The organism is Chryseobacterium binzhouense (assembly GCF_007474545.1).
Classification (GTDB): Bacteria; Bacteroidota; Bacteroidia; order Flavobacteriales; family Weeksellaceae; genus Chryseobacterium; species Chryseobacterium binzhouense.
On record NZ_VKOG01000004.1, the window covers coordinates 1 to 230,686 of the forward strand.

Annotated in this window: 202 protein-coding genes, 5 tRNA genes and 1 pseudogene (1 of these 208 cut by a window edge); 85 read left to right on the forward strand and 123 right to left on the reverse strand. The window is 35.0% G+C overall.

Annotated elements, in window-relative coordinates:
• Positions 1-182: 182 nt before the first annotated feature.
• Complete coding sequence (locus FNE73_RS10845) at positions 183-593, reverse strand: VanZ family protein (protein WP_143884637.1); 411 nt, start codon at positions 591-593, stop codon at positions 183-185.
• Positions 535-912 (reverse strand): glycine cleavage system protein GcvH, encoded by a 378-nt coding sequence (gcvH, locus tag FNE73_RS10850; RefSeq protein WP_130915167.1) that lies wholly within the window; start codon positions 910-912, stop codon positions 535-537. Before gcvH ends, FNE73_RS10845 begins: the two co-directional genes overlap by 59 nt.
• 231 nt (positions 913-1,143) lie before the next feature.
• Between gcvH and FNE73_RS10855 the strand changes: the two genes are divergently transcribed.
• The 5 genes from FNE73_RS10855 (at position 1,144) to recG (ending at position 9,097) form a co-directional block, all read left to right on the forward strand.
• Entirely contained in the window at positions 1,144-2,796 is a 1,653-nt protein-coding gene (locus tag FNE73_RS10855) for a peptide MFS transporter (protein ID WP_143884638.1), read from the forward strand.
• Positions 2,797-2,915: 119 nt separating this feature from the next.
• Complete coding sequence (locus tag FNE73_RS10860) at positions 2,916-4,637, forward strand: peptide MFS transporter (RefSeq protein WP_143884639.1); 1,722 nt, start codon at positions 2,916-2,918, stop codon at positions 4,635-4,637.
• Positions 4,638-4,740: 103 nt separating this feature from the next.
• Positions 4,741-6,252: a peptide MFS transporter gene (locus FNE73_RS10865; RefSeq protein WP_143884640.1), complete on the forward strand. Its 1,512-nt coding sequence runs from the start codon at positions 4,741-4,743 to the stop codon at positions 6,250-6,252.
• Between the two features lie 87 nt (positions 6,253-6,339).
• Positions 6,340-6,873, forward strand: coding sequence for a thioredoxin family protein (locus tag FNE73_RS10870; RefSeq protein ID WP_143884641.1), 534 nt, complete (start codon positions 6,340-6,342; stop codon positions 6,871-6,873).
• 139 nt (positions 6,874-7,012) lie between these two features.
• Complete coding sequence (recG, locus tag FNE73_RS10875) at positions 7,013-9,097, forward strand: ATP-dependent DNA helicase RecG (protein ID WP_143884642.1); 2,085 nt, start codon at positions 7,013-7,015, stop codon at positions 9,095-9,097.
• A 9-nt stretch (positions 9,098-9,106) separates the two neighbouring features.
• Here the strand turns inward: recG and FNE73_RS10880 are convergent, their stop codons facing one another.
• The 4 genes from FNE73_RS10880 to dapA all read right to left on the reverse strand — a co-directional run bounded on the left by FNE73_RS10880 (position 9,107) and on the right by dapA (position 11,181).
• The gene (locus FNE73_RS10880; RefSeq protein WP_143884643.1) at positions 9,107-9,406 is read right to left on the reverse strand and encodes a type II toxin-antitoxin system RelE/ParE family toxin; all 300 of its coding nucleotides are present in this window, start codon (positions 9,404-9,406) and stop codon (positions 9,107-9,109) included.
• Positions 9,388-9,612 (reverse strand): hypothetical protein, encoded by a 225-nt coding sequence (locus FNE73_RS10885; protein WP_143884644.1) that lies wholly within the window; start codon positions 9,610-9,612, stop codon positions 9,388-9,390. Before FNE73_RS10885 ends, FNE73_RS10880 begins: the two co-directional genes overlap by 19 nt.
• A gap of 52 nt (positions 9,613-9,664) precedes the next feature.
• Positions 9,665-10,162, reverse strand: a complete 498-nt coding sequence (locus tag FNE73_RS10890; protein ID WP_143884645.1) for a GNAT family N-acetyltransferase — start codon at positions 10,160-10,162, stop codon at positions 9,665-9,667.
• A gap of 146 nt (positions 10,163-10,308) precedes the next feature.
• A complete protein-coding gene (dapA, locus tag FNE73_RS10895; RefSeq protein ID WP_143884646.1) occupies positions 10,309-11,181 on the reverse strand; it encodes a 4-hydroxy-tetrahydrodipicolinate synthase in 873 nt (290 codons plus the stop codon).
• A 109-nt stretch (positions 11,182-11,290) separates the two neighbouring features.
• Here dapA and FNE73_RS10900 point away from each other — a divergent pair, with 109 nt between their 5' ends.
• From FNE73_RS10900 to recO, 4 genes are read left to right on the forward strand one after another with little or no spacing between them, the layout of a single operon-like run.
• Positions 11,291-12,046: a 5'-nucleotidase C-terminal domain-containing protein gene (locus FNE73_RS10900; protein WP_143884647.1), complete on the forward strand. Its 756-nt coding sequence runs from the start codon at positions 11,291-11,293 to the stop codon at positions 12,044-12,046.
• Complete coding sequence (locus FNE73_RS10905; RefSeq protein ID WP_143884648.1) at positions 12,046-12,993, forward strand: bifunctional metallophosphatase/5'-nucleotidase; 948 nt, start codon at positions 12,046-12,048, stop codon at positions 12,991-12,993. The genes FNE73_RS10900 and FNE73_RS10905 overlap by 1 nt, the downstream gene beginning before the upstream one ends.
• A 1-nt stretch (position 12,994) precedes the next feature.
• On the forward strand, positions 12,995-15,250 hold the full coding sequence (gene porZ / locus FNE73_RS10910; RefSeq protein WP_185147333.1) for a type IX secretion system anionic LPS delivery protein PorZ: 2,256 nt from the start codon (positions 12,995-12,997) through the stop codon (positions 15,248-15,250).
• Positions 15,250-15,936 (forward strand): DNA repair protein RecO, encoded by a 687-nt coding sequence (recO, locus tag FNE73_RS10915; protein ID WP_143884649.1) that lies wholly within the window; start codon positions 15,250-15,252, stop codon positions 15,934-15,936. Before porZ ends, recO begins: the two co-directional genes overlap by 1 nt.
• On the opposite strand, the gene FNE73_RS10920 is transcribed toward recO, so the two are convergent.
• The 8 genes from FNE73_RS10920 to FNE73_RS10955 all read right to left on the reverse strand — a co-directional run bounded on the left by FNE73_RS10920 (position 15,937) and on the right by FNE73_RS10955 (position 25,000).
• Positions 15,937-16,746, reverse strand: coding sequence for a glucose 1-dehydrogenase (locus tag FNE73_RS10920; RefSeq protein WP_143884650.1), 810 nt, complete (start codon positions 16,744-16,746; stop codon positions 15,937-15,939).
• A 296-nt stretch (positions 16,747-17,042) separates the two neighbouring features.
• Entirely contained in the window at positions 17,043-18,347 is a 1,305-nt protein-coding gene (locus tag FNE73_RS10925) for an ATP-binding protein (protein WP_143884651.1), read from the reverse strand.
• Positions 18,348-18,458: 111 nt separating this feature from the next.
• Positions 18,459-19,022: an N-acetylmuramoyl-L-alanine amidase gene (locus FNE73_RS10930; protein WP_143884652.1), complete on the reverse strand. Its 564-nt coding sequence runs from the start codon at positions 19,020-19,022 to the stop codon at positions 18,459-18,461.
• Positions 19,019-19,627, reverse strand: coding sequence for a hypothetical protein (locus FNE73_RS10935; RefSeq protein WP_143884653.1), 609 nt, complete (start codon positions 19,625-19,627; stop codon positions 19,019-19,021). The genes FNE73_RS10930 and FNE73_RS10935 overlap by 4 nt, the downstream gene beginning before the upstream one ends.
• A gap of 92 nt (positions 19,628-19,719) precedes the next feature.
• Positions 19,720-21,600, reverse strand: a complete 1,881-nt coding sequence (locus FNE73_RS10940; RefSeq protein WP_143884654.1) for a hypothetical protein — start codon at positions 21,598-21,600, stop codon at positions 19,720-19,722.
• A gap of 739 nt (positions 21,601-22,339) precedes the next feature.
• Complete coding sequence (locus FNE73_RS10945) at positions 22,340-23,077, reverse strand: hypothetical protein (RefSeq protein ID WP_143884655.1); 738 nt, start codon at positions 23,075-23,077, stop codon at positions 22,340-22,342.
• 120 nt (positions 23,078-23,197) lie between these two features.
• Entirely contained in the window at positions 23,198-24,064 is an 867-nt protein-coding gene (locus FNE73_RS10950; protein WP_143884656.1) for a hypothetical protein, read from the reverse strand.
• A gap of 525 nt (positions 24,065-24,589) precedes the next feature.
• Positions 24,590-25,000, reverse strand: coding sequence for a 5-fold beta-flower protein (locus tag FNE73_RS10955; RefSeq protein WP_143884657.1), 411 nt, complete (start codon positions 24,998-25,000; stop codon positions 24,590-24,592).
• Between the two features lie 148 nt (positions 25,001-25,148).
• Here FNE73_RS10955 and FNE73_RS10960 point away from each other — a divergent pair, with 148 nt between their 5' ends.
• Positions 25,149-25,703, forward strand: coding sequence for a hypothetical protein (locus tag FNE73_RS10960; protein ID WP_143884658.1), 555 nt, complete (start codon positions 25,149-25,151; stop codon positions 25,701-25,703).
• A 112-nt stretch (positions 25,704-25,815) separates the two neighbouring features.
• On the opposite strand, the gene FNE73_RS10965 is transcribed toward FNE73_RS10960, so the two are convergent.
• From FNE73_RS10965 to FNE73_RS10985, 5 genes are all read right to left on the reverse strand, one after another.
• Positions 25,816-26,037 carry a hypothetical protein gene (locus FNE73_RS10965; RefSeq protein WP_143884659.1) on the reverse strand — a complete coding sequence of 74 codons (222 nt, stop codon included), beginning with the start codon at positions 26,035-26,037 and terminating at the stop codon, positions 25,816-25,818.
• 83 nt (positions 26,038-26,120) lie between these two features.
• A complete protein-coding gene (locus FNE73_RS10970) occupies positions 26,121-26,687 on the reverse strand; it encodes an imm11 family protein (protein WP_143884660.1) in 567 nt (188 codons plus the stop codon).
• Between the two features lie 220 nt (positions 26,688-26,907).
• Entirely contained in the window at positions 26,908-27,663 is a 756-nt protein-coding gene (locus tag FNE73_RS10975) for an AHH domain-containing protein (RefSeq protein WP_185147334.1), read from the reverse strand.
• Between the two features lie 195 nt (positions 27,664-27,858).
• A complete protein-coding gene (locus tag FNE73_RS10980) occupies positions 27,859-28,449 on the reverse strand; it encodes a hypothetical protein (protein ID WP_143884662.1) in 591 nt (196 codons plus the stop codon).
• Between the two features lie 10 nt (positions 28,450-28,459).
• Positions 28,460-32,614, reverse strand: coding sequence for a phage tail protein (locus FNE73_RS10985; protein WP_143884663.1), 4,155 nt, complete (start codon positions 32,612-32,614; stop codon positions 28,460-28,462).
• A 53-nt stretch (positions 32,615-32,667) separates the two neighbouring features.
• Between FNE73_RS10985 and FNE73_RS16740 the strand changes: the two genes are divergently transcribed.
• Positions 32,668-32,808 carry a hypothetical protein gene (locus FNE73_RS16740; RefSeq protein ID WP_160813730.1) on the forward strand — a complete coding sequence of 47 codons (141 nt, stop codon included), beginning with the start codon at positions 32,668-32,670 and terminating at the stop codon, positions 32,806-32,808.
• 271 nt (positions 32,809-33,079) lie between these two features.
• On the opposite strand, the gene FNE73_RS10990 is transcribed toward FNE73_RS16740, so the two are convergent.
• From FNE73_RS10990 to FNE73_RS16750, 3 genes are all read right to left on the reverse strand, one after another.
• Positions 33,080-33,445 carry a hypothetical protein gene (locus tag FNE73_RS10990; protein ID WP_143884664.1) on the reverse strand — a complete coding sequence of 122 codons (366 nt, stop codon included), beginning with the start codon at positions 33,443-33,445 and terminating at the stop codon, positions 33,080-33,082.
• Positions 33,446-33,507: 62 nt separating this feature from the next.
• A complete protein-coding gene (locus tag FNE73_RS16745) occupies positions 33,508-33,666 on the reverse strand; it encodes a hypothetical protein (protein WP_185147335.1) in 159 nt (52 codons plus the stop codon).
• A gap of 160 nt (positions 33,667-33,826) precedes the next feature.
• The gene (locus FNE73_RS16750) at positions 33,827-33,985 is read right to left on the reverse strand and encodes a hypothetical protein (RefSeq protein ID WP_160813727.1); all 159 of its coding nucleotides are present in this window, start codon (positions 33,983-33,985) and stop codon (positions 33,827-33,829) included.
• Between the two features lie 848 nt (positions 33,986-34,833).
• On the opposite strand from FNE73_RS16750, the gene FNE73_RS10995 reads away from it, so the two are divergent.
• Complete coding sequence (locus tag FNE73_RS10995) at positions 34,834-35,496, forward strand: S24 family peptidase (protein WP_143884665.1); 663 nt, start codon at positions 34,834-34,836, stop codon at positions 35,494-35,496.
• An 82-nt stretch (positions 35,497-35,578) separates the two neighbouring features.
• Here FNE73_RS10995 and FNE73_RS11000 read toward each other — a convergent pair whose 3' ends face one another.
• From FNE73_RS11000 to FNE73_RS11075, 17 genes are all read right to left on the reverse strand, one after another.
• Positions 35,579-37,081 carry a hypothetical protein gene (locus FNE73_RS11000; RefSeq protein ID WP_143884666.1) on the reverse strand — a complete coding sequence of 501 codons (1,503 nt, stop codon included), beginning with the start codon at positions 37,079-37,081 and terminating at the stop codon, positions 35,579-35,581.
• 134 nt (positions 37,082-37,215) lie between these two features.
• Positions 37,216-39,516, reverse strand: coding sequence for a hypothetical protein (locus FNE73_RS11005; protein WP_143884667.1), 2,301 nt, complete (start codon positions 39,514-39,516; stop codon positions 37,216-37,218).
• 101 nt (positions 39,517-39,617) lie between these two features.
• A complete protein-coding gene (locus FNE73_RS11010; RefSeq protein WP_143884668.1) occupies positions 39,618-42,629 on the reverse strand; it encodes a PKD domain-containing protein in 3,012 nt (1,003 codons plus the stop codon).
• Positions 42,630-42,641: 12 nt separating this feature from the next.
• On the reverse strand, positions 42,642-45,488 hold the full coding sequence (locus FNE73_RS11015) for a hypothetical protein (protein ID WP_143884669.1): 2,847 nt from the start codon (positions 45,486-45,488) through the stop codon (positions 42,642-42,644).
• 24 nt (positions 45,489-45,512) lie between these two features.
• A complete protein-coding gene (locus tag FNE73_RS11020; protein ID WP_143884670.1) occupies positions 45,513-48,596 on the reverse strand; it encodes a baseplate J/gp47 family protein in 3,084 nt (1,027 codons plus the stop codon).
• Between the two features lie 89 nt (positions 48,597-48,685).
• Positions 48,686-49,096, reverse strand: a complete 411-nt coding sequence (locus FNE73_RS11025) for a GPW/gp25 family protein (RefSeq protein ID WP_143884671.1) — start codon at positions 49,094-49,096, stop codon at positions 48,686-48,688.
• A gap of 175 nt (positions 49,097-49,271) precedes the next feature.
• A complete protein-coding gene (locus FNE73_RS11030) occupies positions 49,272-49,562 on the reverse strand; it encodes a PAAR domain-containing protein (RefSeq protein ID WP_228430046.1) in 291 nt (96 codons plus the stop codon).
• Between the two features lie 2 nt (positions 49,563-49,564).
• On the reverse strand, positions 49,565-51,310 hold the full coding sequence (gene vgrG / locus FNE73_RS11035) for a type VI secretion system tip protein VgrG (protein ID WP_143884673.1): 1,746 nt from the start codon (positions 51,308-51,310) through the stop codon (positions 49,565-49,567).
• Position 51,311: 1 nt separating this feature from the next.
• Complete coding sequence (locus tag FNE73_RS11040; protein WP_143884674.1) at positions 51,312-52,058, reverse strand: CIS tube protein; 747 nt, start codon at positions 52,056-52,058, stop codon at positions 51,312-51,314.
• Entirely contained in the window at positions 52,058-52,219 is a 162-nt protein-coding gene (locus FNE73_RS16755) for a DUF5908 family protein (RefSeq protein ID WP_185147336.1), read from the reverse strand. Before FNE73_RS16755 ends, FNE73_RS11040 begins: the two co-directional genes overlap by 1 nt.
• A gap of 202 nt (positions 52,220-52,421) precedes the next feature.
• Positions 52,422-52,889: a phage tail protein gene (locus FNE73_RS11045; protein WP_089745072.1), complete on the reverse strand. Its 468-nt coding sequence runs from the start codon at positions 52,887-52,889 to the stop codon at positions 52,422-52,424.
• Positions 52,890-52,891: 2 nt separating this feature from the next.
• Positions 52,892-53,323, reverse strand: coding sequence for a phage tail protein (locus FNE73_RS11050; RefSeq protein ID WP_056015436.1), 432 nt, complete (start codon positions 53,321-53,323; stop codon positions 52,892-52,894).
• A gap of 32 nt (positions 53,324-53,355) precedes the next feature.
• The gene (locus FNE73_RS11055) at positions 53,356-54,696 is read right to left on the reverse strand and encodes a phage tail sheath family protein (RefSeq protein WP_143884675.1); all 1,341 of its coding nucleotides are present in this window, start codon (positions 54,694-54,696) and stop codon (positions 53,356-53,358) included.
• A 25-nt stretch (positions 54,697-54,721) separates the two neighbouring features.
• Entirely contained in the window at positions 54,722-55,153 is a 432-nt protein-coding gene (locus tag FNE73_RS11060; protein ID WP_143884676.1) for a phage tail protein, read from the reverse strand.
• 32 nt (positions 55,154-55,185) lie between these two features.
• Positions 55,186-56,523: a phage tail sheath family protein gene (locus FNE73_RS11065; RefSeq protein ID WP_143884677.1), complete on the reverse strand. Its 1,338-nt coding sequence runs from the start codon at positions 56,521-56,523 to the stop codon at positions 55,186-55,188.
• 100 nt (positions 56,524-56,623) lie between these two features.
• Positions 56,624-57,136 carry a hypothetical protein gene (locus FNE73_RS11070; protein ID WP_143884678.1) on the reverse strand — a complete coding sequence of 171 codons (513 nt, stop codon included), beginning with the start codon at positions 57,134-57,136 and terminating at the stop codon, positions 56,624-56,626.
• A gap of 55 nt (positions 57,137-57,191) precedes the next feature.
• Positions 57,192-57,773: a DUF4255 domain-containing protein gene (locus FNE73_RS11075; protein ID WP_143884679.1), complete on the reverse strand. Its 582-nt coding sequence runs from the start codon at positions 57,771-57,773 to the stop codon at positions 57,192-57,194.
• Positions 57,774-58,274: 501 nt separating this feature from the next.
• On the opposite strand from FNE73_RS11075, the gene FNE73_RS11080 reads away from it, so the two are divergent.
• Both FNE73_RS11080 and FNE73_RS11085 read left to right on the forward strand, forming a co-directional pair.
• Entirely contained in the window at positions 58,275-58,595 is a 321-nt protein-coding gene (locus tag FNE73_RS11080) for a hypothetical protein (RefSeq protein WP_143884680.1), read from the forward strand.
• 27 nt (positions 58,596-58,622) lie between these two features.
• Positions 58,623-60,092 carry a contractile injection system tape measure protein gene (locus FNE73_RS11085; RefSeq protein ID WP_143884681.1) on the forward strand — a complete coding sequence of 490 codons (1,470 nt, stop codon included), beginning with the start codon at positions 58,623-58,625 and terminating at the stop codon, positions 60,090-60,092.
• A gap of 71 nt (positions 60,093-60,163) precedes the next feature.
• Here FNE73_RS11085 and FNE73_RS17030 read toward each other — a convergent pair whose 3' ends face one another.
• Together FNE73_RS17030 and FNE73_RS11090 are read right to left on the reverse strand one after the other, a co-directional pair.
• On the reverse strand, positions 60,164-60,343 hold the full coding sequence (locus tag FNE73_RS17030; protein ID WP_394366298.1) for a hypothetical protein: 180 nt from the start codon (positions 60,341-60,343) through the stop codon (positions 60,164-60,166).
• A gap of 49 nt (positions 60,344-60,392) precedes the next feature.
• A complete protein-coding gene (locus FNE73_RS11090; RefSeq protein ID WP_228430049.1) occupies positions 60,393-60,929 on the reverse strand; it encodes an IS5 family transposase in 537 nt (178 codons plus the stop codon).
• A gap of 245 nt (positions 60,930-61,174) precedes the next feature.
• On the opposite strand from FNE73_RS11090, the pseudogene FNE73_RS17070 reads away from it, so the two are divergent.
• Positions 61,175-61,460 (forward strand): annotated as a pseudogene (locus tag FNE73_RS17070) (transposase); the annotation flags it as partial.
• Between the two features lie 298 nt (positions 61,461-61,758).
• Here the strand turns inward: FNE73_RS17070 and FNE73_RS11095 are convergent.
• The 4 genes from FNE73_RS11095 to rpsO form a co-directional block, all read right to left on the reverse strand.
• Complete coding sequence (locus FNE73_RS11095) at positions 61,759-62,193, reverse strand: cold-shock protein (RefSeq protein ID WP_143884682.1); 435 nt, start codon at positions 62,191-62,193, stop codon at positions 61,759-61,761.
• 624 nt (positions 62,194-62,817) lie between these two features.
• Complete coding sequence (locus FNE73_RS11100; protein ID WP_143884683.1) at positions 62,818-65,043, reverse strand: polyribonucleotide nucleotidyltransferase; 2,226 nt, start codon at positions 65,041-65,043, stop codon at positions 62,818-62,820.
• A 121-nt stretch (positions 65,044-65,164) separates the two neighbouring features.
• Positions 65,165-66,361: an acyloxyacyl hydrolase gene (locus tag FNE73_RS11105; RefSeq protein ID WP_143884684.1), complete on the reverse strand. Its 1,197-nt coding sequence runs from the start codon at positions 66,359-66,361 to the stop codon at positions 65,165-65,167.
• Positions 66,362-66,491: 130 nt separating this feature from the next.
• The gene (gene rpsO, locus FNE73_RS11110) at positions 66,492-66,761 is read right to left on the reverse strand and encodes a 30S ribosomal protein S15 (RefSeq protein ID WP_089745669.1); all 270 of its coding nucleotides are present in this window, start codon (positions 66,759-66,761) and stop codon (positions 66,492-66,494) included.
• A 159-nt stretch (positions 66,762-66,920) separates the two neighbouring features.
• Between rpsO and FNE73_RS11115 the strand changes: the two genes are divergently transcribed.
• The 4 genes from FNE73_RS11115 to tyrS all read left to right on the forward strand — a co-directional run bounded on the left by FNE73_RS11115 (position 66,921) and on the right by tyrS (position 71,016).
• Complete coding sequence (locus FNE73_RS11115) at positions 66,921-67,478, forward strand: pyruvate decarboxylase (protein WP_143884685.1); 558 nt, start codon at positions 66,921-66,923, stop codon at positions 67,476-67,478.
• A gap of 76 nt (positions 67,479-67,554) precedes the next feature.
• The gene (gene mgtE, locus FNE73_RS11120) at positions 67,555-68,877 is read left to right on the forward strand and encodes a magnesium transporter (RefSeq protein WP_143884686.1); all 1,323 of its coding nucleotides are present in this window, start codon (positions 67,555-67,557) and stop codon (positions 68,875-68,877) included.
• 23 nt (positions 68,878-68,900) lie between these two features.
• A complete protein-coding gene (locus tag FNE73_RS11125) occupies positions 68,901-69,638 on the forward strand; it encodes an ABC transporter substrate-binding protein (protein WP_143884687.1) in 738 nt (245 codons plus the stop codon).
• An 82-nt stretch (positions 69,639-69,720) separates the two neighbouring features.
• Positions 69,721-71,016 carry a tyrosine--tRNA ligase gene (tyrS, locus tag FNE73_RS11130; RefSeq protein ID WP_143884688.1) on the forward strand — a complete coding sequence of 432 codons (1,296 nt, stop codon included), beginning with the start codon at positions 69,721-69,723 and terminating at the stop codon, positions 71,014-71,016.
• Positions 71,017-71,087: 71 nt separating this feature from the next.
• On the opposite strand, the gene FNE73_RS11135 is transcribed toward tyrS, so the two are convergent.
• Positions 71,088-71,534 carry a hypothetical protein gene (locus FNE73_RS11135; protein ID WP_143884689.1) on the reverse strand — a complete coding sequence of 149 codons (447 nt, stop codon included), beginning with the start codon at positions 71,532-71,534 and terminating at the stop codon, positions 71,088-71,090.
• A 193-nt stretch (positions 71,535-71,727) separates the two neighbouring features.
• Between FNE73_RS11135 and FNE73_RS11140 the strand changes: the two genes are divergently transcribed.
• The 3 genes from FNE73_RS11140 to FNE73_RS11150 all read left to right on the forward strand — a co-directional run bounded on the left by FNE73_RS11140 (position 71,728) and on the right by FNE73_RS11150 (position 74,280).
• Positions 71,728-72,366, forward strand: coding sequence for an alpha/beta hydrolase (locus FNE73_RS11140; protein ID WP_143884690.1), 639 nt, complete (start codon positions 71,728-71,730; stop codon positions 72,364-72,366).
• A gap of 65 nt (positions 72,367-72,431) precedes the next feature.
• Positions 72,432-73,754, forward strand: a complete 1,323-nt coding sequence (locus FNE73_RS11145; protein WP_143884691.1) for a PDZ domain-containing protein — start codon at positions 72,432-72,434, stop codon at positions 73,752-73,754.
• Between the two features lies 1 nt (position 73,755).
• Complete coding sequence (locus FNE73_RS11150; RefSeq protein WP_143884692.1) at positions 73,756-74,280, forward strand: MARVEL domain-containing protein; 525 nt, start codon at positions 73,756-73,758, stop codon at positions 74,278-74,280.
• On the opposite strand, the gene FNE73_RS11155 is transcribed toward FNE73_RS11150, so the two are convergent.
• The 5 genes from FNE73_RS11155 to FNE73_RS11175 all read right to left on the reverse strand — a co-directional run bounded on the left by FNE73_RS11155 (position 74,277) and on the right by FNE73_RS11175 (position 77,275).
• Positions 74,277-75,302 (reverse strand): L,D-transpeptidase, encoded by a 1,026-nt coding sequence (locus tag FNE73_RS11155; protein WP_143884693.1) that lies wholly within the window; start codon positions 75,300-75,302, stop codon positions 74,277-74,279. The genes FNE73_RS11150 and FNE73_RS11155 overlap by 4 nt on opposite strands.
• 157 nt (positions 75,303-75,459) lie before the next feature.
• Positions 75,460-75,533 (reverse strand) — tRNA-Arg (locus FNE73_RS11160).
• A gap of 32 nt (positions 75,534-75,565) precedes the next feature.
• A tRNA-Pro gene (locus FNE73_RS11165) sits at positions 75,566-75,640 on the reverse strand.
• Between the two features lie 237 nt (positions 75,641-75,877).
• Positions 75,878-76,207 (reverse strand): 2Fe-2S iron-sulfur cluster-binding family protein, encoded by a 330-nt coding sequence (locus tag FNE73_RS11170; RefSeq protein ID WP_143884694.1) that lies wholly within the window; start codon positions 76,205-76,207, stop codon positions 75,878-75,880.
• 12 nt (positions 76,208-76,219) lie between these two features.
• Positions 76,220-77,275 (reverse strand): NAD(P)/FAD-dependent oxidoreductase, encoded by a 1,056-nt coding sequence (locus FNE73_RS11175; protein WP_143884695.1) that lies wholly within the window; start codon positions 77,273-77,275, stop codon positions 76,220-76,222.
• A gap of 149 nt (positions 77,276-77,424) precedes the next feature.
• Between FNE73_RS11175 and FNE73_RS11180 the strand changes: the two genes are divergently transcribed.
• Positions 77,425-78,195: a DUF3108 domain-containing protein gene (locus FNE73_RS11180; RefSeq protein ID WP_143884696.1), complete on the forward strand. Its 771-nt coding sequence runs from the start codon at positions 77,425-77,427 to the stop codon at positions 78,193-78,195.
• Between the two features lie 619 nt (positions 78,196-78,814).
• Here the strand turns inward: FNE73_RS11180 and FNE73_RS11185 are convergent.
• Positions 78,815-79,456, reverse strand: a complete 642-nt coding sequence (locus tag FNE73_RS11185) for a response regulator (RefSeq protein WP_185147337.1) — start codon at positions 79,454-79,456, stop codon at positions 78,815-78,817.
• 10 nt (positions 79,457-79,466) lie between these two features.
• Positions 79,467-81,209: a sensor histidine kinase gene (locus FNE73_RS11190; RefSeq protein ID WP_143884698.1), complete on the reverse strand. Its 1,743-nt coding sequence runs from the start codon at positions 81,207-81,209 to the stop codon at positions 79,467-79,469.
• A gap of 356 nt (positions 81,210-81,565) precedes the next feature.
• Here FNE73_RS11190 and pyrF point away from each other — a divergent pair, with 356 nt between their 5' ends.
• Both pyrF and FNE73_RS11200 read left to right on the forward strand, forming a co-directional pair.
• Entirely contained in the window at positions 81,566-82,924 is a 1,359-nt protein-coding gene (pyrF, locus tag FNE73_RS11195) for an orotidine-5'-phosphate decarboxylase (protein ID WP_143884699.1), read from the forward strand.
• Positions 82,925-83,084: 160 nt separating this feature from the next.
• A complete protein-coding gene (locus FNE73_RS11200; RefSeq protein ID WP_228430052.1) occupies positions 83,085-85,904 on the forward strand; it encodes a gluzincin family metallopeptidase in 2,820 nt (939 codons plus the stop codon).
• A gap of 44 nt (positions 85,905-85,948) precedes the next feature.
• Here FNE73_RS11200 and FNE73_RS11205 read toward each other — a convergent pair whose 3' ends face one another.
• The 4 genes from FNE73_RS11205 to FNE73_RS16915 form a co-directional block, all read right to left on the reverse strand.
• Complete coding sequence (locus tag FNE73_RS11205; protein WP_143884700.1) at positions 85,949-87,667, reverse strand: T9SS type A sorting domain-containing protein; 1,719 nt, start codon at positions 87,665-87,667, stop codon at positions 85,949-85,951.
• A gap of 24 nt (positions 87,668-87,691) precedes the next feature.
• Positions 87,692-88,408, reverse strand: coding sequence for a hypothetical protein (locus FNE73_RS11210; protein WP_143884701.1), 717 nt, complete (start codon positions 88,406-88,408; stop codon positions 87,692-87,694).
• A gap of 119 nt (positions 88,409-88,527) precedes the next feature.
• Positions 88,528-89,388 carry a lamin tail domain-containing protein gene (locus FNE73_RS11215; RefSeq protein WP_143884702.1) on the reverse strand — a complete coding sequence of 287 codons (861 nt, stop codon included), beginning with the start codon at positions 89,386-89,388 and terminating at the stop codon, positions 88,528-88,530.
• 158 nt (positions 89,389-89,546) lie between these two features.
• Positions 89,547-90,548 (reverse strand): T9SS type A sorting domain-containing protein, encoded by a 1,002-nt coding sequence (locus tag FNE73_RS16915; RefSeq protein ID WP_228430055.1) that lies wholly within the window; start codon positions 90,546-90,548, stop codon positions 89,547-89,549.
• Positions 90,549-90,732: 184 nt separating this feature from the next.
• On the opposite strand from FNE73_RS16915, the gene FNE73_RS11225 reads away from it, so the two are divergent.
• From FNE73_RS11225 to FNE73_RS11240, 4 genes are all read left to right on the forward strand, one after another.
• Positions 90,733-93,930: a hypothetical protein gene (locus FNE73_RS11225; RefSeq protein WP_143884703.1), complete on the forward strand. Its 3,198-nt coding sequence runs from the start codon at positions 90,733-90,735 to the stop codon at positions 93,928-93,930.
• A 107-nt stretch (positions 93,931-94,037) separates the two neighbouring features.
• A complete protein-coding gene (locus FNE73_RS11230) occupies positions 94,038-95,702 on the forward strand; it encodes a GLPGLI family protein (protein WP_143884704.1) in 1,665 nt (554 codons plus the stop codon).
• A 355-nt stretch (positions 95,703-96,057) separates the two neighbouring features.
• Positions 96,058-97,725, forward strand: coding sequence for an asparagine synthase B (gene asnB / locus FNE73_RS11235; protein ID WP_143884705.1), 1,668 nt, complete (start codon positions 96,058-96,060; stop codon positions 97,723-97,725).
• Positions 97,726-97,867: 142 nt separating this feature from the next.
• Positions 97,868-98,686: a hypothetical protein gene (locus FNE73_RS11240; RefSeq protein ID WP_143884706.1), complete on the forward strand. Its 819-nt coding sequence runs from the start codon at positions 97,868-97,870 to the stop codon at positions 98,684-98,686.
• Between the two features lie 70 nt (positions 98,687-98,756).
• Here the strand turns inward: FNE73_RS11240 and FNE73_RS11245 are convergent, their stop codons facing one another.
• Entirely contained in the window at positions 98,757-99,767 is a 1,011-nt protein-coding gene (locus FNE73_RS11245) for a lysylphosphatidylglycerol synthase transmembrane domain-containing protein (protein ID WP_143884707.1), read from the reverse strand.
• A gap of 3 nt (positions 99,768-99,770) precedes the next feature.
• Positions 99,771-100,121, reverse strand: a complete 351-nt coding sequence (panD, locus tag FNE73_RS11250; protein ID WP_143884708.1) for an aspartate 1-decarboxylase — start codon at positions 100,119-100,121, stop codon at positions 99,771-99,773.
• 396 nt (positions 100,122-100,517) lie between these two features.
• On the opposite strand from panD, the gene FNE73_RS11255 reads away from it, so the two are divergent.
• The gene (locus FNE73_RS11255) at positions 100,518-100,829 is read left to right on the forward strand and encodes an HU family DNA-binding protein (RefSeq protein WP_089745773.1); all 312 of its coding nucleotides are present in this window, start codon (positions 100,518-100,520) and stop codon (positions 100,827-100,829) included.
• A 53-nt stretch (positions 100,830-100,882) separates the two neighbouring features.
• Here FNE73_RS11255 and pdxH read toward each other — a convergent pair whose 3' ends face one another.
• On the reverse strand, positions 100,883-101,524 hold the full coding sequence (gene pdxH, locus FNE73_RS11260; protein ID WP_143884709.1) for a pyridoxamine 5'-phosphate oxidase: 642 nt from the start codon (positions 101,522-101,524) through the stop codon (positions 100,883-100,885).
• A gap of 24 nt (positions 101,525-101,548) precedes the next feature.
• On the opposite strand from pdxH, the gene FNE73_RS11265 reads away from it, so the two are divergent.
• Positions 101,549-102,097, forward strand: coding sequence for a YqgE/AlgH family protein (locus tag FNE73_RS11265; RefSeq protein WP_143884710.1), 549 nt, complete (start codon positions 101,549-101,551; stop codon positions 102,095-102,097).
• A 390-nt stretch (positions 102,098-102,487) separates the two neighbouring features.
• Here the strand turns inward: FNE73_RS11265 and FNE73_RS11270 are convergent, their stop codons facing one another.
• The 9 genes from FNE73_RS11270 to FNE73_RS11310 form a co-directional block, all read right to left on the reverse strand.
• Positions 102,488-103,309 carry an aminotransferase class IV gene (locus FNE73_RS11270; protein WP_394366301.1) on the reverse strand — a complete coding sequence of 274 codons (822 nt, stop codon included), beginning with the start codon at positions 103,307-103,309 and terminating at the stop codon, positions 102,488-102,490.
• A gap of 69 nt (positions 103,310-103,378) precedes the next feature.
• On the reverse strand, positions 103,379-103,765 hold the full coding sequence (locus FNE73_RS11275; protein ID WP_089745767.1) for an START-like domain-containing protein: 387 nt from the start codon (positions 103,763-103,765) through the stop codon (positions 103,379-103,381).
• A 165-nt stretch (positions 103,766-103,930) separates the two neighbouring features.
• Positions 103,931-105,106 (reverse strand): aspartate aminotransferase family protein, encoded by a 1,176-nt coding sequence (locus tag FNE73_RS11280; RefSeq protein WP_143884969.1) that lies wholly within the window; start codon positions 105,104-105,106, stop codon positions 103,931-103,933.
• A gap of 95 nt (positions 105,107-105,201) precedes the next feature.
• Positions 105,202-106,941: an OstA-like protein gene (locus FNE73_RS11285; RefSeq protein ID WP_143884711.1), complete on the reverse strand. Its 1,740-nt coding sequence runs from the start codon at positions 106,939-106,941 to the stop codon at positions 105,202-105,204.
• Positions 106,942-106,944: 3 nt separating this feature from the next.
• Positions 106,945-107,418 carry a Fur family transcriptional regulator gene (locus FNE73_RS11290; RefSeq protein WP_143884712.1) on the reverse strand — a complete coding sequence of 158 codons (474 nt, stop codon included), beginning with the start codon at positions 107,416-107,418 and terminating at the stop codon, positions 106,945-106,947.
• Positions 107,419-107,487: 69 nt separating this feature from the next.
• The gene (locus tag FNE73_RS11295) at positions 107,488-109,479 is read right to left on the reverse strand and encodes a KUP/HAK/KT family potassium transporter (protein ID WP_143884713.1); all 1,992 of its coding nucleotides are present in this window, start codon (positions 109,477-109,479) and stop codon (positions 107,488-107,490) included.
• A 122-nt stretch (positions 109,480-109,601) separates the two neighbouring features.
• Positions 109,602-110,582 (reverse strand): pyruvate dehydrogenase complex E1 component subunit beta, encoded by a 981-nt coding sequence (locus tag FNE73_RS11300; protein ID WP_089745759.1) that lies wholly within the window; start codon positions 110,580-110,582, stop codon positions 109,602-109,604.
• A gap of 110 nt (positions 110,583-110,692) precedes the next feature.
• On the reverse strand, positions 110,693-111,112 hold the full coding sequence (locus FNE73_RS11305; protein ID WP_143884714.1) for a DUF2147 domain-containing protein: 420 nt from the start codon (positions 111,110-111,112) through the stop codon (positions 110,693-110,695).
• 162 nt (positions 111,113-111,274) lie between these two features.
• Positions 111,275-113,203 carry an LTA synthase family protein gene (locus FNE73_RS11310; RefSeq protein WP_143884715.1) on the reverse strand — a complete coding sequence of 643 codons (1,929 nt, stop codon included), beginning with the start codon at positions 113,201-113,203 and terminating at the stop codon, positions 111,275-111,277.
• Positions 113,204-113,360: 157 nt separating this feature from the next.
• On the opposite strand from FNE73_RS11310, the gene FNE73_RS11315 reads away from it, so the two are divergent.
• From FNE73_RS11315 to FNE73_RS11335, 5 genes are all read left to right on the forward strand, one after another.
• Positions 113,361-114,101: a CDP-alcohol phosphatidyltransferase family protein gene (locus FNE73_RS11315; protein ID WP_143884716.1), complete on the forward strand. Its 741-nt coding sequence runs from the start codon at positions 113,361-113,363 to the stop codon at positions 114,099-114,101.
• Positions 114,102-114,179: 78 nt separating this feature from the next.
• Positions 114,180-114,944, forward strand: coding sequence for a 3'-5' exonuclease (locus FNE73_RS11320; RefSeq protein WP_143884717.1), 765 nt, complete (start codon positions 114,180-114,182; stop codon positions 114,942-114,944).
• A 48-nt stretch (positions 114,945-114,992) separates the two neighbouring features.
• Positions 114,993-115,394: a putative signal transducing protein gene (locus FNE73_RS11325; protein ID WP_143884718.1), complete on the forward strand. Its 402-nt coding sequence runs from the start codon at positions 114,993-114,995 to the stop codon at positions 115,392-115,394.
• Between the two features lie 299 nt (positions 115,395-115,693).
• On the forward strand, positions 115,694-116,299 hold the full coding sequence (locus tag FNE73_RS11330) for a fumarylacetoacetate hydrolase family protein (RefSeq protein WP_143884719.1): 606 nt from the start codon (positions 115,694-115,696) through the stop codon (positions 116,297-116,299).
• 68 nt (positions 116,300-116,367) lie between these two features.
• Entirely contained in the window at positions 116,368-116,805 is a 438-nt protein-coding gene (locus FNE73_RS11335; protein ID WP_143884720.1) for a universal stress protein, read from the forward strand.
• 81 nt (positions 116,806-116,886) lie between these two features.
• Here the strand turns inward: FNE73_RS11335 and FNE73_RS11340 are convergent, their stop codons facing one another.
• Positions 116,887-117,120: a DUF6341 family protein gene (locus FNE73_RS11340; RefSeq protein WP_143884721.1), complete on the reverse strand. Its 234-nt coding sequence runs from the start codon at positions 117,118-117,120 to the stop codon at positions 116,887-116,889.
• Between the two features lie 41 nt (positions 117,121-117,161).
• Here FNE73_RS11340 and FNE73_RS11345 point away from each other — a divergent pair, with 41 nt between their 5' ends.
• Both FNE73_RS11345 and FNE73_RS11350 read left to right on the forward strand, forming a co-directional pair.
• A complete protein-coding gene (locus FNE73_RS11345; protein WP_143884722.1) occupies positions 117,162-118,070 on the forward strand; it encodes a DUF6427 family protein in 909 nt (302 codons plus the stop codon).
• A gap of 10 nt (positions 118,071-118,080) precedes the next feature.
• Positions 118,081-118,665, forward strand: coding sequence for a DUF3109 family protein (locus FNE73_RS11350; protein ID WP_143884723.1), 585 nt, complete (start codon positions 118,081-118,083; stop codon positions 118,663-118,665).
• Positions 118,666-118,757: 92 nt separating this feature from the next.
• Here FNE73_RS11350 and FNE73_RS11355 read toward each other — a convergent pair whose 3' ends face one another.
• From FNE73_RS11355 to FNE73_RS11385, 7 genes are all read right to left on the reverse strand, one after another.
• Complete coding sequence (locus FNE73_RS11355; protein WP_228430060.1) at positions 118,758-119,408, reverse strand: YiiX/YebB-like N1pC/P60 family cysteine hydrolase; 651 nt, start codon at positions 119,406-119,408, stop codon at positions 118,758-118,760.
• On the reverse strand, positions 119,386-119,841 hold the full coding sequence (locus FNE73_RS11360) for a DUF1801 domain-containing protein (RefSeq protein WP_143884725.1): 456 nt from the start codon (positions 119,839-119,841) through the stop codon (positions 119,386-119,388). The genes FNE73_RS11355 and FNE73_RS11360 overlap by 23 nt, the downstream gene beginning before the upstream one ends.
• 104 nt (positions 119,842-119,945) lie before the next feature.
• The gene (gene sov, locus FNE73_RS11365) at positions 119,946-126,989 is read right to left on the reverse strand and encodes a T9SS outer membrane translocon Sov/SprA (RefSeq protein WP_143884726.1); all 7,044 of its coding nucleotides are present in this window, start codon (positions 126,987-126,989) and stop codon (positions 119,946-119,948) included.
• Between the two features lie 7 nt (positions 126,990-126,996).
• Entirely contained in the window at positions 126,997-127,581 is a 585-nt protein-coding gene (ruvA, locus tag FNE73_RS11370; protein ID WP_143884727.1) for a Holliday junction branch migration protein RuvA, read from the reverse strand.
• A 237-nt stretch (positions 127,582-127,818) separates the two neighbouring features.
• Positions 127,819-130,107, reverse strand: coding sequence for an NADP-dependent malic enzyme (locus tag FNE73_RS11375; RefSeq protein WP_143884728.1), 2,289 nt, complete (start codon positions 130,105-130,107; stop codon positions 127,819-127,821).
• A 16-nt stretch (positions 130,108-130,123) separates the two neighbouring features.
• Complete coding sequence (locus tag FNE73_RS11380) at positions 130,124-130,978, reverse strand: BadF/BadG/BcrA/BcrD ATPase family protein (RefSeq protein WP_143884729.1); 855 nt, start codon at positions 130,976-130,978, stop codon at positions 130,124-130,126.
• A gap of 88 nt (positions 130,979-131,066) precedes the next feature.
• Positions 131,067-131,330 carry a hypothetical protein gene (locus tag FNE73_RS11385; RefSeq protein ID WP_143884730.1) on the reverse strand — a complete coding sequence of 88 codons (264 nt, stop codon included), beginning with the start codon at positions 131,328-131,330 and terminating at the stop codon, positions 131,067-131,069.
• 229 nt (positions 131,331-131,559) lie between these two features.
• On the opposite strand from FNE73_RS11385, the gene FNE73_RS11390 reads away from it, so the two are divergent.
• From FNE73_RS11390 to FNE73_RS11405, 4 genes are read left to right on the forward strand one after another with little or no spacing between them, the layout of a single operon-like run.
• Positions 131,560-132,018 (forward strand): GtrA family protein, encoded by a 459-nt coding sequence (locus FNE73_RS11390; protein WP_143884731.1) that lies wholly within the window; start codon positions 131,560-131,562, stop codon positions 132,016-132,018.
• 3 nt (positions 132,019-132,021) lie between these two features.
• Positions 132,022-132,747 carry a lysophospholipid acyltransferase family protein gene (locus FNE73_RS11395; protein WP_143884732.1) on the forward strand — a complete coding sequence of 242 codons (726 nt, stop codon included), beginning with the start codon at positions 132,022-132,024 and terminating at the stop codon, positions 132,745-132,747.
• A 43-nt stretch (positions 132,748-132,790) separates the two neighbouring features.
• Complete coding sequence (locus tag FNE73_RS11400) at positions 132,791-134,560, forward strand: MFS transporter (protein WP_143884733.1); 1,770 nt, start codon at positions 132,791-132,793, stop codon at positions 134,558-134,560.
• Positions 134,561-134,603: 43 nt separating this feature from the next.
• A complete protein-coding gene (locus FNE73_RS11405; protein WP_228430083.1) occupies positions 134,604-135,611 on the forward strand; it encodes a DUF3810 domain-containing protein in 1,008 nt (335 codons plus the stop codon).
• Between the two features lie 457 nt (positions 135,612-136,068).
• Here FNE73_RS11405 and FNE73_RS11410 read toward each other — a convergent pair whose 3' ends face one another.
• Positions 136,069-136,743, reverse strand: coding sequence for a hypothetical protein (locus FNE73_RS11410; RefSeq protein WP_143884735.1), 675 nt, complete (start codon positions 136,741-136,743; stop codon positions 136,069-136,071).
• 390 nt (positions 136,744-137,133) lie between these two features.
• Here FNE73_RS11410 and FNE73_RS11415 point away from each other — a divergent pair, with 390 nt between their 5' ends.
• Positions 137,134-137,517 (forward strand): hypothetical protein, encoded by a 384-nt coding sequence (locus FNE73_RS11415; RefSeq protein ID WP_143884736.1) that lies wholly within the window; start codon positions 137,134-137,136, stop codon positions 137,515-137,517.
• Between the two features lie 31 nt (positions 137,518-137,548).
• On the opposite strand, the gene FNE73_RS11420 is transcribed toward FNE73_RS11415, so the two are convergent.
• From FNE73_RS11420 to FNE73_RS11455, 8 genes are all read right to left on the reverse strand, one after another.
• Entirely contained in the window at positions 137,549-138,580 is a 1,032-nt protein-coding gene (locus FNE73_RS11420) for an NAD(P)/FAD-dependent oxidoreductase (protein WP_143884970.1), read from the reverse strand.
• 55 nt (positions 138,581-138,635) lie between these two features.
• Positions 138,636-139,574, reverse strand: a complete 939-nt coding sequence (porN, locus tag FNE73_RS11425) for a type IX secretion system ring subunit PorN/GldN (protein ID WP_143884737.1) — start codon at positions 139,572-139,574, stop codon at positions 138,636-138,638.
• A 22-nt stretch (positions 139,575-139,596) separates the two neighbouring features.
• A complete protein-coding gene (gene porM / locus FNE73_RS11430) occupies positions 139,597-141,189 on the reverse strand; it encodes a type IX secretion system motor protein PorM/GldM (protein ID WP_143884738.1) in 1,593 nt (530 codons plus the stop codon).
• 38 nt (positions 141,190-141,227) lie between these two features.
• Positions 141,228-141,920, reverse strand: coding sequence for a type IX secretion system motor protein PorL/GldL (porL, locus tag FNE73_RS11435; protein WP_143884739.1), 693 nt, complete (start codon positions 141,918-141,920; stop codon positions 141,228-141,230).
• 57 nt (positions 141,921-141,977) lie between these two features.
• Positions 141,978-143,396, reverse strand: a complete 1,419-nt coding sequence (gene porK, locus FNE73_RS11440; protein WP_143884740.1) for a T9SS ring complex lipoprotein PorK/GldK — start codon at positions 143,394-143,396, stop codon at positions 141,978-141,980.
• Between the two features lie 108 nt (positions 143,397-143,504).
• Entirely contained in the window at positions 143,505-145,358 is a 1,854-nt protein-coding gene (glmS, locus tag FNE73_RS11445; RefSeq protein ID WP_143884741.1) for a glutamine--fructose-6-phosphate transaminase (isomerizing), read from the reverse strand.
• A gap of 23 nt (positions 145,359-145,381) precedes the next feature.
• On the reverse strand, positions 145,382-146,968 hold the full coding sequence (locus tag FNE73_RS11450; protein ID WP_228430063.1) for a DUF4270 family protein: 1,587 nt from the start codon (positions 146,966-146,968) through the stop codon (positions 145,382-145,384).
• 11 nt (positions 146,969-146,979) lie between these two features.
• Positions 146,980-147,750, reverse strand: a complete 771-nt coding sequence (locus FNE73_RS11455) for a glycogen/starch synthase (RefSeq protein ID WP_143884742.1) — start codon at positions 147,748-147,750, stop codon at positions 146,980-146,982.
• Between the two features lie 164 nt (positions 147,751-147,914).
• Here FNE73_RS11455 and panC point away from each other — a divergent pair, with 164 nt between their 5' ends.
• Positions 147,915-148,763 (forward strand): pantoate--beta-alanine ligase, encoded by an 849-nt coding sequence (gene panC / locus FNE73_RS11460; protein WP_143884743.1) that lies wholly within the window; start codon positions 147,915-147,917, stop codon positions 148,761-148,763.
• A gap of 85 nt (positions 148,764-148,848) precedes the next feature.
• Here panC and FNE73_RS11465 read toward each other — a convergent pair.
• From FNE73_RS11465 to FNE73_RS11475, 3 genes are all read right to left on the reverse strand, one after another.
• Positions 148,849-148,921, reverse strand: a tRNA-Lys gene (locus FNE73_RS11465).
• Between the two features lie 77 nt (positions 148,922-148,998).
• A tRNA-Leu gene (locus FNE73_RS11470) sits at positions 148,999-149,081 on the reverse strand.
• 35 nt (positions 149,082-149,116) lie between these two features.
• Positions 149,117-149,189: transfer RNA gene (locus FNE73_RS11475), tRNA-Lys, on the reverse strand.
• Positions 149,190-149,304: 115 nt separating this feature from the next.
• Here FNE73_RS11475 and FNE73_RS11480 point away from each other — a divergent pair.
• A complete protein-coding gene (locus FNE73_RS11480; RefSeq protein ID WP_143884744.1) occupies positions 149,305-149,820 on the forward strand; it encodes a shikimate kinase in 516 nt (171 codons plus the stop codon).
• 4 nt (positions 149,821-149,824) lie between these two features.
• Here the strand turns inward: FNE73_RS11480 and FNE73_RS11485 are convergent, their stop codons facing one another.
• Positions 149,825-150,262, reverse strand: a complete 438-nt coding sequence (locus FNE73_RS11485; RefSeq protein ID WP_143884745.1) for an RNA-binding S4 domain-containing protein — start codon at positions 150,260-150,262, stop codon at positions 149,825-149,827.
• 55 nt (positions 150,263-150,317) lie between these two features.
• Here FNE73_RS11485 and FNE73_RS11490 point away from each other — a divergent pair, with 55 nt between their 5' ends.
• Positions 150,318-151,064, forward strand: a complete 747-nt coding sequence (locus tag FNE73_RS11490; protein ID WP_143884746.1) for a hypothetical protein — start codon at positions 150,318-150,320, stop codon at positions 151,062-151,064.
• Between the two features lie 70 nt (positions 151,065-151,134).
• Here FNE73_RS11490 and FNE73_RS11495 read toward each other — a convergent pair whose 3' ends face one another.
• Positions 151,135-152,637: an FMN-binding glutamate synthase family protein gene (locus FNE73_RS11495; protein WP_143884747.1), complete on the reverse strand. Its 1,503-nt coding sequence runs from the start codon at positions 152,635-152,637 to the stop codon at positions 151,135-151,137.
• Positions 152,638-152,812: 175 nt separating this feature from the next.
• Here FNE73_RS11495 and FNE73_RS11500 point away from each other — a divergent pair, with 175 nt between their 5' ends.
• The gene (locus tag FNE73_RS11500) at positions 152,813-153,370 is read left to right on the forward strand and encodes a hypothetical protein (RefSeq protein ID WP_143884748.1); all 558 of its coding nucleotides are present in this window, start codon (positions 152,813-152,815) and stop codon (positions 153,368-153,370) included.
• 64 nt (positions 153,371-153,434) lie between these two features.
• On the forward strand, positions 153,435-154,904 hold the full coding sequence (locus FNE73_RS11505; protein WP_143884749.1) for a serine hydrolase: 1,470 nt from the start codon (positions 153,435-153,437) through the stop codon (positions 154,902-154,904).
• A 94-nt stretch (positions 154,905-154,998) separates the two neighbouring features.
• On the opposite strand, the gene mtaB is transcribed toward FNE73_RS11505, so the two are convergent.
• A complete protein-coding gene (gene mtaB / locus FNE73_RS11510; RefSeq protein ID WP_143884750.1) occupies positions 154,999-156,345 on the reverse strand; it encodes a tRNA (N(6)-L-threonylcarbamoyladenosine(37)-C(2))-methylthiotransferase MtaB in 1,347 nt (448 codons plus the stop codon).
• 164 nt (positions 156,346-156,509) lie between these two features.
• Entirely contained in the window at positions 156,510-158,639 is a 2,130-nt protein-coding gene (locus tag FNE73_RS11515; RefSeq protein ID WP_143884751.1) for a S9 family peptidase, read from the reverse strand.
• 113 nt (positions 158,640-158,752) lie between these two features.
• On the opposite strand from FNE73_RS11515, the gene FNE73_RS11520 reads away from it, so the two are divergent.
• Positions 158,753-159,226, forward strand: coding sequence for a hypothetical protein (locus FNE73_RS11520; RefSeq protein WP_143884752.1), 474 nt, complete (start codon positions 158,753-158,755; stop codon positions 159,224-159,226).
• A 184-nt stretch (positions 159,227-159,410) separates the two neighbouring features.
• On the opposite strand, the gene glgP is transcribed toward FNE73_RS11520, so the two are convergent.
• Complete coding sequence (gene glgP, locus FNE73_RS11525) at positions 159,411-161,075, reverse strand: alpha-glucan family phosphorylase (protein WP_143884753.1); 1,665 nt, start codon at positions 161,073-161,075, stop codon at positions 159,411-159,413.
• A 197-nt stretch (positions 161,076-161,272) separates the two neighbouring features.
• Between glgP and FNE73_RS11530 the strand changes: the two genes are divergently transcribed.
• Both FNE73_RS11530 and FNE73_RS11535 read left to right on the forward strand, forming a co-directional pair.
• Positions 161,273-162,070, forward strand: a complete 798-nt coding sequence (locus tag FNE73_RS11530) for a hypothetical protein (protein WP_143884754.1) — start codon at positions 161,273-161,275, stop codon at positions 162,068-162,070.
• Between the two features lie 135 nt (positions 162,071-162,205).
• On the forward strand, positions 162,206-164,302 hold the full coding sequence (locus tag FNE73_RS11535; protein ID WP_143884755.1) for a T9SS type B sorting domain-containing protein: 2,097 nt from the start codon (positions 162,206-162,208) through the stop codon (positions 164,300-164,302).
• 68 nt (positions 164,303-164,370) lie between these two features.
• Here FNE73_RS11535 and FNE73_RS11540 read toward each other — a convergent pair whose 3' ends face one another.
• The 6 genes from FNE73_RS11540 to FNE73_RS11565 all read right to left on the reverse strand — a co-directional run bounded on the left by FNE73_RS11540 (position 164,371) and on the right by FNE73_RS11565 (position 172,026).
• Entirely contained in the window at positions 164,371-165,384 is a 1,014-nt protein-coding gene (locus FNE73_RS11540) for a hypothetical protein (RefSeq protein WP_143884756.1), read from the reverse strand.
• Positions 165,377-167,032 carry an APC family permease gene (locus FNE73_RS11545; protein ID WP_143884757.1) on the reverse strand — a complete coding sequence of 552 codons (1,656 nt, stop codon included), beginning with the start codon at positions 167,030-167,032 and terminating at the stop codon, positions 165,377-165,379. Before FNE73_RS11545 ends, FNE73_RS11540 begins: the two co-directional genes overlap by 8 nt.
• Positions 167,022-169,412 (reverse strand): hypothetical protein, encoded by a 2,391-nt coding sequence (locus FNE73_RS11550; protein WP_143884758.1) that lies wholly within the window; start codon positions 169,410-169,412, stop codon positions 167,022-167,024. The genes FNE73_RS11545 and FNE73_RS11550 overlap by 11 nt, the downstream gene beginning before the upstream one ends.
• Positions 169,403-170,146: a hypothetical protein gene (locus tag FNE73_RS11555; RefSeq protein WP_143884759.1), complete on the reverse strand. Its 744-nt coding sequence runs from the start codon at positions 170,144-170,146 to the stop codon at positions 169,403-169,405. Before FNE73_RS11555 ends, FNE73_RS11550 begins: the two co-directional genes overlap by 10 nt.
• On the reverse strand, positions 170,119-171,252 hold the full coding sequence (locus FNE73_RS11560; protein ID WP_143884760.1) for an AAA family ATPase: 1,134 nt from the start codon (positions 171,250-171,252) through the stop codon (positions 170,119-170,121). Before FNE73_RS11560 ends, FNE73_RS11555 begins: the two co-directional genes overlap by 28 nt.
• Positions 171,253-171,387: 135 nt before the next feature.
• Complete coding sequence (locus FNE73_RS11565) at positions 171,388-172,026, reverse strand: hypothetical protein (protein ID WP_143884761.1); 639 nt, start codon at positions 172,024-172,026, stop codon at positions 171,388-171,390.
• Positions 172,027-172,335: 309 nt separating this feature from the next.
• Here FNE73_RS11565 and deoD point away from each other — a divergent pair, with 309 nt between their 5' ends.
• Positions 172,336-173,046 (forward strand): purine-nucleoside phosphorylase, encoded by a 711-nt coding sequence (deoD, locus tag FNE73_RS11570; protein WP_143884762.1) that lies wholly within the window; start codon positions 172,336-172,338, stop codon positions 173,044-173,046.
• Between the two features lie 55 nt (positions 173,047-173,101).
• On the opposite strand, the gene FNE73_RS11575 is transcribed toward deoD, so the two are convergent.
• The 3 genes from FNE73_RS11575 to FNE73_RS11585 all read right to left on the reverse strand — a co-directional run bounded on the left by FNE73_RS11575 (position 173,102) and on the right by FNE73_RS11585 (position 176,800).
• The gene (locus tag FNE73_RS11575) at positions 173,102-173,875 is read right to left on the reverse strand and encodes a Rossmann-fold NAD(P)-binding domain-containing protein (RefSeq protein WP_143884763.1); all 774 of its coding nucleotides are present in this window, start codon (positions 173,873-173,875) and stop codon (positions 173,102-173,104) included.
• Positions 173,876-173,889: 14 nt separating this feature from the next.
• Positions 173,890-175,392 carry a carbon-nitrogen hydrolase family protein gene (locus FNE73_RS11580; protein ID WP_143884764.1) on the reverse strand — a complete coding sequence of 501 codons (1,503 nt, stop codon included), beginning with the start codon at positions 175,390-175,392 and terminating at the stop codon, positions 173,890-173,892.
• Positions 175,393-175,564: 172 nt separating this feature from the next.
• Positions 175,565-176,800 carry a PQQ-dependent sugar dehydrogenase gene (locus FNE73_RS11585; RefSeq protein ID WP_143884765.1) on the reverse strand — a complete coding sequence of 412 codons (1,236 nt, stop codon included), beginning with the start codon at positions 176,798-176,800 and terminating at the stop codon, positions 175,565-175,567.
• 203 nt (positions 176,801-177,003) lie between these two features.
• On the opposite strand from FNE73_RS11585, the gene FNE73_RS11590 reads away from it, so the two are divergent.
• From FNE73_RS11590 to FNE73_RS11605, 4 genes are all read left to right on the forward strand, one after another.
• Positions 177,004-177,741, forward strand: a complete 738-nt coding sequence (locus FNE73_RS11590) for a shikimate dehydrogenase family protein (RefSeq protein WP_143884766.1) — start codon at positions 177,004-177,006, stop codon at positions 177,739-177,741.
• A 75-nt stretch (positions 177,742-177,816) separates the two neighbouring features.
• Positions 177,817-179,610, forward strand: coding sequence for a DUF349 domain-containing protein (locus FNE73_RS11595; RefSeq protein ID WP_143884767.1), 1,794 nt, complete (start codon positions 177,817-177,819; stop codon positions 179,608-179,610).
• A gap of 62 nt (positions 179,611-179,672) precedes the next feature.
• Entirely contained in the window at positions 179,673-180,698 is a 1,026-nt protein-coding gene (gene ribD, locus FNE73_RS11600) for a bifunctional diaminohydroxyphosphoribosylaminopyrimidine deaminase/5-amino-6-(5-phosphoribosylamino)uracil reductase RibD (protein WP_143884768.1), read from the forward strand.
• Between the two features lie 5 nt (positions 180,699-180,703).
• Positions 180,704-181,309 carry an IMPACT family protein gene (locus tag FNE73_RS11605; RefSeq protein WP_143884769.1) on the forward strand — a complete coding sequence of 202 codons (606 nt, stop codon included), beginning with the start codon at positions 180,704-180,706 and terminating at the stop codon, positions 181,307-181,309.
• On the opposite strand, the gene FNE73_RS11610 is transcribed toward FNE73_RS11605, so the two are convergent.
• On the reverse strand, positions 181,306-181,995 hold the full coding sequence (locus FNE73_RS11610; RefSeq protein WP_089744960.1) for a zinc metallopeptidase: 690 nt from the start codon (positions 181,993-181,995) through the stop codon (positions 181,306-181,308). The two genes, FNE73_RS11605 and FNE73_RS11610, sit on opposite strands and share 4 nt — an antisense overlap.
• Positions 181,996-182,100: 105 nt before the next feature.
• On the opposite strand from FNE73_RS11610, the gene FNE73_RS11615 reads away from it, so the two are divergent.
• The 18 genes from FNE73_RS11615 to FNE73_RS11695 all read left to right on the forward strand — a co-directional run bounded on the left by FNE73_RS11615 (position 182,101) and on the right by FNE73_RS11695 (position 200,260).
• Positions 182,101-183,225, forward strand: coding sequence for a GNAT family N-acetyltransferase (locus FNE73_RS11615; RefSeq protein ID WP_143884770.1), 1,125 nt, complete (start codon positions 182,101-182,103; stop codon positions 183,223-183,225).
• A 1-nt stretch (position 183,226) separates the two neighbouring features.
• Positions 183,227-183,403, forward strand: coding sequence for a hypothetical protein (locus tag FNE73_RS16760; protein WP_185147338.1), 177 nt, complete (start codon positions 183,227-183,229; stop codon positions 183,401-183,403).
• 120 nt (positions 183,404-183,523) lie between these two features.
• Positions 183,524-183,895 (forward strand): NADH-quinone oxidoreductase subunit A, encoded by a 372-nt coding sequence (locus tag FNE73_RS11620; protein WP_034673742.1) that lies wholly within the window; start codon positions 183,524-183,526, stop codon positions 183,893-183,895.
• 104 nt (positions 183,896-183,999) lie between these two features.
• Positions 184,000-184,560: an NADH-quinone oxidoreductase subunit B gene (locus FNE73_RS11625; protein ID WP_089744958.1), complete on the forward strand. Its 561-nt coding sequence runs from the start codon at positions 184,000-184,002 to the stop codon at positions 184,558-184,560.
• Between the two features lie 3 nt (positions 184,561-184,563).
• Positions 184,564-185,058, forward strand: coding sequence for an NADH-quinone oxidoreductase subunit C (locus FNE73_RS11630; protein ID WP_130914061.1), 495 nt, complete (start codon positions 184,564-184,566; stop codon positions 185,056-185,058).
• Between the two features lie 60 nt (positions 185,059-185,118).
• A complete protein-coding gene (locus tag FNE73_RS11635) occupies positions 185,119-186,342 on the forward strand; it encodes an NADH-quinone oxidoreductase subunit D (protein ID WP_143884771.1) in 1,224 nt (407 codons plus the stop codon).
• A gap of 105 nt (positions 186,343-186,447) precedes the next feature.
• Positions 186,448-186,957 carry an NADH-quinone oxidoreductase subunit NuoE family protein gene (locus tag FNE73_RS11640; RefSeq protein WP_143884772.1) on the forward strand — a complete coding sequence of 170 codons (510 nt, stop codon included), beginning with the start codon at positions 186,448-186,450 and terminating at the stop codon, positions 186,955-186,957.
• Positions 186,958-187,044: 87 nt separating this feature from the next.
• Positions 187,045-188,397: an NADH-quinone oxidoreductase subunit NuoF gene (nuoF, locus tag FNE73_RS11645; RefSeq protein WP_143884773.1), complete on the forward strand. Its 1,353-nt coding sequence runs from the start codon at positions 187,045-187,047 to the stop codon at positions 188,395-188,397.
• Positions 188,398-188,419: 22 nt separating this feature from the next.
• Positions 188,420-189,235, forward strand: coding sequence for a hypothetical protein (locus tag FNE73_RS11650; RefSeq protein WP_143884774.1), 816 nt, complete (start codon positions 188,420-188,422; stop codon positions 189,233-189,235).
• Between the two features lie 45 nt (positions 189,236-189,280).
• The gene (locus FNE73_RS11655) at positions 189,281-190,279 is read left to right on the forward strand and encodes a 2Fe-2S iron-sulfur cluster-binding protein (RefSeq protein WP_143884775.1); all 999 of its coding nucleotides are present in this window, start codon (positions 189,281-189,283) and stop codon (positions 190,277-190,279) included.
• 90 nt (positions 190,280-190,369) lie between these two features.
• The gene (gene nuoH, locus FNE73_RS11660) at positions 190,370-191,434 is read left to right on the forward strand and encodes an NADH-quinone oxidoreductase subunit NuoH (protein WP_143884776.1); all 1,065 of its coding nucleotides are present in this window, start codon (positions 190,370-190,372) and stop codon (positions 191,432-191,434) included.
• Between the two features lie 137 nt (positions 191,435-191,571).
• Positions 191,572-192,129: a NuoI/complex I 23 kDa subunit family protein gene (locus FNE73_RS11665; RefSeq protein ID WP_089744950.1), complete on the forward strand. Its 558-nt coding sequence runs from the start codon at positions 191,572-191,574 to the stop codon at positions 192,127-192,129.
• Entirely contained in the window at positions 192,129-192,626 is a 498-nt protein-coding gene (locus tag FNE73_RS11670) for an NADH-quinone oxidoreductase subunit J family protein (RefSeq protein WP_089744949.1), read from the forward strand. The genes FNE73_RS11665 and FNE73_RS11670 overlap by 1 nt, the downstream gene beginning before the upstream one ends.
• A 4-nt stretch (positions 192,627-192,630) precedes the next feature.
• A complete protein-coding gene (gene nuoK, locus FNE73_RS11675; protein ID WP_143884777.1) occupies positions 192,631-192,960 on the forward strand; it encodes an NADH-quinone oxidoreductase subunit NuoK in 330 nt (109 codons plus the stop codon).
• Positions 192,961-192,966: 6 nt separating this feature from the next.
• Positions 192,967-194,880, forward strand: coding sequence for an NADH-quinone oxidoreductase subunit L (nuoL, locus tag FNE73_RS11680; protein ID WP_143884778.1), 1,914 nt, complete (start codon positions 192,967-192,969; stop codon positions 194,878-194,880).
• Complete coding sequence (locus tag FNE73_RS11685; RefSeq protein WP_143884779.1) at positions 194,880-196,373, forward strand: complex I subunit 4 family protein; 1,494 nt, start codon at positions 194,880-194,882, stop codon at positions 196,371-196,373. Before nuoL ends, FNE73_RS11685 begins: the two co-directional genes overlap by 1 nt.
• A gap of 122 nt (positions 196,374-196,495) precedes the next feature.
• Positions 196,496-197,881 carry an NADH-quinone oxidoreductase subunit N gene (locus FNE73_RS11690; RefSeq protein WP_143884780.1) on the forward strand — a complete coding sequence of 462 codons (1,386 nt, stop codon included), beginning with the start codon at positions 196,496-196,498 and terminating at the stop codon, positions 197,879-197,881.
• A 78-nt stretch (positions 197,882-197,959) separates the two neighbouring features.
• Positions 197,960-200,260: a GAF domain-containing protein gene (locus FNE73_RS11695; RefSeq protein WP_143884781.1), complete on the forward strand. Its 2,301-nt coding sequence runs from the start codon at positions 197,960-197,962 to the stop codon at positions 200,258-200,260.
• On the opposite strand, the gene FNE73_RS16765 is transcribed toward FNE73_RS11695, so the two are convergent.
• The 4 genes from FNE73_RS16765 to FNE73_RS11710 form a co-directional block, all read right to left on the reverse strand.
• Complete coding sequence (locus FNE73_RS16765) at positions 200,252-200,419, reverse strand: hypothetical protein (protein WP_185147339.1); 168 nt, start codon at positions 200,417-200,419, stop codon at positions 200,252-200,254. The two genes, FNE73_RS11695 and FNE73_RS16765, sit on opposite strands and share 9 nt — an antisense overlap.
• A gap of 106 nt (positions 200,420-200,525) precedes the next feature.
• On the reverse strand, positions 200,526-201,101 hold the full coding sequence (locus FNE73_RS11700; RefSeq protein ID WP_143884782.1) for a DUF6705 family protein: 576 nt from the start codon (positions 201,099-201,101) through the stop codon (positions 200,526-200,528).
• Between the two features lies 1 nt (position 201,102).
• Positions 201,103-201,678 carry a DUF6705 family protein gene (locus tag FNE73_RS11705; RefSeq protein WP_143884783.1) on the reverse strand — a complete coding sequence of 192 codons (576 nt, stop codon included), beginning with the start codon at positions 201,676-201,678 and terminating at the stop codon, positions 201,103-201,105.
• Between the two features lie 18 nt (positions 201,679-201,696).
• Entirely contained in the window at positions 201,697-203,283 is a 1,587-nt protein-coding gene (locus FNE73_RS11710; RefSeq protein ID WP_143884784.1) for a hypothetical protein, read from the reverse strand.
• 63 nt (positions 203,284-203,346) lie between these two features.
• Here FNE73_RS11710 and FNE73_RS11715 point away from each other — a divergent pair, with 63 nt between their 5' ends.
• The gene (locus FNE73_RS11715; protein WP_143884785.1) at positions 203,347-203,634 is read left to right on the forward strand and encodes a helix-turn-helix domain-containing protein; all 288 of its coding nucleotides are present in this window, start codon (positions 203,347-203,349) and stop codon (positions 203,632-203,634) included.
• Here FNE73_RS11715 and FNE73_RS11720 read toward each other — a convergent pair.
• The gene (locus tag FNE73_RS11720) at positions 203,629-204,795 is read right to left on the reverse strand and encodes a Pycsar system effector family protein (RefSeq protein ID WP_143884786.1); all 1,167 of its coding nucleotides are present in this window, start codon (positions 204,793-204,795) and stop codon (positions 203,629-203,631) included. The genes FNE73_RS11715 and FNE73_RS11720 overlap by 6 nt on opposite strands.
• 26 nt (positions 204,796-204,821) lie before the next feature.
• Here FNE73_RS11720 and FNE73_RS11725 point away from each other — a divergent pair, with 26 nt between their 5' ends.
• Entirely contained in the window at positions 204,822-208,535 is a 3,714-nt protein-coding gene (locus FNE73_RS11725; RefSeq protein ID WP_143884787.1) for a metallophosphoesterase, read from the forward strand.
• 149 nt (positions 208,536-208,684) lie between these two features.
• Here the strand turns inward: FNE73_RS11725 and FNE73_RS11730 are convergent, their stop codons facing one another.
• From FNE73_RS11730 to mazG, 3 genes are read right to left on the reverse strand one after another with little or no spacing between them, the layout of a single operon-like run.
• The gene (locus tag FNE73_RS11730) at positions 208,685-209,554 is read right to left on the reverse strand and encodes an NHL repeat-containing protein (protein WP_143884788.1); all 870 of its coding nucleotides are present in this window, start codon (positions 209,552-209,554) and stop codon (positions 208,685-208,687) included.
• 2 nt (positions 209,555-209,556) lie between these two features.
• Positions 209,557-210,636, reverse strand: coding sequence for an FUSC family protein (locus tag FNE73_RS11735; protein WP_143884789.1), 1,080 nt, complete (start codon positions 210,634-210,636; stop codon positions 209,557-209,559).
• Positions 210,637-211,404, reverse strand: coding sequence for a nucleoside triphosphate pyrophosphohydrolase (gene mazG / locus FNE73_RS11740; protein ID WP_143884790.1), 768 nt, complete (start codon positions 211,402-211,404; stop codon positions 210,637-210,639).
• A gap of 425 nt (positions 211,405-211,829) precedes the next feature.
• Here mazG and FNE73_RS11745 point away from each other — a divergent pair, with 425 nt between their 5' ends.
• Positions 211,830-213,317 carry a DNA/RNA helicase domain-containing protein gene (locus tag FNE73_RS11745; RefSeq protein WP_143884791.1) on the forward strand — a complete coding sequence of 496 codons (1,488 nt, stop codon included), beginning with the start codon at positions 211,830-211,832 and terminating at the stop codon, positions 213,315-213,317.
• Positions 213,318-213,479: 162 nt separating this feature from the next.
• On the opposite strand, the gene FNE73_RS11750 is transcribed toward FNE73_RS11745, so the two are convergent.
• The 3 genes from FNE73_RS11750 to ruvX all read right to left on the reverse strand — a co-directional run bounded on the left by FNE73_RS11750 (position 213,480) and on the right by ruvX (position 215,095).
• Positions 213,480-214,040 carry a DUF5606 family protein gene (locus FNE73_RS11750; RefSeq protein WP_143884792.1) on the reverse strand — a complete coding sequence of 187 codons (561 nt, stop codon included), beginning with the start codon at positions 214,038-214,040 and terminating at the stop codon, positions 213,480-213,482.
• 69 nt (positions 214,041-214,109) lie between these two features.
• Positions 214,110-214,682, reverse strand: a complete 573-nt coding sequence (gene def / locus FNE73_RS11755) for a peptide deformylase (protein WP_143884793.1) — start codon at positions 214,680-214,682, stop codon at positions 214,110-214,112.
• The gene (ruvX, locus tag FNE73_RS11760; protein WP_143884794.1) at positions 214,679-215,095 is read right to left on the reverse strand and encodes a Holliday junction resolvase RuvX; all 417 of its coding nucleotides are present in this window, start codon (positions 215,093-215,095) and stop codon (positions 214,679-214,681) included. Before ruvX ends, def begins: the two co-directional genes overlap by 4 nt.
• A 201-nt stretch (positions 215,096-215,296) precedes the next feature.
• Between ruvX and FNE73_RS11765 the strand changes: the two genes are divergently transcribed.
• On the forward strand, positions 215,297-215,779 hold the full coding sequence (locus FNE73_RS11765) for a SixA phosphatase family protein (RefSeq protein ID WP_143884795.1): 483 nt from the start codon (positions 215,297-215,299) through the stop codon (positions 215,777-215,779).
• 113 nt (positions 215,780-215,892) lie between these two features.
• Here FNE73_RS11765 and FNE73_RS11770 read toward each other — a convergent pair whose 3' ends face one another.
• On the reverse strand, positions 215,893-217,434 hold the full coding sequence (locus FNE73_RS11770; RefSeq protein WP_143884796.1) for a serine hydrolase: 1,542 nt from the start codon (positions 217,432-217,434) through the stop codon (positions 215,893-215,895).
• A gap of 199 nt (positions 217,435-217,633) precedes the next feature.
• Between FNE73_RS11770 and FNE73_RS11775 the strand changes: the two genes are divergently transcribed.
• The 4 genes from FNE73_RS11775 to FNE73_RS11790 all read left to right on the forward strand — a co-directional run bounded on the left by FNE73_RS11775 (position 217,634) and on the right by FNE73_RS11790 (position 220,151).
• Positions 217,634-218,134: a metallophosphoesterase family protein gene (locus FNE73_RS11775; protein WP_143884797.1), complete on the forward strand. Its 501-nt coding sequence runs from the start codon at positions 217,634-217,636 to the stop codon at positions 218,132-218,134.
• A gap of 138 nt (positions 218,135-218,272) precedes the next feature.
• The gene (locus FNE73_RS11780; RefSeq protein ID WP_143884798.1) at positions 218,273-218,767 is read left to right on the forward strand and encodes a Smr/MutS family protein; all 495 of its coding nucleotides are present in this window, start codon (positions 218,273-218,275) and stop codon (positions 218,765-218,767) included.
• An 18-nt stretch (positions 218,768-218,785) separates the two neighbouring features.
• Positions 218,786-219,502, forward strand: a complete 717-nt coding sequence (locus FNE73_RS11785; protein WP_143884799.1) for a DUF3822 family protein — start codon at positions 218,786-218,788, stop codon at positions 219,500-219,502.
• 67 nt (positions 219,503-219,569) lie between these two features.
• On the forward strand, positions 219,570-220,151 hold the full coding sequence (locus FNE73_RS11790) for an RsmD family RNA methyltransferase (protein WP_143884800.1): 582 nt from the start codon (positions 219,570-219,572) through the stop codon (positions 220,149-220,151).
• Positions 220,152-220,184: 33 nt separating this feature from the next.
• Here the strand turns inward: FNE73_RS11790 and murI are convergent, their stop codons facing one another.
• The 7 genes from murI to sucC all read right to left on the reverse strand — a co-directional run bounded on the left by murI (position 220,185) and on the right by sucC (position 228,231).
• A complete protein-coding gene (murI, locus tag FNE73_RS11795; protein ID WP_143884801.1) occupies positions 220,185-221,015 on the reverse strand; it encodes a glutamate racemase in 831 nt (276 codons plus the stop codon).
• Between the two features lie 109 nt (positions 221,016-221,124).
• Positions 221,125-222,249, reverse strand: a complete 1,125-nt coding sequence (gene hemW / locus FNE73_RS11800) for a radical SAM family heme chaperone HemW (RefSeq protein WP_143884802.1) — start codon at positions 222,247-222,249, stop codon at positions 221,125-221,127.
• 54 nt (positions 222,250-222,303) lie between these two features.
• Positions 222,304-223,254, reverse strand: a complete 951-nt coding sequence (locus FNE73_RS11805) for a PorP/SprF family type IX secretion system membrane protein (protein WP_143884803.1) — start codon at positions 223,252-223,254, stop codon at positions 222,304-222,306.
• A gap of 51 nt (positions 223,255-223,305) precedes the next feature.
• Positions 223,306-224,370, reverse strand: coding sequence for an RluA family pseudouridine synthase (locus tag FNE73_RS11810; RefSeq protein ID WP_143884804.1), 1,065 nt, complete (start codon positions 224,368-224,370; stop codon positions 223,306-223,308).
• A gap of 66 nt (positions 224,371-224,436) precedes the next feature.
• Positions 224,437-225,468, reverse strand: coding sequence for a PASTA domain-containing protein (locus tag FNE73_RS11815; protein ID WP_143884805.1), 1,032 nt, complete (start codon positions 225,466-225,468; stop codon positions 224,437-224,439).
• A 179-nt stretch (positions 225,469-225,647) separates the two neighbouring features.
• Positions 225,648-226,853 carry an RsmB/NOP family class I SAM-dependent RNA methyltransferase gene (locus FNE73_RS11820; RefSeq protein WP_143884806.1) on the reverse strand — a complete coding sequence of 402 codons (1,206 nt, stop codon included), beginning with the start codon at positions 226,851-226,853 and terminating at the stop codon, positions 225,648-225,650.
• 187 nt (positions 226,854-227,040) lie between these two features.
• The gene (sucC, locus tag FNE73_RS11825) at positions 227,041-228,231 is read right to left on the reverse strand and encodes an ADP-forming succinate--CoA ligase subunit beta (RefSeq protein ID WP_089745341.1); all 1,191 of its coding nucleotides are present in this window, start codon (positions 228,229-228,231) and stop codon (positions 227,041-227,043) included.
• 313 nt (positions 228,232-228,544) lie between these two features.
• Between sucC and FNE73_RS11830 the strand changes: the two genes are divergently transcribed.
• The 3 genes from FNE73_RS11830 to FNE73_RS11840 form a co-directional block, all read left to right on the forward strand.
• On the forward strand, positions 228,545-229,534 hold the full coding sequence (locus FNE73_RS11830; RefSeq protein WP_143884807.1) for a D-alanine--D-alanine ligase: 990 nt from the start codon (positions 228,545-228,547) through the stop codon (positions 229,532-229,534).
• Between the two features lie 80 nt (positions 229,535-229,614).
• Entirely contained in the window at positions 229,615-230,082 is a 468-nt protein-coding gene (coaD, locus tag FNE73_RS11835) for a pantetheine-phosphate adenylyltransferase (RefSeq protein WP_143884808.1), read from the forward strand.
• Positions 230,083-230,139: 57 nt separating this feature from the next.
• Positions 230,140-230,686, forward strand: the 5' portion of a protein-coding gene (locus tag FNE73_RS11840; protein WP_143884809.1) for a trimeric intracellular cation channel family protein. It continues 86 nt past the right edge of the window; only the first 547 of its 633 coding nucleotides appear in the window; it begins with the start codon at positions 230,140-230,142; its stop codon lies off the right edge, out of view.

The following is a 230,686-nucleotide window of genomic DNA, read 5'->3' on the forward strand; positions in this document are numbered from 1 at the left end:
AAAATTCATATTTAATCCATATTCACCCCTAACTAACTGGTTATTCGAAAGAAAAATTTTACAAAAGGGGAATGGTGAATGGTGAATGGTGAATGGTGAATGGTGAAAAAGCTGCAGACTTATCTTTAAACAAAAAATGTCCCTGACAATTCAGAGACATTATATACAGTATATATGAATTCTTATAAAAATAGTTTTACCAGTTCCTTATATGTAAAATACCCTATTAAACAACCAATGGTGTCCGCTACAATGTCTAAGGCTTCCATAGATCTTCCAAGTTCCATTTTTTCCTGAAGAATCTCCGTAAGAAATGCATAAATGAGAATGATCTGAAAGTAATAGGAAAATCTAATTTTTGGAAATGCTGCTATAAAACAAAAACCTAGTATTGCAAATATTCCAAGATGTAAAACTTTATCAATCCCGGAAAACATAAACCAATATTCGTGGTTTTCTACTCCCGGACGTAAAAGCATATATGTAAGAAATGCCCAGTAAATGGGCAGTATCTTTATAAATATTTTAGAAATTTTATCCAATGATTTCCTGATATTCTTCTGCAGAAAGAAGTTCTGACTGATCCGCACCATCGGCTATTTCCAACTTGATAATCCACCCCTGTCCATAAGGATCTGAGTTTAAAAGTTCCGGCTGATCTTCTAATGCAGAATTAAATTCTATTACTTTTCCTGAAATCGGCAAGAATAAATCTGATACCGTTTTTACTGCCTCAACACTTCCAAAAACATCTCCTCCATTGATCTCATCGTCTACTGTATCTACATCTACGTAAACAATATCTCCCAATTCTCCCTGTGCAAAGTCTGTAATCCCAATAGTGGCAGTATTTCCTTCTATCTTGATCCACTCATGATCTTTCGTGTACTTTAATTCTGATGGTGTATTCATTTTCTATTTTTTAATGTTGACAAATTTATTCAAAATAGAGATATGCTCAAAGAAAATTTTGAACAACTTATGATTATCGTACAGTAAAAAACAATCAATATTTAGTATTTCAAATTTACTTCATCCAATTTTCGCTCCTGCTGAAACTAGAATGATATTACTTTCAAAGCCGACATAATTTTATCAATTGAATTTAAAAACCTATTTTTGGAAAAAATGAATTAAAACATTATGAAAACTAAACACCCAAAAGGTCTTCCCTATCTGTTTTTTACAGAAATGTGGGAACGTTTCGGTTATTATCTGATTCTCGGAATTTTTGTTTTGTATATGATTGACAGCGAAAAAGGCGGCTTAGCCTTTGACGATAAAAGTGCTGATGACATTTTCGGAACTTTTATAGCGCTGACTTATCTCACTCCGTTTCTTGGTGGATTTCTCGCAGACCGGGTTTTGGGCTATGTGAAAGCAATTTATATTGGTGGGGTTTTGATGGGTCTGGGTTACTTGGGAATCGGACTGTTTAAAGAACTGCCACTCTTCTATACTTCGCTGGGATTAATTATCATTGGAAATGGTTTTTTCAAACCCAGCATTTCCACACTTCTGGGTAATTTATATAACGAGGAACCTTATAAAGCCAATAAAGATGCCGGTTACAACATTTTCTATATGGGAATTAACATCGGGGCATTTGTCTGCAACATTATTGCTGCCTTTATGCGAAATAAATACGGATGGGGACCTGCATTTATGACTGCCGGAGTAGGAATGTTTGTAGGTTTACTGGTTTTCACAATCGGCAGACAGCATATCCTTCAGGCTAATATTCTAAAACCTGCGCAGGAAGGTGACACTAAAATCTCTGATATTTTGGTTAAGGTATTTTTACCTGCAGTAATTTTCGGATTGATTGGATGGTTTATACCTGATAACATTTTTGGAAGTGACAGTACAGATGCGTTTATTTTTGCCTGTATTCCCGTCATTTACTTTTACGTAATGCTGTATGTAAAAGCTAATGCAGAAGACAAAAAACCGATCGGGGCTTTACTGGCTATTTTTGTAGTAAGCTTAATGTTTTGGGCAGTTTTTAAACAAAATGGAACAGCTCTGACAAGATGGGCAAACTTCTATACAGACAGAACAGTTCCTGCTTCTGTAGAAAAACCTTTAGAGTCAATTTATCTCGTGGATAAAAAAGATTACCAAGATAAAGAGGTTTCTGTGTATGACGATCAATATCAGGCTAAAAAAGATAACTCAGGAAATGTCATTAAGGAAACAGGTAAAGATATATATTTCAGAAACATTTCTACGGAAGAAAAAGCTAAGCTCGAAGCCAATCCTTCGCAACAAGTAAGCTTGTACAATACAGAGCTGTTTCAATCCATTAATCCTGGATGGGTAATTATCCTCACACCAGTTGTTGTTGCATTTTTTATGATGCTTCGCAGAAAAGGGAAAGAGCCAAGTACGCCGTCAAAAATTGTTTTAGGATTATTCATTTCAGCATTATCATGTCTGGTAATGGTGGGAGCCGTTTATGCCGGACAAAATGGTTTGGTAAAAGTTTCCGCTTTATGGCTTGTAGCGGCATACGGAGTGATCACAGTTGGAGAACTTTGTCTTTCGCCAATGGGTCTATCTTTGGTTTCAAAGCTTTCACCTCCAAGAATTACAGCATTGATGATGGGCGGATTTTTTCTTTCAACATCAATCGGAAATAAGCTTTCCGGAGTTTTAGCAAGCTTCTGGTATGATTATGAAAACAAAGCCAACTTTTTTATTGTTAACTTCGGTTTACTTCTTTTGGCAACATTGCTTGGGCTTTCGATATTGAAAAGACTTAATAAAATCATGAAAGAAAAGGGAGTTAATTAAAACTTCAGCTTCATAATCATAAAACCGCAGTCAATTCTGCGGTTTTTTTATTTTAAAACTTGCCGAAAACCCAAAAAAAACTATATTTGTCAATCTTAACAAAAATTTAACAAGTATATATGGATACAGCAGTTCAGTCGAAGACTAAGCATCCTAAAGGATTATGGGTACTTTTCGGAACAGAGATGTGGGAGCGTTTCAATTTTTACGGAATGAGGGCTTTACTCACTTTGTTTATGGTAAATTCTTTACTTATCAGAGAAGCAGATGCAGCAATCATCTATGGAGGATTTTTAGCATTATGTTATCTTACCCCGCTTTTGGGTGGATTTATTGCAGATAAATATATCGGAAACAGAAATGCGATTCTCATTGGCGGATCATTGATGGCGATAGGACAGTTCTTATTGTTTATCAGTGCATCCACATTCTCCGGAAGTATTGACAGTGCTAAGATGTTTATGTGGCTGGCTTTATTCATCATCATTTTCGGTAACGGCTTTTTTAAGCCGAATATATCTTCAATGGTGGGAAGTCTTTATCCTAAACAGGAGAAGTCTAAACTAGATTCTGCTTTTACTATTTTCTACATGGGAATTAATATCGGAGCTTTTTTAGGACAGTTTATTTGTCCTTATTTAGGCGATGTAAAAGATTCTACAACAGGAGTAAGAGATATTTTTGCTTTTAAATGGGGATTCCTTGCTGCTTCAATTGCTATGGTAATTGGAACCATAACGTTTTTCATACTTAAAAACAAATATGTAGTAACTCCTGAAGGAAGACCAATCGGAGGATTACCAAAAAACAATACAAGTGAAGATTTTGAAGAGGGAGAAACCCAAACCGCTAAGTTTTCTGGCAGTGCATTAGGAATTACAGGTATTCTTTTTATAGCATTATTCTTTGTCTTCAGATATTTACTGGTAGGTGAATTTGGATTTAACTCTGTAGAAATGGGACAACTAATTAAAGGAATTATTTATCCATTTATTTATGCAGCAGGTATTTCTTTGGCATTTTTAATTATGTCTTCAGCAGAAAATAAGATTGAAAGACAGAGAATATGGGTAATTTACATTGTTTCATTTTTTATCATTTTCTTTTGGGCAGCTTTCGAGCAGGCTGGTTCGTCATTAACATTCATTGCAGACAATCAAACAGATAGAGATATTTTCGGATGGAACATGCCTCCTTCAATGGTTCAGATATTTAACGGAATCTTTGTGGTTTTGTTAGCAGTTCCATTCAGTTTATCATGGGATAAATTACGTGCAAAAGGCAAAGAGCCGGTTTCACCTATGAAACAAGCAATGGGACTTGCTTTAATTGCTCTAAGTTATTTTATCATCGCCCATAATGTAAAAGATCTTGGGAATTCAGGATTGTTGGCTATCAAATGGCTGATGCTGTTATATTTTATCCAAACATGCGGTGAGCTTTGCCTTTCTCCTATTGGATTATCCCTTGTTGGAAAATTGGCACCAAAAAGATTCGCTTCATTGCTTTACGGAGTATTCTTTATTTCCAATGCTGCCGGTTATGCATTAGCCGGGTCATTAGGTGCATTAATTCCTGCAACAGGAGATAAATTTAAAAAAGCAGAGGAATTAGGCGTTAATTTGCAGGAGGTTTTGGATAAAAAAGTGACCTTGAACGCAGATCAGGTTGCTGCATTTGAAAAAGCTCAGCTACCATTACAAAATCCAACTTTTGTAGGTTTTGAAATCCACAATCTCTTCGAATTCTTTATGGTATTTGTTGTTCTTTGTGGAATTGCTGCCGTAATTTTAGCATTAATTTCACCAATTTTGAAAAAAATGATGCACGGTGTGAATTAGACCTTGCGAACAAATAATTACTAAACCTCTGATTTTTCAGAGGTTTTTTTATACATTAGTAGATTGTAAATTAAATCAAACTATTAAATAATATATAATTATTATGAACCTCACCCTCAACGAAATACAAAATTTTAAAGGAAAATATCCAAAACAGATCTGGAGTCTCTTTTTCTCTGAAATGTGGGAACGATTCTGCTTCTACGGAATGCGCGGAATGTTGGTGTTTTTTATGATTTCTCAATTGAAATTTGATGATGAGAAAGCTAATTTACAATATGGGGCAACCCAGGCTTTCGTTTATGCTTTTACATTTATAGGAGGGCTATTCGCCGACAAGATTCTGGGGTTCAGAAAATCTCTTTTCTGGGGCGGACTTCTGATGATTATTGGAAGCTTAATTCTGGCAGCAGATCCTCATGAATATTTTTTCTTAGGAATTTCTTTTACGGTAGTGGGTACAGGTTTTTTCAAGCCCAATATCTCTTCAATGGTAGGTCAATTATATAAGCCCAATGACTCAAGAGCCGATGCCGGGTTCTCTTTATTTTATGCGGGAATTAATCTCGGTGCCTTATTGGGCGGATATTTATGTATTGCCATTGGTAAAGGCGAACTTTTCGGAGATATGATTTCTCAAAATATGAGATGGAATGTAGCTTTTGGTTTGGCAGCCATTGTAATGATTATCAGTCTGATTAATTTTATTTTTACTCAAAGAAGTCTTGGAAGTATAGGATTGCAGCCAATGGAAGTCTTAGCAGAAGGAAAATCAGGAAAAATGCCGAAATGGAAAGAATATGGAACATATATTTTATCCTTGATTTTTATTCCATTAATTATGAAAATGGTTTCTGTTCCTCAATATACGGATTATTTTATGTGGATCGTTGGACCTTTAACATTGATCTACCTATTCTATGAAATGTCTAAAGTAACCGAATCCGAACGGAAAAAACTTTGGGCTGCGCTTATCTTCATTTTATTTTCTGTTGTTTTTTGGGGAATTTACGAACAAAGCGGAGGTTCGTTGAGTATTTTTGCGGCTAAAAACCTCAACAAAGATCTGCTGAATCTGGATCCCAATGGAGTCAATAATTCTGCCGGAGCATTTTTCATTATATTTTTAGCTCCTTTAATCGGGTTATTTTGGATCTGGCTCAGTAAAAAGAAAATAGAACCGAATACAATTATTAAGTTTGGATTAGGATTTATATTTTTAGGATTAGGTTATTACATATTATTCGCTACAAGATTATTTGCTGATTTACAGGGAATAACTTCGTTAAACTTCTTCACCTTGGCTTTACTGATCATCACTTTAGGAGAATTATGCCTCTCCCCTATCGGATTATCAATCATGACCAAGCTTTCAACAAAAAATCTTCAGGGAATGATGATGGGATTATGGTTCCTCGCTTCAGCCTACGGTCAGTATGTTGCCGGAATAATCGGAGCAGGATTAGCAAAAGCAGATAAAAACTCTACCAACTATGATGCATTAATAACTTATACCGAAGGTTACAAACAATTGGGATTATATGCCGTTATTGCAGGAGTGGTACTTATTTTGATATCTCCGTTCGTGAAAAAACTGATGCAGGAAGTACGTTAATACTTTATTTAAAATTAATTAATAAATTATTATGATTCATAAAAATCAAAGTAATTCATTAATCTAAAAAAAAACAAAAATCTGATTATGAAAAAATTTATTGCATTTATATTCATTATACAATCTATTTTTGCCTTATCACAGGTAAAGTGGATGACTATTGAAGAAGCTCTCGAAGCACAAAAAACTCAGCCTAAAAAAATTCTTATTGATTTTTATGCAGACTGGTGCGGTCCGTGCAAGATTATGGAGAAAAAAACTTACGGACACCCTGTCATTTATGAATATCTGAATGAAAATTATTATCCTGTAAAGTTTAATGCAGAAGATAAAAAAACAATTGAAATATTCGGAAGAAAGTTTTCCAATGAAAACACTTCACAGAAAAGAGGCCGCAATTCCCTGCACGAGTTTACCCAGTATATGAACGTAAATGCTGTTCCAAGTACTGTTTTTTTAGAAGTAAACGGAAGTCCGATCACCATTTTGCAAGGTGAACTGTCTGCCAAAGAGCTGGAACCTTATCTTTCATTTATTTCGACCGATATGTATAAAAAAATTAAAACAAGGGAAGATTGGGAAGATTATCAGAAAAAATTTAAGTCTAAAATAAAAGAGTAAATTGATATTGGTAATTGGCGGTTAGCTTTAGGCTTTTTAAACCTTTATAAATACACGAATACAATACGATCTAAGCTTTCAAAACCGAAAGCTTTTTTTATTTCTAAATTTTCCCGAAATTCGTGCTTCAAAATAGATTCTGACTTTAGAAACTTCCATAGAATTTGTGAAAGGAATCGGTCCTGAACGAGCCAAACTCATCAAAAACGTGTTGGGAATTTCTATCGTGGAAGATTTCCTTCATTTTTATCCGATCCGGTATATTGATAAAAGTAAAGTTTTTACCGTATCAATGCTGCAGGAAAGCAATATTGAAGTTCAGCTGAAAGGTAAAATTACTTCTGTGCAGGAAATTCAGACCGGAAAAACCAAGAGGCTTTCTGCAAAGTTTAACGATCATACCGGAACGATAGATCTGGTCTGGTTTCAGTATTCCAAGTGGCTGAAAGAGCAGATTCCCATTAATAGAGAAGTCTATATTTTCGGAAAAATAAATGTTTTCAACAATCAGTTTTCAATGCCGCATCCTGAAATTGAAGCTGAAGAAAAGAAAGAAACTGAAAACAGGTTAAGACCTATTTACCCAAGCTCGGAAAAGCTAAGCAAAAGAGGACTGAACCAAAAGTTTTTCCAGAATGTTCTGAAAAATATATGCAGAGAAATTCCGGTATTGATTCAGGAAAACCTCCCGGAATACATGATTCGTCATTATCAATTTTTATCAAGACAGCATACTTTTCTCAATATTCATTTTCCAAAAGATCAGCAGCATTTTGAAAAGTCAGATAAGCGTCTGAAATTTGAGGAATCATTCTTCTTTCAGCTCGGTTATGGTCTTAAAAAACTTCATCATAAAACACAATCTATCGGAAATCCTTTTCCTATTGTAGGTGATTATTTTACAGAATTTTATGAAAATCATCTTCCTTTCGATCTTACGAATGCCCAGAAAAGAGTATTAAAAGAAATCAGAATTGATATGAAAAAGGCAATTCAGATGAATCGACTTTTACAAGGCGATGTTGGTTCGGGAAAAACGATGGTTGCTTTACTGACGATGCTTATTGCAATGGATAACGGCTTTCAGAGCTGTCTGATGGCACCTACAGAAATTCTGGCTCAGCAGCATTATAACGGAATTAAAGATTTGCTTAAGGATACTTCAATTAAAGTAAGTCTTCTCACGGGTTCAGTAAAAGCTTCTGCAAGAAAAATCATTCATGAAGAGCTTGAAAATGGAGAACTTTCAATTTTAATCGGAACTCATGCGGTTTTGGAAGATAAAGTGAAGTTTAAAAACCTCGGATTGGCAGTTATAGATGAACAACACAGATTTGGTGTCGCTCAAAGGGCAAAACTTTGGGCTAAAAATAAAATTCCGCCACATATTTTGGTGATGACTGCCACTCCGATTCCCAGAACTCTGGCAATGAGTTTTTATTCTGATCTGGATGTTTCTGTGATTGATGAATTACCTGTTGGAAGAAAAGCGATCATTACCGCTCACCGGAGAGAAAAAGACCGCGCATATGTTTATCAATTCTGTCACGAAGAAATAAGAAAAGGCAGACAAATATATTTCGTTTATCCGCTGATTGAAGAATCTGAGACTCTGGATTATAAAAATTTGATGGAAGGGCTGCAGCATGTGATGGACAATTTCTCAAACTATAACATAACGATGCTTCACGGGAAAATGAAACCTGATGAAAAGGACGCTGCAATGAATCATTTTGCCTCGGGAAAATCGCAGATTATGGTGGCAACAACTGTAATTGAAGTCGGTGTAAATGTTCCGAATGCTTCGGTGATGGTGATAGAAAGTGCTGAAAGATTTGGTCTTTCACAGCTTCATCAACTTCGTGGCCGTGTCGGAAGAGGTGCTGAACAGAGTTATTGTATTCTGATGACTTCTGATAAACTATCAAAAGAAAGCCGAACAAGAATCAAAACCATGACAGAAACCAATGACGGTTTTAAAATTTCGGAAGTTGATATGCAGTTGCGTGGTCCAGGAGATATTTTGGGAACCCAGCAAAGCGGTGTGGTAGATTTCAAAAGGCTGGATCTGGTAAATGACGCGCCAATCATTAAGACGACAAAAAATATAGTAGAAAAAATTCTGGAAGCCGACCCACATTTATCACGAACTGACCACCAGATTATTAAAAATTATTATCTTCAGAATTATAAAGGAAAAAATAAGTGGAGTAAGATTTCTTAATCCAATGAATCATAAAAATTTATTTTTCTTTCGGTTTCTTCGTCCGTCCCAAACAGATAAAACTTTTATGTGAATATCATCAAATTGATAGAAAAGCAAGTAATTTGAAATGATTTTAACTCTAACATTCCTTAAACTTGTCTCTCGACCAATCATCGGATTTTCAGCGAGCTGCTTGATAGACTTGATCAAAAGCTTATTCAGTTTAATGCTGTATGTTTTAGATTTATTATTATCAATCCAAAACTCAAGAATATCTTTTCTTTCAATATTGGCTTCTTTGGTCCAGACTACTTTTCTTGAAGCCATTTTTCAATTTCATTATTAGCTTCATCTTCACTCAAGACTTCATCATTTTGAGCATTTAAAAGCCTTACGTTTTGCACATCATCTAATTGGTAAACATCAGTATCCTGCTCGAAATCCAGAAGATTTTTAATCTCGTCTATAATTTTCGTGTCTTTCAAGTTAGCAATCCTATTGATTAACTCTAATTTTATTTCAGCAGCATTCATTTCTTGTGAAATTTAATTCAAATTTACAAAATTTAATATACACAATTATATCTTACAACAATATCTCCATTAAAAAATCATCCATCACAAAGCCATTTCCAATATCAAAAACGCCTTCGTCATACACTTTATATCCTTGAGATTCGTAGAATTTTCGTGCTGAGTTATGTTTATTTACATTTAGAATAACTCTGTTATCGCCACTTTCTTTTACTTTTTCATTTAAAAATTCAAGCGCTTTTTTGCCTAAACCTTTTCCTTTACTTTCGGGAATGAGATAAATCCGGTGAAGTTTGGTCGTATTTTCTTCGTAATGATTTTCAAAACCTATAAATCCATCATAATCATTTGTCTTTTCATCAAAAATAAGATAGTAATGATAATTAGAATTTCTAAGATGTGCTGAAATTTCAATTTCAGAATACATATTTTCAAGCATATACTTCATCTGCTCTTGCGAAAGAATTTCTGCATAGGCATTTTCCCAGGATCTTTTTGCTAAATCTTGAATTAATGGTATATTTTTTTCGGTTGCTTTGATTAGTTTCATTACTGATAAGATTGATTCACGATTAATCAGAATATTTATGACTTATGCGTTAGTTATAGATTAAAAAAGTGAAAAGTTTTACACTTCTCACTTTAATTTTATTTATCAATTAAAAATTCACAATTGATGTATTGACAATTCACCTTTTAGATGTTTGCCATTTCTGCTTTTATTTTAGCATGCAATCCTTCTGACGCTTTAACTAAAGGAAGTCTCAAATAATTTTTAACAATTCCTTTTTCTGCTAAAACAGCTTTAATCCCGCATGGATTTCCCTCTGCAAAGATCAGTCTTGTAATTTCAACCAATTTATTATGAATTTCGTATGCTTCATCTACTTTTTTGTCGAAAGCCAACTGAACCATTGTGGAAAATTCTTCAGGATATGCCTGTCCGATTACAGAAATTACTCCTGCTCCACCTGCCAAAGTAACCGGAAGGGTAAACTCATCATCTCCCGAAACCAGATTAAAACCTTCAGGTTTTTTTCTTAAAATATCAAAGTACTGCAGAATATTCGGTGCTGCTTCTTTGATCAGGAATAAATTCGGAAACTCTTTTGCTAAACGCAAAGTAGTTTCTGCCTCAATATTCTGTCCCGTTCTTGACGGAACATTATAAATGATAATATTTTTGCCTGTAGAAGCCAGAGCTTTATAATGCTGATAAAGACCTTCCTGATTAGGTTTATTATAATAAGGAGAAACCGATAAAACTGCTGTAAAATCTGAAAGATCTGTTTCTTCAATTTGTTTTTTAACTTCAAGCGTATTATTCCCGCCAATTCCCAAAACCAACGGTACACGTTTATTATTGACCTTAATAATGTGATCTATTACCTGTTTCTTTTCTTCAGACGAAAGCGTTGCAGCTTCTGCTGTAGTTCCCAAAACAACTAAATAATTGGTTCCGTTTTCGATATTGTAGTCCACAAGTTTTGTTAAACTGTCAAAATCAACGGATAAATCTTCATTAAAGGGCGTTACCAACGCAACACCTACTCCTTTTAAAATGCTCATCTGTTAAAAATTATTATTGCCAAATTTAATCAATTAAGTCAAGAATTTGCAATAATTAATCATGTTTTATTATACATATAATTATATTTGCATATAGTTAAAAATGATTATGCGAAATAAATTCTTATTCATAGGAATTGCTCTGGTATCTCTCACTGCCTGCAAAACTGCTTCTTGGCAGGTTGCAGATGTGAAAACCCGAAAAAACATTTCTATCAATAACGAAATAAACTCAGACGAAAAGTTTGCACGTTTTATTGAGCCTTATACAGATAAGCTCAACAAGGAAATGAACCAGAAAATCTCCCATACCAATGTAGATCTTACCAAAGAAGGTGACAACAGCAATCTTGGAAATCTTCTGGCAGATTATACATTTGACGGAGCTAACGCATGGGCAAACAAAAGTATCGGGAAAAATGTTGATGCAGCATTGATCAACATCGGAGGCATCCGTACAACCATAGGAAAAGGTGACATCTTGCTTAAGAATGTTTTTGAAGTAATGCCTTTTGAAAATGAGGTCATCATCATGAAGATGAAAGGTTCAGATCTGCAGGGACTTTTTGATTATTATGCCAAAAATCAAAAAAACAATCCTGTATCTCATCTTTATATAGAAACCAACAATGGTGTATTCTCAAAAGGGCTTATCAACGGAAAAGATGTAGATCAATCAAAGATTTATTATATAGCCACTTCCGATTATCTGGCTTTGGGAGGAGATAATATGAAGTTTTTCAGTGCAGGGGAAATGATTCCTACGGGGATTAAGCTCAGAGATCTTTTCATAGAATATTTTAAGAAAAATCAGGAAATCAACCCTCAGGAAGATATCCGTTTAAACTTTATCGGTAAAAAATAATGAACAGAAAAAGCTTTTTAAAAACGGTTACCGGCGGAACTATAGCAATGACTCTGGCTCCGAATCTGATGATGGCAGAAAACCTGATACAGCCTTTACAATCTCCCAGAAAGCTGACCATTCTGCATACCAACGATCAGCACAGCAGAATAGAGCCATTCGATTCCAGCTATACAAGAAATCCTAACCAGGGTGGTTTTGCAAGAAGAGCAAGCTTAATTCAGAAAATAAGAAGTGAAGAAAGCAATACTTTACTGCTTGATTCCGGAGATATCTTCCAGGGAACGCCTTATTTCAATTTTTTTGGAGGTGAGCTGGAATTTAAGCTCATGTCAATGATGAAATATGATGCATCTACGATGGGAAATCATGATTTTGATAACGGTCTGGATGGGTTTCTGAAGGTTTTACCTAATGCTAAGTTTCCTTTTATATGTTCTAATTATGATTTTAAAAACACTATTTTAGACGGAAAAACCTCTGCGTATAAAATTTTCAATAAAGACGGGATTAAAGTCGGAATTTTCGGGGTTGGAATCCAGCTGGAAGGATTGGTTGGAAAAAAACAGTATGGCGAAACAGTCTGGAATGATCCTATTGATGTTGCACAGCATTATTCGGGTTTTTTGAAAAATGAAAAAAAGTGCGATCTTGTAATTTGCTTATCCCATATCGGATATGATTATAAAGATGATGCTGAAAAAATCAGCGATAAAATTTTGGCCTCAAAAACAGAAAATATTGATCTTATTTTAGGAGGTCACACCCATACTTTCTTGCCGGAACCTCAGAATTTCATCAACAGAGCAGGCAAAAATGTTCTGGTAAACCAGGTTGGATGGGCAGGACTTCTTCTGGGCAGAATAGATTTCTTTTTTGATTCAAATAAAAACATACAACAGATTTCCTGGAATAATCAGGCAATTGACAGCAGCATAAACGTATAATATGAAAAAAATATCATTACTTTCTCTTGGCATTTGGGCATCTTTACAGTTTGTAAATGCGCAGAATATTACTTCAAAAAAATGGGCAGACCATTTTTCTTACAACAATGTCCTTGCAATGAAAGAAGACAATGGAAAGATTGTTGCAGCCACAGAAAACGGAATTTTTTATTATACCCTATCAACAGGAGAAATTACAAAACTCTCTAAAGCAAACGGTCTTCATGAAGTAAAAATTTCTGCTTTTGATTATAATCCACAGACTAAAATTGCTCTTGTGGGTTATCAAAATGGCTCTCTGGATGTTATTACTCCACAGGGAATCACTTTTGTAGTCGATATTCCTATTGCTACAGGATATAACGGAAGCAAAAGAATCAACCATATTTCTATTACAGGAGATAAAGCAGTAGTTTCTGTTGGCTACGGTGTCTCTATTTTTGATCTGAAAAAGAAAGAATTCGGAGATTCTGCATTTTTTGTAAATGCGGGGACTTTTCTTGCGAGTAATGAAGCCACAATAAAAGACAATAAAGTTTTTTCTGTTACCAATGATGGTTTGAAAAGTCATGAAATGAATACCACATTTCCTGTCTATTCCACATGGGCAACAGAAATGGCGGGATCTTTTAAACATATCGATTCTGAATCTACAATAGTATTTTCATCCGCCAATACGGCTTATCTGTACGAGAATGGTGTTTCAACGCCTATTTCTCAAAGCTTTGGAAATGTTTCTGATGTTGTTGTTAACACGAATAATATTGTAATCACCGATGCTGCGAGAATTTATACTTATAATACATCCGGAACCAGTACAGGAACAGCAACTTTAGGCGAAAACTGTAACACCGCTACCACCGTAGGTTCTAAAATATATGGCGGTACCGTATTTTCAGGTATCAAAACCGATGACAATATTTCCTATAAACCTGATGGTCCTTACTTCAATTATGCGTATAAACTAAGACTGTTTAATGATAATCAGATTTTGGTGTCTACAGGAGTAAGATCTAACAGCTATAACGAGCCTCAAATTAATCCAAAAAATCCCGGATTTTATTATTTTACCGGCACAGAATGGGTTTACCCTTCTTATTTCATAGGAAATTCAACCGTTTTTAATGTTATTGATGCTTTTCCTGATCCGGTGAATACGGCAGACGTTTATTTTACCAATTATAATTTCGCTCCAGGATACGGAGTTTATAAAATGAAGTATAATTCGGGTTCAAAAGATTTTGAGTTTACCAAAAGATATGATCTGGGAGCTGCTAATCCTTTCGTAAGAAGACCCATCGGGTTTACTTCTGATGATCAGAATAATATGTTTCTTACTGTAGGATTTGCGACGAATGGAAGTACTTCAGCATTGGGAGTTTATGAGAGAACTACGGATCAGTTCGTCATCAATGACCTGAATACCAGTTCAGCCATGCAGATCCCTGTTTTCAGCAACAATTTGATTTGGATCCCGCTGCCGAGATCAGAAAATTTCCTTGTTTATGACACCAAAAAGACAGCAACAATTTCTGATGATTCACAATATATTTTAAGTAGTTCAAATGGTATTCCTGCAAGAACTGTTTCTTTTGCGATGGATAAATCCGGAGATGCATGGATTGGAACACAGACAGGACTCAGAATTCTAAATAATGCTGCTACAGAAGTAAAAAATAATCCGCAGCTGGAACCTATCATTATCGAACAGGGAGGAATTGCAGAAGAACTTTTCCGAGATGCTGCCATTCTTCACATTGAAGTAGACGGAGGAAATCAAAAATGGGTTTCGGTAGAAGACGGTGGTGTTTATTATCTGTCTGCCTCCGGAGAACGTGTTATCAGACATTTTACAAAAAACAATTCTCCCCTTCCCACCAATACGGTTACAGACATTAAAATTGACAAGAAAACCGGCAAAATATATTTTGTAACTTTTGACGGAATTGTGACTTATCAGGGTGATGTAGCAGACGTAACCTCAAATTTCGGCAATGTTCTGGTCTATCCTAATCCTGTTGTTTATTCGCAGTTCAAAGGAAATGTAACCATAAAAGGTTTAGCAGAAAAAACCAATATCCGCATTACCGACACCGCAGGAAACTTGGTACATTCTGCTGTTGCGAGAACAGGATATTACGAGTGGAATCTCAACAATCAAAAAGGGAAAAGAGTAGCTTCAGGAATTTATTTTGTACTGATGACTAACGAAGACGGATCTGACAAAGCTACCGCAAAAATTGCAGTAGTAAACTAATGTTTTCTCAAAAAGGATTTTTACTTTCTTTCATCAAATATGGTGAGAATGATGCTATTTTGCACTGTTTTACCGAAGATGAAGGCTTTCAGAGTTATTTCTTAAAAGGAATTTACAGTAAAAAAAATAAGAAAAAAGCTTTTCTGCTACCACTGAACCAATTGAATATTACGGTAAATAATAATAAAAATACCGGCATTAAAACCATTTCTAAATTTGAAATGGCACAATTAAATGATATTTATACGGATATAAAAGCCAATTCCGTCATATTTTTTGTTGCCGATTTTCTGAATCAAGTATTGAAAAATGAAAGTAAAAATGAAATTATTTTCAACTCCATAGAGGAATTGGCGGATCAGCTTGAAAGAAAAAACTACCGTTCTCACCTCATTTTTTTGGTGAAAATTTTAAGAATTCAGGGAGTTTCTCCGCTTTTGAGCGAAGGAAATTATCTTGATCCCGAAACAGGAGTGTTCTCTCCTTCCGAAACACATCATTTGTTTGATGCTGAAGTTTCTTCACTATGGAAAGCGATCCTTGCAGCATCAGATCCTTATGAAATTGTAATTTCCAAAACTCTAAGAAGAAACTTTTTAGATAGCGTACTTGTGTATTATCATTATCATTTTTCAGATTTTCGTACTCCGGATTCTCTGGAAGTGCTTCAGCAGATTTTCGAATGATTATCCGTTGTCTTCAAAACTTTCGAGACTTGTCATTCCGCCATCAATAAAAATACTTGTTCCTGAAATATAGTCGGCAAGATCACTTGCCAGAAATGCTGCTAAATTCCCAACTTCTTCAGGCTGACCAATTCTGTTATAAGGAATAAGCTTCATTAAATTTTTCAATGCTTCAGGAGTTTCCCAAGCCTCTTTGTTGATGGGAGTCTGAATGGCTCCGGGACAAATAGAATTTACCCTGATCTTGTCTGCACCATGCTCCTGAGCCAATGTCTGCATCAGCATCTTGATAGCACCTTTACTCGCTGCGTAATTGGCTCTGCCTGCCCAAGGAATAATTTCGTGTACCGAACTGATATGAATAATTTTCCCACATGCAACAGAACGTGTTTTGTCTATTCCCCGTCGGAGAAATTCTTTGACAGCCTCACGTGAACATAAAAACTGTCCCCGAAGATTCACCGACATTACCTCATCCCACTCTTCTACTGTCATTTCTATAAACTTAGCATCTTTCTGAATGCCCGCATTATTGACCAGAATATCTACCGTTCCGTATTTGGAAATAGTTTCCTGAAACATCGCAATCACTTCATTTTCTTTAGATACATCACATTGCCAAACCATTCCTTTCCCACCTTCTGTTTCAATTTCGTCTAAAACTTTTTGAGCTTCTTCTGCGGAATTTTCGGATGAATGATTGATGATTACCGTTGCTCCTGCTGAAGCTAATGATTTTGCAATTCCGGTTCCTATGCCGCTGGATGCTCCTGTAACGATGGCAACCTGATTGTTAAGTGAAATTTCCATACAAAGATTTTATGATTTTAAAATCAATTGAAACTTTCACGCCAAAGTATTATTGTTGTCAAAAAGAACTTTGTTTTTATCACCCTTTTTAGCAGTTCTTAAATTCCATCCTGATATTTAATGCTTTAATTGAATGTGAGAAAATAGCTCTGTACTATATTTTAAACTGAAAATCAGAAATTTATAATAAACACTTCAACAAGCTCAGTGTGACAATCAGGTTGAACCTGTCGAAGCCTTAGATTAATAAATGGATAATTAATTTCTTTAATTTAAATAAATAGGCACAATCTGGTTTAGGTAAAAATTTTATCTTCTTTGATGTACTCTTTTTTGATGCTTTCCAATAACATCTCTAAACTTACTTTGTAATCCTGTTTTTGTAATGAAATGGCTTTTAAACTTACATCCTGTATCACGTTCATAATATTAGATCCGGTTAATTCGTATCGGTTTGCAATTTGTTCCAAACTGATGCCTTCCAGATGCAACTGTTCAGGCAGATTTTGCTGCCAAATGCGAAGGCGCTCTTCATATTTTGGATTACTAAATTTAATGCAGCTATGAAATCTTCTCGTAAATGCTTTATCCATATTGTTTTTAAAGTTGGATGCCAGAATAATGAGTCCTGAAAATGTCTCGATACGCTGTAACAAATAAGAAACTTCCTGATTGGCATATTTATCGTGCGCATCCCGCACATTGGTTCGTTTCCCAAAAACAGCATCTGCTTCATCAAAAAATAAGATCCAATTTTTATTTTCTGCCTTATCAAACAATTTGGCCAGTTGCTTTTCTGTTTCCCCAATGTACTTTGAAACCAGCATAGAAACATCTACCCTAAAAACCGGGCGTTGAATATATTTCCCTAAAAGACTCGCTGCAAGAGTTTTTCCTGTTCCCGGTTCTCCGTAAAACAACACACGGAATCCGGGCTTAAGTTTTTTCTGCATTCCCCAGTCTTCCATAAGAATCGGGCTGCTGTTGTACCAAGCTTCAATACTCTGAATTTCGTTTAAAGTAGGTTCAGGAAGTATCAGATCTGTCCAGGATCTTTGCGTTTGTAATAATTCCGCAGGAAAATCATTGCTCATTTTCGGCAATAGTTCTGCTCCTAAAATAATTTTATTAAAAGCTTCCTGATGAATATTGATCTGGCTGCTTTCTTGATTTGAACCTGAAAAAACAATAAGTTCATCTTTCATCAAAACCGATTCAGGATTAAAATAATTCAGTGCTTTTAAACGTTCTGAAATATTTTCTCCGCCTAATATATGTTGTACAGCCTGAATTGTAGGATGAAAAAGCCTTCCATTATTATTCAATGAACAAAAATCAAAAAATGATGCATGCGGAAACTCCAGATAGATACGCTTAAGAAGCAATGGTTCCAGCCTTGGTAATAATGCCATTAAAAGAATGATAACTTCCTGATGACAAAGCCTTTTCTCCGAAATATAGTTTCCTAAGTGAAAGCCTTTATAATCACCGTTATCGAATCTGGGTGCATCAGAAGCAAAGCTTTCGGAAGAGTGATTTATGCGCCATGTGATAACCTGTTCTAAATGTGTAAAGAGTTTATGTAATTGTTCTGATTCCATAATATGTTCTGGTTATTTTTTGAAATTGTATTGAAATTTAAAATTGGCTTTTTTTGATTGATTTAAGTATTTTTCGGGATTGTTTATTCTGTAGTTGCAGTATTTTAGTTATTACATGAGATCATCATATTTCTTCAGAATCTTTGCAAGACCTTTTCCGATAATATCTTTTTTCACCATAATATTTTCCACAGCTCCTGCTCCGGTAATAAAATCTACCTCAACCAAAACAGCGATTCCGGAGCCTAAATTTAATATTCCGATGGTAGAATGCTGAGAATTGTTTTCTGGCTTTACCCCACGGTTTTTAATTCCTAACTCTTTGCTCAGGAACAGATTTACTTCATCTGCCATCTTGTAGGAAGCAGAATTTTTGTCGGCAAAATCTTTCCTGTTAACATAGGATTCCACACCTCTTGTTGTATTGTTTCCTGCAGCGTTTAAATGAATATCAAAAACAACAGATCCTGCTCCGGGTTTAATTCTGTTTTGATATTGCCTGTTGTTTTCCCAGTCTTTATCAACAACGATGTCTTTATCACCACTGTTTCTGACGATGGAATCACGAATCAGCTTTGTAACGTCTGCTTCTTTGTATCCGTTGGCAACCGCTCCGGGATCTTTGTCATGATGACCTGCCGACAAAAAGGTTCTTAATGGTGAAAATTGTATCATGGTATGTATCGTTTAATTAGTTTTTTACTTGTTTCCCAAATTAATACTGCCAAAACGGCAACTAAGGCAAACTGCCAAATGGTATTTTTTTTAGTTTCTGTATCCGTCTTTATTGATTTTGACTTTAAATCCTGTCTGAAAATTTCGTACTCGTTCTGTAAGGCTTCATATTTAGTCTGAATACTAAGACTGGTTTCAAAAAGCTGATTATTTTCCAGCTTTAATGATTCAATCTCATTTTTCAAATCTGTTTCATTGATGAAATTGAGTTCTGTATTGTCATTCACCGGAATCGTTGTCCGATTACCAAAAGCATCTGTAAATTCAATATTCCTAATTGTTCCGGGATCAGCGCATTTTCCGTTGTTTTTTAACTGAAAATTCTGTGACGCAAACAGATTATCTCTGACAATATTATAGCTTGCTTTCGTGGAAACAGAATCTTTTTTACTTTCCTTTACATTTTCTGAATCGTTCACAGAAACTTTTTTTTCTTTTGTTAAATTAGTTTCAGAAACTGTTTGCTGTTTTTCTTTTGACTTTTGCCTGCTTGATGTGCATGCTGAAATCAGAAAAATGATTAAAATGGTTATTAGTTTTTTCATGGTTTTAAAATTTCAGATAATAATTATACATTTCTAAAATTGAAATGATTTTCAGGATTGATGATTATTTCTGTTTTCATTTTTTTTAGATTTTAAAATTGATAACCTTCTATTAAAGCTATATTGACTAAAGGATAAGAATTAGAATCGTAGGCTGTCCCATTGTTAAAGTATGCGTAAAAATGCATTGCTAATTGAGGTATAGTTTGCGTACTCACGACCGTACCATTACTCGTACTAACGATAATAATAGCGGTAGTACCGTTTCTCATAATGACAAATTCGGCAATTCCGGTTGAGGCAGTTATTCCTGTGGATGGCACAGTCACAGCATTATTAGATAATCCGGCATAAAAAAACTTTGTGTTTGCGTTATTAATGTCACCATTTCCACGAACAAATACAGCATTTCCATTAGCTAATGCCAATGTATTAGATAGACCAACTCCTATTGTAGCACCTGCTATTGTAAATCTTCCTGTATATAGACTAAATGTACCTTTTATATAGAAATTAGTATAATCACCTATAAATTGAGATGATTTAGCAGCCGAAACTATCTCTGAGGTATTAGAAACAGAAGCGTTGGCTGGTATTCCTCGCATACTTACAGAATTACCAGATGCAATAATGACATCAGCAACTCCGGGCGTTTTTTGCAAAGTTTCCCAAGTTAAACCACCTAATGCTATTGGAAATAAATCACTTACAACAGTAATGTTTGTCACTGATCCTGTCATATAACTAGCCAATCCATTCCATAGCCTGAGACGGTAAACACCCATTGGAATGTCTTTAAAGTTATAGTAAAACATTAAGTCAGTACCTTGCGTATATAACTGAACTTGTGAATTGGGAATTGTCGCTATAATTCTCAAACCGTCCTCAGACATTAATTCGATTTTAAAATTAGCAGGGTTCAAATTCAAATTAGCACCTTTAAGAGAAAACCAGTAATTTTTATCCTGATTATCAGCAACAGGAGGAGTTATCACAGCCACGCTCATCGTATTGGTTGTCCACCCTCCATTCATAGCGGTTTTCCAAGCTGTTTTTTGAGTATCAGTTAAACTATTCGCTAAAGAAAGAAAATCAGCATTATCTGCAAACATCAAAGGTCTTTTCACTCCGGCATCATCAGTTCCAAAAAACTTTTTACTGTTGTACGTTAGCTGTTGCGGTAAGGTTTCAGTGTTATTTTCCAAAACCAGTCCAGACATTCTTGCTCTAGAAGTAAGATGTAATTGTTCGGCAGGCGTTGTAGTTCCTATACCGTATTTTAAGCCACTGCTTTCACGAAAAATATTTGAATTTTTGAATTCAGAGCCATTCCAGAAAAGTAAATGATCAGAGCCCGGATTAATGGACTGATAAGAGGCTGTTCCATTCATCTTAACGAAGTAATTTCCGTTTACCGCAGGCTTATCAAGTTTTGTATTGAGAGCACTCTGCAAACCTTCCACCATGCTCATCGTAATATTGGTCAGTCCGGTTGGAAGATAATTCTTCGTGTCATTTTTCTCTTCACCTTTAAATATGAAAAGTGAAAAATTCCCTTTATCATCAGGAACAGCAATAAAATCATTTTGCTGAAATTCGTATTTGCCGGAATTTGCTGCAAACTCAGCGATATTTCTTTCGTTAGACTCTATAAGATCTGTCAAACCTAACGCTTCGATTTTATCTGCCCTGATTTTACCATCTTTCACGTAATCTGAAAGCATCATTGCCATTGCCATGATCTGCTCTTTATTGAAAACATCCGAAGGCTGACCTTCATCTACCAATGCCATATTGTAGGGAAGATCATCAACACTAAGTTTGCTGTTTATTGAAGATTCCAATCCATCAACCTCTGTGATCGGGATTTTTGTGTCTTTGTGTCTGAAAGAAGAAAAGGTTTGTTCAAATTCTTCCTGTGTGGGATAATCACCGGTCTGAAACCAGCTTAATATTGTTTCTAAATTTACCATAGTATTAAAAATTTGTGTTTAAAAAGATTGAGTTGAAGTTGAGAGATTTATAAAGAGTAAACTTTTACATTCAGTAATGATTTCGCCAACTTTACAGAATGTAGTTGACTGATTTATCCTGCTGAAATTCTTAGAAAGAACTGTGAATTTATTTTTAAGTAAAATCTTACCAAAGGGTGCTCACAAAAGGAGAATCTCTTGATAAATTGTGAGGTGTATTCACAAGAGTTTCTCTCAAAAGAAAATTCTACACTTATCTTTGAATGATTCAAAAAAAAGTAAGGTTTTTCCGGCTAATAGCTGCCCGCTTGAATTAAGATTAGAATTAAAAAATAAAATCTGTATTTCATATCTATAAAAGTTTGATGGTTAGTTTTTGTTGTTGAAATAAGCCAATAATCTACTGATTAAAATATTTTTAATTTTAATAATAGAAAGTAGAATTAAAAAGAAGAGGTTGTTTATTGACGAGCAGCCTACTCAGCAAAATTTTTCAAAATAAGATGATTAAACCTGATCATTCAGAATAAAAGTTTATTGAATCAAAATTATTTCAATATAAAATCTTTGCTGAAAGGTTTCTCCTGTAAGAAAGGAACCAGAATCACTACCGAAGCAGCTATTAATTATATTTCTGAAACAGAATCCTATATCAAGTTAATTGTCTACTGCAAAAACAAAAGATAATTAAAAGACAAGGTTTCTTCTATAATAACATCCTGATAATTGAGTTATGATATTAGTTAATGGCAAAATTGATCGCATCATATTCACCGGAAGATCCTAAGATGATTTTCATTCCTACCGGACGAGATCGGTACGCAGTTCCGTTGATATTGATCTCTAAAATCGCCTGTATCACTGTAAACGGTTTTCTGTATTTTGAATATTTGAAAGAACCTGGTCTGTTAATACTTCCTGAAGGCAAAAACTCTTTGAAATTGGCAGCCGGTCTGAAGTAATGTATAGGTTCTATATCTATGACAGTTTCATTTGCTTCTATAGCATATTCTGATTTTCTGTTCCAAAGTGCAGCATCAGACATTTTTTCCTGGTAAAATCCTGCGGGTTTCATAAAGCCATTGGGCATTCTTTTTCTCTGCTTGTAGCGTTCTATAATTAATTTAGGCTGATGTTTTTCGATATCTATTTCACCGATCAGTTTTATATCTAAGCTTTTATAGTATACCGTTCTGCTTAAAATATGTGAATATCCATCTATTTTTGCCGGCGTATTTCCTTCTAAGCTTTCAATAATTTTATGACCTGCGCCAGAATCCATGATGTTATCTGCCTTATAAAAATCATAGTATTTAGCCGATGTTTTTCCGGTTGGTCTTATTGATAATCCAAAATTAAATTCATTCAAATGCGCATAACTATTGATCAGTTCAGCAAATTGACTTTCTGTGGGATAATCGCCTGTTTCAAAAAAGGATTTTAATTCTTCTCTGGTGGTTAATTTATTTTTTTCCATGATACATATTAGTTTTGGATTTAAGTTATAAGATTCTGTTGAGATAAAAGTAATTTGATTACAATAAAAACCTCTTTAAAGATTGCTATTGTTTTTAATTACAGACTCTATTGTAGACTATCAAGCTGCACCTTCCGAACCGTTAGGTTTATATGTTGTATAATCACATTCAATTCTTATATTTCTAACTCTATTTGCATAACCAGGCCAAGCATTTTCACTGTTATATTCTACACTCAGATAACTTGTAGATAAAAGCTCATTATTATCTGCATTATAAATTTTACACTCTATAAACTTATTGTCTTCCTGAAAATCTGCGTTATAGTAAAAATTCAAATGATCCCATTCATCATAATGATTGGTAACAGTATCATCAGATTTATAAGTATCTCCCCAATTTCCTGATTGTACCCTATACTGAATTGGTATTTCAGTTTTATTAACGAATTTAATATTTGTGTTTACGATGTTAATCTGCTTTCCGTAATCTTGTTTTTCTATGCGTAAATAAAATTTTTTGCTCTTTAATATTCCAAATTCAAATCCATCAGGGATTGTCGGCAAATTATTCCCGAATAACCTCTCTATTGTATAATTTGGATGTACTTTATATCTTAAGAGATAGTACTGAGTTCCTTCTAACCCTTCAACTGGAAATTCTTTCGCTTTAATATTGTAGGGTGCATTTCCGAAGAAGTATTTTTTTTCTTCCTCGTAGTCATATCTACTATTTACCTGAATAATCTGATCTTCCTGATCAGATGAATTTATAACAATAGGAAATTTCACATCTCCGGTGTTGGTGCTATATTCAATATATCCATTCAAACTATTGGCAAGGATAGCTGCTTCCTTATTGGTAAGCACATCTTCTTTATGTCTTAAAGAATCTATTAATTTCCCAAATTGCCCCTGAGTAGGATAATCTCCTGCTTCAAAATAACTTTTTAATTCCTCTCTTGAGGTTATTTGATTTTCTTCCATGATTTAAATGTTTTCTATTTCTTTTTTAACAGTTTCTTTTTTGTAATTGTGATTACTGATATTAATTTTAAACTTCTATTTTCTTAAAAATTTTTAGGATTCTATATTGTATCTGAAGCAGATATAATTTTCGGAAACAGTTTTTTCTGATCGTTTTTTAGAGTACAAAACTCATCTTTTTTTTAATTATCTGAAAGTTTTCAGGACTGTCTATTCTGTAGTTGCAGTAGTTGTACTTTTTCAGAGAAGAAGGTTGCTGCTTCGTTTTCAGAGCACAAAATTCAATCTTTTTTTGTTTCCCCGAAAGTTTTTAATGCTGTCTGTTCTGTAGCTGCAGTAACTGCTTTTTTAATTGTCTGAAATTAAATTTTTTAAGAATTATTAGGATCCAGCTATTCTATATTTAATAATCAGCCAGACAGATTTTGGAAGTGATTTTCCGAACCATAAGTCATCCTTTACAAAAATTCCGCAAAGCCATAAACTTTGCGGATTTTATCTTTATCATAGAAAATTTACAAGAACTTAATCCTGTTTAAAAAAGAAATATACTACAGCTGCCCATTCTTTTCTAATTCCTCTTACATAACCAATAGTACTGTGGCTGCTGTTTTCTACCGTCCCATCGTCTTTAATATAACCAATCGTACTGTGACTTCTATTTTCTACCGTTCCATCCTTTTTTACATATCCTACAGTTGAATGACTTCTGTTTTCGATAGTTCCGTCACTTTTGATATAGCCAATCGTACTGTGACTTCTGTTTTCAATGGTTCCATCGCTTTTAATATAGCCCACTGTAGAATGGCTGCTGTTTTCAATGGTTCCATCACTCTTAATATAACCTTTCGTATTGTGACTTCCGGATTCTATGGTTTGTGCATTGGCAACAGAAAGACTGAAGAAAATTGAGCAGATAAATAGTGTTTTTTTCATGATTTTAATTTAAATAAATATATGAAATATTACGCATATCGGATAAATTTGAATTATAAAATTTGAATTTTATATCATACACTCATGAATAAATTTTATTTAGAAGTAGAAAATTCAAATAATTTACATAACATTGCAAAAAAAATCCATGAAAATTTTCAAATCTATTTCAATTGTTATTGTATTTGCATTCTTCGGAATTACCGCAAATGCACAAAAAAAGAACCCTGCAACATCTTCCAAATCCGGACCTATAGAAATGCCTGCAAATACCGAAACCCAAGTTATCCCTAATGATGAAAAATTCAATAAGATGATTTCAAAAATTAATGAAATCATTGTTTTTAAGTATGATAAAAGTTACAAAAATGCAGATGTATATATCATAAAAGACGGCAAAGAAACATTGATGTACAAAGCAAAATCAAATGATACAGGGGTTGACACAAAATTAAAAGCAAGAATCTACAATAAGAAAATTTATAGTCCGGACGGTAAGCAGCTTTTATTTACTTATGAAACCGAAACTGCAGCCACCAGCTTAATAAAGTTCATCTTCAATTTCCCGGAAAAAAAATCTCTTATTCTTGATTTTTCAAAAATGTATGAAAGTGATGCATATACGATGAGCAAATCAGAAGCTTTTGAAAAGTATCCTATCTTTTATTATTATTCATTTTATACTAATGCAAAGAATGAGTAAGGTTTAGCAGGTAGTCATTTGAATATTTAATTTTTGATTTAGCAACGGCACCAACTTTTCCGCTGGCAATGGCTGCAACACTGTCAGTAAAGGCTTTTATCAACTCCATGATTTATGCAGCACGCTGAATGAAGAATTTTACAACATCAATAATTGCCATTGCCGCTTTTATAAATGCCCCTACTGGAGTCAGCAAGCCCATGGTCCATTTGATACCCGCATGAATGACCTGTGTTTGGATAGTATTCATCACAGTGGCTTTCAAATCAGCAAACTGGTCTTTCAGATGTTCCCAAAGTCCGGCAGCACTTTCTTTACGGACGATCTGTACCATTTCAAAACTTAGATCTTGAACATAAAAAAAAGCGAAACTTTATTTAGAAGTCTCGCTTTTTTTATACCTTTTATAATTTGCTTTTAAAAGCTATAACCGTCAGCATTATAAAATGCCAATCCAGTGCATCCTCTATCTACTATCTGTTGTGCTAAATCCTCTCTAAAGACTAATAAATGTTCACATCCTTTAAGTCTAAAAAGTAATTCATCATTAATGATAGAATATTTAAGCTTCAAATTTAAAATATCTCTTATATATCTATCCTCTTCCATTTCTCCTTCATAAAGTTCACTCCATTTTAATTCAGAATTTTGAATATCTATAGCGTCAATTACATTTAATATATTTAAACATTTATAATTGTTGGAAATAATTTTGTCGTTAGCATCTTGAACATCTATATCAAAATATTGAACATAATCAATCGACATATTTTTAAGTATAGAAATAATATTCTGATTAAAAACTACATATCCGTTTCCATTGGGAATACAATCAGGTATTTTATTTGTTTTAAATTTAAGATGAATTTTAGGTAAATCTAACTTTACTCCTAAATTAATAGGTTTTCCTGCATATGGATTGAATGGATCTTCATTTTCTAAAAAGTCAAATTTCCAATCTTCTTTAAAAATATAATATTTCATTTTTTGTTTTTTAAGGTACTAATATATTAAAAAGTTTTTCTATCTGGATATGGATCAGTAGGTTTTAACCTATCGTTATACTGTAGTTTCATAGGATCTTTCATATCCATTAATCTCCCGCGCAGGTCATTTTCAACTATACCTATTCTATTTATAAGCTTTTCCTCAGTCCATGGCTTATTCTTAGATTTTGCAACTATGACTTCATTTTGTAAATTTCTCAAGAATTAAATACCGTATTAAAATATTTATCCATATGTTTACCAGTATGTGCAGGTCTACCAACTCTCTCGGCCAAATCAAGTGTTTTCGGTAGATAAACTCCATTTTGCGTACGATTAATGTCATATCCAGTTTCTGCAGCAGCCTCCATTATATCTAATTTATTTGCTGTTGAAGTTGCGATAATATGATGTGCTTGATAATCACTTCTAATTCCTATAGGAAAATCATCTGCCAAATTTTTAGCTAACTTTGTTCCAGTACCCTTTAAAGTTCCATTCCTATTTGTTATGCTATCACTAAATAATAAACCAAATTTTTTCTGCTTTGTTCCTTCTGCTAATTTCTTTTCTGGATCTTCAATTTCAATTTTTATTTTTTCACCATCTTTTTCAGGATTTACTTTACCATGTACATGAACTAAATCTTCTCCAGTTTCTTCATGCCTATCAACTACAAGTTTTAACTCTAGCAATTGATGTTTAGTACTTATAACTTTTAATTTATCGTCAACATCTCTTTTCTTAAGATGCTTATTTTGTTTTAAATAGGAAGTTCCTTCTTTAACACCTTCATCTAAATCCTTACGTTTTTCAGCCGTAGTACGTTCGTCTTTCACCTTTTTATCATTCTTCCCTTTTTTATCATTCTTCCCAATACCAATTTTACTCAACAATCCTTTAGCCTTCCCTTTCACAAAAGTCCAGAACTTCACAATCGCATTCTCAATACGCTGTCTGATTTTGCGAATCACTCCCAAAACCTTATCCGCCAGTCCGCCAATTCCTAATAAGGAAGCTAAGAATCCAATTAAAACAGGAACAGCTTTACCTAATGCATTTTCTATTGATTTGGCGACGGCACTTACATTTCCGCTGGTTTACTTTAAATAAACAAGCGAAATTTCCGGTTGGAAATTTCGCTTGTTAACTTATCAAATTAATAATGTTTATCCTTTGTTATAATCCGCTATCCAAGTAGGATGCTTTGGTTCAAAAACTCGTAATGTTTCTACTAATGTACCATCTTTTTTTATCGTGATGTCTTCTGTATATACATTAGATCTTTTGTTATAAATCCATTCGATTTCATCCAAGCCCTTATCATGATTTAGGGTTCTCTCTGAAATAACCTTTAGCTCACCGTTAACAATACCAACACTTGTGTTTGTATAATAAATTTCTAGTACCTTTTGAGTATTTGAACCTAAAAAACAAGAAAAAACTACATCAGAATCCGTATCATACATTCCTTTTCCAAATTTAGGATTTTTGTATTTTCTAATTAAGAACAATCTTCTTTTTTTTAAATCATTTTTGTTATTATCATAAATCTCCTGAGTCATCAAGGATTCATCTCTGTACACAGTAATAGCCTCATAATAACCAAACTCACTACTATAGCAATTTTCAAGTTTTGCTACCAAATTTTCCCATTCTTCATCTGTTATTGAACTATCAAATTGACCTAATCCAAATTGATATTCCAATTCCGTAAATTCTAAAATAAAATTTTTAACGTCTTCTAAAGTGTAATTCATGATTTTTAATTTATTTAGTTCCTAAAAAATAATCCGGTCCTGTAAAGAATTTTTTCTGATCAGGTATTTCTGAATTATTTCCTAATATAATTTTAGTTATTGTATATACAACATTTTTCACTCTACGTACTCCTTTTTTCTTTGCACCAGCTCCAATTGCTTCTAATAATTGTGCATCATTTAATTTTAATAAAGCATCTAAAGTATTGTATTCCTTATATTTTTCTGATGTTGCTTTTTTCTCATCAGGTATATCATCTATTTTCCTTTCTAATTGATTTTTTCGTCTTAAAAGCTCTCTTCTTACAAGTGATACGGAAGAGTTTTCGTCATTTTCAAAACGTGTAACATCAACAGTCATATTGAAAGATTTTAAACCACCACTATCTTTGTTTGCATTACCTATACGTACTACATATTCCCCAATAGCAATTTCCTGTTTCCTCATCGTTACCTGATTAAAGGTATCACTGGTGAGCATTAAATTGTGTCCTTCAACATATCCTGTTCCTCTTACTTCATTACTTACAATGTGCGCTCTGTTCAAGCCTTCAACCGTTTCACCTTGTGTTTTACCCCTTCCAAAGTTATGAAAAGATACATTGTCTGCAATAACTTTTTCGGTCTCGTTAGTTTTATTATCATAGGTAACGGTGAAGGTTTCAGAACCTCCTTCATAACCATATACTATAGTGGTTTTATCTCCATTTATTATAGTTTCTCTAATAATAGGTTTAAACTTATCATGCTCATCACCTCCTGCACTTATCTTTTTCCTTCTTGCTTCAGGTGTTAAAGGTAATAATTCTTTATACTTTTTATCAAAATCATTTTTCTCTTTTCGTTTTTTAACATAAGCATTCTCTGTATCTCCAACAATAATTCCATCAGCATTATTATTCTTGCTATTTGGTAATATAGCTTTGTAACCAATACGTTGTTTACCTTGTCTTTCCTCAGTTATCGTTAAATCATTTTTTTTATCGGCACTATTGCTATTTAACAAATGTCCATCGACTTTTTCTGTGTTTTCTAATTCAGTTCCCGTTTCATGTGTATTCTCCGGACTCGCCGTATATCTATAGATAATTTTATCATCTTTACTTTCAGCTCTTAAAGAACTGAAAACAGGATACTTTAACTTGGTTTTTTTAGCCGCTCTATTCGCTTGTTCAAGAGTTAATTTATTATTACGATTTTCATCTGCTTTTTTCTCTTCTTCTTTTAAATAGATAAATCCTGCATCAATTTTCTTCTGCTTTTCAGGTTCGTGGGTATTATCTTTTTTACTTTTACCGACAACTTTCCCAAGCAATCCTTTTGCCTTCCCTTTCACAAAAGTCCAAAACTTCACAATCGCATTTTCAATACGCTGTCTGATTTTTCGGATAACACCCAAAACCTTATCCGCCAATCCACCAATTCCTAGTAAAGACGCTAAGAATCCAATTAAAACAGGAACAGCTTTGCCCAATGCATTTTCTATGGATTTAGCTACGGCGCCAACTTTTCCGCTGGCAATAGCTGCAACACTGTCAGTAAAGGCTTTTATCAATTCCATGATTTGCGCCGCACGCTGAATGAAGAATTTCACCACATCGATAATTGCCATTGCCGCTTTTACAAATGCCCCAACCGGAGTCAGCAAGCCCATGATCCATTTGATACCAGCCTGAATCACCTGGGTTTGAATGATCTCCATAATGGTATCCATCACCGTAGCTTTCAAATCAGCAAACTGATCTTTCAGATGTTCCCAAAGTCCGGCAACGCCTTCCTTACGAACGATTTGTACCATTTCAAATCCTGTTTCCAGAACTTTCATTACCGGTTCTCCAACCACTCTTGAACCAATAGCTCTGATTCCGTTCCAGGTTAAACCAAGCACTTGTGTGGTAATAGAAAAAATTCCTTTAAGAGAAAATGCGTCTTCTGGCATAGTAAGATCAATGCCTTTTGCTGCTCCTGTCAACCAGCCAAAGAAACCTGTTTTAAGATGCGTCCAGATATTGGCTCCAAAGTTGGCAAATCCTTGCCCGACACCAGCAATAAGGTTTTTAAAGAATCCTATCGGGTCTGCTATTATTGCCATGACTACATCTACAATACCGGATAACAAATTGGTCAATGTATTTTTAATTTCGATAATAAACGCAAATACTCCGCTTAATGCATTAAGTGCTTTATTGATAAAACCGCTGTTCTGCGTTTTCAGTTCTTCAATTCGGGCATCTATACTTGCTACGTTTTCAGCATATTTTTTAGCCAGAACATCAATGAGCGCATCTTTTTTGCTGTTTACGCTTTCTTCAAGTGCATTAAACTTAGTCTGAATCTCGGCAATCGCATCCTTCCCTATTTTTCGCAAACTTGGTGATAAGCTGTTGACATACGTCTGTACATCTTTCTTGCCTTTGGCAATTCTGTTTTTGGCAGCATTAAGCTGATTGGTAACATAGGTTGCAATGTCGTCTATATAACGATCCATTGTTTTAATATACAACGATTTACCACTCACAAAATATTTATTCACCTCTTCCGGAAGTCCGGTTGCTTTGTCCCAAAGCCATAATCCCGCAGTCGCTAAAGCACCATACTTTGCATACGCATCGCCATAGCGTTTCTTTTTGTAAGCGCTCATTCCCTTTTTTACATGATCTTCAAATGCTTTTTTGGCAATTTTACTACCGTAATCAAACATCTCGGCAACTTTTTTATCAAGCTTGTTTAAAATTGTATCTACCTCAGTTTTGGAACTGTTGTAAATACTGTTGATATGATCTGCTATTTCTTTTCGTTTCTGGGTATCTTTGGTTGCGGTGTTCTTTTGCTCTCCATGTGCATGATTCAGTCCGCCTTTGCGGGCATTGTGCATTCCACCAATCTGATGAGCAGCCTGCGACTGCGCTTCGTTACGGGTTTTAGACAACTCACCTTCTTCATTCTTTCTGAATTTCTTTGTTTCAGCAACACTTTGATTTTTAGCTTTATTTTTTTCGTCCAAAGCTTCAGTAAATGTAGGTTCGTTGGAGTTTGCGAGCATTTTATCGGTTACTACATGAGCTTTCATCTCACTATCAATGATATTGGTTTGTTCCTTCACAGGCTGCTCAACGCTTGCCGAGTCTCTTTTGTAAGGCATTGCTTTTGACACATTCGGAACACCAGGAACCTGCCCCACAATTGGCGTAGGCATTTTAGCAACCGCTCGAACAGGCTGTGCAGCCGTGTTTGGTTTGGAAGCTGTAGCTGAAGCAATATCATTGGATGCTGCATTTTTCTCGTTCTTAACATCGCTAACAGCGTTTTGATTTACCTGCTGTATATTGTTGTTTTTCTCAAAATCATCAGCTTCTGCTTCATCTTTAGGAAGTCTTATTCCTTCAATTTTCTGCTTCAGCAAAGCTTTAAATTCTGCTTTACTGAACGTTCCCGGTTTTTGAGCATCCATATGATCGACTTTGCTTGCCTGAGCCATACTTTCCCGTTCATTAACGGGTGACGGTGCGGCAGCTTGTGCATCATTGCTTGCTTTTTGTGCAGGTTCGTGACGTTTTTGAGACTGCGCAGTATTTGTAATTTTTCCTGTTAATTCTGTAAATGCAGAATTATTTTTAGCATCAGGAAGAGATGTAACTTCTGCAGCTTGCTCTTGAGTTGTATCTACAATTTCTGATGCAGACTTTTCTTCTGCAGCATTCTCAGATTTTACTGATTTCCCTTCCTGAGCTTTTTTATTTCCCTGATGAACCGCTGCCTGTTCCTGTATCGTTTTTGGCAGATAAATGCCGGATTTTTGATCGTTGTAATCTCGTGCCTTACCAATACTTAAGGTCGTCACATATTCTTTCTCCATCTCTTTGGTTTCAGGATGATTAACATCCCCGGTTTGCGCTAAACTTTCCTGATGCTTTCCAAACGTAACTGCTGATCCCTGATCGTAAATCGTCTGCGAACCATGAACCGGTAAAATACTTCCGTTCCGGCTTATTTGACTGATTGCAGGATTCCCGTCATTGCGACTGGAAACTGCATGATTTTGTACTGATGCATCTGCTACTTCTCTTTCCGGTAATGAAATAACCGCAGATTCCCGAGGATTTTGTTTTTTACCCTGATTATGATGGGCTTTATTGTCTGTTTCTAAAGGTTTTGTTGCTTTCATGGACTAATGTTTTTTATATACATAGTTTTAAAAGATATGTACAAATGATATTGATGAATTCAGGATTTTGTCCCGAATCTGAAAAAATACACCGTGTAGATTTTTTAGAATTAAAAACCGGAAGCGGCATTAGCAATGTGATGAGAAACACGCGCGCTTATCCGCTTCCGGTATTGAGTCCTCACGTTTATTAGTTTTCCTGGTTCAAAATTCAATCTTTTTTGTGAGAATCCCCTTCATTTCAGGGGATAGATTCTGTAGCTGCAGTAAACTCTTTCCATACTGTTTTACTGTATGACATTAGGTGTTCTGATAAAAAAGTTTTACTTTCATATCAATAATCAGTAAAGAATCTTCTCGTCATTTTACGATTGAAAATTCCACGTAATAGTTTCATGGTTTTTCGATTTTATAAAATCTCCATAATTTCATCTTACAATCTGCCACTATGGAGATTTTACCAAATCAGTCTTCTTTTTCTTCCTCTCCGGAATTTTTATCAGTTTTAAATCCGGCATGATTTCCGATATGAAGATTCACTACTCTGTCAATCCACTCAGGAAGATTATTGGTGATCATCTTGAGATATTTATCATAGCCGTATCCTAAGACAAATAATACTCCTGTTGAATACCATTTGTTATCCAATTCGGCTCTATTCATCAGATAACTCATCGTAAAGCCAACTATCATAACGATCAGCAACGTGACGAAATGTTCCCACAATTGCTTTTTTTCTTTGTTCTGTATTGAGATCAATACCCTTAATAATCCTCCTGAAAATGCAATTGCAGTTCCGATTAATAAGGCTTTTATACTATCCAGATTCATTTTTACAGGTTTTGCTGTTACTTAATTTAAAATTTTGATTTTCAAAACTTTTAGATGTTTATTTATTCCTGAATGAGTATATACATATCATCTAAAAACTTCTTGCTTTTCCGAATATTTTCTTTCTCATTTACATAAGCCAGTTCGTCGATAAGGTCGTCAATTTTCTTATGCGGTTTGTGTTGCTTTTCTTTGCTTTTCTTATTTTTTTTCTTTTTCATGATTAATAAAATTGTTAAATGGCAAATATTTTTTTTAAATCTTCTGAAAATTGATTTTAAATAATTTAAGATGAGACTGAAAGACTCTTAAAAGCAGTTTTGAAATTAGTCATGGGGCTCTTAATTCTTTTAATCTTTTCCTAATGTCTGTTACTGAAAATCAACCCTGTAGAATAATGTTATAGATGGTTCTTTCGGACAAAAACAACATTTCAGTTAATTCAGTTACAATTACTTTCATCTGTTTATTTTGGTTACGCTTTACATACTCAATAACAAAATCTTTCCTTTTCTCTATTAATTCTTTACTTCGTTTCATGTCTTATGTTTTTGTGAATTAGTTAGTTTTTTAGTTTTTTACTGTTTTAATTTAATTTTATAAGAACCCCTGCAAAGGCAGATTTTGCCCTCGAATGGATGACTAATTATGTTTTAATTTTTGTGTTAAGCCTGAAAGGTATTTCCACCCGGAATGACATACCCGCTTAGTTTGATTTTACTTTTTTGTTTTATTCTATTATAACGCTAAGTAACCGATGACCCATACAGTCCGTACATTAATTATAATTCCCACAATTTATGAGTAAATAAGATTACTATTCAAATGTTGCATATTGCCAAAGAAGTGTAGCAAAAATTTGTTCTTCAAAATGCATTATCGTTTCTGATGGCTGTAATTAATCGATATTTTACATATCAAACAGGACTGTATATTTACATTTCGGATTATTTTTTTAAGAAATAAAAGAGCGAGATTTCTGCTTTATATAAGAAATTGTTTTTTTAAAAACGCAATTTTATCATTTATGTAAAATAATATATGAACAAAATTCATTTAAATACGTTTAAAATAAACGAATATTTTACATTTTTAAACTTTAAAAACTCCTTTTATTTTGTTTACAGCTGAATAAAACAAAAAAAGTAAAATCTAAACGCAAATGAAAATTATAGATCAACACTAATATAACTTTCTGATTATAAGAATTTATTAAGCTTACATAAAATTCCAAGAATCAAAATAAAATTAAGCAATCAATATATTTTTGTATATTTGCATTGTTGTTTCTTAATAGCGAGACAAATATACGAACAATGTTCGTTTTTCAAAATAAAAAATGAATATTTTGCGTATTTTTTTTAACAACCAACTATAAACGTATCAAAATGAACTATTTAGAATTTAAAGAAATCAGAAAGAAACTCAAAATGAAGCAGTCTGATATAGCAAAATCTATAGGAGTTGGTACCAGAGCTGTACAATATTGGGAAAAAGGCGAACGCAAGATACCGGAAACAACTGCCTATTTCGTCAATAACTTACTTCAGGAACAACAGAAAAAACAAAATGAAGCTGCGTCTCCCGTCGTTTTTTCAGACTTAAAAATCATGTATGTCCCTCTTGCCAATCAATATGCACAAGCTGGCTACCTGAGCCGGTTTGCAGATGAAGAATACATAGAAAGCCTGCCTACAATTCCTTTTAGTGACGATGTAGAACACCGTGGTGAATATATGTGTTTCGAAGTTAGAGGCGACAGTATGGATAACGGATCATACGAAAGCTACCTGGAAGGCGATATTATTTTATGCAGAAACATAAGACAGGATTACTGGATGAGCAAGCTGCATTATGATAAATGGGATTTTGTGATCGTTCATAAAGAAAAAGGAATTTTGGTAAAACGCATCATCAACCATGATGTTGAAAAAGGCATTATTACAGTTCATTCCCTGAATGAATATTATGATGATTTTGAAATCCATCTGAAGGACGTTGCAAAACTTTTCAATATTATCAGTACGAGACGTAAAAACAACCGAAGATAATTTGCTTCATCTTTAATAAAAATCCTCAAAAATTTGAGGATTTTTATTTTTAAAATCTATCTTTCTTAATTTAGAAACAATTTTAAATGTAAATAGTTTTAGCGTTATTTAAAAGGATGCTCATGGATGCACTTTTAATTTCTGCCGATGCATTCTGAATAAAAGGGGTCTTTCCTGTATCGCAGGCTCCGAGAGACAAATCTCCATTCACCCGTACATATTGACTTGCTTCCAGGATTATTTCAACAGTAATTTTTCCTTTTACCGTCACAAAAACCGGGATTGTCGTCAGTTGTGGATCTCCATCAGCATTTTGTTTTACCGTGTTCAAAACTGAACCATCAGATTGATAAGTAATACGTCCGTCCCCCTGTACATCAACTCTCACACTCGCTCCTGAAGGATTTCCATTAAGATTAAAGGTCATTGGAACATCAGATTGATCGCCTTCTAAAGTAAAAGATAATTTGCTTTGTTCACACTTACCAATAGGTTCATCTCTCGCAATTTCCGTATATACAAATTCCGCTTCTGTACAGTCTGTACCACGATAAATTGAGAAATTATGCTCTGCTGAAATCCTGTTACATTCAATTTCTTTGTCTAAAAATAAAAGCTGCGAATCTATATGCAAATGTGCAGGCGTTTTTTCGGATGTAGCAAAAGATGAATATTCACTTATTCTAAGGGTAATTTTCCCAGCTTGTGTCGGCGTATAAACAAATGGTAAAGATTGATGCCCTGTTACTCCACTTGCTAAATTATTGGGGACTTTGAAACTTTGCAGCACCTTATTATCTGTTCCTAAAATCTCTACAGTATTATTAAAAATATCATTACATCTTCTGTAGTGTATTTCATGAGACAAATTCATCGGTATTCCGACAGCTGATTGAGCAACATCTACTGTTGCAGAAACCCAACCAGGAGAAGTAGATAACTCAGTTATATCTAATCTTGCATCATTTACATTCGATAAATGGTCGCAAACCGGAACTTCTGCTTTTTCTTTTTGATAAGAAAGTATATTTGAGGTAGCTGAATGATTTTTTGCATCAATGACCACTGCTCTGTAATAATTTCTGCCAACTGAACTGATAGAATCTGTAAAATTTCCTGTAGTAAGATTTGCATTAAACGTGTTCCATGTAGTACCATTTGTACTTTTCTGGATTTCAATATTTGCAATATCATTATCAGGATCAGTTGCATCGACATCAATAGTGTAAGTGCATGTCGACTGTGTACATGATATGTCCGGATTTACCACACCATCATTCCATTTTAAAAAAACTGTTGGCGGATTTCTTCCCGGACAATTTCCTATTTTAAATGAACTTTCCTTTATAGCAACAGTTCCGTCCTGTGTAGTTAATGTCACCTTTAAATTATAATCACCCTGAATTTGCATATCCGGAAGACTTACTGAAAGACTGCTCCCAATATACGGTAGTGAAGGTAACGGAATTGGAAAATCTGTATATGAACCTGCCGAATTTAATTTATAGGATGCAATTGCTTTTGTTACTGGCGAAGAAGATGTATAATTTACATCAAATGTTATATTGCACTTTTCTATTGCCATTTTTAAATTATTTATTGTTGTTATTAATTAATATATAAAGGGTGATTATGAATTCGCAAGATTGATAAAACACCCTTTATCACTCTAAATGAAATGAAATTTGTAATTATGGTTATTTCTCAGAACAGCAATAATTACCCGGCAACACCTTCACAGCAATTTCCTCCTTCAGGAAAGTTAATGCTATTGATCACAATAGGAATTTCTTCGTACCAATCACTGATCGCTATATTTTGACTACATCCGCTGCCGGTGACATTCACTTTTATCGTAGGGATTCTTTTCGGATAAAGATTATAGAAAGTATAGCTTACATTTCCATTGGCATCTGGATTCAGGGTAATGAAAGATCCGTTGCCCAGAAAATCCCAACTGTATTGATAATCTGCAACATTGTCTCCTGAAATATGGAATTTTACCGTTGTGTCGACAGAAGCATCTTCAGGATATGCAATAGAAGTTACATTAATCGTTACTTCCGGTTGTGGAATAACTTTGATACTGCAATCAACAGGACTTCCATTGACTGAAAAAGTAATTTCTTGACCATATAATTCCGGGCTTACCAATTTAGGATTGAAGAAATAGAGTCCATTGACCAGTTCTACTCCTCCATTGAATTTTGAATCCACATCTGCAGTTACCACTCCATTGAATGGAAGCACCGTAAAAGGAATACGCTCTGCTTCTGCACAAATAGTAGCGTCAGGTAAACTCAGATTAATTTTTACTTTCGGTGTACAGCAAATGTACGGAAGTGAAAAATCTGCTACAATTGTGGTCACCCTACCACTAGGTTCATAAACCATTACAAAGGTTCCGCCTTTTTCAACTCCACGCAAATGCTCCAGCCCAGAGTTTTTTTCTACATAATCATTAAAATAAGCTTTTGAAAGATCTTTATTTCTTACTAATTCTGTGAAAGAAAGAAGCATGATATCAAATCCTAACTGTTGCTCATCCCTAATCTTTTTTATTTGCCCAAAAGCCTCCTGATAATCCATTCCCTGATGACCTTCAATATTGTAAAAAGAATTTCTGTCAATATTAAAACTCACAGGATTCTGAATATGAGCATCAGGCGAAAGCAAATCTGTATCATATCCCAAATTTTCTTTGGACGAACGATTGCTTGTCTTATCAAAATTCCATGTTTTTAAAAATTCCTCTGAAACTTCATAATAAAAAGGAATCGCTTTATCGCTGAGAGAATTGAGTTTTTGTGAGGGCGTAATTTTTATTTCTGACTTATCCTCAAAATCACGAGAATATCTGAAACTTTTTGCCTGCTGCGCAAAACGACTGATTAATAATCTGAGTTTTTTTGATGCTTTATCATCATCTAAAACCGGAGAATTATAAAACTGATGCCGATATGGATCCAGATGGATATTCGAGGTTAATTTTCCCAGCATAACGTGCTTTGGAAAAGAAACCAGATCTGGAAAACACTTGGTAAATGCTTTAGGAAGCAACGCCGTAATTTCAGAATAAGTATTGGTCAAATCTTTTACAATATCGTAAACATATTGAAATCCTGCTGATTGAGTAAGAAATTCTTTTAGTTTCGCTTCAAAAGTTTTATGATCAACTTCCGGCATTCCAATAATTTTGGAGATTGCATTGATTTTTGCAAAAATACCCGCACCATACTTGTTTTTTTCTAAAACGGAGACATACATATTTTTTAAATCAAGCGAAGAAAAACCTGCATCAATTCCTCTTTCTAAAATGAGATGATCTACAATTACACGCTCCAGTTTTTCATCCTTCAAAATATCTTTTAAAAATAAAGGATGAGGCTGAATCTTATCTTTTTCCAGAATATACTTGATTCCATCTGCTGTGGTAACCAATACTTTGAGATTTCTGATCTGCTGAATTCCGTGATTATCACAATCTACTCCTCTACAAGGCTTTACCTCTTTTTCATAGTTTTCTAAATAAAGCAGCAAATATTTATCTTCTAAATTAGAAAGCTTCTCAATCGGTTGTAAATCTGAATTCTTCTCTAAATCTGTTGCTAATTCCCAAAGTTCAATCTGCTTTTCTTCATCATAAAACGCCGGATATTTTGCTTTAAAATTGTCATATACTTTGAAATGGGTATATTCTTTCTGGTCTATGTTAATGGTTTTTAAATCACTTACATATAATTCTTCACTTACTTTATTGGTTTTATTTAAAGTGAGTAAATCTCCGTCTGTAGTAAGTGCTGCTCCCTGAGAAAGCTGTATGCTTTTCAACAAACTGTCTTTGTAAACAGGCTTTGGCTTTAGTCCGCACACAATACCTACTCCCTGAAGCAGCACTCCGGACAAACGATCCTGATCTTCGAAAAAATCTAAAAACTCATTGAACTGCGTATGCTCTATATATTGTCCTTTACTGAATTTTCGGTATTGGGTTGATATGTTACTTAATTGATTATTCATTGTTATTCATTTTTTTAATAACTTATTAAAATGCTCTGATAAACTTCATAGACAAACTTAATTGTCTATGAAGTAGTTTCACTGATTCATCCTGTCTAGAATTATCTTGTCGCTCCTGTACAAGGATTTATTTGTAAAAAATTACCAACTGGATAACCAGAATAGATTGGAGCTGGATCGTTTGCCAGGAATAATTGAGTAAACGCAACTCCTGTATGACAAGAACCTAATGCACATTCAAGAGAAAAGCTTACATAACCATCAGAAGCCCCTGCAGCTAATTGTTCTGCTTCTTCTTGAGTAATAATAATTTCACTATATCTGCTATAACCACTGCTAACATTTGGAGGATAATTATGTCTATCTTGGTTTCCACCAGTATTACTTAAATGAATATTTCCTTTTACAACACCACTTTGATTGAATGGAGTCTGACCTTCAATTATTTGTCCGTTTCCTAATAAATTAAAACTAGCTCTGTTACAAGTATGACCCGGATCTATACCATGTCTGTATTGAATAACTACTCTCATACCGCTGAGACATGCAATAGTAGATTGTCCAGTTAACTTTAAGTGTGCTAATCGGTAAATATTACTACATCCGTTACTATTAGTTACTGTAAGTGTAGGATTATAAATATCTTCCTGACCAGCAATAAGATTGTACACATGAGTTTTTTTGTTAGTTGGCGCTTCATTGTTTACTATTGGAGAACCATCACCAAAATTCCATGTAAATGTAAGACCTGTAAAATCTCCCACAACGTTAAATTCAACAGTTGCATCCGGGTTGTTTGCGTTTTCATCTGTAGTAGGAGTATCATAGATTATAGAACCTGCAGATACAGATACAATTTCCGGTTTTTTATATACGATCATTTGTGATTCTACAGGATCATCATTAACAGTAAATGTAATGGTTTGTCCAAAATAAGCAGCATTTACCAGACTTGGATCAAAGAAACTCTGACCTGCTGATTGATTAATGGCAGTTATCGGAGTAGAACCATTTACAAATGCTTTTACTTCACCATCCAACGGAACAATAGTCATAGCAATCGGAGCATCATTCTGACAAAGCTGACTTTCCGGTAAAACCAAAAATACAGGATCTTTTTTCGAACAGCACAAATAAGGCAATGAGAAATCTGCAAGAACCTGATTGTTTGCTTCCGATTCTGCGATTAGCAAAAATAATCCGCCACGTTCTACGCCTGCCAAATGCTCAAGACCTGATTTACGCTCTAAGAAATCACATAAAAGTTCTGTTGAAATTTCCTCTTTCTTCGGATCTTCTTTCACAACAACAACTTCCTTATCTGATCCGGGAGCTGTGAATGCAGCTTTATTCAATAATTTCAGATCACTGTCTAATTTAGATAAATTAAACAAAGTGCTTTTATAATCTCCTCTTTCCTTGCTGATGTCATCGGAAATCGAAACCAATTGCTTTCTGAGATCTTCTATTGACAATTTTCTCGGTTCGGAAGGTAAATTATCATCTCTTTTTTCACCTTTATTCAAAAGCAATACAGCGACATCAAAAGGCAATCCGTATTTTACTTTAAGATCATTGATGTTTTGTACCGCAGTTTCATAAGGCAATCCTAAGTGTCCTTCAATCCTGTAGAAATCGTAATTATCAATATTATAATTCAGCGGATTCTGAACATAGTCGTCTCCTGCTAAATTGGCTGTATGATAACTCAGGTTATAAGTTTCTCGGTCGGTTTTTGTTTTTTCAAAATTCCATTGAGCCAATAAAGGCTGATCTACATTGTAATAATAAGGTACCGCTTTGTTACCCAATCTTACATACAAATTGGAAGGTGTGATTTTAACCGGTCCGTTGTGAGATTTAAACTTATTGACTTTCTCAATAAAACGCTTAATAAGCATAATGACTCTTTCATAATTTTCATCATCACCTGTAGTTACCGATGAATGATAAAAACTGTGACGGAAATCAGCTTTTTCTCCCAATTCCAATGTATCTCCTAAAGCTCCCAACATCAAATGTTTAGGGAACGAATTGATACTCGGACAACATTCTGCATCCAGATGCAATAGCAATCCTTTAATCTCATTATAGGTATCAATTAAATCTTTAAACAAATCATATCGGTACTGATAATCACTCAGACTGAAAGCAGAACTTAATAATAATGAGTTTATTTTTGTACTTACTGAAGAATCCTTGGAATAAAAAGTTTTAAAAATACTATCAAAACCAGCTGTTAAGGCAGGAACAGTATTGATCGAATCATAAAATCTTGTCTTCAATTGTGACGGTGTTGTGATAGAAGAATCCAAAATCACTCTTTTTGCTTCTATTTGTGGAAGACTGTCATAAAGTTTTTCATACTTATTGCGAAGTTGGTAAAGAGAATCTTTTGTATCTATTGTACTTAAAAGACCTTCAACATCTTTCGAATCTGCCAACAGCACTCTAAGATTAGACACCTGCTCCGCTCCTGCATTATCGCAATTTGCATCTTCACAAGCCGATTCTTTATTAGAATAAGATTCCAAGTAAAGAATGACGATTTTATTGCTTAATTTTTCAATACCTTTTACCTCTTTAAAATTATCCTTTGCCTTTTGAGATTCCAACAGGTCATAATCCTGCTTTGTAATAATCTCTAAAAGAGGAATTTGTGTTGTGTCATTATCAAAATGCGGGTATTGTACATCACTTTCATAAGTTCTGTAATATCTGTAAGCATTAGCATCAAAATCGATGAGCGTTTCAATTACTTTTTTATCTGGATTGGCTACAGTTTTTTCAATTTTTCTGCGTAACGTTATTAAATCTCCGTCTGTGGTTACACCTGCTCCCTGTGTGATTACAATGGTATCAAGATAATCTTCAAGTTCTGTTTTTTTTCCTTTGAATATTTCTCTGATAACATCATCATTCTTGCTCATGGCTTCATCGAAGAATACAGATTTAAAGCCGCATACAATTCCTACTCCGCTTAAGCGGGTTCTGGAGAGCCTGTCCTGATCTTCAAAATAGTCGATGAATTCGTTTAACTGCCCTTCCGTTAACACCTGGTTTTCGTTAAACTTTCTATATTGGGTTGTTATATTGTCTAATTTAGCATTCATTGTTTTTCAATTTTATATGTTTGATTGTCCTAAAATTATTTTTCCGTCCAAGCTGTCGTTATCTTCGATATCACAGTCTAAAAGCCTTCCCGGTCGGTAAATATTATTTAAATGGGAAAGTTCTTCAAGTAATTTAAAAGTGCTGTTGCCTAAGTTTTCCAGATTATTTTTAGCTTTATCTGAAAGATATTTTTTAAAGGCAGATTCAAATCCCGCCAAATCGTTCTGAGCAGTCTGTTTATCGCTCATTCTGTCTCCTACCCAGCAAATTTTTGCTAAAATATGAGCCGGAATTTCCTGTCTGATTACTGTTTCAGCATAACGTCTGAAATCAGGATCCTGAAAACGATACGCAAAGCCAGGAAGAACAACACTTACACGGTAAGAATAAGGATCAAAAACATCATCTTCGCAGTCTTCTTCGCACGAAGACATCAGCGCATCAGCATATTTAACAGGTGTAGCAGGAATCTCTTCATCATCTTCAGGAGAAAATACTTCAAACGTGTTTCCTACCGTCATATAACCGATACCTTCCATATTCTGAAAGATTTTAAATGTTTCATTTATAGACATACAACCAATACCTCCAATAAGTTTATAATCTTTAAATGTAGGTTTCAGCAGTAAATGTTCTACAAGGAAAATTCCTTCCTCTGTAAAATCATATTTAAAATAATTTACTGTTTTAATGATTCCATCTTTCAGCTCGTCAAGCGAAGAATAAGGAGTGGTTTTTTTATGGGTAGCAATTACTTTTTTAGTTTCGGAATCATCTAAAATCTCCACATAATAATTACCTCCCGACGAAAAGCGAATTTGAATATTCCCTATCAAATCATACGTTGGCTGAGCTTCTTCCAGCTTCTCTAATGCATTATCCAGATCTTCCTGATCAATTTGTATGGTCTGATAAATCGCTTCATGCAGATTTTTGGTGGCGGCATATTCTATTTTATATGTATTGACAGATGATAAAGTAATATTCCCTGCTGCGTCTTTTATTTTCCAACTGTAGATTGGTTTACCGTCAGTTCCCTGTGTTTCGATAATCACAATAGGAGTTTGAGATAAGTTTCGCTGCGTATAATTTTTAAGTCCAAGTAAACGCGCTATTCTTTTTTGTACTCCCGAAATATTTTTGGTATTCCAGAGATTTCCTACATCATCTAATGTATAATTGTAGCCAATTCCTCTGTCTTTACTTAATGATTTGTATTCGCTTAAAAAGTTTTCTTTATTGCTTAAAACGATTTCATCTGCAGATTTGCCGTACAAAGATTTCATCAGGAACGTATAATCACTGAAAGTTTCTGCAAAACGTGAAATTAGGTGATCTAAGACTTCATTTCGTCGTTCTACACTGTTATCGAGCTCCTCGTACAATGAATCTGTAAGCTTATCGTCATCTGCATCATAATCTTTAACCAATTCATCGAAACCTTTGATATTTTTAAGAGTCTGCGTGAAATACGTTCTTTTTAAATCTCCATGAATGCTTAATACTTCTTTTACTTTTTCCAGATGTTTAAAATAACCAGCAAGAATCTGATCAAAAAACAACAAATATCCTTTCATTTGTTTCGCCAGTGCTTCTCTTTCAGGGGTTGGATTTCCTATGATTCCGGACATTCCTACTCCGTAAGTATCCGGAAATTCATTTAAAATAGTAGCATAGTTTCCGATGTCGTAAGATGTTCCCTGTGGCAGAATCAATTCTTTATTCTGTCTCGCATCTTCTCTCAACACCTGCTCTTCTTTTCTAAGTGTTTCTAAATAATCCTGAACCTTTTTTTCATTGATATTTAACGGAAGCGCACCTTTACTGTAGCTGAAAGAACTTAATTCGCAAAGCTCCGGCTTTTTACCTTTTTCTATGCAGATCAGCCAGTCGTTGTTTTGTTTTACCACGCTGTCGCAGCCTGCAATAGAAATTTCATGAATTTCTTTCACACCATCAACTTTCATGATTTCGCTGATCAGGTCTGAAAGACGAACTTCTCTTCTCAACTGACTGTTTCTAAGTTCTTCATCATCAATAAAACCGTTATCCAGAAGCGGACCTTCAAAAATCTGATCTGTAGAAAGATCTTTATCCAGCATTTGTTTCAGCGAATAAAAATGAACTTCCGGAGCCAGATAATGATTAATTGTTCTGATTACTTTGGCGTGTACCAGTTCTTCATCTGCTTTATTTACCAATCCGATACGGGCACAAACGGCAACTTTCTGGGTTTCAATTTCTTTAATATCTACCAAGTCTTCACAAAGACTTCTGTTGGCATGATAACGTTCCAGGATTTTTACTCTGGTTGAAGATTTATCGCATTCGCTGTGTTCAGCATCAATATCTTCTGCATAATCTACATACAGATCGTACAATCCTTTTACAGTAAAATCTCTTGTTTTTTCTCCGATTGGTTTAAAATCAAGTGTTCCTGTTTTGCAGTCAACATACAGTTTTTCGGTCTTAGGAACCAGCCAGCAATTACGGATCGGTCTTTTCTGACCGGAATTGAAACTGATGTCTATGAACAGTTTTCTGTAATCCAGCTCGGTTAATGGTCTTGAAGGTAAAATCTCTGTTGCCTTCAGAAACTGTGTATGAATATCTTTTTTATCATCTTTCGATGCCAAAATATCTTCCATATTCAGATTCATTCTCATTCCGAGATCTGTAATGGCGTAGCTCAGAACTTCCAGAGTGGTGATACCGGGATCATGAGAATTATAATCGGTCCATAATTTTCCGCCTAACTTTTCTATGTATTCAACACCTGTTCTGCGTAGAAAATGAAAATCGGTCTGATCTTCCGTTTCTACCTTTTTGGGTATGCTAATGTGCTTATTTTCTGACATAATTATATTTTCTTCTTTTTATTATTAAATACATACATGATCTGCAATGGTAACACTATGCTGTTTGGCAGACACCAGAATAGATTTTGGGTCTACTTCAATGAGCGACTGTCTCTGTAAAACATCATTCACCAGGATCTTGATGCCATCAATATAATCTACGTAATACAGCTGCTCCAGATAGTTAATCAACTGATTTACATTTAATTTGATATTAAAATCAATATCTTTAGTATCTGTAAAAGCCCACGGTGAAATGTATTTTTTAATATCTTCGTCCAGCTGTCTGATATAAAATGTCTCATCATACTGCTCAAAGAATTTCACCTTTGTTTCTACTTTTGCTTCTTTGTAATTCGGGTTGATAACCTGAGCTTTTACGTGCATTGTATTCAGTTGGTTCACGTAGTTTTCAATTTTATTCAGGGTGGCTCTGCTTACTCTTGGCTGATAAATATCAAAAGCATTTTTATTTTTAAGATTCGGAACCACCATCAAGGTGACGTGTCCCGGAGCCATGTATGATTTTTCAGAAGTGTGGTTTAAACATTTTACCTTAAAGACTTCCGGAAATTCCTGCAAAACCAGATGTTCGTAATCCCACTGTGTGATGGCTCTGTTTTTATGTCTCAATCTTTCGCTTACTCTCCTGTAAAACTCAGCATCCGTTTCTTTGTATTTTCCATCGAATGAATTGTAAGGCTGACTGACAGATTTTACCTGCGGAACTCTCATAATCAGTTTAGAAATCGTATTGTCTTCCAGACCGTTATTCAAATGAGAAAGATCATTATCCTGATTCTGGAATGTTGCCAAAACAGCCTGAGTATAAATTCCCTGAATTTTGCAGACCGCATCATAACTTCTTCCTGATTTTGCTCTTATCCACACCAATTGATCCGTAAATCTTGTATGATTAATGTTTATATCTTTAGGAATTTTAAACTTGACAATACCGGATTCCAGAAATTTTCTTGTGTCGTTTTGCAGCATAGATTTAGACAGATCAATCCAGGTATTGCCGGAAAGAATACTCCATTCTATATATTCTTTTTCCGAAAATGTTTTTGCCAAAGGATTTTCACTTCCTTCCAACATCTGAACCAAAAGCGAAACCGTCATTTGTGGCATTGCATCCAGACCGATGTACAATTCGCCTCCGTCCTGATGTACAGGTACAATACTTTTTGTATCTACTTCTTTTTCGTATTGTCCGAAAACATCTTCATGGTATATTTGTACTCCGTCATTTTTTGAAGCTAAACCGTCTGTATCTTTTCTTAAATAAGAATAGGCAGTTTCCTGTGCGCTGTAATTCAACTCTATATCTTCAGCGAAAGGAATATAAGGTTCATTAGGAATTAGTTTATTTTTTTCTGAACCACTTGATAAAGCCAGTGTATACAATTTTGGATAAACATCCTGTAATGAAGACTGATTCAATGTCAAACGGATCGCTTCGCTCGTTCCCGACTCATTGCTGCTGATAGAAAACTGGGTTTTGTAACCATCTTTTCCTTTACTGAATAAATTAATATCCTGCGCTTTAGGATACCAGATTTCCTCTTCCAATAATGCAGTATTTGCTTTAAAATATGCATCTGAAGTTACAATGGATGGGGTTTCTAAAGCTCCAAAAGCACTTAAACTGATGTTTTGATTAGGCTGAATGATATATCCATTGTACAAATCTTTTATAGAATCCGGCGTGTTTTTCCAATTGATGGTAATGTCTGCTTTTTTCCATTTTTTAGAAAACATTTCAGGACATTTGATATAAAAATTAGATCCTTTAATTGGCTGTGCAGTAAACGGATAATAAGGTTTTTCTGCATTTAATTCGCCATTATCATTTTCAATCTGAACAGATTTTATTCCTTTTACATCAACCGATATTGCTATGTTTTTAATGTCATTTTCCGCAAGAGCCTGATAGACATCATAGTCATTTTTACCATCAATTATAAATCGTATAATCGGTAAATTAGTTTGAAAGTTTTCTAATAATACCTTTTTATTATAATTGACAACAGCAGGGAAATTTCTAGGCAATACAAATGACAATGACAACGAAACCGGTTGTTGTACTGGTGTTGATACTGCTCTGCCATTTTCATCAAGCCTTACGCATTTAAATTCTTCTACACCAGATAACCATTCTTTTTCACCGCTGCAAAGTACTTTAATTGTGTCCTTAATATCCTCATCTTTAAGGTCTTTCAGTTTTTGGGTAAACTTATTTTGGAAATTAATGGTAATGCTTATCTTTCTGTCACCTTCTTTCAAATCGAATAATGATGACGCTATTGAGAAACCTAATTTTGCTTTCGGAAGTTCTTTAAAAATAGATTTATTGGGAAGTGTTTCATCAGAATTATATCCGAAAGGCCACCAATAATTGCTTTCCTCCGGCAGTTTTTCGCCCAGCCCGTCAGCAGAATTGGCTACAGGAGCTATTTTCAGCTCTTTTTTCTCGGCATCGTTTAAAAAACTTTTAATCTCAACTACTTTTGCCTGATTGGCGATGAGTTCTTTTCCGGTTTTGTAAATACGCTTTTTTCCGTTGGCATCTTTATCACCGTCTAAAAGTGTTCCTTCCTGAATTCTTTCCTGAATTGCTTTTTTGGCTAATTCAAAAATCACATAGACTTTGTCTTCTTTGGCATCGTTTTTTTCGATCTGAAGGATTTCGTTGTAGTAAAAATCCAGATGTCTTTTCGTTAAATTATTGAAAGCATTTTTTGAGAAATCCAATAATTTCAGGAAACAGACAAATAAGGTAAGGTGGGGCGTAAGGTTGCTGTCTTGCTCAAACTGGGAAATAAGATCTGTAACCTGTTTCTTCATGCTTTTGTATTCTACGCTTTCTCTGCGCGGAATTGCATTAGCATCATCACCAAAGAAGAAATTTCCCCAATTTCCCTGTGGCGTTGCTGCATCATCTTTGTCAAAAAAATTTATATGTTTTGCAAAGTTGTTTGCGAATAACAGCCAATCAAACAAATCAAAATCGTGCAATTCGAGATTGCCGGGGTCTAATTCTGCTAAAAAGCGCTGCATTTGTGATTTTCCTTCACGATAATGTGAAAATGTATCTGTTTTTTTCATTTGTTTATATTTAATTTTCTATGGTCAGATGCAATACTTAATGTAATGTTTTGGTGTATTCAAAATGGTTACAGACATCCCGTAATTATTTATATTTCAGTAGCTTCACCTTTATAGAAAGGGAAAACAATATTGCTTCTTGTATTGGTATTCCTTACTTCGTAATCTATTTTTATCAACACTTCTCCCTCCAGTTCTTCCTGAGAATCTATATCAATGCTTAAAATATTTATTCTGGGTTCGTGGTATAAAATGGCACGCTCGATAATTCCTTTCATCTGGGTGATGAGCGTTAAATTCAATGGTTTAAAAAGCATTTCCTGCAGATCGCATCCGTAGTCGGGAAACATCACACGTTCTCCGGGACGTGTTGAAAGTAAAATGATCAAACTGTTGTTGATGTCTTCCACATCTGTGGTCATGATCAGCTTTCCTTCGGTCTCATTAAACTCAGGCGGAAAACTCCAGCCTGTTCCTAAAAAATCTGTATTTATTTTCATATAGGTATCAATTGTTTTTAGTGATATGCAATCGCTGATTTTCTGGAGAATTTTGTCTGAACATCAATCGTGGCGATTTCATACATTGTTGTATATATTTATTGGAAGCATCCTGCATCGGTAACGCACCCTTTGCGTAGCCGTTTTTTTGCTGATATTAATTTTCTTTAAAAAATTATCCGCCTATTAAAACAGTAGCTTCACCTGCGGTAATCACGCCTCCGTGAGCTGTAGAATCTCCCATTCTTGCGGCTGGTTTTCCGCCAATCATCACACTTGAAGATCCTGCTGCAATAGTATCCGGAGGACCAGTGCATATTGCTTTATCTCCTACTCTCGCTGCGGGTTTCCCTCCGATTAATACGGTGGGTTCTCCTGCCGGAATGATGGGTCCGCCAACGTGCGGCGTGGTTCCCGTTACCATCGGACAGGTATGCATATCTGTAATTCTTGCTGCCGGTTTCATGATTAATTGATTTTTACCTGAGAGCCTTTTACGACGGTTACTGCTCCTGATTTCAGTTCTGAACCCGAACTTCCTTCTGCTTTGAACTGTGCCGATGCTTTTACATTAATATTCTTTCCTTCCATCGTAATATCTCCTTTCGCTTTAATTTTAATGTCTTTTCCGCTTTCCATACTGATTCCGTCTTTATTAAGCGTAAGAATATTAGAATGTTCATCTTCTATTTTGATAACGTCTTCATCTTCATTTACAATCAGTTTTTTACCTTTTGGAGTTTCAAGGGTGTAAGAAATTTTATCATCATTAAAGATCATTTTCATTTCGCTTCGGGTAACAAATCCTTTTTCATGGTTGTCATCTGAAGCTACAATGGGAGCCGGTTTTGCACTGCTGTTCAGCATTCCCAGAACTACTGCGTCATTGGGATCATCATTAATAAATCCGATAATTACCTCATCTCCAATTTCAGGTCTGAAGAATGATCCTCTGTTTTCTCCTGCATCAAGTGTGGCTACTCTCGCCCAGATTCCTTCCTCTTCGTTATTGATAATCGGGATCTGCACCAAAATTCTGTCCTCTCCATCCGGATCAGATTCCAATTGAGAAACTTTTCCGATATGCAAACCGCTGATCGACGGAATAATTCCTGAACCCGGCATTTCGCTTACATCATACGTTTCTGAAAACCAGGTTGGAGAAAGCCCGAATTGTGCATCAACCAGCCAATTTCCATCTGCAATTTCATGACGAACTCCTGTTACGTATATTTTTCCGTTAAAACGGTTTCCTACTCCCTGAAGTGTTAATGTAACTCCAGGTTTTACCGCCGGAATTCCCTGGAATTTTACTCTTCCTCTCGTTTTTGCCAACTGTTGGAAAGTTGCTTTGGCATCACTCCAATCTTGAAGTTCGCTTTGGGTAAGATTTCCTCCGTGTTTCAATTGCAAATCTTCAATTCCAAATACTTTTGCTAAATCATCTGATGAAAGATTTCCGTTGAGTTTTACCGCCGGATCCTGAGCTTCCACTTCAGTAAGTTCCTGATCGGTATAGCTCCAGCTTTTGGCTGTAATTTTTTTAAACTGATCTCTTGCATCTATTTCTCCGTCAAACTCATGTATTGATGATCCGTAAACAACTGTTTCTACTTCTTTTTTGCTAAAATCCGGCTTCGCAATTTTAATTGCTCCATCTTCTGTAAAGCAAAGTTTCCCATTTGCCTGAGCTCTTGTAAGCATAAAATCCCAATCAGAAGATTGGTACTGAACCAATTCTTTGTGTGAATTTGAAGTTGCTTCAACATCGGCAGTCAAACCGCTGTTACCAATCAGTTCCTCAATAATATCGCTGTCTTTACTGTCGTAGAAATACTTACTTTTTCTGCCTAAAGTCATTTTCACCGCTTTATCTCTGCATTCTATGATGAGGTAAGAAGAGCCGTTTCTCACTTTTATATTGTGCTTTACAACCACTCCTTTAAAAATAGTCTCCTCTTTAGAATGATAACCGGCTGTGATTTCAATTTCTTTTCCGGGAACCAGCAGTTCTTCATTACTTAGTTTAAAATCCTGTTCCGGTACACTTCCATCCAAAATAACAATGCGGGCGTAAGGAATTCTGTTGACTTCTTTTTCCACTACAATGCTTTTCACACCGTACTTTCCGGGCAGTTCTGTTCCTTCTGACATTACTTTAAAAGTGATCAGGTCAGAATTTTTTGCCGTCTGTATGTATCCGCTATTGTTCATGTTATGCTATTTTTTCTATGGGTGGAAAGTAGAGTTCGGTTCCTGGTTTTAACTGTCTGAAATTGATTAAGCCATTCACTTTAGCGACTTCCAGATAATATTTAGAATCTCCGTAAATTCTTTCGGTCATTAAAGGAAGCGTGTCTCCGTCTTGTACAATTCTTTTGTGGGTAAGATCGGGGGAACTTCTTTTTAGTCTTGCTGCACTAAGTTCCTGACTAACAGCTCCTACAAAAGTTGCCTTACCGATTGCTCTTAAAGGAATTCCGTCTTTATTAAATAATTTATAGTCTACTGAAAACTCTGAAAGAATGCCTTCATATTCAAATTCTCCCCAATTAATAATGACATGATAAGGTTTATGAATCTTACCGTCATAATTTCCTGTAGCTATATAAAAATCAGCTAATTGGTCTAGGACAGCCTTTTTTGCAAAGGAGCTTTTATTTTTAATTTTATTTATTAAAGTATTACCAGAATTCTTTTGAGTTACTCCTGTTCCATCAAACAAAAACTCAAATTGTAAACTCGGAGGAAGTGATTTACTATGCTTCGGATCGCCTGTAGCTCCTCCTTCAGGAATCTCATTATTGTATTCTATCTTATGATTTATAGAAAAACTGGTAGGATTAATCAGAACATAGAAAGGATTCTCGGCTCCATTAGGAAATTTTTGTATTTTTTTTCCTGATTTATATTTAGAATCTTCGTAAGCCGTTATTTTTAATTTATCGATTTGCCCTCTCATTACCTTTCTTTTTTACGTTTATCAATATTTACTACCTGCTCTACGCTTTCAGTTATAGCCTGCATGATTTTTCCTTCATTTACCGATGTGGCAGTTGTCGTTGCTGTTGCTTTTTCGTCCACATTTATCTTAATGTGAAGTTCTTTTATTTCTATTGGCATTTCGTTTATTTTTAATTATTTTTTATACGTAAAAAACTTAAAACCAATTATTTAACGTATTTATTTATAAAAATCTAAGCACATAAAGAGTGCGTTCAGCCTTGTGATAGACCAATCTTTTATTCTTTTTATGAAAATTTATTTTTGCTGAATGTTATCAGAAAACTAATACACAAATATGTGCTTAGATATGATTTAGAAATTACAAGCCTAAGCTTGCTAACGATGAAGGTATTGTGAAATATCTGTATTTCAGCTCTATTGTTTCAATAGCAAGTTTGCTTTCTTCGGCGTTGAATTCTGATACTTCCCATCTTACAGGATATGCCCCGACTACATTCCAGACCATTAAAGGTGCAGTAGACTGAAGACCTCCTGAAAGAGAAACGATCAAATCTCTCGGTTCAAACTCGAAGTTTTCCATGGCGTTTCTACACCAGCTTATCAATCCTGAACTTACGATCAATCCTCGTTTAAGAACTAAATTGGGATATCTTGGTCTTAAAGGAAGCTGATGAGTAAATCTGTTTTCGCCTCCTTCGGCATATTCTTCAGTTCCGATTTCTGTAGATAAACCAGATATAGACTGAAATCTGGAGTCAATACCCTCTGTTGTCGAGATCCCGTTAACAATGAAAGAGAAACTGGTGGGAGGATATAAAACTGCCATGATTAGTTATTTTCAATAGTTAATCCTTCGTGTGCAATTTCTAAGGTTTCGATAGCCACCTCGTTTCCTTCAGCTTTTAAATCGGTTGAATTCAATTTAAGCGGGAAAGCATTTTTCACTTTCCATGTTACTGCAGGTTCTCCGTTTTCGTCTAAAAGAGAAATCGTAATCGATCTTCTTTCTACCGTATTCATCTGAATCGTCTGGAACCACTCGAAATATTCGTTATCACTTTTGAAAGTTCCTCTTTTTAAAGTAATATTGCTGAATGTTTTAAGTCCTGGCATTTTGATTTTGCTGAAATCAGGGCTTGCTCCGTGTCTGTATTCAATTAAAGCTGCTTCAGCATTTAGTCCGCTTACTTCCTGGAATCCTACTTTTGTCCCGCCCCAATCTACTTCAAAGGCAAACTTTACTAATGGATATGTACTCATAATTTTTATATTTTATTGTTATTAATTAATTTTTATGCTTCCTGTAATTTGTGTGAAAAACGAAGCACAATAAATTCTGCCGGACGTACTGCAGCCATACCTATTTCAATCACCATATTTCCTTCTAAAATATCCTGTGCAGACATTGTTTTATTCAAACCAACACTTACATAATAAGCTTCTTCCGGCTTGCTTCCTGCCAACGCGCCATCCTGCCATTGCTGATTCAGGAAATTTTCGATCATTGTCTGAACACGAATCCAAGTATTCGCAGTATTCGGTTCAAAAACGAAACGCTCTGTCGCTTTTTTCACAGATTCTTCTACCATGTTGAAGAAACGACGTACCGAGATGTATCTCCATTCATTGCTGTTACCATCAAGCGTTCTTGCGCCCCAAACCAAAGTTCCTTTTCCTGTGAAAGATCTGATTGCATTAATCGATTTTCCTGTGTCAGGATTTACGTTAAGACTCATTTGCTCTTCATGAGAAACTTTTACGGTTGGTGCAACTACATAATTAAGTCCAACATTAGCCGGTGCTTTCCATACTCCGGAAGTGCTGTCTACTTTTGCATAAACTCCCGCCATTGCAGATGATGGAGCCATTACTACTTTTTTAGATTCGATTGCATTTTTAATTCTATTGTATTTAGCAGAATCTGAGATCTTTAATGATTTTAAATCCAAAGTAGTATTGAGACCTGTTTTAACAACAACATCATAATTATAGCTTAGAACGGTTTCCAGTTTTGGATAATAAGCAGCTCCATATTTTAGTCTTTTACCGCTCGGTCCTACACCCGGACCTGCAGCTCCTTTAAATTCAGCAACTTCTCCAACAACATCCATAATGACAAATCTGTCTTTCATCATTTCTGCCTGATCCAAAGCTTTCTCGTACAATTTATATGCTTGGCTCGCTAATGCTTCAGCATCCGGGAAAACAATAAGCGTTGGCTCGTCTTCTTTTTCTAATAATTTCAGACCCGCTTCCAGTTCTGCTTGTTCCACTAAATTGTCCTCATCATCTTCGTCCTGAAATGTATTTACTGAGACAATATAGCAAGCTCCTCCACCATTCGCAAAGTACATTTGCATCGCATAATACATTTTGAATTGACTTGGAGTTACTACCGCAGTAGTAGTAAATACTCCATTGCTGTCTGCTGTGTCAGTAATTTCAAAAGTTTCTTCTTTTGCCATTCCGAAGATTGCTTCGTATTCCAACATTGAAGAAATTCTTGTCGGTTCATTTTTTGGTCCCTTTTCTGTATATCCGATAAAAGCAGGGATAGCCGTTTCTACTTGTGCTACTGATGGCGGGAATTTTGCAATTTCCTCTACGTAGACTCCTGGTGTTTTGTAATTCATTTTGTTAAAAATTTAAAGTTAATATTTAGTTATTTTCAATAGTTAGTCCTTCGTGTGCAATTTCTAAGGTTTCGATAGCCACCTCGTTTCCTTCAGCTTTCAAGTCTGTTGAATTCAATTTAAGCGGGAAAGCATTTTTCACTTTCCAAGTTACCGCAGGTTCTCCGTTTTCGTCTAAAAGAGAAATCGTGATCGATCTTCTTTCTACCGTATTCATCTGAATCGTTTGGAACCATTCAAGATATTCGTTATCATTTTTGAAAGTTCCTCTTTTTAAAGTAATATTGCTGAAAGTTTTCAGTCCCGGCATTTTGATTTTGCTGAAATCAGGGCTTGCTCCGTGTCTGTATTCAATTAAAGCTGCTTCAGCATTAAGTCCGCTTACTTCCTGAAATCCTACTTTTGTTCCGCCCCAATCTACTTCAAAGGCAAACTTTACTAATGGATATGTACTCATAATTTTTTATATTTTTTGTTATTAATTAATTTTTATGCTTCCTGTAATTTGTGTGAGAATTTCAACACAATAAATTCTGCCGGACGTACTGTAGCCATACCGATTTCAATATTCATTATCCCTTCTAAAACTTGTTGAGCAGACATTGTTTTATCTAGATCAACAATCACATAATAAGCATCTTCAGGTTTGCTTCCTGCCAATGCACCATCCTGCCATTGCTGATTCAGGAAATTTTCGATCATCGTCTGAACACGTACCCACGTATTCTTCGTATTCGGTTCAAACATGAAACGCTCTGTTGCTTTTTTCACAGATTCTTCCACCATGCTGAAGAAACGACGTACCGAGATGTATCTCCATTCGTTGCTGTTTCCGTCCAGAGTTCTTGCGCCCCAAACTAAGTTTCCTTTTCCTGTGAAATTTCTAATGGCATTGATGGATTTTCCTGTACCCGGATTTACGTTAAGAAGTTCCTGTTCTTTATCAGATATTTTCACGGTAGGTGCAACTACATAGTTGAGCCCAACATTAGCCGGTGATTTCCATACACCGGAAGTGCTGTCTACTCTTGCATAAATTCCTGCCATTGCAGACGACGGAGCCAATACCACTCTTTTAGATTCAATTGCTTTTTTAATTCTATTATACTGAGCTGAATCTGACGTTTTTAAATCATTTAAGTTTACAGGACTATCATTCAATTCAACTGTACTTTTAAAATTGTAATTTAAAACAGTTTCTAATTTTGGGTAATAAGCAGCTCCATACTTCAATTTTTCACCACTGTCTAAATTGGTTCTGAAGTTAGCTGCAGCAGATACTGAATCATCTCCAAAAACATCCATGATGACGAATCTGTCTTTCATTAGTTCTGCATGACTTAAAGCTAAACCATACAATTCATAAGCTTCATCTTCTAAAGCTTCAGCATCAGGGAAAACAATAAGCGTTGGTTCATCTTCATTTTTTAGCAGATCTAAACCATACGATAAGGTTCCCAAAGTCGTAGAGTTTCCTATAGCTACCGTATCATTATAACTTCCGACGGAAACGATATAACAAGGTCCGCCGCCATTTGCAAAAAACATTTGCATCGCATAATACATTTTGAACTGACTTGGAATCATTACTGCAGTGGTTGTAAATACTCCATTAGCGTCTGCTGTGTCAGTAATTTCAAAAGTTTCTTCTTTTGCTTTTCCAAAAATTGCTTCATATTCCAACATAGACGAGATTCTTGTTGGCTTATTTCTTGGCCCATCTGCTGTATATCCTATAAAAGCAGGAATAGCCGTTTCTACTTGTGCTACGGATGGAGGAAATTTTGTAATTTCCTCAATGTAGACTCCAGGAGTTTTGTAATTCATTTTTTAAAATTTAGGTTAATGTTCATTATTGCCCGAAGTAAAACTCCGAGTATTAATTGATGATTGATTGTGTTTGAGAATTATTGAAGAATTGAATCCTTTAGTTTGTATAGAGCGTATTTCCCGTAATTCTTTTTTGATTCTGAGAAGTAATAATTGCTGTTTTTAGTGACTCAAATTCTTCACTGAAAGCCGGAATATTTTTATCTGAATCAGGCATTTTAAAGTCGTCTATTGTTCCGTCATAGATTGCTTCTAATACAGCTTTCGATTCATAGATTGCTTCTGAAAGAACGACATTCAGATTATTTTCATTAATTTCTTCTGCTATCGCAATTGCCTGTTCAAGAAGATCAGCAAGAACAAGAGGATTTGTAGATCTATTAGAAATTTCGTCGCTTGCGAGATTTTTGAGTTCTTCTAAGGCAGCAATCTCACCGGCATACAAAATGTAAGCATTTTGAATGGTATCAAGACCTTTGGCAGCTTGTATAAAATTTCCGTTATAACTATCTGCTATACATCTGTTTTTAAGCTTTTCATTGGTATTTTCTGAGTAGTTATAAACAGGATAAAAATCGTCTGAGATGTGTGATGGTGCTTGATTTGGCATGGTTAAAGTTTAAGTTAAAAATGTTATAAGTTTTTTGTTTTTTTATTTAATTACACTATTCTTTTGGTTTAATTACTTTACTCTCAGTATTAATTTCATCAATTAATGTGATGTCAGTTTTTTCTTGTTTAGCTACAATTTTAACAACACTTATCTTATACAAAACAGAAGGCATAATTTTCCCACCTAATAATCCCCAGATATAACTTAACTGATCGAAAGGAACAGAGTGTAATTCGATTCTGAAAATGAAATCGCTCTCTTCATCACTAACAGCATTATATTTTAATACATTGTTGACCTGAAAGATTTCAATGACTTTTGAAATGTTCACCAAAGCACCATCATACATATTTTTGTTGGCAGCAATCATCACGTATAAGTTTAAATACGCCGGTTGGCTTTCCCTTTCCATGATATGTTCAGATTCATTGAATTTTAAATATCTCGGAGTATTTTTCATGGTAGATTCTTCCTCTACACTAAGCAGGGTGATCACCACTTTGTTGTCAAGATTTGAGGTATCGTCTTCATGTTTCGCGATGTTACCAATGACAGCAATTTCACCTGCCTGATCCTGTAAACCATTTGGAAGATTCAGTCGATCTTTTAAAACTGTTAATACTTTATTAATCATAATTTCTGTTCTTAAATTATTATGGTGCAAACATACAATTACACGATGTCAAAAGACAAATATTTTGAGGGCTCAAACCTGTCTTTGCAGTAAATACAATTTTTAAGATATTTATAAATCCGGAAAAAACAAAATCATATTTAATTGAAATTCAAAACATTAAAATTTAAAATAAAATAATATTTCACATTAAAAATTTCCTTAATCTAAGTATAGTGAAATCTAAGTTCTCAAAAAGTAAAAATTTATTATTAAAAATTAGTCTTATTCCAACATGGATTAACGATACCTTTTTAATTACTTTTTGAAATTGAAAACCGACTTCATCACAAAACATTTTCCAAGATTTTTTTCTTATAAAACAATCAATTATTTATAAACCCCATCATCAGGATATAATTTTTCTCTTTTACTGCAAAGACAGAATGAAGAGACCTCATCATTCGTAAAAATGTCTTTTGTTCGTCTAATTTTGACCCCATAATTTTAAAACTTAATCGCATGAACATTAAAAAACTTTTTGGCAAGCGCAATGAAATCATTGGCGGTCATTTCAACGAATTACGCTCAAAAATGGGCGTGGCAAATCATAATGAAGAATATATTTTCGCTGTGAGAACAGAAATTTGTAATGCCTGTCCGCTGAAAAACGGAAACAATTGTAACGCTCTCAAATGGATGAATCCTCATACACTTGAAGTAGCAGATTCTCCAAAAGACGGATTTGTGAGAGGCTGCGGCTGCAGACTGAGTGCCAAACAAAGATCAAAACTAAGTCTTTGTCCTGCCGGTTTCTGGGGCGGAGAATTTGACAGGAAATAATCTACAGTCAACTAAAACTATTTAATTGTGAAGAAAGATCATATCATTCAGAAAGTTTTTATCGAAATTTCAGTCAATAACAAGGAAAAAGCATTGAGTATAAAAGATGATATTACCAGCTTTCTGTCTATTGATGTTTTTCCGGAAATAGAAAAATCTATCAGTGCTTTAGAACATCGATTTGCTGATTCCACCCTACAGATTCCTAAGTTAGAATTGAATCTGGATATCAAAAATAGTACTCTGAATACCGAGCTAAAAGATAAAATCACTCAGATTTTTAAAGAGGAATTGTCCGAAATCACAGATTCAATTTTAAACTCAGATCAGCAAAAAGAAAATAATTCTGAAGCTTATTTAGTTGGAAACAAAGAAAAAATTGTTCAGGCTTTCATTTATTTTCTTACCACAGGATCAATGCCTTGGTGGAATTCAGGAAAAAGAAACTTTTCTTTTTTAGAACCAAAAGTATTTGAAAGTCTTATTTCGGCTGAAAATTTTCAGAGAAACATTATCCCTGTTTTTTCAAAAGAAAATATGAGAAACAGAATGATCAATCAGCTTTCAAACGAGCAGATTGCACAGCTGTGTTTGATTATTTTAAAAGATAAAGATTTAAAAATCAATCTCGAAAGCGATATCGTTCAGCTAATATCAAAGCTGGATAATAACAAGAGAAATCTGGTTTGGGAATTGGTTTTAAAGGTATTATCTAAATCTTTAAGCCCAAATAATGATCTAAAAAAATATCTTTTACAACAAATAGCAGAAAGAAATTCAGCAGTTTCACCTTCAAAAGAAACTCAGCAAATCTGGAAAAATATAGTTAAAATCTTTCCTTTTATTAAAGAAGATGAGGTTTTTGAAAGTATTGAAAATAGCAGAAAAGAGATTTCTGAAAACATGTCAGTCTCAACAGAAAAAGCAAAGCAGAAAAATACAGCTATTCAGAATAACTCAAATAAAAACGAAGAATATCTGAATCAAGATAATTTAATATCAAATGCAGATCAATATATTCAGAACGCAGGACTTATTCTGATACATCCGTTTCTTAAAACTTTATTTGAACGTTGTGATCTTTTTGACTCAAAAAACAATCAGTTTTTGAATCCTGAACTTTGCGCACACTTGCTACATTACATTGCAACCGGAAAAACCAATGCTCCGGAATATGATATGGCTCTTGAAAAGTTTTTATGCAATATTCCGCTTCATCAAACCATCAACAGGCACATTAAGCTCACCAGAAAACATAAAGCAGAGGCTAAAAATGTGATTGAAAGCGTGCAGCACAACTGGAGTGCAATGAAAAAATCATCTGTTGAATTATTACAGAATGAATTTTTTCAACGTCCCGGAAAACTGGTCATTGATCATGATTATACTCTTACCGTAGAACGAAAAACGCAGGATATTCTCCTTGAAAAACTGGGATGGGGAATTGGCTTTGTCAAACTTCCGTGGCAGGATCAGTTTATTTTTATCAATTGGTAATTACTTGATTATAAAATAGTTATTTAATTACAAAAGATACATTGTGAAAAATGTAATATTTAAGAGCCTGTTTAAATTTTATTCAATAAAAGTTTTATAGCGGACAGCTTGACCATATTTTCAGAATTTTCCATCAGGAGTTCAAAATTCCTGCAAAGCCTTCTGTCGTTGTCAAACCAAGAAAATGTACGTTCAACAATCCATCTTTTTGAAATTGGCTTAAAATCTGATTTTTTATCGTCCTTTCTCATTATTACCTGAATTAAATATCCAAATTGATTCTTAACATGATCTATTGTTTCACCCCTGTAGCCTCCGTCTGCAAGGATAATTTTTACAGGAGATAAAAAAATATGACATCGTTCTCATTAAAAAATCAACCGCCTTACTGTCATGAATATTCGCCACAGTGACCATGATCGCTAAAAGAAAGCCATTTTTATCTACAACCACATGCCTCTTAATGCCTTTCACTTTTTTATTTCCGTCAAAACCTTTCAGCGAGCGGCTGTTTCCCCATCTTATGCTCTGGCTGTCCATTATTCCTAAGCTTGGTTCTCTGTTTTGATTTCTATTCAGGCGTACTTTTTCTCGCAATCTCGCAAGAAGCAGATCAAAATCTTCTGCATTTGCCCATTTCGAATAGTAAAAGTAAGCTAATTGCCATTTTGGAAAATCATTGGGAAGCATTCGCCATTGGCAGCCTGTTTTCACCAGATACATAATCGCATTCCAAATGATTCTAAGGTCATATTTCCGTTTACGATTATCTAATTCTAAAGTATTTTTAATAAATTGCCATTGATTGTCAGTAACGTTTGTGGAATAGTTTCTCATGCAGCTTAATTGATTCGACACCAACAAGTTACGAAAAACAAATAACATAAACAACTGACAATCAATTTATTGTATTGTTTTTTTCTAATAAAATGTATTCATAAACATTTTTCTAATTTAATTTTAAACAGGCTCTAAGTACTGCTCACTAAAACAAGAAAAATCCGTATTAGGCATATAAAAATGATACTTCAAAGAAACGAGGCAAGCAGTTTTGAACCTGTACTGATCCTAATAACATCATCAAAGGTCTTAAGAATATTATTATCTCATTCTACGCCAAAGGGATGAGCGTAAGTGATATCGAAGAGCAGATTAAAGAACTGTACGATTTTGGAATATCTTTGCCATTTTCAGAATTACAAATGTGGTTACTTCTGAAATGATTAGCTGGCAAAAGCTATCCCTTTGAAGATTCGCATTTAATTGTCTGGATGAACGAAGTCTTACTCAAGACTCGTGAAAAGCTCCAAGGTCATTAATAAGACAATCTATTTGGCAGTATGTCTAAATCGTCAAGGCAAAAAAAAGTGCTGAGAATGTAGTTCGGAACAATGAAAGTTAGCTTTTGAGTGTGTATTCTCACGAACTTAAAGCCCGTGGCGTAGAAGTCGAATTTGAGAAATAAGATAGAATTTTTATCCTCTCCAAATGGCTTTGGACAAGCTATCTTATTTGTGTCTGGTATTTGTATTCTCGAGATGTCTACATTTTATCTTAAAAACAACATATAACTTCTGCAAAATACAAAAGCCATGATTTACTAAAAATCATGGCTTTTTTTTATTGGCTCAAATTTATCCAAAGATAAATCTGTCTTAAGTATTTTTTATTTTACCATCTTTATATTAACAGCAACAAAACCTTTCGGAGATTTTTCTTTTTCAAAAGAAACTTTGTTACCTTTTTTGATAAGTTCTAAGCAGTTATTGCTATGAAAAAACACATTTTCTTTTGAATTATCTTCTGTGATAAAACCATAACCTTTTTCACTGAAAAATGTTACAATTCCGGTTTTAATGGTTTCTTCAGCTTCAATAGGAGCTGCTCCCAGCTGAATATTGTTGATGTCAAAATCCTCATCATTATTTCTATCTGGTGGAGTGCTGGTCAGCTGACCGTTTGCATCCACATACATAATCATGTCATCAAGGCTTTTGCCTTTGTTGTTGCTTGTTTTACGCTCTTCTCTTTTCTGAGCTTTTTCTTTTGCTTTTTGTACTTTTTTCTTAAAATTTTCTTTTTTAGAGAAAGAATCCGCCATATATATGTAAAAATTTATTAGTTACGTGTTGATGTAAAAGATAAAACTCCACGCTGAAGTTTACCTCATTATACCCAAATACATTTCCCGATTAAATCAGAAAGGTAGTCTATTGTTTTTCAGTAATGAATAAAAGATTGCCGGCACAGGTATTTTTATGAAATAAACAGCGACATCTGAAATGTGAAAACTGAGAGAAAATAATTGTTTTGAACTTAACCTTAAGTAAAAGCTGAAAACCTTTCTATTAATTGCTTCTGCAAATATACGACAAATATTTTTGGAAATCGTATTATGTAATAAGTTTTTAAATTTCAGCAACTTATCCTGCGAACATTTAGTACAATTATTTTACAAAAAATAAATTATTCCCAATCGTAAAAATTTTTTACTTCATTTTTAATATTTCTAAATTTAACTTTTGCCTGTCGTATGTGAGACACTGGGTGCAATAAATTATTGTAATGCTCTTGAAGATATTTTAAATTAGCTTGCTACTTAAGATATACATGAGCAAGATGTTTGCGCCTGCGACGATATATTATCATATAACTATTTGCAATTTCATCAAACAACAAAAAACCACCAAAATATGGTGGTTCTATATAATTGACTGAACTAATCTTAAGCTTCGTTCAAAGGTTTGTGCTCTCCTGGATTATCCTTTCCTTCAGGGTTTACTTTTCCCTCCGGTTTCGGACCTCTCTGCTCACCTTCTTTCTTTTCAGGTCTTGGTGGTCTTGGCAATAAAACTTTTCTTGAAAGTTTCATTTTCTTACGATCATCGTAACCCATAAACTTCACTTCAACCTCGTCACCTTCAGCATAAGGAACTTTATCCAGACGCTTCCACTCTATTTCCGAAATGTGAAGCAATCCTTCCGTTCCTTTAGCAATGGCTACAAAAGCACCAAAATCCATCACTTTTACTACTTTCCCTTTGTAAACTTCGCCTACAACCGGTACAAAAGTAATTTCGTTGATTTTTGCAATTGCTTCGTTGATTTTTTCTCTGCTTACCCCTGAAATTTCAATTCTTCCAATTTCACCGACTTCCTCAATAGCAATTACCGTATCGGTATCTTTCTGCATCTGCTGGATGATTTTACCTCCAGGTCCTATCACTGCGCCAATGAAATCTTTAGGGATTTCCATCATCACCATTTTCGGAGCGTGCGGTTTCACATCTTCTCTTGGTTCAGCAATTGTTTCAGTGATTTTATTTAAAATATGAATTCTTCCTTCTCTTGCCTGCAGAAGAGCCTTTTCCATGATATCCATAGAAAGCCCCTGAATTTTGATATCCATCTGACAAGCCGTAATTCCGTCTGCTGTTCCGGTTACTTTGAAGTCCATATCTCCAAGGTGATCTTCATCTCCAAGAATATCAGAAAGAACAGTATACTTTCCTGTTTTCACATCTGTTACCAATCCCATCGCAATTCCGGAAACAGGCTTTGCAATTTGAATTCCGGCATCCATTAACGCCAGAGTTCCTGCACAAACTGTTGCCATAGAAGACGAACCGTTTGACTCTAAAATATCAGAAACAATACGGATAGTATAAGGATTTTCTTCAGGGATCATATTTGCCAAAGCTCTTTGAGCTAGGTTTCCGTGACCTACTTCTCTTCTGGAAGTTCCTCTTAAAGGTCTTGCCTCACCTGTTGAGAATGGCGGGAAATTATAATGCAGGAAAAATCTCTCATCATGCTGAGTCATTACGCTGTCTACCATATTGGCATCCTTAATAGAACCAAGCGTTACAGCAGTTAATGACTGTGTTTCTCCTCTTGTAAAGATAGCAGATCCGTGAGCTCCCGGAAGATAATCAATCTCGCTCCAGATCGGACGGATTGTTTCCGGATCACGACCGTCAAGACGGATTTTGTCATTCAAAATCATCTGACGCATCGCTTCTTTTTCCACATCGTGATAATATACTTTTGCGAAAGGCGTTACCCTTTCCAGCTCTTCAGGATTATCTACATACTGAGAAAGAAACTCGTCTAAAACAGCTTTGAATTTCTCATGTCGTTCTTCTTTTCCTGAAGGTGTTTTTGCTACTTCATAAACTTTATCATACGTTTCTTTCCACACCTTTTCACGGATGTCCTCATCATGAACTTCGTGGCTGTATTCTCTTTTTGGGAAAGCTTTTCCTACTTTTTCCGCTAATCTTTCCTGAGCTTCAACCTGTTTTTTGATTTCAGCATGAGCAAAATTAATCGCTTCAAGCATTTCTGCTTCAGTAATTTCTTTCATCTCACCTTCTACCATCACGATAGAATCTTTGGTTGCTCCCACCATAATATCCAGGTCAGAGTTTTTAAGATCTTCAAAATTAGGATTGATAGAAAGTTTTCCGTCAATTCTTACGACTCTTACTTCAGACATGGGTCCGTTGAAAGGAATATCGGTAATGGCAATTGCCGAAGATGCAGCAAGACCTGCCAAATCATCAGGAATAGACTGTCCGTCATAAGAGATTAATGAAATCATAACCTGAACTTCTGCGTGAAAATCTTCAGGAAACAAAGGTCTTAGAACTCTGTCTACCAAACGCATGGTCAGGATTTCCTGATCAGATGGTCTCGCTTCTCTTCTGAAAAAATTTCCAGGAATTTTACCGCCTGCGTAGAACTTTTCTCTGTAATCTACCGTTAATGGCAGAAAATCTACACCCGGATTGGCTTCTTTATTGGCTACAACCGTTGCTAAAAGCATAGTTCCGCCCATTTTTACGACTACAGATCCATCGGCTTGTTTCGCCAGTTTCCCTGTTTCAATTGTGATTTCTCTGCCGTCTGCAAGAGTAATCATCTCTGTAATTGCTTGAGGTACACTCATAAATTTTTGTGACGCACTCCGTATTGAGTGCTTTTAAATTAATATATTTCGTCTAAATTTCGTTGCAAATTTAGTGTTTTTGTTTTAAATGATATTTTATAAATAATAATATCACTATGAATTAAAAATTATTCATCTTTTTATTGAAAATACGATATCCTAACCGCCATTCTATATAATCTGCTTTATGAAATTTAAATGATCTTAAACCGATTCCTATTAGGAAATTTTTTCCAATAGTATATTGAAAACCAACTCTTTGGTAAAAAAATGTTTTATCGTAACGTCTGTCAATTGTTTTTCTAAATATATAGAATCCCGGCTGAATCTGAATGGCAAATTTCGAAATGGAAAGTCGGTACGAAGGAAAAACATTCAGTAAAAGCTGTTCTCGCTTAAATCTTTTTGTACTTTGAATCACTCCATTTTCGTCCTGATAAAACTTATTGTTGTAATCTTCGTCATACATCAAGCCGATTCCTAATCCGAGAGAAGATTTATAAGTAACCTGTCTGTGATAAACTGTCTCCAGACCCCAGTTCTGATGATATTTTCCTTCAAATTTCCTGATCATATCTACATCAAAATCTTCAAACCCCGGATCTTTACCATAAAAAATTGAATGCCTTACACCTCCAAAAACATTCACATCCAAGGTTGAATATTTATCAAATGCAGACAGAGTATCTTTCGGGGCAAACGCTCTTTCATCAAAATGATATGTTAACGACAGTTTAGGAGAAAAAGTGTTCATTCCTTTATTGGGAAGTTTAAGAGCACCATTTGAGAAATGATTAAAGTTCAGTCCTAATCCTAAATCAAAATGCTTCCCCAGATAATATTTATAATTGGCTCCGAGATTAATGTAAATACTTACCGATGATCCAAAAGTCTGATTGTTGTATCCTTTTTTCAAATCATAAGGAGTCCAGTTGAAAGCAAAACCACCACTCGTTTCATAATTCCAGGAATGAGTCGGGGTTTCTTTAATTGTACCACCAAAAGTTCCATAAACAGCAAACGGACTTCCCATATTGTTGTTTTTAAGATAATTAAAAGCAACAATTCCTCCTCCGTAATAAGGTCTTCCGAATCTTCTGTGCCATTCTTTGCTTCCATCGGTCTGAACAGTAATTTCTGCAGAAGCTCCGACAAAATCTCTATGCTTAAGGTTTTTCAGATAATCATTAGTTCCTAAAAATTTTCCATACTGTAAACTGAATGATGCCTGAAGATTAGACTTCTGAATACTGTCCTGCGCCTTCAGACAAGCAAAAGAAGAGATAAAAACTGTAATATATAAGTAAATGGATTTCAAATAGGTAGAATATTTTTTAAGGAAAACAAAAATAAAAATTTATAATGAATAGCACTGCACCCATTTTGCTTTAATGCAAATAAAAAAAGCAACCTCTCTCGAAGTTGCTTGATTTTGTAATCTTTTCAGATTATTTTCTTAGACCAAGTTCAGCAATAATTGCTCTGTATCTTGTAATATCTTTCTTTTTAAGATAATCTAATAAGCTTTTTCTTTTACCTACCAGTTTAACCAAAGATCTTTCAGTATTGAAATCGTGACGATTTGCTTTTAAATGCTGAGATAAATGATTGATTCTGTAAGTGAATAGAGCTACCTGTCCTTCAGCGCTCCCTGTGTCTTGTGCAGATTTTCCGTGCTTTGCGAAAATTTCTGCCTTTTTTTCTGATGTTAAGTACATTCCAATATTGTTTAATGATTATTATGTAACAGCTGCAAAAGTACAACTATTTTTTGTTTTGGACAATAATTTGATAATATAGTTTGTGTTGTATTAAAAAAGTATTCTTTAAATTATGTTACTTCATTAAAAGACAGTAATTTTACACCTTCAATAGAGATGAAGAAAATTTTATTATTTGCGGCAGCTTCTGCTGTTCTTATGATCGGTATCAATTCTGTAAAAGCACAGAAACCTTCTGGTCATGACAAAACCAAAAATATCTTATACTTTGACCCTGAAGTAGATCCGGATATTGAAGAAATCAAAGAGCCTACTAATCTTGCTTTTTTTACGGCTGTTTCAGACAAAATCAGCACTTTTCGCAAAAACAAAATGCTGAGATCTGAAACCCGCATTTCATACGACAGTATAGACAGCAAAACCATTTCAGAATACTGCAAAAACAATGATGCAGATTTCGCAATTGTGCCGAAAGTAAAATATTTTAAGGTTGGTCTCGGGAAATATGTCTTTTCTAATCAGGTTGTGGTAAGCATGAAGCTGTTTGATGCTGAAGGAAATCTTATCTCTTCATCCGATTATGACACCTATCGTAAAAACATGCGACTTCTAGGCTCCGCAGAAAATTCCATTAAAATAGGAACCAATGGCGCAATGAAAAGCATACTGAAAGAACTAAGAAAAATAAAACCTTCTTCTGAAGCAGGATTTTAAATAAACCTTAAATTTAGTCCTTCATTCTCCTATTCTAAAAATTTGAATTATTTTTGCATAGCAAAAAATTCCGGTTTTGAATTCTACAGACGAACTTATCTTTAATCCCGCCGATATTGCCGAAAGACTCAGTGAACTTCCTGCTGATGAAAGGCTTTTGGCATTTTTGAAAGTTCCGAAGCAGTATAAAGCCGAAGTTTTTTCACATCTTGATCCTGACTTTCAGGAAGAAACCATCCGAAGCATAGGAAGTGACGAGGTTTCTGAAATTCTAAATGAGATGACTCCGGACGACAGAACGGCTCTTTTTGAGGATTTTCCGGACGAACTTATCAAATACTCCATCAATCATCTTAATCCTCAGGAAAGAAGAATCGCTTTAAAGCTTTTAGGCTATGATTCTGATTCTATTGCCCGTCTGATGACACCTTATTACATCCAGATCAGAAAAGAATGGACTGTAAAAAGATGTCTACAGCAGATAAAAAAAGTGGGTAAGCGGGTAGAAACCATCAATCATTTATATGTTGTAGATGAAAGAAACCGTTTAATAGATGATTTACAACTGGGAAGTCTGCTCTTGGTGGAAGAAGACACACTGGTTTCTGAACTTACTGACAATCATTTTGTAGCCATCACCACAACGACAACAAAAGAGGATGCCGTACAATATTTTGAAAAGTATGACAGAACAGCTCTTCCTATCATCACAGAAGCCGGAGTTTTGGTGGGAATTGTGACCATAGATGATATTCTTGACCAAATTGAGCAGCAGAATACCGAAGATATTCAGAAATTCGGGGGTGTTGAAGCACTTGATGATCCATATATTCAGACACATTGGTTTGAAATGATCAAAAAACGCGGACTTTGGCTGATTGTTCTTTTCTTTTTACAGCTGATTACTGCGTCCGTAATGGGATTTTATGAAAATGAAATTGAAAAAGCAGTTGTTTTAGCATTATTTATCCCCTTAATCATTTCCAGCGGCGGAAATTCGGGTTCACAGGCAGCAACGTTGATTATCCGTGCAATGGCATTACAAGAAATCACCCTGAAAGACTGGTGGACAGTAATGAAAAAAGAAATTGTCACAGGATTGGTTTTGGGAACTTTCCTTGGGGTTATCGGATTTTTACGAATCATGATATGGCACAAACTCGGTTGGTTTGATTACGGAACTTACTGGCTATTTATAGGAATCAGTGCAGGAATTTCTTTGGCAATGATTGTACTTTGGGGAACTATTTCGGGTTCTATGGTTCCGTTTATTCTTAAAAAATTCAATCTTGATCCCGCAACTTCTTCTGCTCCTTTTGTGGCTACTTTGGTAGATGTTACAGGGCTAATTATTTATTTTACGATTGCAGCAATGTTTTTAACCGGAAAACTTTTGTAATTTTAGACCAAGTCTTATAAATTATGAAAGTGATTTCTCTGGTTCCTTCTATTACAGAAGCTTTATTTGATTTGGGTTTAACTGAAAACGAAGTCATTGGACGGACAAAATTTTGCGTTCATCCTGCAGAAAAGGTTAAAAATATTGAGATTATAGGCGGTACAAAAAATCTTAATACTGATAAGATTAAAAGTCTTAAGCCTGATTTGATAATCGCCAATAAGGAAGAAAACGTTAAAGAACAGGTAGAAGAACTGATGAAAGATTTCAAAATAATTGTTAACAATACGGAAACCATTGAAGACAATTACTACCTTTTGAAAAATCTGGGACTGATTTTTAATAAAGAAGAAAAAGCGCAGATTTTCAATCTTAAAATTTATGAAATTTTCAATCAGGTTCAATTAAAATCCAAAGTAAAAGCAGCTTATCTGATTTGGAAAAACCCTTATATGACAGTCGGTTCCGACACCTTTATTCATCATGTCTTATCAGAAATTGGCTTTGAAAATGTTTTTAAAAACAAAACACGATATCCCGAAATAGAAATTGCTGATCTTAGCGAAGCCGATGTTATTATGCTTTCTTCCGAGCCATTTCCTTTTAAAGAAAAACATATTCTGGAACTAAAAGAAATTTATCCTGATAAAAAAATAATCATTGTGGACGGTGAGGCATTTTCATGGTACGGAACGCATATTGCAAAATGTGAAAATTATTTTAAAAAGCTCATTACTGAATTTAATCAAATATTTCACTAAAAAATCTGCTCATAGAATCTTAATGCCTTCACTTTCTTAAAGGTTTGCTATCTTTGCACATTAATTTTTAAACTGAAAAATAATGAACTCTTTTATTGAAGAACTGAAATGGCGTGGTCTTTTTGCCGACATGATGCCCGGAACGGACGAACAACTGGATAAGGAAATGACAACTGCCTATATCGGGTTTGATCCTACTGCAGATTCTTTGCATATCGGAAGTCTCATTCAGATAAAAATTCTTGCTCATTTTCAGCAGCACGGTCACAAACCAATTGCGTTGGTAGGTGGTGCTACAGGAATGATCGGTGATCCATCAGGGAAATCTTCGGAAAGAAATCTTCTGGATGAGGAGACACTCCTATATTACGTTGATTGCCTTAAAAATCAGCTTTCAAGGTTTTTAAATTTTGAAGGAAATGAAACGAATAAAGCCGAACTGGTCAATAATTATGACTGGATGAAAAATATATCTTTTCTTGATTTTGCTAAAAATGTGGGTAAAAACATTACGGTAAACTACATGATGGCCAAAGATTCTGTAAAGAAAAGATTTTCCGGAGAAGCAGGAGCAGACGGAATGAGCTTTACCGAGTTTACTTACCAGCTGATTCAGGGATACGATTTTTTACATTTATACCAAAATAATAATGTAAAACTTCAGATGGGAGGTTCAGATCAATGGGGAAACATTACCACAGGAACTGAACTGATCAGAAGAAAAGCGCAGGGAGAAGCATTTGCATTGACTGTTCCTTTGATCACAAAAGCAGACGGCTCAAAATTCGGAAAGTCTGAGAGCGGAGAAAATTACTGGCTTGATAAAAAGAAAACTTCTCCATACAAGTTTTACCAGTTTTGGAGAAATGCAACCGATACAGATGCTGAAAGATTTATAAAGTTTTACACCTTTTTACCAAAAGAAGAGATCGAAGCTTTAACTGAAGATCACAAAACGGCTCCTCACGAAAGAAAACTTCAGAAAAGACTGGCTGAAGAAGTTACTGTTTGGGTTCACGGCAGAGAAGAATATGAAAAAGCATTGAAGGCTTCTGAAATCCTTTTTGGGAAATCTACTGCTGAAGATTTAATGGAATTAGATGAGCAAACCTTTCTTGATGTGTTTGATGGAGTTCCTCAAAAAGAAGTAATAAAAAGTGAAGTTTTAGGAGTAAATATTGTTGATTTACTATCCGAAAAAACCGGCTTTTTGAAATCTAAAAGCGAGGCAACAAGAGAGTTGAAAGGTAATTCTATTTCTGTAAACAAAGAAAAAGTGAACGAAGTATATACTGCTAATGAAAGCGATCTTATCGACGGTAAATTTTTGCTCCTTCAAAAAGGAAAGAAAAACTATTTTATCGTAAAAGCAATCTAATTTAAGAAACATAACACACTAAAAAAACCGCCTTTTTGGCGGTTTTTTTATATAGTTGTATGTTAATATTTTTACAATTCTAAGAAACTGTGAGCCACAGCTGCACTTTTTTCTCCGGTACCGGTAACTGTAGCTGTTTTTGCTACTTCTCCGTCAACATAAATAGTAACCGTAAGTGTTGCATCAGGATGAAGAAGTGTTGCATTGGCAGAAAAATTCAATTGAGACTGGCTTGAATTTACGAAAAAGTCTCCACTCGTCCATGTAAGACCTTTAGGAGCAAATATAGTTTCCTGCTTCGTTCCTACCTGAGTAACAACTGTTTTAAAAAGCTCAATAGGAGGTGTGGGAGGAGTGGTTCCGCCCGGAACTATTTTGGCTTCAAACTGCACAAGGTGATCCTGAAACTGATCTTCGTCATCATCTTTACAAGAATTAAATACAGTAACTACAGAAAGTAATAATACTGCTAAAAATGAAAGTCTAAGTAAATTTTTTGATTTGTAAAATTTCTTCATTTCTCCAAATAGATTTTTAATGTTTCAAATATAGGTTTTTTATCAATATAAAAATAGCTTTTATGAAAAATTTCCAATAATGATTTGTAATTAATATCAAATTAATAAAAGGTTTTTGCATTAATTATTGCTGATTTATATAAAGTCGGTTTTAAAATCTTTCCTCAAATATAATTATATTTATCTTTGTTCTATGAATTTGAATTACATCGTAAGAGAACCGCAAAATATCACTTCCAATACACCAATTTTATTTATGCTTCATGGCTACGGCAGCAATGAGCAGGATCTTTTCAGTTTCAGAGAAAGTCTTCCTGAAGACTGGATCATTGTAAGTTTCAGAGCTCCGCTCTCCACAGAGTTTGAAGGATTTTCATGGTACGATATAGACTTTAACAATCCTGATAAATTCATAGATGTACAACAGGCAAATGAAGCTCTTGAGGCAGTTACGGAGCATATCATGACGATTATCAACAATTATGGGCTTACCGACAGCAAAACTCATCTTTGCGGTTTTAGTCAGGGTGGAATTTTATGTTATGCATTAGCTCTCAGATACCCTGAATTATTTAACCTTGTGGCTTGTCTCAGCTGTTATCCTGAGGAGAAGTTATTGACTGATATTGTAAGGGATAAAAAGAAACTGGAAAACTTAAGGTTTTTTATTTCTCATGGTACTGATGATGCAATTATTCCTTTGGACTGGGGCAGAAAGGCAGCCGAACTCCTTTATGATTTAAGCTGTTATTTTTCTTTCAGAGAATATATGAGTGGGCATGGAGTGAATCAGAAAAACTATATGGATCTGATGGCCTTTTTTTCTAAATAATTTTAAAACATTCTGAGAAGAATGTTTTTTTTTATTTGTAATGAATAATTCATTAATTTCATTATATGAAATTGAGGTTTATTATATCGTTATTAGTTATGGGTATTTTTATCAATGCCCAAAACAACTTCGAAATAAAAGACGCAAAAAAAGTTGTCATACCTTTTAAACTGATCAACAATCTTATTTTCATTCCTATTAATATAAATGGAGTTGAACTTACATTCTTGCTGGATACCGGTGTTGCAGAAACTACAATCTTTAGCTTAGACAATAAAGAAATGCAGCTTTCATCTATGGAAAAAGCGAGATTTTCCGGATTAGGCGGAACAAAAGTTATTGATGGGTTCAAATCTGATCATAACATTGGGAAAATAGGAAAAAACTACATTAATGACTCTCTTTTGCTTTATGTTATTCTGGATGAGGAATTCAATATTTCACCTCACGTAGGAATTCCGGTAAATGGCATAATCGGATATCATTTTTTTAAAAATCATCCTGTTTTGATTGATTATATATCAAAAAAAATTACGGTTTATAATGATGAAAATCTATTTAAGAAAAAAATAAAAAATTGTAATGAACTGGAAATTTCTATTGAAAAATATAAACCATATATTATTGCTGGTGTAGAAATGACCAATGAAAAAAAAGATTCAAAGCTTCTGATTGATCTGGGAAATAGTGACCCGATTTGGCTTTTCCCAACACTTATCAAAGATTTTGTATATAACCGTCCGAATATTGAAGACTATTTAGGACGAGGATTTAACGGAGATATTTATGGCAAACGAAGCAGAATTCATAATTTCTATCTTGGGAATTACAAATTTTCAAAACCATTAACGGCAATGCCGGATGAATTTTCAATTCAGCACATCAATCTGGTAAAAGACCGGAAAGGCTCTGTTGGTGGTGATATCATGAGCAGATTTACAGTAGCATTTGATTATAGAAAAGAAAAAATTTATCTCCGTAAAAACAGAAATTTTGATGATCCTTTTCATTTTAACATGAGTGGATTAGATTTTAAACAAGACGGAATGCAGTGGGAAAAAGATTATATTACATTGGAAACCAATAATAAAAATAAATTTGGAGAAATACAGACCTTTAATAGTAATCTTCAATACAAATTTATATTAAAACCTCTTTTTTCAATCGCCGGAGTGAGAAAAGATTCTCCCGCTTACAAAGCAGGCCTGATGAAAGATGATCAGCTTATTTCCATCAACGGAAAAAAGACCGTCGATATGACCTTACACAAAATCATCGAAATGATGAAATCCGAGGAAGGAAAAACGATCAAAATGATTATTACACGGAAAGGATTGCAGCGGGAATTCTCTTTCGTTCTAGAAGACCCAATCCCTTATCAAGAATAACATGGAAACACAAGAATCAACCTTAGACAAAATCCGGAATCGTCCCAGATTTAAAATGTTTACTCATCTCAGTAAAGAAGAATATGCTGATAATCTGAAAAAATATTTAACGGAACATAGAGATGAATTCCGAGGCAATGTCAATAAAGAAATGGCAACAATTACTGTTTCTGCAAAAGAAGACAATTATTGGAAACCCTGTCTTTCTCTGAGAACCGAAATGGATGAAGGAGTTACGGTTATAAGAGGCGTCTTCGGTCCCAGTTCTGCTGTCTGGACTTTCTTTATGTTTCTTTATTTCCTGTTTTCTATTATGTGGATGACTTTTTTTACGATGTACTATGTAGAATCTCAGATCAACAGCCATGAATTTCCTTGGGCATTGAATGCCTCATTTATGATGCTTTTACTAATTGCAGCTACCTATGCAGCAGCCAGATTTGGTCAGCATAAAGCAAAAGATGAAATGCAAAAGCTCAGAAATTTCGCAGAGGAATCTACTCTTAAGTTTGAGAAAAATAATTAATTTTCAGCAGGTTCGGATTCTTTCAGAATAGCTTCAGATGCTTTTGCAGCCTTGATCGAATCTGCTACTTTTTCCCTGTTGCTTTGTTCATTGATCATTTTTTCTACATGCGGCTGAACAATTTTTGTCATTTCTTCCACAGAAATATTATTAGCGTTCGGATCATCCAGAAGTTTTCTCCATGGCTTTCTTTTCCCCCAAGGATAGTCTCCAAAAACCAACACCGGTGTTCCTTTCGCTTTTGTAGTTGCGCCACCCGGATTCAAAATCCATGTATCAGCGTAGCTGTAAAGCCAGATCGCATCATTCATCAACAATCTTAGACAAGAGTGGGAAGCAGGATATCCCGGAAGATCATACTGATGCCATCCAATTCCGTGCGTATTGTGGATATTAAAGTTATAAGGAAGTTTCCATTCACTTTTCACAGTAGAAATTGCCAGCTTTTTTTTCCAGTTTGCAAACATGAGACCTCTATCGGTCTGTGCCGTTTTCTTGCCCATACTTGTAGGTCCCCATTTTACTAAAGTTCCGTTAGAATAAACTGCATACGCTTGAATTGGATAGGAAAAAACAACAAACTTTTTCACCTCGTTTAATACATCAAGCTGAAGAGGAAATGGCGAATATGCCATTAATGTAGTATCAATTTTTGCAGGAACGACTAATGTATCAGAATTCCACTTGCTTTTAGAATCAAGCCTGTTCAAAGCTAAAATAGCGTATCGTTCTTTTTCATTATATTTTTTACTGAAAGCTGCATATACAGAATCACGCTTTTTCTTGTCTTTGGGAATTGCCAGTGCATTATAAAAGCCATTTTCCTGAATTACCGGCGGAGAAGACTCCTGTGCCTGCTCTGTTTTTATAGAATCCGGATCAGATTCACTTTGGGCAATTGCTTCTGGTGCCGTAGTTATTTGATTGTCAGTATTATTAACTTCTTCTTTTTTACATGAAATTATAAATAATGCAAAAAGCAAAGTATAGAAGAAAGATTTAGTCAAGGTATATTTTGTCATATAAATAAAAATTCATTTTGAATCTGCGATGTAATTTGCAAATATTAGACCTAAATTACTAAGAAATACAATACCTTCAATTTTAAGCTTAAATTTATAATAATTTTTAAAACTCATGTAAAAATAAAAAAACCTCACAAATAATTGTAAGGTTCTGTGAGCGCGAAAGGATTCGAACCTTTGACCGTCTGCTTAGAAGGCAGATGCTCTATCCAGCTGAGCTACGCACCCATTTGTAATTTTGAGAAAATTATCGAAAACTGTCGGGGCGGCAGGATTCGAACCTGCGACCTCCTGGTCCCAAACCAGGCGCGATGACCGGACTACGCTACGCCCCGAATTGAGGTCATCTTGTAAACAATCAACTTGTTTTTTGTGGGTGCAAAATAACGCATTTTTTGCGACACAAACAAATAAAAACACTGATAATTTTAAAACTTTTAGAGATATAAAATTTAATCTTATTTAAAGCAATAATTATCAGCTCATTATGACGAAAAAATCCATTGGCTATTTCCTAAAAAAAGCCCCATCATATAGAATGATGCGGCTTCTTATGCATAAATGTATTTATCTTATGGATACGGGGCAATTTCTACTTCTAAACCTTCCATCTCTGAACATATATGAAGCTGACAGCCCAATCTGCTGTTGTCCTGCACATGAAAAGCTTCACCCAACATAGCATCTTCTTCTGCACCCATTTCTTGAAGACCGGGGTTATTAATGACATATACCTGACAAGAAGCACACATTGCCATTCCTCCGCATACTCCTATAGTTCCTTCTTCTGCCAATTCGTAAGAACGGATGATCTCCATTAAATTCATTGACATATCCGTAGGTGCTACAATATCATGCGTAACACCTTCCCTATCCGTAATTTTGATGTTTATATCTGACATAATTCCACAAAATTAGTCAATTTTTTTGACAACCGCTTTTTCAGCTTCTTTTCTGCTGCCGTCAAATCCGTCAACTCCGCTTACCGTTGTATATTTTAAAACGAATTTTTTTCCGGGATTCAATCTGTTGTAAACACTTTGGCACATCAATGTCGCTTCATGGAATCCGCACAGAATCAACTTCAATTTTCCAGGATAAGTATTGATGTCACCAATTGCATAGATCCCGTCAATATTGGTCTGATAATCTAAAGCATTATTCACAACGATAGCATTTTTCTCAATATTGAGTCCCCAGTTTCCAATTTCACCTAATTTTGGAGTTAGCCCGAACAGAGGGATAAAATAATCTGTTTCAATATCTTCTGCTTCCTTCCCGTCAATCTGTACCGTGATTGCTTCTACTTTTCCGTCTCCTTTGATTCCCGTTACTTCAGCCGGTGTAATAAGTTTTATTTTACCCTGATTTTTAAGATCCTGTACTTTTTCAACAGAATCCAAAGCCCCACGAAATTCATTTCTTCTGTGGATCAATGTTACCTCACTTGCTACATTGGAAAGGAAAATACTCCAGTCAAGTGCAGAATCTCCTCCACCTGCAATCACTACTTTTTTATTTCTGAATTGCTCAGGTTCTTTTACAAAATATTCTAAACCCTTCTCCTCATAGTCTGCAACATTTTCAATGGTTGGCTTTCTAGGCTCGAAAGTCCCAAGTCCTCCTGCAATAGCAATAGCTTTTGCTCTGTGAACTGTGCCTTTATTCGTTACTACTTCAAACCATTCATCATCAACTTTTGTATAAGAAACAGCTGTTTCTCCCAAAGTAAAACCTGGCTGAAACTGCTTGATCTGTTCCATTAAATTATCAATCAATTCTCCTGCATTTACAGAAGGATAACCAGGAATATCAAAAATCGGTTTTTTAGGATACAACTCTGCCAACTGACCTCCCGGCTGTGGAAGCGCATCAATAATATGGCATTTCATTTTAAGCAATCCTGCTTCAAATACAGCAAAAAGTCCCGTTGGTCCTGCTCCGATAATTAATATATCCGTAGTAATCATAATTTGACGATTATTTAATAATTTGTATTCGCAAATTTACTAATTTTAATGCGAAGCATATTTAGGATTGCCTAAATAAAAAACTGAGATTTATCAAAGACACAAAAACATGTCCGGAAAATTGGCAATGTTTTTGTAAAATGTAGATTATGAAGAAAATACTCATTATTGTAACCACTATTATATCATTTTTAGGCTACTCCCAACTTACCAATATTTCAGACGGCGAATCTTTAAGTTTAAGAATTCATTATGGTTTTCTCAACGCAGGCTACGCTAATCTTACCACTAAAAAAGTTAATTATAACGGCTCACCTCATCTTTATGTAAAAGGTACCGGACAAACAACCGGAGCCGTGAGAGCTTTTTTCAAAGTAGAAGATTTATATGAAAGTTACATTAATATTGCCACAGAACTCCCAAGTTTCTATGTGAGAAATGTACGGGAAGGCAGTTACACACAACATTTGCAGACGGTGTTTAACCATAATAACAACACACTGATATTAACGGATAAGAAAACTCCTGCTAATGGTTCAAAAACCATAAAATCCGTAAAGGGAGTTCAGGATATGCTATCGTGTTTCTATTATCTGAGAAGCAAAACACCTGCTGAACTTAAGATTGGAACTGTCATCAACATGAATGTATGGATTGACGACGAAATGTTTCCATTTCAGCTGAAAGTTACCGGAACTGAAAACCTGAAAACAAAATTCGGAACTATTAATTGTCTGAAAATAATCCCGTCAGTAAAAAGCGGCAGAGTTTTCAAAGAAAAAGAAGGTGTTACTATGTGGGTGAGTAACGATTATAATCACATCCCGATTCTTTTGAAGGCAGAACTTGCTGTTGGATCTTTAAAGGCGAGTATTGATGAGTTTAAGAATGTAAAATATCCTTTGAAATTTACAAAATAACATGGCATAAGATTAATACTTCTGAATAAAGACTAAATTATCTAAGTATAATATAAAACAAAATGCTGTTTCATAGTTTAAGAAACAGCATTTTAAATTATCTAAAATTTGCTTATAGCCGAAGAGTTAGTATCACCTGTATTGATTACAGAGCTTAAAGCTCTGTAATTATACTAAGGCATTTTTCAGTCATTTGTGAATACTTGAAAACTATTTAGTTTTAATACCTATTACAGAGTGGGATGTTCTGCAATAGAAAAGTGGTAATTAATTTGTGTTTATAGAACCGTATCTGATTTCGAAAATATCTCTACAGAGTTTTTGGCTCTGTAGAGAAGATTTAATTTTTTTTCGCATTTGTGTTTTAAACTACCACCAAAAAATTTTTCTTTCTTTTTTAATTTGATTAAATAACCAGATTAAAAATTTGTGTTTTTATTAAACCCATCATTGATTTCGTATGATCAATTTTGATGTTGTAAAATTACCAACATCAGCAAGTCTGGGCAAAAAAAAACAATAGATAGAATTCGATACGGTTGTAGATATTTATCTACAAAGAATAAAACACAAAATTGAAATTCATTAAACTACTGAAAATCAGTACTATTAAATAAAACTAATGAGTTGATTTGAGCAGCTCTATGAGTTCAACAATATTATCAATTTCCAGTTTTTCAAAAATTCTTTTTTTGATAGTACTTATTGTGTTTTGTTTTACATCAAGAATATTGGCTATTTCCAGATTTCCTAATCCTTTTGCATACATTTCAGCGATTTGAAACTCTCTTTGTGTAAGTCTTTGCAAAGGATTTACAGCACCTGGATTGTTTATTGACTCCAACAATACCGTTTGTGTAACTGATGACAAATACTTTCCTTCTTTATATATTTTTAAAACAGCATTTTTAGTTTCTTCCTCTTCACTCATTTTACTCAGGAAGCCGTTGGCTCCTGCATTAATATATCTTAGGGAATGTGACTGTTCATCAAGTCCTGAAAAAACCAGAATTTTGGTTTTTGGGCTTAGCTTTTTTATTTCAGGAATAATACTTAAACTGTTTCCGTCCGGAAAAACAGCATCTATAATAACAATATCAATCTCTTCATTTTCGATTGTGTTCAAAACCTGCTTGAGATTTGATGCATGAAAAATATTTCCCTCCCATCCTATATCTTCAATGACAAATTCCATCCCCTGTCTTATAAGGCTATGATCGTCTGCTAATAAAAAATTGATATGATTATTTTCTGAATACATGATTTTCAAGTTAATGTTTGACCTCTAAATTAATACTGAAAGAAACTGTAGTGCCTTGGTTTTGCTCACTTTCAACTGAAATACTTCCATTGTAGAGTTCTACGAGTTCCTTGCAAAGACTCAATCCTAAACCTGCTCCCAGATTTTCAACTTCCGTAGATAAAACGCCCTGATAATAAGGTTCAAAAATATTTTTCAAATCAGTCTGAGAAATCCCTACTCCAGTATCACTTATCTTTGCGGTAAGAACTACTGTGTGATCATCCAAAAATTCTGATTTTGTATTAACTGTGATTTTTCCGTTTTCAGTAAACTTATTGGCATTCCCCAATATATTCATAAAAATCTGATTAATCTTGGTATTATCTGAAAACACCTCAATATTTTTATCAATTTCCTGATTAACAACAAATTGATTATTTCTCGTTTCAATGTACGGCTCCATCGAATTCATAATAGACGAAATCTCCTGATTGAGATTAAAAACTACAGGAATGATTTTATTTTCAACCTGCTGGTTTTTGGTATATTCCAAAATCTGATTTGCCTGCATAAGCAGTGTATTGTTTGTAAAACTAATAGATTTCAGATATTCTTTAATGCTTTCATCATTTGTTTTCTTATTGATTCTGTTGATAAAAAGCCCGATAATTTTCAATGGTGATCTCAGTTCATGGCTCAGCATACCCAAAATTCTGTTTTTAAAATTAAGGTTCTCTTTGATCTGAAGATTTGCGGCACTTAATCTTTGCTCGTAAACAAATGCAATTCTTGTAAGAAGCATGATAAGAACAGATACAATAAACATGAGTATCATTGCTCCGAAAATGAGATTGGTCCTGATTTTATTGTTTTTTGAATTTTGTTTCTCGTATTCTTTTTCAAGATCAGTTTTTGAACTTTTTATTGCCTGCTCATACATACTCATCAATCCTGTACTGTAGACAAATAGATTATTAAATACCTTATAAAATTTATCGTTATTATTTCTGGAATTATTTACTCTTACTTTTATCTTTTTATCTTCTACTAAATAATGATTGTTAACGACTTTCAAAATACTGTCAAAATCCGCCTTAATGCTTCTTGAAGTAGGCATTACTCCTTGTTTTACAGTGACGACAACACTGTCTTTTTCTCTTTCACCTTTACCTGAAATTGCATCTCCCAAACGTCCGAAAAGCCCTTTCTTCCGGATTGTATCTTTAAAAACCTTTGTATCTAGTACAAAATCAAACTTGTCAAAATCATAATTTAAAGAATATTTTCTAAAAGGAGGAAGGTCAGAATTGTTTATTCTAAAATCAGGCTGAGCAGAATATTGATAAGTTGAATCTATAAGCTGCTTCAGTTCACTTACATTTGAAGATGAGTTTGGGGCAGGTTTTGAAATTTCTTTTATTTTCGGAAATTTATTTTCGTAATTATTGATGACATCTAAATTTTTATCTAAAGTATTAAGAGATTTGAAATAGGAATCAAGATAAGCTTCATCTTTAGTCTCCATATATTTCTGAAGATATTCCTGTGCTGTGAGCAATTCGTTTTTTGAATTATCTGTGAGATTTTCAAGAGAATGAATCTCCTCCAACTGCTTTTTTATAAAAGATAAGTTTTTACTTTTGATAAATTCATTGTAAAAAAATGCGGCAATAATAAGCTGGATCAGCAAGATACATACAATAAGGGAATAATGAACGATTTTTCTGTACCGGAATCCAAATGATTGCGATGAATTATCTTTTTTATTCATATTGACAGGTAGTTGAAAGTTTCTGTATGGTACTTATAGGTGTAAAATTAAACATAATATTAAAAAAATCATCCTGTTTTGATATAAAAGTTATATAAAAATAATTAATCCCTATCTAACCAAATGGTTATATTTCATAATATTTCACACAAAAATTACTAGAAAGCGATAATGCAATAACTTTTACTATCATATACCTAAAAAACCGTAATCTGTTTTTAAAGTATTAAAAACACTAAGAACCAACAATTTAAAACTGACCATAGCTTAAAAAACTATATTTTAAGTTGTGAAGCATAATTATCAAGTGACGTTTAACATCAAATCCTTAAATTTGCAACATCTAATAAAAAATAATGGAAAGTAAAAAAGAATTCTTTTTGGAGTGCTACAAACTCGGCATTATCAAATTCGGAAGATTTACGCTGAAAAGCGGCATCGAAAGTCCTTTTTATGTAGATCTAAGACCACTTGCTTCAGATCCTAAAATTTTAAAAAATCTTGCCAATTATCTTTTGGATATGCTTCCATTAGATAATTTTGATCTGATCTGCGGTGTTCCTTATGCAGCACTTCCGATGGCAACTGCAATGTCTCTGGAAAGCTATATTCCATTAATTATTAAAAGAAAAGAAGCAAAGGAATACGGTACCAAAAAAATGATAGAGGGTATTTATCAAAAAGGACAAAACTGTCTTTTGGTAGAAGACGTTATCACTTCCGGAAAATCTTTGATAGAAACCATCGCTGAAATTGAGCAGGAAGATATAAAAGTAGCCGATATTGTTGTCGTTCTTGACAGAGAACAGGGCGGTAAGCAATTGCTGGAAAGCAGAGGTTACAGAGTTCACACTTTATTCAACATTTCTGAAGTTTGTAGTATTTTACAGGAAAACGGTGATCTTTGTGATGATGAGGTACAGAGAATTAACGATTTTCTTAAGGGAAATCATATTCAGTTCGAAGAAAAAACCAGACTCTCTTATCAGCAGAAATTTGAACTTGCACAACATTCCGTTTCAAAAAAATTATTAGAAACTGCTTTGGCAAAAGAATCAAATCTTATTGCTTCTGCCGATGTAACGACAACTCAGGAACTTCTTGAGCTCGCAGACAAAGTAGGACCTCATATTATTGCTCTAAAAACGCATATTGATATCATCTCCGATTTTGATTATCAGAATACGATTCTTCCTTTAAAAGAAATTGCTTCAAGGCATAAATTCCTATTGATGGAAGACCGAAAATTTGCTGACATTGGAAATACACAGGAACTGCAGTTTACCAGCGGAGTTTTCAGGATCACCGACTGGGCAGATTTTGTTACATCTCAGGTAATTGGCGGTTTTGAATCTTTAGACTGCTTCAAAAATGTTGGTGTAGTTGCTATTATCGGAATGTCTTCCAAAGGAACTTTAACTTCAAATAACTACCGCGAAGAGGCACTGAAAGTTGCACTTTCTCATCCTAATGTGATTGGCGGAGTTTCACAAAATCCAGTTCCTGAAGATATTTTGCTGTTTACTCCCGGAGTAAACCTTGCAGATTCGGGTGACGGAAAAGGACAACAGTACAATACTCCTGAACACGTTTTTAAAACACTGCACACCGATTTCATTATCGTAGGAAGAGGAATCTACAAATCTGACAATCCTGAAACAGCCGCAGCGACATACAAAAATGCAGGCTGGAATGCTTATCTGAACTCTTTGTAATAAGAAAACAGTCTATATTATATCCTGAAAGTGGTCTTTATTCTCAAAGTCATTTTCAGGATTTTTTGTATCTGAATATTTAAAATTTTAACAATAATCCTGAATAAAAAGGTATTTGATTTGATATAAAATACGCTATATTTGAAGCTTTATCAAAACATTGAAAAAATTTTTCCTAAGTAGTATTTTATTTTTGTGGGTTGTGCAGGTGGATGCTCAAAAAGACAGCATTTCTATTGATGCGCAACTATCGTCAGACAAAAAAACCTTCGAAATAAGCCAGCAGATCGTTTATCATAATCATTCTGATAAAGATCTCAACAGTATAAAACTGCTCAACTGGACGGCAGCTTACAACAAACGCGGAACATCTCTGGTATACAGAAAACTTGAAGACAGGAACTACAGTCTTCATTTCGCAAAAAAACAGGAGCTGGGAAAAGTCTTAAATCTAGAAATCAACAGTACAGACAACAACCCTGTTCTTATGAATAAGACATCAGAAGAAAATCTTTTTCTGGCACTGAACCAGCCTCTGCATCCCGGAGAAAAAATCAAGCTAAACCTACATTACATAATACAGCTTCCCGACAAAAAATTTACCGGATACGGAACTTCTGCACAGGACATTGCTTTAAAATATTTCTTCATAGTACCGGATCATTTTGATGCTGAGAATAATACCCGAAGAAATTACCACGATATAGAAGAATCGGTAAATTTTAATACTTATTGGAAGGTAAAATTTAGAAATAATGGCAACTTTTTTATCGAAAGTAATCTCTCTGAGAACGAACCCAATTCATTTCAGGGATACCTTGATTCTGATCCGGAGTTTCTTCTGACTAAGAATGAATTTCCGTCCATTAAAATTAGCACAAATGATATAAAAACCGAAATACAGTTTGGCTATCCTCTTAGTCCTCAGGAAATTGAAAATCTTGAATTTTATCTTCCGCTACAACTAAAATTTATTAAAGAAAGAGTGGGGATTATTCCGGAAAAACTGTTCATTTCAGATAAATTCAGAGCAAAAGAAGATTTCTTCGGAAATAACGATATCAAATTTTGGAAATTCAGGTTTAAACTTTTTTCAGATGCAGAAAATGCAGATCTGGATTATTTTGGGATCATCAGCAAAAAAATTCTTGACGAAAACATCATCACATCCAAACAGGAAAATCACTGGTTCAAGAATGGTTTAAAGTCTTATCTTGAAATTCAGTATCTTAAAAAATTTTACAGCGAGGCAAAACTTCTGGGGAAACTTCCGGAAACAAAAATTTTGGGAGTAAAACCGCTAAAATTATTTCATGCCTCGAGAGTAAAACTTTTAGACAGATACGGGTTGGCTTACCAATACATTCTTTCGCAAAACCTTGATCAGAAAATTGACGAACCTTTTACTGTATTGAGTAACTTTAATGATATGGCGATCAGCAGCTTTGAAACAGGAACCCTTTTCAGCTATACTGCCGATAAAATGGGAGAAGAAAAATTCAATACGCTTGTCAAAAATTATATTGCAGAAAACACCGACAGACAGATAAATCCTGACGACTTCCTGGATCAGCTGGCAAAAGAAGAAACTTCTTCCGAATACCTCAAAAGTTTCATAGACAGAAAGCATCGGGTAAATTTCAGACTGAAAAATTTCAGAATTGAAAATGATTCCCTGAATATTAAAATTGTTAAAAACACAGACGAAAATATTCCTGTAAAGCTGGAAACCCAGACCAAAGAAGGCATCAGAACTCCCTATTGGATTGAAACAGAAAAAAATGAACGCCTGAAAACAGTACAGCTTCCCGCCGAAGATGTTTATAAAATCACTTTAAACAATGATTACATTTTCCCGGAAGCCAATTACCGTGATAATTTCCTTTACACAAAAGGACTTTTTTCCAATGCAAAAAAAATTAAATTTAAGCTGATTAAGGATATTCCGAATCCTGAATTTAATGAAATTTATCTCAACCCGAGAATCCGTTTTACCAACACTTATGATAAGTTTCTCATCGGGATGAATTTTAAAAACCAATCACTTTTTGATCAGAAATTTTTATATTCCATTACGCCGTCATACAGTACCGGGACAGGAAAACTTACAGGTTCGGGCGCGGTCTCCTACTCTTTTCTTCCTGCTGAAAGCGTGATACAGAGACTGACTTTTGGGGTTTCAGGATCATATTTCCACTATGATTTTGATTTAGCTTATCAGAAGAATTCTTTGTATTCCAATATCAGCTTCAGAAAAAATCCGAGAAGCACTGTAAGTCGCGGATTAGGAATCTCTTATACCTATTTTCAACGTGATCTAAGTCCGAAAATGATTGCAGAAAATGACTACGGCAAATATAACTTATGGACGATTGGTTACGGATACACTGATAATCAGATGATTCATGAGAAAAGTTTCAGCATCAGTACGCAGGGAATGGAAGACTACAACAAAATTACCGCAGAAGGCTTTTACCGATGGGAATTTGCTCCCAGACAAAAGCTCAGCCTGAGACTTTTTGCAGGTTATTTTGCAAGAAACGAAACCAGAAACAATACTTTTAATTATGGAATTTCGAGAGTCTCAGATTACTCATTCTCCTATAATCTATTAGGACAAAGCGCAACAGAAGGAATTTTATCACAACAGTTTATATTGGCGGAAGGCGGTTTCAAATCTTTTATCCCGGGAAGTGTAAACCAGTGGATTACGACATTCAATGTAGACTCCAGTGTATGGAAAATTTTTCACGTTTATGCCGATGCGGGTTTATACAAAAATAAAAATCAGCCGACCCAATTTATTTGGGACAGTGGGTTAAAAGTACGTGTTATTCCTGATTTTCTTGAAGTATTTTTACCGGTACAGTCTTCTTTGGGATTTGAACCTGCATTTAAGGATTACGGAAGAAGAATACGCTACACATTAATCCTGAATCTGAGTACAATTATTAATGCTGCAAGAAGAGGTTGGTATTAAAAAAAAAACAGCTACAAAATTATAACTGTTTTTTTTTATGATCTTTATTTTTTTATAAACTTTTGTGTAGAAATACCATCTTTGGTTTCAATATTAATTAAATATGTTCCAGCCGGAAGACTTCTTACATCCACCTGAGTATCATTTAATTTTACGTCAACTTTTCTTCCTGTCATATCAACTACAGATACTGCATTGATTTTTGAATCTGTTTTGATGTTTAGGATGTCTGAAGTTGGGTTTGGAGAGATTGATACCTTATTTTCAGAAACAGTTTTCGTCCGCAAATCCAAAGATAATCTCATAGGCTTGTCAAATGACGAATTCTTTGAAAAACTTTCCTTAGAAGAACCCGCTCTACACCATTCAATTTTAGCTAAAAAATTACCCTTGATATCTGTATCCGGAGTAAGTAATATATAAGAACCTGCTTTCATTTCAATATTCTGATTTACACTTACTGAATAATTTGTAGTTGTAATTGAATTGGATGCCCTGTAAATAAAAGTATTATTAATTTCCGGTGACGTAAGTAATATATCTTGAATGCAATCACCCACTATACTTTTGAACTGAACTAATTGGGGAAGATTTTTTCCAGCAACTCTTCCGTTCAGATGCAGATTATAAATATCAATATTTGCATTATTGAAATTATTTGGATTAATAATTCTAGCCAAATACTGATTACTATAATAAAATGGCATATATATATTACCGTATTTATTTCGCTGCATATCCATAGGACCATCAGAAGACGAGGAATAATTTATTGGTAAAGCATAATAATTGACAGAACTTGGAGAAATATTTACCATATCAATACCATGCACAATTGAGCTACCATTCGATCCCACATAAAGAATTGAACCATTATTATTAAATTCTGCACAGGATCCAGAACCTGGATTTGTAGTTATGTCTAAAACAAAATCAGTTGTTATTTTTCCTGTGCTATTATTAAATGATAATACTTTACCACTTGCCCAATCATTAGCATTTACACCTCCCCAATATACAACATATAGATAATTTGAAAAATTACTACTCACATTTACCTGAGGAGAAATTTTAAGATATGAAGAGTGATTAACAGGGGAGTAATTTGGAATGTTAGCAGGTATATCACTTACAACTGGAGAGTTTATCAGACCCTGGTTATTTACGAGATAGCTATAAAGCTTCGCTTTATTTGGAATAACTACCCAAAATGATTTATTATCAGAATGCTTAACTACATTTACATTAGCTGCTGCAAAAGGCAATTCATTTGCTCCGGCAAGAGGTACTGAATTATTATTTGGCAATACATCCCCTAAAGGTAAATTATTATTTCCAACACTACCTAAAGACATATCCACAATTGTGTAGGTACTTATTCCATTTGAAGTATTGCCATTATTGTAATAAACAGGAACAGGAGTAAAAATATAGTATAAATTGGGGTTTCCCGGATGTTTTAAAATTGCTAATTGATTGGCTTGAGACCAAGTACCAAATGCATTTAAATTCCCATTTGGCATAATCTGATGTTGTCTGTTCCAAATATTTTTGCCATCAGTGTAAAAAAGCAGATTACCATAACTGTCACTTATAGATCCAACTGGCTGATGATGTGTAGACATTTGGCTGTCCGTTAACGGAGTTCCTAATCCTGAAAAACTAACTGCGGCTTTATCTCCAAAATACCAATGATCATTCTCCCCTTGTGAATATCCCAAAAAAGATAAACATATACTTATTATTAAAAAAAACTTTTTCATAATAGATTATTAGAATATTAATAATTATTTACTTAGTTTTTTCTCCAAAGCTTCAATTCTCTTCTGTTGTTCAATAGTATATAGCGTAAGCTCTTCTATTTTCTTGAGAAGTAAAATATTCATTTCTTTTAACTCCACACCGTTTTTAATGGCTTCGTCAGTCGTAGGAACTTCTGGAAGATGACCATTTGTACTGATGAATTTATCTAGCTCTTTTAACGGCATTAGTTTATACTCTTTTTTAAATACATAATCTGCCCAACCATTATTGGCTGCGATATCTACTTTTACTTTTTCTGTACGGATGCCATCTTTTACGAAAAGTTTATATTGATTACAATCTGAACAGCTTGGAATAATATTTGACCCAATTATAGTAAAACCATCATTGTTTTCTTGTATAAAAACGTTATCAAAATCACTATCTACTCTAAAGCGGCTTTGGAAATCATCATATATTGTAAAACCATGAGTTTGATCAACTGAATTAAATTCTATTATCCCCATAAAAGAGAATTGTGAACTTGAATTAACAACCCCACTATTATCACCAAAAATAATTTTCCCATCATTTTTCATTCTCAATCTTTCTTGATTATTAGTTCTAAAAATCAAATCTTGATTACCTATAGTTCCTAAGAAATTAATATTAGGATTAGTTCCTGAATTCCCGGTTAAAGACCATTGAGCATTTAAAAATAAACCGCTTAAAGCAGTTAACATAATTAATGTTTTTTTCATAATAGTTTAATTTTTATATGTGGATATTATTATACTGTGTTAAAATATAAATAATTCTTAAATTCAGCAAAAAACAGCTATCAATTGATAGCTGTTTATATTAATTTTAATTAATTCGATTAGTCTTTCAAAATCTTTTGAGAAACAGGTTGATTATTAACCGTTCCGGTAACGATATAATTACCTTTTGCCAATTCAGCAACATTTAAAGTTTCATTAGCTTTTACAGAAGAAGTTTTTACTAACTGACCTGATAGAGTATAGACTTTAATATCTTTTACTTCTGTGCCAAATACAATTTCATCATTTTTAACAAAAGTATTCTGTACAAATTTATACTTGTGCATTGCATTCTGTAAGTCATTTACCGCCAAAGTCCCCGATGCTTGAGGCGTCGGCAATGTTATGGTAAAATCAACATTATTATTGTTGGTATCGCCATTGGTTCTGGTAATTGAATTTAAAATTGTTGGTGATGGTGCTGCTCCTGCTCCTTCATACTGATTGGCAAGACCATAGCCTACAAAATCTAAAACATTCGCAGCCGTAGGACCGGTAACCTGCGTTGCATTGCTGGCCAAAGCAACTTTTCCTGAAGTAAGTGCAAGACCGACACCCACTCCCACAGCCGGTGAGCCATCAAAGTTTAAAAGAACACTTACGACAAGATTGGGATTAATTAAATTTATCAATCCTCCTAGTCCGTCAGATCCCTGCTGAATAAGGTAAGTTTGCCCGGGAGCAAGAGTAATATTCGGTAAATTATTATACTGGGTAAAAGCTCCTGTTGAAGATGCATACTGTATCGTTGCACCATTTAGAGAAGCTGTGGAATTACCTATATTCTTCAGTTCTATGAAATCATTGGTAATTGCAGCTCCTAAAAGACCGCCTCCGGTATAGATTTCATTAATGACAATCTGAGCATTAGAAAATGCTGATATCGAAACAAGCCCGATAAAAGTAAATACTTTTTTCATAATATTTCATTTTGGTAATTGTCATAAAAAGTCCAAAAACAATACCAAATACACAACATATATCATTTTTTTTTGAATAATAAATACCACATCTCTTTAGATAGAAATAAAAAAACCACTTCATAAGAAGTGGTTGATTTTTGATATTTTAGCAAAAATTAGTCCTTCAGGATTTTCTGAGAAACAGGTTGATTATTAACCGTTCCGGTAACGATATAATTACCTTTTGCCAATTCAGCAACATTTAAAGTCTCATTAGCTTTTACCGAAGAAGTTTTTACTAATTGTCCGGATAAAGTATAAACTTTTACATCTTTTACTTCAGAACCGAAAGAGATTTCATCGTTTTTAATAAAAGTATTTTTTACAAAGCTAGATTTAGTTTTATTAAAATCTGAAACAGCTAAACTTCCTGAAGCAGGAGCTACTTGTCCGAAATTAGTTCCAACTCTCATTTCATCAATTTGAAAATTACCAGTTGAACTACCTTGTCTTATGCAGATATAATCCACTTGAGTTGGAGATGCAGTTGTTCCAGTACTATTAACTGCAGAAGCAGTTGATGGCTCATTAGAACCAGGCGTAGGATTTAAAAATAAAGATGCCGTATTTGTTGCAATATCATATTTAACAACTAAAAAAACAGGAGTATTAATTGGATAATCTGTAGCAGAATATGTTGGGGCAGCAGTACCACCGCTATTGTTTAAAATTCCGAAATTTACTGTATCAGCTGCTACACCTTTTTTAACATATACCCTTGCCTGAAATAATGATAATTGAGGATTAGTACCAGTAGAATATGTTCCAAAATGTAAGAAGTAATCTCCAGTTGCTGTATTAGCAGTAGTCCCTGTGGTATTTTGTGCTGACACAATAGCTGAATAATAAACTATTCCACTAGTCTGTGCTGTAAAACCTTTATTTACATCTTCTGTATTAGAAGAAGAGATAGCAATACTGTTTCCTGTCGACGCAGCTAAACCTGTAAAATTCAAACTTCCCGTAACTGATGCAATTTGACCGGGTGTTGTACCACTATGTGTAGCCCATCCATTTTGACCAGCCAAACTTCCTGTATTATTGAATGGCTCATACATTAATTGGGCATTCATCATCAACATAGATGAAACTCCCAAAATTGTAAAGATTTTTTTCATAACTTAAATTTTAATATTAATAATTTATGGGGCAAAATTACTGTTATTTTTTCATTTAATATAATAATCAGGTTAAATTTCTGTTAATACTGTTAAAACCTTTAGTGTTCGTAATTTTTAGCTATTTTTACCAATTATTTTTAAAGACTTGCGGAATTTTATTCTGATATTCTTACTGCTGTTTATGGGCTTATCATGCTATAATGCCCAAATATTCTCATGGAAAAATCCAAACATACCTCAAGACAGCATAAAAAAAGACAGCATTATTGCTCTAAGGCTTGAAAGAGATCTTTTTGCCAAAGACACAATGGATTTTGTCAGAACCAGCAATAAAATCATTGTAGATGAAGCCGTACTTGCAAGAAATAATAATAAAAGATTCTTAGGAGAACTTAACTCGAAAGGTTCTATCATCAGAGGAATTACCTTTGGCAACAATCAGGGGCAGTCGGTACAAAGCTCAATGGATTTACAGATTTCCGGCAGACTTTCTAAGGATGTAACGGTTTTGGCAAGTATTTCAGATCACAACTTACCTATACAAGCAGATGGATACACGCAGACACTGGAAGAATTTGACAGAATTTATATGCAGCTCAACATCAAAGAAAAATCCATTCTCAGAGCAGGGCATTTAGATCTGGTAGATGCCAAGAATTATTTTTCAAAATATCAGCGAAGAAGCATGGGGCTTCAGTTTCAGACCCAGCTCGGAAATGACAATAAAACATTTGTAGACATTTCTGCTGGTGTTGCACGGAGTGAGTTTCACAGAATCCGTTTTCAGGGAATTGAAGGAAACCAGGGACCATACCGGCTTACAGGAAGAAATGGTGAACAGTTTATTACTTTGATTTCAGGGTCAGAGCAGGTTTTTATTGATGGAATTTTAATGAAACGTGGCGAAAATCAGGACTATGTTATCAATTACAATACCGGAGAAGTCACTTTCACCAGTTTCAGACCCATTTTTCAGCAAAATTTTATTACCATTTCTTTTAATTATGCCAACAGGAATTATTCAAGATATTTATTTACCGGAAAACTGGAACATCAGAGAGAAAAATTCAGAGTCGGGCTCAACTGGTTCATGGAAAACGACAACAAAAACGCTCCTTTAGCTTTAAATTTATCCAAGGAAGATGAACAGATTTTAGCTGATGCAGGTAACGATCAAAACCTGATGTATGCGCCTTCCGGAGTGGTAGCAGAATATGATGTAAATAAAATCCTATACAGCCTTGTTCAAAATCCCAGCGGAAATTATTATGAGTTCTCTACCGATTCCTCACAAACTTTATATCAGGTATCATTTACCTATTTCGGAGCCAATCTCGGAGATTACAGACTGAAACAAACCACCAACAACGGGCGGGTCTTCGAATATGTAGGACCCAATTCTGGAGATTACCGTGCCGTAAGGAAGCTGCCTTCACCTCAAAAAGCTCAGGTATATACTTTAAATTCAGAATACTTGCTTAAAGATGGTAAAATAGGCGCAGATGTTTCACTCAGCAATTACGATATCAATTTATTTTCATCGAAAGATTCTGATCAGAACATTGGCTACGCCGCAAGAATATTCGGAAATAAAACGTTCACCAAAAACAACTGGAAAGGAACTCCAAGCTTTGAATATCAATACATTGACAGACAGTTTCATATTTTAGACCGTATCAACGATGTAGAATTTTCGCGCGACTTCAACCTTGCGCAGGAATTTAACAATCTCACACAAAACCGTTTTATTTTCAGCTTTTTAAATAAATGGAATAACAAATCTGTTTTGAATTACAGAGTAAATTATCTTGATGAGCAGGACTCTTATAAAGGGCTTAAAAATGATCTTGATTTTGGCTGGATCAGGAGCAAATTTACAACCAAAGGAAATTTTTCTTATTTGGACACAAAAGCAACACTTCAAAACACCAAATTTATCCGTGGAGCAGCAGGAACAGAATATACCGGAACAAAAGGAAGCTGGGCACTTGGCGGAAGCATGGAACACAACGAAAAGAAATTCAACGAAACAGGATTGATGGATGTCACCAGCTTTAGCTGGAAAGAGCTTTTTGTTCAGAAAAAAATCGGCGACAGCGCAAGAACAAAGCTTTTATCAAGAATGTATGTGAGAGATAATGATTCTGTGCGTGATAACCGACTTCAAAACATGAACAGAATTTTAGGTTTAATGACAGAAAGCCAAATCATCAAAACCGAAAAAACTACACTGAATGCGTTACTTCACTACAGGAAATTTTTCTATAAAAACGATGATGTCGACATCAATCAGAATAAGGATTTTGTAGTCGGAAATATTTTATACAACCAACAGCTTTTCAAAAACGGAATGCGCCTTCAGGCTTTCTACGAATTAGGAAACGGACAGGAAGCTCAGCGTGAATTTCAGTATATAAAAGTAACTGATGGACAGGGAGTTTACAAATGGACAGATTACAACGGTGACGGTATTCAGCAGCTGGATGAGTTTGAAATCGCAGAATATTCTGATCTTGCGCAATACATCAGGGTTTACACCAATTCTGTAAGATATATCCCTTCCAACAAAAACAAACTACAGCTTGCTTTGTTTGTAAATCCGTCTGTTGTTTTCAGCTCCGAAAACAAATTTTTAAAACGCTGGAATTTCAACATTTCATTAAATTCTCAAAATTCTTTTTATAAAAGAGATAAAGTTTTGGTTTTAAACCCATTTGAAACCGGAGAAAACTTAATTTTAAAGAATCAGAATATTCTGATGTCTGCTCAGTTTAATCCAACTGAAAAATCCGGCTGGAACGGAAATTACCGGTTTATTTCCAACGACAATCTCCTGAATGCCAATTTCAGCAACGAAGAAAGAAATCAGACTTCCCATTTTGTGAATTTAGGATATTGGTTTAATAAAGAATTCAGGATTGACTGGGAAAACTCGGTTCACAATATTGAAAATTCTTCTCAGCTTTTTGCCACGAGAGATTACCGTCTCAATAATTTTGAAACAAAACCTAAAGCAACCTATCGGTTTACAGATTCTATTCAGGCAGAATTTTCCTCTGCTTACCGTGAAAAAAAGAGAGTGGATGGCGAAGAGATGCTGAAGGCTTTTGACCTTACAGGAACCATACAGTGGGAGCGCAAAAAAACTTCCATCAGAGGAAACTTTTCTTTTATCAATAATGACTTTACAGGAAACAATTTCAGTATTGTCGGAAATCAGATGCTTGACGGTTTAAAACCAGGAAAAAATCAGGTCTGGAGTGTTTTTATTCAGCAGGCAATTAACTCCTTTCTTCAGCTCAACCTGAATTATGAGGGAAGAAATTCCGGTGAAAGAACCATACATATCGGAAGCATGCAGGTAAAAGCCAGCTTTTAATACGTTTTCTATACATTCAGTTTTTAAAATCATATTTATCATCAATTAATATTACTTCCACAACTAAACAAATAATCATTTTAAAACTACATCAACATACTTTTATTATGCTAAAAAGCTTTGTCATTATTATCTTCACTTTTATTTCGGGTTTGCATTTCTCACAAACGTACGAAATTCAATATGAAAGTTCATACAACGGAAAAGTTCAGCCCAATCAGAATCCTTTGATTGTCTGGGTAAACGCTCAGGAAAATTTTATTTTAAACTCAAAAATAAAAGAATTCAAAAGCGATTATCCGTTTGAAATTACCAAAATTGAAAAGCCTTCCAACAGTATTATTTCTTATGCTTTTTTAGCGCCGGATGAAGTTATTTCAACTTCTGATGCAGAATCTGTAGCAAAACAAGAGTTTGAATTTACCTCAGAAACAAAAAAAATTCTTGGCTACAACTGTAAAAAGGCAGTCACAAAAATCAATTCAAACACGATTGAAATCTGGCACACTAATGATCTGAAAATAAGCGGCGGACCATCAAGTCTCGGTCAGAAATTAGGTTTGGTATTACAGATTGAGAGAAACGGAAATTCATCAACGACAGCAATATCCTTGAGAAAAGTTAAAAGTACCGCAATAGAAAAAATTCTTAACAAAAAAGTATCTGCGACAGATCTTTTAAGCTATCGGGATTTGCTGTGGAAAAGCAGGTTTACTACTTTACCAGTTTTTGAAAATGAAACCATCAATTTCTCCGACGAATCTAAATCTGATGAGAAAATTAAAAGATTTGCCAATGGAACCATTATTCTTAAAAAAATAAAATTTCCCCAAATAACTAAAGGCGATAATATTTTTGTGGAACTAAAGCAACAATCTAATGGTGATGCGTATGACAGAACCGGAACTGTATTCTTCATTCCCGAAGAAAAAGCACAATCGTTTTTTAACGGTTTAGAAAATGGAGTCAAAACACTTCCTTCCTACGAAAATGGTAATGGGAAACAATATTTCGGAGTTGTTTCAACTGAAAATTATCAGCCTACTGTAGAACTGATGAGGTTCTTTACCGCTTTTGGAATCAATAAATTTAATCACATCCTGCTTAAAGACAAAGTTTGGCAGACTGTAAGTCCTTTCAGGCAGGATATTACAGAATTAAAGCCATCCCTTTCAGGGAAAGAACTTTGGGTTGGTACTTTCATCGGAAACTACGACAAAGGCGGTCACAAAGTAAGCCTGGAACTGACCATTCATCACAGTGACCAGATTGTTCATGATAATAATAAGGTAATCCCGTTATTCAACACAACCAATATTATGGAAATGGCAGGACAGGACTATGCAACGATGTTTGATCATGAAAAAGGCTTATTTGTAGAGTTTAACCTGGAAAAAGATTTAAAAAACGCCCAGCTCAGATACATAACAACAGGTCATGGCGGATGGGAAAATGGTGATGAATTTATTCCTAAACAGAATTCAATTTATTTAGACGGAAAATTATCCTATTCTTTCATTCCATGGCGTACAGAATGCGGTTCCTACCGTCTCTATAATCCTGCATCCGGAAATTTTGCTGACGGACTTTCTTCTTCAGACCTCAGCAGATCAAACTGGTGTCCCGGAACAGTTACCAATCCCGCATTTATTTCTTTAGGTGATTTAAAAGCCGGAAAACACACTCTTCAGATCAAAATTCCTCAAGGAAAACAGGAAGGAACAAGCTTCAGTTCCTGGAATGTTTCGGGGGTATTATTAGGCAGCGAATAAAAACAAAACCTCCTTGCAATATTATTACAAGGAGGTAAAAACACAAATGATGAAAAAAAATTATTTCGAGCCACAAAGTAAATAAAAAAAAATTTACAAGTCAATACCACGCCTTTATTTTTTTGAGAAATTAGCTTTTTTATTACAATTTTAACGGCAAATAATCCGGATTTTCAAATCACGTAATTATTTAATCTGTGTAAGTGAAAAAATTTAACCAACACTCCATTTAAAATCTGTTTAAATTAAAAAATTAAACTTAATAATTTAATTTGATTAAAATTTTAAACTTAAATGTAATTTTTATTTTAAATTATAAATTGTATATATAGTTTTGCTTTCAAATAAATAAATTATGTGCGGAATCGTTTGCTTATTTGACGCAAAACAGTCAACCGAAATATTAAGACCACAAGTTCTTGAAATGTCCAAAAAAATTCGTCATCGAGGTCCCGACTGGAGCGGCGTTTTCCAAAATGACAAAGTAGTTTTTTCTCACGAAAGACTGGCAATTGTAGATCCTACTTCAGGCAAACAGCCTTTATTTTCAAAAGACGGAAAAAAAGTTCTTGCCGTGAATGGGGAAATATACAATCATCGTGAACTGAAAAAAGAATTTCCTGATTATGAATTTCAGACCCAGTCAGACTGCGAGGTTATTCTGGCTTTATATGAAAGAGACGGTAAAAATTTTATTGAAAAGCTCAACGGAATTTTTGCGTTTTCTCTGTATGATATAGAAAAAAATGAATACCTGATTGCAAGAGATCACATGGGAATCTGTCCGCTTTATCAGGGTTGGGACAGAGAAGGCAATTATTATATAGCTTCCGAACTCAAAGCACTGGAAGGAATCTGTAAAAAAATAGAAACTTTTTTGCCGGGACATTTTGTTTACAGCCCGGAAAGCAGCGAACTTCAGCAATGGTACAAAAGAGACTGGGAAAATTTTGATGCCGTAAAAAACAATGTAACGGATATTGCATTAATCAGAAAGGGGCTGGAAGAAGCAGTTCACAGACAGTTGATGAGCGATGTTCCTTACGGAGTTTTGCTTTCAGGAGGTCTGGATTCTTCCATCATTTCTGCGGTAACGGCAAAATTTGCAAGGCAAAGAATCGAAAGTGGCGATACTCAGGAAGCCTGGTATCCAAGATTGCATAGTTTTGCTGTTGGCTTAGCAGGATCTCCGGATTTGGCAGCAGCAAAAAAAGCAGCAGAACACATCGGCTCGGTTCATCATGAGGTTAATTTTACCGTACAGGAAGGTTTAGATGCAATCCGTGATGTGATCTATCATCTGGAGACCTACGATGTTACCACCATTCGTGCTTCTACCCCAATGTACCTCCTTGCAAGAGTCATCAAATCTATGGGGATAAAAATGGTGCTTTCCGGAGAAGGTTCTGACGAATTATTCGGTGGATATCTTTATTTCCATAAAGCTCCGAATGCAAGAGAATTTCATGATGAAACAGTCAGAAAACTTGGAAAACTTCATTTATATGATTGTTTAAGAGCCAACAAAGCTTTGATGAGCTGGGGAATTGAAGGAAGAGTTCCGTTTTTGGATAAGGAGTTTATGGATATTGCCATGAATGTAAATCCTGCAGATAAAATGATAAAAAAAGAAGAAGGTAAAATTGAAAAATGGGTTCTGAGAAAAGCCTTTGAAGATCTTCTTCCTGAATCTATTGCATGGAGACAGAAAGAGCAGTTTTCTGACGGTGTAGGCTATTCCTGGATTGATACTCTGAAAGATGTTGCGGAAAAATATGTAACTGATGAAATGATGACTAATGCAAAATTCAGATTTCCTGTAAATACTCCACAAAATAAAGAAGAGTACAGATACCGTACTATTTTTGAAGAACATTTCCCGAGTGAAACCGCAGCAGCTACTGTTCCTTCTGTTCCATCCGTAGCGTGTTCTACCCCTATTGCTCTGGAATGGGATGAGGCTTTTAAAAAGATGAATGACCCAAGCGGAAGAGCCGTAAAAGTACATGAAACTTCTTATTAAAACCAAATATTTATTAATCCTGTAGCTTTACAGGATTTTTTATTGAATAAAAGCAATAATATTTTGATAATTTAACTAACAATTAAACTTATTATCTAATAAATAATTATATTTGAAAAATAAAAAATCTTTACTCCTAAAAATGAAAAGAAACATTACTATTTTATTTGCTCTATTATCGGTAAGCTTCGCTTTCGGACAAGGTAAATACGGAAAATATCTCAGCTCTAAAAAACTTGCTTTAACTTATAAAAACGTAAAACCAGCTGAAAAAGACGATTATTATCAGCAGTATTACTGGCTTGTAAAAGCTGAGAAGCTGAAGACCTACCCGCATTTGGCAGATGTAAAACCAGTTGTTCTTTATAATTTCGTAAAAAAAGTAAACCCTCAAAACCCAACAAAAAAACTGGATGAAAGAGGAAAAGAGCTTCGCAAAACCGCAGAATTATCTCTGGATCAGTATTTCAAAAACAAAAATTTCCAAAACAACGAAATTCTTCTTTACAATCTTGAAACCTATGTTGACCCTTCACAAGGAGAATATTTCACTAAAGTTGATGCTGAAAGAATAAAAGAGCTGGTTCCTAAGGAATTTTTCGGATTTGCTTCCTTAAACAGAAAAACAGGAGAAGAGACCAATTATTACCTTTGGGTAGATAAGAAAAATGACAAGTATAAGATTGTTGATATCATCCCTAACGAGAAGGACAACAAAAAATTTTATGCGTCTTTGAAACAGTATCTTCCAAAGTATACATTCAAGAAAAAATTCATGCCTACCGTAAAGAAGGGTACAAAAGCTGATAAAACAGATAAAAACTTCTTCTATATCATGCCGTTTGAAGAAAACAAAGATAATATTGAGTATAAAACCGATGACTTTGAAACATTTACTTTGAGCCAGATAAAAAGAGAAGGAGAAACGTGGATTGGTGTTGAAAAACCCAAAAATAAGTAATCAAATATTACATACATAAAAAACCGAAAAGTTGTACTTTTCGGTTTTTATTATTTTACTGGCAAATAGTTTATACTGTTACCTTAGCTCTGGCCTTAGCCAGCATCGGAATAGAGATCAGTCCCATTATCAGCATAACAACAATTTGAAGCGGAAGAGAAATAAACGAATAGATCAAACCCATTTCACCGCCCAGTTCTGCACTTTTTCCCATAGAAAGAAACAATGCCATAAAACCATATTTCATAGCAAGATTAAAAGCTCCGATTCCTCCGCTTGCAGGGATAATCATTCCTAATGTACCCACTACAATAATGAAAAATCCGTCAGCAAAAGTAAAATCTGAAGTTTCAGGCAGAGAAAAACAAACGAGATATGCGGCAAAGTAATAAGAAATCCAGATTCCTACTGTATATAGTATAAATTTACCTTTTTGCTTTAACTTGAATATTGACAGTAAACCTTGAAGAATACCGTCAATAAACCCAATAACTTTACCCAAGACAGGAACATCAACAAATCTTTTTTTAAAGATAAAAAACAAAATTCCGGCAACAGCTAAACCAGCTACAACGAATAAGATCTTATTTGGATTGACATCAATTCCAGAATTTTCGTAAAAAGACAATATGGCTTCATATTTAAAAATTAAAGTCAAGCCTAAAAACGCAAGCATACAGATCAAGTCAACCACCCTTTCAAGAATAATCGTTCCGAAAGACTTATCTACCGGAACTTTTTCCACACCATAAAGCGCTGTGGCTCTCGCCAACTCACCACTTCGGGGAATGGTAAGATTCATCAGATAACCGAAGGACAAAGACCATAATGAATTAGAATTTGAGATTTGATGTCCCATCGGCTCCAATAAAAGATTCCAGCGAATTGCTCTGAACCAATAGGCTGCAAAAGCAAATACTGCCGAGAAAGCAACCCACATATAATTGGCTTTTGCCAAAGACTGTTTTATAACTTTAAAATCAAGACCTTTAAGAGCAAGCCACAAAAAAAAGCCTGCGAAAGCAAGCGAAATAATGACCGTCAGAACAGATTTTATAGTTTTGTTTGATTTATTCTCCATTATTTAGGTAAGAAGGTTAGTTTTTTCGTCCGGAAATATTATTTTAGGCTGAAAATCTTTTGCTTCTTCAGGACTCATTTGTGCATAAGCAATAATAATAATGATGTCGTCACGCTGAACTTTCCTTGCAGCAGGACCATTAAGACATACTTCACCGGATTTTCTTTTTCCTTTGATAACATAGGTGTCAAAACGTTCACCATTATTTACATTTACGATATAAACCCTCTCTCCTACAACCAGACCGGCGGCATCTATAAGGTCTTCATCTATGGTAATACTTCCTATATAATTAAGGTCTGAAGCCGTAACTCTGACCCTGTGAATTTTAGATTTAAAAACTTCTATTAACATGGTGCAAATTTATTAATAATATTTAATAAACAAGGTTTAAAAAAGAAAATACGCCCAATTCAGGCAAACAGCAATAATTTATTTAAAATCAACGTATTCAAAATTATTTTAGTGAATTTATAAAGTATATCTACAAATGAATAAAGACTTAATACATAATTAAGGATTTAATAATTTAATAATTAAGAGCTTTAAAACCAACAACATCAATATACATAAGCACTTGGCATGATTTTAGTTCGTGGAAACATTGATTTTTCGCCATCATCCGAATTATCAATTTTTAATCAATTTTATGTAAACGTAAAATAAAAAATAATTTTTTTATAATTTATTTGCACAATTTGAAAATTGTTTTAAATTTGCTTTTATAACTAACTTTTAATATTAAAAATTATGAACAAGTCTGAACTAATCGACGCAATGGCTAAAGATGCCGGTATTACAAAAGTTGCTGCAAAGGCTGCTTTAGAATCATTTATTTCTAATGTAACCAATACATTGAAAACTAAAGAAGGTAAAGTATCTTTAGTAGGTTTTGGTACTTTTTCGGTATCTGAAAGAGCTGCAAGACAGGGAATCAACCCGGCAACAAAAAAACCGATCAACATCGAAGCTAAAACTGTTGCCAAATTCAAAGCTGGTGCAGATTTATCTAACGCTGTTGCTGCTGCCAACATGCCGGCTTCAGGAAAAAAGAAAAAATAATCTCACGATTATAAAAAAACAAAAACCTCATCAAAAGATGGGGTTTTTCGTTTTTATGGAGCTAGGCGTGCCGTCTTCCAGTCGATGCCTTCCAGTGTATAAATAATTCGGTCGTGAAGCCTGTTGGGTCTGCCCTGCCAAAATTCTATTTCGTATGGTTTGGCAATATATCCACCCCAGTTTTCAGGTCTTGGAACTTCAGAACTTTCAAATTCCTTTTCCAATGCTTTCAGCTTTTCTTCTAAAAAACTTCTGTCCGGAATTTTCTGGCTTTGAGGCGAAACTATCGCTCCGAGCTGACTGCCTTTAGGTCTGGAATGAAAATATCCGTCACTCAAATTTTCAGCAATTCTTTCCAAATCAGCTTTTATGATAATCTGTCTTTCTAAAGCCGGCCAGAAAAAATGAAGACATGCTTTATGTGTTTTTTCTATCGCTGTCCCTTTTCTGCTTTGGTAGTTGGTGTAAAATATAAAACCTTCATAAGTATATTCTTTCAGGAGTACCATTCTTGTGCGGGGACAACCGTCTTCTTCTATTGTAGAAACTGCCATTGCATTAGCTTCTGAAATGGAAGTGTTATCAGAAGCCTCCAAAAACCAGTCTCTGAATTGCTCAATAGGATTCTCTTTAATCTCACTTTCAACAAGTTGAGATTTTTCATAGATTTTTCTTTTATCGTGAAGGTTTTCCATAAATTATTTTTATTAAATTTGAGTATGAATTACTCATACAAAGGTAAAATATTAATTTCCACACCTGATATTTCGGGAGATATTTTTTCCCGTTCGGTAGTACTGATTATTGATCATTCCGAAAACGGGGCGTTTGGCTTGATTCTTAACAAGAAAAACAGTACGATGAGTAGCCGTTTCAGAAGTTTTTTTGATTTTCCTATTGAAGTGTATGATGGTGGCCCTGTTGAAAACGATAAAGTCTTTTTTATTATTAAAGGAAAAAAAATCACCGAAGAATTTACCGAAATAAACAAAGAGTTTTATCTAACTGAAGATATTGAAAATGTCATCAATGCTGTTTTGCAAAGTGAAATCAGCATTCAGGATGTTAAAATATTTTCCGGATATTCCGGTTGGTCATCTTCGCAGCTCGAACAGGAAATACAGAAAAAACTATGGACAGTAGTTGAAGTGTATAATCTGGATTATACTTTACCCAACGATCAGACATTATGGAAATCTATCATGCAGAATCTTGGCGGAGAATTTCTTCTATGGGCAAATGCACCTGAAGATATTTCTCTCAACTGATAGGCAACCTCACAATCAAGCGATATAAATTTAACAAATTTTAAATTTTTGTTATTAAATTTTTAAGAAATTTTTCACGTTCTTTGATAAAGCTAAATAGCAGTATTACTACTAAAGAGCATTCTTGATTTATTTCTCTGGAAAGCAAAAACATTTTGATTGATGCAGAAATAATGATGAAGATATTTGATTACTTTTCAAGGGGCAAATAGATCTAGTTGGTTGAATATTGCTCAACAAATGAAAACTATTCTGACAAGAGACACGTTGACACAAATTCTGGATTGGTGCATTATTGATTTCACCAAAAAGAATTAAAATACATTTTTCTGAGTCTATCAGAATAAAACCCGGTAAAGGACTAAAAGTTGTTTACCGGGTTTGTCAATTTTATTGGAAACTATTTTTCCAGTTGCCAACAAGCTCTGAAAAACGGTCACTTCCGAATGTTTTATTCCTGATTTTCTTTACAGAAAAAAGACCTTTTTCATCAGAAATTAAGAGAATTTCTTCAGCTTTTTGAGATTCAAAGGCAATAATCTCATGTTCCTGAACATCCGCCAGATTATTTTTATGAAGATAGGTTACAAAATTTTCCATCAGCGGAGAGATATAAGCTCCTTCAGACTGCTTTGGTATTTTGATTACATCTCCTTCCATAAAAAGAAGATTTCCTTTTGTGGAACGCGCAATTCGTTTGTTAGGATTTAAAAGTATTACATCATCCAAATCATTTTCCTGTGCATAGATTTCAGCATAAATATTCTCCGGGCAATGTACTCTTATATTGCTCAAAAGATTGTTATTGACGTTGATTTCTTTAATTAAATCGAGCTCCAAAGGTCTTTTCTGAATATCTAAAACATCATCGGTTTCAATTACCTGAAAGTAATAAGAAACAGAAGATTTTGAAAGAGTAACTCCATCAGAATTTCTGTACACCATAAAATTGATGATACCATTCTTAATTTCACTTTCATCAATTACTTTTGAAGTAAAAAGATTCTGAAAAAACTCCAGCGTATAGCTTAAAGGAATATTCAGTCTCATCTTTCTCATAGATGCCATCAGAAAGAAGTAACATTCTTCTTCCATAACCAGTTTAGAATTTCTTACAAAAAAAGAAACTTCAACAGCGTCCCCGGAAAGAAAAGCACGGTTGATCTGTTCCGGCTTTTCTGATGTGAAATATAAATTTTCCAAAATAACAATTTTTATAAAAAAATAATGAACGATAAATCGTCCATCAGTTTTATCAGTTCAATATAACGCAGCTATTTCTTAAGCCGCACCCAATTTTATTCTAAGATTTTCAATAAGGTTTTCCCAGTAAAGCGCATTTTCTTCTTCATCGCCTTCTTCACAAAAGTCTGTAATATTTAAAGCCAAATCTTCAGTAATATCATCAATTGTAATGGTCATTTCAAAAAAATGCTTCGTTCCTTCATCTTCTTCCCATCTGAATCTCACGAAACTTTCAGGCTTATATCTGATTAAAGTTGCTTTCTCAGCAGGTCCTCCGTTCCAGCTGAAAAAGAAATCATCGCCTTTTTCTACTACCTCATCTGCAAACCATTCTGACAGACCTTCTGCGCTTGCAAGATATTCGTACAAAATCTCTGACAAACAATGCATTGGAAACTCATAATGGACTTTGTGTTTCGCCATATATCTATATTTTTAACGTCACGCAATATATAAATTAATTTTTTTATTACGCAAAATTCTTATTACTTTTTTATATAATCTTCATGATATTTATCAGAAATATTTTAAATTGTATTTCTATCAAATTATGATTGAAACAGGAAGTAAAATAACCTTAAAATTTCATTAATTTTCGCTGAGTACTTCCAGAATTATTTTACATCCTTCTGTAATTTCTTCCTTTGAAATAGTGAGCGGAGGAGAAATTCTGAGGTATTCATTTCTGTAGAGCTGCCAGAAAACGACAAGTCCTTTTTGCATGCATTTTTTTGCCACTTCCAATGTATATTCCGGAGTACCCAGATTCACAGCAAGCATCAATCCTTTTCCGTTGATATTTTTAATTTTCGGATGTACCAGAAGTTCTCTGTACAATTTCTCTTTTTCATCAATTTCATTCATCAACCCGCTTTCAAGAATCTCTTTGAGAGTAGCATGTGAAGCAGCAGCAATAAGAGGATTTCCACCGAAAGTTGTAATATGTCCCAATTTAGGAGAATGCGAAAGAGTTTCCATGATTTTTTTTGAGCTCATAAAGGCGCCGACCGGAACTCCGCCTCCCATTCCTTTTCCCATAACGAGAATATCAGGAACAATTCCAAAATGTTCAAATGCGAATAGTTTACCTGTTCTTCCAAATCCGGGCTGAATTTCATCTAAGATCAGCAAAGCACCTACTTCCTCACATCTCTTTTTAAGTTTAATTAAATAATTTTGATCCGGAACTAAAAAACCTGCTGCTCCCTGAATAGTTTCAAGAATGACACCTGCTGTTTTTTCAGTGATTTTATCCAAATCATGTTCATTATTAAATTCAATAAAGGAAACCATCGGCAGTAAAGGGCGGAATTCCCTCTTATGAAACTCATTTCCTGAAACACTTAATGCTCCGTGTGTATTTCCGTGATAGGAATTTTTAAATGAAACAATCTCCTCTCTTCCTGTATATCTTTTGGCTAGTTTCAGACTTCCGTCAATCGCTTCTGCTCCGCTGTTGACGAGATACGTCACTTCCAGCGGATCTGGTGTAGATTCAGCCAATAATCTGCACAATTCAACAGGTTTTTCCTGAGCATATTCCCCGTAAACCATCACATGAAGATATTGGTCTGCCTGATCTTTAATAGCATTAACCACTTTTGGATGTGAATGACCTAATGTATTGGCAGAAACTCCCGCTACAAAATCAAGATATTTTTTACCATCCTTACCGTAAATATAGCTTCCTTGTGCTTTTTCTATCTCAAAACCAGCAGCAAACGGCGTTGTCTGCGCCTGATATTTAAAAAAATCTTTTTGAATTTCCATTGTCTGAAAAATTTAGGCAAAGCTAAAGAAGATTTGAGGAATAAGGAAATTATAGGCATTAAAAAAGATCAGCCTAAACTGATCTTCTATTATTTTCTTACCCTTTTCGGTTTTTTGGCTTCTTCCTTCGCTTTTTCACGGTCTATTGCTTCTTTCGCTTTATTATATAGTCCGTCATTTGGAATATATTGTATTTCCTCATAATTTGGAGTATCTACAAGAATATCCTGCCATTTCCTGATGCGGTCTTTGGTATTCCAGTTGAAGTCGGGAAACTTTCTTTTCTCAGGCTCTATTTTGCTCATTGGGTAGATTGTAGATGTAGCACCAATACTGCATGAGATAATCTGAAGCTTTTGTTCATCAAATAAAGAACCAATAATTCCGCAGGCTGTTAAAGCAACTCCTATTCTTTCCTGCCTCTTTGTCGTTTTGTTTTCTTCGTCTGCGAAGGTAATTGCCTGTGCATTTCCGATAACCTTTACTTCTTTAATGTCACGCCCTTCATAATAAACCGTCATCAATTTACCTTTCACCTGGTTAAATTCATCAACCAGATTTAGAGAATCCACTTTACTTATCGCCAAAGCATTTCCAATGACCTTTAGAGAATCTATGTTTTCGGTTTCAGTATTGAAATATGCTTCAATTTTATCTCCTGTTACCTGTTTTTCACCGCTCCAGAGAATGGGCTCGGTGTACATATGCATGATACCATCAGTTTCATTAAAAGCAATAGAATCTGCTCTTCCCTGTGCATTCGACTTGTAAATTCTTGCTTTTCGGAATGCTCTTAAAAAGCTTTTCTTTTTGGTAATATCTGCAGAATCTGGCTTTTGGTAAGAAAGAATTTTTTCTGAAGCAAAATAAATAGAATCTTTTTCTAAGATTTTCACCGCATACGGACTTTTGGTCATCATTGCAGAATCCTTCTTTTCGAAGATCTCACCATACCCTCCTTTCAGATACCTTTTTTCCAGAGGATCATCTAAGGTTACATTTCCGGTCGCTTTACCAAAGCCTGTCAGCTGATTGTAGTACATTTCGTCTCCTGTAAGAATTTTATCATTATAAAAAATCTTGGAGTTTTTTGTAAGAAATGACTCTTTGGTATTCAGGTTATGTGTTCCTTTTTCAGTAACAATTCTGTTTTTAGGATTTTTATTATTCGTTATTACAGTATACCCATTGATATCTACGATATTGGTATTCTGATTCTGAACAACATTTCTTCCTTCCAGCGTATAATCATTATCCACAATTTTTACATCTCCGGAAAGATCTACCACTCTTGTCGTCAAATAATAAGTTGCAGATTTTGTATAGGTTGTGCTTTTTCCGTCAAAGATGGTACCTCCTGTATTAAAATATGCCTGATTTGCCATCCTGTCGTAGTACATTGTCTGAGTTTTGATGACAGTTCCTTTCGGATCTGTAAGAACAACGTTTTTTTTAGCAACTCCTTTCTGGGAATTGCCGTCATACTCCATTTCGGCAGCAGTAATTACCGAGCCGTCAGAATTCTGAAGTTTTGTGTTCCCTATTGCTCTTACAAAATTTTCGGCATCATAAACTACGACTTCGTCTGCATACAATATTGAACCCTGATGCTCAATCTGTACATTTCCAACAAAGTATCTGTTTCCGTCGTACTTTGTATCTTTTTTGATTTCATCTGCATTGATGATATGAATCCTGTTTTCAGGACTGCTTTTCGGAGGCTGATTTTTTACAGGATTCTGCAAATAAGGATCCCGCTTTGCGGGTTTTGTGTTCTGCGCAAAAATTGCTGAACTTATCAGCAAAAAAGTGAAAAGGAAAATTTTCATTGATCAGTCATTCTTTGTACCATAAAAATACAGCGAATGGGAATCAATTTTCACACCAAAAGCGGCTTCTATTGATTCTTTAATCCCCTGAATTCTCGGATCACAGAATTCTATAATTTCCTCAATCTCTTTGTCTGAATCTTTCTTGTAAATCACAAGATGATCATGCTGTTTGTCAAAGTAAGATTTCTCGTACGAAGAAGAAGTAAGCGTTTTTTCACCAAACTGATGCTTACGAATCAAACCCGCATCAAGGAAAATTTCTATCGTGTTGTAAATTGTAGCTTTCGACACATGATATTTCTTCTGCATCATCAGTAGATACAGATCATCCACGTTGAAGTGATGATCCATATTATAGATTTCCTCTAAAATTGTATACCTTTCCGGCGTGTTCCGAAACCCCTTTTCCAAGAGGTAATTACGTAAAACATCCTTAATCAGTGTTATATTTTTTTCTTTTTGTATAGTATCCATTAAAAAATTTATACTACAAATTTATTGATTTTTATTTAAATGTAAGCTACCTCTCTTTTAACCTAAAAACTATGACTTACATCTGAAAAATTCAGATTGCTGTATCTTATTTGAGGAAATAGTCTCTTCCGTGAGCGGTGCAGATTCAACAACGACATTATGCGAGGTTACACCCCAGGATTTAAAATCATCACTTCCGATATATTTCACAAAATTGTAAATATTAAGTGTAATTTTTTGCTTAACCGTCAAAAGAATATCATTGATGTAAGTATTGTCAATAATTACATACTTAAGATCTGGCGGAATATTGTGAGCTCTTAATGACGGGTGGCTGCTTCTCGACGGAATGGTTCCTTCCGCCATCATGTCTTTCAGCACCATATTAAAATAATCATTAATTCTTCTGTCTACTTTAAATCCTAAAAGAAAATTGATTTTATAGATCGTTCCCGGCAGAATTTCATCAATACTGTATTTGAATGTATAAGGATCTTCCTGATTTACAATACTTAAAATAAAATAATGATCTGCTCTTTTCGGCTGCTTTTTAATGATAGAATAAATAATTTTAGATTCAATCTCATCATGACGTTTTGCTCTGCTTAAGTAGGCTAGATTGGTACAATATTTCGGAATTGTCTCATCTAGTTTCATATCTTTTATGATAGAGACATATTTATCAATTTTAACATAGTTGGTAAAGTTTGCTTTCAGTAGCCTTCCGTTGTACCATGCATACATACATACTGCTATGAATCCTCCCAGAACGATTGTAAGCCATCCGCCGTCAAAAAACTTCAGAACATTAGCATAGAAAAAACCTGATTCTATTGTAAGGTATACCGCAACAAATCCAAAAATAAAAATTTTATTAAGTCTGGTTCGGCTTAGCCAGTACGTCAGCAAAATTGTCGTCATCAGCATTGTAATAGTAATCGTTAAACCATAAGCCGCTTCCATGTGTTCTGACTTCTGGAAGTAAAGAACAACTATAAAACATAGAAACATCAATCCCCAGTTAATTCTTGGGATATACATCTGACCTTTTATTCCCGAAGGATATTCAATATGCTGATTGGGCCAGAATGAAATAGACATTGCCTCGGAAAACATGGTAAATGAACCGGTAATAACGGCCTGACTTGCAATAATTGCCGCTGCTGTAGCTAAAACAACCCCAGGCAAAACCGCCCACTCAGGCATAATTCCAAAAAACGGATTCACTCCTGTAAAAACTTTCTGATAATTATCCAGAAGCCATGCTCCCTGACCTAAATAATTAAGAATCAACATTACTTTCACGAAAATCCAGCTTACCCGAATATTTTTTGCTCCGCAATGCCCTAAATCAGAATATAAAGCTTCCGCTCCAGTCGTACAAAGGAAAACTGCGCCCATGATTACAATTGCACTTGGAGAATGAGTAATCAGATTGTACGCATACATCGGGTTGAATGCTTTTAATATTTCTAAATGATCAAAAATATGCATGGCCCCAAATCCGCCTAATACCACAAACCAGGTAACCATGATAGGACCAAAAAATTTCCCGATAGATGCGGTTCCAAATTGCTGAACCAGGAAAACAACAAATAGAATGACTAATGTAATGTAAACTACCGGCGTATTGGGATTGTAGATCTTTAAGCCTTCAATAGCAGACATTACTGTTAACGAAGGAGTAATGACACTATCTGCAACCAATGTAGAGGCTCCTATAATTGCGATGACATACAGCCATTTTTTCTTAAGTCTTTTTACCAGAGAGTATAAAGATAAGATTCCGCCTTCTCCTTTGTTATCAGCTCTTAAAGCAATAATAACATACTTTACGGTTGTCTGCAATGTTAATGTCCAGATGATACAGGATAAAGCTCCTTCAATATATTCATCAAAAGGCATGAGTGCACCTTCTTTTCTTGCATTTACTATAGCTTTCATTACGTAAAGCGGTGAAGTACCAATATCTCCAAATACAATTCCCAGAGAAACTATAACTCCAACAAATGAAAGCTTTTTAAGATCAAAATGGTGACCTCCTTCTGTAACTTCTGACATTTCAGCTAATTATTTAAAGGCGCAAATTTATATCAAAATTATGACCCTTCCTCATATTAGTTATGAATAGTATAAATGAAAAAACTTCCTTTCGGAAGTTTTTCTCTATAATCTTGCGGTAATTATTTAACGTACATTGCTTTTTTGATTTCTTCTTTAACTTTTTCAAGTTTCGGAAACCACTCTGCGAATAATGCTGCAGAATAAGGTGCCGGAGCGTCCGGAGTCGTAATTCTTTTGATCGGAGCATCCAAATAATCAAATGCTTTCTGCTGTACCATATAAGTAATCTCAGAAGATACAGAACCAAAAGGCCAGGCTTCTTCCAAAATCACAAGTCTGTTTGTTTTCTTAACAGAAGCCAAAACAGTATCAAAATCTAACGGACGAACCGTTCTTAAATCAATTACTTCAACAGAAATACCCTCTTTAGCCATATCTTCAGCTGCCTGAATTGCCAGTTTCATGATTTTACCAAAAGAAACCAATGTTACATCTGTACCTTCTCTTTTGATGTCTGCTTTTCCGATAGGTAAGTAATATTCTTCTTCAGGAATTTCCATTTTATCTCCGTACATCTGCTCAGATTCCATAAAAATTACCGGATCATTATCCTGAATAGCTGTTTTAAGTAAACCTTTTGCATCATAAGGATTAGAAGGAACCACCACTTTCAGACCGGGACAGTTGGCAAACCAGTTTTCAAAAGCCTGAGAGTGCGTTGCTCCAAGCTGACCCGCTGAAGCTGTAGGCCCGCGGAAAACGATAGGACAATTCCACTGACCGCCACTCATCTGACGGATTTTCGCAGCATTATTAATAATTTGATCTATACCTACCAAAGAGAAATTGAAAGTCATAAATTCTACGATCGGTCTGTTGCCGTTCATCGCTGCTCCTACTGCAATACCTGTGAAACCAAGCTCAGCAATGGGTGTATCTATCACTCTTTTAGCACCAAACTCATCCAGCATTCCTTTTGAAGCTTTGTAAGCACCGTTGTATTCTGCTACTTCCTCTCCCATTAGAAAAATGGATTCGTCTTTACGCATTTCCTCGCTCATTGCCTGTGCAATTACCTCACGAAAAGTATATTCTGCCATAGTTATTTGAAAAATTTAGAGTACAAAAATAGTATTTTTATTATTTATATTACAAAAAAAGACAACTCATTACTGAATTGCCTTGTATTTTAATAAGGATTTTAAAGTTTTTAGTTCACTTTCTGCCAAACCTGAGTTCTACCTAAAAGAGAAAAGCCCATATATCCTCTTACATTAAGTTTATCACCATCTTTTGTAATGGTACATTTATATGTTTTTCCGGTTTTAGGATCAGTAATGGTACCTCCTGTAAATTCACTCCCGTCTTTTGCTAAACCTCTGATGATTTCCATTCCCAAGATCGGTTTTCCTTTTCTGTCATCTTTACATCCTGAGCAGTTGGGATCTGCAGGCTTTATCAGTAACTGGGAAACCTTACCGTAATATTTCCCGTCGGACTTTTTATAGATTTCTACTATAGATTTGGCTTGTTTAGTTTCGTCATCTATGGTTTTCCACTTTCCTTCAATCTGTGCGAAAGACATTACGCCGAATAAAGAAAATACTAAGGTTGTTAATAATTTTTTCATATAAGTTCTGTTTAATTTTAATTATAGATTAATAAATGATTGATTAGTTAAAAATAGAAATAATTTTTAAAGAGACAAACAATTTTGCTATTCTTTACATAAATAACAATAGATATACCGCTTTTTTCATTAAAAAAAATCTATTGTTGCTCTATTTTGTAATCAATTTAATTTTCTGTTAATCACACGGCTCATATAATCCTGATACCACGCTTTAGCCACTTGTTTACCTTTTTCAGTTTCAGGAGTTTTTATCTGATCTGCTAAATTCTTCTCAAAGCCTAAATCAGTTTTATGATAAATCCCGGTGATTTCTTTTCCATCAAAACGATAGATATAATTACCATAAATAAACTGTTCAGAACTCCCATCTGAATTTACAATAATAGGAACATAATTATTTTCGCTTACAACGCTTCTTCCCCAGCTTCTGATTTTCTTATTATATCCAATCAGATCTGCCAAAGTAGGATAAATATCAATCTGCTGTGCTAATTCTTCATTAATACCTTTAAGCTGATATTCAGGATCAGGAGAATAAAACATCAGCGGAACAGCAAAACGGTTCATCGCTTTTTCATATTCCGGATAAAAAACCTGATTGGTATGATCTCCTGTAAAAACAAAAATGGTGTTTTTGAACCACGGCTGTTTCTTAGCTGTTTCAAAATACTGTCTGATGGCATGATCCGTATATTGCATTGGCTCATGCATTTGAATGTTTCCTTTTTTAAATTTACCGTTGTATTTTTCAGGAATTTTAAACGGATGATGTGATGAAGCGGTAAAAACGGTAGCCATAAAAGGCTGCTTTTTCCCTACGTGTTTGGCAAAATACTGCAGAAATGGTTCGTCCCAGATTGCCCACATCCCGTCAAAATCCTGATCACCATGATATTCGTCTTTTCCGAAATAATGCTTGAAGCCCAGAATATTTCCAAAACCCATAAAGCCCATTGAACCATTGGGTGCGCCATGGTAAAAAGAAGTATCATATCCCAGATCGTTACATACCGAAACAATCGACTGAATTTTCTGATTGGAATAAGGTGAACTTGTAAAAGCATCCGTTAAACTCGGAATTCCTGCTAAAATACTGCTCATTCCGTGGATCGACTGCCTTCCATTGGCAAAAGTATTGGGAAAAATAAGGCTTTCATTCGCTAAGCTGTCAATAAAAGGAGTGTAAGAAACATAATCTTTTATGTTTTTATTCCTGTTGAATGCTCCCGAATATTCTCTGCCAAAAGACTCAACAATGAAAATAACAATATTAGGTTTGTCCTGAACTTCTCTGTTATAAGTTTTGTAGGGATTGATATTTTCATCAATAAATTGCTGATCAACAAAATGTACTTCTTTAAAATTGTTACTTCCCAATGTTCTGAAAAACGAAAAAGTAGAATTAAGAACAATATTTCCCTGCAAAGGATTTTTCACAAACTTATTGGCATCCACAAGGTTGATTGGTCTTGTGCTGTGCTTGAAATCTCCTCTGATTCCGCCAACAATCAGAACCGCAGAAATACACAAAGTCACCACAGACCAAACAAAGTAAGGAACAAGCTTTACAGGCTTCTGCTCGCTTATTTTGAACTTTTTGTAAAGGAAAATCCATAAAAACATCAAAATAACAAACCAAATGATCACGAAAGGATGCTCTGCGACTGAAACAGTAAAAACATTAAGGATATTAGTCTCGTTTTTTGCCACCTGAAAAGCCGCCGATGTCAATCTTGCCTGAGAAAATTTATAATACACAAAATCGCCGAAATTCATGGCATAAGTGATTCCGTTGGTAATAAAATACAGCCAGATAAGCAATTTCTGATACCCTCTTTTAGTATTAATAATTACAGGAATTAGACTTAGAAAAATAAATAATGAATTGACGTACAAAATTGCAGTCAGATCAAATGCAATCCCGTGAAAAGCCAAACTTAGATAGTCTGAAACACTTTCTACTTTGATTAAATTTTTATTGAAAAACCAAAACAAAAGTCTTGCTGCCTGATAAAAGACAAATGCCAGAAAAATCCTGTAACATAGGATCAGGATTTCCTCTTTTCTGAATTCTTTAAAAAATTTCATTAAATATATCGTTATTTTTAAAGACGAAAACATCAAAAACTTAATTTTAGCTGATGAATGATTTTCGCTGTGCAAATTTAAGTTAAATTCATCGCAAGTTAATTTTTACTTCACATTAATTAAGGTTAAAGTTTTTAAAAACTGTAATTTTGTTCCCATGAATTTTATTAAAAATAATCTGGCTAATGCACTCACGCTGGGAAATCTTTTTTCAGGCTGTGTTGGTGCCGTACATTTGATGACAGGTGATTATCAGACAACCGCTGTCTGCATTGTTTTATCTCTGGTTTTGGATTTTTTTGACGGATTTGTAGCCCGGGCTTTAAAAGCCAACTCCAATTTGGGAACCCAGCTCGATTCTTTGGCAGATATGGTAAGTTTCGGATTGATTCCCGGATTAACAATTTTTGTTTCTCTTCTCGAAGTTGACAATAGCAATTCTTTAAATTTTATAGATTACGGATATTTACTTCTCAACGAACAGCGTTGGATTTCTTATTTTGGGTTTATTATTACGCTTTTTTCTTGTTTAAGACTGGCAATTTTCAATCTGGATGAGGATCAGAAATATTATTTTAAGGGTTTAAATACGCCTTCGAACACAATTTTGATTTTTGGTTTGTATTTGGCTCATAAAGAATTATCAGCATTTGGTTTTTTATTCGAAAATGAAATTTACTTATTGATTTTAACAGCAATTTCCTCATGGCTTCTCATTTCTCCTATAAAAATGATTGCCATGAAATTCAAATCGATGAAATTACAGGATAATTATCCCAAACTGGCTTTACTGATTGGTGCTATTCTTATTCTGGCAATTTTTAAAATGGCAGGAATCCCTTTAGTAATTGTCTATTATATCGTAATTTCTTTAATATTCCAGAAACAACTTAAATAATTATCAATTTTGAGTCTGATAAATTAATCACTTCTAAAACTCATCATTCATATTCAATCATTTATAACTTACAAACAAATGAACTTAAAACTACATAAACCTCTTTGCATTTTTGATCTTGAAACCACAGGAACCAACATCGGAAAAGACCGAATTGTTGAAATATGCATCTTAAAAGTGAATCCTGATTCTTCCAGAGAAAGCAAAACGTGGAAGGTAAATCCGGGAGTTCCCATCCCAAAAGAATGCAGCGAAATTCACGGAATTTATGATGAAGATGTAAAAGATGCACCAACTTTCAAGGAAATTGCTCCCAAAATAGTTGAAATGATTTCAGGCGCAGATTTGGCAGGGTTCAATTCTAACCGTTTTGATGTTCCTTTATTGGCTGAAGAATTGCTTCGCGCAGATTTTGATTTTGACCTAAACAAATTCAAACTGGTTGATGCACAAACGATTTTCCATAAAAAAGAACCAAGAAATCTGAGTGCGGCATACCAGTTTTATTGCGGAAAAACATTAGAAAATGCACACTCTGCCGAAGCGGATGTATTGGCAACTTTTGAAGTATTAGACGCACAGGTCGGAAAATATGACGACCTTTCTAATGAAGTTGCTGAACTGAGCGAATTTTCGACTCAGAATAAATTTGCCGATTTAGCGGGAATGATACATTATAACGCAAAAAATCAGGAAATTTTTGCTTTCGGAAAATACAAAGGACAGGTGGTGAAAGAAGTTTTCCAAAAAGATCTCGGATATTTCGGATGGCTGCAAAATGCTGACTTCCCTTTATACACCAAAAAAGTTTTCACTAAAATACAACTTTCCAATAAATTTTAGATGATTCTTCTGCAAATCGAAGATCTGCAATAAAGTAAAAATTTCAACATGAATAATTTAGTTAAGTTTAAATTCTACGAAACTGCGCTGCAAGCCAACCGTGATAAGCAGATTCTGGCTGAAAACGGCATCAACAGTTTTATTGCCAACGAACAGCTTATTCAGTCGGATTGGCTGCTTTCTCAGGCTGTTGGCGGAATTCAGCTGCAGGTTTTTGAAAATGATTTTGACGAAGCTGAAAAGATTCTGAGTGAATATAAAGAAAACGAAAACTTTGCTCTTGAAGTAGAACATACCATTGAGAATCCCGATTTTGATTTTGTCTGTCCGGAATGCGGCTCCAATCACCTTTACAAAGACGACAGCTCAACCAGTTTTTTCGGAATTTCTATTTTATCAAGCGAAAATTACGTGTGCTATTATTGCGGAAATAAGTTTAAGATTGGATGATAAAATTCCCCTCCTTTGGAGGGGTGGCAAAATTTCTCTGAAATTTTTGACGGGGTGGTTAGAAAGTGAATTGCTATATTTTTTTTTTCCCATTTAAATTGAAAGGTACAATTAAAATTATGCACTCCTCTCTTCATAGCCCCGATTGCAGCGGCATCCTTTTGTGGAGCAAAGCGGAACAAAAGATATAGCGGAAAGCGGGAAACAGCTCCCGAAAGAAAACACTTGATTTGGATTAATAACTCTCATAAGATAATATAATTTTACATACTGTTTTTAAAACAAAATAAAATCTGCATATGAAAATAATCTGTATAGGAAGAAATTACAGCGAACACGCAAAAGAACTGGGAAATGCCATTCCTGACAAACCGGTAATTTTTATGAAGCCTGATACAGCGGTTTTAAAAGGAAATGATTTTTATATCCCGGAATTTTCAAACGATGTACATTACGAACTGGAAGTAGTCGTAAAAATATCAAAAGGAGGAAAATACATCCAAAAAGAAACTGCTCACAAGCATTATGAAGAAATTGGTCTGGGTATAGATTTTACAGCGAGAGATTTGCAGAGCGACTTAAAATCTAAAGGGCTTCCGTGGGAACTGGCGAAAGGCTTTGATGGTTCTGCAGTGGTAGGAAATTTCTTTAAAAAAGATAATTATGATCTACAGAATCTCAATTTTTCTCTTTTGAAAAATAAAGAGAAAGTGCAGAACGGTAATACCAAAAACATGATGTTTGCGATTGATGACATTATTGCCTTCGTTTCGCAGTATTTTACTCTCAGGGTAGGTGATCTTATTTTCACGGGAACTCCTGAAGGTGTAGGAAAAGTCTCTGAAAACGATATTCTTGAAGCCTATCTGGAAGATGAAAAAACTTTGGATATAAGAATTTTATAACCTGTAAAATTTCTTTTTTGGCCGTTTTTTTGTTATCTTTAAAGGAACAAAATTACAAATCAAAGATTATGATAAATATTGTATTACCTGTAGATTTTGGTGACAAAACCGATCAGCTTATTGACGGAGCTGTAAAATTTGCTAAAGAAGTAAATGGTAAAATCTGCCTTATTCATGTAGCTCCTACCGATATCGGCTTTGCAATTGGCGACATGGGATATCAGTATTTTCCGGAAATTGAGGAAAATGAAATCCGTGAAGAACTGGTGCTTCTTAATAAATTAAACCAAAGAATTCTGGCTCAGAATGTTGATTGTGAGCATATTCTGAAACAAGGTATTGCAAAAGATATTATTCTGGAATATGCTGAAATGAAAAACGCACATTATATTGTGATGGGATCTCACGGCAGAAGCGGAATTTACGATGTTTTTGTAGGAAGTCTTACCAAAGGTTTGACCAAGAGTTCAAAAATACCGGTGTTGGTGCTTCCTATCCACGACTGAAACTGAAGAGAATAATAAAAGCCGCATAAAAAAGACCGATCAAAGAAATATTGACCGGTCTTTTTCTATATAACCAATTAATTAACCTTCGTTTTTAAAGATCTTAGGATCGTAATAAGGATGCTTTCCTTCTGTTGGAGAATAATATTCTTTGTCTTTGTCGCCTCCAAGCGTTACCACAAGCACATAACACCAGTATGTAAAAAGCACACAGCATACGATGAATAAAATCCAGTTTAGTACATTTCCAAAAGTATCGAAAAAACCGAAAGACCATTTGAAAACTCTGCTTAAGAATAGAAAGAAAGACGTCATTTTTTCCTTTTTTAATTTAACTTTGCACAAATTTATAAAAAATGTTTAGATTACTTTCAAAAGAAAGCAATATTTTTTCAATTCCTGTTTATATTGGGTTTCTTCTTTTAATCGTAATACTATTTAACATATTGAATTTCAATACTTCCGAAGCTGTTATTGCCGGAATTACTTTTATTGGAATTGCTTTGGGATATTTCTGTTTCAATGCTATAAAACTGAATTACCAGACACATCTTCCTCTTTTCCTGTACACATTTTTCGTTTTCGGACTTTATGATGGCAGTCTGGATCTGGGAATTGCCGTTGCGCTGCTTACCAATTCTTTTATTTTGCTTCTTCTAACCAGTACAGACGAAGATATAAGAAAAAAATCATACGTTTTGGTAGGATCTATTGTTGCGCTCAATTTTGTTTTTCTTCCTACAACCTGGCCAATGATGTTTTTTGTACTCATTCACCTCATCGTAACCTCTGAAAGAGTGGGATTAAATATTTTCAGATTTTTACTCGGAATCATCCTGATTGCGCTGAGCTATTTTTCGGTGATGTTTTTTCTTCATTTTAATGAATGGAATAACGCTTATATACCATTTGGAAAAATGAAAATGGTAACAGATTATACAGAATTATTTCCTCTAATTCCTATTCTGCTGATGCTGATTTTCTCCGTATATGACCACTTTAAACATTATAACAGCAAAAGCCCCGTAAGCAGATACAAATATACATTTCTTCTGGTGTTTTCGCTTGCACAGCTTATCAGCATTATTTTATATATGAACAAGAGCTATGAGTACCTGTTGCTTCTTGCTTTTCCAGCAACGATTATCCTGAGCAGAATGATGAGATTTCTGCCAAAATACTGGATGCAGGAAGGCTGTCTGTGGCTTACCATTGTTTGCTTAATTGCCTTTAAGGCTGTAAATCATTTTAACAACTTATTTTAAATTTAAAATTATGATTCAAATAGACGATAAATTAATTTCTGAAGATATTTTTGCTGAAGAATTTGTGTGTAATCTTACCAAATGCAAAGGAGCCTGCTGTGTAGAAGGTGATGTTGGAGCCCCTTTGGATAAAGATGAGCTGATAATTCTTGATAACATTTATGACAAAATAAAACCATATCTGACAGAAGCCGGAATTCAGGCTTTGGACGAACAGGGAACATGGACAACAGATCCTTCGGACGGAATGTACGTAACCCCGATGATTGAGGGAGCTGAATGTGCTTATGTAACCTTTGATAAGAACGGAATTACCAAATGCGGAATTGAAAAAGCTTACGAAGACGGCGCTGTTGACTGGCAAAAGCCGATTTCCTGTCATCTTTATCCGATAAGAGTTACCGAATACTCTACCTTCACCGCTTTGAATTATCATGAATGGCCGATTTGCAGCGATGCCTGCACTTTAGGAAAAGAGCTTCAGGTTCCGGTATACAAGTTTCTTAAAAATCCGATTACCCGAAAGTACGGAGAAGATTTTTACAATACGCTGAGCGATGTTGCTGAAGAATGGAAAAAGGAATATGGAGGATGATCAGAAACATTTTGAAGATGTAGAGAAATCCTCAAAATCAAAATAGAAAATTTTAAAAAGGCTGTTTTCAATTGTGATACAGCCTTTTTAAATTAAAGTTCTTTTATTCTTTCAATTTTATCTGAAGCTGCCAATCCGTTGGGATTGCATCCCGGCTCTCCTTCAGGTACCTTCAGGTTTTTCTCGGTATAAAATTTTTCCCAAAACAAATTGGTTTCACCTGTTTTAGGATCAATAAAAGTCATAGGTTCGAGCTTGAAAACATGATCTTTCCTGAATGATCTTTCCACAAAGTCTGAGCAGTAAAAGGAATTTTCATCTAAAATATAATTGAAGTTATAAGGTTTCCCAAGCATAGAATTGGCAGCCTCAATAGCATCAGGAATACTTCTTTGAAATTGCGGCTTTAATCGGTAAAGGATCACTTTCTGTCCGTCATTTTTCTGATCAGCTAAAAACGCTGTCAGTTTTTGCTTTTGCGAACCTCCTTGCGGTGCCGCATGAAGAACAAAAATATCACCTTTGTCTTTTTGTACAATTCCGATGTGATCGAAAGAAGCATTTTCGGATTTTTGCGTCACATTGTTGATTGCACCCGAAAGTCCGCTGTCTTTTGCTGTTACGAAAAGAAGGTCGCCATTCTTTAATCCTGATTTTACCGAATTTTTGCATCCGGCAAAAAGAATCAATAAACAGAAAAGAAAAAAAATGCTAAATATTTTATTTTTTATAATTGGCTTCATACAAACTGATCCATTCATCAACAGTCATTTTTTTACTTAATTCGGCGATTAGTTCAAAAGGAATTTCATCCATTTTTTTGAACCGTATGCAGGATTTGCCCATATCTAATTTTCTTTTAGAGTGTTTCGGAAACTCTTCCGTAAACCAGTTTAAAAGTTCTGGTTTTGCATACATTCCCATGTGATAAACCGCAATAAAATTCTTCTGTGAAGCTACCGAAATAAAAGGAAGCGGGGACCCGGGAGTGCAATGATAACCTGCAGGATATTTTTCTAAAGGAACGCCCCATCCGATCATGCCGTAACTGATATTTTCTTCAAAACCTTCCGGTAAATGATTTTTGATTGTATCAAAAAGCTTTTTAAAAACTTCCTGTCTTTCTTCAGGCAGCTTCGATACATAATCTTCTATAGATGTAGATGAAATTTGCATTGCTGTTTTTTTTTCAAAATAACGAAAATTCGTTTAGATATTATTCTTTGTCAAGTTTAAATATAAAAAATTCCTTTCTTATAAGGAAAGGAATTTTGAAGTTGTTAGAAGCCTCCTGAATCACCGAACGTAAATGTTGCGGAAATTCCGGCGCGTATCGTGGAAAGCGGAAACGCTGTTGATATTTTGTATCTTGAGGTCATCTGTTCATAGAAAAGTCTTAAATTCAGGTTTTCAGAAACATTATAATCTGCTGAAAGCTTAATATTCATCAACCTCTGTCCTCCTGTAACCTGAGAATCATTCAACAGAATATTCATAATACTTGTTCGGCTGTCTCTTAACGAAATATCACCACGGATGTTGAGGTCAGACCCTTTCGCTCTTGCACCTCGCTGATTATTGGTGCCCAATCTGAAATTTCTCACAATATATCCAAGTCTTACAACATATTCTGTGTTGGAATCTTCAGTAAGTGTCTGATTGACCAAACCAAGGATCAATGATCTTATTTTGTTATACTGCACCCCAAACTGCATATTGTTTCTCATGGTAACATCTACGCCGATAAGCGGTGAAAATGCTTCAGTATAACCTACCTGTGCAAAGGTATAAGGGTTGATGAAATTATTGTTTACATCTCGCTGAGAACTATTGACATCATTAATGCTGTTGAAATAATCAATATTTGACTGAATACCAGTTGCAGTATACGTTGCACTGTAGCTGTGAAGAATATCAAACTTACTAAACTGTCCGTTGATGATTGGAATATTTCTTAATCCCGAATAAATAATTCTCCAGTTCGGAATCGGAAGCCCTGCTTTTTTAGGATTTCCTATTCTTTCGGGACTCTTGCCTTCTACTGCAGCACGGAAAGCCGGAATCAAGACATAAGCATTGGAAATGTCGTGTCCGTCTGTAAATCCGTTCTGATTAAGATTTCCTCCCAGCTGTTGCGAAATAATCTGAGCGTTGTCTCTTAATGCCTGATAAAGATAAGTACTTTCTTTAAAGGATGAATTTAAAAGAACTACCGTATTGGAATATGCCACCATATCACTTGCGAAAGTGAGATTAGGATTAGGATTGCCAAAATCATCTCTGTAGTTGAATCCTGTATGCGAGAAATTCCTATTGTAGGTACTCAGTACATTAAAGTCTATTCTAAAATCATTGATTGGGGACACCTGTAAATCTGCCCGAAGTTCACGGGTGGATAATTTTACGTAAGGATCAATCATAAAAGGAGAATCGCTTACCCAGCCTCTTTCCATTACCAGTCTTCTGATGTCTGCCTGCGAACCAAAAAGAAAACCAATAGACGGACCTCCTAAAGTCTGACCATACCCGTATCCGTTTGGCGCAGAAAGCAATCCCGGAATTACACTTCCGTTATTTTCGTTATAATTCACATTCAGCTGCTTCATGGAAGTTAGAAGATAAGCAGCGCTTTGAAAGAGGGAAAGTTTATTTTTGAACTTATATTTTTTATAAGCATATCTGTTTTTCTCCCACGCCTGCGTATAAGCATTATTCAACGAATCCTGTTCCTGCTTTCTTTTTTGCAGTGTTGTTGATATTTTTTTGAAATAACTAAACTGACCAAAAAACTTCGGAATATCTGCAGAAGCATTTGCCGAAATAATATTGGTATTCTGACCTATTGACCCCAAACTGCCTTCCGGGCTCGTAAGAAGTGCAGTAGATCTGGCGTTCCAGTTATACGTAAATCCGTATCCTATCTCAGCATCAATAAAATCTAAATAAGGAAGATGTTGGAATGGTAATCTGTAATTAAGCTGAACATTATGTTTGTATAAAACTGGTCTCCCTGCTCTGAAAATATTGCCAAATATGGATGAATTATCCATTGTATTAACGTCTATATGATCATTAAGCGTTCTTGTAGCAGAGTTGATTTCCATTTTTAAGGATTTAGTAAAATTAAATCCTAATCCATACTGCCATCCGAAGAAGAAATTTCTGTTTTTTAATGCTGCAAAATCATCATTAAGGTTTCCACTGAGAATAGCATCAATATTTCTGAACTCAAGTTCATTATAATTTCTGTCTAATTCTGTACGGAAAGATAATCTTGTAGGAATTGGATTGAAATTGAACTCCTTAATCCATCTCAGATATTTGGTAGATTTTGCCGTATCACTGATCATTTTGTTGAATGGCTTCACTACCCACGGTTTGAAGGTGTAGTTATAATCCAGATAACCTCTCAGATACTGTCGGTAGTTTTTCTTCGTATAAATATCACGATAATGGTCATCGTTATAAACAGTTGTTAAAGAAAGGTTTTCAACGTCATAAAATTTCGGCTTACTGTCTGGCTTTACCCTTTCTTTATGCATATTAACGACCCCGATGCTTCTTTGCTGAGTATATGTTCTTGCAACTTTTTTCAGCTCTTCCCTGTTAGCAGCTTTGCTGAATTCCACATCGGTATCCAAAGGATTATACTTAGGATCTTCAATAGTTTGTGAATAAGAATAGTTAACCGGAATTTTCATTCCTGTTTTTTCGGGTAAGAATTTATCTACATTGACTGCTGTATTGATGCTAAACGCAGACTGTGTAGTCTGATTTCGTTCGGCAGGCTTAGAATCAATATTACCAAATCCAACAGAGGTATAGGAAGCACTGGTGTTGACTGTTGCAAAATCTCCAAGATTAAAGTTTAAACTTGCATTTCCTGCATAACCGCCATCGTTTTCAATCTCAGAAAGACGGATTTCGTTGACCCAAAGTACAACATTATTAGCTCTACCATCAGTACCACCACCTTTATTTCTAACTCCAATCATTATTGTAGTAATATTTCCTAAAGACGGTCTACCTTTTATGAAAATACGTTTATTGTTGTCTCCAAAACTCATATCCTCTCTTCTTTGAATAATTCCTGTAGGAAAATCACGATCCCTTCTTATTTTGGCATCAACAAAATCTTGAATATCAAAATCAACGTCATTTTCTATAGGCCAAATCTCTAAAGGAGTCGTTGCAGTATTAGCAGTAAACTTTAGCGAAGATTCATATTCGTAATAATTATCTGTTGCATCGCTACCAAATCTTATGAAAAACTTTGTATTAGGATCGTAATTTGATCTTTCGGGATTATCAATATTTTGTGCATGTACAAACAATTTAAGCTTTTTATATCTTCTCATATCCAAAGTGGTATTTTTGAACACTCCCTTTGCCTGATTTAATATATTTGTTGCTTTTAAATATAATGATGACTCATTTTGTCTTTGCACCCCTGCATTGCCGCTCAAAACCTGTCTGTCAATTCCCGGAGGAAGTACATAAGGTGGTTGGTTGAAGGCATTTTCTTCAATATTTACACTTCCCACTTCAAGTTCGGCAGTAGATGCACCGGCAATACCTTCTTGCTCGGATGTTACAGAGGGACTCGCAATTTGGTTAGTATACCTTCTCCAGTCAGATCTTATCAAATCCATTGTACCAAACCTCAATGTTGAAGTCTGATCAAAACCAGTAAGTAACATTCTTGCAAAACGAACATTGTTAAGAATAGATGGACTTTTTTCTCCTTCTGCATCAGCTTCAGCATATTTAGATACAGGAATCCTGAATAAATACCATTTTACATCATCCGTAGCACCGTTTTGAAATGTTGCCTGAACAGTCTTAACATCAACAATATTATTTTGTCCCAGTACCAAATTCGCAGGATCCAATTTTACAACATACTCGTTGTAGCTTTCACTCTGGTCGAGATTATAATCTTTATTAATATCTTCTGCATCCGGGGTCTGTGTTGCCACTTCCAAAGAATTGCTTCTTGAGTTTCCTTCCGGTCCTCTGAAATATTTGTATCGCTGAATTACCGAAGATGATTGATTACCTGTAAACTGATCTGACATGTAAAATACAAAATCATCCAATGCCGGATCAGAAAGATTGGTTACCGGATTTATAAATGTGTTTCCGAATCTTGCTGCTTCCTGTTCTGAGCTTAACCCGTCATAACCTAAATCCTGAGCGGTTCTGTCTGCTCCTTCTGTAGAAAATGCATACAAAATAGGCGGCTGCTTTGGCTGTACTCCCCAATTTGAAGAACTCGTGCTGGAAGGATTTCCTGCCGTTGGCAAACCATTTTCGTACTGCATTAATCCATCTTTCAAAACATCTTCCGAAACATTTCCTAAATGAAGCAGTAATCTTGGATTCGCACCCAATGTATTACCGTCAGCATAAGGATCCATCATCCAGAATTCTACGTATTCAATATTGGAATTAATGAAATTGGAAACACTTATAGGCCTCATAATTCCCGCCCATCGCTGAGCTGTACTTTCTGTATTTGGATTGGCATTATAAGGTCCTTTTTCCTGCGGATAATAAGAAATATCAAACGTATTGGTAAAAGTCTGTTCACCAGCAACAAAATCTCTGTTGTTGAAAATCTCAGAAAACTGCACACGTCTTGAAGCGTGATTAGAAACCGACTGCGGGGTAATTCCCTGCGGTGGTCTTCCTCCTACTCCCCAAAATCTCGGATCTATATTATACCATGACAGCAAACCTCTTCCGTATCCGTTGGTAAGATTGTCATTGGCTCCTGCTCCAGCAAAAATAGGATTTGCCTGATTCTTTTCAGGTTTTGAAGCTAAACTCCATGCTGTAGGTTCTTTTAAAGAAATTTTTGATGTTGTTTGTTCAAAATCATCAATATAAGACTGATTGTTCGTTCCTTTATTCAATCCAGGAATAAGATAGGCACCTTCCATCTTGAAATTCAGGTTGGATGGAGCTTCAGTATTGATTCCGGGAATTTTATCGGTAAGCCTCGTCAGGAATGGCAGCTGATTGTTATACATCATATTGATTCCTGCCATTGTATTGTTTACAGCTTCCTGACCATAATTTACTTTTTGAGTAAGCGGAGATTCTGAGTAATTGACCACCGTTCCGCCAAAGATAAAGTTTTCACTTACCCTTCTTTCTAAATTTAATCCTAAAAATCTTTTTCTCTGTGTATTAAACGTCAGCTGATTTTCCAGTGAAATATTGATTGCCTGACCTGACTGTTTTACTGTTTCATTGATAATATTTACCGTTCCCAGCATATAATCTACGGTATAATCTATTCCTTCTGTAAGCTGCACGCCGTTTGCAGAAACTTTCACAGAACCTTGAGGTACATTTACTGCACCAAGCGAAATACCCTGTCCCTGTGCTCCTTTATAACGACCTTCAATAGTATATCGCTGCGCAAGATTACTTTGGCTTGCCACCTGCTTCTGCTGATTATATAAATCTGCAAATACATATTGCGGATTATTGCCAACTAAACCTGCCATGTACGAACCGAAAGGCTGAACTTTGGTAAACATCACTCTTCCCTGTGACTGGCGAATCGTAATACCTTCTACAAAATCAAAAACCCCATCTCCTAAAACTCCATTATTGCTTTGCAAATCGCCATTGACGTTGAGACGATCCCAGTTTAGAAGCTTTAGTAAATTGGTTTCCTGAACCGGAGTATTTGGTAAATAATTAACCTTACCTCCTGTTTGAGGATCACGGTAAAAAACATTTAAAATAAATCCGTCACGGTCAACCTGTACAGCATCTAAAGAATAAAAGTTTTTCATCATCAAATCCCACATCGGAGATTCAACGTTGATTTTATTGTTAGGTCTCAATAATTTGGTAACCAAGACCGGACTTTCTTCTGAAAACTCACCTACTTTGTACACCTGATTGGTTCCGTTTACTGTAAATGAATAAGAAACTGCTAAAAGCTGGTTCTCATTAAGTCTTTGGTTAAGAGAAATATATCCTAACTGCGGATGAAACGTAAACTCATTAGCATCAAGCCTTCTTGCTTTAGTATTGAAGACAAAATGCTCTCCGTTATCATAAGGCTGTGCACTTCCCGGAAAGGTCTGTCCCTGAAAATTCGGTAGATAATTTTTGCCCTGTTCTCTTGGAGTTCCAATAGCAGAGTTCACCTGTTGGTATAATCCATTCTGGGAATTATCCGGTAAGCCGGAGGCACCTTCTCCCAAATCTCTGATTCCTATGATACTTTTCTGATAGGCAAGATTAGAATTTCCCTGATCCAAAACCCAAACTTCCATTCTGGAAATATTAATTCTTGAATTGATCTGCGGATAATTGAGTAAAGCATTATCATAATTATTCAGAAAATACTGTCCGATGAAAAAGTGCTGGTTTTCTTCATAATCCAAAGCATTGATCTTGAAAGTACTCATTGTACCTCCTCCCTGTACTACAATATTTCTTGCTTCACCCTGTTGCTGGGAAAGTACTACTGTTCCGAAAGTTTTACCAAGCTGAAATTCGGATTTAATCCCGAACAAAGATTCCGAACCCCGGATTAAGCTGGTTGCAAGAGGCATATTGACGTTACCGAACTCAATTCTTTTAATAATTTTATCTTCTCCGCCCGCATTGGGTTTATTGACATCTCCCAAACCTTTTGTCTGAAGATCTTTCCATGTTCCTTTAGACTGCCAAACAAGATTCATCCGGTTTTCAAATGCAAAACCGCTCTGCGTATCATAATTGGCTTTTAACTGTAAGTTTTCTCCCACCTTCCCGAGTAAACCCAGCTGAATTCTCTGGTCAATGTCAAACGTAAAGCTTGTCCTGTTTTGGGGCAGAATCATTGGGTTATCAATCTTCTGATACAATCCTCCAAAATCAAATGAAGCGTATCCCGAAGGAATAATTTCAATCTTATTGCTTCCGAAAATAGATTCAAAAAGTTTATTATTGATCGTAAGTGACGGGATTAAACCTTTTTTTGCCGCATCAGATTTGTCTTTTCTGAACATCAGATTATAGCGGTCAGATTTATCTTTATAAAATGCTCTGGATTGCTCTGCAAGCATAAATTCTTTGTATTCTTCCGGTGACATAGCAGTAGGCGGACCCGTTACCGTATTCCCAACCTTTGGATATACGTAATACATCCCGGTTTTGATGTCATAGTAAGCTTCGTAATAAGTAGGGTCTGTCACTTCGTAGTTTTTCCGGATAGAAAAACCCTGTTGGTTTGGTTCCTGTCCCAATAGATCTACAGAATAAAATAAAAGAGACAAGAATATATATATGCTGAGAAATTTATTATTTTTCACCAAGAATTTAAATATTTTTTAAAATTTGTTTCACCAATTCTTCCACAGAAATTTCCGGATCTTGCTTTAAAATACGATCTGCAATTTTCTCACTGGCTCTTTTAGGAATACCTAAAACTTCTAAAGCAGATAACGACTCATCCTTGATTTTATTATTTGCCACCGAAGAAATATTGTCCTCTGCATTGCTGAATTTCTGCACTTTATCTTTCAGATCAACAATGATTCTCTCTGCTGTTTTTGCACCTATTCCTTTGGCTTTCTGAATAACTGCGCTGTTTCCGGAAAGGATTGCCGTCGCAATTTCGTGAAGACTTAAAGTTGAAAGCAATATTAAAGCTGACACCGCTCCTACTCCGTTTACGCTGATCAAAAGATTGAACATTTCTTTTTCAGCTTGTGAATGAAAACCGAAAAGCAAGTGTGCATCTTCACGGATGATTTGCTGGATAAAAAGGAAAGTTTCTTTATGTAAAGTCAGTTTTTGTGAAGTCATCAGGCTGATTCCTGCATAGTAGCCAACCCCATTTACGTTGATTACTGCATAGGTAGGAGTAAGCTCCTGTACGATGCCCTGTAAAGAAAATATCATTATCTATTTTTATAACTCCCAAATATAGTAATTTAAACTAAGTTATAGATTCATTTAAAACAAGAATAGTATTTAACTTTTTTTTAAACAACTCCTTCAACAAAAGAGCACAAAAACATTAAACTCCGAAAACTGTTTTAAAATAAATTTAACAAGTGTAAAATCAGGAAAAAACCGGAAAATAAAAATGCGTATGATTTATTAAAACATACGCATTTTATTTATAATTAAAAGAAACTATTTTTTCGCTTCTCTTCTCTGAGCATCTAACACAGCAACCGTAGCAAGATTCACAATCTCATCTACGCTTGAGCGCATCTGAAGAACGTGAACCGGCTGTTTTAGTCCCATCAGGATAGGTCCGATCACCTGAGCAACTTTCATTCCTCTGATGATTTTATAGGAAAGATTGGCAGATTCCAGATTCGGGAAAATAAAGGTATTTGCCGGAGTGGTTCCAAGCTTTGAAAACGGATAATCGCTGAGGTGATCTGCATTCATCGCAAAGTCAGGCTGAATTTCACCATCAACAACCATTTTCGGATATTTTTCATGAAGGATATTTACCGCTTTTGCCACTTTTTTGGAAGTTTCGGAAATCGCTGCAAAGTTTTCAAATCCCAACATCGCAATTCTTGGTTCAATAGCAAAAGATTTCACCGTAAACTCAGCCATTTTAGCAATATTCACCAGATCTTCCGCAGTAGGATTCTGATTGATAGAAGTATCTGCAAAGAAAATCGGCTTCTTTTCAGATAAGATCATCATCATGGCAGCCACCTTATCAACTCCTTTGTCTTTTTCGATGACCTCAAGTACAGGGCGCAAAACGGAAGTATAGTTTTTGGAAAATCCGATAATCAATCCGTCGGTATCACCATGTTTCAGCATCAAAGGTCCAAAATAATCTCTCTGACGAACATATCTTTTCGCTTTATATTCGTTCATTCCTTTTCTCTGACGAAGTTTCCAAAGGGTTTCTCTGTACTTTTTGCGGTTTTCTTTCTGATCATCATCACTCGGATCTACAATCGGCAAATCAAGCTGAATCCCGAAACGCTCCATCTGTTCTTTAATATATTTTTTGTCTCCTAACAGAATAGGATGCGCAATTCCTTCTTCATACAAAATCTGGGCTGCTTTCAGCACATTATATTCTTCCGCATTTCCTAAAGTGATTCTTTTCGGATTGGCTTTAGCGCGGTTTTGCATCATTCTTACCAGTTTTTCGTCTCTTCCCATTCTGTCGAGAAGCTGGTTTTCATATTCATTAAAATCCGCAATCGTCTTTCTTGCAATACCGCTTTCGATAGCTGCTTTTGCCACTGCACAAGAAACTTTGGTAATCAAACGGTTATCAAATGGTTTCGGAATAAAATATTCTCTTCCAAACTGAAGACTTTTTAAATTATAAGCTAAAATAACAGCTTCAGGAACAGGTTCTTTTGCCAAATCTGCAATCGCATGAACGGCTGCCAGTTTCATTTCTTCATTGATGCCCTTTGCCTGAACATCCAAAGCTCCGCGGAAAATATAAGGGAAACCCAAAACATTGTTGACCTGATTAGGAAAGTCGCTTCGTCCTGTTGCCATAATCACGTCTTTTCTGGTAGCAATAGCCAAATCATAAGCAATTTCCGGATCCGGATTTGCCAATGCAAAAACGATAGGATTTTCATTCATGCTGCTCAGCATTTCTGCCGTCATAACATTTCCTTTAGAAAGTCCGACAAAAACATCAGAACCCTTTAAAGCATCTTCCAGCGTATCAATATCGGTATTGGCAACGAAGTCTATTTTCTCCGGAGTAAGGTTTTCTCTTTTGTGATTGATCACTCCTTTGCTGTCACACATCAGGATGTTTTCTCTCTTTAGACCTAAAGAAATATATAGATTGGTACAAGCTATTGCCGCAGCTCCTGCTCCGTTAACTACCATTTTTACGTCTTCAATTTTTTTGTTGGCAATCTGAAGAGAATTGATCAGGGCGGCTGCAGAAATAATTGCCGTTCCGTGCTGATCATCATGCATTAAAGGGATATCAAGCTCTTCTTTAAGTTTCTGCTCAATATAAAAAGCCTCCGGAGCTTTGATATCTTCCAGATTGATTCCGCCGAAAGTAGGAGCAATTCCTTTAACAATCTGAATAAATTTCTCAGGATCTTTCTCATTAATCTCAATATCAAAAACATTGATGTCGGCAAAAATTTTAAACAAAAGTCCCTTTCCTTCCATTACCGGTTTTGAAGCTTCGGCTCCAATGTCTCCCAAACCAAGAACTGCTGTTCCGTTTGAAATTACGGCTACCAAATTTCCTTTTCCTGTATAATCATACACCGTTTCAGGCTTATCATGAATTTCCATACATGGTACCGCAACACCCGGAGAATAAGCCAGTGATAAATCTCTTTGGGAAGAGTGTGGCTTTGAAGGGATAACTTCTATTTTTCCTTTGGGCTCCGCTTTATGATAATCTAACGCTGCCTGATTGAATTTTGCTTCGTCACGATTGGTTTTGCTTGACATAAATTTTTTCTTTTTTTTAAAGTATATATTTAATGTGGTAATTCACGAGACTTTCGATGGGTTTCTGAACGATATGCCCCACATTGAGATTGAGTTCTGATGCAGCAGAACGTAAAATATTTTCATAATAATAAGCGATGGAGCCGATAAAGTTGATTTCGGCATTTTGTGATTCTTCGTAAGGAAGTACCTGATAATCAAAGAAATTTTTCATCTCTTCCGAAACCATCCGGCTGAAATACGGATGCTCTTTTCTTTCAACCACAAATTTATTAAAATCAGCCAAATATGCATTGGGTCTGGAACTGTGATACATATTTTTGAGTGCTTCTTCAATTGTTAAACGATAAGTATTTTCAAACTCCGCATGAAGATCCTGCGGTAGTTTCTGCATGAAAAATCTTCTGACGAGCTGCTTTCCTATTGCACTTCCGCTGCCTTCATCGCCCATAAGAAAACCGAGCGAAGGAAGCTTTATCTTTACTTTTTCACCGTCAAAAAAACAAGAATTGGAACCCGTTCCCAAAATACAGACAATTGCAGGCTTACCATTGTACGCTGCATACGCCGCAGCAGTAAGATCTTCTTTTACAACAATATCTTCTGCTTTGTAAAAGAATTTTTTGAGCTCTCTTTCTATAGTTGCGCAATTTTCTGCTACACCACAACCCGATCCGTAGAAAAAAACTTTGGTAATAGAATTTTTTACAGAACTCAGATTGATGTTTTTTTCAATCTCGGGTACAATAAGTTCTGCTGCAATATTATTAGGATTGAAGCCTATGGTTTCTGTTTTAAGAAAAATTTTATTGAAATCATCTAAAATTACCCAATCGCATTTGGTAGAGCCTCCATCAACAATAGCAACCATATTTCTGTTTTTTTAAGAGGGCTAAATTATGAATTTATCTTTAATTAAACCCTACAAACAGACTCTGCAAATATATTTATGATTAACTTCAGCTTTTTACTTCATGATCATGATGACCAAATTGAATGAGCCAGTCTTCTATCTCTTCTTCCAGATAAGAAGTCTGCAAATGAATGGCTTCTAAAAAATCATCAGGAACAGAACTGCTGTCTGAGTTTTCTAAATTCCAGAGATCATCAGACATATTTTCATATTCGGAATATACCCTTTTAAAACGTGAATTTTCCTTTCCAAGAGCTTCAATATTTTTTTGGTGAAGCTGAAATTTTCTGTATTTGTTTTGAGATTTCATACAAAGATTGATTATTGTGTTGTGTGAAAAATTATGAAAATATTTCTCAATCATTCATTACAAGATAGAAAGACCATCAACAGAAAAAGTTGAAAATGAATTTTTTATCAGGTTTAGTTTCCTCAGTTCTGAAAATTAAAATTAGAAATTATTTTCATTCTAAAAAAAAAATTAACAAGTTTTTTCACTGTTTAACATATAGTTATAAATTTGCGTATTATAAAAAACAATGAGAGCATTACTTCTGCGCCAAAAACAGGTGTTTTTATTTATTGTTGCCGGCGGACTGAGTGCGGTAGTAGAAATTGGAAGCTTCAAACTTTTCAGTATTTACCTTCCACAAATGCTTGCTCAGGAGCAGAATTTTCATGGCATACACTATCCTTTAAGCAATATCCTGTCTACAACATGCGGAATTTTATTCAACTATTTTCTGAGTATATGGTTTGTTTTTGAGAGGGGAAAACACTCTAAAAAAAGAGAGTTTTTATATTTTATGGTAGTATCTTTTATTTCCACAATTTTAAGCTTAAGCTTTTTCCAGGTATTTTACAGCTATATTTTCAAAGATAATATCAATTTAATTTTTTATACCTTGAGTCCGGAAATGATCAGTAAAATTGCAGCAATTTTGCTGGTTTCTATTCTTAATTATTCGGTGAAGAAAAAAATAATATTTAACGGCTGATTTGTGACTAAAATTTTAAATTACCTCTGGAGAGGATGGCTTTTCATTCTTGCATTTGTACTGACGATTATTCTGGGAATACCGGTTTATCTGCTGTCGTTTAATAAAAAGAATTACAAATATGCTTATCAGCTCATCAGATTATGGTGTTTCGGTATGTTTTTCGGAATGGGACTCCGATATGAGCTCATTAACCTTACCGATAAAAAAATTGATAAGAACAAACAGTACGTTGTGATCTCCAACCATACCTCTATTATGGACATTATGTTGCCATGCATTCTGTTTCCCAATCATCCGCTTTGCTACGTTGGCAAAAAAGAGCTGGTAAAAATTCCGATTTTCGGAACTATCTACAAAAGAATCTGTGTAATGGTAGACAGAAGCAGTGCAAGAAGCCGCGCCGACGTCTACAGAAGGTGCGCCGAAAAAATGGAAGAAGGAAACAGCATTGTTATTTTTCCTGAAGGCGGTGTTCCTGACGACACATCAATTGTTTTGGACGATTTTAAAGACGGAGCTTTTACATTATCATATAAACATCATTCTCCGATTGCCGTTTTTACTTTTATTGGCTTGAAAGAAATGTTCCCTTTTGATAATTCAAAAGGCTACCCAGGGAAGGTAAAAGTATACTTTAATGACATTCTTGAACCAGCAGATTCACCGAAAGACTTAAAATTGTCAGCTTTTGAGACAATAAAAAAAACATTGGCAGAACACAGTTAATCAAAGAAAAAAATTATATTTGTTATGAAATTTATAATAGTATATGTCTAAAACAACTCAACCAACTAATTACCCAGCTCTTTACACATTAATTTTGGTGTTTTTCTTCTGGGGTTTTATTGCTGCAGGAAACAGTATTTTTATTCCGTTTTGTAAAAATTATTTTTCTCTCGACCAATTTCAGTCGCAGCTCATTGACTTTGCTTTTTACACAGCATATTTTCTTGGTGCGTTATTACTTTTTATTTTTAGTACAATAAAAGGAATAGACATAATCGGAAAATGGGGATACAAGAAAAGTATCGTTTATGGTCTCTTACTTTCCGCCATAGGAGCAGCAATTATGATTATTGCTGTTAAAAGCAATGTATATTACGGAATGCTGATCGGTTTGTTTGTAGTAGCACTTGGCTTCTCTATCCAGCAGACTGCCGCAAACCCTTTTGCCGTTTTGTTGGGAGATCCAAAAACAGGAACCAGTCGTCAAAACCTTGCCGGAGGTGTGAACTCTTTCGGAACCTCTATAGGACCAATTATTGTTGGTTTGGCTCTTTTCGGAACCACAGCTACCGTAGATGATGATCAGATTAAACATTTAGCATTAGATAAAGTTATTTTGCTGTATACTGCTGTCGGAGCCTTATTTCTAATTGCTGCTGGAATTTTTCATTTTTCTAAAAAACTGCCTGCAGGAATTTCTACCGAACCAATGGAAAAAGCAGGAAAAGCAAGAGTAAACCTCATTGTGATGACTATTCTTGTTATTATTTGCTTCATCCCTGTTTTTGCAAGCTATAATTCTGATGCCGCTAAAAAAATTGTAACTTTTAATGATGAAATAACCGTTTTAGACAACAGCAAAAAAACTGAGACTAATGCCGTTGTAATAGAAAATATTCAGAAAGATATTGATGCTAAAAAGGCAGAGCTGCAGGAAATAAAACATCCTTTAGAAAAAACAAGAATGTATTATTTGGGAGCTGCTTTACTATCAGTAGTTCTTTGTCTGGTATACGCCAATACAAGCTCGAAGAAAAACCCTGAAGGATGGGGAGCAATGAAATATCCTCAACTAGTTTTGGGTATGCTTGCCATTCTTGCTTACGTAGGTGTAGAAGTTGCTATTGGAAGTAATCTGGGGGAATTATTAAGTCTACCGGAATTTGGCGGACATCAGTCCTCAGATCTCGCTCCGTATATTTCGATGTATTGGGGGAGTTTAATGATCGGAAGATGGACGGGTGCTATTACCGTTTTCAACCTAAACAAGCAGCAGCAAATGCTTGCGACAATCATTGTACCTTTTATTGCATTTTTAGTAATTATCGGAATCAATGTAATTGCACAAAAGGATATGTCTAATCTTTATTTCTATGCGATCTGTATTGTCATTCAGGTAATTTTATTCCTTGTCAGCAAAAACAAACCTGCGCTTACACTGATTATTTTCGGTCTTTTTGGAGTAATTGCCATGATTGTAGGTTTAATGACAACAGGAAATTTTGCCATTTATGCTTTCTTATCCGGAGGATTAGCCTGTAGTATTATGTGGCCGTCAATTTTCACGCTAGCCATTACCGGTTTAGGAAAATATACTGCTCAAGGATCTGCATTTTTAGTTATGATGATTTTAGGTGGTGGAATCATTCCTCCGCTTCAGGGAAAACTTTCCGATATTATAGGAATTCACAGCTCATATATCATTCCTGTAATCTGTTTTGCTTATATTACTCTATTTGCTTATCTTGCAAAGCAAACCCTTAGCAGACAGGGAATTGATGTTGACGTTTTAGAATCTGAAGGTGCACACTAAGAATACAAAAACATATCATAAAAAAAGATTTTGGGCAGCTATATTGGTTGTCCAAATTCTTTTATTTTATGTTTTATCTAAAATACAGACAGCAATTTCTTTTTTCGAAAACTTTTTTGAGTTTCAAAAAAAGATTCATCTTCTATTATTTGCCTGGCAGCCGTTTTCTATAGGAGATGCAATGTATGTTTCAGCCGGAATATTTATCCTTTTTTTATTCATTAAAATTTTAAAAAAAAGAACCCGAAGTAGCGCATTGCTGAAAATGCTGATTTTCATTAACTCATTTTATTTCATATATCAGATTTTCTGGGGAATGTTGTATTTTCAGACACCTTTAATCACGAGACTTCCTGAAACAGAAATTACCATTGATAAAAGAAAAAGACTTGCACTGGAATATCTTAAAAAGGCAAAAGCAACCCGGGAGCTTGTTCGGGAAGACCAAAACGGAGTTTTTATTTTAAATGATATTGCTGCGGTTCAAAATGAAATTTTAAGTAATCAAAATAAGCTTCCAGTGCTTATTACAGACAAAAAAAGTTACAATGTCAATTCTCTTAAGAGCAGTTTGTTCTCAGAATTCATGAGTTTTACGGGAATTTTGGGTTATTATAATCCATTCACGGCTGAAGCACAATATAACAACAATTTACCATCTTCTTACCTGCCCTTCACCATTTCACACGAAAGTTCACATCAAATGGGTTTTGCGCGTGAACAGGAAGCTAATTTTGTGGGATATTTAATTGGTGTATCTTCTCAGAATACAGATTTACGGTACAGCACAGAGTATTTCACTTTAAAAAGCCTTTTGAACTCAATCATTCAGGAAGACGAAGAATTTGTAAAATTTGTCTTGGATAATTATTCTGAAGGAATGAAGAGAGACAGAATGTATGAAAAGCAATTCGTCATGCAGCACCAGGGTCTGATGAATGATTTTTTTGGTTTTACCAACAATCTCTTTTTAAAAAGCAATCAGCAGGAAGGCTCGGTTACCTATTCTTATTTTGTTGATCTTTTAGTTCGTTATAAGAGCTTCAAATAAAAAAAGAATCGTATCAGGCGATACGATTCTAAAAACACAAATGATGAAAAAAAATTTATTACCTTGACTTGTTCCCTCATTCAAGGCGATGTAAAATTACAATTATTTTTCTAATTTCAAAACTCTTTGTGTAAAAATATGAACATTTTAAGAAAATTTTATGAGTTAAAATTTCATATTTTTCCCTCTTTTCTCTATACAATGATTTATAAAATTCATCATATCTAATATTGAAAGTAGTCTATAGAATTATCTTGACTAAACATATTAAAATAAATTCAAACTTAATAATTCCTGTAGATTTAAATTTTAACTTTTTTTATATTACAGCATTTGAATCTCTGCAATGAGCGATAAAAATTGATTATTAAGGAATAATAAAAATCTCCTACTTAAAAATATATCAATGTGAAACTGTTTTAAAATAATTATTCAAGTAAAATCTTAAATTCCAAAATCAATTGCAAATTGTAAGATAGTTCTGATTTCTCAAGTGAATTTTAACCAGAGCCTTAGACTTTAGCTCATAGTACATACTCTGATCGAATGCCTCAACCTCTTTAAGCTTGTAGTCAATAAAATCTGCAATTTTTGTTACTGAATGATAAAATGTTGTGTACAAAGATATATCTACAGTGTTTCCTGATTTTGGCAAAAAAGCTTTTAGAAAAGGTAGCTTTTTTTGATGGTTGGTATAATCTATACAAAATCCGGTTTTTTCCGGCATTTCCAGGATTGTATGATGATTAATGTAATTAAGGATGTTTTCATTTTCTTTCACAATTTTATTTTTGCAGAAATAAAGATTAATTCGGTCTAAAATAATCTGCGCATACTCCATCATTGATATTATCTCTATTTCAGAAACAGGTTTAAATTTCATATCATAATGGCTAAAGGACAATCCAAAATTTTCATACTTTGGAAACGACAAACTACGTATTTCCAGTGCAGCATCCGTAACAAGCTTATCATCCAGAAAACTATAACAAACATATTCTTTATACATGTTCTTCATATAAAGAAGAAAGTCAGTTTCAGAGCTATTGATATTATTCTCAAACCATTTTTCAAGGTTATCGTAATAACTATTTTCAAAATCTTTAAAATTCAAATAAAAAGGCACTTTCATTGGTCAATATTTATTGTTAATGGTCATTTATTACCGTATTGTACTATTGCAACCAGAATTAATGATTCAATAGCTATATATTATTGAAGCAAATGTAAATGCGTAATGCGACAAAACTTGTCGTGTTTAAATTGAATATTGATTATTTTTTAAAGAATTTAAATTATTAGTTGGTAAGTATTTTGATTACTAAAATAACATCACATTGGGTTATGAGTTCTTTCTTTAAATATAAAACACAATATTATAATTATTAATTTCATTATCAAAACTCATAAAATTACCATTTACATATTATTTTAATAAAATTTAACAGTTATACAAAAATAATTATGTAAATTTGCATCACACTAAATATTAATATGAAACCTATTAAAATTCACAACTGCAATGAAAACAAAACTATTTACTTTAGGAATTTTATATTCTCTGATTGCCTGCACACATTCCGCAAAAGATGCAGATGCTAAAACAACTGTACAAACAGAAGTTAATACTAATGATGATGAAATTATAAGAGAAACCATTACTGATCGTCATGGTGAGCAAATGGAGATTATTAGAAATCAAACCAAGAACACCATAGTTATAAGACTGAACGGAACATCGTACGAGCTGTATAAAAATCAGGAAAACCCCGGTTATTCTACATCTGACAATAAATATCAATTTACAGAAAATAAAAAAGACGTTACATTTCTGAAAAAAGACGCAGATATGGTTTTGTTTCACGGAGAGAAATCTCCCAACAATGAAAAAATAGCTTCACAATAAAAAAAACGGTGCTTCCATAGCACCGTTTTTTTTAAAATCTATTTAAAGAAATTTCTTCATGTAAAGGAATGTCTTTTTCTATAAAATCGAATAACGCTTTTGAAAAATAGCAGCCGTTTAAAATACCTCTCGCTCCCAATCCGTTAAAAACATACAGATCATCAAGTTCAGGATGCTTTCCTATAATAGGACGGCGGTCTTTTACAGTAGGTCTAAAACCAAAATGTACCTCTTTAACATCAAATTCGTTATGATAAAATTCGGATAATCCATTTTTCAGCTGCTCAACGGCAGAGTCATCTATACTTTCGTGGAGCTGATCGCGATCATAAGTTCCTCCGTAAAAATAAAGTTCACTATTTAATTGAAACAGAAAATGCTTTTTCTTAATGGTTATATTGTGTTTAAGCGAGTGTGAAAGTTTCACCCTAATATGATGACCTTTATTAGGATTTACTGGAATATCAGAAAAATAAGGGTTTAATCTTACTCCCATTCCTTCACAAAATACAATATGCTTAAATTTAAATTCTTTATAAGTGTTTTCTAAGATATCTAAAATGTTATAATCAAAACATTCAGTAATAAAGTTATTATTGTGAGATAAGAAGTTTATCATTCCATGAAAAAAGCCTTCTACATTAAGTCTTGCAGATTGATTTACTTTCCCCGTGCTAAAATCATTTTTAACGGTATTTAAAGGAATGAATTTTTTATCAAGAAAGTTATTAAGATCGGTATGGTCAGACTTTTTCAGCCATAATTTTTGTTCGTTTTCATCATGGAAAATACGATGAATAGGTGCATCAATCAAATAGTTTTCTCCGGTATATTCAGCGATTTCACTTAGTGTTTTCCGTAGGAAATCAATCTGTTCCTGAGCTTTCCAAAAGGTAGTAAATTTTTTAAGCACAACAGGATTGATGATCCCTGCCGAAATTTGAGATGCACTTTTTTTATCTTCCGAATAAATAATAAATGATTTGTCATTCAAAATAAGCTGATGCGCAAAAAAGAGTGCCGCATAACCGTCACCAACAATAATATAATCTACATTTTGCATAATAAAAAAACCTGAGTAAAAGTACTCAGGTTTTTTATAAATATCAAGCGAAATTTTAGTAATTCCACATATCATTTTCCATTTGAAGAATCTGTTCTTTGATTCTTTCACTTTCAGCCAACTGCTCTTCAGAGTTTCTTGGAATATAATCTTTGATTTTACCATCACCAAGACCCGTTGAAGATTTATAAATAATTGAAGAGAATCTTCTCGCATTAATGATGTCATCAAAAGATAAATCTGCAGATGAATTAGCTCTGTTGAACACATAATTATTAGCTAAAATCTCTCTCGCTTTTGGATAGTATACCCAAAAAAGATCAATTAAATCATTTGCTCCCTCTAAAGGCATACCGTCCGGAGTAGTTCTACCAATCATTTGCGGATCTGGTCCCATAGCAGCAATACCCAACGGTCTGTACTTCATTTGACCATCTCTTTTATCAATGAACCACATGCCCATTATTTTTAAAACTTTAACTTTATCGGTAGTAGTCTCAAAAATATCCGTTAATTCTTTTTTCTCTTGTTCTGTAAGTTGTCTGCCACTATTAAGAATATTTACCGCTTCATCGTCAACCCTAACACTTGTTAACCTATCTTTAATTTGTTGCGGAGTAAGCCTTTGAACAAAATTTTCATCATCATAAACTTCTTCAATTTGTCCATTTAAAGCTGCATCCAACAAAGTTTTGTATAAAGATCTGGTATTCTTTGATAGCAATCCATTTGGATTATCATAATAGAAAGGTTGATTGATTTTGTCATTCATGTCAATAATCTCCCAAACCATTATACTTTTAAGAATATCTTTTTCGTCAACAAAACCATATTCTAATGGAGTTACTTTATTGCTTATCATTGTGTCGCCAACTTTCCTCATATTCTCATCCCTCATCTGTCTGAACTCTTCTGGAGAGGAAGCATTTAGAATAGTCTGAGAAAATGCAAACCCAGAAGCTAATATTAAAAAACTGCTAATATACTTTTTCATAACACTTTATATTTCTCTTAAACTATTGAATATTGATTAATACAGGTGAGATATTTGGAACAATCATATTACCTAATCCCGTTGCTTGAGCTTTAATTTCAAAAATGTAAACTCCATCACCTGGTCTAAGATTCTTGAATAATCCTGCTGCATTTTGAAGCGAATTACCTTGAACTAAAATTGATGCTCTGCCTGGAACCCTTACCATAAATGATGTTACATTAAATGAAACTGGGAAATCAAAATCAGGTATTACGGCTTGCAATTGTTGATTTTCAACAGATGTTGCAGGCATTGTCAAAGAATTCTTTCCTCTAATTTGACCTTGAGGCGGGGGAACATTCTTTATTCTATATTCAAAAACCTGAGAAATGCTTTTACCACTTGGGTCAGTTCCCGACAAAGTTAATTTTAAAACATTACCTGCTCCTGGTTTCACATCCCATTTACCATTACCTTTGCTTTTCACTACAGCTCCAGGAGCTGACAATGACAATTTAGAATTATCAGCACCCAAAATAGAACCAGATACTGGGTTATCAAGGTTTCTATACATCACATTCATTTTATCTGCAGATAGTAATAAACCTTGTTGCAGTTTTACTTCCTGTGGACCAGCAATTACATTATAAGTGTGCGTAAAAGGAAACTGCTGAGCTTTTCCAGAAGCATCTAACAAAGTAATTACTCCACCAATTTTCTTTTCACCAAGACCACCAGTGTTCAAAGGTAAATACCCTTTACCATTTTCCTGTCTGCTTACGCCACTCATACTGATTTTGTTGCTGTTGGAGTAATTACCCAACATTACAACAGCTTCTGCTTTTTTACCAACTATTACATCCGTAGGTGCAGAAACAATAGCTTCGTAGCTAGAAAATTTAATGCTTGCATCAACTTTTTCCTGAAGCATCATGGCTAAAGCATCAGACTGTACGTTTCTTGCATCATTCTGAATAATCTCCAAATTAGAGATTGCAGCTATTAATGGCTGATTGTAGAATTTATTTTGAAACCAAGTTTTTCCATTTGGAGATTTTCCGTTCGGATATTCTGCGATTAAAGATGTATTGGCTCTGTCAACCAACTTTTTCAACTGCTGATTTCCACCGAATTTAGTATTAATGTAATTTCTTACTTCATCCAGTTTTTTCTTCAATTCTAAAGCATTTGAAGAAGGAGTATTCTCATCACCTTCCTTAAAAAAATACTCAGTTGTTGCCTCATTGTTATTCAATGCTGCAAAGTTTTCCTGAACATCAATTTCTTTTCCTGTTACAGGATTTTTATCTACAAATTCAGATTGCTTTTTTAATTTTCTTTTAACATCTTCAGCATAACCTACCAAATCATCAATCTTTACTTTTAAAATCTTATAATCCTCCCAAGGCTGTGCATAAGTATCTGGAACCTGCTGAGCTTTTGCTTCTAAGGTTTTTTCAAAGATATCCTTATTCTTTTGCTCTGTAAGAGATCTTGTTTCATTTAATGCTTTTGTAGAATCATAATATGACCTAATGATTTCAACGTCAATATTTAGGGCCATCATTGCGATGAACACCAAATACATTAGGTTGATCATCTTCTGACGTGGAGTCTGTTTTCCTTTTGCCATTCTCTTTTCTTTAGTTTTGTTTAATTAATGGTTCAGGATTATGACTTCATAGCAGTTAACATACCACCGTAAACTCTGTTTAAATTGTTTAAGTTAGCTGTTAAACCTTGTAATTCTTGATTAAACTTCTCAGACTGTTCTGCAGATTTCTGCATATCTGCTACGTATTGTTTAGCAAATTCTGCTTGTCTCTGACCGTTTTCCAACTGCATTGCATAAAGAGCATTCATACTTTCCATATGCTGAGCAGCTTTATTTAACTGATCATTATATTTATGAGTAGAAGCAGATACATCAACAGTCTGGTTGATCTGATCTACAGAGTTTGAAAACTTATCAATACCTGTTCTTAATCTGTCGAACAACTGCACATCAAGTTTTGCATCCTGAAGCATTTTATCCAACTTGTTTGAAAGAGAGTTTTCTAATTCTGCAAACTGAGCATTAGCACTTTTTGCACTGATATTTGAGTGTAAAGGATTTGGATTTGCATGCTTATCCAACAATTCAGGATAAACGTTTTCCCAAGCATAAGACTCTTCGTTTTTTGGAGGGTCAAAAGCAAAGATGATGAAAATAATTGCCTCAGTGATCAATCCTACTGTAAGAGCAATGTTTCCATTGATAGGTCCCAAGGTAATGTGAGTAATTTTAAGCCAAGCTCCAAGAATTACAATTGCAGCACCGAATGAATAAAAGAAGTTCATCCAAGCATCTTTAGTCTTAAACATATAAGTTAGTTTTTTTTAGTTTTAAAATAAATTGATATAAATAATTTAAGCAAAATATTATCTGTTAACTCTTTTTGCTTTAACAGATGCTTCAGGAATATCCTGCACTGTTCTGAATCCGATATAACTTCTTGCAGAATCTTTGTGCTCCCAGTCTCTTGCACCAGTCATCAACATATATCCTACATCTTTCCAAGAACCACCTCTTACAGACTTTTTATTGTCTGATTTGTCTTTAATAGAAGGGTTAAGAGTTGAAGAAAATCCGTAAGCAGAATTATTGTATCCGGAAACAGTCCATTCAGAAACATTCCCTGCCATATCAAATAATCCGAAAGCATTTTTTCTGAATTTTTTTACAGGAGCCGTGTAAGTATACGTTCCTTTTTTCTCATCTTCCATGTAGCTACCTCTTTTTGGTTTAAAGTTTGCTAAATAACAACCTCTATCATCCATTAAATAAGGTCCTCCCCATGGATAAGTAGCATTCTGCTTTCCACCTCTTGCAGCATATTCCCATTCCATTTCATTAGGAAGACGGAACTGCAATGGTCTTTGCTTTCTTCTTTTAAGGCTTTCATTATAATCAGACTTTAATTTAGATCTGAAATTACAGTAAGCTCTTGCCTGATCCCAGGTAACTCCTACTACAGGATAATCTTTGTAAGCCTTGTGCCAGAAATACTGCTCAAATAAAGGCTCGTTATAAGTAAAATGGAAATCGTTTACCCAAACAGTTGTATCAGGATAAATTGCAATACTTTCACTTCTAAGGAAATTGATTCCTCTTTCGTTATCAGCGATTGCAGCATCCATATCACCCCACTTATATGTATATTTTAATTTGCTAACATCAATGATTCTTTCATTACCTACTCTTGATGAAGCCGGCAAATACATAGACTCAAGTACTTCTGCATATTCTACATCAGGATATTTTGAAGTATTCCAATGCAATGGGATTTTCCAGTCTAATCTTTTGCTATCATCAAATCCATCTCTTCCTCCTGCTCCTTCAAGATACTCCTGATAAGGTGTTAAATCATCTTCTTTTTTAGCAAGATATGCATAGTCACCAATGCTGGTACCTCTGCCTCTTCCACTACCGTCACCACCTTCTCCTGCAGCTTCTGCAAGCATGGTTCTGGCAATAGAATCTCTTACATAATTAATAAAAACCCTGTATTCCGCATTTGTAGTTTCTGCCTCATCCATAAAGAAAGGAGCAACAGTTACAGTTTTCAAGGGTGCAGTTTCACCATTGTTGGTAAATGATTCATCAGCCATACCCGCAATAAAAGAACCGCCAGGAATTGCCACCATACCATAAGGTCTTTCCGCAACAAATGATTTTGTTTTTTCTCTAGGTATCAATTCTCCTTTTGTTCCTGGTTTTCCTACCGAAGAAGTTCCACCACCTGAACAAGATACCGATGCTACCGACGCAGACAATAATAAAAGAAATATCCTTTTCATGTTAATTTTTATAATTAAGCCGTAAATATATAATTTTTTTAAGAAACTTTTAAGATTTTTTTTAGAATAACGAAAAAAATCTGAACTTATTTTATTTGCAAGTACTTTTTATTCTACTGTAACCGATTTTGCAAGATTTCTTGGCTGGTCAACATTTGCTCCTCTGTACACTGCTATATAATAAGCCAATAACTGTAACGGAACTGATGCAACGATTGGTGAGAAACACTCTGAGGTTTCCGGAATTTCAATTACATAGTCTGCCATTGCACTTACCTGCTGATCTCCTTTATTTACTACAGCGATTACTTTTCCTTTTCTGGCTTTAATTTCCTGAACATTGCTTACAATCTTATCATAATGTCCTTTTTTAGGAGCAATAATTACAATTGGCATATTCTCATCTATTAAAGCAATAGGACCATGTTTCATTTCCGCAGCCGGATACCCTTCTGCATGAATGTAAGAAATTTCTTTAAGCTTCAAAGCTCCTTCTAATGCTGCAGGATAATTATATCCTCTTCCCAAATAAAGGAAATTGGATGCATTAATAAAATCTTTAGCGATATTTTGTGTAAGCTCGTGTGTTGCATCCAGAACTTCTTCAATTTTTTTAGGAATAGCATCAAGTTCAGAGATAAGACTCATAAATTCTGCATTGCCTAAGTTTCCGTTGTGTTTTCCTAGCTTCAGTGCTATTAAAGACAAAATAGTAAGCTGAGCAGTAAACGCTTTAGTAGAAGCAACTCCGATTTCCGGACCTGCGTGAGTATAAGAACCTGCATCTGTAATTCTTGCAATAGAAGAATCAACAACATTACAGATACCGTAGATGAAAGCTCCTTTTTCTTTAGCTAATTTAAGAGCAGCCATTGTATCTGCCGTTTCTCCGGACTGAGAAATAGCTATTACCACATCTTTATCTGTGATAATTGGATTTCTGTACCTAAATTCTGAAGCATATTCTACTTCAACAGGAATTCTTGCAAATTCTTCAATCAGATACTCACCAATAAGACCTGCATGCCAAGAAGTACCACATGCAATGATAATAATTCTGTTTGCATTTTTGAATTTCTCCAAATGATCCCAGATTCCTGCCATTTTAATGATTCCTTCATTCACAAGAAGCCTTCCTCTCATGGTGTCATGGATTGATTTAGCCTGTTCGAAAATTTCTTTCAGCATAAAATGTTCGTAACCACCTTTTTCTATCTGCTCCAAATTAAGTTTAAGTTCCTGAATTTCCGGAGTAATTTTTGAATTCTCAACAATCGTGCGGATATCAACTCCTCCTTCAAGAGAAATTGTTGCCATGTGTCCTTCTTCAAGATAAATGGCTTCTTTTGTAAATTCAACAAAAGGAGATGCATCAGAAGCAATAAAGAATTCGTTTTCACCGATCCCTATTGCTAATGGAGAACCTAATCTTGCTACAACCAATAACCCAGGATAATCATCATGCATTACTGTAATAGCATACGCACCGTACACTTCATTTAATGCATACCGTACTGCCGTTGGAAAATCGGTTTCGGAATTGACATCCATAAAATACTGAATCAGGTTGACCAACACTTCGGTATCTGTTTCAGATTTAAAATTAAAACCTTTATCAATAAGCATTGTTTTAATAGTATCATAATTTTCAATAATACCATTATGTACAATCGCTAATTTTCCGTTATTTGAAATATGAGGATGTGAATTACGGTCACTCGGCACACCATGTGTCGCCCATCTTGTATGCCCCATTCCTACTTTAGCAGTTCCTTTAAGTTGATTTGAAATCGTAACCAAATCATCAACTTTACCTTTAGTTTTCTCGACACTAAACTTACTGTCTTTATTTTCTAAAACAATTCCTGCACTGTCATATCCTCTGTATTCTAATCTTCTAAGACCATTGATAACAATATCATAAGCATCCTGAAAACCTGTATAACCAACTATTCCACACATAATTTTATCAAGCGTATTTTTTATTATTTTGTACCGTAAGTAACTCTTAACTGAATTTTATTTGTATTTGAAGGATCAGAACCTACAAATACAGCTCTTGCCATAGAAAATGGTCTTGAAGTATATTTATATCCTGCAAGACTTCCTGCACTGGTACTTAAAAACTGAGCCAAATCTATTTTAAAATATTTATCACTATAATCTTTTCCGGATTCTACAATATCTTTTACAGACTGTGTAACTGTAAAATCATAATAAGCAGGGTTTTTATCCAAATCGTAAACTCTTATAGGAAGGAAAGTGGATGCACTTCCTAAAACAGAGTAATCTGTAGTAAATGCAGTCGTTTCCTTTCCAGCGGAATCTTTATCTCTTTGAAGAATTGTAAATACAGTAGGTTTAGGGTATTTATTAGACCAGACAGAAGCATCTGTATAAAGCCTTATTTTTGCAGTAATAATTGCCGCTTTGTTGGTTTTATATAATTCCTTAAGCTGATTAATTGTAGAAGCAGGAAATTTCACTCCGATAGAATTTCCTCCCATGCCTTGAGCATACAGTTTCAGATCTCCGTTCACTGAATTTCCGAGTGCATAAGTCTGAATTGCAGCTCCCGCTCTACTATATTCATAATAACCTGTATGAACATTAGCACTGCCTAAAGCAAAATTATATTTAGACTGAGGTCTGGTTGTTATACCATTTTCGACTTTTTCGTTCTTATAGTACATAATGAGTTCTATATCATTTGGTGTAAACTGAAACAAATACCCGTCGCTTTCTGCTACCGAAACTCTTAAACCTCTAAAATGTCTGATAAAATTAGCTGCATCTTTCAGCTCCATCTGACCTTTTTTATCAATAATCTTCTGCTTGAAAAAATCTGCACTAAGAGGTATTCTTATACCAACCGGCGTTCTTAGAATTTCAGTATTATCAGCATCTTTGGTAATTACTACAGAATTTACATCTCCGAAAATTTCTTTTGATCCCAAAATATTGGCTTCATCAACTGCAAATTTTTTGTTGGAATAAACAGCATCATTCACTCCATTCATAAACTCTGTTACTTCGTGAACCTTAAGCGTAAGTTTACCACCGTTTAATTTTGCTTTTCCGAATTTAGTAATAGGAAAATTATTCACCACCTTTTTTGCTGCAACATTTCCGTCGGGATAGACGTAGTCTTCATTAGTTGTTGTTTTAATAGAATCTATAGCATAGGTAGGTTTAATCACCATCACAACAGAATCTACTGTTGGGTTGGTTCCAAAATCCGGATCATAAGATGGGAGTCTTAACTGGGTAAAGTAGGTTGCCTTCTGCATCCCAAACTGATTTTCTGTAAAAGCTCCCAAAACCGCTGTAGAAGAGGTTGCCGCATTACTCCCAAAAAGATTGACAAATGTATTGGCATCCGCTCTTATGGTATCACTATTACTAATATTGTATGCTATAACATCAAACGAAGACTCAGTTCCGTTGGCTGCACCATCCAAAAAAAGCTGTTCGCCCAAAGAATCCGGATCGGGCTCACAATTATAAAGTATAACACTTCCTAAAACCATCATCGAAAGAATGGTGAAAGTTTTTTTTAAATTATAAATCATCAAAATGTATATTAATATAGTTTACTGATAGAATCTACGTCCAGATATTCTGACTTAGACGCAGAAGTTTCATTAAATGCTTTATCAAGTTCTCCATTTAAAAACTCATCCCCTTTTACTACTTCATCAACATAGTTCATGCTTTCAATGACAAAACTTTCAAAGCTTGGATTATCTAACGCTTTTAAACCTGAAATATTATCAAACTGAAGCTTTTCACCAACGTTAGAAGCCAAAGGAGCATCTTTCTCATTGTATAAAGAAAGAACTATTTTGGCATCTTTAAAGTAAGAATCAGATTGGTAATAAGTCTTAAGATAAATTGGAACAAAAGAAGACATCCATCCGTTCAGATGGATCACATCAGGAACCCAGTTGAGTTTTTTAATCGTTTCAATTACTCCTCTTGCAAAGAAGATAGCGCGCTCATCATTATCCTCAAAAGCTCTTCCTTCGTCATCAAAATAATATTGCTTTCTTTTAAAATATTCTTCATTATCAATAAAATAAACCTGAAGCCGTTCTCCAGGCAGAGAAGCTACTTTTATAATAAGAGGCTGATCAAGATCATTGATAATAATATTCATTCCGGAGAGGCGGATCACCTCATGAAGCTGAAATTTCCTTTCACTTATCTGTCCAAATCTTGGCATAAAAACTCTTACATCATTGCCTTCTTGGTGCATTTTAAGTGCCATTTTGTTTACCACCGCTGCTAAATTTGTATCTTCCTGATAAGGGTACATCTCTGTGGTAATGTACAGTATTTTCTGATTGGGCATATAATCTTTATATAATTTAAATAACGCTTTAATTCGCAAAATTACGAAAAAACATTCAACATTATGGTAATTAACATTTTTTTACGATAGTTGTGAACAATATTATAATAAAGTAAAAATGAATCTCCCAATATTTAGTATTTTTGAAATATATAATGATAAACATGGAAATTCTAAAAAATAAGAAGGTACTGCAGGATTTTATAGAAAGACAGAAAGAAATGGGCAAGAGAATTGGCTTCGCACCCACAATGGGAGCTTTGCACGAAGGGCATCTTTCACTATACAAAGCCGCCAGACAGGAAAACGATCTGGTAATCTCCTCTATATTTGTAAATCCCACACAATTCAACAATTCTGAAGATCTGGAAAAATACCCTCGTGACACCCAAAAAGATCTGGATATTCTCGAAAAATCCGGATTGGTAGATGCTGTTTATCTTCCACAGGTAGAGGATATCTATCCTAAAAAAACCGAAAGCAGAAAATATAACTATGACGGTCTTGAAGATGAAATGGAAGGCAAATCACGACCGGGACATTTTGACGGTGTAGGCACAGTAGTAGAAGAGCTGTTTAATCAGGTAAAACCAAATAACGCTTATTTTGGTGAAAAAGATTTTCAGCAGTTGGCTATTATTAAGAAAATGACAGAAAAAAAACAATTGCCGATAAGAATTATAGGAGTACCTATCTACAGAGCAGAAAACGGACTTGCTTTAAGCTCCAGAAACCAGCGACTGACAGAAGAAAGACGAAACGACTCCAAGATCATCTATGAAAGTCTCTTAAAAGCGAAAGACTGGTTTAAAACTTTAGCCATTTCGGATATAAAAGAAAAAGTAGGCACAATTTTTGAGAATAAGCACAACATGGAGTTAGAATATTTCCTTATCGCAGACGAACAAACACTGAAAGAAGCTGACCAAAAAGAAAACGGAAGTTCTTACCGTGCGTTTATTGTAGTAAATGTAGACGGAGTAAGACTTATTGATAATATGCATTTGGAGTAAAAAATCAAAGGCTTCCTATGGGAAGCCTTTGAACACCAAATCACAAAATATTAATATGAAAAAAATTTACTTTTCAGTAAACTTGTGACCCGGCTGGGATTCGAACCCAGGACCCATACATTAAAAGTGTATTGCTCTACCAGCTGAGCTACCGAGTCGGTCATCAAATTAATTGCGATAAATATAAAAATTTATTTCAGAATTACCAGCAATTTTTTCAATATTTTTTTTGCAGTGCCTGCGACTGGACTCGAACCAGCACATCCTTAGGAAACCACCCCCTCAAGATGGCGTGTCTACCAATTTCACCACGCAGGCTAAAAAACACATTATCTATGCGAATTTTCCCTTAGTGACCCGGCTGGGATTCGAACCCAGGACCCATACATTAAAAGTGTATTGCTCTACCAGCTGAGCTACCGAGTCGGCCACTTATTATCAAGTTTTCACTATAAATAATGTCCCTTGTTTTTAGTGGTGCAAAGATAGGACTTTTTTCATTATCTCAAAACTTTTTCGCAAATTTGTTTAAAATAAATTCATGATAATTTCACTACTCGGATACATGGGGAGCGGCAAATCTCACATTTCCAAAATATTAAGCGACGAAATAAATTACAAATTAATTGATCTTGATAAAGAGATTTCCAAACGTCAAAAGCTTACCATTCCGGAAATTTTCGAAAAAAAAGGCGAAATCTACTTTAGGAAGCTGGAAAGAGAAGTTTTGGAAGAAATCCTTGCAACAAGGGAAAACACTGTTTTGAGTCTTGGTGGAGGAACTCCTGCTTATTACAATAATATGGAGATCATCAACCATAATTCTAAAAGCATCTTTCTTATGACATCTGTGCCTATTCTATCTGAAAGACTTTCAAAACAAAAAGAAAAAAGACCGCTTATTGCTAAAATACCTGACGAAGACTTACCAGAATTTATTGCCAAACACCTGTTCGAAAGAAATGCTTTTTATTCTAAAGCACAATTCAGCATTAAAACCGATCAAAAAACTCCTGAAAATATTATCCGGGAAATTATAGAAAAGCTCTATCTCTAGAGCTTTAATCTTCGTCTTTATCATTATTATCGGTTTCACCAAAGAAATCGTCCCAATCGGTAAAATCTGAAGACAAATCACCTTCAACGTAATCATCCATATCACGTCTGTCTTTTTTGGTAGGTCTTCCTTCTCCGCGGTTACGGTAGTAATCCTGACTTAGCTTACGCATTTTAAGCAGTTCAAGCTGTTCTTTATCAGTCACGTCTTTTATGTGCAGGGAAACCAGCTTGGCTCCAATCCTGCTTTTGGGAATCTGAATTACTTTTATTTTATAATCAATTTGGTTTTTACGAATTTTAATAACATCCCCTTCCTTCACTTCTTTTGAAGATTTTACTGCAGAGGTTCCGATCGAAACTCTGTTCTTTTTAATTTCTTCTGCAGCAATTGATCTGGTCTTATAAAAACGAATGCTCCACAAAAATTTATCTATTCTCATAATTTTTTATACTTTTGCCGTTATATTATTTGTAAAGTAATTAAAGTTTTTTGAAATGAAAAAAATATTTTTATATATCCTTGCAGGATCTCTTTGCTTCACTGCTTGTAAAAAGGATGATGAAGTGGAGAGATTTGTAGAGCCTGAAGACATCAATGTGAGAAATGCCTATGATGAGCAAGCAATTATGAAGTTTATGGAGAATAATTATCTCGACAGTCAGGGAAATATAAAAGCATTCAGTGCAACAGATGCTGCAGATGATAATGAAAAAAAACTTTCTGAACTGAATCCTGTAAAACTTCCTTCCGGCGTAATCTACATTAAAAGACAAGGAGCACAGCCTGACCCGGGAGCTGCAATCAATACTGATTCCAGTTCAAATACGGCAAGTCTTATTAAAACCATGATGAGAGCCAACTATTACGTAGCTACTGATACAGATGGAAATGTTTCTTTAAGCTATTACGGTGCACTTGTAAATACTATTGACGGTAATGCCTCACCTGTAACCGATCCTAGATTTTACTATGTGAAAAAATCTGTTTTAGACGGTGCTTCGACAGATGCAGCAAAACAAAGAAGTTACTACGAAATAGAAGGATTACAGGAAGGTCTTTCGTATTTTAATGGTTTTCAGGGAATGGGAAATGAAGCCAATTACAATCTTCAGGGTGTTATTATTGTACCTTCTAAAGCAGCTTTTGCAAGAGACAATAATTTTTATGGTCTTCAGAATGCCACTTTTATATTTAATTTTCAGATTTACGATACAAAAGTAAGACCTGCGGATCAGCAATAAATAATTTTGTAATAAAAAAACAAAGCGCATCATTACTTTTGATGCGCTTTTATTTTTATGTTTAAATAATCTATTTTACATTCCCTAAAATATCCGGAAAGTAATGATCTGAAAGATGTTCAAACTCATCCCCTCTCATAAACATTGAGGCATCTACCTCGTCATAGCTTTCTCTTCCTGCTGCTGCAATAAGTTCGTTACACGTATGAAGCGTATTTTTGTGAAAATGGTATACTCTTTCTGCTTTATCCGTAACATCCAGTCCTTTTATCAGCATTTTATCCTGTGTTGCTACACCTGTAGGACAGTTATTATTGTTACATCTCAGTGCCTGAATGCAGCCCAAAGCAAACATAAAACCTCTTGCATTGTTGCAAACATCAGCTCCCATTGCCACAGCCCTCAAAATATCCAGACTGGTAAGCACTTTTCCGCTTGCAATAATTTTCAGTTTATCTCTTAGATTGTAATTTTTCAACGTCCGGTTTACAAAAATTAAGGCTGGTTCCAAAGGCATTCCTACTCCATCAGAAAATTCTGGCGGAGCAGCTCCGGTTCCACCCTCAGCTCCATCTACTGTTATAAAATCCGGATAAATTTTTAAAGCATTCATCTGAACACAGATATCTTCAAACTCTTTGGTATCACCTATACACAGTTTAAAGCCGACCGGCTTTCCATCTGAAAGTTCTCTAAGCTGCTTTACAAAATGAAGCAAACCTGCTGCATCAGAAAAAGCGGAATGAGAAGGAGGTGAAATAATGGTCATTCCCGGCATGACATGGCGGATCTTTGCAATTTCCGGTGTATTTTTCACTGCGGGTAAAACACCTCCATGACCGGGTTTTGCACCTTGAGATAATTTTATTTCTATCATTTTAACGCTCGGAAGTGAGGCGTATTTAGCAAATAACTCAGGATTGAATTTTCCTTCCTCATCTCTGCATCCAAAATATCCCGTACCTATTTGCCAGCAAAGATCGCCACCTTCCAAATGGTAAGGTGAGATACCGCCCTCTCCTGTATTATGGTAGAATTTCCCTTTCTTGGCTCCTCGGTTTAAAGAAATATGTGCTCTGTCGCTTAATGCTCCGAAACTCATTGCCGATATATTAAACAAAGAGGCATGATAACGCTGGGTGCAATCTTCACCACCAATCCATACTCTTGGCAAGTCTTCTTTGGGACTCTTTGCATAAATAGAGTGTTTTATTCCTTCATATTTTCTGTGATTAATTTCAAGCTGAGTTCCAAACGGAACGGTATCACTCAGATTTTTAGAACGTCTGTAAGCAGCGGCTCTCTGATTTCGTGGAAAAGGTTTCCCGTCTGTTTCTCTTTCAATAAAATATTGCTGCATTTCCGGCGAAATACTTTCAAAAAAATATCTAAAGTAGCCTAATACCGGAAAATTTCTTAAAATAGCATGTTTGCTTTGATTGGCGTTGTAAATACCTAATACATAAATTGCGGTAAGAAGAATCGGAATCCAGTAATGCGCCCTGATCAGCAGCGCAACAATCCACGTAAATATAACAAGAATACTTCCCCACAGTAAAAATTTATCTCTCATTCTATCATTATTTACATCAAAGATAAAGATTGAAAAACAATTAAGCAGTCTTATTTTCCTAAAAATTCCACAGACTTTGATTTGAATTAAGAAAAAAATATCTCTTTTGCAAACACAATAATTCTACATCAACTGAAAGCTTTTGTATATTTGAGCTTTAACATTATAACAAAATATGAGCGTAAGCAGAAAGATTTTAGAAGGCAAATCAAATCAAGAGCTAGAGAAATATATTGCACCTGACAGTAAATTTGTTCCTGAAGCAAATTTGCTTGCTTATGAGATTTTAAAAGCTCGTGGCAGAGAATTTACTACAAAAGAAAAAGAGCGGATCATTTCAATAAATAATAAACAAGAACAAAAGAACACAGAGATTATTATTCATCCAAATTATAAAAAATCTGCTGATTTAATTTACATTTCTGCAACGCTGGGAATTGGAAATTTAATCTGGACTTATGACATTTTAAATAGTGGAATAAAAATCTTCATTGCAGTTATTTCTCTAGCCTTTATTTTTGGAATCGGTTATTTGGTAAGTAAAGGAACTGAATGGATAAAGTATGTGCTTTTGATACTTTTGATTCTGGGATTGATTGGACTTCCTTATATCATTATCAATCTTAAAAACGAACCTATTGTCGGAGTAATCAATATTGTACAGACAGTTTTACAAATATGGGCATTAGTTTTACTATTTGTAATTCCGAAAGATGGAAAAATTGAGGTATAAATTAAACCTTTTAGACAACATTCATAAAAATCTTATCAATAATCCGTAGTTGGCGGTTCACAAAATGAAAAAACAAATAGCTTTCGTAATATTTTTCCTGTCATTTACAGCTTTTTCGCAGGTTGACAAAAATGATGATTTGTACAAAACCATTCTTTCAAATGACAGCTTACTTTTTGATGTGGGCTTTAATCATTGTAACATCAAACAATTTGAAATTCTGTTGAGTGAAAATTTAAAATTCTACCATGATAAAGACGGGATTTCCGACAAGGCAAAATTTCTCTATGATTTAAAGAATGGTCTTTGCAAAAATCCGGAAACAAGACAGGTGAAGAGGTTTTTGGTAAAAGAAAGTACCGAAATTTTCCCGCTTTACAAAAATGCAGTTCTTTATGGTGCGGTGCATAATGGAGAACATCTATTTTCTGAAAAACGTGAAACGCAAAGCGGAATTGCTAAATTTACCAATGTCTGGCAATTAGAAAACGGAGATTGGAAATTAGTAACTTCATTTAGTTTTGACCATCATCCTTTTGAAGATAATAAATCAGCCAACCCAATTTTTGACAATGATTCTGAAATCGAAAAGTGGTTAAACGAAAAGAAAATTCCGACATTGGGTATTGGCGTCATCAAAAATGGAAAACTAAACCAAGTAAAAGTTTTTGGAGAAATTACAGAAGGAATTGCTGCACCTTACAATACTATTTTTAATGTAGCATCGTTAACCAAACCTGTAACTGCAATAGTTGCGTTAAAATTAGTAAGTGCCGGAAAATGGAATTTAGACGAACCTCTTTACAAATTCTGGAATGATCCGGATATATCCGATGATCCCCGAAGCAAAAAGATCACTACAAGATTAATTCTAAGCCATCAAACAGGTTTTCCCAATTGGCGATGGATGAATCAAGATAAGAAACTCAGCTTTCAATTTGAGCCAGGAACGCAGTATCATTATTCCGGGGAAGGAATGGAATTTTTACGGAAAGCACTGGAAAAAAAATTTAAAAAATCTTTACAGCAGCTAGCAGACGAGTTGATTTTTCAGCCTTTAAAAATGACCGATACAAGATATATCTGGGACAAAAACATAGATATGTCACGATTGGCAACAGGCTATGACAAAAACGGGAAAGCGTATGAAACCGTTAAAAATAAAATACCAAATGCTGCTGATGATTTATTGACCACAATAGAAGATTACGGAAACTTTCTGACAAGCATTATCAATGGTGATGGGCTCACAAAAGAAGTCTTTAAAGAAATGACATTTAATCAGGTTGCAACTACTAAAGGAAAGCACTTCGGACTAGGTTTTGAAATATATGATCTTGGAAACGGAGAATTGGCATTATCACACAGTGGTTCAGACAACGGTGTCCAGACAATCTTTTTTATTTTTCCTAAATATAAAAATGGAATTGTAATCTTTACTAATTCTGACACCGGCGGAAGTGTTTTTGGAAATCTCCTGAATTATTATCTAGGTAAAAACGGACAGAAAATATATGATATTGAGACAAACTAACAACTCCCAACAATTTTAGAAATATAATTTTCAATAAAATACTGATTGCAATTACAGTTAATTAATACTTAGCAGAGATTATTCAATGCTTCAATTACACCTTTTCCAGAAAAGTTTCAAAAGAATTTAAAACAGAAACAGTGCCGTCGGCTTCTATTGTATCAAGCTTTAAAAATTCGATTGTGTTAACAAATTTCTCATCAAAATCTTTTTGCACTCTCACATAATTTTCTGTGAAACCAAACATTTTACCATCTTTATTTTCGTGTTCCCAAAGCACCGGGAGAATCTTCCCTAGCTGGGTTTGATAGAATGCCATCTTTTTCTTTTCAGATAAAATTCTGAGCATTTTATTACGTTTTTTCCGTTCAGAAATTGGAACAATACCTTCCATTTCTGCTGCTTCTGTATTTTCTCTTTCAGAATATGTAAAAACATGGAGGTAGGTAATCGGAAGTTCGTTCAGAAACTGATATGTTTCCATAAATTTTTCTTCCGTCTCTCCTGGAAATCCTACAATCACATCTACTCCTATCGCCGCATGAGGCATCACTTCACGAATTTTTGAAACTCTGTCGCTGTATAATTTGGTCAGGTAACGACGTTTCATTTTTTTCAGCAGATCATCACTTCCAGACTGCAGCGGAATATGAAAATGCGGAACAAAACTCTTACTTTTAGAAACCAGATCTATACTTTCATCTTTCAGAAGATTAGGCTCAATAGAAGAAATACGGATTCTCTCGATACCTTCAACCTGATCCAGCTCAGAAATGAGATCCAGAAAAGTATGCTCATGTTTTTTATTTCCGAATTCTCCTTTTCCGTAATCTCCGATATTTACCCCGGTTAACACAATTTCTTTAATTCCCTTTTCAGCAATTTCTCTGGCATTTTTCAGAACATTTCCGATAGTATCAGAACGGGAAATCCCTCTGGCTAAAGGAATTGTGCAATAAGTACATTTATAATCGCATCCATCCTGAACTTTCAGAAAAGCTCTCGTTCTGTCACCAATAGAATAACTTCCAATGAAAAAATCTGTCTCTTCAATTTCACATGAATGCACGATGCCTTCGTTCTGAGATTTTTGCAGATCATCAAGATAACTCAGAATATTGAATTTCTCCTTTGCTCCTAAAACCAAATCCACTCCCTCAATCTGTGAAATTTCTTCCGGTTTCAGTTGTGCATAACATCCAACAATCACCACCAAACCTTCGGCATTGGCTTTCATTGCCCTTTTTACGTGAAGTTTGCATTCTCGGTCTGCATTTTCGGTCACCGAACAGGTATTGATGACATAAATATCAGCTTTTTCGTCAAAACTCACCTTTTCATACCCGGCATCCGTCAATTGACGGGCGATCGTAGAAGTTTCTGCAAAATTGAGTTTGCAGCCAAGAGTATGAAATGCGGCAGTTTTCTGAATTGTTGACATTTTTTTGACACTGAATTTTCTGGGTGCAAAGATAATCAATTTAATATGAATATAATCAGAGTGAATATCTACTACCTTTACAATTGTCTTTATAGTAAAAAACAATTAAGCTGCTTCAATTCTATGAGGCAGCTTAATATTAATGTTTTCTTTAAAGATCCTGTTTAAAGATTTTCTAAAATAAAATCTGTCATTTTCTGGTAAAGCTGAGGTCTGGTCTGTCCGCCATAAATGCCGTGATTTTTATCAGGATATGCCATAAAATCAAACTGTTTTTTATTTTGAATCAAAGCTTCAGAAAACTCCATTGAATTTTGAAAATGTACGTTATCATCTGCAGTTCCGTGGATCAATAAAAATTTTCCTTTCAACAATTTTGCATGCGTTGTCGGAGAATTGTCATCATATCCTTCCGGATTTTCCTGAGGAGTCAGCAAAAATCTTTCAGTATATACCGAATCATAATATCTCCAGTTGGTTACAGGAGCTACTGCAATTCCCATCTTGAAAACATCTGCCCCTTTCGTCATCGCAAGACTTGCCATATATCCGCCAAAACTCCATCCGAAAATTCCGATTCTCGTTTTGTCGATATAACTTTGATTTCCGAACCATTTTGCTGCGGTAATCTGATCTTCTATTTCGTATTTTCCAAGATTTTTATAGGTTACTTTTTTAAATCTTGCTCCTTTATAGCCGGTTCCTCTTCCGTCTACACAGGCAACAATATAGCCTTTCTGCGCCAGCATTTCAAACCAAAGCGCATTCCCGTTGTCCCAGGAATTGGCAACCTGCTGCGATCCCGGTCCCGAATACTGAAACATGAAAAGCGGATATTTTTTCTTAGGATCAAAATTTTTCGGTTTAATAATCCACGCATTCATCTGATCTCCCGCTGAGTTGGGAATTGTGATAAACTCTTTTACCGAAAAATTATCAGACTGTAGTTTTTTAAGCTGTTCATCATTATTCTGAAGCTCTTTTACTACTTTTCCGTTTCCGTCTTTCAAAACAAAAGTATAAGGCTTTGAAGCTGTAGAAGAAGTCTCAATGAAATAATTGTAATTTTTACTGAAATTGGCAGAATTATTTCCTTCAGCATTGGAAATCAGCTGAGCTTTCCCGTTTTCAATACTGATTTTTGAAACTACTTTATTAATACTTCCTTTTTCTGTAGTCTGAACGTAGATTTCTTTAGATTTAGGATTAAAACCATAATAATCTGTCACCTCCCAATTTCCTTTGGTAACCTGTTTTTTAAGTTTACCATCTTTGTCATACCAGTATAAATGTCGGAAACCATCTCTTTCAGATCCCCACAAGAACGAATTGTCATCCAAAAATTCTAAGGTAATATTATCTGTATCAATCCACTTATCATCTGTTTCCGTAAAAAGTTTTTTTACTTCTCCGGTTTTGGTATTTACTTTCAAAACATCTGATGCATTTTGCGTTCTTTGAGAAGTCACAAGAACTATCTCGTCGGCAGCAGAAGTCTGTATTACATTAGGGATATAATAATTTTTGAAACTGTTAAGGTTTATTTTGCTCAGTTTTCCGCTGCTAAGACTAAAAATATGGGCAGAAACTACTGAATTTTTTTCTCCGGCTTTAGGATATTTATACCTCATCTCTGCAGGATAAAGCATTTTTCCATAGATCGGAATGTAAATTTCCGGAACCTCTTTTTCGTCAGACTTTACAAAAACGACAGCATCAGAATTTTTGGTCCATTCATATAATCTTGCATGACCAAATTCCTCTTCGTAAACCCAGTCTGCTAATCCGTTGAGAATTTCATTTTTCTTGCAATCCTGAGTAATCTGTGTAATTTTGCCTGAAGAAAGATCCTGATAATACAAATTATTTTCAGCTACAAACGCTACTTTAGAAGCATCAGGAGAAAATCTGGGTTCCTGAACAGGTTTTCCCTCATTCAGAGTGATTGTTTTTCCTGTTTTCAAATCTTTTACATCATACATTCCTAAAAATGAATGCCTGTAAATCGGCTGGCTTTCTTTCAACAAAAGAATTTTAGATTCATCATCAGAAAATTCATAGCTTTCAAAATTACCATCAACAAGATTTCCTTCTTTTTGAGAATTTTTGTAGGAATATTTAGCAATTCCTCCCTTTTCAATGACGAGATAATTTTCGCCATTTTTCATGGAGGTAATTCCGGCAATTCCTTTTCCGCGGTAATATCCAGAATATATTTTATCTAATGTAATTTCCTGAGCTGCAAAATTGTGAAATACAACTGCAAGACTAAGTGTGAGGATGAGTTTTTTCATTGTAAAATTGTACTGAATTCCAAAGATAAACATTTTATTAAATCCATGATAAATCTCAAGCATCAGGTTTTGGCAAAAAAATTGAATAACTGTAAGTATTAAAGTCAATAATTATGGAAACTAAAGACAACGAAAGAAAACTAAATCGTTATGATCTGGAAGATCAGATTTTATACACCGGTTTTTCAAATTTCGATGATGCCGAAAACTATGCTCAGACCGAAAACGGTGAATTGGTTGAGGTAGCCTTCAAAGACGGAAATGACAATCCGGAGGTCAGCAATGAAGCTGACTTATTGGAAAAGAAACTTCATTATTCTGTAAAAGCCGGTCCCGAATATAAATTTATTCATTCATCAGATGAAGCTTTCAGACAATATGCTGACGAACTGCAAAAAATAAAAGCAAAATTGGAAGAATCACCGCCCGATGAAAGATATTTGGCCAACTTTGAGCTGGAAAATGCAGAAGATCCGATTATAGTTTTAAAAAATGATCAGTTTGAGTCGGTGACATCACGGGAACGATCAAAATATCTGAAACATGCGAGCGTATATGAAATAGGTGTTTCTACTAAAAAATCTTAATGAACTTGTCTAAAATAGATAGCGTTCCTACGGAACGCAGAATGTTTTTAAACATTATTTCTACACAGATAAAACTCCAAAAGAGTTTGCAACAAAGTGAATTTTAATTTACTTTAAACAACTTCAATAAAAAAATCGGTTTGAAAGTATTCAGACCGATTTTTTTAGTTTAAATATTAGATCACTACGATTTATGGTTATATAAACTACTGTAGTATTCGTCTGCCATTCTATCGCTGTTGAAATAATCCTTTACATCTTTCATTGAATTATGCTGAATCTTTCTCCATTGATCTGGCTTATCATAATATATAGGAAGTACTTCGTTCTCCAAAATATCATATAATGTGTTGAGATCATAATTATCCTGTTCATAAATGCTCATATTCATGTAATCTGCCTTTGGAACAACAAAAGAATTTACGCCATGTTTAGCAAACTCTGGAATCCAGCCGTCATCGGTAGAAAGATTCACAGAACCGTTCATTGCAGCCGTCATTCCTGAAGTTCCCGAAGCTTCCCTCGGAACTCTGGGATTGTTGAGCCACAGATCCGAACCTTGTTTCAAAGATTTGCTTAAAGCCAGCTCATAACCCGTAAGTACAGCCATATTCTTATGATTACTGCTTTCTTCCACCAACGTATTAAAGGTGGAAATAGAGGTATAATCCATCGGATATGGTTTACCTGCCCAAATGATCTGTACAGGATATTTCGGGTTATTCAGCAGCTTTCTGAATCTTTCTTTATCATGAAGAAGCAAATCTGCTCTTTTGTAACCTGCAAATCTTCTTGCCCATACAATGGTAAAAATATTCGGATCAAATAAATCTCCCGTCTGATCTGCTACAATTTTAAATAACCTTTTTTTCAGCAATTTTTTGCGGTAATCAAAGATCGTGTGATTGTTTTCGTCTTTAGCAATATACAATTCCTTATCGCCCCAGTATTTGAATTCCTGTGCATTGGTAATTGAGGTAATTTCGCAGATTCCTCTGTATTTGCTCCACATTGCTCTGGAAACTTCACCATGAAGTTTAGAAACACCGTTGGCAATTCTTGCCATTTTCAAAGCACAAAGTGAATGATTGAACATTTCCCCTTCACTACCTTCAAGCTCCTTCACTTCATCAATGCTTAATCCTGAAAAATAAGACATATCATAGCATAATTTCAGATTATGCTTTTCGTTTCCGGCTTCTTCGGGAGTATGAGTGGTAAAAACTAATTTCTGTTTTACCTTTTTTAAATTTCCATTATATTTTTTGAGGAGATGAAAAGCAGCAGGTAATCCGTGTGCCTCGTTGAGATGATAAACATCCCGTTCAATATTCATTTCATCCAGAAGTTTAGCACCACCTTTACCCAACAAGATGTACTGAGCCAGTTTTGTAGATTCGTTGGCATCATATAATCTGTGACAAATGGTTTTTGAGATATGATCATTTTCCGGAACGTCTGTAGAAAGGAAGAACATCGGTGCAGTATTGAAAATTTCAGGATCCAGATACCAGACTTTTACCCAAACCGGAGCACTGTGAATTTCAATCTGAAATTTTATCCCGGTATCTTCCAGAAAACTATACATTTTTTTTGTCCAGACCGGCTGTAAAGTCTGATCGTGATTTCTTGCCTGATCATAATAGCCAAACTTCCACAAAATTCCTATTCCCACGAGATCCTGATTAAGATTATAAGCGCTTCTCATGTGAGAACCTGCCAAAAATCCCAATCCGCCGGAGTAGATTTTCAAGACCTGTTCAATGCCAAATTCCATGGAGAAATAAGCAACTTTCGTAGAATATTTAGGGTTGATGCTGTAAGGTACTGTATAATTTTTAAAATCCATAAATCATTTGTTTGTGTTAAAAAGAAACAAAGGTATTGAATAAGAAAATAAACTCTGTATTAATTATTTAATAAATTATTTTAAAAAGCTGTACAGAATAATAATTTTCTTTACCTTTAAATGTAATTTTTTGATAATCAAAACCTTCAAAACTAATTTCCAGATTTTGTGTAAGTATTCATTTTAAATACAGCACCATGAAAAGAGCGTTTTCTGAAGAAGATTTGGTAAAAAATCTCAGTTTGTATTATCTCAATAAGCATTTGAAAAAAAAGCCTATTGAAAAATATCATCGTACCATAGATGAGTCGCAGCTTCACGAACGTGAAAAATATAAGAAAAAGACAGAAATTCTTTTGCTGAATTCATTTATGCATCATTTTCCCGAAATCACTTTTGAAAACCTGACTTGCGAAAGCCCTGATTTCATTGCTAAATTGAATGATAAAAAAATCGGAATTGAACTTACAGAAGTGATCAATCATCTCGAAATGAAAAAAATTGAAAGCAATCTGAATAAAATTTTCCGTCAGGCTGAAATATTACTGGAACAGGAAAACGCTGCGAAATATCGTGGCGTTTATTTTTTGGAATTTCATCCGCATCTCCGGCTTGAGAGTCTCGAAAAACAACAGGAAATGATTGTAAACATTTATAAAAGCATCAAAAAAGAAAAACCTTTCGGGAACGTAAAAAGTCTTCGCAAATCATCCCACCGAAGAAACGTGTTTATTACCCATGAATACAATATGAATTTGTTTGATGAGCTGTGTTCTGAAAAAATTGTAGAACTGATTGAAAAGAAAAATGAGAAATTCCCCTACTACGACAATACTGTTGATGAATGCTGGCTTGTGATTGTATCGGATATGAATTCTATTGCCTCAAGATATACTTTTATTCAGGATCGGGAACATTTAGACTCAGTAAAAAGTCCGTTTCACAAGATACTGCATCTTGAAAACTTATATGGAAATATTACAAGCATCAAATAATACCACATATTACTAAAAGATTAATAACAGAAAGTATTTTTTCTTATTTAAATGATATTATTTATCCTAAAAAAGTGATTTTTAATTAAAATTCATTATATTTGAAATACCTTTTAACCTTAAAATCAATTAAATATGAAAAAAATTCTACTATTTATTCTTTTTTGTGTTTCATCATCTTTTTTCGCTCAGGCAGATTGCTCTACTGCATTATCAGTCTGCGGAAATTCTACCATAACCTACAGTCCTTCCGGAATTGGAAACGTTAATGAATCGTTGGGAGGCTGTCTCACCAGTGGTGAACACAATTCGATCTGGTATAAACTTACCATTGCTACAAGCGGAACACTGACGTTTGATCTCGTACCAACAGATCCAAATGCGGATTACGACTGGGCTATTTACGGACCCAATGCTTCCTGCGGAGCACTCGGATCTCCCATTCGCTGTAACGCAGCAACAGTTATTGGAGTCGGCGCATCTACAGGACTGAATATGACCAGTACAATAACCAATGCAGCTGGAGGTTCGCTCACACCTTACTGCCAATATCTTGATGTGACTGCTGGACAAACCTATTACTTGTATATTGATAACTGGGTAGGTGCGGGAAGCTCAACTACAGCACCTTTTTCATTAACCTGGGGCGGAACCGCAACCTTAGCTTCACCGTTTACAAATCCTGCGCTTCAGCCCAATCCTTTTGTACCTCCAGGAGTTGCTGCAACAAATCCTAATGATCCGAGAGAAATTCTTATCTGTGTAAGCCCTGCAGTTTTTAATTTCAATACACTTTCTACGGGAATTTTAAATTCAAATCCAAATTTTACGATTTCGTATCATACTTCTCAAAATGATGCGCTGACAGGGGCAAACCCAATTACCACTCCGCAAACGGTAAATACAACTACAGTTTATTATTACAGTATTCATTATCAGGATCCTGCTAATCCCAATAATCCTCTTAATTCTTGCAGACAAATTGGTACATTTAAATTTAAACAAGGCAATATTGTTGCTAATGATGTAACTATTTATGCCTGCAACAATAATCAAAGCGGACAGGCTACTTTTAATCTTACTACTGCCAATGTATTTTCCGGTACAAATGTGACGATTAAATATTATCCGTCTATGTCAGATCTTAATGCGGGAACTTCTCAGATCTCAAATCCGGCACAATATCTTTCTGCTCAAGGAACAATTTATGCCTTGGTAACTACCACAGAGGGATGTTCTGACTCCGCAGCGATTACCTTAAGTTTTTACCCCTCATTTGCAGTAAACGATACTACTTTAAGAGTTTGTACTTTAGATACCGAATCAAAAACGGCATCTTTTAATCTTACCATCGCCAATGTAACATCACAATCGGGAACAACCAAAAAGTTTTATCCTTCTGTGACTGATGCTGTTAATCAAACCAATGAAATTTTAAATCCTCTAAATTTTATTGCGCCCAACTCATTCGTATACGTAAGAGTAACAGATAATAACGGATGTTATAATATTGCAAAAATTACTCTGGAAGTTATTCCACCGGTTTATTCTACCGTATTGAAAGATAAAACAATATGCATGGAAGACAGAACCACACTGGATGCAGGAGCAGGATTCAGCGGATACGAATGGAGCACGGGAGCTACTACACAAACTATTTCGAATGTAGGAGTGGGAACTTATTGGGTAAAACTAAAAACAGGAGACTGTATTTCTATGCAGACGGTGAGAATTTATCCGGCTGAAAATCCTGTAATTACCAGTGTAAGTATTTCAAATACCACTGTTACCATCAATGTAAACGGAGGGACATCACCTTACCAATATTCAATAGACAACATTAATTGGCAGGATTCTAATGTCTTTAGTAATCTGAAAAGAGGTGATCATAAAATTTATGTAAAAGACCTGTATGATTGTACTCCGATTGAAATTTCTATTGTTGTTCCTAATATCATCAATGTTATTACTCCAAACGGTGACGGATATAACGACTCAATAGATTATTCTGCATTAGCCAATAAGAAAAATCTGGTTTTTGATGTATATGACAGATACGGAAATATGATTTTCCATGCTGATCAATCTAAAAATTATAAATGGGACGGAACTTCCGGAAACAAAAAAGTGCCTACCGGAAACTATTGGTTTTCTGTAACATGGAATGAAAATGATAAAAACAGTACCCTAATGAAATACTCCGGTTGGGTATTAGTAAAAAACAGAGAATAATCTAAACTCTGATAACCATGAAAAACCGCCAACCGGCGGTTTTTTTTATTGCATAAAAGGCAATCCCTTTAATTTCTAAAAATTTTATTCTTTCCTGTTTTATACCTTGAAATATCTTTCAGAATAATCTCATCAGACGGATTAAAATATTTCAGCTCATTAACAATAGAAGAATTTTTATCTGCATTTTCAGCAATAATCTCGTAAGCAATATCCCTCGTTACAGACTGAAGCTTATGATCTTTTTTAAACTCATGTTTCATCGCTTCCAGATAAGTCAGTTTCTTTTCTGCGGGAGTAACTTTATATAATTCCTGAATTTTATCATTCAACATATCCACATCATTAATATTCACAAAATAATTATTCAGGCAATTGAAGGCATCTTTACTTTCATTCCAGCCTTTCAAAAGAATTTCCTGTGCCTTTTCAGGCATTTCCATTTTTTTTCTATAAATAAGAGAGCCTTTCAACATTTGGTTATTATTCACATAATCATCTACCACCATCTGATAATATGTATTGGCATTTTCCATATCATTCAGCTGCTTATACAAATCTCCTACTTTTTCTTTCTGCCCTAAATCTTTGTATAAATCTATAGATTTATGAAACTGTTTTGCTTTTTCGTAGCAATAGGCAGCTTCAGATTTATTTTTTAGCTTTTTAAGATAAATAACTGCTGCCTCATTATATAAACCGCCTTCTTCCAGCGTTTTTGCGCCCCGATAATTATCCTGAAGCAAATTCATATATACTTTTGCCGCACGGGTATATTCTTTTTCATCAATATATTTCTGCGCCAGTTCTTCATACTTATTTCTCAGTTTATCAAATAATGCTGATTCCAGATAAAAACTGCCATTGCCTGATCTTTTTCTTCCTGAAGAGTTTTTTTCTTTATCTTTTAAAGATGTTAAAACTAAAAAAACAATGAATGCAATTACGAGAAACAGCACTAAAGTTCCCACTACACTCCAGAAACTTTTGTGAAAAAGCTGCGCAAATATTCCGATCAGTTTGAAGATTGCCAGAATAAAAAATGCAGCCATAAATTTGTCTATATACTTCTGCTTATTCATCTTTATCGGTATTTAAAATGGTTTTGTCTTCACTGAAAAGACGATAAAGCACCAGTATAACTGCAATCACGAGTATCCAGAACAGCCAGTTGTAGCCGAACATTTCTACCAAAGGATAAAAAATATAAACCAGCATTGCCACAAGCAGAACCATAAGAAATACTTTCATTCCCTGAGAAAGATTATCACCTCCCAAATGAATCTGTTTCTTTTTAAAGAGCCTGAAATACAGCGCAATTCCTCCTGCTATCAAAACAATCAGTCCTAAAATTTCAGAAAGCGAAACGCTTTCAGGTTGATCATCTGACGACACATTATTTCCTTCCAGATAAGACTGAGGATTTTCCGGAATCTCAGATACTGGCTCAATGGTTCCGTAAAATCTCCCCAGAGAATCTTCCATCATTTTTTGTTTTTTCGTAAGAACAGATTTAAATACGCCTTCATCTGCCTGATTTCCGGTGCCGGACTTTTTAAGTGAATCTAAAACTTCATCCTGAACTTTCTGCATTTTTCTGACAACAACTTCCTCTATTTTCAGGCTGTAAATTCCTTTCAGCGAATCTTTTGATTTTTTTTCGTCTTCCCGGTATTTTTGAATGTCTTTTTCTACTTCTTTCATTGATTTCCCACGGAAAGATTCAGATTGAGCCATTGTAAAATCATTCATCAGCTTTCCTCTCCTTTTTCTGTATAGAGAATCTATTTTTTGGTTGATCTCTGTAACTCCCGATTTGAATGCTAAAATATTTTCGGCTTCTTTTTGACTTTCAACATTGCCAACAAATTTCTTCTCTCCGGCTTGATTTTCATCTTTATTAAGATAAAACCCGATTCTTGCTAAAGCCAGTACAATCAAAAACATCCAAAAAACCCAGCGGTATTTTTCTGAACCTGAACTTTTTGATGAATTGCTTTCTCCAAAAATTTTATTCCACCACGAATTTCCAAATCTGAATTTGCTGAAACCATCTCCTCTTGAAGTTCCCATAATATCAAGCGGAACGCCAAGTTCAACTGCTCTGTCGGGATATTTTTCAATATATTTTAAATATTTTTCGATTTCTTTTTTGTTACCTGCCATCACTTTTTTCATGTCAAAAGGCAGGTTTTTCATCCATTCTTCTTCAGTTTGCGGCTTTTCCAGTGACTCCAGAACTTTTTCGTCATCCATTTCAACCATAAAACTCCTGATTTCGGAAGGAATTCCCACTCCGTTCAAAGGTTTACGAATTGTCTCGGCTGATAATTCCGGATACTGAATGAGAGAAAGCCAGTCGATTTCTTCATTTAACTTCACCAAACCAAATTCGGGATGCATGATGAGGTATTGCGCTTCAATATTCTGCCATTCTTCAGGATTTACTTTAGGATAAAAAATGGTGTTTTCCGGAATGAAAAATTTGTTTTCAACGCATTGAACGTAAGAATTTTTTCCGATTTCATTCGGAGCCAGATTTTTGAAAACCAGGAAACATCCGTACAAAACATTCGGCTCATCTGAAGGAACCGGGAATGAACGGACTTCATCCAGATCAATATTTAAAAGATCCATTTCCCGAAGCCATAAATACGGTGCAGAACCTTTGATTAAAAGTCCTCTTTTCGGATAAGAATTTTTCGGAAAAGGTTTAATTCTAAATTCCATAATCCAAAATTTGATCTATAAAAGGCGTTAGATATTCCTCATACATTTGCTCTGTTGTCTTCATTTTCAGCAGATTTTCCTGCGGAAGAAAATATTCTGAGCCTGAAAATTCAGTTTTGGTTCCGATTGCCAAATATCGTTGAATGGAAGTCGGGATGTAAAAAGCAGGAATGTTTTTGTTACTGCTATTGAAAGTCATCATTCCACGAGAGTCTGTGATAATTTCACTGCCTTCAGAAAAAGTAAATTTGTTCTTATTTTTTGTTGCGAATATTTCAACCTTTGATTTGTTTTTTGTTAAAATTAATGCTTCGTTGTAATCAGGTTCCAATGCATATTTAGATATAACCAAATCTTTTGTACCATTGATTCCTATGAAATTAAAATTACTCAGAAGTTTATTAGAACCATATTGCAATCTTTCCAATTCCGTTTTTACTTTTGTGTTGCTTTTGGTTATTTCAGGATCATTCTTTACCGATTCTAAAGATATCTGTCCGTCAATATTTATTTCAAAAATCCATGGTGAATCATCATTTCTCAGATAAAATTTTCTGTTGAAATAATTTACTTCAAAATTCAACGGAATTTTATGCTCAGATAAATTTAGTTCAGAATATTCTTTTGTATTCAGATTGAGTTTAGAAATCAGTTTTTTATCTGACTGATACTGACATAAAATAAAATGCTGCTGTTTATTTTTTGCCAATGCAAACTGACCTCTCGGTTTTACCGAAATATTTTCGATCAAAACCTCACATCCACGATGAATTCTATATTGGTCATAATATTCCCGATTGTAATAATTATCTGAAAGATAAGTTTTCAAAAGCTGTTTTTTAGCACTTAAAATGAAAAATTCACCTTCATATAAAAATGCAGCAATCTTGTTTATTGGTATCGGAAACAAAATCGGGTAATTTATCGGAACATCAGTTGCTTTTAATCTTCTTCTATGCAAATTATCACTTTTATGGGTCTTTTTCGGCGGATTTGCCCACAATTCCTGCAATGGCAGCATGATTTTCTGAATGTGTTTTCTCGTCCCTTTATGGTGCTTGTAAAAGTTCAATTCACCATTTGCGGAAGTCGTCACCAAAAATTTCAGACGGTCTCTGTTTTCATGAATAACTTTCTGAATTTTTTGATGATTTAAGTTCTCCTGATTAGTGATGAAAAATACTTCCAGATCGTTCTCTGTATGCTCTTCGCTAAAAAACTTTTCGAGTGTTTCTGAAACTTCCAGAACCGGACTTACATGATTTTGGTTTTCTATTACCTCTTCTACCCTGTTAAGAGAAATCGGGAAAATATCATTTCCTAATGCAAAAACTTTACATTCTGAATACGCTTTTGGATGCTTGATAACTGCAATTGCCGATGCAAACGCCAAAACTTTTGGGGTTCCCCAGTTTTTCAGGGAAGTATCAATTAAAATAATTCTTTCAAAAATATTTTCTTCAGGTGGAATTTCCCTTTGAATAAACAACGCTTCATTGTTCGCAATACGGTTCATAAAAACCTCATCCTCATTGGCAAATTCTGACAAAAGCATTTTGTTGAAATCACCCTTGTTGGTTATATCCGAGATTCCTCCAATCGGCTGTTCTCCCGGCGAAAGATGACGCATCGGAATTTTCAGACCGCTCCAGATTCTTTTAATTAAGCTTCCGATCTGAAATGTTTTCGGCTCTTCAATGAGTTCCTGAATAAAATCTTTATCAGTTTCAACGGTGGTTTCTTCTTCCACGACTTCATCTTCCAGTTCCGGAATATCAATAATGCCTTTCATTGCATTAATAATAGATTCTGTTGTTGGAAATTTACTATTTAAACTGTTCAAAACCCTTAAGTCTCTGGAAAATTTAGCAATCGTTATTTCGATTTTATTTGCCGAAGCACCTATTAAAAAAGGAGATTTTTTAAGTTCTGACAGAATTTCTTTAGAGGTACGAACGCTAATTGAATTGAAATCATCAGTAAACAAAGTCTGAATTAATAAAATCCGGTTTTGTCCTTTTTTATAATTTGAAGGCAGATGATTGAGATTATTTAAAAATCTTACCGAAGGATCAATAAAATCTCCAATATACTTTACTGAGCTCTTGGGATTTTTCCTAAGCAAATTCTCAAGACTTATTAAATCAATATATCCCTCGTTTGTAGCATAAAGAACCAACAAAAAAGGACTAAACAAAGGCAGCCCGTTCTCCAAAGTATTGAGAACTTCTATAATATAAGAACGATAGGCAATAACGCCAATATCAGGAATAGAGATGAGATTATTTTCGTTATATTCGCTATCATCCTGAATATCCTCATCGGTTGTCCATTCCCAAATAAAATCCTCGTACGACTGAAAATACTCTTTTACATCCATTCCAAAGATTTTTCTGTTAAACGAAATGAACTTACAGATAACTTCCGGAAATCATCTTTATTAAGATGCAAAACATTTCCGCTTTCGTTCCATAAAAGCCATTTTTCATCACATTCATTGTACTTTTTCTGCAATAAAACACTCAGATTTTTAAATTCAAAATCAAAACCGGTTGGCAAAAAATGTCCGTCCTTCTCCCAAAATGTTTTTCCAGGGAAACTAAGTAATGGTATTCCGGTAAACAGTGCCTTATTTCCAACCACAATCCAGTTGATTTTTTCTAATTTAAATTTAGGCAAGGTTATCATTACATCCTTAATTTCAGCAATCGAACATAATAAAACCGTTGCAGGATGCTCTTCTTCGCTGGGTTTCAGTTTGACTTCAATTTTTCCATCAATTCCAAAAAAATTATTGTTGGAAATAGGAAATTTTAGCCTTAAAGCTTTATCAATAGGAGTCCAGAGCAAAGCCGTTCTCATTTTTTTGCTTGGAACCAGAGCCTCTTTCCTGAATAAAAGTCCGTCTCTTAATTCATAAAGCAGAAAATTAGGCAACTGCTGAATTTCAGATGAAACAGCCTGTTCGTCGGTAAAACCTTTCAGCCAAACTACGTCTTCCTCCAAGGCAATCTGAACATTTTTCCAGTCACGGATGGAACCCAGAAAATCTTCATCTGCACGCGGAATTTCTGCCCAGAACTCTTTTAGACTGTTTGAAGGATCTTTTGCCATAGACTTTCAATTTCCTGTTGAATGTACTGTTTCTGTTCAGGATTTCTGATCCACTCGCATCGCGTCTGAAGATATCTTAGTTTATCTTTGATCACGTTCTGCTCTTCAAAACTTAAAGAACCCTGATTCCATCTTTCAATCAGGATTTTTACATCTTTCATCACTTCTTCCGGATTCGGCGTTTTGTTTTGCATTGCCTGAGGATGAGATTTGGGGTTGTCATCTATTTCAATCGTTCTGTTGATGATGCCTTCTAAAATCTCAATCTGTTCTTCGGTATCCCAAATATGTTTCAGCACCCACAAATCTGACAAAATGGCTTCGTTTCTGCCACAAATTAAAGCACTTGCTGCGATGAGGTTCTGTAATTTTACGGCTCTACGATCAGAAATAGCAATTCCTGTATTTCGGAGATTGATGATTGTATTTAAATATACTTCGTAAATCGGTCTCAGATCGACTGTTTTACACAAATTCTGAAGTTCTTTTATTTCGTGGGAGAGAATTTCCGGAGTTTCTGTTTCGGTATTGTTTTCCAGTTTTCTTCCGGCTAAAAGTACCTGCTGAAGAAGATCGGGATGAACATAATCTACATTAATTCTGATCAGAAAGCGGTCGAACAACGCGTTCAAGGCTTCATCTTCAGGAAGAACGTTGCTTGCTCCCACGAACATGAGCGCGGGAAGATGCTTGGTTTCTTTTCCTCTTTTAAAAATCTTTTCATTTAAAGCCATCAACAGGGAATTCAGAATGGCTGAATTAGCATTGAAGATTTCGTCCAGAAAAACCATGGATGCTTCGGGCATCATTCCTTCTGTGTTGGTTAATAATTCTCCTTCTTTTAATTTTCTGATATCAAAAGGACCGAAAATTTCGTTCGGCTCGGTAAAACGGGTTAATAAATATTCGAAATTTTTTCCGTCTTTTACTGTTTTTGCCAACGTTCTTACAATGGCAGATTTTGCGGTTCCGGGAGGTCCGTACAAAAATGCGTTTTCTCTTGCCAAAAGGCAGATTCCCAATAAATCGACGACGTCATTTTTTCCGACAAATGTATCTTTTACGAAGGCTAAAACCTTGTTTAATTTTTCTATATTTTGAGTCATTTGTTTTTTTATTGTAATTATTGACTTCTTTTTTAATTGCAACTGTTTTTTAAACGCAAAGTCCGCAAAGTTTTTTTTGACTACTAACTGTTTTTAAGTTCGCTAAGGCGTTTCACTTAACTAAGTGAGCAAAGGTTAGTTTTCTGTTGTTTTCAGTTCTTTCCAATAAATATCTTTATAAATGCCAAATTCCGCAATCAGTAATTGATTGATGTATGGAATTTCAGCAAGTTTATAATCTTTTTTCTCAACAATTCTTTCGAGATATAGTTTTCGGTAAGTTTTGTCTTTTAACTCTTCTTCCCAGTTGATTTCTTCAAGATCCAGATCACATCCAACCGCTGAATAGTGAAACTGTTTTAAAATATTTTCCAGCATTTTAATCAATGGATCTTCGGAATCTGCAACCTGTAATGCATCATAAATTTGCGGTAAAAATCTTAAAGTTAAATCTGCCGAAATAATTGCCGAAATATCTTTTTCACTCTGAAAATCTACAATTAATTTCTGCAAATCTTTTGTCGTATCTTTTCTTATAAGGTACAACTGTGCACTATGATAAACAACTTTTGCCGCCCAAATTGCTGCATTTTTGCTAAATGATATTGTATCTGCAAGAAAATTGAGTCTTTCTCTTTCAAATTCTGATTGAAGATAATCTGCTGCATCCTGTTCTTCTTTTGCAGAAGTTTGGTGAAGATCTGAATAGACGATCAGTGAGCCGTCTTTTCTGAGTTGTAAAATTGTATCTAAAAATGGAGATTTATTTTGCATTGCTGAACAAATTTAAAATTTTTTCCGAATTATCTGAATTTTAACATGTTGATTTTATCATCTTTTAAAGATGTCTTTTGATGAAAAACCTGAATTCTAGCCCCGATTGCAGCGGCATCCTTTTTTGTGGCGGCGAAGTGAAACGGAGCCGCCGCAAAAAAGATACAGCGGAAAGCGGGAAAAAGCTCCTAAAAAAATATTCGACCTTATCAAAAAATTTTTACTAGATATGATGAAAATACATTAAAAATACCTGAGTCTGATAATTCAGTTAATTATTATCTTTGTGAAAATTTTTAAATTAAAAAAATGAGCATTCACATCAGTGCCAAAAAAGGAGAAATCGCAAAAGTAGTTTTACAACCGGGAGATCCTTTAAGAGCAAAATATATCGCAGAAAATTTCCTTGAAAATGCAAAATTGGTCAGTCAGACAAGAGGCATTTTTTATTATACAGGAACTTATAAAGGCAAAGAAATTACCGTTGGTGCAAGCGGAATGGGTTTTCCAAGCATCGGAATTTATTCTTTTGAACTTTTTACGGAATACGAGGTAGATACAATCATCAGAATCGGAACCTGCGGCGGATATTCTAATGATGTGAAATTATTTGATCTCCTGAACGTGGAAAATGCAGCAAGCGAGAGTACGTATGCAAAATTTGCATGGGGATTTGAGGAAGATATCCTTTCACACCAGGGAAACATTTATGACATCATCAATGAGACTTCAAAAGAACTGGAATTAGCATCAAGACCTGTCAATATTCACAGCAGTGATATTTTTTACAGAAAAGATCCTGCCGTTCCTGAAATTGCTACAAAATACAACTGTCCTGCTGTAGAAATGGAAGCTTTCGGTTTGTTTGCCAATGCTAAACAATTAGGGAAAAATGCAGCGACTATTCTCACCGTTTCGGATATTATTCCTACTCATGAACAAATTTCTGCTGACGAAAGAGAAAGAGCTTTAAAACCCATGATAGAATTAGCTCTGGAATCTGCATTAAAGGTAATTTAATCTGAAAAACATATAAAATATAAGCTCACCTCGTTTTTGAAGTGAGCTTTTGTATTTAATCATTTTTTTTGAGATGAAAAGACTTCGGATCAGGATACTTAAAGCTATATCCAAGCTCTAAAATGATTTTTTCTGAAGAAATAATTCTGTTTTCAGGATTGAATTCATCGGGCAAAGGAAGATTTTTTTGGCTGGAAATTACTTCAGCTTTAGTCGGATGAATGGGAGCTACAACATTGTATAATTTTGAATGCAGCCTCTGATTGATCATCAATTCTATCACCAAAGCAATATCTTCGTAATGGATGTGATTGACTCGTGCATTTGTATCTGATACATTATAATTGCTCAACAATCTGTTGTCTCCCATTAAACCAGCCAATCTCAAAATATTGATCTGCGGATATTTTGCTTTAATTATTCTTTCTTCCGTAACTTGTTGGGAAGGCAAATCTTCTTCTGAAAATTCTTTTAGCTGATCTGGATAGACTCCCGTGGAATTCATGAAAAACATTTGTTTGTCATAATCTCCAATGAATGAAAATAAATTCTGAAACCGATTTTGTAAAGTTTCTTCTGAATATCTTTTATGAGAAAACGGAACAGTAATAATTACAGCATCCAGATCTGAAATATTTTCCCATTGATTGATATTGTCAATGATTTTATCATCCGGAAAACTTACGATCGTGGGATTGAGATTTCTTACCTTTAAGACTTCTGCTTTTTCGCTATTTGTTGTCGTAGTAAATATTTCAAAAACCGAATTCCATTTTTCGGCTAATCTTAAACCCAGCCAGCCACAACCGATTATTCCTATTTTTTTCATTTTAGAATTATAATTTACCTTAAATATGTTTCGTACAAATCTTTCCTGCGATCATTCAAAATCTGAACTGAACCATTATAGTGAAGATCTTTCAGCAAATTCAAATCAACATCAACAATTAAGGTCATTTCTGTATTGGGTGTTGCTTCTCCCTTTATGGCATTTGACGGAAAGGCAAAATCTGAAGGCGTGAAAACCGCCGCCTGACCAAACTGAATATCCATATTATTTACTCCCGGTAAATTTCCTACACATCCTGCAATAGCAACATAACATTCGTTTTCTATGGCTCTTGCTGCAGCACAATGACGAACTCTGGTATATGCATTCTGCGTATCAGTTAGATAAGGAACAAAAAGAATTTTCATTCCCTGATCGGCGAGAATTCTCGGCAGTTCCGGAAACTCCACATCGTAACAGATTACCAAACCTATTTTCCCGCAGTCGGTATCGAAAACTCTGATTTCACTTCCGCCTTTCATCCCATAATATTTCCTTTCGTTGGGTGTGATGTGCACTTTTCTGTATTCATCTATTCTTCCGTCACGATGCAGCAGGTAACTGACGTTATACAATTCGTTATTTTCATAAATCGGCATGCTTCCTGAAATAATATTGACATTATAACTGATCGCTAATTCTGAGATTTTATTTTTAATCTGTTCTGTCAGCTTTGCCAGCTCAATCATACTGTCTCTCTCCGAAAGCTTATTGAAAGGGGCAAGCAAAGGTGTATTGAATAGCTCCGGAAAAAGTACAAAATCTGATTTATAATCTCCCATTACATTAACAAAAAACTCTACCTGCTCATAAAATTCATTAATATCTTTGAAATGCCTCATTTGCCATTGCACCAGCCCAAGTCTCACAACACTATCCTGCATCGTGTTGGGTTTTTTGCTGTAATAGATATTATTCCACTGCATTAAAACCGCATTTTCACGGGAAGCTTCATCTTCCGGAAGATATTTTTTAAGAACTTTTATCGGCAAAAAATTATTGGAAAGCTGGAATGAAAGCACAGGGTCATACATTTCTTTATCCCTCACTTTTCTAATGTATTCTCTGGGTGATAGCTCGTGACTGTATTTATGATAATGAGGAATTCTACCGCCCAGAATGATGGATTTGAGGTTGAGCTGTTCACAAAGTTCTTTTCTGGCATCATACAATCTTCTTCCCAATCTCAGTTCCCGATACTGAGGATCTACAAATATTTCGATTCCATATAAAACATTTCCTGTTGAAATATGTGTATTGAATGTGTAATTACCGGTAATATCGCTATAGGTATGATCATCACCAAATTCATCATAATTTACAATGATAGATAGAGCAACTGCAGCAATTTTATCATCTACAGTAATACAGATCTGTCCTGCTTCGAAGATTTTATTGAGTTTTGCAATACTTTTTTTTGACCAGACGTACTCTGACATTTGAGGATAGGCTCTTCTCATGGTGTCTACCAGCTCATCATAGTCTTCCACTTTCAGCGTTCGTGTTTCTATCTGCATATTTTTTATTTTTTTTAAAGTTACTTAAAAACTTAGAAAATATCAAGTTCAACAAACTTTTGCTTTCTTGGAGAAAATAAATTGAGCTTACTATAAATATTAGAGAGATCCAAAAAAATAAAAGAACCTTTATTTGAAAGGCTCTCTTTTAATTATAATATCTTTCCAGGCTTTATTGTCTCTGAATTTTGTACAGTCTCCCTCCATCGGTAATTGCATATAAAGCATTGTCTGTCCCCTGAACAATATCTCTAAAACGCTGTCCTTCGTTTTCAAGCAGACGCTCCTCTCCCATTACTTTATTATCTTTAATTACTAATCTTACAATATGCTGACCGCTCAAAGCTCCTACGAAAAGATTATTCTGCCATTCGAGAATGTTGTTTCCACGATAAAAAGTCATTCCGCTTGGCGAAATAACCGGATCCCAGTAATACACTGGCTGCTCCATTCCGCTCTGCTGCTGAATTCCGCTTCCAATAACCGCTCCGCTATATTCAATACCGTACGTAATTGTAGGCCACCCGTAATTTTTTCCCGGTAAGACCCTGTTGATCTCATCGCCGCCTCTGGGCCCATGCTCTCCCTGCCACAACTCTCCAGTTACAGGATGCAATGCAATACCTTGTGGATTCCTGTGTCCTATACTGTATAATTCTGGTAATGCTCCCGATTGAGAAAATGCAGGATTTCCCGGCGCAGGATTTCCGTCTTTAGTAATTCTTATAATCTTTCCAATTGCTGCTGTAACAGACTGCGCCAAAGGTCTTGTAGATAAATCTGATCTTTCACCAACACTTATCATAAGATTTCCGGTAGGATCAAATAAAATTCTTCCGCCATAATGCAGATTCCCAGCTGAGGAAGAAGGGTTTGCTCTGTAAATAACAGTAGGATTCTGTATGGCTGCTTCAGAACTTGAAAGCGTTCCTTTAGCAACCGAAGTTACAGTTCCTCCTGCAACATTTTCAGAAAAAACCCAATAGATCATTCTGTTAGAAGAAAATTGGGGATCAATACAGACTCCAAGCAAGCCACCCTGTCCGTTTGAATTTACAGAAGGAATTCCTGTGATAGGATTTCCTACAGATCCTGTATTGGTAACAATTCTCATGGTTCCGCCTTTTTGAGTAACTAGAAGCCGCCCATCCGGCAGAGCTGTGATTCCCCAAGGCGAGTTTAATGAGGATGTAATGATTGCACTCGTAAAAGGAGTTGTAGTTTTGACGCCGTTTGCTCTTGTTTGTCCGGCAAAAGCGGGAGGATAATTCGTATTTGCCGGATTGCTCTCCACCGGCGGATAAATTGCTTCATTAATAGGTTCCTCAATAACCTGCTCAAGACTGTCTGAACAGCTTACAAAAAAAAATGCCGAAGCAAGCAGAAGATAATTAGCTTTAAATTTCATAACTAAATGATTTGGTGATTTCAATCAGTACAAAATCAAATTTCGCACCAACATATTGCTTGTCAATGAAATAGTTAAATCCTAATAATCCAGAAACCAAACTTTTTTTCAGTCATTTAAGGTTGATAAATTTCACCTTTAAGATAATGAATAATTATTCTTGAAAATTACAATCTTATCAGCCTTTTTACTAATTTTGAATTATGGAAACAACACATAAACTGGGATTAATCGGCAGGAATATCTCCTATTCTTTTTCAAAAAAATATTTTGAGGATAAATTCAAAAAGAAAAAACTGACAGATTTTTCTTATGACATTTTTGATGTTCAGAACATTGATGAGATAGAAAAAATTTTCTCAGATCCAACTATTTCCGGACTGAATGTTACCATTCCATATAAAGAGGCAATCATATCATATTTGGATGATCTAAGCGACGAAGCCCAAAAAATTGGGGCAGTAAACTGTATTTTGTTTGAAAACGGTAAAACAACGGGATATAACACAGATGCATATGGTTTTGAGAAGACATTAATTGCCCATAAGAAACACCATCATCAGTCTGCACTTGTTTTGGGAAATGGCGGTGCAGCAAAAGCGGTACAATACGTGTTAAACAAACATCAGATTCCGTTTCAAACAGTATCCAGAAAATCTGAAATCAATTTTGAAAATTTAGATACTGATATTGTTTCTCAGAATAAAATGATCATTCAGTGTACACCTGTAGGAACTTTTCCCAACACACAAGACTGCCTGAAATTTCCTTTTGAAGCACTTACAGAGCAACATTTAGTAATTGATCTTATCTACAATCCTGAATGTTCAAGATTTATTCTCAATGCAGCAGAAAAAGGCGCAAAAACAGTCAACGGATTTTATATGCTGGAACAACAGGCAGAAAAAGCATGGGAAATTTGGTCATTTCAAAAAAAATAACATAAATTAGTAACTTAATTGGCTGTATCAACTCATTTTTAAGAAATTTAATGCCATTATCATAAAAGATTTGCTATGACAACAGAAAATAATCTTTCTGAAAACGAAGAAAACAAACCTTCTGTAGAAGTTCAGGAAAACGAACAAAACATCGATAACCAGGAAAATCATCATGATGATCATGGCGATAATGAACATGATCCTGTTGCCGAACTGTCTCTTTCCGACACCTTAAAGGAAATGGAAAAAATCATCAATTCCAGCAATGCCGGGGAAAGATTCCGCGAGTTTAATGCACTAAAAGAAAAAGCAAATCACTCTATCCATGATGAGATAGAAGACAAAAAACACGAATATACTGATGCTGGGAATACGCCAGAAGATTTCAGCTATGAACATCCGCTACAGTCAAAACTCTCTGCGCTGATTAATATTTTCAGAGAGAAACACGACAACTTTCAGAAAAGTCAGGAGGAAGAGCATAAAAAGAATCTTGAACACCGTCAGGGAATTATTGAGAGACTTAAAAATCTTTACACTAATTCTGAGCCCGGTATCAATTTATTCAAATCAATCCGAGAGATTAAAGAAGAGTGGACCAACGCAGGTCAGGTTGCCAAATCTGAATTCAAAATCCTGAACAACAATTATTTCCATCATCTGAATCAGTTTTATCAGATGCTGGATATGAATAAAGAGTTTCTGGAGCAGGAATACAGCCACAATTTAGAAAAAAGACAGCATATTATTGCCCGTGCTAAAGAACTGGAGAACGAACCGGTGGTACAAAAAGCATTAAATGAGCTTCAATACCTTCACAAGCTCTGGAAAGAAGAAGCAGAACCTGTGGCAGAAGAGTTCCGTGAAAAAACATGGGAAGAATTTAAGGAAATTTCAAACAAAATTCACGAAAGAAAAACTGAACTTTCAGCCGCAATTGAGACTGAGCAAAATGCTAATCTTGAGAAGAAAAACGAAATTATAGCCGAAATAAAAAAGCTTTCTGAACCGCAGGAAAATCCTAATCATAACTATTGGCAGAATGCTATTAAAAAGGTTGAAGAACTCCGCACAGAATTTCTGAAAACCGGCAGCGTTCCGAGAAAGCTCTCAAATACTAACTGGACCGATTTTAAAACTACTTTAAGAAGTTTTAATACTACAAAAAACAATTATTATAAATCCCTGAAAGGGTCACAGCAGCAAAATCTGGAAGAAAAAATGAAGCTCATTCAGACTGCTAAGGATAATATGCATTCTGAGGACTGGGATATTGCCGTTGCTTTGTTTAAAAAACTTCAGGAAGACTGGAAGAAAATAGGACACGTCCCAAAAAGCATGACCAACAAAATCTGGGATGAATTTCGTGATGCGTGTAATATATTCTTTAATAATTATCGCGAAAAAAGCAGTGCTTCTACCGATAATTGGAAAGAAAACTACAAGCTCAAAAAAGATCTTCTTGAAGAGTTAAAAGCAATCTCCAATGATGAAGGCAGTATTGAAAAAATTGAGGCAATCAAAACTTCCTGGAACAATATCGGTAAAGTACCAAGAGACAAGATGGCTATCAATTCAGAATTCAACCGTACATTAAGAGAAAAGCTTAAGCTTAATAAAACGAATGAACTGGAGCTTAAAGAAGAAGGATTATCTGAAAATCAGTTAACTGATAAAGCCAGAAAAATTAAAAGCCAGATTGCCGATCTGGAATCAGAAATTGCAAAGCTTGAAAATAACTTAGCCTTCTTCAACAAACCAACAAGAGAAAACCCGCTCCTTAGAGATACTTATAATACTATAGATGACAAGAAAGCTCACCTCGAGACCTTAAAACAGAATCTTCACAGTATTATTTCCGGTGAATAATTAAAATAAAATATTGATCTTATAAGGCGAAGCAAAATTTTTGTATTCGCTTTTTTTGTCTTATGCAGCACGAAATTTTTATCAGAAGATGTATTGAGCTGGCTCAGAAAGCCACAGGAAATACTTACCCAAATCCTTTAGTAGGAAGTGTGATTGTCCACAACGGAAAAATTATTGGTGAAGGTTATCATCAGAAAGCCGGAGATAACCATGCAGAAATCAATGCCATTCATTCTGTTGAAGATAAAAGCCTTATTCCTGAATCTACCATTTATGTTTCACTTGAGCCTTGTGCACACTACGGGAAAACACCACCCTGCGCTTTAAAAATTGTAGAAATGGGATTTAAAAAGGTAGTGATAGGTGCAATGGATTCTCATGACAAGGTAAACGGAAAAGGAAAAAAAATAATTCAGGATGCAGGTATTGAAGTAATCTCCGGAATACTTGAAGATGAATGCATTGCGCTGAATAAGAGATTTTTTACTTACCATAATAAAAAGCGTCCGTACATTATACTGAAATGGGCAGAATCTAAAGATCATTTTATGGATAAAGATTTTAGGCCTACACAAATCAGTAATTCTCTTACCAAACAGTTTGTACACCAGCTGAGAAATAACGAGCATTCGATTTTAATAGGAACAATGACGGCTTTGCGAGACAACCCAAGCCTTACGACAAGAGAAATTATCGGAAGAAACCCCGTAAGAATTCTGATAGATATTGATCTGAAAGTTCCCACTGATTATCACATATTCAATCATGAAGCTGAAACTCTTATATTTAATTCTATTAAAGACTCAGAGGAAGGAAATGTTAAATTCATCAAAACATCAAGAGAAAACTTTATCCTTAATCTTTTAAAAAAACTTCACGAAATGCAGATACAATCTGTTATTATTGAAGGAGGCGGACATGTTTTGCAACAATTTATAGATGCAGGTTTGTGGGATGAGACTTTGATTATTAGAAATAACAATCTTATACTGGAGAACGGAACAAAAGCTCCGAAATTCCATGAAATTCCGGTTGAGACAGGGGATTTCAGAGACAACTGTATTGAATTTTATAAAAATTCAAACTAATACAAATGCTGTACGAATACAAAACAATCAACACGCCTGTTGAAAACATTCTGTTAAAAGAAAAAGGCAGCAAGTTTATCGGATTCGCGTTTCCCGTAATTAATGACACAGAACTCAAAACAGCCTTAGACAAAATAAAATCTGAGCATCCGAAAGCAACTCATCACTGTTACGCTTTCAGAATGGGCTTAAACGGAGAAAACTACCGCGCTAATGATGACGGCGAACCATCCGGAAGTGCGGGATTACCAATTTATAATCAGCTTTTAGGGAATGAACTTACCAATATCCTTGTGATCGTTGTACGATATTACGGCGGAACAAAATTAGGTGTTTCAGGTCTTGTCAAAGCATACAAAGAAACTGCGAAAATTACTCTGGAAGAAGCTGATGTTATTACAAAAGAACTGGAAACAGAGATAGAAATTCAATTTAATTTTAGTCAGCAAAACATCATTTTTACTTTGCTTTCTAAATTTGATGCGAAAATTCTGAGTTTTGAAGCTGAAGAACACTGTACTCTTACCGCATCTGTCAAAACTTTATTACAAGAAAACATCTCAGACAAATTGTCTGAGATGCAGCATATTTCTTTTAAATTTAAAAACTAATCTCTTCTTCCTCCCATCAGCAATGATGCAAAATAAAGAAGCTGAACTAAAGACCCGATAGCCGCAACTACATAAGTTCTTGCTGCCCATTTTAAACTGTCTTTTACTCCAACAAACTCTTCCGAAGTAACCGTTCCGGTATCTCTCAGCCATTTCATCGCTCTGTTGCTTGCATCATATTCTACAGGTAATGTTATAAAAGCAAACAATGTAGTTACTGCAAACATAATAACTCCGATTGCTAATAATAATTTACTTCCGCTTGCAATCATTACCGCAATTCCTGCAAAAATTACAAACTGCATGAGATTGGAACTGATGCTTACAACCGGCACAAGCTTAGATCTTAATTGAAGCATAGAATAACCAACTGCATGCTGTACCGCATGACCACATTCGTGTGCGGCAACCGCAGCCGCCGCAGCGTTTCTCTGCATATAAACAGCTTCGGACAAGTTAACAGTTTTATCTGCGGGGTTATAATGATCTGTTAACTGACCGGGAACCGAAATCACTTGTACATCATGTATATTGTTGTCTCTAAGCATTTTTTCGGCAACTTCTTTTCCGGACATTCCGTTTCTTAGATGAACGTTGGAGTAATACTCAAATTTAGATTTTAATCTTGAGGAAACCAGCCAGCTTACCAGCATGATAATTCCTATAATAAGATAATAACCTCCCATTTTCTTATAAATTTTAAATAATAATAATCTTTTAATCCAAGTAAAAATTGTGCCAAAACATTAGGTATTATTAATTATATTTGTCATTCAAATTACCTGAATATCATGTCAGAAATTTCAATTTTTGAAGTAAAAACGCAAGATGAACTCAATCAGTTTGTGAAATTCCCTATGGATTTGTACAAAAATAACCCTTTTTTTGTACCATCCTTTATCAATGATGAAAAAAACATCTGGAATCCTGACGAAAACCCTGCACTTAAGTATTCTGAAGCCAAAAAATTTTTAGCTCAGAGAAACGGAAAAACAGTCGGAAGAATTGCAGTTATCATCAATCATAAAGAAGAAAAAGAACTGGGAATAAAAAAAGTGCGTTTTGGCTGGATTGATTTTATTGATGATATAGAAGTTTCAAAAGCGCTAATTGATACTGCCATTAATTTTGCAAAGGAAAAGCAAATCAGCATGATTGAAGGTCCTATGGGATTTACCAATCTCGACAAAGCCGGCATGCTTACGTTGGGTTTTGACAAACTTGCAACAATGATCGGTATTTATAATCATGAATATTATCCAAAACATCTAGAAAAGCTAGGTCTTACAAAAGAAAAGGAATGGGTGGAATTTGAATTGATATTTCCTGAAATTCTGCCGGAAAAAATTCATAAATTCAATGAATTAATTTCTCAGAAATACAAACTGAAAGTCCTGAATTTTAAAAATAAAGAAGGAATATTACAGTATGTAGATCCTATGTTTGATCTATTAGACGAGACCTACAAACATCTTTCTACTTACACTCCTATTTCAGATGAGCAAAGAAAAACATATAAAGAGAAGTACTTCAAACTGATTGATAAAGATTTTATTGTATGCATTGCAGATGAAAACAACAATCTTATCTCTTTTGCCATTACAATGCCTTCTTACTCCAAAGCTTTACAAAAATCAAAAGGAAAACTGCTACCTTTCGGATGGTGGCATTTTTTGCAGGCAGGAATAAAAAATGACAGGGCAAATTTTTATTTAATAGGAATTCATCCAGATTATCAAAGACGTGGTGTAACCTCAATTATTTTTAAAGAAATCTGGAAAATTTTCAGAAAAAAAGGAGTAAAATACCTTGAGACCAATCCTGAATTAGAAGAAAACAAAAGCATCCAACTGCTTTGGCAGGATTACAATCCGGTAAATCATAAAAGAAGAAGAACATATTCCTTAAAATTTTAGTATGAAAATACATCTTTTCATTTTTGCTTTGCTTATTGCTGGTTTTGTAATTTACAATTTATTTTTTGCAGTAAATGATGACAGACTCAATACTCTAATTAACATCATTTATGCAAGTATTCTCTTCGGCTATATTTCTTTTATGGCTTTTATGCTGCTGAAAAAAATGAAGAAATAAAGTTATTTTTATTGATTCTAAATTATCGCTTTTTCCTAATTTAATCAGACTTTTAAGTTGATTAATTTTATGCTTTATGGTTTATTCCCTAAATTTGCAACTTGAGATAATAATGTAAAAATGAATTTACCTGAAAGTTATATTCCGATACTCATACAAGCTGGTGTGGCAGTGGGCTTTGTAGCCATTTCTTTACTTGGCGCTCACTTTTTGGGACCAAAGCAGAAAAAAGGAAATTCTGTAAAAAACCAGAGCTGGGAATGTGGTGTCGCAGTTGAAGGAAATGCAAGAACTCCTTTTTCCATCAAATATTTCCTCACAGCAGTATTATTTGTACTTTTTGATATCGAAATCGTATTTTTTTATCCATATGCAGTAAACTTCAGAGAATTTGGTCTTGAAGGGTTTTTTGCTGTACTCACATTTGTTGCAATCTTTTTTCTGGCATTTTTTTATGTTTGGAAACGTGGTGCACTAGACTGGGATAAATAATATCAATTATAATTTTAAATAAGACATTTAGATCAACTCAATTGGATCTCAGGTTAACATTAACAGTGATTTCTGATCTAAATTAAAATCTTAAAACAATCAAAATGTCAGATCAAAAACCAATAATAAGAACAGATGCACCAGCTCCGGAAGGTTATGAAGGAGAAGGATTTTTCGCAACTAAATTAAGCAGCGTAATCGGAATGGCGAGAAAATTTTCGCTTTGGCCTTTGCCTTTTGCTACCTCGTGCTGCGGAATTGAGTTTATGGCAACATTAAACCCAACTTACGATGCATCAAGATTCGGAATGGAAAGAAACTCTTTCTCGCCGAGACAGGCAGATATGCTGATGGTCTGTGGAACCATTTCTAAAAAGCTGGGACCTGTATTGAAAGAAGTATACACACAGATGGCAGAGCCGAAATGGGTGGTTGCTGTTGGTGCTTGTGCTTCCAGCGGCGGTATCTTTGATACATACTCCGTTTTACAGGGAATAGATAAGATTATTCCGGTTGATGTATATGTTCCGGGATGTCCTCCAAGACCAGAGCAGATAATAGAAGGTGTAATGCAGGTACAGGCTTTGGCAGAAAGTGAAAGTATCAGAAGAAGAGACACCCCTGAATATCAGAAACTTTTAGATTCTTACAACATAAGCAACTAAGAAATGACTAACGAATTTGTATTAGAAGCCATCACAAGAGAATTTCCTGAATCTGTAATTTCCAGTTCGGAACCTTACGGAATGCTAACTCTTGAAATTAAAAAAGATGACATCAAAAAAGTAATTCATTATCTTAGAGATTCTTCTTTAGAAATCAATTTCCTTACAGATATCTGTGGAATTCATTATCCTGAATTTCCGGAAAAAGAAATAGGTGTAGTTTACCATCTTCATAATATGATGACCAATTTCAGAATACGTCTGAAAATATTCATGTCCAGAGAAAACATTGAAGTTGACTCTATGACTGAACTATATGCAGGAGCCAACTGGATGGAAAGGGAAACTTATGATTTCTTTGGAATTAAATTTAAAGGTCATCCGGATCTGAGACCTATTCTGAATATGGAAGATCTTGGTTATCATCCAATGTTGAAAGAATACCGTTTGGAAGACGGAACAAGAACAGATAAGGACGATGCCATGTTCGGAAGATAAAAATAATGCAATAAGCAGTAAGCAATAAGCTTAAAGCCTAAAGCCTAAAGCATTTAAAATATGAAAGACAACTCATTATCTAATATACTTAATCATTACGACAGTAAGGAGCAGATTGACGGGCAGTTATATACCCTGAATCTGGGACCTACCCACCCTGCAACACACGGAATTTTCCAGAACGTACTTACGATGGACGGAGAGAGAATTCTGCATTCTGAGCAAACTGTTGGGTATATCCACAGAGCATTTGAGAAAATTTCTGAAAGAAGAAACTATTCTCAGATCACTACCCTTACAGATCGTATGAATTATTGTTCTGCCCCAATCAATAATCTCGGATGGCACATGACGGTAGAGAAACTTATCGGAGTTGAAGTTCCTAAACGTGTAGATTACATGCGTGTCATCCTAATGGAATTGGCAAGAATCGGAGATCACCTGATTTGTAACGGTGTAACCGGAATGGATTCCGGAGCAATTACCGGTCTTACCTATATGTTTATCGAAAGAGAGCGTATCTATGACATGTACGAGCAGATATGCGGAGCAAGAATGACAACTAATATGGGAAGAATCGGAGGTTTTGAAAGAGATTTCACTCCAAAATTCCATGAGCTGATCAAAGATTTTCTTAAAACCTTCCCACCAAGATTTCAGGAATTCTGTAACCTTTTAGAAAGAAACAGAATTTTTATGGACAGAACCATTGGTACTGGAGCAATTTCAGCAGAAAGAGCTTTAAGCTATGGTTTCACGGGACCAAATTTACGTGCAGCGGGAGTTGATTACGATGTAAGAGTTGCGCAGCCATATTCATCTTATCAGGATTTTGACTTTATTATTCCTGTAGGAACAGCGGGTGATACATATGATCGCTTTATGGTTCGCCAACAGGAAGTCTGGGAATCCATCAAGATTATTAAACAAGCTTACGAAAATCTTCCTGAAGGAGATTTCCACGCTGAAGTTCCTGATTTTTACCTTCCTGAAAAAGCGGATGTTTATCAAAAAATGGAAGCATTAATCTATCATTTCAAAATTGTAATGGGAGAAACAGATGTACCAAAAGGTGAAGTGTACCATGCTGTAGAAGGTGGAAACGGAGAATTAGGTTTTTATCTTGTTAGTGATGGAGGAAGAAGCCCTTACAGGTTACATTTCAGAAGACCTTGTTTTATATATTATCAGGCATATCCTGAAATGATTACGGGTTCTGTAATATCTGATGCTATCGTTACGATGTGCAGCATGAATATTATTGCCGGAGAATTAGACGCATAAAAAGAAGACGTCAGACATCAGATTTTAGATGTTAGACTCTTTACCTTATATATAAAATTTAAAATCTGATGTCTGAAATCTGGCATCTGAAATCTTAGATAAAAAATGAGCGAAACAATAGCTTTTAAACCGGAAAGTTTAGCACAGGTTCACAAAATTATTGCAAGATATCCGGAAGGGAAACAAAAATCTGCTCTTCTTCCTGTACTGCATTTAGCACAGAAGGAGTTCGGAGGCTGGCTGGATGTTCCTGTCATGGATTATGTTGCAGAATTATTAAGCATTAAGCCAATTGAAGTATACGAAGTAGCTACTTTTTATACTATGTTTAACATGAAACCAGTCGGCAAATATGTTTTGGAAGTCTGCAGAACAGGACCTTGTATGGTTTCAGGAAGTGAAAAAATTCTTAACCATATCAGAACCAAGCTCAACATCAAAGACGGACAGACTACTGAAGACGGAATGTTTACTCTGAAGCCAGCTGAATGTTTAGGTGCATGTGGATATGCTCCAATGCTGCAGTTAGGAAAATTCTATCATGAAAATTTAACGATAGAGAAAGTAGATGAAATTCTTGATCTATGCAGAGAAGGACAAATCGCTTTAGACTAAAAATAAATTTTAAATTAATTAAAAAGGCGTACAGCTATCACACTAAGTTCATCGAAGTGTAAAGCCATTCGCTAAAAGCATATAACAATGAGTAAAAAACTTTTACTTAAAGACGCACACATAGAAGGTATCCGCTACTTTGAAACTTACCGCAAACAGGGAGGTTACGGAGCGGCAGAAAAAGCTTTGAAGATGACTCCGGACGAAATTCTGGAAGAAGTAAAAGCTTCCGGACTTCGTGGACGTGGTGGTGCAGGTTTCCCTACCGGTATGAAATGGAGCTTTTTGGCTAAACCGGAAGGCGTTCCAAGACACTTGGTAGTAAATGCTGATGAATCTGAACCGGGAACTTTCAAAGACAGATACCTAATGGAATTTCTTCCTCATTTGTTGATCGAAGGAATGCTTATTTCATCTTACTGTTTAGGCTCAAATGTTTCTTATATCTATATCCGTGGAGAATACTCATGGATTCCTGATATTTTAGAAGAAGCCATTGAAGAGGCTAAAGCAGCAGGATTTTTAGGTAAAAATATTTTGGGAAGCGGTTTTGATTGTGAAATTTACGTTCAAAGAGGAGGTGGAGCATATATATGCGGTGAAGAAACTGCATTGCTTGAATCTCTTGAAGGTAAAAGAGGCAACCCAAGACTAAAACCACCATTCCCGGCTGTAAAAGGGCTTTGGGAAAGACCAACGGTTGTGAATAATGTAGAATCTATTGCAGCAGTTGTTCCTATCATAGATATTACAGGGGCTGAATATGCTAAAATAGGAGTGGGAAAATCTACAGGTACTAAATTAATTTCTGCTTGTGGAAATATCAACAAACCTGGAGTTTATGAAATTGATATGACGATTACGGTTGAAGAATTCATTTACTCTGACGAATATTGCGGTGGAATTAAGGACGGAAAAAAATTAAAAGCCTGTATTCCCGGAGGAAGCTCAGTTCCGATCGTTCCGGCTAACTTGTTATTAAAAACCGTAAACGGTGAACCAAGATACATGAACTATGAATCTCTTGCTGATGGTGGTTTTGCTACCGGAACTATGATGGGTTCGGGAGGTTTCATTGTTTTAGATGAAGATCAGTGTATTGTAGAACATACAATGACTTTGGCGAGATTTTATAATCACGAAAGTTGCGGACAATGTACTCCTTGCCGTGAAGGAACTGGATGGATGTACAAAATTTTAAAGAAAATAGAAAACGGCCAGGGTAAAATGGAAGATATTGATCTTCTTTGGGACATCCAGAGAAAAATCGAAGGAAACACCATTTGTCCGTTGGGTGATGCAGCAGCATGGCCTGTTGCAGCGGCGATCCGTCATTTCAGAGATGAATTTGAATGGCATATCAAAAATCCGGAATTGTGTTTAACACAAAACTACGGATTGGCAAATTATGCAGATCCAATTCCATCACCTGCCGTTTAGTTATAATTTAGTTTAAGCACAATTGAAAAAGAAGTTTTTATTACTGCTGTTATTAGCAGTAGCTTCATTTGCAAGCGCACAAACAGAGCCCTTCAAAAAAGGATCTGTAATGATTTTCTGGGGTTGGAACAATGCAAAATATTCAAACTCTGATATTCATTTTAAAGGAAAAGGGTATGATTTCCAGCTTGACAATGTGGTTGCTAATGACAGACAGACAAAGTTTGAATGGAATGTATATTTTAATCCGGCAAACCTTACCATTCCTCAGGTAAATTACAGGATTACCTTTTTCCCGAAAGATAATTTCGGAATTAGCCTAGGGATGGATCACATGAAATATGTGATGGATCAAAACCAGACCGTAAACTTTAAAGGACATATTGATGATCCTAAATACGCGGAAATGGTAAATAATGGTAAAGTAGACCTTAGTGATGCAGAATTTTTAACATTCGAACATACAGACGGTCTTAATTATATCAATATTGGAGCACAGAAATATCACAATGTTTTAAACAAAAAAAATGTTGATATATTTTTGAGTTACGGAGCAGGATTAGGAGCTTTACTGCCTAAATCTAATGTGAGGCTGATGGGAAATGAAAGAAGCGACAGATTTCATCTCGCAGGCTTCGGACTGGATGCAAGAGCTGCGGTGAGTGTGGTTGCCTTAAGACATATTGTTGTACAGGCAGAAGGCAAATTAGGATACATTAATATGCCGGATATAAAAACCACGCTGAACAACAAGCCAGATAAAGCCATGCAGGATTTTGTCTTTGCACAGTTTAATTTCGGAATAGGATATACATTTAATACGAAAAAGTATAATTAAATAGAGCTTAAAAGCTTTTAACAGCATAAGCGAAAAGCATAGAATATGAGCGAAGAGGTTAAAAAATTTAAAATAACTATAGACGGACAGACTACCGAGGTCTTACCTGGAACTTCTATTTTGGAAGCTGCAAGACAAATCGGCGGAAAATCTGTTCCTCCTGCAATGTGCTACTACAGTAAGCTGGAAACCAGTGGAGGCAGATGCAGAACTTGTCTTGTGGAAGTTTCTAAAGGATCTGAAGCAGACCCGCGTCCTATGCCCAAATTGGTAGCAAGCTGCAGAACCAATGTGATGGATGGCATGGAAGTGAAAAACCTTTCTTCTGAAAAAGCACAGGAAGGCAGAAAGGCAGTTACCGAATTTCTATTGGTAAACCATCCTTTAGATTGTCCTGTTTGTGATCAGGCAGGAGAATGTCATCTTCAGGATTTGGGTTACGAGCATGGAAATCTGGAAACCAGAACCGAATTTGAAAGAAACACTTATGATGCAGACGACTTAGGTCCGAACATCAAATTAAATATGAACCGTTGCATCTTGTGTGCGAGATGTGTATTAGCAGCAAACCAATTAACAGGAGAACGCGAACACGGAATCCTTTTCAGAGGAGATCATGCTGAAATTTCTACTTATCTGAATAAAGCTTTGGATAATGATTTCATCGGTAACGTGATTGATGTTTGTCCGGTTGGTGCGTTAACCGATAGAACGGCTCGTTTTGCAAGCAGAGTTTGGTTTACAAAGCCTATGAATGCTTCTTGTAAATGCGATAAATGTTCAGGGAAAACCACGGTTTGGATGAAAGGTGACGAGATCGTAAGAGTAACTGCAAGAAAAGATCAGTGGGGAGAAGTTGAAGAGTTTATCTGTGATACCTGCCGTTTTGAAAGAAAAAATCTGAGCGACTGGAATATTGAAGGACCAAGACATATCGACAGACACTCGGTAATTTCTTTAAACCATTATGAAAAGCCAAAAGATGAATTACGAGTTTTAGACAATCCGATGGCTAAAGAAATCAGCGAAAAAGACGAAAAATAATTAATAAGATTTCAGATTTCAGACATTAGATAACAGACTTTTGTAATTCTAATTTCTAATTTCTAACTTCTAATATTTATAAAAATAAAAATGGATTTAATTACATTTAAATTAATACTTGTATTTGCGCTTTTTCTGTTATCATTAACGATAGCCGCCTACTCTACATGGGCAGAAAGAAAAGTGGCAGCAATCATGCAGGACAGAATAGGACCCAACAGATCAGGACCATTCGGTTTGCTGCAGCCTCTTGCAGATGGTGGTAAATTTTTCTTTAAAGAAGATTTTACACCTGCTAATGCTGAAAAGTTTCTTTTCGTATTGGGACCTGCATTGGTGATGTTCATTTCATTAATTACCGGAGCTGTTATTCCTTGGGGGAAAACACTTAATATTGGAGGCACTTCTTTCGATCTGCAAATTGCAGATATTGATATAGGTGTACTATTTATTATCGGAATGGCTTCTATAAGTGTTTATGGAATGATGATCGGAGGATGGGCTTCAAACAACAAATATTCTTTATTAGGAGCTATCCGCGCATCTTCGCAAATGATTTCCTATGAACTAGCAATGGGTTTATCTCTTTTAGCAATCATTATGATGAGTGGAAGCTTAGATTTAAAAGTTATAACCGAAAATCAAGCAGAGGGAAAACTTTGGGGAATTATACCAATTGGTTCCGGTCTTAACTGGAATATTTTCTACCAACCTTTAGCATTTCTGATTTTCTTCGTGGCTGCTTTGGCAGAAACCAACCGTCACCCTTTCGATTTACCTGAATGTGAATCTGAATTGGTAACAGGTTACTCAACAGAATATTCATCTATGAAATTAGGTTTATATATGTTTGGTGAATATGTGAATATGTTTATTGCCAACGCATTTTTAGTTGTACTTTTCTTCGGGGGCTACAATTATCCTGGAATTGAATGGGTAACTCAAAACTGGGGAGAAAATACAGCAGGAATATTAAGCATTGTAGCATTTTTAACGAAAACGGTTGTCGGAATTTTGATCTTCATGTGGATCAGATGGACGTTACCAAGATTCAGATACGATCAGTTGATGCATTTAGGATGGAAAACTTTAATTCCGCTTGCATTGTTGAATCTGATGATTACAGGAGCTGTAATTTTAGCGTTCGGTAATTAAGAAAGTATTTGAAAATCTGATGATGAGATAATTTAAAAATTAACATTATCATCATTTTAAAATATAATAGTAAATAATTAAGATAACAGACAAGATTAGTCTAAATCTAATGTCTAACATCTAATATCTATAATTAAATGAAACTTACAAACAGATCTAAAGTTGTTTCAAATAAGGAGATGACCTTTTCTGAGAAAATCTACCTTCCGGCGATTTTCAAAGGAATGGGGATTACCTTCAAGCATGCTGTAAGAACAGTGATGAAAGGTGCTCCTGCAGTTTACTCATATCCTGAAGTACAAAAACCAAGAACTGAAATCTGGAGAGGTCAGCACGTTCTGAAAAGAGATGAAGAGGGAAGAGAAAGATGTACAGCCTGCGGATTGTGTGCTGTAGCCTGTCCTGCTGAAGCAATTACCATGACTGCAGCAGAAAGAACGAAGGAAGAAAAACATCTTTACAGAGAAGAAAAATATGCATCAGTATATGAAATCAATATGCTGAGATGTATTTTCTGCGGTATGTGCGAAGAGGCTTGTCCTAAATCTGCAATTTATCTAACAGACAGACTGGTAGACGTAGAAACCAACAGAGGTTCTTTCATCTACGGAAAAGATAAATTGGTTGAAAAAATAAATGAAAGGATTGATATCACTGAAAGACAATCCGAGAAACAAAAAAATGCGGTAAAATAATGGATCAGTTTTTATTTTTCTTGGTGGCGTTTTTAGCAGTGGCAAGTGCCGTTTATTTTGTATTTGCAAAAAATGCTTTATATGCTATTTTGTCATTAATTGTTACAATGTTTTCAATTGCCGGAATGTATATTCTTTTGAATGCACAATTTCTTGCTATTATCCAGATCATCGTTTATGCAGGAGCCATCATGGTTTTATTCCTCTATATCTTAATGATGCTTAATCTCAATAAGGAAGACGAAAGTAAGAAGAACAATACTTTAAAATTTATTGGAGTTTTTACTGCCGGTATTTTATTAGTAGGTGTTCTGGGAGTCTTCAGAGGGGTTCAGGAAAAACACATTTTGGTTGAAAATGTTGATCAGGGTGTAGGTCTTACGAAAAATCTCGGGAGACTTTTATTCAATGAATATGTTTTACCGTTTGAGCTTGCTTCCATCCTGATTTTGGCAGGTATTGTAGGTGCGGTACTAATCGGTAAAAAAGATTTATAAAATTATGGGAGAAGTTAATACATTTATGCAAAGCATCCCTTTGGAATATTTCATCACTCTTTGCTCAGTTTTATTCTGTCTGGGAGTTTTGGGAGTATTGCTCAGAAAAAATGCGATTGTAATTTTGGGTTGTGTAGAGCTTATGCTTAATTCTGTAAACCTTTTATTGGCTGCATTTGCGGCATACAAAGGGAACAGCGACGGACAGCTGCTGGTTTTCTTCATCATGGTCGTTGCTGCAGCCGAAGTTGCGGTTGGTCTTGCAATTATTGCGATGTTGTATAGAAATACCCGTTCTGTAGATGTAGGAATTTTTAATAAATTAAAAGGATAAGAAAGAATGGAGAATTTAATTTATGCAATAGTACTTTTACCACTTATAGGTTTTCTTATCAACGGACTTTTTGGCAAAAATCTTCCAAAGATCGTAGTCGGAAGTTTGGCAACAGCAGCAGTTTTTGCTTCTTTTTGTATTGCGGTAAGCTTATTTTTAAATTTTGACTCAGAAAGTCCGGCAGTTGTCGTTAAAGCTTTTGAATGGTTCAGAGTAAACGGAGTTCAGATTAATTTTGGTTTTCAGATTGATCAGCTGTCATTAATGATGGTCATGATTATCACAGGAATCGGGTCGTTAATTCACCTCTACTCTATCGGATATATGAGCCATGACAAAGGTTTTTATAAGTTTTTTACTTATCTGAATCTTTTTATCTTCTCAATGTTGCTTTTAGTAATGGGAAGCAATTACATGATCTTATTCATCGGTTGGGAAGGTGTAGGTCTTTGTTCTTATTTATTAATCGGATTCTGGTATACTAATCAGGAATATGGTAAGGCAGCAAGAAAGGCTTTTATCATGAACAGAATCGGCGACCTTGGTCTATTGATTGGAATCTTTATGATTGCCTCTCAGACCAACTCTGTAGATTATATTTCAGTAGCACAAAATGCTGCTAAATTTGAATTGGACGGCAATATCATTATTTTTATTACTGCAAGTTTATTTATCGGAGCAATCGGTAAATCAGCTCAGGTTCCATTATATACATGGTTACCAGATGCGATGGCGGGTCCTACTCCTGTTTCTGCGTTGATTCACGCAGCGACGATGGTTACCGCTGGTATTTATTTGGTTGTAAGATCGAACTTCTTATTTACTTTAGCACCGACTGTTCAGGACGGAATTTTACTCATAGGATTTTTAACCGCAGCTTTGGCGGGATTCTACGCTCTTCGTCAGAACGACATCAAAAAAGTTTTGGCATATTCTACCGTTTCGCAGCTTGGTTTTATGTTTATCGCCCTAGGTCTTGGTGCTTACACAACAGCAATGTTTCACGTAATGACGCATGCTTTCTTTAAGGCACTATTATTCTTGGGAGCGGGTTCTGTAATCCATGCGATGAGTAACGAACAGGATATGCGTTTCATGGGAGGTTTAAAAAAATATATTCCTCTTACACACATTACTTTTCTTATCGGAACATTGGCAATTTCAGGTTTCCCATTATTATCAGGGATGATTTCTAAAGATGAAATTTTAGTAGCGGCTTTTGCTAAAAATCCAATTTACTGGGTTATGTTATTTATTTTAGCTGCTGTTACGGCAACCTATATGTTCAGACTGTATTATTTAACTTTTCACGGAGAATTCAGAGGAACAGAAAAGCAAAAACATCATTTGCATGAAAGTCCGTTGAACATGACTTTACCTTTGATTATTCTGGCAGTACTTTCCGTAGTAGGAGGTTTTATTAATCTTCCTCACTTTATAGGTCACGGTCATTATGCTAAATTGATGGAATGGCTGAAACCTGTTTTAACAGAAGAAAGCTTCAAACAAATGGAAGCAACTCTTTCGGGTGTTGATTTTAATACCGAAATGATTCTTTTAGGAGCTACAGTTTTAATGTTCTTTACCGTTTGGTTTATTGTTAAAAACATTTATGTCAACAAAAAGAAAGTAGCAAAAGCAGAAGAAGATTACACCGGCTGGGAAAAACTTTCTGCCAAAAAATTATATGTGGATGAGCTTTACAATGCTTTGATTGTAAAAACTTTTGAAGGACTTGGGCGTGGTGGAAAAATGTTTGATAAAGGCGTTCTAGACCGTTTTGTAGATTACATAGGAGAAGGTGCTGAAGACAGCGGTAGATCTATGAAGCGTATTCAGAACGGAAATGTTGAGAACTATGTTCTTATCATGACTTTAGCTGTGGGAATTATACTGATTGTTAACTTTATACTACAATAATGTCTTATTTACTATTAACATTATTACTATTACCTCTTGTAGGTTCGGGATTAGTTTTTGCTTGGAAAAATGCTTCTAGCAAATATTTGGCGTTGGGAATTGCTTTAATACAGATGCTGCTTACATTTTATGTGCTTTCGGATTTCAGTTTTGAACCGACAGTTGATAGTACTTTGCAGCACGAAATCAATTATCCCTGGTCACAATTTATAAAAAGCAGCCTTCGTTTCGGAATAGACGGAATGAGTATGCTTCTTTTGCTGCTGACCAACATTCTTTCGCCTCTAATTATTTTATCATCATTTAACGAAAACACTGGCTACAAAAACTCATTTTACGGGCTGATTCTGATGATGCAATTTGGTCTTATCGGAGTATTTACAGCTTTAGATGGTTTGTTATTTTATATTTTCTGGGAAGTAACACTAATTCCGATCTGGTTCATTGCAGCACTTTGGGGACAAGAGAACAAAAGATTTGAATTTACTACAAAATTCTTTGTGTATACATTTGTAGGATCTTTGTTTATGCTAGCTGGAATTATATATGTAGGAATATATTCAGCTTCTTATGCATTAACAGATATGTATAATGCTGATTTAGGCGAAACAAAACAGATTGTTATATTCTGGTGTATTTTCTTTGCATTCGCAGTAAAACTTCCGGTTTTCCCTTTCCATACATGGCAGCCGGATACCTATACTTACTCTCCTACTCAGGGATCTATGCTTTTATCAGGAATTATGCTGAAAATGGCGATCTATGGAGTAATAAGATATTTACTGCCTATCACTCCAACAGCGATATTAGGAATTTCCGGACAAATTGTAATTATTCTGGCTATTATCGGAATCGTACATGGAGCTTTAATTGCCATCATTCAGAATGATATGAAAAGAATCATTGCGTATTCTTCTTTTTCACACGTTGGATTGATGGTTGCTGGTATTTTTGCTTCAGCTGTTCTTACATTAAGAGGAACATTTACCATTGAAGGTGCTGAAGGAGCATTGGTACAGACGTTTGCTCACGGTGTAAACGTAGCAGGATTGTTTTTCTGTGCTGATATTTTATACAAAAGATTTAAAACGAGAGATATCAGACAAATGGGAGGTCTTGCAAAAGTAGCTCCTAAATTTGCTGTACTTTTCCTTTTGATTATTTTGGGATCAATGGGAGTTCCGTTGACTAATGGATTCATTGGTGAATTTATCCTCATTAAGTCTGTTTTTGATTTTAATGTTTTAGCTTCAGTAATTGCTGGTTTAACGATCATTCTTTGTGCAGTTTATCTTTTGAGATTTTACGGTAAAGCAATGTTTGGTGAAGGTGATGCAGCAGTTTTAAGCACGGCTAAAGATTTGTCAGCTGTAGAATTTTCTGTACTGGCGAGTATTGCAGTATTTGTAATTCTTCTGGGAATATTTCCTCAGCCGATTATTGATATGGTAGGAAGTTCGTTGAAGTTTGTATATTCATCAATGATTAATTAATTTTAAAGAGTAAAGAATTAAGAGAGAGGAATTAAAGAATCAAGATAAAAGTAAAAGGTATCAAACCTTAAATTCTGAACCTTGAACTTCAAATTTCGCATCTCAAATCTCAAATATAAATTATGAGTGTTTTAATTATTGTTTTCCTTACAGCGGTTGCTGCACTATTCTCGGGAGTTTTTGAAAAAGGAAAATTCGCAAGATACATCGGGATTTTTGGATTAATCATCGCCTTGTATGTAAGTTTTTTACCGGAAGCTTCTTTCTTCGAAAAATACAGATTAATGTATGAATACGGAGCCAATACAGCTTTATTTACAAAAATTTCTATTGTAACAACTTTGCTGTTATTCTTCCTTGGAGGATTTGCATTCAGCAACCACAGAAATCACCAGTCAGAATTGTATGCGCTGATGCTTTTTGCACTTTGCGGAGGTTTCGTATTATTCGGGTTTCAGAATTTAGTAACTTTGTTCATCGGAGTTGAGATCTTGTCTATACCTTTATACGTAATGGCGGGAGCTAACAAAACAGATCTAAGATCAAACGAAGCTTCTTTAAAATATTTCCTGATGGGAGCGTTTGCCACAGGTTTTTTATTGCTGGGAATTGCATTTATCTACGGAAGCACAGGAACATTTGATTTATATAGAATACAGGATTTCAGTACAGTAAATCCTAAAAACGGAATGCTGATTCTTGGTGCAGTATTAATGCTATGCGCAATGGCTTTCAAAGTAGCTTTAGCACCTTTCCACATGTGGAGTCCGGATGTTTATCAGGGTTCACCTTCACTGATTACGGCTTTCATGGCAAGTGTGGTAAAAATTTCTGGTTTTTTCGCATTATTCAGATTAATGACCATCGGTTTCTCCGGAATTACCCACGAATGGATCCATATTTTAGGCGTTTTTCTAATCATCACTTTATTGTTGGCAAACGTAATGGGTCTTGCACAGACTAATGCTAAAAGAATGCTGGCATATTCTTCTGTTTCTCATGCCGGTTACATTGGTTTGGTATTTTTTGGAATGAATGCATTATCAACATATACTTTAGCTTTTTATCTATTCGCTTATTCATTAGCTACCGTTGGAGTTTTCATGTGTTTAATCTGGGTTGAAAAACTTAAAAGAGAAACATCTTACGGAGCCTTTAAAGGCTTGGCTAAATCTGAACCGCTTTTAGCTGTGGTTGCTACTATTTCTTTATTGTCAATGGCAGGAATACCATTAACTGCAGGGTTCATGGGTAAGTTTTCATTATTTGCACAGGCTCTAGCAAAAGACGATAATACTTTTTTGGTTATTGTAGCTGTTCTAGGCTCGGCGATTTCTATTGCTTATTATTTAAGACTGATTATTGCCATGTTTTTCTACAAAGAATCCAGTTTTAAAACGACAGAAAGAGTCACCATTACGTACAATATTGTAGCCGTTGTAATTATTGCTTCACTGGTTATCCTGGGTATCTTCCCTGATCTGTTTGCCAAGCAGTTTGGATTATAGAAATCCTTTAAAATAAACAAAAGCACAGCCATCGGGTTGTGCTTTTTTTATAACTTTGTGCCACAAAAACAATCAGGTTTGGCAGAACTGTACACAGAAGATACTCCGTTTCAGATTTTCATTTCATTCAAAAAATATTTGGATGTTCTGGAACATATCAGGTACAATGACCGTTTGGAATACAGAGCCAACTATGCCGAATCTTTAATCGAAAAAACTAAAAAATTTCCGGAACTGAGAGAAGGCTTTCAGGATCTTTCTCTTCTTGAAAAACATTCTGAACTGATAAGGCTTCTTCTTGCAGATCTCTTTCCTACCGGTCTTACTCATAACGAAATTAAAGCTGCAAGTATTCCTTTGGCTGATATAACCTTCAATTATACGGAGAGATTTAAAAATATACTTGCCGATGCAGGAACAGATTTTGAGATAAAGCTAAGAGATATTAACCAAAACGAATTTTATATTTTCTGCTGCTGTATTATTCTTCAGGTTCATTACAATACAGATTTCAAAGCCAGTCTTCCGCTTTATTATGATATTCCCAATAAGTACGGGATCATGAAGCATTATAAAATAACAGTCAATTCAGATTTTACGGATATTTATCCTCAAGAAGATACACAGATTCCTGATTTGGATACTGTAGAAATGCTTCTGGAAAACATGGATGATATTTCTCTCTGGAAAAAACATTTTCCTCCGAAGTCTTGGGTTATGTGTGGTTTTGCGATTATTTCACTTGTAGACTGCACATCAGAAGTAGCCTTATCAGATCTGAAATCAACCATGATTGAGATTGATATTGAAAATCCTCAACCTAACGAAAATCTGCTGGAAATCTTCAAATCCTACTTTGATGTACCCGATCTTAATTTCGGATTGATGATTTACAATAAAAAAGACCGGAAACTCGAAAATGTTCCTATTTACGAAAATGTATTTACAAGTTACATTCTCGATTTCTGGCTGAAAACATTCAATGAAGAAATAAGACAAACTACCCTTGAAAACATAAGCTATAACTCGAAGCCTATCGTGGTTGCCAACGTTGACAAGATAGATGAAGAAATCAAAAAACTGCCGTCTTTTCAGCTATTGAAGCAGGCGAATATAAACAGTTTTATCATCATTCCGATTATGAAAAACGGCGAACTGATGGCAATTATGGAGTTTACCTCATCACAGCCAAATAGCCTGAATGGTTTAAAACTTAAAAAAATTGAATTTTTTACCGAAATGATTCTGTTTTCGGTTTCCCGTTTCAACTCTGAAAGAAATAACCAGATTGAAGCTATTATTCAGCGAGAATACACGACCATTCATGACAGTGTCGTTTGGAAGTTCAGAAATGAAGCAGAGAAATACTTCAATGCTGTTTTGTCTAGAAAAATCTATACACTCAAAGAAATTTCGTTCAAAAATCTGTCGCCTCTTTTTGGATTCTCAGACATTCGTTCTTCTTCTGAAAAACGTTTTAACCTGATGAAAGAAGATCTCAATGCACAGCTTGATGTACTGTATGCATTGTTTACAACGATCAATTCAGATTCTGAAAAGTACCTTTTGGCAATAGAAATTTTTGAAAACGAACTGAATAATGAAATTAAAGCCGATACTGAACAAAGATTTCAACGTCTTCTTCAGGATGAAATCCACCCCTATCTACAGGCAAAAGTAGAAACTGATCCAAGAGCAGAAATTAAAGAAAATATCAAAACTTATTTTAAGCAGATCAACAATCCGAATCAGCTTTTTTATCACCGACGAAAAAATCTTGATGAATCAATAACACTAGTCAACCGGAAGCTTGCGGACATTTTAGACAATAGGCAAACTACAGCTCAGGAGATTTTCCCGCATTATTACGAGCGTTTTAAGTCTGACGGAATTGAGCATAATCTGTACATCGGTCAAAATATTGCACCCAATCTGGACTATTCACAAAAATATCTGAATCAGCTCCGTTTCTGGCAGCTGGAAACCATTTGCAAAATGGAAGCCGAGTTCAGAAAATTCAAATCATCTCTTCCGATTTCGCTGGATATTGCATCATTGGTTTTTGTTTATAACGAAAAAATAGACATCCGTTTCCGAATGGATGAAAAACGCTTTGATGTAGACGGTGCATACAATTCCTATTACGAAATCATCAAAAAAAGACTTGACAAAGCCCACATTAAAGGCAGTGAAGAAAGAATCACTGCACCAGGGAAAATCGTCATCGTATATTTCGGAATGGAAAACCAAAAAGAATACCTTCAATACATTAACACTCTTCAAAAACAAAACATTCTGAAAAATGATGTCGAATTTCTAAAAGTAGAAGATCTGCAGGGAATTTCAGGACTGCTTGCTTTGAGGGTTTCGCTATATTAGGCATTTAATCACCGTAGGAATACCCTCGCACCCTCCTTCGGCAATACTGCCACTAGGATCTACAGGCTGGGTAGAGACATCATTGCCGTTGCAGGGCTCAGGAGTCGGGTTTTCTGCAGGACAAGAGGAGCAGTCACCACCTCCGGGACTGCCCACCATTCATTGCCGATGGGTGCTTCTGCAATTCTCTTGCATTGTAAACTAATAACTACTTCCCAAGGCTTTATTTAAAAAGTAAAAAAACCTCTTTTTAGAGGTTCTCATTTTACTGCTTCGTAAAAACCATATTCAATGGAAATGTTGTTCCCGATTGATAATAAATCGTTCCTGTTCTTGGGCGATCATAAGTATTTTCGCCTATTTTTCCTGTAAATTTTAGCTGAGTCGGAGATAACTTCTCCAATGTGACTTCATAGCTAGTACCCCTGTATACGTCTTTAAAAAGAAAGCTACTAATTGTACTATCACACAAAATACTAAAGTTTACATTTAAATAATCCTGCAAAAGATTTTCCCCAGAAGTATCAATTAAGATAACTCCATTTTCTTTATAGGTATAATATCCAACTAGCCTATCCTCATAATAATTATTATTAGCATAAGTATTGACATGATATTTTGTTTGCTTTAATAAAGTTAATACCATTTCTCTGTTCCCTTCTGCCCATTTCCATGTGCCTATATAGGGAGTATATATATTACTTATATCTTTTAGGTATACACTTCCATTTTTAGTGTTATAGTGAGGATTAGCACATCTATTGACAATATCTATAATATTTGTTTGAGATTTACAACTGATTGTTATCAGTAAAATCATTACTAAAAATATTCTGTTCATTTTATTGCTTCGTAAAAACCATATCTAAAGGGAATGTTGTTCCCAATTGATAATAAACAGTTCCTGTTCTTGGGCGATCATAAGTATTTTCACCTATTTTTCCTGTAAACTTTAGCTGAGTTGGAGATAGCTTCTCCAAAATGACTTCATAGCTGATGTCTCTAAATTTGTCTTGAAAAAATGCTGTGCTAACATTATTATAGCAATCCGTATCGAAATTCACACTTATTCCAAAATCTTGTAAAAGATTTTCTCCTGAAGTATCAATTAAACTAACACCATTTTCTTTGTATATGTAATACCCTAATAACCGATCTTCAAAATAATTATTTGTATATGTATTTAGATGATACTTAGTTTGCTTCATTAAAATAAGAGTCATTTCTCTGTTCCCTTCTATCCATTTCCACGTCCCAATATAAGGTGCATAAACATTACTTATATCTTTTAAATATAAATTTCCATTGCTCCTGTTCAATGGTGCATGATTACATCTGTTAACAATATCAATAATATTCGTTTGAGCTTTACAACTTAAGGTTGTAACTACAATTATCAATAAAAATATTTTGTTCATTTTGTTTTCTAATTTTTGTTATAAAGGACAATTTTCTTTTGTTATATTTCCATTGGAATCTATATTCAGCTTCCCCCATCCATCAGAGTCTTTTCTATAAATATGCAGTCCGTTACCTGATCCAATTTTTGAATCATGAATGACTTTCATAAATAGTTTTTCGGCATCTGCCTGATTATATGCTTTTTTATCTTCCTGTCCATTTTCTTTAAAAATTTTTAGAACTTCGGCTTTTGCGAAATCCTTCTGAGCTTTAGTCGTTGTAGCTGTACCGATATTCATACCTGCAAAAAACGTATCCAAGGCAGAAGGATCATTCATCTTTATTGCATAAGTTGTTCCGTTAAAGTTAACCAAATAAGAAATAAAAACTTTTTTTCTGTATTTATAAAGATATGTATAAGAATCGTAGATGTTTACAATGTCTCCAAAAGCATATATCGGGATATGACCCGGAGGATGGTTATGTATATCGGCAATGTCATTATTGGTTCCCACACCCGAAACACCTGTGTATCCTGCACCCGAAGATGGTTTTACATATGTATTATAGATGATTGTTCCGTTAGGTTCTTTAGTTACTACAACCATGGTCTCGTGCTTATCAGGGTTTGCTTTAGTAACCAATGTTTTTAGGCTGTCTCTTTTTGCTACCAGAGTTTGGTTTTGGTCGTTTTCTTTTAAAATATCGCAGGGCGTTTTATCATCTGGATTCGGAAACTCTATCACCGTAGGAATTCCCTCGCATCCTCCTTCGGCAATACTGCCACTAGGATCTACAGGCTGGGTAGACACACCATTGCCGTTGCAGGGTTCCGGCTCAGAATCTGTAGGACAGTCAACACACGGCTCTCCGCCACCGCCACTTCCTCCACCGCTTCCGGGACCTGCCCACCATTCATTACCAATAGGCGCTTCTGCGATGCTTTTACATTGCAGATAATAGTCTTTTATAGGTTTAGATTTTACTTTTGCACCACAAGCATTGCTGCCCTCTCCGTTAAAGTGCTCATTAGCACTACAAGCGGTGTATCCCACGATATACGACTGCCACACACAGCTTTGGTTAGATTTAGCTCCTAGCGGATTATATACCGTACCATCCAAGAGCGTTACCGTTGTTTTATCCTGGGTATCTACATATTCACCCGACATCATCATCTGCTTTTCCTGAGGCGTCAGATTATAGCTGATGAGCATTTCTCTATAACTCCCGTCTGTAGCCGGGATCAGTACCAGATTTTCTATAGGATCTGTCGGTAAAGCATTTTGACGGGTAAGATGAAACGTGTAGGTGTGAAAGTTGGGACCGTTCTCAATGTACATTACATGATCGGTATCAATAGATACTCCATCTACGTAATTAATTTTCCCTTTAGCATTTTTCTGCCCATAGGCTTTAATCCCAACCTCTGCTTTTTGAAGCTCGGGTAAAAGCTTTGTTCTGTGCTTAGATTCGTTAAGGGAAATTCTTTGGGAAGTCAGCCGCAAGCCGGTGTTGCCTTGAGTTTCTTCCTCATTGTGAAATTCTTCGGTGCGGCAGGAGAATGCCGAGACACCGATAAGGAACATCAGGCAGAGCCTGAGAAATAAATGTTTTTTCATAAGCATTTATGTTTTAGTGGTTTAAAGATATAAATTTTTTACAAATATATAAAACAATTTTAAATGAGCAAATTTGCCTATTTAAAATTTGTTACAAAATCGAACCTTTACATTGTGAAAGATTTAGATTTAGATTTAAAAAAATTAAAAAAAATTGGTAACAGACTGAAAAAAATACGTCTGCAAAAAAATCTCACACAAAAAGATCTGGCCTTTTTAATAGATGTAGAGATCTCTCAAATTACAAGAATTGAGAGGGGCATTATTAATACTTCTATACTTAACATCATAAAAATTTCAGAAGCATTAGAAATACCTCTAAGCGATTTTTTTAAAGATTTTGAATTATAAACTCAGAAACGCGTACCCGAAAGCCAGCACCGAGATAATAATTCCTGCCATGAAAATAGCATACGTCGTAGAAAGCAGCTTATATTTCCTGTCTAAAACCTTTCCCAGAAAATACAGATCCTTGATCATCGAATCGTAGATATAATCGCGGTCTTTCAGCATATCTCTCATCGAATGATGATAATCATCAAAAAGCATCTGATGAAAATTCCCGAAAAACAGAAGATTTACTTTTCGCTTGACAACATCGTCCTGTGTAAATTGGGTTTTGGTGACATTCGGTTTTGTGGAAAGTATGGCAAAAACAATGGTAAGCACACTCGAAAAAAGCAACAAAAATGTGGGGATAATCAGGTGCACATTTTTAGGAGTATCCAGCTTCGGAACCAATACAGAAAGACAGACCGAAATAATGATGGCATTTACCGAAAGTAATATATTGGCTTTGCTGTCGGCAATATCGCTCAGGCGGGTGTGGTTGTTGAGAGTAACTCTGAATAAGGTATCAATACTTCTGTCAGATTTAGGATCTTTCTTATCTGCTTCTTTATCTTTATTCTGTTTCTCTTCTTTGTTCAGCTTTTTTTCAAGTTTTTTTACATTCTTCATCTTCAGCGGTTCCCAGTGTTCTTTAGCGTAATCGGTAAAATACTGGTGCTTATTTTTCAAGAAATCAATATTCAGCTCATTCCATTCATCATTAGAAAAGCAGGTTCCGCCCGTAAGTTCCCACTCTTTTCGTAAGGCTTCGGAAGTATCATGGTAAGACGGACTGGCAAAGTGGCTGAAATCTGCATCTTTCATTATTTTTTCAGATACATTCTGAGGCTGATAATATTTTTCGGTGGAAAGAATAAGCTGATAAACGTCTTCAATATAATCCTGCGGATAATGTTCTTTCAGCAAAAAATCTTTCATGAGTTCGGCGCTTCTTTTTTCGTGCCCTTCCGCATTGCAGTCTGTAAATCCCACATCATGAAACCAAAGCGCAAGAATCACTTTTTCTCTTTCCGCATCAGAAATTCCGGTATGTTTTATAATTTCTTCCGCTTTGCCGACCGCAAAAGAGGTATGGATAAAATTGTGATAAAAGTATACTGAAGATAACTTATCTTTGAATAAATTTTCAACATAATTTTTAGCCTTGTCTAATATGTTCATCACCAAATTTTTCTAATTGTAAATGTATGAATTTATCTTCTAAATATATTCTCAAAAATCTTTCTGCACTTGTAAAACTCACCGTGTTCTCCGCACTTGTTATATCCTGCGCTACCTATAACGTAAAAAAAGGAAAAAACTTGCCGGAGATACAAAATAACAGCGCAGAAATTGCCAATGATTTTCAGATTTTTCTCATTGGTGATGCCGGAAATGCAGAAGAAATTCAGGCTCAGCAGACATTGCAGCTTCTCAAAAACAAATTAGATTCAGCAGATCAGAATGCTATGGTCATTTTTTTAGGGGATAATATCTATCCTTTGGGAATGCCAAAAGAATCAGATAAAGGATATGCTCTGGCAAAGCAGAAAATGGAAAACCAGCTTGCCATCACTAAAGATTTTAAGGGAAAAACACTGGTAATTCCCGGAAATCACGATTGGTATCACGGTCTGGAAGGTCTGAAGGCACAGGAAGATTTTGTAAAGTCTTATCTGAAAGACAAGAAATCTTTTCTCCCTAAAAACTCCTGCCCTATTGATGATATCAGCTTAACAAAAGACATCAAGCTTATCGTCATAGATTCTGAATGGTCGTTAGTTGACTGGGACAAATATCCGGGAATCAATAAAAACTGCGACATCAAAACGCAGGAAGATTTTTACACAGAGTTTAAAGACTTAATCATAAAAAATCAGGATAAAAGAATTATTGTTGCGCTTCATCATCCGGTAATCAGCTCGGGAGTTCATGCAGGTTTCAATTCGGCAAAATCTCAACTTTTTCCGCTCAGAGGGAAGATTCCGGTTCCGGGGATTGCTACATTAATCAATATTCTGAGAAGTTCTTCCGGAGTTAGCATGGAAGATCTCAGCAACAGACATTATACTGATTTTGCCAACAGGATCAAAAGCATTATTCAGGATAAAGATAATGTCATTCTGGTTTCCGGGCACGATCACAATCTGCAGTATCATCAGGACAGGAACATCCGCCAGATTATCAGCGGCGCCGGCTCGAAAACAGATCCTTCCACGATTGTAAAAAACACTGATTTTTCTTATGGAGGAAGTGGTTTTGCGGTGTTGAATCTAAAAAAAGATTGCAGCTCCGAAGTCGAATTTTTCTCTACAAGAAATAATAAACTTGAAAAACTTACCCAAATTTCGGTGATCGAAAAACCTAAAGATTTTGAAAACAATTTTCCTGACAAACTTACCGACAATAAGATCTCAACCCTTTATCCTGAAAAGCTTACCCAAAGAGGAGGAATTTACCGATGGCTTTGGGGAAATCATTACAGAAAATACTACGCAATGCCCATTGAAGCTGAGGTTGGAGATCTTTCTGCTTTAAATGGCGGTTTTACGCCTTTCAGAGAAGGCGGAGGAAACCAATCAAACAGTCTTCGTCTTAAAGCTCATGACGGACAGGAATTTGTGATGCGCGGAATTAAAAAAAGTGCTGTCCGTTTTCTCAACGCACAGGCTTTCAAGAAAAACACTTTCGGAAACGAACTTACCAATACTTTCCCTGAGAGATTTCTTCTTGACTTTTATACGACCAATCATCCGTTCACCGGTTTTGCAGTCAATAATATGGCTGATAAAATCGGGCTTTTTCACAGCAATCCGAAACTGTATTTTATTCCAAAACAAAAAACTCTCGGAAGGTATAACGAGCATTACGGTGATGAGCTTTATATGATTGAAGAGCGGTTCTCTTCCGACCAAAAGACGCTGCAGTATTTAGACAATGCTTCAGATATACTTTCTACGGCAGATGTACTGAAAAACATGCGTAAAGACAGCAAATATTCTGTAGATAAAGAAACTTACATCCGTGCAAGAATTTTTGATATGCTGATCGGTGACTGGGACCGTCACGAAGATCAATGGAAATGGGCAGAATATAAAAAAGGTGACCAAATCATCTACAAACCAATTCCTAAAGACCGGGATCAGGCGTTCAGCAATTACGATGGAGCCGCTTTCAAAATCATCATGAATATCCCGATGATCCGCCACATGAAGTCTTTTAAAGATGACATCAAAAATGTACGGTGGATGAATATGGAGCCTTATCCTTTAGATTTAATCTTCCTGAAAGACTCTTATGAAAAAGACTGGGAAAATCAGTCAAAATACATTCAGCAAAACCTTTCTGATAAAGATATTGATGAAGCGTTCAATAACCTTCCCAAAGAAGTGCAGGATGAAACTCTTGCCGATATTAAAAGAAAACTAAAGCTCAGAAAGGAAAAAGTACACGTGTATGCCAATGACTACTATCACATTCTTCAGGAAAAAGTTCCTTTAGCAGGAACTGTGAACCGTGACAAATTTGTCATTATAAAGCATAAAGATTCTGTAGAAGTAAAGCAATTCAAATTCAATAAAGATCAATCTGAAGAGCTGGTTTTTGAAAAAGTTTATCACTCAAAGCATACAAAAGAACTCTGGATTTATGGGCTTGAAGAAGATGATATCTATGAAGTTTCCGGAAACGGAAAGTCTAAAACCACCATTCGTCTCATCGGCGGCTATAATCATGATACTTACCAGGTTGCCAACGGAAGCAAAGTGAAAATCTATGATTTTAAATCACAAAAGAATACATACAACACCAAAAACACTTCTAAAAGAATAACAGACGATTATAACATCAATACTTATAACTGGAAACATCCGAAATACAATTTTGTGGCAGGATATCCTAATGCTAATTTTAATCCGGATGACGGAGTGATTCTGGGATTTGTAGCCAATTATACCGTCAATAATTTTATCAGAGATCCTTTTACTCAGAAACATAGTCTCAGTGCCAATTTTTATACTGCAACAGGAGGGTTTAATCTCAAATACAAAGGGATTTTCAAAAAAGCTGTTTTTGGATGGGATGCGGGGATTGATGCTTCATACACCACTCCATATTTTGCCAGAACATTTTTTGGCTTAGGAAATGAGAGCATTAATAACGCTGACGAAGATGACAGAAATTACAACAGAGTGAGAATTTCGCAGTTCAGATTTGCGCCTTCTGTTTCTACAACCAGCTGGCTGAGTTTCAGACATCAGTTTCAGCTCAGTTTTGAAAACTCCAAAGTGCAGAGAAATGATGACCGGTTTATTGCTGTCTCCGACGAGGTAAGACCCGAAGTTTTTAACGACCAGCAATTTGGAGGAGCCAATTATACCTTTAGTTTCAAAAATTTTGATAACAATGCTTTTCCAACATTGGGAATGGAATTTTTTATCAATGCAGGATGGAAAGCCAATCTTCAGGAACTTGACAGAAATTTTGCTGCACTCTCCGGGAAAATGAGCATCTTTCACAGAATTGACAAGAAAGGAAAATTTGTTTTTGCCAATTCTACTCATGCCATGATGATCAACAATAATCAATTTGAGTTTTTTCAGGCAGCTGCAATCGGTGGTAACAATGCGATGAGAGCCTATAGAAACGAAAGATTTGCAGGTAAATCTTACCTTGCCAATAATTCGGAAATACGGTGGGATTTTGGAAGGGTAAAAAACAATATCGTTCCGGTAAATATGGGAATTTTAGTAGGATATGATATTGGAAGAGTCTGGATCGACAATGAATATTCCCGAAAGTGGCATCAGGGTGCAGGTGCAGGCTTCTGGCTAAATATTCTGGAATCTTTTTCCGCCAAAATTCAGTACTTTGTAGGAGAAGATGGCGGAAGAATTTCTGGTGGTCTTGGAATGAATTTCTAAGAGAAATCACATTTTTTTTAACTTAAAATTTGTCATTTTGAATGAAGCGAAACGGAATGAAGAATCTCATCTTAAAACATTCCAAATACCACACGGATTTAAAAATATTTTGTTGAGATTCTTCCTTCGTCAGAATGACAAACCGGAAACTATTTAATTAAAAATTTATAAACATTTCCGCCTTCCTTTTTATCCTTTTCATCGGCAATCATCAGTGTTTTATCATCAATAAATACAACAGCTTCTTTTTGGGAATTATGATCTAAAGATATTTTCTGAATAGTAGCCGCATTGAAATCATCTTTGGTAAAACCTGTTACCACATGAATGTTTTTGTGGGTTAAAAGAACAATCTGATTTTTTGAATTGATCGCTGCCGAAGTAATCGCAGCATCATTATATCCTCCTTCAAGTTTTAATCTGCCAACAAGTTTTGCCTCAAAATCACCCTGCTGATTCGGGATTTTAAACACCAGAAAAGTTCCGTCAAAGCCCTTGCTTCTGTTTTTTGTAAACAAATAGAAGTAGCCGTCTTTTTCTATAAAAGCTTCACAATCATACAGCCAGTTGGATTTTTTTGGTGGAAATTCAGTTTGACCTTCGTAATGAAATGTTGTAGTTTGGATAACTTTTGTGGATGTCTGATTTTCGTTATTCAGATCAATTTTAATGATCGAAAGATTTTGTCGGTCATTATCATTATTCCCAAAATCACCAATATATATATTTCCTGCTGAATCTGTCGTAATATCTTCCCAGTCATTGTTTTCAGCATTTTCTACCAAAACATCTGCAATTTGGTTTCCTTCCGGATCCAAACCGTAGACTACATTTTTATTACCTGCATCTTCAATTGCCCAAATCGTTTTTTTATCTTTAGACAAAGCAATTCCGGAAACTTCCTTCAGTTTTTTAGGAAGAGAAAATTCAACCTTCAACTCATCTGCTTTTGAAGAATCCTGAGCTTTGGGATTACAGCTCAACAGTAAGAATGATGATAAAACTACAACGCGCAACATATCTATTTTTTTAATTTTTTAAACTGAAAATAAGAGAATCTGATATTTTTCTCTAAGTTATTAATAATCTGCTGATGATGCAGGAAAAATCCTGCCGCTAAGCCAATAAGACTTCCAATAACGGTATCAATGAGTCTTGCCGTCATTAACGTTTCCACATTATGATAAGTTTCACTTGCAGTTTCTGCCAAAAGAATGGTTAAAGGGGTGATAAAAATTACTGCAAAGCCATAATTTCTTACAATCAGCAATTCAATAATGAACTGTAAAACCGTAATCATAAAAATTATTTCAAGCATTTCGGGATTAAACAAAAGAATCAGCCATACAAAACCAATTCCTATGAATGTTCCCAGAATCCTGTGCATATTTCTCTGTCGGACATGCTCAAAATTCCTTCCCTGAATGATGGCAACCGTTGCAATGGAAATCCAGTAAGTGTTTTTAAATTCCAGAAGATGACCGATAACCAAAGTAAGAGCCATAAAAAATCCGATGATCGTACTTTCAACAAATTTTGTATACCTTCGTTTGTTAAAGCTTCTTCTCGGAACATTTACCACTTTGCTTTTCTCTATGAAAACCGAGTACAGAAAGGCAAAAGAACACGATAATATCGCTCCCATTGCAACCAGTCCGACTCTTGTGGGAATCATTTCAAGATCAAATTTATATGTACTCGCCATTGCGGCAACCATGATGAAGAAAAAGTTTCCCGGCGGCGGAATTTTAAAATAAGAGGAAATGAAATGTGCCAGAAAAGAAATAATTCCGACCGATAAAGCTGCAAAATAAATATTAAACCCGAAAAAAGAACTTACCGTAAAAGAGAAAACAATTCCGAAAGCACAGATGGCGAGATGAATCATTCTCTGCGTAATGGAAGCCGAAGTAAAATATAAAATCGTTAAAGCTCCTAAACTTGAAAGCGCACCGTAATTGGGTTTTCCTGAAAAATGTCCTATGAAAAGACAGCTCCCGATGCAAAGTGCAGCAAGAAAAGGAAAATGCCATTTCCTTTCCGTTTGCTTAAACTCCAATAAATACTGAAATCTGTTCTGTGTGGGGTTCTGTACTTTCATTTATTGTAGACGCTTAGCTTTTTCCCATAAAACATCCATTTCTTCCAAAGAAAGATCGGCAAGTTTCAGATCCTGTTCCAAAGCTAAGGTTTCCATCTTCTGAAACCTTGAAATGAATTTAAGATTGGTTCTTTCGAGTGCAGAATCGGGATTGATTCCCGAAATTCGTGCGTAATTGATTAATGAGAAAAATACATCACCCAATTCCTGTTCTTTTTTATCCAAATCTGTTTCTGCATGAAACTCCTGAATTTCTTCATCTACTTTTTTCCACGCATCTTCCGCATCATGAAATTCAAAACCTATTCCTTTCACTTTATCCTGAATTCTATAGGCTTTTACCAGACTCGGCAGACTTTTCGGTACGCCGCCCAAAATGGACTTATTTCCTTCTTTCAGTTTTAGTTTTTCCCAGTTCTGTTTTACCTCTTCTTCGTCTTTCACTTCTGTGTCCCCGTAAATATGAGGATGGCGGAAAATTAATTTCTCGTTTAAAGAATTAATGACATCCGCAATATCGAAACTGCCTTTCTCAGAGCCTATTTTGGCATAAAAAACCAGATGAAGCAGCACATCTCCCAACTCTTTTTTTATTTCCTGCAGATCATTCTGCAAAATGGCATCCGAAAGCTCGTAGGTTTCCTCCAGCGTTAAATGACGAAGCGATTCCAGCGTCTGTTTCTGATCCCACGGACATTTTTCACGCAGACCGTCCATAATGTCCAATAATCTTCCGAAAGCTTCCAGTTTTTCCTGTTTGGTATTCATATTCTGAGAATTCAAAGTGATGCAAATTTACGGGAAATCTTTGTGAAAGTGCTTTTGTCTTGAAATAAAAGAATGTTTGTGCTGGCTAAGTACAGCCGACGGTGATGTGGTTTATTATTTATTATTATTGTAGAAGCGGATTGAGTAAACATACTTAGATTTTTAATCCTAAAAATATAACTCCTGAACATTAGCAAGAGTTATGTACATCAATAAATTCAGTATTTTTACTGAATTTATTAAAATTATTCTTCTTTACATTTGCTATGAGGAAAACCGTAATGAAACACAAGTCTTACAATATATTTTTGTAGTCAACAATTATAATTTATAAAGAATAATTTAAGTCTTTCAAATAAGAATTTAAAATTACAGATTTTTATAACTCTTTTTCATTAAAATTTAACCAATTCTATAATAATGATATGTTACAAAAAACAAATTTATATAGCTTATATCGAGCTAACTTTGACTTTGACGAAAAAACATTTTTAGCTTATCTAAAATTTCATTCCATAAAAATTAAAACAAACGAACTTTTAGATTTAATAAAATGTATTAAGGCATTATTGGCTCCAGGAATGGCTAAATACAGAGCATTTGAATACTTTTCATTTGGCTTTGTGATTCCTCAAATAGGAAAGGAATTTGATTTACTACGTTTTGGAATTAGATCAATTATAAACATAGAATTAAAATCTGAAAGTACTGCTGATAAAATTAAAGATCAGTTATTAAAAAATAAATATTATTTAAGATTCCTAAATTTAAAATTATATCTATTCACTTATGTTTCAAGCGAAAATAAGTTTTATAATTTAAATGATGATGATGAATTACAATTAACTGAGATTTCACGAATAATCGCTTTGTTAAATCAAGAAACAGTAAATACAGATATTGACTTATCAACAATTTTTAATCCTTCTGATTTTTTAGTTTCTCCATTTAATTCCACCGAAAAATTTATTAATAAAGAATATTTTTTAACCACTGAACAAGACCAATTTAAAAAGAAAATACTTAAAGATATTGAAACAGATCACAAACAATTTATTGTTGTTAAAGGTCAACCAGGCTCAGGCAAGACATTACTTATATATAATTTAGCTGAATATTTTTCCACGAAAAAAAATACAATAATAATACATTGTGCTAATCTAAATGATGGTCAGATTGAACTTATTCATAATTATAGTTGGAATATTATTCCTGTTAAAGAATACTCAAAAATAGTTAATCAAAAAATTGAGTTTATCATTGTAGATGAAAGTCAAAGAATAAGAAAAGCTCAATTAGAACAAATTATTGATCATGCTAAAAAAAACAACATTGTTATAATTTTTTCATATGATGAAAAACAAGTTCTTCATTCTTCAGAAAAAAGAAATAAAATACCTGATTTTATTCAAGACAAAACTTCACCAGAAATATATAGTTTAACTTCTAAAATAAGAACTAATAAGGAGATTACTGCGTTTATAAAATCATTATTTGACAAGAAAAGAATAATAGAACAATATCGGTACGAATCTGTTGAGTTAGTGTATTTAAATAATATGGAGGAAACTAAAGCATTCATGGCAAGTGATATTGTGGGAGATTGGACGGTAATAAATTACACCCCTTCATTATACGACAAACACCAATATGAGAATTATCATAATCCTCAAGTTTCAAAAAAAACACATAGTGTAATAGGTCAAGAATTTGATAAAGTGATAGTTGTTGTAGATCAAGATTTCAATTATATAAATGATTCATTAGTATATACAAAAAGATGTTTTTATGACCCTGGCTTTATGTTGTATCAAAACATAACTAGAGCAAGAAACAAAATAAAAGTAGTAATAGTAAATAATATTGAAGTTATGAATAGATGTCTACATATTTTAAATATTCAAAAAAAATAGTCACAAAACAATTTACGACTAAGCAATTTTTTACGAATATAATATAAATGGCTGCAGATACATAATTTTAAAAAAGAATGCTCTTTTGTTAACACTTAGACAGTTAAAGTAAAAACCTCATCATTTCTGACGAGGCTTATATTTTAAATTAAGATCAATGAATTATCCCATTTTTCTATGTGTGCTTTTTGCAGCTGCTTTTGCTCCTGTATTTGCTTTTACTTTAGGAGTAGCCGGCTTTTCAGCTTTTGGAGCAGCCTTCTTTGGTGCTTCCTGATCAAGACTTACTTCTTCCGCTTTTTCTCCGTCAGTAGTTTCAGGTTCTGCTTTTACAAAGCTTTCAGGCGTAATGTATCCTGCTTTGTGAAGAATATTATACCATTGAGCCAGTTTTTTAATATCTGATGTATATACTCTTTCCGTATCATAATTAGGAAGAGAGGCCGACATAAAATCAGTAAGCTCTGCTTCTGATGATTTATGAGAAATAGTTTCTTTGTAATCGGTATTTTTAGCAATATTTTCGAAAACTTCAAACAAAGGCACTTCTTTGTCGAATGTAAACATGGCAATATTATCCAAAAGACTTACCTGACTGGAGTTGCCGATGCTTACTTTCTTTTTTGAAGTAACATCTTCAATGATAAATCCGTTTCTCAATTGCGAAACCAACTTGTAAAGTCCTGGTTTTCCGGAAATTGAAATTATTTTTTCTAACAGCATAATTTTTTTATTTTTAATTTCAACAAAAGCTTTCGGCTTTCTATTTTTATAATTTACTCAGTTATATTTCTATTTTGGGAATCTCATTTTATAATTGATAGAGACATCTCCTTGCGTAATTTTTGTAAGCTTACCTTTTACAAGCTTCTTTTTGAGGGCACTCAGATGATCTGTAAAAAGCGTGCCTTCTATGTGATCATATTCATGCTGAATTACGCGGGCTCTAATATCGGAAAAAGTTTCTGTATGCTTCACAAAATTTTCATCAAAATATTCGATCAGAATTGTACTTTTTCTTTTGACATCTTCCCGCACATCCGGAATGGAAAGGCAGCCTTCATTAAACTTCCATTCTTCCCCGGATTCTTCAAGAATTTTTGCATTGATGAAAACTTTTCTGAATTCCTTCAGCTCATCTGCAATATCTTCATAATCTTCATCTTCTGCCAAAGGAGTAACATCTACGATGAATAATCTGATATCCAAACCAATCTGCGGCGCAGCCAGACCAATTCCGTTGGCACTGTACATGGTTTCAAACATATTATCAATCAGCTCCTGAAGGTCAGGGTAATTTTTATCTATTTCTTTTCCTGTTTTCCTTAAAACCGGATCTCCAAAAGCTCTTATTGGTAAAATCATCTTGTTTTCTGTTCTAAAAAATTCTGCAATATAATTGTTGCGCTTACTTTATCTATCAAACCTTTCTGTTGTCGCTGCTTTTTACTTTTTCCGCTTTGGGATATAAAAAATGATGCCATTTTTGAAGTGAAGCGCTCATCGAATCTTTCTACTTCAATATGAGGATATTCTGTTTTAAATTTTTCAATGAAACTTAAAATATCCTTTTCTACTTCAGAAAGCTGACCTTTCAAATCTACAGGAAGTCCTACTACGATAGTTTCTACTTTATTTTTATTGAAATATTCCGTAAAAAATTCCATTAAGAATTTGGTTTCTACGGTATCAAGTCCGCTTGCAATAATCTGCAAATCATCTGTTGCTGCAATGCCGCAACGGGCTTTTCCGTAATCAATCGCAAGGATTTGTCCCATAAGTCTGCAAATTTAATAAAATTTACTGATTTTATTTATTACACAGTTTTTTTTGTGAAATCATATTTTTTTTAATTAATTTTTCTTTAATTTTATGTTCCTCAAAATCAATGCTATGAAACTGTCATAATCCTATTTGAGTCATTAGCACCATAGAATACAGCAAAATACATGGCAAATAAACGATAAAAAAAACTATATATGAAAAAACTTATACTCGTAAGACATGCAAAAAGTGACTGGCCGGAAGAAACTGATGATTTTGACAGACCTTTGGCTGATAAAGGTTTGCAGGATGCTTTGAAAATGTCTAAATTTCTAAAGACCAACAATATTGATATAGATTATTTAATTTCCAGTCCTGCTGTAAGAGCTTTAAATACGTGTAAAATTTTTAATCAAACTTATCATCTTGAATTAACCACCAATGACAAGCTTTATCATCCATCTGAAAGTAATTTTTTGTCTGTAATTTATGATCTTGATGACAGCCTGAATTCTGTTGCTTTATTCTCTCACAATAACGGAATTTCTAATTTTGCCAATTCTATTTCTGAAGATATTTTTCATTTTCCTACCTGCGGAGTTGCCGGTTTTGAGATTGAATGTGACTCCTGGTCACAGTTTGACGGAGCAAAAAAGAAACTTCTTTTCTTCTACGAACCCGGGAAGATAAAAGTTTAAAGCAAAAAATTCCCCTCCTTTGGAGGGGTGGCGAAAATTCGACAGAATTTTTGACGGGGTGGTTAAATATTTTCTAATCTAAGATTAAATTTAAGCCAATTTATACAAAGAAACTATTTTCTCTTCAAATCCAGATCATCAAAATCAAAACTGAAATCTGTAACATCAGAAATCGCTTTCATTTTTGCTGATTCGGCTTTACCATTTTCATTATAGTTAAAAATCAGATAAGCATCGGCATCATAACTTCTGTCATCCCATTTGATGATGAACGTGTTGTTTGAATAAGGCAGCATTTCACCTTTTAATCTTGGTGAGTTTTTACAAAAAATCCTGTAAGTATTTCCCGTTTGAGAAATTTCAACATCTCCGAACCATTGGTCGTTATAAGTTCCTGTAAACTGTTCAGGTTTTGGATGAAGATGCTTCTCTTTTCTGAATGCTTCAGATTTGGCAAATGTTTCTTTCTTCTGCTTATTAAATTCTTCCTCCAATTTTTTCATTCTTTCGCTGTAAGTTTTCAGCCAGTTTCTGTCGGCAATGCTCAGATAAGAATCTTTCACTGTATTTGTAATCGTGTTGAATGCTGCACCCGACTGTTGATTGGTTAAAACAACAATTCCCAATTTCATATCCGGAATCAGGGTAAACTGCGTTACGGTTCCGATCAGTCCGCCTGTATGCTGAATTTGCTTATGACCTTTTACATCACTTAGAAACCAGCCCAAACCGTATCCGTAGAAACTTGTGTCATAAGGATTTTTCATTGCAACTCCACTCGGAATCTGCAGGCTCCACAGCTGCTGAATATTTTTATCGGAAACCAGTTTCTTTCCGTCTTTTGTTGTAAAATTATTCAGAAGACATTCTGCCCATGTCGTCATGTCTTTGATGTTGCTCATAATCCCTCCTGCTGCATTGGCTGTTTCGTTCCAGTCGTGCGGAACAGCAATCGCTTTACCGTCTACCGGAGCGTGCGCATCAATTTTGTTGGTAACTGATTTTGCTCTGTTGTAACTTCCGAAACTTGATGTCATTCCGACAGGTTTCATAATTTTTTGCTCAATAAAATCAGCCCAGCTTAATCCGGAAATTCTGGTAATTACTTCTCCGGCAACGATAAACATGATATTGTTGTAATCTAAAGTCGTTCTGAAAGGATTCTCAGGCTTCAAATATCTCACATTATGTACAATATCATTTACCGTTAAACTTCCGCCTTCCGGAAAAAACATGAGATCTCCCTGTCCCAAACCCAATCCTGCTCTATGAGTAACCAAATCTTTGATGGTAACATTTTGTGAAACATACGGATCATACATCTGAAATTCAGGAATATATTTTGAAACTTTATCATCCCAATTCAGCTTCCCTTCATCAGCCAGAATTGCCAGAGCAACACAGGTAAAAGCTTTTGAATTAGAAGCAATTCCCACCAGAGTATTATCATCCATCGGCTGTCTGGTTGTTAAAGAACGAACTCCGAAACCTTTGGAATATATAATTTTGCCATCTTTGATGACACCTACCGACATTCCCGGAACATCAAATGTTTTTATCGTATTTTGAATGAGTTCGTCCAGTTTTTTTTCTTCGATCTGCCCAAAACAGATAAGAGATAAGAGAAGAAAGAAGAAAGAGAAATTTTGCTTCATTGTTTTTTTAATTTTTCCAAAGTTAATCAATTCGGGATTATTGAGTAAATTTGTGACTTGTTTAAACCGCAAAAGAAACAAAAAAGATTTTATTTGTTAAAGGTTCCAAAGTTCCCAAAAACCTATGTGAACGATCTTGTAATCTTTTGAAAATACTATCCATTATCTTATGTAACTTTTGCTGTATAAAAAATTGAAAATGACCAAAATTCTTCTCCTTTCCGATTCTCATTCTTATATTGATGACAGAATTTTAGAATACGCCCAGCAAGCTGATGAAATATGGCATTGCGGCGATTTTGGCAGTTTTGAAATCATTGAGCAGCTTGAGAAAATAAAACCTTTAAGAGGTGTTTACGGAAATATTGACGGCGCAAAAATCCGCTCGGAATTTCCTGAAGTGAACCGATTTATGTGTGAAAATACGGAAGTAATGATGATTCACATCGGCGGTTACCCAGGAAAATATTCTCCTTTAGCCCAAAAAGAACTATCGGAAAGTGCCCCAAGATTATTTATTTCCGGACATTCTCATATTTTAAAGGCAATGTATGATGATAAAAACAAATTACTGCATCTCAATCCCGGAGCCTGTGGAAAACAGGGATGGCATAAAATGAGAACTATGATGCAGTTTGTGATTGACGGCGAAGAAATAAAAGATCTGGCTATCATTGAATTAGGAATGAAGGTTGAATAATTATTGTAAGGCTGGATGTATTCGTCAGGATAAAATTAGCCCCATTGCAGCGGTTACCCCGCAACAAGCGAAGGAAAAAGCTTTGGAGTGAGGAGTATGAGCGGAAAGCAGGTTCCCGGCTTCTAAAAAAAATATTGTGTGAGAATTGGTGATCAAATATCTGTATTAGATGAAAATTTGAGCGGAATCATAACTTCCGTGAATGGAAATATCGTGGTTTTTAAAGACGAGTATGGTTTTACCTATCAATATCCGAAAGAAAAACTGGTACCGAAAAATGCTTCTATCTACGAAAACATAGAAATCATAAGAAAAGCGGAACCAAGAAAAGTGATTTCTAAAAAGCATGATAAAAACCCTTTGATTCTTGACCTGCACTTTCATAATCTGGTTAAAAATCCTACTGACTACGACAGTTTTGAGAGACTTTTTATTCAAAAAGAAAAATTAATTGATACCATCAGCTTTTGCCGGAAAAACCACCTGAAGAGACTTGAAATTGTTCACGGGATCGGTGACGGCGTTTTGCAGAAAATGGTTTGGGACATTCTTGAAAGCCAGACGAATCTGGATTTTTACAATAAAGAGATTCTGCATCATCAATCGGGGGCAATAATGGTAGAATTTCACTAAATTTGCATGAATTGCAATATGAACTTACTACATTTACTTTTTACAAAAGACGGACTGATTTACCAGATTGCTAAAAATAAAAGCATTCTGGAGGAAAAATCTTTTTTCGTCAACGAAGAATCACCGGTGAATTTTATCTCTGAAAAGCTGGAAGAAGTTTTACTGAAGCAAAGATATGATGAGATTTCCGTCATTTCTGCCCTGAATCATTTTACGTTGATGCCTGAAGGTTTTAATGACCACGAATCCGGCTACGAACTGATTGCATATAACGCTCCAGTGGATAAGGAAAATGAAGAACTGATGCTTTCGGTGAATAAAAAGTTTAAAGTTCAGTTTTACTATACATTTCCGAAAAATTTTTACAAAAAGATAAAGGATCTTTCAATCCCTGTGAAGTTTAATTTTTCGGGAGAAAAGTTTTTAAATTCTATTTATCATAAAAACAGCAAAGAAATTCATATCAATCTTTATCATAACCAATGTGAGTTTTTTGCAATATCCAATAAAAAGATCATTTTATACAATAATCTTGATGTAAATTCGGAAGTAGATTTTCTTTATTTTGTGATGTTCACTTTAAGCAAAATCGGTTTCGGAATTAATGAGACTCAATTTTATGTTTATGGTGAAACTACGGAAAATGAAACATTTATCTCAGAACTTCAGAAGTTTGTGAAGAATATAAAGATTGTTTTTGATAATATTCCGAATAAGAATTTCATCCTTAATTAGTTTGTAGGACGCTGTTTTAGGATTAGTTCTACTGCATCCCACACCCAACATCTAACACCCAACATTTATGTACAGAATAATCTCCGGCAGATGGAAAGCCAAAAAAATAGCCGCACCAAAACATTTTGACGTAAGACCTACGACGGATTTTGCGAAAGAAGCTCTATTCAGTATTTTGGAAAATACATACGATATGCAGTCGATTGCTGTGCTTGATTTATTTGCAGGAATTGGTTCTATAACCTTGGAGTTTGCTTCAAGAGGCTGTCAGGATGTGACTTCTGTGGAAATGAATCCCAAACACACGGCTTTTATAAACTCAACTGCTTCAGAGTTGGACATGAGTTTGCAAATCAATACGCAGCGTGGCGATGTTTACGACTGGCTCAAAAAATTCCGTAATAAGAAATCCTATGAGATCGTTTTTGCGGATGCTCCTTTTGAAACAGACGAAAAAAAATATCAGGAATTAATTTCCTTAGTCTTGAATAATAAATACCTGAAACCGAACGGAATTCTGATTGTAGAACACCAAAGCAGGTTAAAACTGGATCATCCGAATTTTAAGTCTACAAGAAAATACGGTAATGTGAGCTTCAGCTTCTATGAACCCAACCAGGAAGAAAGCACAGACATTCAACCTGAATAAAGCAAAAAGACTCTGAAATGAGTCTTTTATTATTTATAGCACCCGAAGTTCCAAATCTATTGTTTTCCCAAAGAACTTCTTAGAAATTTTTTCAAAATTTTTGGTGATATCTGAAAGATAAAACTGATAAGTTGGTCTGGAATTGTTTTCGTTCAGCAAATGATATTTATCTAAAATAATCTTCAGCTGATTGGCAACAATATTAGGAGAGTCTATAACGCGTACACGATTGCCGTAATACTGCTTGATTTCATCTATCAATAAAGGATAATGTGTACATCCTAAAATTAAAGTTTCAATATTTTTCAGCTTGCTATTGCTGAGATAATTATAAATAATTGCATGAGTGATGGGATGATTTTTAAACCCTTCCTCAATAGCAGGAACCAAAAGCGGCGTTGCCAGTTCATCAACTTTGATAAATTTGTTGTGTTTCCGTATTGATTTTTTGTAAAGTCCGGAATTTACAGTTGCTTTGGTAGCAATTACCCCTACGTTATTGTGAATTTCGTACGAAACTTTTTCAGCAACCGGATTGATTACGTCGATCACGGGAACTTTTCCCTGTACAGAATCCATTACTTCATTTAAAGCATTTGCTGTAGCTGTATTACAGGCAATAACAATCGCTTTGCAATTTTGTTCTAAAAGAAAGTTTGAAATTTTTGTAGAGTACCCAATAATCGCTTCTTTTGACTTCTCACCATAAGGAAGGTGTTTGGTATCGCCAAAGTAGATAAGATTCTCATTGGGCAGCAATCTTTTGATCTCTTTGGCTACAGTAAGCCCTCCCACACCGCTGTCGAAAATTCCGATAGGCTGATCAGGGGAGAGATGCGAATAATCCGGCTTTTTATTTTTCAAAACTGAACTGAAATTTTATACAAAAATAAACAATTTGTTGGATGCAGGAAGATGGATATCACAAGTTTTTCAAATACCGTTTTCCAGATTGAAGTTTCAGGACTTCAGACTAAACAATAAACAAATCAGAAGCAATTCCGTCTGCCATAAACCAATGCTTTTCAGGAATTTTAAGATGATCATCTTCAATTTTCAGAATTTCTTCTGCTAATTTATCTTGAATTTCTTTATGAAAATGATATAATATATCATCAGAAAATTTCTGTTTCAAATGATTGATATTTACTCCCCAAATTGTTCTGAGACCAATCATGATCATTTCGTTAAACTGATCTTTCTGAGAAAGAATTTCCGTTTCTGCAGCCAGTAACCCGGAATTCAGCTTCTTAATATATTGCTGATTATTAGCAACATTCCAGCTTCGAACGTCATTTCCGTTATATGAATGCGCTGAAGGACCAATGCCGAGGTATTCCTGATACTTCCAATACGCAGAATTATGTTTTGAATGAAAACCAGGTTTGGCAAAGTTGGAAATTTCATAATGCTCAAAACCATTTTCTCTCAAAAAGTCTTTCATATAATAAAATTCATGGTTCTGTTCTTCTTCTTTTGGAGTAGCAACTTTCCCTTTTGCTACCCAGTTTTCCAAAGCTGTTTTGGGTTCTACAGTTAGGGCATAAGAAGAAATATGAGGAATTTCCAAGGCAATGGTTTTGCTTAAATTTTGCTTCCAAATCTCTAAGTTGGAAGTTGGCGAACCGTAGATCAAATCAATACTTAAATTTTCAAATCCGAAATCTTGAGCTCTTTTGATTGAACTTTCTGCTTGTGAAGCGTCATGTGCGCGGTTCATAAGCTTGAGATCTTCTTCAAAAAAACTTTGTGTTCCTATAGACAGACGGTTTACAGGTGATCCTGATAGTGCTTTTAAGAAGTTTTTGTCTAAATCATCCGGATTTGCTTCCAATGTTACCTCTATGTCTTTATCAAAGCTGAAATATTTTAAAATTTCATCAATTAAAGAATTAATTTCATTAGCTGAAAGAATTGAAGGTGTTCCACCTCCAAAATACAGTGACTTCAGGCTTTTATTTTGGAGTTCATCTTTACGAAGCCTGATTTCATTATTTATCGCAGCAATCATCTCATCTTTAAACTGTAAAGATGTTGAAAAATGAAAATTGCAGTAGCTGCATTTGTGTTTGCAAAAGGGAATGTGAATGTAAATCATAAAAAAAGCTCCGAAAAAAATTCAGAGCTCAAATTTATTCAAATTAAATTGATATTAGTATCTAAATCCTCTATGATTGATGAAGTTATCAAAGTTGTAACCAAGTCCGATCATAAAGCTGTTTCCTCCGTAAGTCTGGATGTCAGACATTCCAAGGTTATAAGTAGCTCCCACCATAAATTTGTTGAATCTAACTTTTACAATTGGTGAAATACTCAACTGCTGATTATCAAATCTGTTTTGAACAGCTCTGTAACTTGCTCCGATAGAGAATGCATTGATATCATTTGAAAAAGTTGCCATCAGGTTGAAATCTGTCATTCTTGTAGAGTTGGTATTCAAATTAACCAAAACAGAAGGCGTAAGTGCAATATTGTCTGCAAGCTTCCAGTCGTATCCTAAATTTAAAAAGAATTTGATTGGAGAAGGCTCATAATTATTTACAATAGATTCGTCGTTACTCAAAGCAATATCATTTACTGATACACCTCCGAAGATTCCTCTGTACGTAGCAGCTAAACCGAAGTTGGCATATACCATAAAGATGTTGCTCTCGTTACCTTGTAACAAAGGGTCAAAACCGTCTTCTGTATTAATTTTAGAATAATCAAAATTCATATTGTAAAAATTAACACTCGTACCAAAAGAAAACTGATCTTTTCTCTCTCCTTCACTGCTTAGCGGAATAAAGTAAGATGCTCCTGCTGTGATACCACCCGCAGAAATAGGACCATTGCTGTCTCTAAAAACGGAAATACCCGCTCCAACTCTGTCAAAAATATTAGCGTTGATCCCCACAGACTGTACGTTTGGAGATTCGCTGAATTTTGAAAATTGCTGTTGATAGTTTAGATTAAGCTGTACATAGTCCGTTTTACCGTATTGTGCAGGGTTGAACAGGAACTCACCATCCAAAAGATATTGCTGATAGTATGGTAATGATTCTTGTGCTTTGTATGCATTCGACAAAAGAGCTAAACATACGATAGCATATAGTTTTCTCATAACAAATCTTGATTTCAATTCAACAAATATAAAAAAATTCTCAATATATTTTTAGTTTTCTAAATAATTTCTCCATTTTTTTACGGCATCCGCCATATCTTTCGGCATCGGACTCTCAAAATACAATTCCTTTTTAGTTGTGGGGTGTACAAAACCGAGAGTATGAGCGTGCAAAGCATGTCTTGGTAAAATTTCAAAAACATTCTTTATAAATTGTTTGTATTTTGGAAGATTAACTCCTCTCAAAGCGATATTTCCTTCATATCTCTCATCATTGAACAAAGTATGACCAATGTGTTTAAAATGCGCCCTGATCTGATGTGTTCTCCCCGTTTCAAGTTTGCACTCCACCCATGTCATATACCTGAAACGTTCTAAGACTTTGTAATGGGTAACGGCGTGTTTACCCTGGCTTCCGTCAACGTAAGTGTGCATCTGCATCCGGTTCTTCGGATGCCTGCCGATATGTCCTGTAATTGTACCTTCATCATCCTGTACATTTCCCCAGACAAAAGCCCAGTATAATCTTCGGGTTTTTCTTTCAAAAAACTGTTTGGCGAGAAAGCTTAAAGCGTATTCATTCTTCGCAATCACCAAAAGCCCGGAAGTATCTTTATCAATTCTGTGAACCAATCCTACTCTGTCAAGGTCAGATTTTTCACCTTTTTTCTGAAAATGAAAAGCCAATGCATTTACCAGTGTTCCGTCCCAATTTCCAAATCCGGGATGCACCACCATTCCTGCATCTTTGTCTACAACAATTAAATCATCATCTTCATATACAATATTAATGGGAATATCCTGTGGAATAATGACATTCTGACGTGGAGGATGAGCTAGCAAAACAGAAATTTTGTCGCCAGGCTTTACTCTGTAGTTTTGCTTTACAGGAACACCGTTGACTACTACATTTCCGGCACGACAAGTTTGGGAAATCTTATTCCGTGAAGAATTCTGCCTGAAAATAAGAAGATATTTATCAATTCTCAGAGGCTCCTGTTTATTATCGGCTGTGATGTTAAAGTGCTCGTAGAGACCTTTGTTTTCATCATCAATATCCGTTGCATGAGAATCTAAAAATTCTTCGTCCAAAAAATCTTCGTTATCGTCTGTCATTACTTTCCTTATATAAAAAGCTTCAACATTATTACAGTTGAAGCCATTATTATATTTTAAATTATATTAATTAATTACTTTTTTAGCTTTTGGCTTATCCTGTGGTTGTGAAGCTGGCGTAGCTGCAGCTTTAGGTTTATCTGTGGAAGCTTTTGCAGCAGGTGTTCCAGACTTTGCCGGATCCTGTTTAGGAACTTCTTTCCTTTGAGGAACTACGGGAGCAGGAGCAGGCTCTGTAATCACCGGTTCGTCAACATACGGTACTTCCTCGTACCTGATAGGCGGCAAAGTGGTATCTATTTTCATTCGATACATAGAATTTAGCTCATTAATCTTATTGCGCAATTCAGCAGGAGTTTTTTTACTCGCCCAAAGATCAATCTGCATTCCCTGATCACGAATATCTCCTGAAGCAGGATCCTGATAATATACAATATCCGAATCATCATTACCTCCATCTTCATGATTAACTGATCCCAATTCAAAAAGATTTCTTGCAATAACCATTTTTGCCTCTTTTACAGTTAAACCTACAACATTCGGTACAGAAATATTTCGCAAAGGACCAGAACCTACTACAACATCCACCAAAGAGAATCTCGGAATTTTGGTTCCCGGTTTTATCGGATTTCCTTTAAATAAAATTCTAAGAACAGCATCTTTCTGAATGCTCGGCTCATAGATAGTATCAGAAACTTTCAGCCCTACCTGTTCCAGCCTTTGAAAAGCTAAACCTGAATATTTATTAATTACATCCGGAATTGCGACAGGAGCCCAGCTTTTAGGATTTACCATGAGCTGAATTGCTCTTCCGTCTTTTACACGTGAGCCGGGCGAAGGATAAACTTTCAAAACCTGAAGCGGTCTGTATTTGGGATTATAAGCTGCACTGTCAACTTCATAATCAAGTCCTGCATCCTCTAATATCTTTACAGCATCATGTACTGATTTATTAATCACATTAGGCACAGGAACTTCCTGCCCATGATTGGTATGGTGCTCCAGCCAACGGAAAGTAAGATAAACCAATCCTACAAAAACGCCTACAGCAAGAACTAAATTAAGTAAAACTTTCCAGTTGAAAAGTGATTTAAGCATACTTTAAAATACTTTAATATTAAGGCAAAGATAAATAATAATTTTATATTGAAGTTTTTATTGAACCGAATTACTGCAACAAAAATTCTGCTGATGATGAATTGTTCCTGTTTTATGAAATAAAAAACTACTTCATACAGGATAAAGTAGTTTGCATTTTTGATATTTTATTGAAACAATTAAGACATTCTCTCTATTAAAGCCATATAAAAACCATCATAACCTTCACTTGGCATTACTTTTTCGTCTTTTATGAGTTTAAAATTAGGATTATTTTTGATGAATTCTGTTACCTGTTCGTTATTTTCAGAAGGAAGAACGGAACATGTTGCATACACCATTTTTCCGCCTACTTTCAGCATTTTAGAATAATCCTGAATAATCTGCTGCTGTTCTTTTTTTATTCTGTCGATAAAATCCTGATCTATTTTCCACTTGCTGTCGGGATTTCTTTTTAAAACGCCCAATCCTGAACAGGGTGCATCAATCAAAAGACGGTCTGCTTTCTCATGAAGACGTTTAATTACTTTATTGTCTGTAATAACTCTTGTCTCAATATTGTGGGCTCCTGCTCTTTTTGCCCGGCGTTTAAGCTCGGCAAGCTTCCATTCGAAAATATCTAAAGCGATAATCTGTCCTTTATTGCCCATCAAAGCTGCTAAATGAAGTGTTTTTCCGCCCGCTCCTGCACATGCATCCACGACACGCTGCCCTTCTTTCACATCCAAAAAGTAAGCGATTTTTTGTGAAGACGCATCCTGCACTTCAAACAAACCTTCTTTGAAAGCGGTAGTAAGAAAAACATTTTTTTTCTCTTCCAGCTGTACCGCATCGGGATAGTTTCTCACCGGATAAGACACTACATTTTCATCAGCAAGATCAGAAATCAGCTCTTTTATAGTCGTTTTCAGAGAATTTGCTCTTAAAACAGTAGGAGCCTGCTCATTAAGAGCCTGCATTTCTCTTTCCCATCTTGAGCCCAGCTCTTTTTCCAGAGTTTCAGCAAGCCATTCCGGGATAGAATGTTCAATAGCTTTGGTAGGAACTGTTCCTTTCTTCAGTTTTGTAAGAATATCTGCGATTTTTATTCCGTCAAATTCTTCAAACTTTTTATAATTGGTTTTGCTCCAAAGAAGATATGCGAGCATCAGTTTATAAACATTGTTCGGCTTTACGCCTTCTCCCATATAATATTCCAGACGCTTTTTCCAGCGGATAATATTGTAGAAAATCTCAGATACAACGGCTCTGTCTTGGCTGCCCCATTTTTTGTGGGCTTTTAAAAGTCTTTCAATAACTTTATCTGCGTATTTGTTTTTTTCGAAAAAAGTTTCCTGTAAAGCATCGTGAATACCGATTGCAAGGTTTCTGTGTATCAATTCCATAGGGAAGTTTTAAAAAATTTAATTCCGGATACTACTCCGAAATTTTCGCAAAAATAAGCATTTTTAATGAGTGTGGACGGTAATAACAATTTTACTTCAGAAAACGGCTTTCATTACTTCATTGATTTATTACAAAAAACCGCTTCAAAAATGAAACGGTTTTGTTTTATCTGAAAAAATCTTAGTTTTAAGCTAAAACTTCTTTTACTTTATTTGCAGCTTCTTCCAAAGTAATTGCAGAGTGAACCGGAAGACCAGATTCATCAATTAATTTTTTAGCTTCAACAGCATTCGTTCCCTGCAATCTCACGATCAAAGGAACAGGAAGACTTCCCATTGCTTTGTAAGCATCTACAACACCTTGCGCAACTCTGTCGCATCTTACAATACCTCCGAAGATATTAATCAAGATTGCTTTTACGTTTGGATCTCTCAAGATAATCCCGAAAGCAGTCTGAACTCTCTGAGCATCTGCTGTACCACCTACATCAAGGAAATTTGCAGGATTACCACCTGATAATTTGATGATATCCATAGTAGCCATTGCAAGACCTGCTCCGTTTACCATACAAGCAACATTACCGTCTAGTTTCACGAAGTTAAGACCTGCTTCACCAGCTTCCACATCCATAGGATCTTCTTCTCTTGTATCTCTTAATTCAGCTAAATCTTTGTGACGGAACAATGAGTTGTCATCCAAAGTTACTTTAGCATCTACAGCAATAATTTTATTATCAGAAGTCTTCAAAACAGGGTTGATCTCAAAAAGAGAAGCATCAATTCCTGTATAAGCAGCATAAAGATTAGAAATAAACTTCGTAAATTCTTTGAAAGCATTTCCTTCAAGACCTAAATTGAAAGCAATTTTTCTAGCCTGGAAACCTTGAAGACCGATTGCAGGATCAATTAATTCATTATGGATCAAATGAGGAGTTACTTCAGCAACATGCTCAATATCCATCCCACCTTCAGTAGAATAAACGATTACGTTTTTACCTTCAGCTCTATCTAAAAGAATAGAAACATAAAATTCTTTAGTTTCAGTTTCCCCCGGATAATATACATCTTCTGCAACCAAAACAGAATTTACTTTTTTACCTTCAGCAGAAGTTTGTGGAGTTACCAACTGCATTCCGATGATGTTCTGAGCGTTTTCTTTAAGTTTATCCATGTTTGGAGAAAACTTTACACCGCCTCCTTTTCCACGTCCACCTGCATGGATCTGAGCCTTTACTACCCATCCCTGAGCTCCGGTTTCGGCAGTTAGTTTTTCAGCAGCTGCTACAGCTTCATCTACGTTGTTTGCAACGAAACCACGTTGGATAGCTACTCCATACTTTGATAAAATCTCTTTTGATTGATACTCGTGAAGATTCATATTATTTTTAGTATTTAATTTTTTAAAATTTAAAGGTTGACAAATTTACTAAAAATGAACAAAGCAGGAAAGAAATTTATTGATGTTTTAATTTAATCGTCAAAACTGATTTCATTCTTGAAAAAGAATTCCGGACAGAGACCTGATTCTTCTGCAAAACAAACAATAATAGAAAATGAGCAATCTTATATAAAATCATCATTTTTTGAGTAAGCCATTTAATTTTTTAACCGGTCAGTTTACATTTTAAAATTGAAAACTTGTGTATTTGCACACATAAATTGTTTAATTTTGCCTTTATTGACAATTATATATGAGCAAAAAGCAAGTCGCCGTGGTTATGGGCGGTTATTCTGATGAATATAAAGTTTCTCTAAAAAGCGGACAATTGATATACGAGTCGCTTGATCGTGATCTTTACGATGTTTATAAAGTAATTATCCTGAAAGACGAATGGTATTATTTAAATGAAAACAACGAGAAAAAAACCATCAACAAAGGAGATTTTTCTGTAAATACAGATAACGGAAATCTAAAATTTGATGTCTGCTTCAATATCATCCACGGAACTCCGGGAGAAAACGGTGTCCTTCAGGCGTATTGGGACGCTATCGGACAAAAATATACCGGTTGTGACTTTTATCAGAGCGCTTTAACATTTAATAAAAAAGATACATTAGCCGTACTTTCAAAATACGGAATTCCTTCTGCGAAAAGTGTTTACCTGAGAAAAGGTGAAGAAATTAAAACGGATGAGATTATAGAAAATCTGGGGCTTCCTGTTTTCGTTAAACCCAACCAATCCGGTTCTTCTCTGGGAATTTCTAAAGTGAAAGAAAAATCTGAATTAATTGCTGCTACAGAGCTTGCTTTTAAAGAAGATGATGAGATTTTAATTGAAAGTTTCCTCAACGGAATGGAAGTTTCGGTGGGAGTTATAGACTTTAAAGGGGAAACTATCGTACTCGGAATTACTGAGATTGTTCCTAAAAACGAGTTTTTTGATTACGAGGCTAAATATGAAGGGGCTTCAGAAGAAATTACCCCAGCAAGAATAGACGACGCAACCAGAATCCGTGTGGAAGAAATTGCAAAAAGAGCTTACAACTCTCTCGGAATGAGCGGATTTTCCCGAAGCGAATTTATTCTGATGGACGGAATTCCATATATGCTGGAAATGAATACCAATCCTGGATTTTCTCCGGCAAGCATTCTTCCGCAACAGGCAAAACATTACGGAATTTCTATTAAAGATCTTTGTGGGAATGAAGTTGAAAAGGCTTTAGATAAAGTTAGAAGTTAGAAGTTAGAAGTTATGCAAAACTAACTTTTCTTAAAAAACCTAATGATGAATTCAAAAATAAAAAAACAAAATTCTTACGCATGAAAATTGCCGTTTTCCCGGGATCTTTTGACCCGATTACATTAGGACATTACGACATCATTGAAAGAGCAGCACCTCTTTTTGATAAATTAATCATTGCTATCGGGCAGAACTCTCAGAAGAAATATATGTTTCCTCTTGAAAAAAGAATGGAATTTATCCGGAATTCTGTAGCGGAATTTCCAAATGTGGAAGTCGATTTTTTTGAAGCACTCACTGTTGATTATTGTTTTGAAAAAAATGCACAGTACATCATCCGCGGACTCAGAAACCCTGCCGATTTTGAATTTGAGAAAGCTATTGCTCATACCAACAGGACTCTGGCTCACAAAAAGCTGGAAACCGTTTTTCTTTTAACTTCATCAGGAAAATCTTTTATCAGCAGCAGCATCGTAAGAGAAATCATCAATCATAAAGGAGAATATGAACTTTTGGTTCCTGAAGCGGTGAGAATTGAAAATAAATAATAGGTAAGATCAAAATATACAAAATTTAACTTGAGTCTTTATCAGCACCAATCATAAATGCACGAAAACTTCAGCCTTATTATAGAAATTCTTGGAACGATCTCTTTTTCGATGTCGGGAAGTTTTGCTGCGATGCAGAAAAGATTAGATCCTTTCGGAGTTCTGATTATTGCTTTTGTGACTTCAGTGGGTGGAGGAACGGTAAGAGATTTACTGCTTGGCATTCCTGTCTTTTGGATGCATGATTTATTGATGTGTGGATTGATTCTGGCAACAAGCATTTTCGCAATGGTTTTCAAATCCATCGAAAAGAATTTTAAAGTAACCTTATTTATTTTCGACAGTTTCGGATTAGGTTTATTTACCATTATTGGCGTTCAGAAAGGGCTCAATGCAGAAATTCATCCATTAATTTGTATTGCTTTAGGAACAATTACAGGCTGTTTTGGCGGAATCATCCGGGATATTCTGCTCAATCGAATTCCTTTAATTTTCAGGAAAGAAATCTATGCAAGTGCATGTATTATTGGCGGATCAGTTTTTTTGCTCCTTACCAGTTTCACCAATCTTTCTTATACATTCATCCAGATTTTCACTATTCTTC

Excerpts from the sequence above, each read along its gene's own strand:
- FNE73_RS11815 (WP_143884805.1), bottom strand. The coding sequence starts at position 225,468 with ATGCTTAAATCACTTTTCAACTGGAAAGTTTTACTTAATTTAGTTCTT.
- FNE73_RS11490 (WP_143884746.1), top strand. The coding sequence starts at position 150,318 with ATGAAAAAAATATTTTTATATATCCTTGCAGGATCTCTTTGCTTCACT.
- mazG (WP_143884790.1), bottom strand. The coding sequence starts at position 211,404 with ATGAATACCAAACAGGAAAAACTGGAAGCTTTCGGAAGATTATTGGAC.
- FNE73_RS11070 (WP_143884678.1), bottom strand. The coding sequence starts at position 57,136 with ATGCCAAATCAAGCACCATCACACATCTCAGACGATTTTTATCCTGTT.
- FNE73_RS11420 (WP_143884970.1), bottom strand. The coding sequence starts at position 138,580 with ATGCAAAATGTAGATTATATTATTGTTGGTGACGGTTATGCGGCACTC.
- FNE73_RS11560 (WP_143884760.1), bottom strand. The coding sequence starts at position 171,252 with ATGACTCAAAATATAGAAAAATTAAACAAGGTTTTAGCCTTCGTAAAA.
- FNE73_RS11670 (WP_089744949.1), top strand. The coding sequence starts at position 192,129 with ATGGATCAGTTTTTATTTTTCTTGGTGGCGTTTTTAGCAGTGGCAAGT.
- FNE73_RS11820 (WP_143884806.1), bottom strand. The coding sequence starts at position 226,853 with ATGGAATTGATACACAGAAACCTTGCAATCGGTATTCACGATGCTTTA.
- FNE73_RS11040 (WP_143884674.1), bottom strand. The coding sequence starts at position 52,058 with ATGAGAGGGCAAATCGATAAATTAAAAATAACGGCTTACGAAGATTCT.
- FNE73_RS11625 (WP_089744958.1), top strand. The coding sequence starts at position 184,000 with ATGTCAGATCAAAAACCAATAATAAGAACAGATGCACCAGCTCCGGAA.
- FNE73_RS11750 (WP_143884792.1), bottom strand. The coding sequence starts at position 214,040 with ATGCTGTTAGAAAAAATAATTTCAATTTCCGGAAAACCAGGACTTTAC.
- FNE73_RS16915 (WP_228430055.1), bottom strand. The coding sequence starts at position 90,548 with ATGAAAAAAATCTTTACAATTTTGGGAGTTTCATCTATGTTGATGATG.
- FNE73_RS11145 (WP_143884691.1), top strand. The coding sequence starts at position 72,432 with ATGAAATTGAGGTTTATTATATCGTTATTAGTTATGGGTATTTTTATC.
- FNE73_RS11390 (WP_143884731.1), top strand. The coding sequence starts at position 131,560 with ATGAGAGCATTACTTCTGCGCCAAAAACAGGTGTTTTTATTTATTGTT.
- FNE73_RS11590 (WP_143884766.1), top strand. The coding sequence starts at position 177,004 with ATGGAAACAACACATAAACTGGGATTAATCGGCAGGAATATCTCCTAT.
- FNE73_RS16760 (WP_185147338.1), top strand. The coding sequence starts at position 183,227 with ATGAAAATACATCTTTTCATTTTTGCTTTGCTTATTGCTGGTTTTGTA.
- FNE73_RS11595 (WP_143884767.1), top strand. The coding sequence starts at position 177,817 with ATGACAACAGAAAATAATCTTTCTGAAAACGAAGAAAACAAACCTTCT.
- FNE73_RS11700 (WP_143884782.1), bottom strand. The coding sequence starts at position 201,101 with ATGAACAGAATATTTTTAGTAATGATTTTACTGATAACAATCAGTTGT.
- FNE73_RS10860 (WP_143884639.1), top strand. The coding sequence starts at position 2,916 with ATGGATACAGCAGTTCAGTCGAAGACTAAGCATCCTAAAGGATTATGG.
- FNE73_RS11005 (WP_143884667.1), bottom strand. The coding sequence starts at position 39,516 with ATGAATAATCAATTAAGTAACATATCAACCCAATACCGAAAATTCAGT.
- vgrG (WP_143884673.1), bottom strand. The coding sequence starts at position 51,310 with ATGAACAATAGCGGATACATACAGACGGCAAAAAATTCTGACCTGATC.
- FNE73_RS11635 (WP_143884771.1), top strand. The coding sequence starts at position 185,119 with ATGAAAGACAACTCATTATCTAATATACTTAATCATTACGACAGTAAG.
- FNE73_RS11480 (WP_143884744.1), top strand. The coding sequence starts at position 149,305 with ATGATAATTTCACTACTCGGATACATGGGGAGCGGCAAATCTCACATT.
- mtaB (WP_143884750.1), bottom strand. The coding sequence starts at position 156,345 with ATGTCAACAATTCAGAAAACTGCCGCATTTCATACTCTTGGCTGCAAA.
- FNE73_RS11550 (WP_143884758.1), bottom strand. The coding sequence starts at position 169,412 with ATGGATGTAAAAGAGTATTTTCAGTCGTACGAGGATTTTATTTGGGAA.
- FNE73_RS11775 (WP_143884797.1), top strand. The coding sequence starts at position 217,634 with ATGACCAAAATTCTTCTCCTTTCCGATTCTCATTCTTATATTGATGAC.
- FNE73_RS11710 (WP_143884784.1), bottom strand. The coding sequence starts at position 203,283 with ATGAAAAAACATTTATTTCTCAGGCTCTGCCTGATGTTCCTTATCGGT.
- FNE73_RS10995 (WP_143884665.1), top strand. The coding sequence starts at position 34,834 with ATGAACTATTTAGAATTTAAAGAAATCAGAAAGAAACTCAAAATGAAG.
- FNE73_RS11630 (WP_130914061.1), top strand. The coding sequence starts at position 184,564 with ATGACTAACGAATTTGTATTAGAAGCCATCACAAGAGAATTTCCTGAA.
- nuoK (WP_143884777.1), top strand. The coding sequence starts at position 192,631 with ATGGGAGAAGTTAATACATTTATGCAAAGCATCCCTTTGGAATATTTC.
- FNE73_RS11410 (WP_143884735.1), bottom strand. The coding sequence starts at position 136,743 with ATGAAAGTGCCTTTTTATTTGAATTTTAAAGATTTTGAAAATAGTTAT.
- FNE73_RS10945 (WP_143884655.1), bottom strand. The coding sequence starts at position 23,077 with ATGGAAAAAAATAAATTAACCACCAGAGAAGAATTAAAATCCTTTTTT.
- FNE73_RS11185 (WP_185147337.1), bottom strand. The coding sequence starts at position 79,456 with ATGTATTCAGAAAATAATCATATCAATTTTTTATTAGCAGACGATCAT.
- FNE73_RS11155 (WP_143884693.1), bottom strand. The coding sequence starts at position 75,302 with ATGACAAAATATACCTTGACTAAATCTTTCTTCTATACTTTGCTTTTT.
- FNE73_RS10845 (WP_143884637.1), bottom strand. The coding sequence starts at position 593 with ATGGTGCGGATCAGTCAGAACTTCTTTCTGCAGAAGAATATCAGGAAA.
- FNE73_RS11450 (WP_228430063.1), bottom strand. The coding sequence starts at position 146,968 with ATGATTTATAATTTAAAAAAAACTTTCACCATTCTTTCGATGATGGTT.
- FNE73_RS11685 (WP_143884779.1), top strand. The coding sequence starts at position 194,880 with ATGTCTTATTTACTATTAACATTATTACTATTACCTCTTGTAGGTTCG.
- coaD (WP_143884808.1), top strand. The coding sequence starts at position 229,615 with ATGAAAATTGCCGTTTTCCCGGGATCTTTTGACCCGATTACATTAGGA.
- FNE73_RS10855 (WP_143884638.1), top strand. The coding sequence starts at position 1,144 with ATGAAAACTAAACACCCAAAAGGTCTTCCCTATCTGTTTTTTACAGAA.
- FNE73_RS10930 (WP_143884652.1), bottom strand. The coding sequence starts at position 19,022 with ATGATACAATTTTCACCATTAAGAACCTTTTTGTCGGCAGGTCATCAT.
- asnB (WP_143884705.1), top strand. The coding sequence starts at position 96,058 with ATGTGCGGAATCGTTTGCTTATTTGACGCAAAACAGTCAACCGAAATA.
- glmS (WP_143884741.1), bottom strand. The coding sequence starts at position 145,358 with ATGTGTGGAATAGTTGGTTATACAGGTTTTCAGGATGCTTATGATATT.
- nuoL (WP_143884778.1), top strand. The coding sequence starts at position 192,967 with ATGGAGAATTTAATTTATGCAATAGTACTTTTACCACTTATAGGTTTT.
- FNE73_RS11505 (WP_143884749.1), top strand. The coding sequence starts at position 153,435 with ATGAAAAAACAAATAGCTTTCGTAATATTTTTCCTGTCATTTACAGCT.
- FNE73_RS11310 (WP_143884715.1), bottom strand. The coding sequence starts at position 113,203 with ATGAAATTTTTTAAAGAATTCAGAAAAGAGGAAATCCTGATCCTATGT.
- FNE73_RS10880 (WP_143884643.1), bottom strand. The coding sequence starts at position 9,406 with ATGGCTTCAAGAAAAGTAGTCTGGACCAAAGAAGCCAATATTGAAAGA.
- FNE73_RS11075 (WP_143884679.1), bottom strand. The coding sequence starts at position 57,773 with ATGATTAATAAAGTATTAACAGTTTTAAAAGATCGACTGAATCTTCCA.
- FNE73_RS11100 (WP_143884683.1), bottom strand. The coding sequence starts at position 65,043 with ATGAGTGTACCTCAAGCAATTACAGAGATGATTACTCTTGCAGACGGC.
- FNE73_RS16765 (WP_185147339.1), bottom strand. The coding sequence starts at position 200,419 with ATGGTGGGCAGTCCCGGAGGTGGTGACTGCTCCTCTTGTCCTGCAGAA.
- FNE73_RS10960 (WP_143884658.1), top strand. The coding sequence starts at position 25,149 with ATGAAAATTTTCAAATCTATTTCAATTGTTATTGTATTTGCATTCTTC.
- FNE73_RS11455 (WP_143884742.1), bottom strand. The coding sequence starts at position 147,750 with ATGCCCAATCAGAAAATACTGTACATTACCACAGAGATGTACCCTTAT.
- FNE73_RS11585 (WP_143884765.1), bottom strand. The coding sequence starts at position 176,800 with ATGAAATTTAAAGCTAATTATCTTCTGCTTGCTTCGGCATTTTTTTTT.
- FNE73_RS11615 (WP_143884770.1), top strand. The coding sequence starts at position 182,101 with ATGTCAGAAATTTCAATTTTTGAAGTAAAAACGCAAGATGAACTCAAT.
- FNE73_RS11330 (WP_143884719.1), top strand. The coding sequence starts at position 115,694 with ATGAAAATAATCTGTATAGGAAGAAATTACAGCGAACACGCAAAAGAA.
- FNE73_RS10920 (WP_143884650.1), bottom strand. The coding sequence starts at position 16,746 with ATGGAAATTTCACTTAACAATCAGGTTGCCATCGTTACAGGAGCATCC.
- FNE73_RS11170 (WP_143884694.1), bottom strand. The coding sequence starts at position 76,207 with ATGTCAGATATAAACATCAAAATTACGGATAGGGAAGGTGTTACGCAT.
- FNE73_RS11245 (WP_143884707.1), bottom strand. The coding sequence starts at position 99,767 with ATGGAGAATAAATCAAACAAAACTATAAAATCTGTTCTGACGGTCATT.
- FNE73_RS11380 (WP_143884729.1), bottom strand. The coding sequence starts at position 130,978 with ATGGTTGCTATTGTTGATGGAGGCTCTACCAAATGCGATTGGGTAATT.
- glgP (WP_143884753.1), bottom strand. The coding sequence starts at position 161,075 with ATGGATTTTAAAAATTATACAGTACCTTACAGCATCAACCCTAAATAT.
- porK (WP_143884740.1), bottom strand. The coding sequence starts at position 143,396 with ATGAAAAGGATATTTCTTTTATTATTGTCTGCGTCGGTAGCATCGGTA.
- FNE73_RS10970 (WP_143884660.1), bottom strand. The coding sequence starts at position 26,687 with ATGAAATATTATATTTTTAAAGAAGATTGGAAATTTGACTTTTTAGAA.
- panD (WP_143884708.1), bottom strand. The coding sequence starts at position 100,121 with ATGTTAATAGAAGTTTTTAAATCTAAAATTCACAGGGTCAGAGTTACG.
- FNE73_RS11765 (WP_143884795.1), top strand. The coding sequence starts at position 215,297 with ATGAAAAAACTTATACTCGTAAGACATGCAAAAAGTGACTGGCCGGAA.
- FNE73_RS10900 (WP_143884647.1), top strand. The coding sequence starts at position 11,291 with ATGCGAAATAAATTCTTATTCATAGGAATTGCTCTGGTATCTCTCACT.
- FNE73_RS11210 (WP_143884701.1), bottom strand. The coding sequence starts at position 88,408 with ATGAAAAAAACATTAATTATGTTAACTGCTTTAAGCGGTTTATTTTTA.
- FNE73_RS11385 (WP_143884730.1), bottom strand. The coding sequence starts at position 131,330 with ATGAAATCTCAAAACAAATACAGAAAATTTCAGCTTCACCAAAAAAAT.
- FNE73_RS11225 (WP_143884703.1), top strand. The coding sequence starts at position 90,733 with ATGGGCTTATCATGCTATAATGCCCAAATATTCTCATGGAAAAATCCA.
- FNE73_RS11605 (WP_143884769.1), top strand. The coding sequence starts at position 180,704 with ATGCTGTACGAATACAAAACAATCAACACGCCTGTTGAAAACATTCTG.
- FNE73_RS11090 (WP_228430049.1), bottom strand. The coding sequence starts at position 60,929 with ATGAGAAACTATTCCACAAACGTTACTGACAATCAATGGCAATTTATT.
- ribD (WP_143884768.1), top strand. The coding sequence starts at position 179,673 with ATGCAGCACGAAATTTTTATCAGAAGATGTATTGAGCTGGCTCAGAAA.
- FNE73_RS11175 (WP_143884695.1), bottom strand. The coding sequence starts at position 77,275 with ATGATTACTACGGATATATTAATTATCGGAGCAGGACCAACGGGACTT.
- FNE73_RS11240 (WP_143884706.1), top strand. The coding sequence starts at position 97,868 with ATGAAAAGAAACATTACTATTTTATTTGCTCTATTATCGGTAAGCTTC.
- FNE73_RS10885 (WP_143884644.1), bottom strand. The coding sequence starts at position 9,612 with ATGAATGCTGCTGAAATAAAATTAGAGTTAATCAATAGGATTGCTAAC.
- FNE73_RS11215 (WP_143884702.1), bottom strand. The coding sequence starts at position 89,388 with ATGAAAAAAGTATTTACTTTTATCGGGCTTGTTTCGATATCAGCATTT.
- FNE73_RS11320 (WP_143884717.1), top strand. The coding sequence starts at position 114,180 with ATGAACTTAAAACTACATAAACCTCTTTGCATTTTTGATCTTGAAACC.
- porM (WP_143884738.1), bottom strand. The coding sequence starts at position 141,189 with ATGGCAAAAGGAAAACAGACTCCACGTCAGAAGATGATCAACCTAATG.
- FNE73_RS11725 (WP_143884787.1), top strand. The coding sequence starts at position 204,822 with ATGAATTTATCTTCTAAATATATTCTCAAAAATCTTTCTGCACTTGTA.
- nuoF (WP_143884773.1), top strand. The coding sequence starts at position 187,045 with ATGAGTAAAAAACTTTTACTTAAAGACGCACACATAGAAGGTATCCGC.
- FNE73_RS11255 (WP_089745773.1), top strand. The coding sequence starts at position 100,518 with ATGAACAAGTCTGAACTAATCGACGCAATGGCTAAAGATGCCGGTATT.
- dapA (WP_143884646.1), bottom strand. The coding sequence starts at position 11,181 with ATGAGCATTTTAAAAGGAGTAGGTGTTGCGTTGGTAACGCCCTTTAAT.
- FNE73_RS11745 (WP_143884791.1), top strand. The coding sequence starts at position 211,830 with ATGTTACAAAAAACAAATTTATATAGCTTATATCGAGCTAACTTTGAC.
- FNE73_RS11810 (WP_143884804.1), bottom strand. The coding sequence starts at position 224,370 with ATGACAGACGATAACGAAGATTTTTTGGACGAAGAATTTTTAGATTCT.
- FNE73_RS11620 (WP_034673742.1), top strand. The coding sequence starts at position 183,524 with ATGAATTTACCTGAAAGTTATATTCCGATACTCATACAAGCTGGTGTG.
- FNE73_RS11575 (WP_143884763.1), bottom strand. The coding sequence starts at position 173,875 with ATGAAAAAAATAGGAATAATCGGTTGTGGCTGGCTGGGTTTAAGATTA.
- FNE73_RS11285 (WP_143884711.1), bottom strand. The coding sequence starts at position 106,941 with ATGAAAATTTTCCTTTTCACTTTTTTGCTGATAAGTTCAGCAATTTTT.
- FNE73_RS11065 (WP_143884677.1), bottom strand. The coding sequence starts at position 56,523 with ATGAATTACAAAACTCCTGGAGTCTACATTGAGGAAATTACAAAATTT.
- FNE73_RS11640 (WP_143884772.1), top strand. The coding sequence starts at position 186,448 with ATGAGCGAAACAATAGCTTTTAAACCGGAAAGTTTAGCACAGGTTCAC.
- FNE73_RS11030 (WP_228430046.1), bottom strand. The coding sequence starts at position 49,562 with ATGAAACCGGCAGCAAGAATTACAGATATGCATACCTGTCCGATGGTA.
- FNE73_RS11115 (WP_143884685.1), top strand. The coding sequence starts at position 66,921 with ATGAAGAAAATTTTATTATTTGCGGCAGCTTCTGCTGTTCTTATGATC.
- recO (WP_143884649.1), top strand. The coding sequence starts at position 15,250 with ATGTTTTCTCAAAAAGGATTTTTACTTTCTTTCATCAAATATGGTGAG.
- FNE73_RS11535 (WP_143884755.1), top strand. The coding sequence starts at position 162,206 with ATGAAAAAAATTCTACTATTTATTCTTTTTTGTGTTTCATCATCTTTT.
- FNE73_RS11045 (WP_089745072.1), bottom strand. The coding sequence starts at position 52,889 with ATGGCAGTTTTATATCCTCCCACCAGTTTCTCTTTCATTGTTAACGGG.
- FNE73_RS11295 (WP_143884713.1), bottom strand. The coding sequence starts at position 109,479 with ATGTCAGAAGTTACAGAAGGAGGTCACCATTTTGATCTTAAAAAGCTT.
- FNE73_RS11360 (WP_143884725.1), bottom strand. The coding sequence starts at position 119,841 with ATGCAAATTTCATCTACATCTATAGAAGATTATGTATCGAAGCTGCCT.
- FNE73_RS11565 (WP_143884761.1), bottom strand. The coding sequence starts at position 172,026 with ATGCAAAATAAATCTCCATTTTTAGATACAATTTTACAACTCAGAAAA.
- FNE73_RS11315 (WP_143884716.1), top strand. The coding sequence starts at position 113,361 with ATGAATTTTATTAAAAATAATCTGGCTAATGCACTCACGCTGGGAAAT.
- FNE73_RS11805 (WP_143884803.1), bottom strand. The coding sequence starts at position 223,254 with ATGAGAAAACTATATGCTATCGTATGTTTAGCTCTTTTGTCGAATGCA.
- panC (WP_143884743.1), top strand. The coding sequence starts at position 147,915 with ATGGAAATTCTAAAAAATAAGAAGGTACTGCAGGATTTTATAGAAAGA.
- FNE73_RS11400 (WP_143884733.1), top strand. The coding sequence starts at position 132,791 with ATGTCTAAAACAACTCAACCAACTAATTACCCAGCTCTTTACACATTA.
- FNE73_RS11515 (WP_143884751.1), bottom strand. The coding sequence starts at position 158,639 with ATGAAAAAACTCATCCTCACACTTAGTCTTGCAGTTGTATTTCACAAT.
- tyrS (WP_143884688.1), top strand. The coding sequence starts at position 69,721 with ATGAACTCTTTTATTGAAGAACTGAAATGGCGTGGTCTTTTTGCCGAC.
- FNE73_RS16745 (WP_185147335.1), bottom strand. The coding sequence starts at position 33,666 with ATGAAAAAGAAAAAAAATAAGAAAAGCAAAGAAAAGCAACACAAACCG.
- pdxH (WP_143884709.1), bottom strand. The coding sequence starts at position 101,524 with ATGGAAAACCTTCACGATAAAAGAAAAATCTATGAAAAATCTCAACTT.
- FNE73_RS10870 (WP_143884641.1), top strand. The coding sequence starts at position 6,340 with ATGAAAAAATTTATTGCATTTATATTCATTATACAATCTATTTTTGCC.
- FNE73_RS11830 (WP_143884807.1), top strand. The coding sequence starts at position 228,545 with ATGAGCAAAAAGCAAGTCGCCGTGGTTATGGGCGGTTATTCTGATGAA.
- deoD (WP_143884762.1), top strand. The coding sequence starts at position 172,336 with ATGAGCATTCACATCAGTGCCAAAAAAGGAGAAATCGCAAAAGTAGTT.
- FNE73_RS11345 (WP_143884722.1), top strand. The coding sequence starts at position 117,162 with ATGTTTAGATTACTTTCAAAAGAAAGCAATATTTTTTCAATTCCTGTT.
- FNE73_RS11140 (WP_143884690.1), top strand. The coding sequence starts at position 71,728 with ATGAATTTGAATTACATCGTAAGAGAACCGCAAAATATCACTTCCAAT.
- FNE73_RS11015 (WP_143884669.1), bottom strand. The coding sequence starts at position 45,488 with ATGTCAGAAAATAAGCACATTAGCATACCCAAAAAGGTAGAAACGGAA.
- FNE73_RS11205 (WP_143884700.1), bottom strand. The coding sequence starts at position 87,667 with ATGAAAAAGTTTTTTTTAATAATAAGTATATGTTTATCTTTTTTGGGA.
- FNE73_RS11180 (WP_143884696.1), top strand. The coding sequence starts at position 77,425 with ATGAAGAAAATACTCATTATTGTAACCACTATTATATCATTTTTAGGC.
- ruvX (WP_143884794.1), bottom strand. The coding sequence starts at position 215,095 with ATGGGACAAATCCTTGCGATTGATTACGGAAAAGCCCGTTGCGGCATT.
- FNE73_RS11690 (WP_143884780.1), top strand. The coding sequence starts at position 196,496 with ATGAGTGTTTTAATTATTGTTTTCCTTACAGCGGTTGCTGCACTATTC.
- FNE73_RS11730 (WP_143884788.1), bottom strand. The coding sequence starts at position 209,554 with ATGTTGCGCGTTGTAGTTTTATCATCATTCTTACTGTTGAGCTGTAAT.
- FNE73_RS11530 (WP_143884754.1), top strand. The coding sequence starts at position 161,273 with ATGAAAAGAGCGTTTTCTGAAGAAGATTTGGTAAAAAATCTCAGTTTG.
- FNE73_RS11715 (WP_143884785.1), top strand. The coding sequence starts at position 203,347 with ATGAGCAAATTTGCCTATTTAAAATTTGTTACAAAATCGAACCTTTAC.
- FNE73_RS10965 (WP_143884659.1), bottom strand. The coding sequence starts at position 26,037 with ATGGTACAGATCGTCCGTAAAGAAAGTGCTGCCGGACTTTGGGAACAT.
- sucC (WP_089745341.1), bottom strand. The coding sequence starts at position 228,231 with ATGAATCTTCACGAGTATCAATCAAAAGAGATTTTATCAAAGTATGGA.
- FNE73_RS11665 (WP_089744950.1), top strand. The coding sequence starts at position 191,572 with ATGAAACTTACAAACAGATCTAAAGTTGTTTCAAATAAGGAGATGACC.
- FNE73_RS11790 (WP_143884800.1), top strand. The coding sequence starts at position 219,570 with ATGTACAGAATAATCTCCGGCAGATGGAAAGCCAAAAAAATAGCCGCA.
- FNE73_RS10905 (WP_143884648.1), top strand. The coding sequence starts at position 12,046 with ATGAACAGAAAAAGCTTTTTAAAAACGGTTACCGGCGGAACTATAGCA.
- FNE73_RS11060 (WP_143884676.1), bottom strand. The coding sequence starts at position 55,153 with ATGAGTACATATCCATTAGTAAAGTTTGCCTTTGAAGTAGATTGGGGC.
- FNE73_RS10865 (WP_143884640.1), top strand. The coding sequence starts at position 4,741 with ATGAACCTCACCCTCAACGAAATACAAAATTTTAAAGGAAAATATCCA.
- FNE73_RS11520 (WP_143884752.1), top strand. The coding sequence starts at position 158,753 with ATGGAAACTAAAGACAACGAAAGAAAACTAAATCGTTATGATCTGGAA.
- ruvA (WP_143884727.1), bottom strand. The coding sequence starts at position 127,581 with ATGATATTTTCTTTACAGGGCATCGTACAGGAGCTTACTCCTACCTAT.
- FNE73_RS11720 (WP_143884786.1), bottom strand. The coding sequence starts at position 204,795 with ATGAACATATTAGACAAGGCTAAAAATTATGTTGAAAATTTATTCAAA.
- FNE73_RS11555 (WP_143884759.1), bottom strand. The coding sequence starts at position 170,146 with ATGGCAAAAGATCCTTCAAACAGTCTAAAAGAGTTCTGGGCAGAAATT.
- FNE73_RS11000 (WP_143884666.1), bottom strand. The coding sequence starts at position 37,081 with ATGGCAATAGAAAAGTGCAATATAACATTTGATGTAAATTATACATCT.
- nuoH (WP_143884776.1), top strand. The coding sequence starts at position 190,370 with ATGGATTTAATTACATTTAAATTAATACTTGTATTTGCGCTTTTTCTG.
- FNE73_RS11055 (WP_143884675.1), bottom strand. The coding sequence starts at position 54,696 with ATGAATTACAAAACACCAGGAGTCTACGTAGAGGAAATTGCAAAATTC.
- FNE73_RS10950 (WP_143884656.1), bottom strand. The coding sequence starts at position 24,064 with ATGGAAGAAAATCAAATAACCTCAAGAGAGGAATTAAAAAGTTATTTT.
- FNE73_RS11540 (WP_143884756.1), bottom strand. The coding sequence starts at position 165,384 with ATGAATAAGCAGAAGTATATAGACAAATTTATGGCTGCATTTTTTATT.
- FNE73_RS11020 (WP_143884670.1), bottom strand. The coding sequence starts at position 48,596 with ATGAAAAAAACAGATACATTTTCACATTATCGTGAAGGAAAATCACAA.
- FNE73_RS11325 (WP_143884718.1), top strand. The coding sequence starts at position 114,993 with ATGAATAATTTAGTTAAGTTTAAATTCTACGAAACTGCGCTGCAAGCC.
- FNE73_RS11265 (WP_143884710.1), top strand. The coding sequence starts at position 101,549 with ATGAATTACTCATACAAAGGTAAAATATTAATTTCCACACCTGATATT.
- FNE73_RS11135 (WP_143884689.1), bottom strand. The coding sequence starts at position 71,534 with ATGAAGAAATTTTACAAATCAAAAAATTTACTTAGACTTTCATTTTTA.
- FNE73_RS11655 (WP_143884775.1), top strand. The coding sequence starts at position 189,281 with ATGAGCGAAGAGGTTAAAAAATTTAAAATAACTATAGACGGACAGACT.
- FNE73_RS11785 (WP_143884799.1), top strand. The coding sequence starts at position 218,786 with ATGAACTTACTACATTTACTTTTTACAAAAGACGGACTGATTTACCAG.
- porL (WP_143884739.1), bottom strand. The coding sequence starts at position 141,920 with ATGTTTAAGACTAAAGATGCTTGGATGAACTTCTTTTATTCATTCGGT.
- FNE73_RS10940 (WP_143884654.1), bottom strand. The coding sequence starts at position 21,600 with ATGGTAAATTTAGAAACAATATTAAGCTGGTTTCAGACCGGTGATTAT.
- FNE73_RS11190 (WP_143884698.1), bottom strand. The coding sequence starts at position 81,209 with ATGAATAAAAAAGATAATTCATCGCAATCATTTGGATTCCGGTACAGA.
- FNE73_RS11705 (WP_143884783.1), bottom strand. The coding sequence starts at position 201,678 with ATGAACAAAATATTTTTATTGATAATTGTAGTTACAACCTTAAGTTGT.
- FNE73_RS10890 (WP_143884645.1), bottom strand. The coding sequence starts at position 10,162 with ATGAAACTAATCAAAGCAACCGAAAAAAATATACCATTAATTCAAGAT.
- pyrF (WP_143884699.1), top strand. The coding sequence starts at position 81,566 with ATGGAAAGTAAAAAAGAATTCTTTTTGGAGTGCTACAAACTCGGCATT.
- FNE73_RS11010 (WP_143884668.1), bottom strand. The coding sequence starts at position 42,629 with ATGAATGCTAAATTAGACAATATAACAACCCAATATAGAAAGTTTAAC.
- FNE73_RS11095 (WP_143884682.1), bottom strand. The coding sequence starts at position 62,193 with ATGGCGGATTCTTTCTCTAAAAAAGAAAATTTTAAGAAAAAAGTACAA.
- FNE73_RS11415 (WP_143884736.1), top strand. The coding sequence starts at position 137,134 with ATGAAAACAAAACTATTTACTTTAGGAATTTTATATTCTCTGATTGCC.
- FNE73_RS10985 (WP_143884663.1), bottom strand. The coding sequence starts at position 32,614 with ATGAAAGCAACAAAACCTTTAGAAACAGACAATAAAGCCCATCATAAT.
- FNE73_RS17030 (WP_394366298.1), bottom strand. The coding sequence starts at position 60,343 with ATGAGAAAGGACGATAAAAAATCAGATTTTAAGCCAATTTCAAAAAGA.
- FNE73_RS10935 (WP_143884653.1), bottom strand. The coding sequence starts at position 19,627 with ATGAAAAAACTAATAACCATTTTAATCATTTTTCTGATTTCAGCATGC.
- hemW (WP_143884802.1), bottom strand. The coding sequence starts at position 222,249 with ATGATTTACATTCACATTCCCTTTTGCAAACACAAATGCAGCTACTGC.
- FNE73_RS11340 (WP_143884721.1), bottom strand. The coding sequence starts at position 117,120 with ATGACGTCTTTCTTTCTATTCTTAAGCAGAGTTTTCAAATGGTCTTTC.
- FNE73_RS11335 (WP_143884720.1), top strand. The coding sequence starts at position 116,368 with ATGATAAATATTGTATTACCTGTAGATTTTGGTGACAAAACCGATCAG.
- FNE73_RS16750 (WP_160813727.1), bottom strand. The coding sequence starts at position 33,985 with ATGAAACGAAGTAAAGAATTAATAGAGAAAAGGAAAGATTTTGTTATT.
- gcvH (WP_130915167.1), bottom strand. The coding sequence starts at position 912 with ATGAATACACCATCAGAATTAAAGTACACGAAAGATCATGAGTGGATC.
- FNE73_RS11290 (WP_143884712.1), bottom strand. The coding sequence starts at position 107,418 with ATGGATACTATACAAAAAGAAAAAAATATAACACTGATTAAGGATGTT.
- FNE73_RS11735 (WP_143884789.1), bottom strand. The coding sequence starts at position 210,636 with ATGAAAGTACAGAACCCCACACAGAACAGATTTCAGTATTTATTGGAG.
- FNE73_RS11230 (WP_143884704.1), top strand. The coding sequence starts at position 94,038 with ATGCTAAAAAGCTTTGTCATTATTATCTTCACTTTTATTTCGGGTTTG.
- FNE73_RS11500 (WP_143884748.1), top strand. The coding sequence starts at position 152,813 with ATGAGCGTAAGCAGAAAGATTTTAGAAGGCAAATCAAATCAAGAGCTA.
- FNE73_RS11610 (WP_089744960.1), bottom strand. The coding sequence starts at position 181,995 with ATGGGAGGTTATTATCTTATTATAGGAATTATCATGCTGGTAAGCTGG.
- FNE73_RS11580 (WP_143884764.1), bottom strand. The coding sequence starts at position 175,392 with ATGCAGATAGAAACACGAACGCTGAAAGTGGAAGACTATGATGAGCTG.
- FNE73_RS11275 (WP_089745767.1), bottom strand. The coding sequence starts at position 103,765 with ATGGCGAAACACAAAGTCCATTATGAGTTTCCAATGCATTGTTTGTCA.
- FNE73_RS10955 (WP_143884657.1), bottom strand. The coding sequence starts at position 25,000 with ATGAAAAAAACACTATTTATCTGCTCAATTTTCTTCAGTCTTTCTGTT.
- FNE73_RS11355 (WP_228430060.1), bottom strand. The coding sequence starts at position 119,408 with ATGAAGCCAATTATAAAAAATAAAATATTTAGCATTTTTTTTCTTTTC.
- FNE73_RS11025 (WP_143884671.1), bottom strand. The coding sequence starts at position 49,096 with ATGAAAATAAATACAGATTTTTTAGGAACAGGCTGGAGTTTTCCGCCT.
- FNE73_RS11375 (WP_143884728.1), bottom strand. The coding sequence starts at position 130,107 with ATGTCAAGCAAAACCAATCGTGACGAAGCAAAATTCAATCAGGCAGCG.
- FNE73_RS16740 (WP_160813730.1), top strand. The coding sequence starts at position 32,668 with ATGAATTCAGGATTTTGTCCCGAATCTGAAAAAATACACCGTGTAGAT.
- FNE73_RS11150 (WP_143884692.1), top strand. The coding sequence starts at position 73,756 with ATGGAAACACAAGAATCAACCTTAGACAAAATCCGGAATCGTCCCAGA.
- FNE73_RS11350 (WP_143884723.1), top strand. The coding sequence starts at position 118,081 with ATGATTCAAATAGACGATAAATTAATTTCTGAAGATATTTTTGCTGAA.
- FNE73_RS11305 (WP_143884714.1), bottom strand. The coding sequence starts at position 111,112 with ATGAAAAAATTATTAACAACCTTAGTATTTTCTTTATTCGGCGTAATG.
- porN (WP_143884737.1), bottom strand. The coding sequence starts at position 139,574 with ATGAAAAAGTATATTAGCAGTTTTTTAATATTAGCTTCTGGGTTTGCA.
- FNE73_RS11125 (WP_143884687.1), top strand. The coding sequence starts at position 68,901 with ATGAAAGTGATTTCTCTGGTTCCTTCTATTACAGAAGCTTTATTTGAT.
- rpsO (WP_089745669.1), bottom strand. The coding sequence starts at position 66,761 with ATGTACTTAACATCAGAAAAAAAGGCAGAAATTTTCGCAAAGCACGGA.
- FNE73_RS10925 (WP_143884651.1), bottom strand. The coding sequence starts at position 18,347 with ATGGAATCAGAACAATTACATAAACTCTTTACACATTTAGAACAGGTT.
- FNE73_RS10990 (WP_143884664.1), bottom strand. The coding sequence starts at position 33,445 with ATGAATCTGGATAGTATAAAAGCCTTATTAATCGGAACTGCAATTGCA.
- FNE73_RS11080 (WP_143884680.1), top strand. The coding sequence starts at position 58,275 with ATGAACATTAAAAAACTTTTTGGCAAGCGCAATGAAATCATTGGCGGT.
- FNE73_RS11770 (WP_143884796.1), bottom strand. The coding sequence starts at position 217,434 with ATGAAGCAAAATTTCTCTTTCTTCTTTCTTCTCTTATCTCTTATCTGT.
- FNE73_RS11485 (WP_143884745.1), bottom strand. The coding sequence starts at position 150,262 with ATGAGAATAGATAAATTTTTGTGGAGCATTCGTTTTTATAAGACCAGA.
- FNE73_RS11050 (WP_056015436.1), bottom strand. The coding sequence starts at position 53,323 with ATGAGTACATATCCATTAGTAAAGTTTGCCTTTGAAGTAGATTGGGGC.
- FNE73_RS10980 (WP_143884662.1), bottom strand. The coding sequence starts at position 28,449 with ATGAATTACACTTTAGAAGACGTTAAAAATTTTATTTTAGAATTTACG.
- FNE73_RS11545 (WP_143884757.1), bottom strand. The coding sequence starts at position 167,032 with ATGGAATTTAGAATTAAACCTTTTCCGAAAAATTCTTATCCGAAAAGA.
- FNE73_RS11300 (WP_089745759.1), bottom strand. The coding sequence starts at position 110,582 with ATGGCAGAATATACTTTTCGTGAGGTAATTGCACAGGCAATGAGCGAG.
- FNE73_RS11495 (WP_143884747.1), bottom strand. The coding sequence starts at position 152,637 with ATGAGAGATAAATTTTTACTGTGGGGAAGTATTCTTGTTATATTTACG.
- def (WP_143884793.1), bottom strand. The coding sequence starts at position 214,682 with ATGATTTTACCAATAAGAGCTTTTGGAGATCCGGTTTTAAGGAAAACA.
- porZ (WP_185147333.1), top strand. The coding sequence starts at position 12,995 with ATGAAAAAAATATCATTACTTTCTCTTGGCATTTGGGCATCTTTACAG.
- FNE73_RS16755 (WP_185147336.1), bottom strand. The coding sequence starts at position 52,219 with ATGCCAATAGAAATAAAAGAACTTCACATTAAGATAAATGTGGACGAA.